This window comes from Paenibacillus gorillae (assembly GCF_000513275.1).
GTDB lineage: Bacteria > Bacillota > Bacilli > Paenibacillales > Paenibacillaceae > Pristimantibacillus > Pristimantibacillus gorillae.
Genome location: NZ_CBVJ010000067.1, coordinates 1 through 169,329 on the forward strand (window position 1 = coordinate 1; position 169,329 = coordinate 169,329).

General features: G+C 47.3%; 139 protein-coding genes and 4 pseudogenes. 33 read left to right on the plus strand and 110 right to left on the minus strand.

Annotated features, from left to right (window positions below; all coding sequences use genetic code 11):
* The 18 genes and pseudogenes from TY10_RS31485 to TY10_RS11020 form a co-directional block, all read right to left on the minus strand.
* Positions 1-2,951: metallophosphoesterase (locus tag TY10_RS31485; RefSeq protein WP_081735216.1), on the minus strand; the 2,951-nt coding region annotated here is incomplete at its 3' end.
* A gap of 735 nt (positions 2,952-3,686) precedes the next feature.
* Entirely contained in the window at positions 3,687-4,436 is a 750-nt protein-coding gene (locus tag TY10_RS32515) for a hypothetical protein (RefSeq protein WP_420329397.1), read from the minus strand.
* Complete coding sequence (locus TY10_RS32520) at positions 4,433-5,560, minus strand: FtsX-like permease family protein (RefSeq protein ID WP_420329398.1); 1,128 nt, start codon at positions 5,558-5,560, stop codon at positions 4,433-4,435. The genes TY10_RS32515 and TY10_RS32520 overlap by 4 nt, the downstream gene beginning before the upstream one ends.
* A pseudogene (locus TY10_RS10950) lies at positions 5,532-6,047 on the minus strand (ABC transporter ATP-binding protein); the annotation flags it as partial. The pseudogene TY10_RS10950 and the gene TY10_RS32520, both read right to left, overlap by 29 nt.
* Positions 6,025-6,795 (minus strand): sensor histidine kinase, encoded by a 771-nt coding sequence (locus tag TY10_RS30380; protein WP_052350488.1) that lies wholly within the window; start codon positions 6,793-6,795, stop codon positions 6,025-6,027. The gene TY10_RS30380 and the pseudogene TY10_RS10950, both read right to left, overlap by 23 nt.
* The gene (locus TY10_RS10960; RefSeq protein ID WP_042163403.1) at positions 6,792-7,499 is read right to left on the minus strand and encodes a response regulator transcription factor; all 708 of its coding nucleotides are present in this window, start codon (positions 7,497-7,499) and stop codon (positions 6,792-6,794) included. The genes TY10_RS30380 and TY10_RS10960 overlap by 4 nt, the downstream gene beginning before the upstream one ends.
* Positions 7,500-7,624: 125 nt before the next feature.
* On the minus strand, positions 7,625-8,524 hold the full coding sequence (locus TY10_RS10965; RefSeq protein WP_042163207.1) for an SDR family oxidoreductase: 900 nt from the start codon (positions 8,522-8,524) through the stop codon (positions 7,625-7,627).
* A 91-nt stretch (positions 8,525-8,615) separates the two neighbouring features.
* The gene (lepB, locus tag TY10_RS10970; RefSeq protein WP_042163210.1) at positions 8,616-9,272 is read right to left on the minus strand and encodes a signal peptidase I; all 657 of its coding nucleotides are present in this window, start codon (positions 9,270-9,272) and stop codon (positions 8,616-8,618) included.
* A gap of 199 nt (positions 9,273-9,471) precedes the next feature.
* Positions 9,472-11,187: an ABC transporter ATP-binding protein gene (locus tag TY10_RS10975; protein WP_042163405.1), complete on the minus strand. Its 1,716-nt coding sequence runs from the start codon at positions 11,185-11,187 to the stop codon at positions 9,472-9,474.
* Between the two features lie 117 nt (positions 11,188-11,304).
* The gene (locus tag TY10_RS10980) at positions 11,305-12,354 is read right to left on the minus strand and encodes an ABC transporter substrate-binding protein (RefSeq protein ID WP_042163212.1); all 1,050 of its coding nucleotides are present in this window, start codon (positions 12,352-12,354) and stop codon (positions 11,305-11,307) included.
* Between the two features lie 97 nt (positions 12,355-12,451).
* A complete protein-coding gene (locus TY10_RS10985) occupies positions 12,452-14,071 on the minus strand; it encodes a helix-turn-helix domain-containing protein (RefSeq protein WP_042163214.1) in 1,620 nt (539 codons plus the stop codon).
* Between the two features lie 178 nt (positions 14,072-14,249).
* Entirely contained in the window at positions 14,250-15,527 is a 1,278-nt protein-coding gene (locus TY10_RS10990; RefSeq protein WP_042163216.1) for a glucuronate isomerase, read from the minus strand.
* A 2-nt stretch (positions 15,528-15,529) separates the two neighbouring features.
* The gene (gene larC / locus TY10_RS10995; RefSeq protein ID WP_042163218.1) at positions 15,530-17,188 is read right to left on the minus strand and encodes a nickel pincer cofactor biosynthesis protein LarC; all 1,659 of its coding nucleotides are present in this window, start codon (positions 17,186-17,188) and stop codon (positions 15,530-15,532) included.
* A 1-nt stretch (position 17,189) separates the two neighbouring features.
* On the minus strand, positions 17,190-17,864 hold the full coding sequence (larB, locus tag TY10_RS11000) for a nickel pincer cofactor biosynthesis protein LarB (RefSeq protein WP_042163220.1): 675 nt from the start codon (positions 17,862-17,864) through the stop codon (positions 17,190-17,192).
* Positions 17,861-18,676 carry an ATP-dependent sacrificial sulfur transferase LarE gene (gene larE, locus TY10_RS11005; protein ID WP_042163222.1) on the minus strand — a complete coding sequence of 272 codons (816 nt, stop codon included), beginning with the start codon at positions 18,674-18,676 and terminating at the stop codon, positions 17,861-17,863. The genes larB and larE overlap by 4 nt, the downstream gene beginning before the upstream one ends.
* A gap of 21 nt (positions 18,677-18,697) precedes the next feature.
* Entirely contained in the window at positions 18,698-20,206 is a 1,509-nt protein-coding gene (locus TY10_RS11010) for a gluconokinase (RefSeq protein WP_042163407.1), read from the minus strand.
* Between the two features lie 2 nt (positions 20,207-20,208).
* Complete coding sequence (locus tag TY10_RS11015; RefSeq protein ID WP_042163224.1) at positions 20,209-21,486, minus strand: nickel pincer cofactor-dependent isomerase, group 22; 1,278 nt, start codon at positions 21,484-21,486, stop codon at positions 20,209-20,211.
* Positions 21,483-22,244 (minus strand): SDR family oxidoreductase, encoded by a 762-nt coding sequence (locus TY10_RS11020; protein WP_042163226.1) that lies wholly within the window; start codon positions 22,242-22,244, stop codon positions 21,483-21,485. The genes TY10_RS11015 and TY10_RS11020 overlap by 4 nt, the downstream gene beginning before the upstream one ends.
* Before the next feature lie 168 nt (positions 22,245-22,412).
* Between TY10_RS11020 and TY10_RS11025 the strand changes: the two genes are divergently transcribed.
* Positions 22,413-23,402 (plus strand): LacI family DNA-binding transcriptional regulator, encoded by a 990-nt coding sequence (locus tag TY10_RS11025; protein ID WP_042163227.1) that lies wholly within the window; start codon positions 22,413-22,415, stop codon positions 23,400-23,402.
* A 473-nt stretch (positions 23,403-23,875) separates the two neighbouring features.
* On the opposite strand, the gene TY10_RS11030 is transcribed toward TY10_RS11025, so the two are convergent.
* The 13 genes and pseudogenes from TY10_RS11030 to lpdA all read right to left on the minus strand — a co-directional run bounded on the left by TY10_RS11030 (position 23,876) and on the right by lpdA (position 36,817).
* Positions 23,876-24,934, minus strand: a complete 1,059-nt coding sequence (locus tag TY10_RS11030; protein ID WP_042163228.1) for an NAD(P)/FAD-dependent oxidoreductase — start codon at positions 24,932-24,934, stop codon at positions 23,876-23,878.
* A gap of 15 nt (positions 24,935-24,949) precedes the next feature.
* Positions 24,950-25,300 (minus strand): iron chelate uptake ABC transporter family permease subunit, encoded by a 351-nt coding sequence (locus tag TY10_RS31490; RefSeq protein ID WP_238327544.1) that lies wholly within the window; start codon positions 25,298-25,300, stop codon positions 24,950-24,952.
* On the minus strand, positions 25,242-25,949 hold the full coding sequence (locus tag TY10_RS11035) for a FecCD family ABC transporter permease (RefSeq protein ID WP_238327545.1): 708 nt from the start codon (positions 25,947-25,949) through the stop codon (positions 25,242-25,244). The genes TY10_RS31490 and TY10_RS11035 overlap by 59 nt, the downstream gene beginning before the upstream one ends.
* Positions 25,942-26,937, minus strand: a complete 996-nt coding sequence (locus tag TY10_RS11040; protein WP_042163408.1) for a FecCD family ABC transporter permease — start codon at positions 26,935-26,937, stop codon at positions 25,942-25,944. Before TY10_RS11040 ends, TY10_RS11035 begins: the two co-directional genes overlap by 8 nt.
* 102 nt (positions 26,938-27,039) lie before the next feature.
* Positions 27,040-29,013: an AraC family transcriptional regulator gene (locus TY10_RS11045; RefSeq protein WP_042163229.1), complete on the minus strand. Its 1,974-nt coding sequence runs from the start codon at positions 29,011-29,013 to the stop codon at positions 27,040-27,042.
* 146 nt (positions 29,014-29,159) lie between these two features.
* A complete protein-coding gene (locus TY10_RS32665) occupies positions 29,160-29,387 on the minus strand; it encodes a YfjL-like protein (RefSeq protein WP_042163231.1) in 228 nt (75 codons plus the stop codon).
* 16 nt (positions 29,388-29,403) lie between these two features.
* Positions 29,404-30,054, minus strand: a complete 651-nt coding sequence (locus TY10_RS11055; RefSeq protein ID WP_155985805.1) for a hypothetical protein — start codon at positions 30,052-30,054, stop codon at positions 29,404-29,406.
* Positions 30,055-30,192: 138 nt separating this feature from the next.
* On the minus strand, positions 30,193-31,170 hold the full coding sequence (locus tag TY10_RS11060; protein ID WP_042163235.1) for a cell wall hydrolase: 978 nt from the start codon (positions 31,168-31,170) through the stop codon (positions 30,193-30,195).
* A 195-nt stretch (positions 31,171-31,365) separates the two neighbouring features.
* Positions 31,366-32,281, minus strand: a pseudogene (locus TY10_RS11065) (iron-hydroxamate ABC transporter substrate-binding protein).
* Between the two features lie 297 nt (positions 32,282-32,578).
* Positions 32,579-33,487: a poly(ethylene terephthalate) hydrolase family protein gene (locus TY10_RS11070; protein WP_042163237.1), complete on the minus strand. Its 909-nt coding sequence runs from the start codon at positions 33,485-33,487 to the stop codon at positions 32,579-32,581.
* Positions 33,488-33,598: 111 nt separating this feature from the next.
* Positions 33,599-34,783, minus strand: coding sequence for an ABC transporter permease (locus tag TY10_RS11075; RefSeq protein WP_042163239.1), 1,185 nt, complete (start codon positions 34,781-34,783; stop codon positions 33,599-33,601).
* Positions 34,767-35,399 (minus strand): biotin/lipoyl-containing protein, encoded by a 633-nt coding sequence (locus TY10_RS11080; protein ID WP_042163241.1) that lies wholly within the window; start codon positions 35,397-35,399, stop codon positions 34,767-34,769. The genes TY10_RS11075 and TY10_RS11080 overlap by 17 nt, the downstream gene beginning before the upstream one ends.
* A gap of 29 nt (positions 35,400-35,428) precedes the next feature.
* Positions 35,429-36,817 carry a dihydrolipoyl dehydrogenase gene (gene lpdA, locus TY10_RS11085; RefSeq protein WP_042163244.1) on the minus strand — a complete coding sequence of 463 codons (1,389 nt, stop codon included), beginning with the start codon at positions 36,815-36,817 and terminating at the stop codon, positions 35,429-35,431.
* Between the two features lie 175 nt (positions 36,818-36,992).
* On the opposite strand from lpdA, the gene TY10_RS11090 reads away from it, so the two are divergent.
* The 3 genes from TY10_RS11090 to TY10_RS11100 all read left to right on the plus strand — a co-directional run bounded on the left by TY10_RS11090 (position 36,993) and on the right by TY10_RS11100 (position 39,689).
* Positions 36,993-37,559, plus strand: coding sequence for a TetR/AcrR family transcriptional regulator (locus TY10_RS11090; protein WP_042163246.1), 567 nt, complete (start codon positions 36,993-36,995; stop codon positions 37,557-37,559).
* A gap of 260 nt (positions 37,560-37,819) precedes the next feature.
* Positions 37,820-38,740, plus strand: coding sequence for an ABC transporter ATP-binding protein (locus TY10_RS11095; RefSeq protein WP_042163248.1), 921 nt, complete (start codon positions 37,820-37,822; stop codon positions 38,738-38,740).
* Positions 38,733-39,689 (plus strand): ABC transporter permease, encoded by a 957-nt coding sequence (locus TY10_RS11100; protein ID WP_052350489.1) that lies wholly within the window; start codon positions 38,733-38,735, stop codon positions 39,687-39,689. The genes TY10_RS11095 and TY10_RS11100 overlap by 8 nt, the downstream gene beginning before the upstream one ends.
* A gap of 256 nt (positions 39,690-39,945) precedes the next feature.
* Here TY10_RS11100 and TY10_RS11105 read toward each other — a convergent pair whose 3' ends face one another.
* From TY10_RS11105 to TY10_RS11115, 3 genes are all read right to left on the minus strand, one after another.
* The gene (locus TY10_RS11105; RefSeq protein WP_042163249.1) at positions 39,946-41,478 is read right to left on the minus strand and encodes an MDR family MFS transporter; all 1,533 of its coding nucleotides are present in this window, start codon (positions 41,476-41,478) and stop codon (positions 39,946-39,948) included.
* 249 nt (positions 41,479-41,727) lie between these two features.
* Entirely contained in the window at positions 41,728-42,690 is a 963-nt protein-coding gene (locus TY10_RS11110; RefSeq protein ID WP_042163251.1) for an iron-hydroxamate ABC transporter substrate-binding protein, read from the minus strand.
* 131 nt (positions 42,691-42,821) lie between these two features.
* Positions 42,822-44,480: an AraC family transcriptional regulator gene (locus tag TY10_RS11115; RefSeq protein WP_042163252.1), complete on the minus strand. Its 1,659-nt coding sequence runs from the start codon at positions 44,478-44,480 to the stop codon at positions 42,822-42,824.
* Positions 44,481-44,641: 161 nt separating this feature from the next.
* Between TY10_RS11115 and TY10_RS11120 the strand changes: the two genes are divergently transcribed.
* Entirely contained in the window at positions 44,642-46,105 is a 1,464-nt protein-coding gene (locus TY10_RS11120) for an MFS transporter (protein ID WP_042163255.1), read from the plus strand.
* A gap of 72 nt (positions 46,106-46,177) precedes the next feature.
* Here TY10_RS11120 and TY10_RS11125 read toward each other — a convergent pair whose 3' ends face one another.
* The 10 genes from TY10_RS11125 to TY10_RS11170 all read right to left on the minus strand — a co-directional run bounded on the left by TY10_RS11125 (position 46,178) and on the right by TY10_RS11170 (position 60,038).
* On the minus strand, positions 46,178-46,993 hold the full coding sequence (locus TY10_RS11125; protein WP_042163257.1) for an ABC transporter permease: 816 nt from the start codon (positions 46,991-46,993) through the stop codon (positions 46,178-46,180).
* The gene (locus TY10_RS11130) at positions 46,990-48,006 is read right to left on the minus strand and encodes a daunorubicin resistance protein DrrA family ABC transporter ATP-binding protein (RefSeq protein WP_042163259.1); all 1,017 of its coding nucleotides are present in this window, start codon (positions 48,004-48,006) and stop codon (positions 46,990-46,992) included. The genes TY10_RS11125 and TY10_RS11130 overlap by 4 nt, the downstream gene beginning before the upstream one ends.
* Positions 48,007-48,225: 219 nt before the next feature.
* Positions 48,226-48,684 (minus strand): hypothetical protein, encoded by a 459-nt coding sequence (locus tag TY10_RS11135; protein ID WP_042163261.1) that lies wholly within the window; start codon positions 48,682-48,684, stop codon positions 48,226-48,228.
* Positions 48,685-48,973: 289 nt separating this feature from the next.
* Positions 48,974-49,948 carry an alpha/beta hydrolase fold domain-containing protein gene (locus TY10_RS11140; RefSeq protein ID WP_042163263.1) on the minus strand — a complete coding sequence of 325 codons (975 nt, stop codon included), beginning with the start codon at positions 49,946-49,948 and terminating at the stop codon, positions 48,974-48,976.
* Positions 49,949-50,158: 210 nt separating this feature from the next.
* Positions 50,159-50,428, minus strand: coding sequence for a CD3324 family protein (locus TY10_RS11145; RefSeq protein WP_042163265.1), 270 nt, complete (start codon positions 50,426-50,428; stop codon positions 50,159-50,161).
* Positions 50,429-50,727: 299 nt separating this feature from the next.
* A complete protein-coding gene (locus TY10_RS11150; RefSeq protein ID WP_042163412.1) occupies positions 50,728-51,408 on the minus strand; it encodes a TetR/AcrR family transcriptional regulator in 681 nt (226 codons plus the stop codon).
* Between the two features lie 40 nt (positions 51,409-51,448).
* Entirely contained in the window at positions 51,449-52,639 is a 1,191-nt protein-coding gene (locus TY10_RS11155) for an FAD-dependent oxidoreductase (RefSeq protein WP_042163268.1), read from the minus strand.
* A gap of 103 nt (positions 52,640-52,742) precedes the next feature.
* Entirely contained in the window at positions 52,743-54,170 is a 1,428-nt protein-coding gene (locus TY10_RS11160) for an MDR family MFS transporter (RefSeq protein ID WP_238327546.1), read from the minus strand.
* A gap of 600 nt (positions 54,171-54,770) precedes the next feature.
* Positions 54,771-55,790, minus strand: coding sequence for a trypsin-like serine peptidase (locus TY10_RS11165; protein ID WP_042163272.1), 1,020 nt, complete (start codon positions 55,788-55,790; stop codon positions 54,771-54,773).
* Positions 55,791-55,949: 159 nt separating this feature from the next.
* A complete protein-coding gene (locus TY10_RS11170) occupies positions 55,950-60,038 on the minus strand; it encodes an S-layer homology domain-containing protein (RefSeq protein WP_042163274.1) in 4,089 nt (1,362 codons plus the stop codon).
* Positions 60,039-60,354: 316 nt separating this feature from the next.
* On the opposite strand from TY10_RS11170, the gene TY10_RS11175 reads away from it, so the two are divergent.
* Complete coding sequence (locus TY10_RS11175) at positions 60,355-60,792, plus strand: Lrp/AsnC family transcriptional regulator (protein WP_042163276.1); 438 nt, start codon at positions 60,355-60,357, stop codon at positions 60,790-60,792.
* 12 nt (positions 60,793-60,804) lie between these two features.
* Here the strand turns inward: TY10_RS11175 and TY10_RS11180 are convergent, their stop codons facing one another.
* The 5 genes from TY10_RS11180 to TY10_RS11200 all read right to left on the minus strand — a co-directional run bounded on the left by TY10_RS11180 (position 60,805) and on the right by TY10_RS11200 (position 69,944).
* Complete coding sequence (locus TY10_RS11180) at positions 60,805-62,019, minus strand: MFS transporter (protein WP_042163277.1); 1,215 nt, start codon at positions 62,017-62,019, stop codon at positions 60,805-60,807.
* Positions 62,020-62,270: 251 nt separating this feature from the next.
* On the minus strand, positions 62,271-66,839 hold the full coding sequence (locus tag TY10_RS11185; RefSeq protein ID WP_042163279.1) for a discoidin domain-containing protein: 4,569 nt from the start codon (positions 66,837-66,839) through the stop codon (positions 62,271-62,273).
* A gap of 31 nt (positions 66,840-66,870) precedes the next feature.
* Positions 66,871-67,704, minus strand: a complete 834-nt coding sequence (locus TY10_RS11190; RefSeq protein ID WP_063510435.1) for a carbohydrate ABC transporter permease — start codon at positions 67,702-67,704, stop codon at positions 66,871-66,873.
* Positions 67,701-68,573 (minus strand): carbohydrate ABC transporter permease, encoded by an 873-nt coding sequence (locus TY10_RS11195; RefSeq protein WP_052350490.1) that lies wholly within the window; start codon positions 68,571-68,573, stop codon positions 67,701-67,703. Before TY10_RS11195 ends, TY10_RS11190 begins: the two co-directional genes overlap by 4 nt.
* Positions 68,574-68,645: 72 nt before the next feature.
* Positions 68,646-69,944: an ABC transporter substrate-binding protein gene (locus TY10_RS11200; RefSeq protein ID WP_042163285.1), complete on the minus strand. Its 1,299-nt coding sequence runs from the start codon at positions 69,942-69,944 to the stop codon at positions 68,646-68,648.
* Positions 69,945-70,246: 302 nt separating this feature from the next.
* Here TY10_RS11200 and TY10_RS11205 point away from each other — a divergent pair, with 302 nt between their 5' ends.
* Positions 70,247-71,989 (plus strand): sensor histidine kinase, encoded by a 1,743-nt coding sequence (locus tag TY10_RS11205; RefSeq protein ID WP_042163286.1) that lies wholly within the window; start codon positions 70,247-70,249, stop codon positions 71,987-71,989.
* 28 nt (positions 71,990-72,017) lie between these two features.
* Positions 72,018-73,265, plus strand: a complete 1,248-nt coding sequence (locus TY10_RS11210) for a response regulator (RefSeq protein WP_042163288.1) — start codon at positions 72,018-72,020, stop codon at positions 73,263-73,265.
* Between the two features lie 227 nt (positions 73,266-73,492).
* On the opposite strand, the gene TY10_RS11215 is transcribed toward TY10_RS11210, so the two are convergent.
* From TY10_RS11215 to TY10_RS11300, 18 genes are all read right to left on the minus strand, one after another.
* Entirely contained in the window at positions 73,493-74,671 is a 1,179-nt protein-coding gene (locus TY10_RS11215) for an IS110 family RNA-guided transposase (protein ID WP_042163290.1), read from the minus strand.
* A gap of 797 nt (positions 74,672-75,468) precedes the next feature.
* The gene (locus TY10_RS11220; protein ID WP_042163292.1) at positions 75,469-77,505 is read right to left on the minus strand and encodes an endo-alpha-N-acetylgalactosaminidase family protein; all 2,037 of its coding nucleotides are present in this window, start codon (positions 77,503-77,505) and stop codon (positions 75,469-75,471) included.
* A 76-nt stretch (positions 77,506-77,581) separates the two neighbouring features.
* Positions 77,582-79,234, minus strand: a complete 1,653-nt coding sequence (locus tag TY10_RS11225; RefSeq protein ID WP_042163294.1) for an extracellular solute-binding protein — start codon at positions 79,232-79,234, stop codon at positions 77,582-77,584.
* 68 nt (positions 79,235-79,302) lie between these two features.
* Positions 79,303-80,196, minus strand: a complete 894-nt coding sequence (locus tag TY10_RS11230; protein WP_042163295.1) for a carbohydrate ABC transporter permease — start codon at positions 80,194-80,196, stop codon at positions 79,303-79,305.
* 23 nt (positions 80,197-80,219) lie between these two features.
* A complete protein-coding gene (locus TY10_RS11235; protein WP_042163298.1) occupies positions 80,220-81,161 on the minus strand; it encodes an ABC transporter permease in 942 nt (313 codons plus the stop codon).
* A gap of 249 nt (positions 81,162-81,410) precedes the next feature.
* A complete protein-coding gene (locus TY10_RS28800) occupies positions 81,411-83,192 on the minus strand; it encodes a sensor histidine kinase (RefSeq protein ID WP_052350491.1) in 1,782 nt (593 codons plus the stop codon).
* A complete protein-coding gene (locus TY10_RS11245) occupies positions 83,185-84,837 on the minus strand; it encodes a response regulator (protein ID WP_042163300.1) in 1,653 nt (550 codons plus the stop codon). The genes TY10_RS28800 and TY10_RS11245 overlap by 8 nt, the downstream gene beginning before the upstream one ends.
* 204 nt (positions 84,838-85,041) lie before the next feature.
* Positions 85,042-87,696: a carbohydrate-binding protein gene (locus tag TY10_RS11250; protein WP_052350492.1), complete on the minus strand. Its 2,655-nt coding sequence runs from the start codon at positions 87,694-87,696 to the stop codon at positions 85,042-85,044.
* Positions 87,697-87,752: 56 nt separating this feature from the next.
* Positions 87,753-88,757: an ABC transporter permease subunit gene (locus TY10_RS11255; RefSeq protein ID WP_081735222.1), complete on the minus strand. Its 1,005-nt coding sequence runs from the start codon at positions 88,755-88,757 to the stop codon at positions 87,753-87,755.
* 18 nt (positions 88,758-88,775) lie between these two features.
* The gene (locus TY10_RS11260; RefSeq protein ID WP_337588346.1) at positions 88,776-89,681 is read right to left on the minus strand and encodes a carbohydrate ABC transporter permease; all 906 of its coding nucleotides are present in this window, start codon (positions 89,679-89,681) and stop codon (positions 88,776-88,778) included.
* A complete protein-coding gene (locus TY10_RS11265; RefSeq protein WP_052350493.1) occupies positions 89,678-92,278 on the minus strand; it encodes a DUF5696 domain-containing protein in 2,601 nt (866 codons plus the stop codon). Before TY10_RS11265 ends, TY10_RS11260 begins: the two co-directional genes overlap by 4 nt.
* Before the next feature lie 20 nt (positions 92,279-92,298).
* Entirely contained in the window at positions 92,299-92,919 is a 621-nt protein-coding gene (locus TY10_RS11270; RefSeq protein ID WP_042163301.1) for a Yip1 family protein, read from the minus strand.
* The gene (locus tag TY10_RS11275) at positions 92,909-94,363 is read right to left on the minus strand and encodes an SMP-30/gluconolactonase/LRE family protein (RefSeq protein ID WP_042163303.1); all 1,455 of its coding nucleotides are present in this window, start codon (positions 94,361-94,363) and stop codon (positions 92,909-92,911) included. Before TY10_RS11275 ends, TY10_RS11270 begins: the two co-directional genes overlap by 11 nt.
* Positions 94,364-94,377: 14 nt before the next feature.
* Positions 94,378-95,247 (minus strand): carbohydrate ABC transporter permease, encoded by an 870-nt coding sequence (locus TY10_RS11280; protein ID WP_042163305.1) that lies wholly within the window; start codon positions 95,245-95,247, stop codon positions 94,378-94,380.
* Between the two features lie 5 nt (positions 95,248-95,252).
* Complete coding sequence (locus tag TY10_RS11285) at positions 95,253-96,134, minus strand: carbohydrate ABC transporter permease (protein WP_081735231.1); 882 nt, start codon at positions 96,132-96,134, stop codon at positions 95,253-95,255.
* Between the two features lie 101 nt (positions 96,135-96,235).
* Positions 96,236-99,115: an extracellular solute-binding protein gene (locus tag TY10_RS11290; RefSeq protein ID WP_052350504.1), complete on the minus strand. Its 2,880-nt coding sequence runs from the start codon at positions 99,113-99,115 to the stop codon at positions 96,236-96,238.
* 294 nt (positions 99,116-99,409) lie between these two features.
* On the minus strand, positions 99,410-100,801 hold the full coding sequence (locus tag TY10_RS11295) for an ABC transporter substrate-binding protein (protein ID WP_042163307.1): 1,392 nt from the start codon (positions 100,799-100,801) through the stop codon (positions 99,410-99,412).
* 111 nt (positions 100,802-100,912) lie between these two features.
* Positions 100,913-101,905, minus strand: coding sequence for a LacI family DNA-binding transcriptional regulator (locus tag TY10_RS11300; RefSeq protein ID WP_042163309.1), 993 nt, complete (start codon positions 101,903-101,905; stop codon positions 100,913-100,915).
* 289 nt (positions 101,906-102,194) lie between these two features.
* On the opposite strand from TY10_RS11300, the gene TY10_RS11305 reads away from it, so the two are divergent.
* Both TY10_RS11305 and TY10_RS11310 read left to right on the plus strand, forming a co-directional pair.
* Positions 102,195-104,315, plus strand: coding sequence for an alpha-galactosidase (locus TY10_RS11305; RefSeq protein WP_042163311.1), 2,121 nt, complete (start codon positions 102,195-102,197; stop codon positions 104,313-104,315).
* 756 nt (positions 104,316-105,071) lie between these two features.
* The gene (locus TY10_RS11310; RefSeq protein WP_042163313.1) at positions 105,072-105,548 is read left to right on the plus strand and encodes a YfbM family protein; all 477 of its coding nucleotides are present in this window, start codon (positions 105,072-105,074) and stop codon (positions 105,546-105,548) included.
* A 145-nt stretch (positions 105,549-105,693) separates the two neighbouring features.
* On the opposite strand, the gene TY10_RS11315 is transcribed toward TY10_RS11310, so the two are convergent.
* Complete coding sequence (locus TY10_RS11315) at positions 105,694-106,308, minus strand: sugar O-acetyltransferase (protein ID WP_042163315.1); 615 nt, start codon at positions 106,306-106,308, stop codon at positions 105,694-105,696.
* A gap of 242 nt (positions 106,309-106,550) precedes the next feature.
* Between TY10_RS11315 and TY10_RS11320 the strand changes: the two genes are divergently transcribed.
* Complete coding sequence (locus TY10_RS11320) at positions 106,551-106,832, plus strand: ArsR/SmtB family transcription factor (protein WP_042163317.1); 282 nt, start codon at positions 106,551-106,553, stop codon at positions 106,830-106,832.
* Between the two features lie 283 nt (positions 106,833-107,115).
* Entirely contained in the window at positions 107,116-108,285 is a 1,170-nt protein-coding gene (locus TY10_RS11325) for an MFS transporter (RefSeq protein WP_042163320.1), read from the plus strand.
* 151 nt (positions 108,286-108,436) lie between these two features.
* Here TY10_RS11325 and TY10_RS11330 read toward each other — a convergent pair whose 3' ends face one another.
* Positions 108,437-109,027: a DJ-1/PfpI family protein gene (locus TY10_RS11330; RefSeq protein WP_042163322.1), complete on the minus strand. Its 591-nt coding sequence runs from the start codon at positions 109,025-109,027 to the stop codon at positions 108,437-108,439.
* Positions 109,028-109,142: 115 nt separating this feature from the next.
* Between TY10_RS11330 and TY10_RS11335 the strand changes: the two genes are divergently transcribed.
* Positions 109,143-109,943, plus strand: a complete 801-nt coding sequence (locus tag TY10_RS11335) for a LysR family transcriptional regulator (protein ID WP_238327555.1) — start codon at positions 109,143-109,145, stop codon at positions 109,941-109,943.
* Between the two features lie 487 nt (positions 109,944-110,430).
* On the opposite strand, the gene TY10_RS11345 is transcribed toward TY10_RS11335, so the two are convergent.
* Both TY10_RS11345 and TY10_RS11350 read right to left on the minus strand, forming a co-directional pair.
* Positions 110,431-111,024 carry a hypothetical protein gene (locus TY10_RS11345; RefSeq protein ID WP_042163326.1) on the minus strand — a complete coding sequence of 198 codons (594 nt, stop codon included), beginning with the start codon at positions 111,022-111,024 and terminating at the stop codon, positions 110,431-110,433.
* Between the two features lie 55 nt (positions 111,025-111,079).
* On the minus strand, positions 111,080-112,033 hold the full coding sequence (locus TY10_RS11350) for a DUF2167 domain-containing protein (protein ID WP_238327547.1): 954 nt from the start codon (positions 112,031-112,033) through the stop codon (positions 111,080-111,082).
* A 455-nt stretch (positions 112,034-112,488) separates the two neighbouring features.
* On the opposite strand from TY10_RS11350, the gene TY10_RS11355 reads away from it, so the two are divergent.
* A complete protein-coding gene (locus TY10_RS11355) occupies positions 112,489-113,061 on the plus strand; it encodes a phosphatase PAP2 family protein (RefSeq protein WP_052350494.1) in 573 nt (190 codons plus the stop codon).
* Between the two features lie 104 nt (positions 113,062-113,165).
* Here TY10_RS11355 and TY10_RS11360 read toward each other — a convergent pair whose 3' ends face one another.
* Complete coding sequence (locus TY10_RS11360; protein ID WP_155985811.1) at positions 113,166-113,528, minus strand: hypothetical protein; 363 nt, start codon at positions 113,526-113,528, stop codon at positions 113,166-113,168.
* A 167-nt stretch (positions 113,529-113,695) separates the two neighbouring features.
* On the opposite strand from TY10_RS11360, the gene TY10_RS28805 reads away from it, so the two are divergent.
* Positions 113,696-114,319, plus strand: coding sequence for a hypothetical protein (locus TY10_RS28805; RefSeq protein WP_052350495.1), 624 nt, complete (start codon positions 113,696-113,698; stop codon positions 114,317-114,319).
* Positions 114,320-114,383: 64 nt separating this feature from the next.
* Here the strand turns inward: TY10_RS28805 and TY10_RS11370 are convergent, their stop codons facing one another.
* From TY10_RS11370 to TY10_RS11400, 7 genes are all read right to left on the minus strand, one after another.
* A complete protein-coding gene (locus TY10_RS11370; protein ID WP_042163330.1) occupies positions 114,384-114,809 on the minus strand; it encodes a DUF6892 domain-containing protein in 426 nt (141 codons plus the stop codon).
* Positions 114,810-114,922: 113 nt separating this feature from the next.
* The gene (locus TY10_RS11375; protein WP_337588347.1) at positions 114,923-115,744 is read right to left on the minus strand and encodes an NAD(P)H-binding protein; all 822 of its coding nucleotides are present in this window, start codon (positions 115,742-115,744) and stop codon (positions 114,923-114,925) included.
* Between the two features lie 53 nt (positions 115,745-115,797).
* Complete coding sequence (locus TY10_RS11380; protein WP_238327548.1) at positions 115,798-116,244, minus strand: MarR family winged helix-turn-helix transcriptional regulator; 447 nt, start codon at positions 116,242-116,244, stop codon at positions 115,798-115,800.
* An 89-nt stretch (positions 116,245-116,333) separates the two neighbouring features.
* Positions 116,334-117,251 carry a sensor histidine kinase gene (locus tag TY10_RS11385; protein WP_238327549.1) on the minus strand — a complete coding sequence of 306 codons (918 nt, stop codon included), beginning with the start codon at positions 117,249-117,251 and terminating at the stop codon, positions 116,334-116,336.
* An 18-nt stretch (positions 117,252-117,269) separates the two neighbouring features.
* The gene (locus TY10_RS11390) at positions 117,270-118,031 is read right to left on the minus strand and encodes an ABC transporter permease (protein WP_042163334.1); all 762 of its coding nucleotides are present in this window, start codon (positions 118,029-118,031) and stop codon (positions 117,270-117,272) included.
* Positions 118,024-118,947: an ABC transporter ATP-binding protein gene (locus tag TY10_RS11395; protein WP_042163441.1), complete on the minus strand. Its 924-nt coding sequence runs from the start codon at positions 118,945-118,947 to the stop codon at positions 118,024-118,026. The genes TY10_RS11390 and TY10_RS11395 overlap by 8 nt, the downstream gene beginning before the upstream one ends.
* An 83-nt stretch (positions 118,948-119,030) precedes the next feature.
* Positions 119,031-119,723, minus strand: coding sequence for a response regulator transcription factor (locus TY10_RS11400; RefSeq protein WP_042163336.1), 693 nt, complete (start codon positions 119,721-119,723; stop codon positions 119,031-119,033).
* Between the two features lie 146 nt (positions 119,724-119,869).
* Between TY10_RS11400 and TY10_RS32040 the strand changes: the two genes are divergently transcribed.
* The 4 genes and pseudogenes from TY10_RS32040 (at position 119,870) to TY10_RS11415 (ending at position 121,735) form a co-directional block, all read left to right on the plus strand.
* Positions 119,870-120,229: an ATP-binding cassette domain-containing protein gene (locus TY10_RS32040; protein WP_272945286.1), complete on the plus strand. Its 360-nt coding sequence runs from the start codon at positions 119,870-119,872 to the stop codon at positions 120,227-120,229.
* A 35-nt stretch (positions 120,230-120,264) separates the two neighbouring features.
* Complete coding sequence (locus tag TY10_RS32045; protein ID WP_272945287.1) at positions 120,265-120,723, plus strand: AAA family ATPase; 459 nt, start codon at positions 120,265-120,267, stop codon at positions 120,721-120,723.
* Positions 120,716-121,369 (plus strand): ABC-2 transporter permease, encoded by a 654-nt coding sequence (locus tag TY10_RS11410; protein ID WP_042163338.1) that lies wholly within the window; start codon positions 120,716-120,718, stop codon positions 121,367-121,369. Before TY10_RS32045 ends, TY10_RS11410 begins: the two co-directional genes overlap by 8 nt.
* Positions 121,369-121,735: pseudogene (locus TY10_RS11415) on the plus strand (GntR family transcriptional regulator). The gene TY10_RS11410 and the pseudogene TY10_RS11415 overlap by 1 nt, the downstream one beginning before the upstream one ends.
* 91 nt (positions 121,736-121,826) lie before the next feature.
* Here the strand turns inward: TY10_RS11415 and TY10_RS11420 are convergent.
* Positions 121,827-122,981, minus strand: coding sequence for an MFS transporter (locus TY10_RS11420; RefSeq protein WP_042163340.1), 1,155 nt, complete (start codon positions 122,979-122,981; stop codon positions 121,827-121,829).
* A 125-nt stretch (positions 122,982-123,106) separates the two neighbouring features.
* On the opposite strand from TY10_RS11420, the gene TY10_RS11425 reads away from it, so the two are divergent.
* The 4 genes from TY10_RS11425 to TY10_RS11440 all read left to right on the plus strand — a co-directional run bounded on the left by TY10_RS11425 (position 123,107) and on the right by TY10_RS11440 (position 127,405).
* Positions 123,107-124,003 (plus strand): LysR family transcriptional regulator, encoded by an 897-nt coding sequence (locus tag TY10_RS11425; RefSeq protein WP_042163341.1) that lies wholly within the window; start codon positions 123,107-123,109, stop codon positions 124,001-124,003.
* An 87-nt stretch (positions 124,004-124,090) separates the two neighbouring features.
* Positions 124,091-125,419: a catalase gene (locus TY10_RS11430; RefSeq protein ID WP_042163343.1), complete on the plus strand. Its 1,329-nt coding sequence runs from the start codon at positions 124,091-124,093 to the stop codon at positions 125,417-125,419.
* A gap of 571 nt (positions 125,420-125,990) precedes the next feature.
* Positions 125,991-126,566: a TetR/AcrR family transcriptional regulator gene (locus TY10_RS11435; protein ID WP_042163345.1), complete on the plus strand. Its 576-nt coding sequence runs from the start codon at positions 125,991-125,993 to the stop codon at positions 126,564-126,566.
* Positions 126,563-127,405, plus strand: a complete 843-nt coding sequence (locus TY10_RS11440) for a phosphotransferase (protein WP_042163347.1) — start codon at positions 126,563-126,565, stop codon at positions 127,403-127,405. Before TY10_RS11435 ends, TY10_RS11440 begins: the two co-directional genes overlap by 4 nt.
* A 166-nt stretch (positions 127,406-127,571) precedes the next feature.
* On the opposite strand, the gene TY10_RS11445 is transcribed toward TY10_RS11440, so the two are convergent.
* The gene (locus tag TY10_RS11445; RefSeq protein ID WP_042163349.1) at positions 127,572-128,189 is read right to left on the minus strand and encodes an acetate uptake transporter; all 618 of its coding nucleotides are present in this window, start codon (positions 128,187-128,189) and stop codon (positions 127,572-127,574) included.
* Positions 128,190-128,734: 545 nt separating this feature from the next.
* Positions 128,735-129,562, minus strand: coding sequence for an oxidoreductase (locus tag TY10_RS11450; RefSeq protein WP_042163351.1), 828 nt, complete (start codon positions 129,560-129,562; stop codon positions 128,735-128,737).
* 186 nt (positions 129,563-129,748) lie between these two features.
* Here TY10_RS11450 and TY10_RS32235 point away from each other — a divergent pair, with 186 nt between their 5' ends.
* The 6 genes from TY10_RS32235 (at position 129,749) to TY10_RS11480 (ending at position 133,061) form a co-directional block, all read left to right on the plus strand.
* On the plus strand, positions 129,749-129,946 hold the full coding sequence (locus TY10_RS32235) for a MerR family DNA-binding transcriptional regulator (protein WP_042163353.1): 198 nt from the start codon (positions 129,749-129,751) through the stop codon (positions 129,944-129,946).
* Positions 129,933-130,163 carry a MerR family transcriptional regulator gene (locus TY10_RS32240; protein WP_337588348.1) on the plus strand — a complete coding sequence of 77 codons (231 nt, stop codon included), beginning with the start codon at positions 129,933-129,935 and terminating at the stop codon, positions 130,161-130,163. The genes TY10_RS32235 and TY10_RS32240 overlap by 14 nt, the downstream gene beginning before the upstream one ends.
* Positions 130,164-130,362: 199 nt before the next feature.
* Positions 130,363-131,319, plus strand: a complete 957-nt coding sequence (locus TY10_RS11465; protein WP_042163355.1) for an EamA family transporter — start codon at positions 130,363-130,365, stop codon at positions 131,317-131,319.
* A gap of 182 nt (positions 131,320-131,501) precedes the next feature.
* The gene (locus tag TY10_RS11470) at positions 131,502-132,005 is read left to right on the plus strand and encodes a MarR family transcriptional regulator (protein WP_042163357.1); all 504 of its coding nucleotides are present in this window, start codon (positions 131,502-131,504) and stop codon (positions 132,003-132,005) included.
* Positions 132,002-132,559, plus strand: a complete 558-nt coding sequence (locus TY10_RS11475; RefSeq protein ID WP_042163359.1) for a nitroreductase family protein — start codon at positions 132,002-132,004, stop codon at positions 132,557-132,559. Before TY10_RS11470 ends, TY10_RS11475 begins: the two co-directional genes overlap by 4 nt.
* A 22-nt stretch (positions 132,560-132,581) precedes the next feature.
* Complete coding sequence (locus TY10_RS11480; protein WP_052350496.1) at positions 132,582-133,061, plus strand: nitroreductase family protein; 480 nt, start codon at positions 132,582-132,584, stop codon at positions 133,059-133,061.
* Positions 133,062-133,164: 103 nt separating this feature from the next.
* On the opposite strand, the gene TY10_RS11485 is transcribed toward TY10_RS11480, so the two are convergent.
* From TY10_RS11485 to TY10_RS11535, 12 genes are all read right to left on the minus strand, one after another.
* Complete coding sequence (locus TY10_RS11485) at positions 133,165-136,296, minus strand: alpha-mannosidase (RefSeq protein ID WP_042163362.1); 3,132 nt, start codon at positions 136,294-136,296, stop codon at positions 133,165-133,167.
* Between the two features lie 38 nt (positions 136,297-136,334).
* On the minus strand, positions 136,335-137,090 hold the full coding sequence (locus tag TY10_RS11490) for a sugar phosphate isomerase/epimerase family protein (protein ID WP_238327550.1): 756 nt from the start codon (positions 137,088-137,090) through the stop codon (positions 136,335-136,337).
* A gap of 2 nt (positions 137,091-137,092) precedes the next feature.
* A complete protein-coding gene (locus TY10_RS11495; RefSeq protein ID WP_042163364.1) occupies positions 137,093-138,028 on the minus strand; it encodes an aldo/keto reductase in 936 nt (311 codons plus the stop codon).
* A 45-nt stretch (positions 138,029-138,073) separates the two neighbouring features.
* Positions 138,074-141,112 carry a glycoside hydrolase family 2 TIM barrel-domain containing protein gene (locus TY10_RS11500; RefSeq protein ID WP_042163366.1) on the minus strand — a complete coding sequence of 1,013 codons (3,039 nt, stop codon included), beginning with the start codon at positions 141,110-141,112 and terminating at the stop codon, positions 138,074-138,076.
* A gap of 34 nt (positions 141,113-141,146) precedes the next feature.
* On the minus strand, positions 141,147-142,427 hold the full coding sequence (locus TY10_RS11505; RefSeq protein WP_042163368.1) for a glycoside hydrolase family 125 protein: 1,281 nt from the start codon (positions 142,425-142,427) through the stop codon (positions 141,147-141,149).
* Positions 142,406-143,377: a carbohydrate kinase family protein gene (locus TY10_RS11510; RefSeq protein WP_042163370.1), complete on the minus strand. Its 972-nt coding sequence runs from the start codon at positions 143,375-143,377 to the stop codon at positions 142,406-142,408. The genes TY10_RS11505 and TY10_RS11510 overlap by 22 nt, the downstream gene beginning before the upstream one ends.
* 25 nt (positions 143,378-143,402) lie before the next feature.
* On the minus strand, positions 143,403-144,428 hold the full coding sequence (locus TY10_RS11515) for a LacI family DNA-binding transcriptional regulator (protein WP_042163372.1): 1,026 nt from the start codon (positions 144,426-144,428) through the stop codon (positions 143,403-143,405).
* A 29-nt stretch (positions 144,429-144,457) separates the two neighbouring features.
* Entirely contained in the window at positions 144,458-144,805 is a 348-nt protein-coding gene (locus TY10_RS32245) for a carbohydrate ABC transporter permease (protein ID WP_337588349.1), read from the minus strand.
* Positions 144,792-145,286 (minus strand): carbohydrate ABC transporter permease, encoded by a 495-nt coding sequence (locus TY10_RS32250; protein ID WP_337588350.1) that lies wholly within the window; start codon positions 145,284-145,286, stop codon positions 144,792-144,794. Before TY10_RS32250 ends, TY10_RS32245 begins: the two co-directional genes overlap by 14 nt.
* 20 nt (positions 145,287-145,306) lie before the next feature.
* Positions 145,307-146,191 carry a carbohydrate ABC transporter permease gene (locus tag TY10_RS11525; protein ID WP_042163374.1) on the minus strand — a complete coding sequence of 295 codons (885 nt, stop codon included), beginning with the start codon at positions 146,189-146,191 and terminating at the stop codon, positions 145,307-145,309.
* 62 nt (positions 146,192-146,253) lie between these two features.
* Positions 146,254-147,528 carry an ABC transporter substrate-binding protein gene (locus TY10_RS11530; protein ID WP_042163376.1) on the minus strand — a complete coding sequence of 425 codons (1,275 nt, stop codon included), beginning with the start codon at positions 147,526-147,528 and terminating at the stop codon, positions 146,254-146,256.
* Positions 147,529-147,631: 103 nt separating this feature from the next.
* A complete protein-coding gene (locus TY10_RS11535; protein ID WP_042163378.1) occupies positions 147,632-147,946 on the minus strand; it encodes a hypothetical protein in 315 nt (104 codons plus the stop codon).
* A 127-nt stretch (positions 147,947-148,073) separates the two neighbouring features.
* On the opposite strand from TY10_RS11535, the gene TY10_RS11540 reads away from it, so the two are divergent.
* Together TY10_RS11540 and TY10_RS11545 are read left to right on the plus strand one after the other, a co-directional pair.
* The gene (locus TY10_RS11540; RefSeq protein WP_052350497.1) at positions 148,074-149,651 is read left to right on the plus strand and encodes an ABC transporter substrate-binding protein; all 1,578 of its coding nucleotides are present in this window, start codon (positions 148,074-148,076) and stop codon (positions 149,649-149,651) included.
* 109 nt (positions 149,652-149,760) lie between these two features.
* On the plus strand, positions 149,761-150,741 hold the full coding sequence (locus TY10_RS11545; RefSeq protein WP_042163380.1) for an ABC transporter substrate-binding protein: 981 nt from the start codon (positions 149,761-149,763) through the stop codon (positions 150,739-150,741).
* Positions 150,742-150,782: 41 nt separating this feature from the next.
* Here the strand turns inward: TY10_RS11545 and TY10_RS11550 are convergent, their stop codons facing one another.
* Both TY10_RS11550 and TY10_RS11555 read right to left on the minus strand, forming a co-directional pair.
* Entirely contained in the window at positions 150,783-152,201 is a 1,419-nt protein-coding gene (locus TY10_RS11550) for a helix-turn-helix transcriptional regulator (protein ID WP_042163382.1), read from the minus strand.
* 131 nt (positions 152,202-152,332) lie between these two features.
* Positions 152,333-153,229, minus strand: a complete 897-nt coding sequence (locus tag TY10_RS11555; protein WP_042163384.1) for an alpha/beta hydrolase — start codon at positions 153,227-153,229, stop codon at positions 152,333-152,335.
* Between the two features lie 356 nt (positions 153,230-153,585).
* Here TY10_RS11555 and TY10_RS11560 point away from each other — a divergent pair, with 356 nt between their 5' ends.
* Positions 153,586-154,017 (plus strand): GNAT family N-acetyltransferase, encoded by a 432-nt coding sequence (locus TY10_RS11560; RefSeq protein WP_238327551.1) that lies wholly within the window; start codon positions 153,586-153,588, stop codon positions 154,015-154,017.
* Between the two features lie 97 nt (positions 154,018-154,114).
* Here the strand turns inward: TY10_RS11560 and TY10_RS11565 are convergent, their stop codons facing one another.
* The 12 genes and pseudogenes from TY10_RS11565 to TY10_RS11620 all read right to left on the minus strand — a co-directional run bounded on the left by TY10_RS11565 (position 154,115) and on the right by TY10_RS11620 (position 164,531).
* Positions 154,115-155,194 carry a methyl-accepting chemotaxis protein gene (locus TY10_RS11565; RefSeq protein WP_420329399.1) on the minus strand — a complete coding sequence of 360 codons (1,080 nt, stop codon included), beginning with the start codon at positions 155,192-155,194 and terminating at the stop codon, positions 154,115-154,117.
* A gap of 123 nt (positions 155,195-155,317) precedes the next feature.
* Positions 155,318-155,997: pseudogene (locus TY10_RS32525) on the minus strand (cache domain-containing protein); the annotation flags it as partial.
* Positions 155,998-156,014: 17 nt separating this feature from the next.
* Positions 156,015-156,476: a DinB family protein gene (locus TY10_RS11575; protein WP_052350499.1), complete on the minus strand. Its 462-nt coding sequence runs from the start codon at positions 156,474-156,476 to the stop codon at positions 156,015-156,017.
* 51 nt (positions 156,477-156,527) lie between these two features.
* Complete coding sequence (msrA, locus tag TY10_RS11580) at positions 156,528-157,670, minus strand: peptide-methionine (S)-S-oxide reductase MsrA (protein ID WP_238327552.1); 1,143 nt, start codon at positions 157,668-157,670, stop codon at positions 156,528-156,530.
* A gap of 153 nt (positions 157,671-157,823) precedes the next feature.
* A complete protein-coding gene (locus TY10_RS11585; protein WP_042163459.1) occupies positions 157,824-158,453 on the minus strand; it encodes a response regulator in 630 nt (209 codons plus the stop codon).
* Positions 158,454-158,466: 13 nt separating this feature from the next.
* Positions 158,467-159,714 (minus strand): sensor histidine kinase, encoded by a 1,248-nt coding sequence (locus TY10_RS11590; RefSeq protein ID WP_042163388.1) that lies wholly within the window; start codon positions 159,712-159,714, stop codon positions 158,467-158,469.
* A gap of 150 nt (positions 159,715-159,864) precedes the next feature.
* Positions 159,865-160,734 carry a YitT family protein gene (locus tag TY10_RS11595; RefSeq protein WP_042163390.1) on the minus strand — a complete coding sequence of 290 codons (870 nt, stop codon included), beginning with the start codon at positions 160,732-160,734 and terminating at the stop codon, positions 159,865-159,867.
* Between the two features lie 132 nt (positions 160,735-160,866).
* Positions 160,867-161,187 carry a hypothetical protein gene (locus tag TY10_RS11600; protein ID WP_042163392.1) on the minus strand — a complete coding sequence of 107 codons (321 nt, stop codon included), beginning with the start codon at positions 161,185-161,187 and terminating at the stop codon, positions 160,867-160,869.
* An 18-nt stretch (positions 161,188-161,205) separates the two neighbouring features.
* Entirely contained in the window at positions 161,206-162,018 is an 813-nt protein-coding gene (locus tag TY10_RS28815; RefSeq protein WP_052350500.1) for a GNAT family N-acetyltransferase, read from the minus strand.
* A 10-nt stretch (positions 162,019-162,028) separates the two neighbouring features.
* Positions 162,029-162,601, minus strand: coding sequence for a YdcF family protein (locus TY10_RS11610; RefSeq protein WP_052350501.1), 573 nt, complete (start codon positions 162,599-162,601; stop codon positions 162,029-162,031).
* An 83-nt stretch (positions 162,602-162,684) separates the two neighbouring features.
* Entirely contained in the window at positions 162,685-163,581 is an 897-nt protein-coding gene (locus TY10_RS11615; RefSeq protein WP_052350502.1) for a polysaccharide deacetylase family protein, read from the minus strand.
* A gap of 14 nt (positions 163,582-163,595) precedes the next feature.
* Positions 163,596-164,531, minus strand: a complete 936-nt coding sequence (locus tag TY10_RS11620; RefSeq protein WP_042163468.1) for a DMT family transporter — start codon at positions 164,529-164,531, stop codon at positions 163,596-163,598.
* Positions 164,532-164,735: 204 nt separating this feature from the next.
* Here TY10_RS11620 and TY10_RS11625 point away from each other — a divergent pair, with 204 nt between their 5' ends.
* Complete coding sequence (locus TY10_RS11625; RefSeq protein WP_042163394.1) at positions 164,736-165,584, plus strand: LysR family transcriptional regulator; 849 nt, start codon at positions 164,736-164,738, stop codon at positions 165,582-165,584.
* 268 nt (positions 165,585-165,852) lie between these two features.
* Here TY10_RS11625 and TY10_RS28820 read toward each other — a convergent pair whose 3' ends face one another.
* Together TY10_RS28820 and TY10_RS31495 are read right to left on the minus strand one after the other, a co-directional pair.
* The gene (locus TY10_RS28820) at positions 165,853-169,140 is read right to left on the minus strand and encodes a coiled-coil domain-containing protein (RefSeq protein ID WP_155985816.1); all 3,288 of its coding nucleotides are present in this window, start codon (positions 169,138-169,140) and stop codon (positions 165,853-165,855) included.
* The coding region (locus TY10_RS31495; RefSeq protein WP_238327553.1) for a hypothetical protein at positions 169,100-169,329 on the minus strand (230 nt) is incomplete at its 5' end. The genes TY10_RS31495 and TY10_RS28820, both read right to left, overlap by 41 nt.

The window sequence follows — 169,329 nt, forward strand, 5'->3', positions numbered from 1 at the left end:
TTGCCCGGATTCGTTCCGCCTCCGTTGCCCGGATTCGTTCCGCCTCCGTTGCCCGGATTCGTTCCGCCTCCGTTGCCCGGATCAGTTGCCGTTTGTGCGATAACTGGGGCAGAGTTATCCTTATCACTTAAAGCTTTAATAACGAATTGATACGATTTCGTTGTATCCAGCCCGGTGAGTGCATATTCGTATGCTGCTTTCCCGCTTTCCGGTTGAATGCGTGCAGACCAGTTCGGGCCCAATTGATCTGAGTTTTCATAAATCCGATAGGCAGTAACATCACGTCCGCCTGATGGAGCGGACCAAGTCAGCGTTGCAGCCCCGTCCTCAATCTTACTCATTTTCGCATCTTGCACCGGATTCGGAGCAGGCTGCGTTTTTTTAATGCTGAATTGATCGTAACGGTCGGTCGTGCCGTTCTCCGTCGTCGTATACACGTCGAATGAAATCTTATCATTCGTAACCGTCACGCCGGTGAACATTTCCTTATTCGGCTGACCGTATTTCTCCGCGAACGGGAATGGTCCCGCCTTTGGCGTATACCGTTTGTCGCCCGCCGCATTGCTTACGAGATACATCGTGCCTTTTGGATTAAGCAGGCTGCCGTCCGCATCGGTCGGTGTATCTTTTTGCGGCACATTGCCGTACATCGGATACGATTTTGTATACGTGTGGTCATGACCGCTCAGAACAACGTCAATGCCAATCTCATCGAACAGATTCGTCAGCTTATTGCGGAAGAACAGAACATCGCTGTCGTTCGTGTGGTTTGCTACCGAATAAGGCGATTTATGGAACATGACGATTTTCCACTTCTTATCGCTTTTAGCTGCCTCTGCACGAAGCCACTCTTCTTGCTTCTTATATACAACGTCAACGCCGTTCACTTCATTATATTCCGTATTCATAACCATGAAATGAGCGTCGCCATAGTCGAAGGAGTAGACCGAGCCATCCGGCTTCGCCCCCGTGTACGAAATATTAGGCAGGTCGAAGTGATACCAGAAGTTGTTGTTCAGCTTGCTCTCATGGTTGCCGAGCGCTGGAACAAGCGGCACTTCTGCAAAAATGTTTTTCGGCTTATTCAGAAGCCACATCCACTGGTTCTCAATATCCCCGTTATCCACCAAATCGCCGGTAATTGTAATGAAGCGCGAATCCGGAAATTTCGCCAAGCCTTGCTCAAGCGTATGATTCCAAGTTACATATTCAGCTTCAGTCGTTCCTTGCGGGTCAGTCGTATAGAGGAATGTGAATGCCCCTTCGCTAGGGTCTGCCGTTTTGAACGTGCGAATGTCGCTCCAATGGCCGGTCTCGCCATCCCCTACCCGGTAGCTGTATTCCGTACCCGGCTTCAAGCCAACCGCCGCCACCTTATGACTGGCATACGTTGTCTTCTTGCCTGCGCTCTTATCCGCGCTCGACTGGAATACATACACTTCCATCGTATCGCCGGTGAATGACAGCGTGTCATTTGCCGGAAGCGTTCCTCCGGTCACTTTAGAGGTTTCCGCCAGCTCAAGCTGCGTGCCTGTCACGGCTGGATCTGTGTACCAGGCAAAACCTTGCGTATTGCTCGGATCACCTTTATACGTCAGTGCAATTGCAGTAGGATGCGGATCAAGCGGCGTACCAGGTGTTGTCGCTTGCGGGTTGCCAATTAGCTGCATATCCCAATAAACGTCGGAGCTGCCTGCGCTGCGCTGATGAACCTCAGCAGCAAGCACGTTGGTGCCTTCGTGCAGCACAGCCTTCAAAGCTTGCGTTAAGTCTGCCGTCTCCGTAGACGGATCGTTCAGCGTCGTCGCACTGAGCGTCAAATAATTAGGCTCGCCATCCGGCATATTGAATCTGTACACTTCCGTCCCGTTTGCATAGAGGACAATACCATCGTCTACGCCGAATTGGCCGACGATTTTCGTAATATCGGACAGGCCTGCACCATCAATAGTCGTCCGGAAATACGAAGTAATATATTTTTTGGAGCTGGATGGACCAAAGCTGATCAGCTGTTTAATGCCGCCGAACAGCGCAGTCGAAGTGGCGACTGGATAGCCAAGCGGAGCCGAACCGCTTTTCCACGCCGAATCGTCAAAGTCTGCTGCTCTCCAAGCCGTCCCTTGGTCTGTACCGTTATCAAGGTATTTCCATGCCGCATTTTTGGAAAGCAGCGGTATATCCTTGCCTGGCACCCCTGGCTGACCCGGAACCTCCGGCTGTTCAGGCACCTCTGGTTGTCCTGGCACTTCCGGATTCCCGCCGCCAGTTTCATCCTTTGGAAGAGCCGTCATCATCATATCGAAGTAAAGATCAGAGCTCGTCAAGCTTTGATTATGAACTTCAACCGTCAATAGATTGGCACCGTTATGTAAAGCGCCCTTGAGTGCTGTGCTCAAATCCGGTGAATAAACCTTAGGGTCCGAATAACCGGTTGTAGCAAACGTATTGTAGTCTACATCGCCTGCCGGCAAGCTCACCCGATAGATTTCGGTGCCGTTGACATAAAAGATCAAACCGTCATCTACGCCAAAAGTGGTAGGATAGCTGTCAAATTTGCTAACGTCATCAATAGTAATGATTTTGCTGAAATAAGACGTCGGATATTTCTTTTTGGCATCAGGCCCGTAGCTAATGATCGTTGCCACCATGCCAAACGGATCGACTCCCACATCATTTGATGCTACGCCGCTTTTCTCCTTGTAGCCTAGCGGGGCTAATCCCAGCTGCCATGCCGAGAAATCAAAGGACGGATTTTTCATCGCTGTGCTATAATCAATTCCCTCCGCGCTGTAGCTCCAATGGGAACCTTTACCCACTAATTCAACAGGAGTTGGACCTGCTTCTCCCGCCGCTTCCGCTTCCCGCGGACTTGCAACCGGAACGATCGCCCCCGCAGCTATTAATACCGTCAAAAACAAAACTAACCATTTACTCTTTATCAAACGGTTCAAACCTATCACCTCATCGTTAGAATTCACTGCTTCATCCTATCAATGGAGTGTTATGCGCACGTTACCGTTCTTTTAATAGATTATTAAGTTAGCCATTTCAATACAGATTAACTAAACCGCGTAAAAACAGGCTAAATCATACGTATTTCAACAAAAGCTCATTTAATCGTTTCTATTGTTTGTATGCTCTCCCTGCTTCGTAGAGCTTTAGCATATGGGGCATCGTAATAGCAGCAGCTGCATAAATCGGATAAAAGTGCTGAATTGCAGCAAAATCTGGACTAAGCTGTTTTACGTAACTTGAGTAACTTGTGTAGTGTGGTCCTGTTTGGTGTTGCATGAATGTTTAAGACCCCGCAAGGGTCTTAAACCATTAAAAGACGGCACTTTCTGGACTGTTAAGGGCCCCGCGAGGTCTTATCCAAACAAAAAAGTATCTTCTCGGCGCTTTTCTTGCCAGTTATGGGGCAGTTAAGAACCTGCGAGGGCCTTAAACCGTGTGAAGAAGGTACGTTCTAGCCTGTTAAGACCCTGACAGGGTCTTATGCAAACAAAAAAGCACCTCCTCAGTGCTTTTCTTGTATGCATTCAAGCAACCTCATCCTATCATATCGCTTCAAACCTCGAATCCGTGACGGACTGCGGATACCGCCGCCTATTTATTTGGCATGCTCACGCAAGCCTTTCACACCTTGCAATACTGCTGCGGCTAACTCATTCATTACGCCTGCGCGATCAGGTAATCGCCATCTTTACCTGCCTGATGTAGAAGAAGCGGACGATAAAGAAATAGATCACTTGAACGATAAAGAATAGACCGAGAACGAGTATGGATTCCTTAAGCAGCGAATATTGAAACATGTTGGACAGTGTAGTAAGCGCTACAGCCCCATGCGCCAGAGCAACAACAATTGGCGCAAAGAAAAGCAATATGATTTGCCGGTTCAATATTTTTGTAACCTCTTTTTCACTAAGCCCCATCTTGGAAACGGATTTGAACTTCCGTCTGTCATCATCCAAATCGCTGTACAGCCGGAAATAGAGAAAGCTGCCTGCAGAGACGAAAAACACGATGCCGATAAATAAACCGAGGAACAATATAGGACCAAATAGCTGATCTAGAACAAAGTTTTGGTGTTCCAGGGCAAGGAACTCGTAGCTGTCCGAATAAGGAAAGCTATTAGAAAGCTTTTCTCCTGCTGCTATGGATTGCTTTTGCCCAAGCGCCCCATGCCAAGCATAGTAGTGTTTCTCTTGCACAGGCGCTCCCAGTTTTGCATATTGATCATCTGATACGACGAAATAGCCGTTCATACCGTGCACCGCTGACGACACAACCGCTTGATTGGCCTCAATGACAACATCGGGCTGCAAGGCTACAGGCTGGTTAAGCATGGATTGACCCGTTCGTGATAATCCAAAATCAACAACTGCCGCCTTTCCACCGGAGAGCTTAATCCCCTTCATCTCCATCAGTTTCGTCATCCGGTTGTAGTCTGATAGCTGAACGACTGCAATCGTTTTATCGCTATTGTAAGCCTTGTAGTAACCAAGTTTAAGAGAAGCTTTCTCGGTTGCAACATTCGCTTCTTTAAGCGAGCGGTTTGCTCAATATGGTTTTGTTCATTGCTGTAACCATTTGTGGTCGTGTAGGTAAATAAATAAGGATTATCCTTGACGTTGTGGCCGCCAATCATCGATTGGAATCCGTATAGCGAGCCTATAGAGCAAAACGAAACGGTAGAAATAATAGCAACCAGAAAAAAGGAACGTGCATTGTCCTTCATGCGATAGGCAAGATCGGAAAAAAGCAGCATATTTGTTTTCAGCCAAAAAATCGATTCCATGCTTTTCAGCTTCCGGATCGTATAGACGCTAAGCTGTGTGAATAACAGGTAGGTGCCGATACATACCATAATAACAACTGGAACAAGTAAAAATAGTGCTTCTAAGCCTTCGGCTCGCAAGCTAAGAAAGTAACTCGTTCCCAGCAGAATCGGCACTAGGAGAGTAAGAAGTACGGAGGACTTAGGCTCGCTTTTCGCTTGCTTATCCCCGTTTAATAACGTAATCAGCTTCCCGCTCTGAAGTACGGCTGAAATAAAAAAGGAGATCAAGATAAACAGCAGCAAAAAGGACAGCAGTGTCAGAACAATCGCTTTAGATGGAAAGTAGAAAGATAATTTTTCATTGACTGCAAGAAAGTTTTCTCCTGCAAGCAATATAACCTTGGCAAACACGAGCCCCAGAGCAATGCCGCCTATTGTAGCGGACAATCCGATTATCATATTTTCTAAAAAAATCATCAGACGAAGCTGTACAGTAGTCATGCCCTGCATCATTATTAGCCCAAATTCTCTTTTTCGCGATTGCAGAAATGCACTCATCGAGTAAAGAACGAAAAAGAAGGAGAACACATAAATAATCCATTTGGATACAGACAGGGCGAGTGTCACACTGCTATTATCTACCCCGCTAAGTTCCGGATGGTATGCAAATATTGAAAAGGTAAAGAAAGCCATGACCGTAAACAGACTGCTAAGAAAATATCCCGCATAGAGCCTTTTATTCCGGGTGACGTTACGGAACGCGAATTGACGAAACGTCATTGTGATGTCCCCCTAGCAGCGAGAGTGTATCGATAATTTTCTGGAAAAAGGCTTGGCGATTGTCCCCCCGATGTATTTCCGTATAGAACCTGCCGTCTTTAATAAAAACAACACGGTTGCAATAGCTGGCAGCCACTGCATCATGTGTAACCAGCATCATCGTCGCTTTCTGCTCCTGATTAATTCGCTCCAGCAATTCCATGACATCCTTCGCTGATTTGGAGTCAAGATTGCCGGTTGGCTCATCGGCAAGAAGCAGCTTGGGGGAGTGAATCATCGCTCTGGCAACAGCGGCACGCTGAGCCTGTCCTCCGGAAATTTCATACAGCCGTTTGCTCATAATCTCTGTAATCCCCAGCTTTTCTGCTATCGTTTTGACCTTTTGCTTCATTTCGCTAACCTTGTTTCCGTCCAGCGTTAACGGCAGCACGATATTTTCCTCAACCGTAAGGGTTTGGAGCAGGTTAAAATCTTGGAATACAAATCCAGGAAACCACAACTTTTTTCCCTTCCTCATCTGTGCCGGCTGAATATTTAATAGCATTGATAACGAGCTGAGACAGCATGAAAAACAGCCATTTCTCATCCGTTTCGACCGTTATCTCAGACGTATAGCCTTGAACCTCAGGGTATATCCGGTTGCGGATAAATAGCCGTTTGTTATCGTGAATAACGGCGCTCACAATTTGTGACAGCACGACGGGTTTGACATGAAAATCCTGTTCAAAGGCGCGAAGCCGGGACATATAAAGAACCGTGTTCAAGCCTAAGCGCATTCTCTCCAGTTCCTCTCGTATGCTGGCAAACTCAGGCTCGTCCATATGTTGAACCGTGAGATCAATGACCGACAGCGGCGTTTTCATCTGATGCACCCATTGGTCCATGAAGGTCAGATGCTCCTCCTGCTGTTTTTTCAACGTATAAAGCTGCTGCTCATACTGGCGGTACTGGCTATGCAGCAGCTTCTGAAGCGCCTCGGAGACGGGAGCATGCTCGCGCTGTTGAATGGAAGCATCAAAAGATTCGAGAGGCTGGCTAAGGCGTAGGTAATAATGCTTCCGGCTGAAAAACTGGTACACCAGATATCCGGTTAATATAAAGAAAGCAATAAATACAGAATATAGAACGGTCAACAGATCACGATAGCCGTCCAGCCAATAAATCGAAACGATGAAGCCTAATTGCACAAACTGGACGACAAGAAGTAAAGCGTGCTCTCTTAGAAAGAGTTTCACTCGCAGCTCTCCTTCATCCAGGTAACGTTTAGCCGGTAACCCATCCCTCTAACCGTCACTAAAGCATCCTCAATGCCTAGCTCCTGAAACTTTTTCCTGACGCGGGTAATATTTACGTTGATCGTATTTTCATCGACATACGTTTGATCATCCCACAGCTTCTCTAGCAGAGCCTCCCGGCTGGCCACCCGCGGATAGCGCTCGATCAGACTTTCGACAATGTCGGATTCTTTTTTCGTAAGCAGTATGACAGTATCCCCAAGCTTCAGCTCCTGTCTTTCGGGATAAAGAATAAGCCCCTCCTGCTCAAGAACCCGCTCGCTGTTTCTAGCTGCATACTCCCCGTATGCCCGCCGAAGCTGGCTTTGAATTTTGGCTAACACAATTCCGGCGTGAAACGGCTTCGTAATATAATCATCTCCCCCATTCTCAAGCGCCATAATCTGGTCCATTTCACCGTCACGAGCGGATATGAACAACACCGGGCATATCGAGGCGTTACGAATTTGCCTGCACCAGTAGTAGCCGTCATAGCTAGGCAAATTCACGTCCAGAAGTACTAAATCCGGCTTCGCTTCATGGAACTCCTCTAACACATGCTGAAAATCATGGACTCGTATTCCCTCATAGCCGTACTTCTTTATTGTAGACAGCAGAAGCTCCGCGATTTTCGGATCATCTTCTACGACCATTATTTTATGCATGTCATACTCTCTCCTTTGATCAATAACCCTTCCTTTAAACGCTACTTCGACAAAAACGATGGATATCCTGTTATTCTCTGCACACAGCAAAAAAACGCTTGGCTGATCCAAGCGCTTTGCAGCATTCAAGTGACGATCGAGCCTCCATTTACGAAAATGATTTGCCCCGATACATAAGAGGAATCGTCGGAGGCCAGCCATACATAGGCGGGAGCGAGCTCAAACGGCTGGCCTGGCCGCCTCATCGGCACTTCCGTTCCGAAGGTCCTTGTCTCCTCCGCCGTAAAAGCGGACGGAATGAGCGGCGTCCAAATTGGCCCCGGCGCTACCGCGTTGACCCGGATACCGCTTGCGGAAAGCGACAGAGACAGGGAACGGGTAAACGATACGATAGCCCCTTTGGTCGCCGTATAATCAATCATATTCGCCATTCCGGAATAAGCGGTATCCGACGAGGTATTGACGATCGTGCTTCCGGCCGGCAGATGGGGCAAGGCGGCTTTTACCATGGAGAAAAAAGAAATAATGTTCGTCTGAAACGTATTCATCAGCTGTTCCTGCGTAATATTCATAATGCTAGGCTGGTGAAACTGTACGCCATGATTGTTGACGAGAATGTTAAGCCGTCCAAAATACTTGATCGTCGCTGCCACAACGCTGCTGCATGCCTCTTCCTGCCTCAAATCAGCAGCGATGACTATACAGCGCCGTCCCAGCTTCTCGATCAATTGCTTCGTTTCCGCCGCATCCTGATGCTCATCGAGATAAGCAATAACGAGATCTGCACCTTCCTTGGCAAATGCAATGGCGACAGCTCTGCCTATCCCGCTGTCCCCGCCGCTTACGATTGCCACCTTATCCTTCAGCTTACCGCTTCCAATATAGACCGGATTATCCGATATTGGACGGGGATTCATGACATACTCATAGCCGGGATGTCTATTCTGATGCTGCGGCGGAAACACGACCGGAACATCCGTGCAGCGCCGCTCCCAGCCGATATAGGGATAGACAGGAAAAGGCATAATTCCATACTCCTCTCTAACTTCACCTTCTGATCTATTGTATGGGTATGCCTGGTTTTAATGCGGATAACTGCGTCCTATGTGTATGATTTTAAGGCTTAGCGTAACCCATTACTTTTCCTAAAATATTTAGTTCAGGGAGTGTTCCAAAAATTCTGCTGTCGAAACTCCTTGACCAATTATCGCCAATTACATAAATAGCATGATCAGGAATTAGAGTTGCTTTTAGATTGAAATCAAACGTACTTTTAAATGTATGTAAGCAGTCTTTTTCGCATTTACTTCCGGGAGCCTTTTTTATCATTTTTAAAAATTCCTTCTTATGTAAACCTCCAGTGAGTGATTTCCCATAGAAAGTTTTCAATTTCTCGTTATTAATATAGATCTGCCCTTTCTTTATACGCAATTTTTCGTTAGGAAGAGCAATAATTCGAGCTATATTGTTTTGAAGGTTATCGGATTTATAATCAGCTGGCATCTCAAAATAGATCACATCACCTCTCTTTACATCATGTGTTTGATAATAGTTTGGATCTATGACAAGGTCTCCATTATCGAATGATAAATATTCTGTTTTAGACAATTGCATCGAGTCAGACTCATTAGTAATTAAATACATCCCTTCTTTAAGCTCGGTGTATGATGGATATTCAAATTCAACTTTTTCCTGTTCTTTCTGACAGCCTGCAATGATTACACTTAGAATAAGAATAATAACAAGAGATCTGCTATATAAAAATATCTTCACTATGCTTCCTCCTAACCTAAGATGAAAAAGATAGAGCGGATAACCAATCCGTTTTATGGTAATATATACCACACTATCGCGATTCAGATTTGTTTCAATGGTTCATAAGTCCTTATTACTCGACACTATTTATAACTATCAGCATAAAAAAAGTCCTCCTTCAAGCATTTACTTGAAGAAGAACCTCTTATTACGTTAGTTAGGCGCCAAACTGCGCCTCATACAGCTTGCTGTAGAAGCCGCCCTTCGTTAGTAACTCTTGATGTTTCCCTTGCTCCGCTATCCCCTTCTCCGTCACAACGACGATACGATCGGCGTTTTTAACCGTTGCCAGCCGGTGCGCAATAACCAGTGTCGTTCTTCCCTCGGACAATTCGGCAAGCGATTGTTGGATCGCCTTTTCCGTCTCGGTATCGAGCGCAGAGGTTGCTTCGTCCAGAATGAGAATCGGAGGATTTTTCAGAAACATCCGGGCAATTGCAAGCCGCTGCTTCTGACCGCCCGACAGCTTGACGCCACGCTCCCCTATAATCGTCTGCAGGCCGTCCGGCTGCGAGCGAATGAACGTGTCCAGCTGCGCCCGGCGCGCTGCTTCCCAAATATCTGCTTCCTTTGCATTTAGATCGCCATAGGCAATATTTTCGAGAATCGTACCTGTAAACAGGAAAACGTCCTGCTGCACAATGCCGATTTGCCCGCGCAGCGAGGCCAGCTTCATCTGGGCCGTGTCGATTCCGTCTATTGATATGGTCCCGGACTCCGGCTCATAAAAACGCGGCAGCAAGCTGCAAAGCGTCGTTTTGCCCGCTCCTGAAGGGCCAACGAACGCAATCGTCTCCCCGGCGCTTATCGACAGATCGATAGACTTCAGTATTTGAGCTTTATTCTCATACCCGAACGTAACCCCGCTGTAACGAATATCGCCGCGCAGCTGACCTGCATCCCGTGCTCCCGGCGCATCTGCAATATCAGGCTCCGTCTCCAGCAGCTCCAGATAGCTCTTAAAGCCAGCCATCCCTCTCGGATAGCTTTCAATGACCGAATTAATTTTGTTAATCGGCCCCAGGAATACATTAGACAGCAATAGAAAACCGACAAAATCGCCGCTCGTCATCTGACCGTCAATAACGAACCAAGTGCCGCAGACGAGAACGAACAAAATAACCATCCGCATCAGAAAATAACTGATCGATACATTTTGCGCCTGAATTTTATAGGAAATAAATTTCGTCTGACGGTATTGTTCGTTGTTTGCCGCAAAACGGGCCGACTCATGCGCTTCATTCGTAAACGCCTGCACGACACGAATGCCGCCAACACTATCTTCTACTCTCGCGTTAATTTCTCCGACATCCTTGAACATCTTCTGGAAGGCACGAATCATTTTACGATTAAAGTAGAGCGATAAATAGATCAGACCTGGAATAACGATGACGGAGAGCAGCGCCAGCTTCCAGTTGATCATCAGCATCAGGACAAAAGCGCCGATGAGCGTCATAGCCGCAATAAACAAATCCTCCGGGCCGTGATGCGCCAATTCGCCGATCTCCATCAGATTGTTGGTCATTCGCGTCATGATATGCCCCGTCTTGTTATTGTCGAAAAACCGGAAGGACAGCTTTTGCACATGATTAAACAGCTTTTTGCGCATATCCGTCTCAATGTTAATCCCGAGCTTATGCCCCCAGTATGTCACCACATATTGCAGCACACTATTTAGCGCATAGATCGAAAGAAGGCCGAGACAAGCCCATTGAATCATATTCCAGTTGCCGCTGGGCAGCAGCTTATCAACGAATTGATTTACGGCAAGCGGGAACCCAAGCTCCAGCAGAGCCGCAAATACCGCACAGCAGAAATCGATTAGAAACAACGTTTTATAAGGCTTATAGTAGGAAAAAAACTTGTATATCACGAAAAAAATCTCCTTCCATTTCATCTGCAAAAAATGAATAAGCGAAAGTCCCCTTACAGCATGACAGAGACCGCTTGGCATAAGCGGCCTCTGCTGCGCTCTGAACCTGAACGCCGGTTATTTGCTGCCGGTTACCGCAGCTACCACATCTTCGATTTGTCTGCTTTCCGCAATCGGACCGGAAGACATCCAATGTCTTGGCGACACTTTAAATACATGGTTGGCCTTCACGGCCGGCATCACTTTCCAGACCTGAAGCTTCTCAATGGCCGCCGAGCTGTCCAGCTCCTTTTGTACGGTTTCCTCCGTATCAAGCGATCCGCCATAGATCGCGAATATATAATCCGCTGTAATAATAGGGAGTTTTTCAAGCGAAGTGTCAATCCCCCAGTCGTCAGGCGATTCCTTCTGGAGCTCGGCAATGCTGGCATCCGGGTTTAGACCAAAAGCCGTATAGATAAAGCTGAAGCTTGGGAAAAACACCTGCAAATCCTTTTCAGAAGGACGCATATAGACAACGGTTTTATCTGTGCCAACCGCATCGGTAACCGCTTTTTTCGCTTGCTCGAGCTTCTCGTCATGCGCTTTAATGACCTCTTGCGCCTTATCTTCCTTGCCCAGCGCCTTGCTGATTTCAACAATAGACGACCTCCAGTCACTTGGAGCGAAAGCGATCGTCGGCGCAATTTTACTCAATGCTTCATATTTGCTCTGATCGATAGCATATTGTTGAACGATAATAAGATCAGGCTGCGAGGCGAGAATTTCTTCATTGCTCGGCTCGTAATTCGTATCGTTAGACAGCTTAACATTCTGCTGCTTCAATTGCTCTTCCAGGTAATAGCCCTTAAAGCCATAAGCGTACACCATGGGAGCTTCCAACGACAGCATAATATCTTCAAGCCCAAATACAGCAACCCGTTTCGGATGCGAAGGTACTTCCGTCTCGCCAAATGCATGCTTAATCAATATCGTTTGCGTACCTTCATTTGAAGCCGTCGCTGCCGGCTTTTCATTCGTATTGCTACTATTCGTGCTCGCTTGTTTTCCGCAAGCGCTAACGATTACTGCCAAGCAGATAAGGATCAGAAGACCCAACCCTCTTGTTCTTGTTTGACTTAGCCCTTCGCGCTTACCTGCGCGAGAAGCTTTCTCTGTTTGATGCATGGTTTCGCCTCCACTGATAGTGATAATCATAATCATATACATCATTATATCACCTTTATCCCGCGAAGGAATGTGAAATCATGCCCGATTGCATCCGTTACTGAGCACGAAATAAAGCATTAAGCTCCTGCAGCATATGATCATGCCGATTTGCCGTATATTCCAGAATCGGCTCTGCGAGCCAAGCCTGTCCTGAAGTATGATAGACATTACCGCTGCGTACAGCCCGCAGTGTCCGCCATGCCTCCGAACGCTGGAGATGCTCCCACTCCGACTGCGAGTCGCGGTCCTTCAAAACATGGATAAGAATCGAGTCCGCATCATAAGCTGCAAGCTGCTCCATTTGCACGTATTCCGTGAATTCGATTGTCTCGACGCCCGGTGCACATGTCAGTCCCAAATCATCATACAGCACCGTTCCCGCTCTTCTTCCCCACACGTTAATTCCCCGGGAAGTAATGCTGATAATGAGCAGCGTTCCTTGCTTGAAGGTCATAGGCATACATTCCGTCACATTTTCTACTTGCTGATCGTAACGGGCCAGCCACCTCTCGCCTTCCTTCTCTCGCTCCAGAAATTGAGCGGTCAATTGCAGATGCTTCCGCCAGTTTTCGGTATGCCATGGCAAGAACAGAACGGGAGCAATTTGCCGGAGCTTCTGTTTCTCTTCCTCCGGAAGCATTTCATCGAGCGCAACGATCCGATCCGGGCGGGAACGTCTCAGCGCCTCAAGGTTAAACTTATAATCATGGCTCAGCAGATGCTTCACATCGAAACGATATTTTTTACGATAATCATCTGACCAGAATTGATCAATCGGCGCGGCATACGGTATCACTTGAAGGGTCAGCAAATGTCCGATATTCGGCCAACTGTAGGCTGCAACCTTGCATCTGCGGTTTAACGTATAGGTTCTGGGCGATATTCCCACATTCTTATTGAATTGGCTGCTAAAATATTGCGGGTCCTTGTAGCCGATTTTATCTACGATATCCCACAGGGGAAAGCCTTCTTCCAGCAGCTTCTTCGCTTGGTTCGTCCGAAGCTCCGTTAAGTAATCCATAGCACTTTGCCCAAAACGGTCTTTAAACGATCTCATGAAATAGTAGCGGCTCATGCCTGCCATTTCGGACAATGCCCCTACCGTAACGGGTTCCCAGTAATTGTGCTTCATATATTCATTGACCCGGTCGAGCGCTTCCTCGTGCTGCCCTTGTTTTTTGAACAGCAAATGGAGCAGCTCCTGAAAGCCCGCCTGGCTGGCAAACCGGTCGACCTCATCTCCGCTATGCCAATGATCGAATATTTTCTCGCATAACGTTAGAAGCTCGGAAGGGGAAGCTGCAGGCATTCCCTCAGATACCGGAGAAAATTTCTCCTGCTCCTCTGCTCTTGAAGCTTCAAGATCCATTGCTTCGAACGGGAATAGATACAGTTCTCTTGTCCCGATTGAGGAATAATGCATCTCAACCCGCTGACCGGGTTTTATCCAATATACTTTATCCGAACTGGCCGGGCCGAGTAAGCCATCCACAATGATATTGCCCGTTTGGCCGTTCAGCACGATAAATAAATGAGAAGGAGCGCTTCCATACAACACCTTATAATGAAAGGTGCTATGGTCTTGCTTGGAGGCTTCCTTTAACCGAATCCACGCCTGATGAAGCCACCGCTTGCTCCATGGCTGATTCGAGGACGAATGCGCAGCAATCGTCATTCCATGTCACCCTTTCGTGAGAATGCTTCCTATTGATTGTAATTGAAAACCATTCTCATCGTCTAGTGTGTAATAGATTTCTTTTGATTGCCTTAGCAGAAAGCCTTCCATACGGATATGAAAAAGATGCCTGACGAGCCGCAGTAAGCGGTCGCCAGGCATCAAGTCTTTGTCACTACTATTTAGGTTCCTTGCCAAGAAAACGCCAGAAGTTCTGGTTCAGCATATCGTCCAAATCCCGCTGAATTTCCGCTTCCGTTACGCTCCAGCCGCTATGATGCAGCTTTTCATATTTGTCAGCCAGCACGCTGCCGATAATTTTCCGCGAATGCTCCCATTTGTAAATAAGCTGCTCGAAGACACGGCAGTCGGAATGCTGAGGGATCATCGAGGTGCCGAGCAGCTCAACGCGGAAACGCGTCATCTCCTCAACCATCGATTCAATGTGAAGAAACCACCAGCAGCCGAAAATCATCAGATTGCGGAATTTGCGTGCAAGCACCGTTAATTCATGCTGATTTTCCCGCGCCAGCATCGTAATGAGAAACTTTTGCTCCGGGTAGCGGCGGCATAATGCCTCGACAGCCGTTACATCCGAGCGCATGCTCATATCTCCGGCCAGACCGAGTGACGGATTCACCCTTCTCCGGACGCCAATCATGAGGGCAAACGGAATATTTTGTTCCCCGCATACCGGAACCATCACTTCATCAATCATTTTGCTGCGATGGTCATCTGCTGGATAGACAAAGTCTCCGGGCATGGAGACTGCAAGGTAGAGGGCATCCATTCGTACAATCCACTCCGACAGAAAACGGCGTGTCTCTTCCTTCGTCCGCTCGCTCCACTCCGTCTGCACATCATAGCCCAGCTTTTGAAGCTCCTTCACCGCATGAGGCCAGTCATTAAGCAGCGCATCTACACGAAGAGCCGCATAAAACCGGGGATCGGATTTCCCTTCTCCCGCCAGCCAAACCGGACGCTCGACGGAATCAAAGGGATCGTTAGTCATTACGATCTTGCTCACTCCGGATATTTGCATGACCGTATCGACCTGCTCCTGCACCGTACGTTTGGCCAGCGCCTCCCGGTAATCGTCGAGATTGCGGGAGGATACATCCAGCCCCAGCCGCTGCAGAATCGTAATAAACCCAGTTGCCGCTTCACTTACGGGAGAATGATCAATGAACAGCTTTTTCCATATCCAGTCCGCCTGCTCGCTTTTGGTCATCGACCAGAAATGGGTGTACGCCTCATCCGACCAGCGAAACGACTCCGAAATGAGATAGTGGTAGGTAAGCAGCTCATCGATACCCCACAACAACAGCTCACCAAATTCCGGCGCATAGAGATGGGTATGCATATCGGTAACAGGAGTTGTCATGGCCAACCGTTCTACTGTTTGCCGAAGATCGGCCAAGCTTACGACTTCTTGCGTTTGCGTGTGTGTCGTCATCTTCAGTTCTCCCCTTTAGCTTCTAGTCGTCCGATGGACAGGTAAACCTCGTTATAGACCGTCTCCAGCGAAACACCGAAAGCTCTCGCCGCTTGTGCTGCATCCTCATATTCAGGAGATTGCCTGATAATACGGCCCGCTTCGAGCGCTTGTTTGACCCGTATCGTTCCGTATTTTGTTTCCGCTTGGATCCATTGTCTGTCCAGCGCCCTGCGTGTCCATTCACTGCGCCTCACGCCAAAGGTCGAGGTCTCCGTAAGCAGCGTATCCTCGCACAGCTCCGCGTTGGACGGGTAGCATAATACGCTTACCAGAACGCCCGGCCGGTTTTTCTTCATATATACTGGTGTATAGTACACATCAAGCGCTCCCGCTTCAAAGAGCCGCTCCATTGCATAGCCAAGCCTTTCCCCGGTAGAATCATCCACCTGTGCTTCAAGGACGACAACTGTCTCTTTTGAGTTGGCTCCTTGTCCCTGGTCTTGTCCTTGTTGTTGTCCTTGTTGTTGTCCTTGTTGTTGTCCTTGTTGTTGTCCTTGTTGTTGTCCTTGTTGTTGTCCTTGTTGTTGTCCTTGTTGTTGTCCTTGTTGTTGTCCTTGCTCATGCTCATGCTCATGCTTGTACAACACCGCTCGTAAGACATTCGGATGCTCGAAGTTTTTCGTTCCTGCCCCGTAGCCGATGCGATCGATCGTACCGGCAGGCAAAGTGCCAAACTCTGCAGCAAGCGCTTTGACAATACCCGCGCCTGTTGGCGTGGTCAGTTCCCCCTTGGCCGTGAACGGCGATAGCGGAACGCCGCGAAGCAGCTCTGCTGTCGCTGGTGCAGGAATCGGGTACAGGCCATGAGCCATCCGAAGCCGGCCGGTTCCCGTCGGCACAGGGGAAACGACAATGCGGCTAACGTCAAGACTCTCCAGCGCAAGACAAACGCCGATGATGTCCAGAATGGAATCCATCGCTCCAACTTCATGGAAGTGAACGTCCGCCGGATTCATTCCGTGGATTTTGCCTTCGGCCTCGGCAATGAGATGGAAGATTGCAAGGCTCCTTGTTTTGACTCGTTCTGGCAAGCTTGAACTTTCGATCATCCCGATTATATCCGAAGCCTTCCGATGCTCATGATGGTGGCCGTGATCGTGATGATGGTCGTGCTCGCCATGGCTATGATGATGGTGATCATGATGGGCATGATCGTGACTATGCGAGTGCGTATGACCATGATGATGATCATCATGCTGGACATGGTCATGTCCGTGCTCATGCTCATGCGAATGAACGTGAACATGGTCATGCCCGTGTGTGTGCTGATCGTGACTATGATCGTGACTATGTCCATGGGAATGACCGTGATGATCATCATCATGATGGACATGATCATGCCCGTGTGTGTACACAGCGTGGCTATGATGATGATCGTGCTCATGCGAATGCGAATGAACGTGATCATGCTCATGCACGTCATGGTCGAAGCTTAGCTTCAGCCATTTAGCCGTAATGCCCCTGCGGTCAACGCTGACGAATTCCATCGTGAAAGGGTCGATCGGCAGGCTGGAGAGATGATTAACGATATAGGCAGCGTCCGCACCTGCATCGACCAAAGCCGATAATGCCATATCGCCTGCAATGCCAGAAACACAATCCAAATAGACTGTTCTCATGCTACCTGCCCTCCGCTACTAGTTGTAGGATCATTCCGGCCTGAAAACCTGCCCCAAAGCCGTTATCGATGTTCACGACGGTAACACCCGCCGCGCACGAGGTCATCATAGCAAGCAGCGTCGTTATTCCTTGCAAATTAGCTCCATAGCCTACCGAGGTAGGTACGGCGATCACCGGTCTTCGCACGAGACCTCCAACGACGCTTACTAACGCGCCTTCCATGCCGGCTACACCAATGACGACAGATGCTTCGCGAATTCTGTCCTTTTGACTAAGCAGCCGGTCAATGCCTGCGACGCCGACATCGAATATCCGGTCCACCTCGCAGCCCATCCATTCGGCCGTTCCAGCTGCCTCTTCCGCGACCGGAATGTCTGATGTGCCTCCCGTTAATACCGCTACTTTCCCGGGCAGCTTTCGTGCCGATTGTCCAAGAGAGATCAGACGTGACACTTTGTCATAACGAGCCTCCGGGTATTTGCCCAATACCCGCTCAGCCATCTCTGCTGTAGCCCGAGTGACCAATGCACGGCCATGAACTTCGGCAAGCCGGGCAAAGATAGTCTCTACCTGATCGGTTGTTTTCCCCATTCCAAACACAACCTCCGGATGTCCCGTTCGTTCATCACGTCCGACGTCCAGCTTGCAAAATCCTAGATCCTCGAATTCATTCATCCTGCCGTACCCCCAAGCTTCAACGCCTTATTCATGCTGCCGCTGCGATAACCGGTCAAATCCATGGCAACGTAAAGATAGCCCAGCTCTTTCAAGCGAAAAGATATTTCCGTCGAGTGAGCCAGCAGGCGCTCCATGACGGCCGGCTCCACCTCGATCCGGGCAATATCGCCATGGCTCCTCACTCTCACTTGATGGAATCCAAGCGAGCGGATATATCGTTCTGCTTCTCCGACCCGTCCAAGCTTCTCAATCGTGATCGTCTCCCCGTAAGCAATCCGCGAGGAAAGACATGCAAAGCTTGGTTTACTCCAAGTCGGCAGGCCATACTCGCGAGACAAATCGCGGATTTCCTCCTTGAACAGCCCTGCCTCCTGCAGCGGTCCGCGAACTCCTCGTTCCTTCGCCGCCTGTACACCAGGCCGGTGCTCGTTCATATCATCGGCGATCAGCCCGTAGACGATATGCTTGTAGGCACCGTCCGCAATAAACGGCTCCAAATGCTCGAACAGGCTTCTTTTGCAAAAATAACAGCGGTTGGCGTTGTTTTCTTTATACCCCGGAATACTTAATTCCGACGTCTCGATCACCTGATGCCGCGCACCGATCTTTTTCGCCAGTTCGATCGCTTCCTCAAGCTCTTCCGTCGGATAAGTCTCGGAATCGGCGGTAACGGCGAGAACCCGGTCAGCGCCCAGCGTTCTAATTGCGGCATCCAGCAAAAAAGTGCTGTCAACGCCTCCCGAGAACGCGACGACAACGGATTCCATTTCGGAGAGAATCGTCTGAAGCTTATCGTATTTATCATGCATGATTCTGTATTCCTCCTTCGGCTAACGGTTGCTCGCAGGCTGCAGCTTGGCAATGTCTCGCATCGGCTCTTTCAACCGATCGTATAGATTCAAATAGAATGGAAGCAGTGCTTCATACTTTTCGTAATTGGACAAATCCGGCTCATAACGTGTGCCCTTCAATTGACTCCATCGCAGCAGCGGGCCGCTGCAGTCTTCCAGGGCATACAGCCCTAGCTGGGCAGCACCGAGGCCTGAGCTTTCAACCGAGTCCGGCACGCTGACAGGAACGCCCAGCATATCAGCCAGCATCTGGCACCATAACGCGGAACGGGCAAAACCGCCCGAAGCTCGAATCTCCTTCGGCTTCTCGCCTGCTTGCTTCATTAGAGAAATGATTGCTGCAATCTGGAACATTACTCCTTCCAATGCAGCGCGCAGCATATCGGTTTCCGTATGAGCCAGCGTCAGCCCGAACATAACACCCTTGGCCTGAGCATCCCAGAATGGCGCTCGTTCTCCGGATAACAATGGCAGAAACAGCAAGCCGTTTGCGCCTGCCGGAGAAGCCGCAGCTAACGGAAGCACTTCCTCCAGCGGCTTGCCGGGATAAAGCCGGTCCGAGATCCATTGCGCAACAATTGCTCCATTATTAGAAGGGCCGCCGACGATCCAATGCGATTTTGTCAATGCATAACAGAACAGCCGTCCCTCCGGATCAAAGGTTGGGCGCTGGACAGCTGTGCGTACCGCACCGCTTGTGCCGATCGTGACCGCCATCACACCTTCCTCTACCGCTCCAATTCCGAGATTGGCCAATACGCCGTCCTGTGCACCGACGATAAATGGAGTATTCGCATCAAGTCCCATCCGCTTCGACGGCTCGCCCAGCAACCCTTCAAGACGCTTCGTTGTCGGTACGAGCTGCGGCAGCTGTTCCTCGCGAATACCAGCCAGCTGCAGCGCTTCCGCATCCCAAGAAAGGGTTTTCAAATTGAACATCCCCGTTGCACTCGCCAGTGAATAATCCATCACGATAACTCCGAATAACTTATTCAGCACATATTCCTTTATGCCGATAAAATGCTGCGCGGCATGAAATAGCTCCGGACGCTCTTCACGCATCCAGATCAGCTTGACGAGCGGCGACATCGGGTGAATGGGCGTCCCCGTTCGGGAATAAACCGCCAAGCCAGTACCGTCGCTCAATAATCGCTCCGCTTGAACGGCGCTGCGCTGGTCCGCCCAAGTAATGCTTGGCGTAAGCGGCGCGCCTTCTCCATCAACAAGGATCAGGCTATGATTGGCTGAGCTGAAGGCGACACAGCGAATGTCAGCCGCCGTCCAGCCGCCATTCTTCATTACAGCGGCAACACCGTCCAGCACCGCCTCGTAAATAACGTCCGGGTCCTGCTCGGCATAACCGGGACTTGGCGTATGCAGCGGGTACCCGATAGAGTGGCTGCCATGAATGTTTCCGTCTGCGTCCACAGCCAGCGTTTTCGTGCTGGTCGTGCCAATATCGATAGCTAATACTAGCTGAGTATTCATTATCATTTCGCCAAATATCCTTCCTCGTCGAACGTCCATTCATAAGGACCTTCCAGGATCTCAATCCGCGGATTCGCTTTGGCTTCCTCCAAGAGAGATTCCGAAATTTCAATTTCTCCCAGATGCAGCGTATCCCTGATCCGGGCCAGCCTGCACATCGTATAGTCCAAAATATTGCAGGTCTTGATCGCCGCTTTAATCGCATCCCGGTCATCAGCAAGCGTAGTCGCCTGCTTCGTTGGCGCGCATACCGTGGACGTCAGTCCATTCGCATACGTTCCCGGCCAGTCTGTCTTGCCGACCAAGCGGCTGGTCGTGAAGTCAGCGGTGCCTACCCCGTTGGCGTTTCCTTTCGATTCGGGGGTCAGATCGAGTACGACCATTTTGTTCACGTCCGGCCCGCCATGGGCGTAAGGCGTGGGATAACGGCCGGTAACGTTGGGATCAGCACCGTCGCCGCTTATGTTTTTGCCGATATAATCAATAACAAGCACATCCAGCTGGGAAAAAAGAATTTGAGGCAGGCGGCTTTTCGCCTCTACAAGCAGCTCCTTCTCTCTCTCTTCCATCCTATCGACGCCAAGCACCTCAATGCGGCAAATCTGGTCATAGGCATTCTCTACGACAGCAACGCCGAAGTGAATGGGAAGCTTCTGAATCATAACCCGGGCCATTGCCGGAACGTTCTCCGCCATATATTTGAAGCCAAGCTGATGGCAGGCTTCCGCGCCCTTTTGCTTGCCGAGGCCGATAGAGATCATTTTGAGCAGGCCGCTTTCAATCGCTCCGCGAAACGCTGTATGCGGCTTGATGCGGTTGATCACGACGATGGCGTCGGCCTCGGTCGCCGCGATTTTGTCACAATAAATCGGCAGGCCGTTAGGCAGCCGGTCCAGCTCCACGACTTCCATGGAGGAACGAACCGGACAGCCCATCCGCTCCTCGTCGATGCCCAGATGCGCCAGCACCTCCGCTTGCCCTTTGGCGGAAGCACCGCCATGGCTGCCCATACAAGGGACAATAAACGGCTCCGCACCGATACGCTTCAGCTCATCAATAAGCGTCTTGGTCAGCTCTGCAATACGGGAAATGCCCCGGCTGCCGACTGCTACCGCTACTTTTTGCCCGGCTTGGATTTTCCCCATAGACGGCTCGCTCCGCAATTGGCGTTCAAGCTCTCCAAGCGGATCGTCCAGAATGGTGTCGTCAAACGACTGGCGAATTTTCACCATTTTTGGAATCGGCGTATGCTCTACTAGGCTTTTCAGTAAGTCACTCATAGCGTCATCGCTCCAAATCCTCCGTCTACCCGAAGCAGCGCTCCAGTGACAAATGATGATGCTTTGGCGGAAGCCAGATATACGACCGTTCCTTGCAGCTCTTCCGGATCACCGAAGCGGTTCATCGGCGTATGCCTCATAATCGATTCCACCCGTTCCGGCGATAGAATCGCTCTATTCTGTTCAGCCGGGAAAAAGCCCGGAATAATCGCATTGACCCTTACCCGGTCCGGAGCAAACTCGCGGGCGAGAAACTGGGTTACACTGTTGACGCCTGCTTTCGAAGCGGAATAGGTGAACACTTTGGAAAGCGGGGGCGATGAGGATACGGAAGAAATATTAATAATAGAGCCGCCTTCGCCTTGCTCAATCATCTGTTTGCCGAATACCTGGCAGGCAAGCACGACACTCTTCAAGTTCACGTCCATAATGCGGTCCCATTCGTCCATGGTGAGGTCAAAAAACGGTGTCGTGCTGTTCGTTCCAGAGGCGTTGACTAGCGTATCTACCCGGCCTCCCCATTGCAAAACCTGCTCAAGCACCGATTCCAGCTCGGCTTTGTTAGTAGCGTCCGCTTGGAGGGCAATCGCTTGACCGCCTCCTGCCTCGATCTCCTCGCATACCCGGTTGGCCTTCCCCATATCCCGGCCGACGACCACTACCTTAGATCCGGCTGCCGCCAGTGCAGACGACATCGCGCCGCCCAGCACGCCATTGCCGCCGATGACGACGGATACTGTATTTTGCAAATTAAACATCAGCTAAACCACCCTTTTCACCATAATAACAACGTTGTTATTTTTATGATATCTGAATCTTCATTTGCTGTCTAGCAGAAAATAAGGCGCTTTCTTTTCTGAAAAAGCTGTATTATGATAAGCTCATTCTACTAACTCGTACGCCAACCGTTTTATCGGAGGATAACCATGGTCACCATTAAAGATATTGCCGACCGCGCAGGCGTCAGCTTCTCAACCGTCTCGAAGGCGCTGAGGGACAGCCCGCTTGTGCAGGACAAAACCAAACAGCATATTCTGTCCATCGCCAAGGAAATGGGCTATCAGCCTAACATCGCGGCCCGCAGTCTCGTATCCCGGAAAAGCGGAGCCATCGGCGTCGTATGGCCGTCTATCGAACGCGCTGCGCTCTCCTCGCTCTTGACGAAGGTGAATGAAGAGCTTGAAAAACAAGGCTATATTACGCTGCTGTCGATCAGCCATATGGAATCGGCGGTCGAAATTTTCCGCCGCTATCAGGTAGACGCTATTCTCGTTTTTGGAGATAGGGACAGTATAGCCAGCGCGCCTCTCTTAATTCCGCCGCAAATTCCGATTTTGACCTATGGCACAGCCGGCCATACCGCGCATTCCGCTGTTGACGTCAACCGTGGCCAAGCGATCCGTCTCGCCGTTCGCCATCTGGTGCAATTGGGACACCGGCAGATCGCCTATATCGGGGAACCGGATAGCCCCGATCCACTGCAAACTGTCAAGATCGAAGCCTTCCGCGAGGAAATCCTCCAACTGGGCCTCCCTTATGATCCCGATTCCGTTCTGCAGTTGAACGGCCTGGAATTCCATGACGGCTTCATGGCGGCCCGCGCCATGCTGGAGAGAACAGTAAGACCAACGGCTGTCATAAGCGGCGGCATCGACCTGACGCGAGGCATGCTGCGGGCAATTGGAGAGCATGGACTTCGCGTGCCGGAAGATATATCGATCGTCAGCTACGACAATCTTCCCCAGATGGAAGAGATCGGCGTGCCAATGACTGTAGTTGGCGCTGCCATCTCGACGATTTCTTCAGCTATTGCAGCTACGATTTTCGAGCTGATTGATCGCCCCGAATCGTTAAAGACGGTATTCTTAGAGCCGGAACTCATCGTTCGCGCTTCTACCGCCAAGCTGCAAGTCTGATAGATAGGCCGCCGCGTACAAATAAAAGAAGACCTTCCGTGACAACGGAAGGTCTTCTTGACGATTCAGGAAATCATTTTTTGCGTATGGCACTCTTCCTGCGCCATTCAATGATTCCTTGAACTGGTCTTATTTTTTGCTTGTACATAAGACCCTCAAAAGCTCTTATAGCGTTGTATTTTCCCTCACGGGAGGCCCTTAAGACCCTCGCAGGGTCTTAACCGAGTGAAAACGAGGCCTCACGCTTTAAAAACACAGCCATCCGGTGTGCGTAAGACCTCAGAGGGTCTTATAGCGTTATATTCACCCTCGTGGGAGGCCGTTAAGTCCCCCGTAGGGTCTTAACCAGCGGCTCCTACGAGAACATACGGCTTAATCACTCTGCGTATAACGCCGCCTTACAGAAAAGAGAAGCCCCTGCCTGATCAAACAGGCAGAGGCTTCCCGCCCCTCTAGTACATAATAGCAGAAGGCTATACCTCTTCCTCAACAGCGGTATCAAACGCCTTGTTCTTTTCCGCGAATCTGGCGTTATGCGAGGAAACCTGCGCCCTCTGCGGCGCATCAGGGTCCAAATACCGCTTCGCGCTGTTAACAGCCAGCGCCGCATCCGTGAAGGCTCCGGCAAGCAAATACAATTTGCTGCCATAATTGGCTGCATCGCCGGCTACGAAGATGCCTGGCAAATTCGTTGCGAGCTTCTCGTCTGCTTTGAAATTCCAATCCTCTCTCTGCAGTCCCCAGTTCACAACAGGACCGAAATCACCCCGCAGGCCATGATTAATCAGCACGGCATCCACCGCAATCTGCTCGGAGTTCTCTGCCGGCTCCCCGTCCGCATTGACAGGCGCAATCGATACCGCTTCAATTCGATCCCCATTGCCATGCAATTGAGTCACGGCGTAGGGAGTGCGAACATCAGCGGAAGATTCCTTCATTCGTCTCACACTCCGCTCATGCCCGCCGAATCGTTCACGCCGATGCACGACGGTAACGGATGAAGCGATGTTCACCAGCTCATTTGCCCAATCGACCGCAGAGTCACCTCCGCCGGATATAAGCACCCGTTTGCCGCGAAAGCCCGCCAATTCCTCCACCGTGTAATAAAGATTGGTCACTTCATATCGTTCGGCACCGGAAATATCCAGCTTAGCAAGCTTGAGCGCCCCATGGCCCAGCGCCAAAATCAAGGTTTTGCTGAGGTGCTGCTCTCCGCTTTCGGCCGTGAGCAGCATCGTCCCGTCTGCAAGCCTCTCCAGTCCGGTAATCTGCTGGCCCAATACGATAGTGGGCTCAAACGTATACGCCTGCTCAATCAATTGACGTGTGAGCTGGCTGCAGCGGATTGGCGTTATTCCGCCGACATCCCAGATCATTTTTTCCGGATAAATAAGCGTTCTGCCGCCAAGCTCCTCCTTGGCTTCAATCAGCTTCGTCTTCATATCGCGCATTCCGCTATAAAAGGCGGCGTAAAGGCCGGAGGGACCTCCGCCGATAATCGTTACGTCATAAAGCTCCAGCTTCTCTGTCATCTTGTATGCCTCCCTCTAAACCTTCTTGCGCTTAAACAGCAGATACATGAAAAAAGGCGCACCGATTCCCGCAGTAAATACGCCAGCCGGAATGTCGAGCGGCTGAAAGAGAAGCCGCCCTGCCAGATCGGCCAATAGCAAAATAATCGACCCAATAAGCGCGGACACGGGAATAATTATTTTATAAGAATTGCCTGCTAGTCTCCTTGCAATATGGGGAGCCATCAGCCCGATAAAAGAGATCATACCGGCTACTCCGACAGCAGCCCCGGCAAGGGCAACACTATAGAACAATAAGATCATCCGGCTAAGCTGAATGCGGCTCCCCAGTCCGCGGGCCGTCTCTTGCCCCCAACGATTGCACATTCAATTCCTTCGCATACAGCAGAGCAAGCGGGATAAATAGAGCTACCCAAGGCCATAGCACTTTAATGTAGCTCCAGTTCGTTCCGTAAATGCTGCCGGTCATCCAATTCAGCACCTGGGCGGCCAAATAGGCCGGTCCGCTAATGAGCAGGAAAGTCGTCAGCGCACCCATCGCTGTGGAGATACCGATTCCGATTAGCACCAGCCGGAATGGCGACACGCCTCTTTTCCAAGTGAACACATAATTCAGTACAACGGCTGCTAATGCGCCGGCTATTGCGATGAACGGGACCCAGTGAATGCTGTACCCTGTCATCAAGGTCATGAACGCGACCACCGCAACGGAAGCGCCTCCTGTAACTCCAAGCAAATCGGGCGACGCTAACGGATTGCGGATAACGCCTTGCAGAATAGCACCCGCGACAGCCAAAGCTGCTCCAATCAATACAGCTGCAAGTATACGCGGGAGACGGAACTGCATGACAATTAAATTGCTGCTCTCCGTGTTGCGTCCCGTTAGGGATAGCCAAATTTCGTGGACGGGCACCTTTACTCCGCCTAATGACAAGCTAAGAAGGGACAGGAGAACAACCGCAGCAAATAAAGAGAATAGGATGACGGTATATTTCATAGCGCGTTGTCTAAACATGCCTCCTCCTTCTAGCCGCATGAATCAGAAACGGAACCCCGATTACCGCTGTCGCCACGCCCACAGGAACTTCCTTGCCATCTAGAATGAAACGTGCGCCCAAATCGGCTGTCACCAGCAAAATAGCCCCAATTACGGCGCAGTAAGGAAGCAGCCACCTGTAATCATTGCCGATCAAATATTTGCAAAGATGCGGAACGATAAGCCCGATGAAGGCAATCGGTCCTGCCGCCGAGACGGAGCTTCCTGCCAGCAGGACGATTGCCGCGGCTGACAGCAGGCGGACGAAGGTAAGGCGCTGTCCCAAACTTTTGGCACCGTCATCGCCAAGAGCCATAATGTTGAGCGATCCGGCAAGCAGCGCAGCGAGCAGCAGACCCGCAGCCATATACGGCAGCACCATCAGCAGATGCTCCAGATTTCTTCCCTCCACGGAGCCGATCATCCAGAACAACGCCGATTCTAGCGATTGCTTATCAATCAATATAATGCCGGATGTAATGGAGGTAGCGAAAGCAGCGATGCAGGCGCCAGCCAGCGTCAGCTTAATCGGCTCGAACCCTCCGCCCTGCAAGCCCAATATGTAGACGATCATCGAAGTCGTAATCGCACCGGCAAAAGCGAGCCACACCATTCCGTTCATCGTTAGGGACGCGCCAAATGTCGTTAATCCGATCACAATAAATAACACCGCCCCGGCATTCACTCCAAATACCGAAGGGGATGCTATCGGGTTTCGTGTCAGCACCTGCATAACAGCGCCTGCTACGGCGAGACTTGCACCTACCAAAGCGGCGATTAATGCTCTTGGCACTCGCGCGGTTGTTAGAATAAGATGGTCATTCGAGCCATCGAAGCTGCTGTACGCAAGCCACAAGTCCTTGATTCCATAGAGATGAAGACCAAACAAAATACTGCATAGGACGCTGATTAGCAGCAGCAGGACAGCTGCTGCAAGCCCTATAGTCTTGCTCTTGTTGCTTCGCATCACGAAGAGCTTATTTCCGCCCACCACAAGCCTCCTATTTGTCACAATATCAGAAATCATTAAGAAGCTGACGCGACAACGACGCCAGCTTCACACCTAACTTTATTTCACGTCAAAATAAGCTACAATTTCATCCAGCAGCAGGTTGGCTGCTTCATAACCGCCTGCTGAATTCCAAATTCCCTCATCGACTTGAATGACTTTATCGTTTTTCGTTACGTTCAGGTTTTGGAACAAAGGATCCTTTTTCCATTCCTCAACAACTTTAGCTGCATCCGTCTTGCCCGGATTTTCTGATACGAAGTAGAACATCACATCTCCGTCCATGCTCGGAATCGTTTCCTTGGACATCACTTCAATGAATGAATCCTTGTCTTGCGATTCAGGACGGGCAATGCCAAGCTGATTCAGAAGAACGCCTGAGAACGTTTGCTTCTGATAGATACGCACTTGCTTCGCTGAGAAGCGTACGACCGACACTTTCGTATCCGCTTTGCTGCCGAGCTTGCCCTTCACTTCTTCAACGCGCTTATCGAAAGCAGCCATTGCCTGTTCGCCTTCTTGCTGTTTATTCAAAGCCTCCGAGTAAAGCTTGAAGTTGATTTTCCAGTCTCCCGCCAAATCATCCGAGAAAACCGTCGGCGCAATTTGCTTCAGCTGCTCGTAGATTTTTTCCTGACGAACCTTATTCCCGATAATGAGATCAGGCTTCAAGCTCGCAATCAGCTCAATATTGGGCTGGAGCTCATCCCCAACTACCGTAACGCCTTCCATCTCTTCCTTGATATGATCGTACCAAGGGTCGCCGATCCAGGACTGTACGGCACCAACTGGTTTAATTCCCATAGCCAGAAGCGCTTCTGTACCTTCATTCGTCAATATAACGACACGCTCAGGGTTGCCGGTAAGCGTCTCTTCCCCCATCGCATGCTTAATTACTCTCGTTGACGCACCAGTTTCAGCAGCCGGGCTGGCCGTAGCCGTTGCCGCAACATTGCCGCTTGGCGTATTGCCGTTCGCTGCGCCTGAATTCGTTCCGCCTGTCGAGCATGCGCTCAAAAACAATGCAAAACAAAATAATAGTGTTGCTGCCATTGCCGTTCTAGACTTCCTGTACATTGGTAAATCCCCTTCTCGTTTAGATTGATAACGATTCTCAAACTCATTACCAATATAACGTTGCTGCCTTCTCGCAACAATGGGATATCTGAACAAATAGGATGGATTATTTGGACGCTGCTTTTGCTGCTGTGCTTTTTCTTTGAACAAGGTTGGCGAAACACCCTCGTGCTTCTTAAATATCCGGCTAAAATAATAGCTATCCGCATAACCGACGCTTTCGGAAATATCCTTCAGCGTCAGCTCCGTCGTCAGCAGCAATTCCTTCGCTTTATTCATCCGAACTTGAATTAAATAATCGATCGGGCTTGTTCTCACTTGCTTCTTGAACGACCGGAGCAGCTGGCGCGAGCTGCAGTCCAGCATCTCCAGCAAGGATTCAAGCGTAATCGGCTCCATGTACCGCTCATGAATATATTGAATGGCTTGCGCCACAAGATCCGGCTTCACGTATATGACACTCTGACGCTCCATCTGTTCAAATATGACGTATAGCAATTGATAGAATATCGATTTGATATGTAATTTATCCAATGTATCCGAGCGTTCCCATACTTTACTCAGCATGGTGACGTTGTGAAAGACCGGAATCGGATAATGAGGCGTGAACGAATATTGCATCCGGAAAGGATTATTCTGCTCCATGAGCTTAACCAGCTCTGGGCGGGCCGGAAGCGCCAGCACCGCTTTATACAAAATCATGTAATACTCCAAAAACTCCTCTGCCGCAATATCCAGACAAAGCCCCTTGCCGCCGTGAAGAATGCTGAACCGGCCCATCGTATGCTGCACTCCGTCTAGCCGGATCTGCGCGCTGCCGCGCGTAATGTAGAAGAAGGCGCTGGAAGGCAGCCGATAGGAGCTCAATTCCTCTCCTTGTTCCATCTTCGTATGGCGTACATCTAATATTTTTATGAGTGTATGATCCCATAGCCTGGCATGGTCACTAAGGTTCACCAGCTCGTTCTCCCCTTCCTCTTACTCTCCCGTTTTATCTATGACTTACGCATCTATTATATGTGATAATAATTATCATTTTCAATAATTTTTATCTGTCTAATTGAAAAAAACAAGGTACTCCTGTTGACTGGAGCACCTTGTTTTTAACTAACCTTCACAGTTGCCGTATAATAACTATGTTTTAACGTAGATTGTTTAAAGCTATACTTTACTTTTTCCACCTTAAAAGGCTCCTCGTATTTCGATTCCAAGTATTGTTCTACTGTTTTTTGATAAAGATACATACTTAATGGATTGCCATGTATAAAGCTATAAACAAAATAGTTAAACACAAGTACAACTACTGTAATTATTGATAAAATAACTTTCAAGCGAACACTTCCTTCTCTATAGCTTGATTTCTTTAAAGCTAGCTTGTATAGCTAGTATATTTTTATCAACTGTACACTCATCTGTATAAGCCTCCAATCCGGCTGCATTCCAACTCTCCGTAAAACCTAACAGTACTTCCCTCACTTCTTCAAAAGAATTATTAGCCAAACCAATGCTAACCGTTACGATATAGCATTGTTCTATTTTAAAATATTCGTTTACTTGAAGTGTCTCGAATTTAATGAAAATTCCTTGGAGCCATCTCCCTAACTGAGCTGCAACCTCTAATTCAGAATTGCCTTTTACAAAAAAATGACAAACCAAGTTAGATCCCTCTTCGTTATGTAAAACATCAATAAAATGAAAATCGATAAAGCCTTCCTCATAAGCTGCAGAAAATTTACCAGTATGCGCCGATGATAACCTCCAGGTCCATGATTTACTTAAAACCATTAAAATTTCTTGTGCATAAGAGAAATCATGAATATCTGATTGAAAGAAATTCAATTTCGTTAAATAGTAAATGGACTTATCATCTTGGTGTTTCACATTCTCGACCAAACTGCCTGATGCGATGTTGGGTTTCAATAATACAATCAATTTTTTAGCAGCGGCCTTAGACTCCTCTTGTGATCGATATATCGATTTATAATTTAGTATCATCACTCTCATTACCTCCCGACTTACAAAACCGCACTCTTCAAACTCTAATTAGATAAAATAGGAATAAAATCCTTTTTTCGCTTTATCCCATCTACAAAAAAAACGCGCACCGTTAGCAAACGGTACGCGCTGTTATGTCTATTATTTAGCAAAGCTATGATTCCCGATCGTAACAATGACGTCCAGACTCGACCAGAATGAGCCTTTAGAAATGTCGGGATTAAAGAAGTAGAGTGCATCTTCCACATTGTTCTTGCCGTTTAATGCATCCTTTGCTGCGCGAAGGACACTGGCGTTAGGCTTGCTCTTGTCGAGCGTGCCGTTATGCGCCGGAGGGAATTGCTTTCCGGAGTAAATAACGTCGCGGATCGTATCCGGGAACCTGCTGTCCTTCACCCGGTTCAAGATGACGTTCGCCAAGCCAAGCTGCCCTTGGTAGGACTCATAGCCCGATTCCACCATCGTAATCTTGGCAAGCAATTGCAAATCGGCGTCTGTAAACGGCTTGGCTGGCTGACTCAGTACCGAAGGTACGACAACCTTGAGCTTCGTCCCCTGCTTAACCTGCTTGCTGTCCAGTCCGTTCCGTTTCAGAAGCTCTGCCTTGCTGCTGCCAGCTTCCTTGCTGGCGTCTTCCAGTGTATACTCTGCCGATATAACGGCGGGCTGCACCTTAGCCAGCTCGACAACGCTATTCTCAGCATTCATCTTCAATGTTCCGTGCAGCATCTCCGTTAATTGGCGCAGCGGCACAAAAATTCGGCCTTCTGAGGAGAACGGGGCCTCCTCCATCCGGTAGCGGTCTTCGTTGAAATAAACGGTTGGCACTCCGATTCCGAGTACAATTTTATCATTTAGTGCAGTATGTATCGTTACTTCTTCATTATCCTGATCCCAGCTCGTGGTAGCGCCGAACAGTTCGGCCATCCGGTTGACGGGCACATACAGTCTGCCATCAAGCTTGCGGACCGAAGCGGTCAGCTTCTTGCCGTCAAGCTTAATCGTTATGTCATTCGCATCAGCGGCTTCCCGGGCGAGTACATGCGACTGCGGCCCAAAGCCAAATGCAAGCAATGCAAGCACGATAGCCCATATATACGGCTTTCCAGCTCTAATCATGTGTACCTCCTTGTGTTCCGGTTGGTGTAATCTCCCAACAAATATCCGATGGGCAAAATTATACCACAGCTAAGTAGGTCAAAAGGATTAACGTTTTCACAGAATTGAATCTTTTTGTTCATAAAATAGAACAAACCCCAGTACCACAGCCGGTATTGGGGTTCCGTTTTTGACTGCATTATAATGGATTAACGATTAGGAATTAGCTAAAAATTGCTCGTGGAAAATCTTCAGCAAATGTTCCAGCGTAATCGGATCGCTGTATGACGATGCTTCGGTATCGATCTCAATAACACGATTATTTTTAACCGCGTCGATTTTTTTCCATACCTCGGACTGCATAAAGCTGTTCTCACCAGATTGCTTCCGGCTAAGCACGATAAAATCACCTGCATATTCAGGCAGCAGTTCAAGCGAAATCGTATAGTAGCCCGGAGCAAGTGCATCCTGTTTTACTTTATCCGTCATCTGCAGTCCCATGGCTTGATACAAAATTTCGGTTCCGCGTGCCCAGTTATTACCAAGCACATAGAAGTTTTGCGAATCGGTCTCAAACACCGATACGGTCGTATTGGCACCCGCTTTTGCTTTGATCTCTTCACCAGCGGCTTTCGCACGGCTCGTGAAATCGTCGATCCATGCCTGTGCCTCTTTCTCTTTATTCAGCACTTTGCCGATTTCAAGCTGCTGATTCAAGTAATCCAGCTTGCCCCATGTATAGACGATCGTCGGCGCGATTTCGCGCAGCTTATCGAGAATTTTTCATCGTAGAGCCTGCAATAATAAGATCAGGCTTCAGCGCCAAAACTTCCTCCAGTTTCTCATCGGAAACCGTTTGAACGCCTTCCAGTCTGTCTGCGAACAATGGATTGGCCTTCGTCCATTCATCCACGCCAACAAGCTCAACGTCCATTGCCAATATGTTCGGCGCATTGGTCAGTGCGACAATCCGCTTAGGATCAGCCGGGATTTCGATCGGCCCATTCTCCGATACGTATTCGCGTGTTCCGGATTTGCCGGCTGCTTCCTCTTGTTGCGGTTCACGGTTCGCTCCGCAAGCACTGATGACAAGAGTAAGCAACAGTATGACGGCTACAGCAGTTTTTTTCATAATTCAAAATATCCCCTTCCAACTATAAACGATAATGATTATCACTTTCATCACTTTAATGAGTTTTCTGTCTTTTGTCAACAATCAAATCGCAAATACCATTGGAAAAAGGCTGATAAACTGCGGATTTACATGTTGCTTCAGCATCCATTGAACTTGAGTTGTAAGCCGTAAAAAAGAACCTTCATCTCCACCATTCCGGTGAATTTGAAGGTTCTTATACGACAGCCTTGCGACATCTGCTTCATAGAAACATGTACGGGCTGCCTTAGAGATCTATTCTATCTAAACTGTCTGTTACCCGTTCGACACTACGTCTTTCCAGCGCTTGTTGGCGACTATCTCCGCATCCTTCCCCTCGAAGGCACGCATCGCTTCTGAATCATTCATAAGACGATACCGCATCCAGGCCGTCAAATAACCTCTATGCTGGCCGCCGTCCTTTTCAATTGCAGTATGCGCCGCCCCTTTGGCCATAGCCATCATGGCCGGAACATCCGGGCTCGTACCATTAATAGCCAGCTTGTTGGAACCGGAAGGCGAAACGATGAAATCCCGGGTTCCTCCCAGCACGAGAAACGGAACCTTCAATTCCGACGTATCATAGACATCCTCCGGATCACAATATTTCAGCTCTGGAAGGGCAATGGATACGACGGTCTTGATGTCGGCGCCGCGTTCGAAATGCGTATGGGCGTTGATGACACCTGTCGAGCCTTGGGAATGGCCAGCAGCGCCAATCTGATCCGCTTGAATTTTTTGATAAAACAGACTGTCAGCATTATCATTCTCATCCAGCATGTAGGATATAGAATCTATAATTTCTTTCCCGGTTCCCGTCGTCGTATTGTACGTATCGATAACGACAAATCCCCAGCTGGCGAGATGCTGGAACAGCCCGTCGTAATTTGCCGGAAGCGCCCCCGTTCCGTTGCCCCAGGCAATTAGCGGATAAGCGGTATCAAGCACGGAAGGATAGTAGATTTTGTACAAATTCTCCCCATGCTCATCGGTGATTACTGTGGATTGGACTTCAAACTGCCCTGCCGCTGCATATTTCGCTTCGATGCTTCCTGCTGCAAAATTGGCTGAAACCGAATTGATCAAAAAATACGAAAAAATGGAAAATGCCAATATTACTGCAAATACGATGACAAGCGTTCCTGTTAGCCACTTGTTTCTAAATATCTTTCTGACTACTGCCATTCCTTCCCCTCTCCGGAAGCCCTAACAGCTTCCTGTCCAGCGTAAAAACTATGCTTCTATTCTAACATAGAATTGTTTTCCAGCCGAATCTTCCGCCAGACAGGAATAAACTTACCCTTGTGCCACTGCGAGCTGAGGATCAACGCCGGCTCCAGCTGTCTGATCCGCAGGCAATTTCGCTTTACGAGATTCCCGGATAACGAGCAGCCCGATTATTAACGAGACGGCGCCAATAATGATCAGCAGCGCCCCTATCTCCCGGCTGTAAGCCGTAAGCGCACCGTCCCGGAACGCCATTCCGCGGATCAGACGGTTCAGCCAGTTCATCGGAAGCGCCCATGCCGTAACTTGGAAGAAAGCAGGAAACGCCAGCGGGGTCAGCTGAATGCCCGTCGCCAAAAACGAAGGGTATAAGACGAAGCTTGTTCGGAGGCCCACCTTGGACGCATCCTTCGCCGTGTAGCCAAGCAGCATGCCCAGCAGCGATAAAGCAAACGTGTAGACCAGCAAAGGGATAATGAAGATATACGGCGCAGCTTCGAACCGCATCCCCCCGATTTGCTTCAATAGTCCATAAGCTAACAGCAACGAGAGCGTGCTTAGAACCGCATAGGGCACGCTGCGAACCCAAAGCTGCAGCGGCGAATCGCCGTTTGCGAACAGCTTGCCTTCCTTACGGAGACGCGGGGCAACAGACCCTGCTGCGGACGTAGTCATCATGAGCACGATAATATTGACGAAGCCAAGCACCATGAAATCAACATAGCTGGCAGTCGGATTAAACAGGATGCGCTGCTGAAGCGACAACGGAGCAATCAGCCCCTTCGATGCTTCGGCATCCCATCCTGTCTGGACCAGACGGGTCATCGCGATCGTCGTATTTTCCGTCGTAACGATTTCTTGTATAGCGGTTCGAATCCCCATTAATCCGGATGGCATCGTATTATCCATCAAGATTCCAATGTTCGAGGATTTGCCCTGCAGCTGCCGCAGCTCCAAATCGTTAGGAAGCGTAATAACCGCCACAGCCTGCTCGTTGGCGAGCAAAGTTTCAGGATCCATCCGGTTTGCGAACACATTCGTGACCTTCATATACGGGGAAGCATTGAGCTTGGAGATAAGCTCCCGCGAATAGGAGCTGTGATCTTCGTCAATAACGACGACCGGCGATTCGGCAATTTGGTTATGCGAGAACATGAAGCCAAAAAATACGGCCGCAATAATCGGTCCTACAAAGATGGAGATGAGAAACTTGCTGCCCGCAACATATTTCCATTCCTCAAGAAGCGATTTCATCAAGATCCACCTCTGCAGTCATACCCGGCATTAATTTATCATCTGAAGCTATCGCTACCCGGACAAGATACATGCTCAAATCTGCTTGGCCCTTCTCACGGCTCATTCGCAAGCTGGCGAATTGAGGAGCGGCGGCGATTGAAGCAATTACCCCTTCGGCATCATCCGTAATTTTCACATTCGGAAAATGAACCTTAACGCTTTGATTGAGCTGCAGTTTTTGAATTTGGCTTTCCTGCACGTAAATATCCGTGTAGTAGGCAGTCTTTTGCACAACAGCCAAAGGCATGCCTTGCGCAATGGCATCGCCCTCGTTGGCTGCGATTTTTGTAACGAACCCGTCTTCCGGTGCAATGACTTCAACGTCGCTTCCCTCAGCTGTCTGAACCTTGAACAGTGAATCGCCTTTTTTGACCGTATCGCCTGCCGCTACTGAAACCTCAATGATTTTTCCGGGATTGCTGCCATATCTGACAGCCGTTTGCTCCGATTCAAGGATGCCTTGTTTCCTGTTCTCAGCTTGGCTGACTGCATCTCTTCCTTTAATCGCAAGCAGCGAACCTCCTGCAATTAATAGGACAGCAAGAACCAGATATACCGTTGTTTTGACCTTCATTATAATGTCTCTCCCTCTCCCTGATCATGTCAGGCTCTGTTTTTAGTTAATTTCCCCACAGCTTGCTCCGCCGCTTCCATAATGACTTCTCCAAGCGTCGGATGCGGATGAATCGTTAAAGCCAAGTCCTCTACTGTCGCGCTCATCTCGATGGCCAGAGCCAGCTCTGAAATGAGTGTTGAAGCTTCCACACCAACGATTTGCGCACCGATGACAATGTTGGATGTCTGGTCCGCAACAATTTTCACAAAACCATCTGTCGCTTGCAGCGCAAGAGCCCTGCCATTAATTGTAAAAGGCGACTTGCCGGTGACAACTGCAATCCCCTTCGCTTTAGCCTCGGTCTCGCTTAAGCCAACGCTTGCCACCTCCGGCTCCGAGAACATGACGAGCGGAATTGCCTTATAGTCGATAGTTGAGGCTTGGCCTGCTATCGCTTCTGCCGCAACCTTCGCTTCATAGGAAGCTTTGTGGGCAAGGGCAGGGCCTGCCGTAATATCTCCAATGGCAAAAATGTGAGGTACAGCCGTTCTGCCTTGTTTGTCTGTCTCAATGAGTCCTCTGCTTGTAACAGGCAGGCCGATACGCTCCAGCCCCAAATTGCCGTCCGTATTCGGTTTTCGTCCAACGGTCACCAGCGCATAGTCCGCTTGAATGACATGCTGCTCCTGATTCTGTGAATAATGCAGCGTTACGGAATCCGCAGTCTGCTCTGCTGCCGAAGCAATTGCTCCGGTTATGATCGTTACGCCGTCCGCTTTTAGCTGCTTCAACACGGGAGCAGTAAGCTCCGGCTCAAATCCTGGCATTGCTTGTTCGGCCCCCTCGAGAATCGTCACTTTTGCTCCGAACTTGGCATACATCTGTCCCAGCTCCACGCCAATATAACCGCCGCCAATAATAACTAAGCTGGCTGGAATATGCGATAGCGACAAAGCTTCAGTAGAGGATAAAATACGGCCGCCGAACGGCAAAGCCGGCAGCTCGATCGGACGGGAGCCTGTCGCCAATATGACATGCTTAAATGTAATATGCTGCTCCGTGCCCGCTCCTTTAATAAGAGCTGTATGCTCGTCAATAAAGCTGGCTTCCCCCTCGACAATTTGTACGCCAGCATTTTTCAACAGAAACCTGACTCCTCCAGACTGCTTGTTCACGACCCCTTGCTTGAAAGCTTGAGCACTTTCGAAAATCAACGGATCATTCACTCTGTTCAATTGATTGAGCATCTGATAACGATGTGATTCAGCAATCAATGCTTTTGAAGGAATGCAGCCCACATGCGTGCACACTCCGCCAATCCCATTACGTTCAACCACAGCTGTCTTCAAGCCAAGCTGCGCAGAACGCAGCGCTGCTACATATCCCCCCGGACCGGAACCGATGACCAGGTTGTCGATCGTTTCATGCTGACTCATATCTTGATTCCTCCTTAAAATATTATGACCATAATATATTATAATCATCATATTTTAAAATCGTCAATAGCCTCCTTATCCCTTTCGGCATTCGGCAGGCCAAATTGACAGGCTTTATTATGATGATTATAATATTTTAAAAAAAGATCGATTTCGAGCGACAGGAGTGATTGCGATGCCTTATCCAGAGGGCCATAAGCTCAAAGTTCGGGGCAAAATCATTGAAAGTGCCGCACAAGCCTTTCGAACGAACGGCATCCGCGACATAAGCTTGCCTTTTATTATGAAAGGAGCAGGGCTGACTCACGGAGGGTTTTATTCGCATTTCGACAATAAAGAGCAGCTGGTCGCCGAAGCATGCCGCTATGCGATTGACGATACGATTGCTTACTTGCGGGAAGCGGCCGAGAATGCTAAGGGTGATCCCAAAATTCACGCGGTCATTGACTATTATTTAAGCCAATCTCATCGTGACCAGACGGAAATGAGCTGTATTCTTCCCGCTCTCTCCAGCGAAATATCCCGCTCTTCGGAAGAAGTCCGCAACGTGTATACGCAAGAGCTGGAGCGAATGATCCAGTTTATTGCCGATGTAGCTGAGGTTGATGTCTCCACAGGCAGCGTACTGTTAAGCACGATGGTTGGAACGCTTGTGCTTGCCCGGTCTGTTAATGATCCCCTGCTAAGCGACAGGCTGCTGGCCTCCGGCAAACAGCAAGCTAAAGAGCTGGTTGCGAGCTAAACTGAAAACCATGCAAAATAAGCCATAATAAAAGCTGGCTGCTTTTATTATGGCTTATTCCTGTTTGTTCTATCATTCATTACAGCCCCGTTTGACTCTTCTTTCCCTTCTTTATTGAGCATTTCGCCTTTCCATCATCAATCGCAGCAATCCGCATACTCGACCTAAGAAGGGGAAGAAACCTGTTCGTAGGTCTATTTTATACTAGACGGTCTTCCGGTATAGTTCTGATGTAGAACAATTTCGGGAGGTTTAACCGTATGACAGAAGCCGTATTGCAGCTTCGCAATGTAACGAAAAAAATTGGCGGACGCACAATTGTCGATAATCTTACCTTCGATATACCCGCAGGGGAAGTATTTGGATTTCTTGGGCCCAACGGGGCTGGCAAAACAACAACAATTCGCATGATCGTCGGCTTAATCTCCATGACGAAGGGCGAAGCACTCATTAAAGGCGTCTCCGTCCGCAATTACTTCGAGCTCGCAATGACCCATGTTGGAGCCATTGTTGAGAATCCGGAAATGTATAAGTTTCTGACCGGCTACCAGAACTTAGCTCTCTTCGCACGACGGCACAACGGCATTACGAAGGAAAGAATTAACGAGGTCGTCACGATGCTTGGGCTGCAAAACCGGATTCATGAGAAAGTGAAGCGCTACTCCTTAGGCATGCGCCAGCGGCTGGGCGTTGCGCAAGCCATTCTGCATCGTCCTTCACTTCTCATTCTTGACGAGCCAACCAACGGTCTTGATCCCGCAGGCATTCGCGAGCTTCGGGACTACTTGCGCAAGCTGACGAAAGAAGAAGGCATTTCCGTTATCGTCTCTTCCCATCTGCTCTCCGAAATGGAGCTGATGTGCGACAGAGTAGCTATCATTCAAGGCGGCAAGCTTATGGACATTAGATCCTTGCAAGAAACACGCGATGCTGCCCAGACCAAAATCATTATTGAAGTTGACGATATACCGGCCGCGGAGCAATTGCTTGCTTCCGTCTTCGATACTGCCCGAATGAACGTAATAGGCGATCAGCTCGAGCTGACGGCGGATAAAGAAGCGATTCCTCATATTACGAAGCTTCTCGTCAATGCAGAGATTGAAGTGCTTGGCATTCATGCGGTGCAAAAATCGCTTGAAGATCAATTCCTTGAAATTACCGGGGGTGAGATGATTGTCTAGTTTGTCGAAGCTAATCCGCAATGAAAATATGAAAATTTATAGGCGTCCCCGGACATGGATTATGATCGCTTTCCTCCTGCTAACCGTCGCTTTGCTTAGCGGACTTATGAATTGGGAATCGTACCGGAACCCCAGCACCGACTGGGAACAGGGCTTAATCCAAGTTAACAGCAGCATGCAGCAAGAGCTGCAGAACAACCAAGAGCTAAATGGCGACCAGAAAAAGCAGCTTACAGAACAGATTAAGCTTAATGAATATTATTTGGAGCAGGGCATCAATCCCCGCGAGCTTTCACTTTGGGACTATGTCAATAACTCCTCCTCCCTAATCATTCTGGTCACCATACTAACCGTTATTATTGCAGCCGATATGATCGCCGCCGAGTTTTCCTGGGGAACAATTAAGCTGCTGCTTATCGGTCCCGCATCACGGACGAAAATTATGGTCAGCAAATATATCGCTACGATGGGATTTGCACTGCTGCTGCTCTTGCTTTGCTTTGGATCTGCCTTCGCTGCAGGCGGCATCCTGGAAGGCTTCGACGGACTCAGCCAGCCTCTTCTGTCTGTCAATGCGGATGGTATCGTGCAGGAAAGCTCTATGATTGTTGACGTATTGCAAAAGTACGGCTTTGCCGTCATCTCGCTCATTATGTATGTCACGATGGCCTTTATGATCTCTTCCGCATTCCGCAGCTCCTCCATGGCGATTGCATTCTCGCTATTGTTCATGCTGGTAGGCAATACGGTAACGATGCTGCTAAGCAGCTACAGCTGGGTAAAATATTTGCTCTTCGCCAACATCGACCTGACGCGATATTTGGAAGGCTCCTCGCCCCTCCGGCCGGAGATGACGTTATCCTTCTCTATTCTCATGCTTGCCATCTACTACTTGGCCTTCCAATTCATCGCGTGGCTTCTGTTTACGAAGCGTGATGTGGCTGGTTAATTTATTTGAATTAATAAACGGGCTATCCCTTAAGTCATTAAATGACAAATGGGATAGCCTCTTTTTTGTTTAGGTTAAAAGCCTCCTATGAATTTGAATGTTCTTCCGATCGCAATTGCTCGGGGATTCCATTAAATCAACGAGGCAAGGTTGGAATCCCCTCACAAAAGCGAACGCTGACGCTTCTCCAGAATCATTCAATTGCTCCGTCTGCCATTAACCTGACTATTGAAAGCAAATCTAGAGCTGACCCTACTTAATGTGAAGCCGAGTATTGTTCCTGCTTGGCTGAAGGGTCCAGCTTCTCTTTGCTCATAGCGAAGGACGCAAGCAAAGCAATGACGGACGGGATCAGCGCCCAAGCAAAGGTCTGAACGACGGAGGAGCTAAGCGCATCCGTTATTTGATCCAATACCGATGCCGGAATAAGCTCCCGTGTTTCCGGCGTTAATATTTTACGGGGATCGCTCAGATCGAGTCCTTCCGGCATCCCGGTATGGCCCCCGGTGAATTGGGCATCCAGTTTATTTCTGAACAGATGACTTTGAATCATGCCGTATACGGTAATGCCAAGCGCCATACCAAGCGCCCTCATGAAGTTAAGCGTCGAGCTGGCAGAGCCGCGCTGCCGGATGCTGAAGCCATGAATGGCCGCGCTGCTCAATACGGAGAATGATGCGCCGATCCCGAGGCCGACCAGAATCATAAAGACCGTTACGATGAAATGTGACGAACCGGTCGTTAACGTAGTCAATAGCCCAATGCCTATGACTAGCAGCGTCAAGGTCGGAATCATCATCGTCCGGTATTTCAATTTGGTCATCAGTAGCCCGCCGCCTGCAGCCGTAGCAACAGAGCCGAGCATCATCGGAAGCAGCACAAGAGCCGAATTAGTAGCTGAACCGCCTAGAACGCCTTGAATGAAGATGGGGATATAGATGGACGCAGTAATAAATGCAGCGCCGGCGAACATCGCCATAATGTTGCTCGTCGCATAAAGTCTGTTCTTGAACATGCCGAAGGTAATAATGGGCTCCTCCGCTCGCCGTTCAATAAATACGAACCCGGTAATCAGCACGGCAAAAGCAGCAAGCAAACCTAATATAACCGCGGAATTCCAAGCGTATTGCTTCCCGCCGAGCTCCAGTGCAAACATTAAACAGACGATCGAAGCTACCAGTACAATTGCGCCAAAGTAGTCGATTTTTTGCTTGGAATGGACGATAGACTCCTTGTAAAAAAATGCAATCATAATGAATGCAATCAATCCAAGGGGCAAATTGATGTAGAAAATCCAGGACCAATGAATATAGTCTGTTATATACGCGCCTAGAAGGGGACCGAATAGACTGGATAAGCCAAATACTGCGCCGAACAAGCCGCCCATCTTGCCGCGTTTATGCACAGGAACGACATCGAACATAATTGTAAAGGCAATCGGCATCAGCGCTCCGCCGCCAAGCCCCTGAATCCCGCGATAAATGCTCAATTGAACGATCGATTCCGCTGTTCCGCATAGCGCAGAACCGGCCATAAAAACGATAATGCCGAATATGAAAAATCGTTTGCGCCCGTACATATCCGATAATTTGCCGAAAATCGGCATACCGGCCATCTCAGCCACGATGTAAGCTGAGGTGACCCACATTAATTTATCGAAGCCGCCCAATTCGCCGACGATCGTACCAATTGAAGTGGCTACTATGGTGTTATCCATCGATGCCATAAGGATAGCCAGCAGTAAGCCCCCGATAATTACGCCCATAGGATTCCGATTTGCCATCTTCATTACGTGTATGTCCCCTCCGCCTGTTCAATGTACTCGACTAAGGCTGCATCCGTTGTTTAAATGAAGCTTTCCTTTATCCAATTTATGTATATTCTTAAAATCCATTCTCCCAGCATCGAAACTTTACATGATGAACAGCAAAACGCCCCTGCACGTACCCGGTTTTCGGATACGCACAAGAGCGTTTATTCGAGTCCGTCCATTTGTGCCTCGACGGAACCCGTTAATCTTTATTATTCATAGGGCAGACTACTGGCCAAGAAAGCTTTTAATGAAAAACTGAAGCTGATATTCCATACTAATTGGATCATTGAAGTAGAATGCTTTCGCATCGGCTTCATAGACATGATTATTTTTTACAGCTTCGATGCTTTTGTACGTCTTGGTGTCTTGGAACGTGTTGTCTTCCTCGGCATTTTTACTGAAGATGACATAGTCACCGGCGTATTCGTTCAAAATTTCCGTCGACAAGCCCAAGTAGCCGTCTGTTTTCGTCGCTTCCTTTACCGTCTCCGGCATTTTCAAACCAAACTGCTGATACAAAATTTCCGTGCCGCGGCCAAAGTTGTCCCCGTACACATACAGCTGTTTGTTAAAGGTCTCGATAACCGACACTGTCGCGTCCGCACCAATCTTCGCTTTAATCTCTTCTCCGGCTTTTTTCGAACGGGCAGTGAAATCATCCACCCAAGCCTGCGCTTCTTTCTCTTTGTTCAACAGCTTGCCGATTTCAAGCTGCTGGGTAAAGAAATCGACTTTGCCGTAAGTGTAAATGACAGTTGGCGCGATTTGCTTGAGCTGATCGATATTTTTAATACCGTCCAATCCGATAATCAGATCCGGCTCCAGTTCCATGATTTTCTCCAGGCTTTCGTCCGTTACCGCTTCTACATTTGCCAGCTTATCCTTGAAATTAGGGTTTTCTTTGGACATTTCATCAACGCCTACAAGAGGTACGCCCAGCGCCATAACGTTACCGGTCAAAAACCGGGTAATGACAACGACACGCTGCGGATTAGTCGGAACTTCAACAGGACCTGTCTCCGACTGATAAGTAAAAGTAGCAGCTTCATTAGACGGGGATGCCGCTTCTGTAGGTGCCGGTGAAGATGCAGCATTCGCATCCTTATTTGATTTGTTCGCTTGGTTGGCGCCGCAAGCGCTCAGAATAATAACAAAAACCAGAATAAATGGAACGGCAAGCTTTTTCATACGATGAGTCTCTCCCTTTTCTATTGTCCCTTATTAATTGATGAAAATAATTATCATTTTCATTTCTTACACCAATTATAGGGATACCCTCATCGCTGAACCATGCCTTTTTGTTGGAGAATTGACTTGCACTATTGATTGGCCGTAAATAAGCCGACAGCCCGCTGCAGCTGCAGACGAATGGAAATCGGATTGTAAGGAATCCACTCATCCAGATCTAGCACATGCACGTTCCCCTGCCGTACAGCTGGAAGCTCCTCCCAATGACCGGACTTGAATACCGTTTCAGAATGCTCAATCGAGCCTTTTATATCGGGAAAAATAATGACAAGCATCCGATCTCCCGCGTATTCTCCAAGCTCCGAGAGGTCAACGGGTATGGAATGAAACCGGTCTCCAAGCTTGTCCATCTGCTGCTTAACCTTTGCCGGGGGGTTAAGACCTAGTGATTGATAGATCACATAACCAAAATTGCGGTTTCCATAAATAAATAGCTGCTCCGGCTTAATGACAACGATCGTTATCGTCTCATTCACTGCCTTGCTTTGCTTGACAAGTGAACGAGCCGCCTGTTCCTCCAGCTCGAATTCCGCCAGCCATTGCTCGGCCCGCTCCTGCCGTTGAATAATCTGAGCAATAATGCGTAAATGCTCCTTCCAGCCCATATCCATCCAGGATACTTCCGCAACAGGTGCTATAGCCCGTAAATGCTCCGCATGGAAACCGGATAAATCCAGATGCTCCTGAGCTCCGATTATTAGTTCAATATCAGCTTCGAGCAATAGAGACTTCACCTGTTCAATGGAACTATTGATGTTGATAAAGGTGATCGACTGCGGCGGCTGCAAATCTGATGTATGGACGTATTCGCTGCTGTCGGAAATGATGATAGCCGGCTCCAGCCCAAGCAGCAGCAAATGGCTGGCGTAGGGCGAGAGCAGTACTGCTACACGCTCGAACTTTCTGCGGTTATAGCCTGAAGGCGAAGCTCCAGTCTGCTGCTTGAACCGGCGGCTCAAATAAAATTCATCCTTATAGCCGACTTTCAACGCAATTTCTCTAAGCGTTCCCGATCCGCCAATTAACAGCTCCTTGGCCCGGTGAACACGAAGACGCGACAAATAATCACTTGGCGAGAAGCCGGTCATTTGTTTGAACAGAATCGAATAATGCGAGCTGCTGACGCCCGCGATTTCGGCTAATTGCTCGCGCGTTATTTTCTCGCTGAAATGGTTCTCCAAACAGGCAATGCTCCGTTCCATAGAAGGCTGCTCGCTTCCCGCGTACTTGGCCTCCTGCCCCTGCAACAGCTGCAATATAATCTGATGAAATATAATTTGGTTTTGCACATGGCGGATTTCATTCTCAGGAAGCCGGTGGACATATAGTTCCTCCACATGAGCTGCAATGGCCGGTTCATTGGGCAGAAAATAAACGACGGAATTGGAGGCCGCCTCGCTCTTCTGCATCATGGCTCCCGCATTCAGGGAGCTTGCTCCCTCCCGCGCACGGATGGCCAGCGTGTACGCATGAAGCGGATGCGCGGAACTTGCGGTCAGCTCCGCCTCGCTGTATGCCGGAAGCAAGATAACGCTGCCTTCCGTCACCTCATACACTTGATCGCTTGTCTTCAGGCTGCCTTTGCCGCTGACGATGGCAATCAATACCGATAAGTGCTCATGTATGTGATGTAGCGGACGGCTCGAGGTGCTGTAGACCGAATGAATGCTGTCAGCTGTATATAATGGAAAGTGGGACGCCTCCCATTCCGGGACAATCCTGTTGTTCACAAATAAGCCTCCATAACCATTAAGTGTGAATGTATTTCATTCTTTTGACGTATTCTTGTCTAAAGGCCGTATAAGGGTGCACGGAACGTTTTCCTCTATTATAATGGATAAGCTGGCTCTTTTCAGAACGGGCTGGTGAATATAAATTAGGAGCAGCTCAAGTGCGGACACATCCCATCTACCTTTTACGTATTACTGGACTTTTAGACGGCATTTCATTATTAGTTTTGCTTGGTATCGCTATGCCCTTGAAATATATTTGGGGCATCGAGCAAGCGGTCACCATTGTTGGAAGCATTCACGGAGGCATTTTTAGTCTTTATGCGCTGACGATCTTATATTCAGCTTTACGAGTAAACTGGAACCTGCTTTGGCCAGCGGCAGCGGCTGCCGCAGCCTTCGTCCCTTTCGGCAACTTTCTGCTGGACTGGCAGCTCAAGAAGGCACAGACGAGGTACTCGATAAAGCCGTTCAACTACAGCCTGCTCGTGTACAGCATCGTATTCTTCTCCTTCTTTGATCTGTTCTCGCAGCTGCCGGTTATGAGCACCTTTGCCGCATCCGTCGGCGCAAGCTCGTTTGTAGCAGGCTTTGTTATCGGGCTCTATTCGTTGTCCAATACGATCGGCAATATTTTATCCGGTATTATGACCGACAAAATCGGGCCGTTCAAAATTTTAATGGCCGGCTTGCTGCTATCCAGCGGCGCTCTGCTGCTCTATCAATTTGTAGAGGAGCCATCCTTCCTAATTGTCGTTCGCTTGCTGCACGGCTTTGTCGCCGGCTTAATCGTTCCCGCGGCATTTACTTTCTCTGCGAATACGACCAAAAAGGATGAACAGGGGAAAAAGGTTGCTTTTACCGGTACGTTTGTAGGACTTGCTGCTATTATCGGGCCTGCATTCAGCGGAATTATGGCAAGCAAGACTTCTGTTCCTTTTGTGTTTATTTGCGTAGCCTCACTAGGGCTGGCACTCGCTATTCTGTCGGCTATTTTTCTCAGCAAATATAAAATACCGAAAAAAGAGCAGCAATCTGCTTCCGCTCCATCGTCGGCTTCGTTGTTTAATTCCGGTGTAATCAAAGCTTATAGCGGCGCTTTTTTCTTAATGTTCTCGCAAGGCGTCATCGCTTATTTGCTGCCTTTGCACATTCAGACACTGGGCTATGACTCCAGATTAAGCGGCACGCTGATGAGTACGTTCGGGATTATTGCGGTACTGATCTTCGTCCTTCCAACAAACAGAATATTTGATCGTGTTGCGTCCTCCTGGACCATGGCTATCGGCATCGGCTTAATGGGAATCAGTCAGCTGCTGATTGGCCAATCGACGACGACCTTAACGCTGTACATCGTACTTGGTCTTTACGGAGTCGGCTTCGCCTTCTTGTTCCCGTCAATCAATACGCTGCTCATACAAGCTGTGCCTGCAGAGCTTCGGGGCAAAGCTTACGGTTACTTCTACGCATTCTTCTCGTTGGGCGTCGTTGCGGGCTCTTCCGTATTAGGCTGGTTGTCGCTCGGTATCATCGACGGGTTCAGGTTTACCGGCCTCGTGCTCTTGCTGTTTGCCGTTATTGCTGTTCTTGGCAGACAAAGAAAACAGATGTTGACTAACGAGTAATATTCAACAAAACAAATGAGCCCCAATCCTTAATAAGGATGAGGCTCATTTTTTTATTATCCAGACCCTACTCTACGTCCGGCGCATATAAGCGCGAACCGTGATGGGCGCAAACACGGCAACAATAACTGCTGCACCAATCAGGGAAATGCCTAAATCCCAGCCTGCGGTTCCGTTATTCGTTAATTCCCTTACTGCCGATACGAGATGTGAGATCGGATTAATGTTGACGAACCATTGCAGCCAATTCGGCATCGTGTCGACCGGCACGAAAGCGTTGGACAGGAAGGTGAGCGGGAACAGCACAATCATCGATATGCCTTGAACGCTGGACGCTGTACGGGCGATGACGCCGAAGAAGGCGAAGATCCAGCTGATCGACCAAGAACAGAGAATGACAAGAAGTGCAGCAAGCGCTACATAACCAAGTCCGCCTTCAGGACGGTAGCCCATAATGTACCCCATGCCAAAGGTCAGCACCGTGGCAATCGTATACCGGATCGTATCTGCGAGCAGCGCACCCGCAAGCGGAGCAATTCGTGCAATCGGAAGCGACTTGAACCGGTCGAATACCCCTTTATCCATATCCTCGCGCAGTTGAACACCTGTCACAATGGAGGTTGTAATGACCGTCTGTACAAGAATACCGGGAATGATGACCGGCAGATAGCTCAATACATCCCCAGAGATAGCCCCGCCAAAAATATAAGTGAACATGAGGGTGAAAATAATCGGCTGGAGCGTAACATCGAACAACTGCTCCGGTGTACGCCGAATTTTCAGTACACCTCGATAAGCCATCGTTAAAGAATTACGCACCGCCTGGCCAAAGCTCGTATGGTTTTTCAATTTGCGGTCCGCTGCAGCATTTACTTGTGTACTGTTCATACTGTGGCTTCCTCCTTCTCGCGGGATGCCGGAGCATCTGTGGCACCATGGCCTGTAATGGATAAAAATACCTCATCAAGAGTTGGTTTCTGAACGCTCATCTCCGCCAGGGAAATTCCAGCCGTCCGCAAGGCGATAAGCAGATCTGTTACAAGATCGGCATCAGCCATCGGTGCTGTAATTTTACCCGCTTCGGGAGATACGACAGATTGAATTTGAAGAACTTGCTCCACGATCTGGCGGGCTTTCTCAATATGCAGCGGATGCTGGACGCTCAGATGAAGCGATGAAGTGCCAACTGACGATTTCAACTCGTCTACCGTCCCTTCGGCTACGACTATCCCCCGGTCGATAACGGCAATCCGGTCAGCTAACTGATCGGCTTCCTCCAAGTATTGCGTGGTAAGCAGAACCGTTGACCCTGTTTTTACCAGCCGGCGTATCGTATCCCACATCTGAGAGCGTGTACGCGGGTCAAGGCCTGTCGTTGGTTCATCCAGGAAAATGAGCGGAGGCTGCGCAATAAGACTTGCAGCCAAGTCCAACCGTCGCCGCATGCCGCCGGAGAAATTGCGGAGCGGCCGCTTCGCCGCCTCGGACAATCCAAATTCCTCGAGCAGATCAGCAGCCTTGCGCTTTGCTTCTGCCCGCCCCAGCCCCAGCAGCCGCGAGAAAATAATCAAATTTTCAGTTGCGCTGAGCGACTCATCGACCGAAGCATACTGCCCAGTCACGCCAATCAGTTGGCGGACGATCTGTGACTCCTTTTCCACGTCATGCCCGAAAATACGCGCCTTACCGGCATCCGGTCTGAGTAGGGTTGCCAGCATGCGGATGGTCGTCGTCTTCCCGGCGCCATTTGGCCCCAGTACGCCGTAGATCGAGCCCGCCCGCACGTTCAAGTTAACGCCATCGACCGCCCGATTGTCGCCAAACATTTTAACAAGACCATGCGCCTCAACGGCCCAATCTCCGTTGTTCGGCTCCAGTCTTTTCGTCTGAATTTGCCCCATTGCAATTCCTCCAATATTTCTGAATTTAATGCCATCCTAACTCCGCTTTTTAAACTGAATTTAAACGATCCGGAAAGTGAGCGTATTCATTCAGAATAAATAAAAGCCCCAATATGTAACGAAACAAAGAGAGAGAATATCCATAGTGTGTAATGGATACTCTCTCTTTGTTATGTTATTTATTTAAGTTGACTTAGCAGTCAATAGTATTACCCATACCTACCGTAACGATAAATCTATACTTACTTGTACAGCATTTAACAAAGCCTCAGATTTAAGTTCTTTTCCAAGATAAATTCCTTTATCAGTCAAATGTTGATAACTGCCACCATGTTCTCTTTTTGTAGGATATACGATGTACCCTTCATCCTTGGACCAATACATAACGATTAATTTCTTACCTCTCGTTGCAGCAGCCCAATTCTTGCCGCCTAGCTTACTCGGTATAGCGTTATCTTTTGTAGGAAATTCAGGAGGTTGTTTTGCAAAACAATTGTTTAAGGTTCTTATTACTGCTTGAAATAACTCCTCTTTTAAAAAAGGCAAAGGAATACTTTCAACAATATCAATCAACACAACTCCTAGTTTCTCATGCCATCCATTTGGTACAAGAAAGGCTTCGGTTCCCTTTTCATCATAATATAGATAAATATGCTTAAATAGGAGGCCACTATCCATTTGTTGCCTCCTTCTAAGAAATCGGTTTACATAATCTACGATGGCTCGCAGAAAATCAACTCCCACAATTAAAACGTCATACGAATTATTTTAACACATATTGGAACTAACTGTCTGATGGCTTAAATCAACACCAAGTGTAAACAGAACCAAGTTAAAAACAATCCATAATTTGAACTAATTGTTGTTTCTTAATAGAAAAAGACGTGCCAAATAGCACGTCAAATCCTCTGTCATAAGTTCCCCAAGGCTCATTAATAGCTGTCGTTTCACTTCTATATTGTGCAAATTACAGCAGCTCCAAAGCTTTCAATAACGCATGCTCGCTTGACCGGGCGCCTTCTTTCGAATAATGCGCATCCGGGAACATCGGCGATAAATGATGATACCCTGGGTATACATGCAGCTCTACTAAGACACCGTCGTAGGTCAACTGCTTCGTAAAGAGCAGAGCTTCATCAATGAATAAATCAACTGTACCTATATTAATATAGGTCGGCGGCAAGCCGGCTAATGATTTTGCACGGGCAGGCACGTAATACTCGCTTTCCTCTTCTTGACCAGGCTCATGGCCTAATACCGATTTCCAGCCAAAATAGTTGCTTCGGTTGTTCCAAATATACTCGCCTGCATAGGGATGATCCGGCGCCACACTCGTACGGTCATCCAGCATTGGCCTTATGAGCCGCAAATGATGAATCTGAAATTCCTTCTGATCCCGAATATATAAGGCTACGCCCGCTGCTAATCCGGCCCCGGCACTGGTTCCAGCAAGAGCAACCTTCTCCTTATCGATTCCTATTTCCTCTGCGTGTTCGATGCACCATTTCAGACCTGAATAGCAATCCTGCAGCTGGCTTGGCTGGGCATGCTCCGGCGCCAGGCGATAACCCACCGATACACAACAGAAACCATGCTTTACCGCAAGCGAGGCATTATTGGTACGCTCGCCCGCCGGACTTCCCATAACCATCCCGCCGCCATGAATAGAATAGTAGAGCGGCAGCTTATCATACTTGGACTGCTTAGGCTTAATAATCTCTATTTGAATTGCCAGACCGCCAAAATAGCTGGCTACAGTCTTTATTTCAAGGGTAACTGGGAACTTCTCCGTTATATCGATTTGCTGTGCCATCATCTTCGACTGATTTTCGCGTGATTCAATTAGCTTGGAATAGGTAAGATCGGTTGTTGGTATTAAATCAACTGCACTCACAATTTCCGGATCAATCAGATGTCTGCTTCTGCTTTGTTGCTCATTCATCGTTATCGTTGCCTCACTCTCTTGTTGAATCCAACCTCATTATTTGCCTGTTTCCATTTGTTTTATTCCGGGGATGCCCTATGCCCCAGCTCGCCTATCGTCACATTTCTATTGTAAGGAGCGTGATAACTCTTCGAAATGATAAAGATGACTTAGAATCAATATTGACATAATAAAACACTGATGAAAAGCTCTCACCAGTGTGTTTCCTTACTTTTTATGGGAATAAACGATTCTTTTGATCGTGTCGGTGGAAAGAAAATAATCGGCTGCCAATTGCTCAATGCTCTTGTTATTCATAAAGGCCATCCGAATGGCGTTATTCCGCTGATCCAGCATCCGTCTTCCGCCGCTCAGGCTGCCCCAATGTTTATATTCCGTCTGCTGCTTAGGAATGTAAAGCGTCTCCCCTTGCACGTATTTCTGGATTTCGATAATCAGTTCTTCCGGTAAAACCTTTGATGCATTCGTATATTTCATGGGTTGCCCGCTCCTTATTTTGATAGTGAAAAATAAGGTGCAAAGCCAAACTATTAGGAAAGCTCATTCGTTCAGCGCTATAGTAAAACGTTTCGCCCCATGCAAAGTATAGCTTTTCTAATAATAGGCTTTGCATGAGTGGAAGCAGTACCAGATAATCTTAAGAGATTGTCCATCAGTAAGCACCCCCTTTTTGATGATCAAATTATAGCATAATTCCCGCAAAAAAATGAAAACGGCATCGATATAACAAAAAGAACAACTGACCGGGATCAGCTGTTCTTTTTATGGGCTGTGCGTTACTTATCATTGAGCTGAATACCGTGCAAAGTCGCTTCCAGACCCCATCTAAACCGTTCCTTGAGATCGGTTTGTTCGGAGAACATTTGGTCATTCAGACTGCTAATGAAAGGAAAACGGCCCGGGTCCGCATTTTTAAACGTTTCTTTGATATCGGACGGCTGCATCGTCCCATTCTTCCTCCAGGTATTCTTCTCGAATGCTATGGAAGTCACATACAGCAGCAGCAGATCTACTCCCCAAGCTGCAGATTTCGGACTGGCTCCGCCCTCATGCAGGGCAGTAAGAATGTATTCGATCAGCTCCATATATTTGTCACCCCGAGGAATCGTGGAAAATGAAATTTCCGCAAGACCCGGCTTCTCGATCAATAGAAGGAAGTACGAGCTCAATGCTTCGAATAATCGCTCCTTCCAGGAGCCTTCTCCGGAAGCAGGCAGTACCAGTTCACCTAACCCGAAATCCAATACATAGGAGTTTAGCTCTTCCAAATTATTAACGTATACATACAACGAAGATGGCCCTGTATCTAAAGCTTTGGCCACTTTGCGCATACTCATGCCCGCCAAGCCTTGCTCCTTCAGTAATTCATAGGCGGTTCTAACGATAAGCTCACGGCTAAGAGGATCTTTGGCCGGACGGTCCCGGCGACTCACGATAACCCGATTTGTATTGTTCATATTCTCTTTATAATATAGCGCAGTGAGAAATTCAACATCTTTATTGCTGAGCAAATTGCTCATGAATCGAATTCATTAGCTCAGCAAGATTGGCAGCGGCATCCTCTGAGAAAGTGAGCTGCAGGTTATCATTCGATTCCCGGGCCTTCTCTGCCGAAAACTGATACATAATCTCCTCATACTCCGCAATCGCTTTGCCAAAATCATCTGTATTCCGGGAAAGAGCAAGCGCTAGTTCCAAAGCGTCAAACATCGCCATATTCACACCTTCACCTGCAAAAGGGGACATAACATGAGCCGCATCTCCGATCAGCGTAACGCCAGGCTTGCGATCCCACTTGAAGCCGATTGGAAGCATGTAAATACGTCTTGGCAGGATGGCATCTTCAGCGTAACGAATGTAGTCTTTGAGCTGCTCATCCCAGTCATGGAAAATCTCCAGCAGCTGCGCCTTGGCTTCTTGGGGCTGATCGAATGGAATACCGCTTGTCTCCAGCCAATTTCTTTCCGCCTTAAAGCTGGCATATACTTTAATTCGTCCATCTCCATTGAGCTGGCCGAGAATGCCTTTGTTATCATCCAGAGCAAACATCTTGCCGCGTTTGTTGAAGGCCGCCAATTCGGGATGATTCTCAGCCGCGTTCAATATGTTAAGCTCAAGCATTGTAAGACCTGAATACTCGACATCGATATCCGTCAACAATGGACGAACCCGGGAGAATGCGCCGTCTGCACCAATCAAGAGATGAACCGTCTCAACCTCGCCATTTTCAAAATGAAGCTCAGTCATGCCATTTTCCAGCGAAATTGCTTTATGGAGCTTATACCCGTATTTGATCGTTCCGGGATTAATGGCTTGCAGCAGCAGATCGCATAGAACACCCCGGTCAATTTCTGGACGCCCGCCTGTTTGCTCTGCTTCCAGCTGTTCCGGTTCCGGTTCTTCATCAATATAGATCTTCCCGGTTTTATCCACAATGCGGAAATCTTCTTCCTCATAACGGGCTAGAGCTTGGAACTCCTCGTACAACCCAGCTTCTTTAAGCGCTTTTTGGCCGGATTCCTCATGAATATCCAGGGTGCCGCCTCTTGCATGACTTTGATCCTGCTGTTCCCGTTCGTAGATAACAGCTGGTATGCCGTAGCGCTGCAAAAGCAAAGCTAATGTCAATCCGCCCGGGCCAGCTCCGATAATCGCAATCCGTTTTTGTTCTTGAGTACCTGTTGTCATAGAAATGCATCTCCTTCAGTAATGTGGTTTGTTATTTTGAACACCGTTCTTAAAGAACGATGTTCGTTAATGGTAAAAATAAATAACATACTTCTTCTTATTGTTAGGAAAGCTTCTTGGATGAAGGCTGTGATTTTTTCAGAAATAGACTAAGCACCAAAGCAATGATTCCAAAGGATACCGTGATCCAGAACGTGTGACCAAATGATTGTCCCAATTGATCAGCAGTATGATTTTCAGGCAAATTCCGAATTTGATGTGACAGGTACGCGGCTGTAATCGTTACACCAAATGAAGACATGATCTGCTGCGCTGAAGTCGTAATCGGTGTCACCCGGTTTACAAGCTCTATCGGAGCGGATTTCAGCACATGCGTATTAAGCTGCATCATCGTTAAACCTTGGCCAAGCCCGACAAAGGCGAAGCTGCACATGATATAAAATGCGCCGGTACTGGCTGTAATATGCGTTAATGCGAACAGTGCTCCTGTTAAAGATAAAATACCGATGAGTGCAACCGGGCGAACCCCATATCGGTCAAAAAGCTTGCCGCCTACATTAATCCCGATCGTAGACAGGATCGCTTGAGGAATAACGTATAGCCCGGCTTCCAGAGGCGAGAGTCCTTTCGCCTGCTGTAAATAGAGTACAAACAGCAGTATGCTTCCAAACAAAGCAATTTGGTTCATCCAAGCTAAAATGATGCCATGTGTAAAGGTCCGGGAGCGGAATACCCTGAGCTCAAGAAGCGGATGCTCCTGATTGAGCTCATTCCAGATGAACAGCAGCAAAGCAACGATGCCTAGTACCAAAGATCCCAGTGTCCATTCGTTCAGCCAGCCCTTCTCACCGGCTTGGTGAACAGTGAAAACTAATGAGGCAAAAGCGATTGGTGCCAACAATGCACCTGGAACATCAAGCTTCATTTCCTTGCCAGGCTTGGAGGCTGGCAGGAAGCGCCACGCCATTGCAAAGGCGATAATGCCGACGGGAAGGTTAATGAGAAATATCCAGTGCCAATTAATAAATTCAATCAGCCAGCCCGACAGGATCGGCCCAAGAATTGGCGCCAGCAGCATTGGAATTCCAAGAATCCCCATCACGGAACCGCGTTTGTCTGGAGGCGATGCCTTGAACACCATCGCAATTCCGATAGGCGCGACCATTCCTCCGCCTAGAGCCTGTAAAATTCGAAAAGCAATCAGCTGTTCCGGCGTCTGTGACAGCGCACAAAGCATCGATGCGATAACGAACAATACAATGCTTATGAGAAACATGCGCTTCGCTGAGAACCGTTCCGAAAACCACCCTGCGAGCGGAATGACTGCGGACAGCGCCAATGTGTAAGCCGTAATTACCCATTGAATCGTAGCGAGATTTGAGTGAAAGATGCTGACCAATTTGGGAACGGCCACATTCATAATGGTGCTGTCTAAAATAATTAAGAACATGCCCGCTGCCACAGCAAGCAGAATCGGCAAAATCTTTTTCATCGAAAACACGGATGGAGCGCTCTGAGCTTGTGTACTCAAACCAAACGACCTCATTTCTTTTTCATAATCGAGATGAACTTGCTTTAACGAGAAGCTAAGCTTCGTTTAGTTGACGAAAGTAGTTCGCCACTCAGATGTATGCTTGCGCGTCGAACGAACCTAAGTCGCTGCTGCCCCGCTGTATTTATACCTCGAACGAACCAATTCGCTGCTGGCCGCTTGTACACTGGCCTCGAACGAACCAGCTTCGCTTTATTACGAACCTTTCTTCGCTAATCCAGCCTTTACAGCGGGTGCCTGCGACTGGAGCGAAGCTATTTTCGCTCTTCGCGAACCTTGGTTCTCCATTAGCGAAAATAACTTCGCTGTTTTGTTTCATCATCTATAAAAGCCATCGCCGAACGAAGTTAGCTTCGTTATTTAGCGAAGCTGGTTCGCTGTCTCCTATGCGGATTATCGCCCTCCTTCAAGCTCATCGCTAACGTCGACCTCTTATTTATACCATAACGAACACTGTTCGTAAAGAACTATGTTCGTTAAAATGTTGTAACGATAACCAGGAATAGAAAAAGCCCTGCTCTCTCAGTAACAAATGAGGAGAACAAGGCTTGCTTTTCATCGATGATGAACATTAGTTCATCACCAGCTGGTGTTCGTCTGGATGAAATCAACAACATCGGCTGTCACTCGCGTAGCGATGTTATAGCTTGAATTATATGAGTCGGAATGAATGCCAACGATATAGGTATAATCGGTATTGAGGCTTATAGGGCCGCCGCTGCTTCCAGAGGAGGTATCTGTATTGTGGGGAAACCTTCTTGCCATTGCCGTGCCGACCGTTCCGGAATCATACCACAATGTTCCATACTTCTTGTCTGCGGGATAACCATAATTGTAAACGGATTTACCGGTTAAATTAGCATCGCTTTTAGCGCTTGTGCCAAAATACCCGGTACCTAAACTTGCCGGAACTCTAATCATGCCATAATCATATTCCCAATTCGCATTGTTGACCCAAGCATTAACGGACAGTACGTCGGACGTAGTTGCGGTTTTATTGGAGGAGCGTGTTCCTCCGGGTATGACCTTAATAGAAGTTGCCCAGCCGTGCTTCTGGCTGTAAACGACATGCCCTGCTGTCAGAATAGCTGTATTGCTCACAAAAGCGCCGCTTGCCGTTCCTTTTGCCCCGCTTGCGTAAGTAATTTCTAGAAATACAACAGCACGATAAGGATAGGCATTGACGTTCGTGATCTGGCTTCGATTATCGGTTCCAATGACTAGATTGGGAGTGAATATGTTAGATCCCTCTTCGACAGCATCCGAACTGGAAGGCGTTGAAGGTTCGGTGCCAAATATGTTTACAGAACGGACCGGCTTTCGATCCGTAACGATTGTTACGCCGGTGGATGAATTCCGGGCTATTACAGCGTCAGGGCCTGCATGCTTCAGCTTTTCTTGCACTTCAACACCGAGGGCTGCTTTGGGGTCAAATTTAGGATTCACATTGGAAGTATCGGTTATAGCCGCCTCGCCTGCAGCAATTTCTGAAGATACTGACGTATGAACGGATTTGATTGAGGCCGTCACTGCCCCTGCGATTATTATTGATAACGCCAGCAAAATGGCGGATCCCCTGAGCCAATGATTGACTGCCATTACTAACTTCCCTCCGTATGTACAACATATTAAATGAACTCCTGCTTCTAGATGACGCAATAGCCGCAGCTTATGTTGCAATTCAGCCTAATAATCCAAATGAAAGAGGGTGCCTCTTAAGCCTATGGCTCTGGAGACACCCTCTGATTCATTCAAGCATTAATTCTGCAATGCTCTTAGTATAATGGCCACCGCTTCAGCACGAGTCGTGTTGCCTTGAGGCTTCACTGTACCGTCTGTATAGCCGCTGACAATTCCCTTCTCGGCAGCTGCCGCAAGCGCTGCTCTAGCCCATTGCGATACTTTGGAGCTGTCCTTGAAAGTAATGCTCTTCTCTGCTGCTGCAATACCTGCTGCGCGTACGACGATTGCCGCAACCTGCTCGCGGGTAATCCACTCGTCCGGGCCGAACGTATTGTCACTATAACCATTCACGATGCCAAGCGACGCAGCCGTCGCGATAGCGTCTTTTGCCCAATGCGTTTTGGTATCGGTGAACCCTTTGCCTGCCGAGCCCTGCAAATTAAAGGCTTTCGTAATAATGGTAACGAATTCCGCTCTTGTAATTTTGTTATTCGGCTTGAACGTATCGTTCGGATAGCCTGTAATTGCACCGAGCGCTACTAATTCATTAATGCCTGACTCCGCCCAGTGCCCTTTCGTATCGGTAAATGTCACGGTTGGCTGAGGTTTCGACTCTTGCTTATCCGACATCAGTATTGCGAATTTGGTGAAATGGGTTACCGTTCCGGACACTTTTCCGTTCACTTGATCCACTTGAATATTATCCAATGAGATCCATTGTTTCGTGTCTTCGTTAAACCAGTACAAGCCCAAATCCGATTTCGATAAATTGATTTTCGACTTGTCATAATTAAGTGTAATCGTAACCGGCTTAGCAAAGCTGCCTGCTTTGTTTTTGATAATCTCGTAAACTTCGCCCAGCAATTTCAGCTTGCCGTCAGCAAACAGGCTGGAGGTGTTGCTCACCTTCGTTACTGTAATCTCGAAGCCAGCGTCAAGGGCGCCAGCCGGAACTTGAATGCCCGCTCCATTCACGGACAAGTAACCGCCCGCCGAAGGAATATTCCCGGAAGTGGCCGGGGTGGACGACGGCGTTGGTGTTGCCGATGGCGTTGGTGTTGCGGACGGTGTCGGTGTTGCCGACGGCGTTGGTGTTGCTGACGGTGTCGGTGTTGCTGACGGTGTCGGTGTTGCCGACGAAGCTTTGTTCACCGTCACCATATAGGTTTTTGTAGAACCATTGCGCGCTGTAACGATAAACGGAATTTCATTTTGCCCTTCGGACAATTGGAAGGACTGGCTGGTGCCGCTAGTGTAGGGGCTGCCTTTCGCCGTAACAGCCGCTTTAGCATCGCTTGCCTTCGCTGTAACGGCGATAGCATTAACTGTTGAATCAACCGACACATTGTAGCTGGATACAGCCGGATTGAAGGACGGATTCAGCGTACCTGTATCTACAGACAGTGAATCAAGTGTCGATACGTCGACCAGCTTCCCTGCCTGCATATCACTCTTAACAAGTGCAAAGTCGGCCACAATCTGATGCGAATAGTCTTCCGCCGCATTAATAATAAAGTTCTCAAGCTCGCTCCACACCGGAACGATGTCGGTTACAAAGCGGTCTTCAAACTTGTAATTAAGCTCATCGGACACCTTGTTCAAGCGGGAACCCGCATAAGCGTATGCCTTAGCGGCATCAATCAAATATTGCTCCAGCTCCGCTTTGTTTTTGAAAGGCTTATCGGTGTAATCTCCCTTGAAAGGCGACACTTCCCGGACCAGGAATGAGGCATTCAACGCTTCCAATGCGCCCAGGTACGAATCCACATCGATCGACGTTTTCAGATATGCATCCTTCGATATGCTGGCATCCCGCGTCTGCGCCTTCACGTCAAGCAGGATATCATCGGTATTGGCGCCGCTTGGGCCTTCAATTAATACGTTGAACCGCATAACGCCGATACTGCCAATGCCTTGATGGATACGGCGCACAATATCTTTAATTGTAAAATATTGATTGAATTGTTCATCGCTCAGATTCGGAAACTGGCCTCTGACCTGCGCTTTATAAGCTTCCCAGCCCGCTGTCAGTGCGGAAATTTCCGTTTCTGTCGCAAGCTCAAACTTATCGGAATTGCCAGCGATATTCAATTTTCCGTTGAGCGCCCGTTTGCCCAGCAATTTTTGCAGCGCTTCGGCGTAAGACACTTTGGATACACCGTCCATCATGCTCTTCGTATAAGTCGTCACGTTGTTTTTCGTCAGCTTGGTTGCTTTCTTGCTGTTGTCGTTATGAATCTCGATCAGCGTATCTTTATACGTCTCGAGGAACGTTTGGGATACCTCCCGGAAATCAGAGTCCTGCAAGTTCACGATGCCAGAGCTGTCCTTATCGTATTTCACAACATAAATGCTCGTTACAAAACGAATCAGATCATCATAGAAGCTGCCAATTCCGGCGGAGTCCACATCATTCAGACTGAACACCATCTCGCCGGTGCTGTCGTTGAAAGACCCTACGTTTTGAATATGGGCATCGCCTTGTGTATACACCTGAATGTCCTTATCCTTCCACCCGTCAATTAAAGATTCCGGAGACGGGATAAGTTTGCTGGCTTGGTCCGCTTTAAATAAAGTGTTAGTACCGCGCAGAAACGTATATTCATTTGCTCCCATTGCACTGCTGCTGTATTTGTACTCTTTCGTAACGGCATCATTAAAGAATGTATTGTCCCCAATAATGCTTTGCACTACGGCTTGCTTCCGTGCTTCATCCGTAAGAAGCGGCTGGCTGTAACGAAGCAGGCTGATTCCAATCGGGTCAGAAGTCAGGAAGCCGTTTTCCTGTACAGCGCCCGGATTCAAAATGATCGTAAGCGGTACCGTCTTCATGACAGCAGAGTCGGCCGTGCCTGAGATGGAGATCGTAATGGAATTGCCGCTGCTATCCCCCTCTGCCGAGATGCTCCAGTTGCCTGCCGGCAATCCCGATACGAGATAGTCATCCGCATCCAGCTCACCGTTCACAGCCGTTCCAGCTGTTACATTCAGCTTAATGACAGCGTTCAAAGCCTTAGCACCGCTCATGCGGATTGCCGGCGAGGACGCATCCGGAGCAGCAGCAATGATATTAGACGGTGTGTATTTAACCAAGCTTAACGTATTCGTCTTCTGGTAAACACCGACCGGTCCTGACGGCGCGTTGACTTGATCCCAGGCCCCCGGATTAATATCGACCGTCAGGTTAGTGTCGGTATCCACGTTCTGCGAGCTTTGCCCCGCTACCGTAATCTCAATATCCGATCCGTTAGCACTAGCTGTCGCAGTCAGGCCTGCTGGCAGACCATTTACCGTAAAATCGCCTGCTGCCCATCCCCCTTGCTTCACAAGGCCATTGAATGCAGTCAAGTAGAGATTGTTATTCGCGGGATCTACAGTAGAGCCTGTGTTCATTCGAATGCTTTGGCTCTCTCCCAAAACGACGTATGCAGCAGAATTGGCGGAATTATGAGGAACCCCTGTGTTTACTTTCTCAAAATCCTTGCCATTATTCTTCGTATCCCAGTTGTGCCCGCGATTCGGGAACGCTAATGCCGTTGTGTTCTTGGCAGGGTCGAGCGGGTCGAATACGAGCCGCTGCATCGTATTCGACTTGCCGGCTTGCTTGGCCGGGCTGCCCCAATAAGCATCCACTACAGGGTCGTAACCGACAAAGTCAATGATGTTGTCTTTCAATGCATCATTCGCAGGGTTATTCACGGTTAGAGGCTGAGTCGTATTGAGCAGCGCCAGCTTGCCGCTGTTATTGCCCAGTTTGAAGGAACCCGCCGCATCAGACACAGGCAGACTTCTCTGAACGATACCGTTGCTTCCCAAGGCTACCAAGTAATAGCCGTAAGCCGGAATGCTGTCTGTAGGCGTACCAAGAGCCGCAACTTTCCAAGTGTTTTGCCCGTTATCCGCAAACTGAATCGACCAGCCGTTTAACGATACCGGAGCTGCTGTCGGATTGAATAATTCTACGAAGTCATTGTCGTAAAGGTCGGCAGTATCATTGAGCTTCCCGCCGTAAAACTGGCTGATGACTACATTTTTGGCTAAATTGTCGGTATTAGCCGGTATTGCTGCAGCAGCATAACCTGTTCCTGCAAACTGCCATAGTACTTGAACGAACATCGCTATCGCAAGAACTGCCGCGACCCAGCGCTGATTAATCTTTTTCAAATGGATAAACCCCTCTCCAATCTAAACATTCAAGTCATTCTAGCAATGAAATGTCATAGGAAGGTTAAGAGCAAGTCATGCTAACATTAAAATTGATCCTATTAACCTGCTATTCATAGAATGGTTATCTGCAATGAGTTATTTCAGCACTGGCAGCATTCAAGCATTTACATAGTAGCCAAATAAGCGGTTTTCGTTGATGATACTAATCAAATCTTCACTTTAATCTAGATAATCAAATTTAAATTAACTTTATACGGTTAAATTTAAAGACATGTCGGAATATTACCGAAAATACAAAGGAGGACACCCAGCTATGGATCCTATTGATAAACAAATTCTGTTTCATCTTCAAAATCAAGCGAGAATGTCGATGACAGAGCTCGGCAAATGTGTAAATCTATCGCAGCCTGCTGTAACCGAACGAGTAAAGCGAATGGAAGAGAAGGGCATTATCGAGCAGTACCGTACAATCATTTCGAATGAAAAAACAGGAAAGCATACCACTGCATTTATGCTTTTCCGGACAAGCGACTGCCACGCCTTTCTTGATTTTGTCCAAACCTCTCCCCATGTCATCGAGTGTCACCGCATCAGCGGCGAGCACAACTATTTAATGAAAGTCATTACAGAATCTAATCGCTCTCTTGAAGAGTTCGGCAATAGCTGCGATAAATACGGAACATATTCCATTCTGATTGCGATGTCTTCGCCTGTGGAATATAAAAATCCGATCTTCTCTCTCGATGAATAAACTCAATTACTCTCAATTAGTCTGCTTAGTAGTAAAGCCATATTTTTTGGACTGATACGTAATGAGCCAAGCGGCCAGGATGAGAATGAGCAGCACCCATGGAAATGAACGAACATTCATTACTCCGAGTAATAATGCGCCGGTCAGGCCGCCCGCTCCAATAGCCAGATTCCATGATGTAACCAGCATCGATTGCGCGATATCTGCGCTATCGCCGGCGGCTTCTGCTATGGCCGTCTGCAGCAAAGTTCCCGCTCCGCCAAATGTCAATCCCCATACGGCAACCGCTAAATAAATGAACAACGGCTGATTGCTGCCTATACCAAACAACAGGGAGGCCAAGGCGAAGCCGGCAAGGCTGATCAAGACCAATGAACGCTGCTGCCGGTCGATATACATGCCAACAATCCAAATGCCGGCGATCGATGTAACGCCGAATATAAGCAGAATCAGGTCGACTCGCCCGGCGAGTCCAACCCCAGCAAGATAAGGGGCGATGTAGGTATACAAAATATTATGAGCAAGCACCCAGATCAGAACGACAGCGAGTACGGGCCGAACTCCTTTTATAAGGAAAACTTTAGGAAGCGGCAGCCTTTTCTCCGCTAACTGTCCTGCAAAGTCCGGCATTTTCCAAATGATCCAAGCTACCAGCAGCAAGGTGAGCAGCGACATTACACCAAACGCAGCACGCCAGCCCGTCATCGTTCCAAGCAGTGTTCCTGCCGGAACGCCAAGCGCCATGGCAACCGGAGCACCAACCATCGCAACAGCCATCGCCCGGCCTTTAAGCACATCCGGCACCATCCGCCGCGCATAGCCCGCTGCCATTCCCCACAGTACGCCGCCGCACACGCCCGCAAAAAAACGGGCAATCAGCATCATCGTGATCGTAGATGATAATGCCGTTGCACTATTAAATAGAAAGAAGCCCATCATAATCGTTAGCAGAAGCGGTTTTCTCCGCCAGCCTCGTGTTGCTGTAGTTAGAGGGATCGCAGCCGCCACGGAACCAATCGCATACAAGGTAACCAGCTGCCCAGCCATCCCCTCCGAGACAGCCAAGCCTTCACTTATCTGCGGCAATAGGCCAGCAGGAATCGTTTCGGTGAAAATACAGATGAAGGCGGCCATAGCTAAAGCAAGTAATGCTGCCCAGGGAAGGCGGCCAGTGTCCGCATTAGCAGCGGCCGTCCCCGAAATTCCAGTACTATTTGATATATTCATTTGAAGCAGCTCCTATACATGAGTAGTGGATCGGTGCACCCGGCATCCAAGAAAGCCTTCGCTTTGCTTGAGTCTAAGTGTACAAAATGGAGTTGCCATTTTACAGTTGGTAATAAAGGCAAATGAGAATAAAAACTTATAATTTTACTTATTAATAGGTCTTTCTCCATTGATTTATAAGCAGCATAAAAGCGAAACGGCCGCCCCCGGTTAATATCCGGGAGCGGCCGCAGCTTTTCATAAAGATTGGATTATTTGTCTGCCTCCAATACATTCAAAATCATCGTAATCGCTTCAGCTCTAGTTGCCTTAGCATTGGGAGCAAACGTGTTGTCTTCTTTGCCTTTAACAATATCCGCTGCCTTTATCGCATAGACCGCGCTTTTCGCCCAAGCTGGTATGTCACTATCATCTGCGAAGCCCGTTGTCTCCACGTCAGCAAGCTTCACTCCGCTTGCCCGGGCAATCATCACTGCAAGCTCCGCGCGAGTTACGCTCGCCGAAGGGCGGAAGCTCCCGTCATTATAGCCAGTTATGATGCCGGCTTGCAGCGCTTTCGCGATCGCCTCTTGCGACCAGGCGCCAATCTGGCTGCCATCGGCGAAGCTCAGCTCTCCGCCGCTTCCATCAAGCTTCAGTCCGTTCATTAGCATCACAACGAACTCTGCACGGGTCACGACTGCATTAGGCTTGAATGTGCCGTCCGTGTACCCCTTAACGATGCCAAGCTTCACAGCCTCCTCAATGTTGGCTTGCGCCCAGTGGCCGCTCACATCGGTAAACTTTGCAGCTTCGGCACCTGTATCGCCCGGCTTATTGCTGCCGTTGTTATTGCCATTGCTATTGTTATTACCTGTTCCACCGTTGTTCCCGCCAGTTTGGCCGCCATTGTTGCCGCCGGTGCCGCCACCATTGTTGCCACCGTTGTTGCCGCCATTATTGCCGCCGTTGTTACCACCGTTTTCGCCGCCGTTGTTACCACCGTTTTCACCGCCGTTGTTGCCGCCGTTTTCACCGCCGGTGCCTCCGCCTTCATTAGGATCGGCTGCCTTTAACGTGTAGACGTTGAAATCATATACGCTAGCGCCGTTACCGTTGGAATCCGTTACACTCAACCGGACATAGCGGGCCGATACGGCCGCTGTCTTGCGGTCTTCATTTACTTGCTGCGTAGTTGCTGTGCTCGTCTTATCCGCATAAGTAGTCCAACTGAATCCGTCTGTCGAATATTCAATCTTGTATTTGTAGCCCGTATTCAGCTCAAATCTCGTGTTGACACCGGTAATATCATAAGCGCTGCCGAGATCAACTTTCAGCCATTGCGGCACGGTTAAGCCTTCCTGCTGCGCCCATCTGGTCGCAGGATCACCATCAACCGCGTAAAAAGGACTTTTACTTTGCGAGGAAGCACTAACCGCTTTGCTTAACGCAATATCGATTTCTGTACCGCCAGCCTCTGTTACGGTTACCTCGAGATTACGATTGTCGCCGGCACTGAATTCGAATGCCAGCGTGCTTTTCCCCTCACCTAGAGTAGACAGGTAGGAGCGAAGAATCGTCACTTCATTGCCTGAAACCGTATAGTCCACGTTTGGCTTCAGATAGAGCATCCGATTTTTAATGCCTGACAGCGTATTGCCTTGAAGATCCAATCCAACCGTAATGTCCGACTGCTTGCTTGGCGTCTTATTGAATGCAGCAGCCGTTTTATCAATCGTTGAATTCGGCGTCACCGGCGTACCGAATACGCTAAATTCAAAGATACTTGGTCCCAGGCTGTAAAACGCCTTGATACGCATATATCTTGCCGTTACGGGACTTGCCGAATTATCATGATACGTTTGCTGCGTCGTCGTGCTTGCCGTACGATCGGCATAGGTGCTCCAGCTTTGCCCGTCGAGGGAAGACTCGATTTTGTATTTATATCCGCTGGTCAATTCGAACATTGTCGTAACGGATTTAATATTGTATACGCCCTGCAGGTCAACCATGAGCCAGCCTTCCGTATTCCAGATCCCTTCCTGCTGCGCCCATCTTGTGTTACTGTTCCCGTCTACTGCAAGGGCAGGATCAAAGCTTTGCGAAGAAGCTGTCACCGGCTTGTTCAACGCCACATTGACGGAGCCGTCATCATCAATCACGTTGACCTTCAACTCGGGATCTGCACCCGCTGCAAAATCGAAAGTTAGCCTGTTTTCCCCAGCCGGCAGTGTTTGGAGATAGGATTTATAGATTAATACCTGATCCCAGAACAGCGTGTAGTCTTGATCCGGCACCAAATCTGCTGTACCATTTTTAATTCCGTTCAGCGTTCCGCCGTTCATGACCATCTTGACCTGAATATCACTTTGTCTTAACGGATTTTTATCGAAGGTGACTTCATCCTTCAGAATTAAAGAGTTGGCTTCCGGCGGCGTGCCGCCTGCTCCCGGATATACGCTGAATTCATAGATGCTGCCGCCCCAATCATGGGTCATCGTAATTCGCATATAGCGTGCCATGACGGCGTTCACGTCATTATTCGTCTGCTGAGTTGTCGCAGCAGCCATCTTATCGGCATACAGCGACCAGTTCTCCCCGTCCTCCGAATATTCGATTTTATACTTATAGCCCGAGTTCAGCTCAAACATCGTGCTCGTAGATGCAACGGAATAGACATCTCCCAAATCTACGGTCAGCCATTGCGGATCGGTTCTGCCCTCTTCCTGCGCCCATCTCGTTCCCGTATCGCCGTCAACGGCAAATGCAGGATCTTTGCTTTGCGATAAAGCCGTTACCGGTTTTTTCAAAGCCAGATTGACAGGCTCTGTCGGCAGCGGCAGAGAAGCTTTACCCGGCCCTGCAGCAGCGATAATGTCCTGCGCTTCTTGCGGCCAATTATTGCCGGACACGCTAATGTTTCCATAAGCCGTGCTGGAAGGATTGACGCCGCCGAAGTCCACGTTGTAATAGTTGTAGCGAATAATATTGTCATGCGCCGAGCCGGAGAAGCCATGCTCCGTATTATCGATCACATTGCGCTCCACCATCCTGTAGCTCGTCTCACCATCCAAGTAGACGCCCATGATATGATTCCAGGCCGCATACGGGCCTTGCCGCATATTTTTAATATAGTTGTGGTAGATATTCGATTTGCCGTCCATCCGGCCCAGTGTGTAGATACCCCCGCCGTCCTGAACCAGTCTTACCCCATCATGAATATAGTTGTTATGCACCTGATTATTCGTCATGCCATGGTAGGTATCCGCCCAGTTCCATCCGATACTAATGCCTGAGTATGGCAGATTGCTGATCTCGTTATGCGCAATCGTCATGTTCTGGGGCAGCATAGCTCCAATTCCGACCATATCGCCATAATCAAGACCTACATGATCGATCGTATTATGGGTAATGGTATCATATTGGCTTTGACCGTCAGGCAGTGTATACGTCGGGTCTTGTCCTTCGTTGTCATCCCATAGATCTCCGACAATGCCCATCGCGATCCCGCCCCCGGCATTATCACTAAGATGGTTCCAAGTAATCAGGGTGTGATCCGTACCCTCGTACCCCATAATGCCCCAGCTTCCCGCATAGCGGAATGCATTGTTCTGGATCGTAATATGGCTCGTATACTTCAGCTCCAGCATCGCCCGGGAGGCTGTGTAACGCGCAGTGTTTCGAATCTCGCTGTTATTGCCCCCGGTCACCGACTGATAGCGGAAGCCGGCCTGCACATCTACATAACCGTAGTTTGAAGGCGCCAGCCAATTACTGTGCATAAATTGAATGCCCGAGAAGGTAATGTTATGCACTTTGTCGCCCGCGCTGCCCTCCAGCTTCACGACAGTCTCCAGCTTAGGCGCGATGATTCGAGTCGTATTCATCGTCTCATTACTTCTAGGCTTGTAATAAACCGTCTCTTCAGCCGTATCGAGGTACCATTCTCCTTCTGCATCCAGCAAGGATAAAGCATTTTCAAAAAAGTATGGCGAATTTCCTTGACCATGATGATTATAAGAGAAACCGCTTTCAGGAAACTTGAAATCAACCTGACCGGTCGTTGTATTCATGCTGTCGATGCGGCCGCGTACTTGGCTCCAGCTTTGCAGAATAACCATTTCTGCGGAGGTGCCGTTTAACTGTTCTCCCCAAGCGCGCTCATCATCACCAATCACATACGGATATTCCCCGTTTTTCGCTCTGTAATAAGGGCCTTTGACAACATCATCAGTCAGATTGGGCTGACGGGCCCGTACACCCCGGTCCTCGCCGGTATACAGCTGCCGGAAATTCCAGTCTACGCCTGTCTTCTTATAAATGTTCTGATTGCTGTCATACAGCTCCCAGCCTGTGCTAATGTCCACTCCGCCGCTAATGACAGGCGTTGCACCGTCGTCCGCCGTATAAATGACATTGTATCCGTTATTGCCGGAATCCAGGCTGTCAAAGGTCAGCGTGTCATTCAAGAAGTACTCGCCGTCTTGCAAATAAACATAAATATCATCCGTCATCGCCTGGTTGACTGCCCGTACTGCCTGCTTTGCTTTTTCAATCGTTCGAAACGGCGCTTCAGCCGTCCCGCTGTTCGTATCGTCGCCAAGCGGCGATACGTAAAAGCTTTGTGGTGCTGCGGCATGAGCGCGCGGAGCTGCACCTGATAGCGATAAGCTTGTAAATACCAGGATTAGAGATAATAGCAATGCCAGCTTACTTTTCATCGAATTATGCCTCCTATGCTTCTTATCGTTTTGTGATTCCAATTCTTGCAGCGTCACAGCCAGCGCAGGCAGGATCACCCCCTCTCCCGCACCGGCCATCCCCGCTGCTAACTTCAGCATTCCGCCCCCTTTCCAGAGAGTATGAAACCTGTTATCCCTTTATCGAGCCTTCCGTTAGTCCTGCAATGAATTGACGCTGCATGAACAGATAGAGCAGGAAGATCGGTGCAGAGGCCAGTACCACCAATGCAAACACATCCTCCCAGTTCGTGCTGTACTGCCCGACAGCCTGGAAGATACCAGTCGTCACCGTATAGCTCTTGGTTGAGCCCAAGATGATGACCGGATTGATAAAGTCATTCCAAATCCACAGACATAGGAAAATGACTGCCGAGGCTGTTGCCGGACGCAGCAGCGGGAATAATATTTTCCAGAAAATCGTGAACTGGCTCGCGCCGTCAATCTTCGCAGATTCGTCTAGCTCCCGTGACAGTGTGCGGATAAATCCAACGAATATAAAGACGGTAAACGGCACATAGAATCCGATGTTGTAAAGAATCAACCCTTGCGGCGTGAACATTAGTCCGAGCTTCGCCAGCACCTTCACTAGCGGAATTAGAATAACTTGCGGCGGGATCATGAGCCCCGACAGAAGCAGCAGATAGCATACCGACAGGAAACGGTTGCTCACGCGGGCAAATACGAATGACATCATCGAGCAGAGCACAATTAGCAGCACCACCGACACCGATGTAATCAATATAGACGTGCCGTACGCTTTGAAAATATTAAACGAAGGCGTGACTGCCGATCGGATAAAATTGTCTACCGTCAGCCGGACTAGCGGCAGTGAGAAAGGATTGTCCAGTATATCCGCCTTCGTCTTGAATGCGTTGACCGCTGCAATATAGAACGGGACGAGCAGCAATAGCGACAACGGCATGAGGAATAGGTGTCTGAGATAGTTTGTGAGATTTCTCCTCATAGCAGCTTCTCCTCCCTTCTCCGCAAGTAGACTGTCAAGCATACCGACAGCAGGCTTACAATGATGAGCATGTATACCGCCAGACTTGCTGAGTAGCTCAGCCGATTCGCGCCAAAGCCTACCTTGACCACTTGATAGGCGATCGTCTCCGTCGCACCAGCCGGACCGCCGTAAGTAAGTACGGCAACACGGTCGTACTCCCGCATGGAGCCTGTGAACATAAAGATAATGCTCATTGTAAAAGCAGGCGCCAGCATCGGAAACGTAATATGTCTGAACTGCTGCCAGCGGTTGGCCCCGTCGATTCGAACCGCCTCATAGAGGCTTCCCGGAATCGATTGCAGACCTGCAAGATAAATAACAATGATAAAGCCGGTAGACTGCCAGATCGCAAGGAATGTAATCGTTAATACCGCGAGATTCGGATTGCCGAAAAACTCGATCCGCTCCGCGCCAAGCTGCTCCAGCAAATTGTTAAGCAAGCCGTTATAGCTTAATATGCTTTTCCAAATAAAGCCGACCGACACCGTGCTGAGCAGCAGCGGGAAGAAGAAGACGGAACGGTAGAAATTCGTCATCCGGCCTTTTTTATTCAACAGAACCGCAAAAGCGATACCTAGTACATTCACGAAGAAAGTAGAGACGACCGCAATAAATAGAGTAACCAGCAATGCACGCCTAAAGCCTTTATCCTGAAAAGCTTCCGTGTAATTACTCAGCCCGGCAAATTGATAGGAGGGGCTGATGCCGTCCCAATTGTAGAACGAATAATAGACCAACAGAATAATAGGGATCAGAAGAAATGCGAAATAAATAAGAATGCCTGGTGAGAACATTAATGCATAAGACCATCGATCCTTGTTAAGCAAATCGTACCACCGCCTTAATGATGCCATTGGGAAAGGGGCGAAGCGCTTTGCCCGCCCCTTCTGCAAGCAGCTTTATTTGTTATGTTTATCCCAATATTCGTCGAGTGACTGCATACCCTTCTCGACATCCATGTCGCCGAGCATCATGTTTTGCGCCACCTTGTTGTATTGATCCTGAATGCCTGCAACAGGCACTCTGCCAACCTTATTGTTCATGTGACCAACCATCGGAGGGTTGTTGAGCAGCAGCTCGTAAATTTCCGTCTGCAGCGGAGACATCTCCCATTTGAGCGGCTCCTTCAAGTTGGAGAACAAGGCATCGGCTTGCAGATAGCCTTTATGCGCTTCCGGATCAAGCATCATGAACTTGGCGAATTTCAGCGCAGCTTCCGGGTTCTTGCTGTTCTTGGCAACCGCGTAGCCGCCTGCATTTTCCCCGCCTAGCAAATATTGCGTACCATCCTTGGTTGGTGTTGCGAATACGCCTACTTCAAAGTCCTTCTGAGCAACGGCTTCAGCTGCGCTGAACCACGAGCCCATCGGATACATCGCGCCTTTGCCCTTCAGAAACTCCTGCTCAACAGCCGTGTAATCGATGCTCAAAGCGCCTTTATTGAAATAACCCTTTTCAATCAGATTGCTGTAATAGGCTGCTGCTTCCTTCCAGTTCGCATCGGTGAATTTCACTTTGTTGTCGAAGCGGTCGGCGTACCAGGTTTTATTATCTTTATAGATCGTTGGCGACGTCATAACCGAGAAAGTGAATCCGGCTGTCCAATCACCTGCCGTCAGCAGCGGTGTAATGTTCTTCGCTTTCAACTTCTCAGCAGCTGCTTCCAGCTCAGCCCAAGACTTCGGCGTGGACGTAATGCCCGCTTCCGCAAACAGCTTCTTATTGTAGAAAATAAGCGATTGCGGCTGTCTAATTGCCGAAATATTGTACAGCTTGCCGTCAATCATCTCTGCCTCGTAGTTGTTAATCTTCTTAATGTCGTCATCGATTGGAATTTCCAGCAGCGCATCCGCATCTACGAACATTTGGATCGTAGCGTTCTGAACGACGTCCGGGAAGTCACCGGATGCAAGCAGCGTTTTGAGATAGCTGTCCGGGTTTCCTTCATTCGCCGGAGGCTGAATGCGTTTCACTTTAATGCCCGGGTTAGCGCTTTCAAACTTCTTAATCAAATTATCGTAATACTCGACTGTCAGGTTTGGCGTAATCCAGGATTGAAACACGATCTCTACATCTTTAGCCGCCGGTTCTGGATCCGTTCCCTTCTCTCCAGTGCTGCTATTATTGGTTTTGCCGCCGCAAGCCGCCAATACCGCAGCCAGCATAATCACCATACATAATGCGAACCACTTTTTCATTTCGACCACCTCTTCGTCTCGTTTAGTATTCTCGAATCTATTATAGGAAGATGTCGTTACATGCCGCCACAGCATAAATTCCACTTTCACTAGAGCAATTAAACTTCTTTTTGCGGAAGAAGCCCGGCAATGATGAATAGTTTTTAACAGGTTCTTCCAAACCTGCGCTGTCCATTTGCCGATGCTAGAGTAAAAACCATATTTTAACTGGAGAAACTGTATCTGAACGCCTCCGAGCAGTTGACAGCGCTTTATTTTTGCTCCTAAAATGACGTAAGATCAACAGCGAAGGAGTCGGCTTCATGTGGATAAAAAAGCTGTACCGTGAATGGGTCGGCAGATTTATATTTCGCAAGTTGAATATCGGTATTGGCGCTGCACTGCTCGTCATTTTTTTGCTGCTGGGCCTCGTCGTCTACAACAACTTCTACTCTATACTGGAAAAGAAAGAGTTGGAGCTATTAACCTTTCGCACAGAGAAGCTGAAAATTTTAATGACCGATATGATGGAACGGTTCAAATACGATTCGATGAGCCTCTATCAGAACGGCAATATGCAGACGAGCGTGTACGAGCTGTTCCTGCCCGAAAATATTCCGGACGTGACGGAAGACAGGAAAGCGCTTTCGGAACAAAATTACATTAAAAACGTAATGACGCATATGCTCTCCCGCAATCCTTATATTTCATCCGTGATGATGTACCGTGTGCAGGATAAACGATTGTTTATGGAGTCACAGCAGCAAAAGTACCGGACTCATCTTTCGTTTCCGTATGAACCGTTTTTCGAAGCCTTTCCGAAGCTTTACCGGCATCCTTATTTCGGAAGCTCGGATCAGCTGCTGGCGCCTGAAGACCCTATGTTATATATCGTCAATCCGATCTATAATCCAACAAGCATTCACCCCGACCGGGTGTACGGCTATTATCTCGTTACATTAAATACACGCACGATTGCGAACGAGTTCGATACTCAAAGCCTGGACTATCGCCTCATTATTAAGCAGAAGGATAATGTGCTGCTGGACAGCAGGCCGGAGGAGCCGTCCGCTTGGGATCATTCCAATGATCTCATCTCCCGGCTCTCTATTGATAAGTACGAACTCGATATTATCGGTATCAGCTATAAATCCAATCTGCAGAGTAAACTTTCAGACATCGCTTTCCGCATTTTTATGATACTGGGGTTAAGCTGGCTTGTCTGCATCGTCATCATTCATGTCATTCAGAGGTTTATTGTCGGGCGTTTCAATCTGATGAGCAAGCATTTCAAAAAGGTGCAGCGCAATCCCTTCGCCCCGTTAATGCCTGTGAGCGGCGAAGATGAAATTAGCGATTTGATGCTTCGCTTCAACCGGATGGCGCAAGAGCTGCAAAATCATATCAGCCAGGTGTATATAGCTGAAATTCGTAAGCGAAACGCCGAATTTATCGCTTTGAAGACGCAGATTCATCCTCATTTTCTATACAATACATTGGAATCGCTGCGTATGCAGGCCGTAATTAGCGACCAGCCGTTTCTGGCAGAGAAGCTCTATCATCTGGGGCGGCTCTACCGCTGGATGCTGCAGCCTACCGATGATCTCATATCGGTGCAGGAGGAGCTTGCGCATACCAACTACTACTTGGAGCTGCTGATGTTAGGAAAGTCCAACGTCATCGAGCTTCAAGTAACGGCAGAGCTTAATCTGGAAAACTGCTTTATGCTCAAATTCACCCTGCAGCCGGTTATTGAAAATGCAATCCAGCACGGCCAGTTGGAGCAGTACGAGGAGCCTGTCATTCATGTGGCAATAAAGAGAGAGTCTGAGCTGCTCATTATCGAAATTCATAACAACGGCAAGCCGATGACAGCCGAGGAATACGACCGCTTGCAGCAGCTGCTGCAGACGGAAAACACATTCCCGGAGCAGCATTTGGGGCTGAAAAACATTCATGAGCGCATCAAGCATTTTTACGGCAATGAGTATGGCTTGTCACTTCCCGCTAAGCAATCGGGCGATCAGCCGTTTCGATTATTTATGATTTTCCCCTATAAACGTTAGCCAACTTACATAAGGAGGCAGGATTCCGATGACCCGGCTATTAATTGTTGATGACGATCAATATATTCGAGAAGGCTTAAAGCGATTAATTAATTGGGAAGAGCTGAATGTGACACATTTATCGGAGGCGGAGGGCGCTTATGAAGCGCTGGAGCTCATGGAGGCGAATCGCTCCCATATTGTGCTGACCGACATTCGTATGCCGAAGGGCGACGGTCTGCATCTAATCGAGCAGATTAGGCTGCGCAACTGGAAAACCTCAATTGTCGTGCTGAGCGGTTACAATGAATACGCCTATGTGCGGCAGGCGATGAAATATCAGGTCGAGGATTACCTGCTGAAGCCTATCGATGCCTCAGAGCTTACTCAAATTATCGCCTCCTGCACCGAACGGTTTCAGGGGCAATATATCGAAGAGCAAATGCAGCGTGAATCATTCCTGTTGCTGAAAAATAACATTTTGCTGCGCTGGGCGCAAAATCGGATTCAATATGACCAGCTCCGGGATAAGCTGAAATTTCTGCAATTGCCTCTTCTAATGAATGAGCGGTACCAAATTTGTATCATCGATTGGCATGACCGGCAAGAGAGCGAGCTGACGCAAAGCGAGGAGCAGTACCGCTCCTTCGCTATTCTGAATAGTGTCGAGGAAGCGCTTCAGGAAAGCGGCCGCGGCATCGCTTTTCTCAATGAGCATAGGCAAATCATTGTCTTGTTCACCGACGAGAGTCAGCAGGATGCCGATTGCTTCAGTGCCGGCAATAACAGCTGGATGGCCGATCTCTCCGAACGGTATCGCGCAATCTTGAAGACGCCTTGGAGCAATTATTTCGGGAAGGTGACCTGCCTGCCAAATAAGCTTCATGAATCGTATGAGGAAGCACTGGCGCAATGCAGCAGCCAACCAGTTGGGGATAATCATGGAGAGATAAGCGTGATCTCTCAGAATCCCATTACGAGACAGGTCGAACGGTATGTACAGGAACACTACAGCGAGGAGCTCTCGCTTCAGCTGCTGTCTATCCAGTTCAACGTGAACAACGTTTATTTGGGCCGGTTGTTTAAGAAGGAAACGGGACAGTTTTTCAACGATTATATTAACCGCGTCAGGCTGGATCATGCGAAGAAGATGCTGGCTGTTACACCTCTAAAAGCGTCGGAAATCGCAACGGCGGTCGGCTTCCTCGACCCCAACTATTTTTTCCGAAAATTCAAGCAGGTGCATGGGATCTCGCCGTCTGACTATCGGCTGGCTATTAGTGGAGCTGAATCGTAGATGCGGGATGGCTGCTGTGCGCGGGGTCGCTGCGCGTTTTGGCTCATGCTGCTATTCTTGATTCCATAGTCTCATCGCTATCACGATGATTATGGATAGAATCTGCAAAAACCAGCTAATACTTGTCAAGTCATTCGTATTGGTCATTAGCACTTTTGCTGGTATACTCTTTTTAAGCATGACAAATAACCTTCATTGGCGTGAAGGTTATGGGTAAATATGGGTACTTAGGTTCGATAGGGCTGGCACTTACTGAGGATGGCATAGATGTGATGGAGAAGCTTGTTGGCGCAAGCGATCACAACCACCTTGTAGGGCTTGCCCTCTTCTCTTTTCTTTTTGTAGTACTCCTGAATTCTCGAATTCGCACTTTTTCGAATGGCGCACTGCACCGCTAAATACAAAGCACGACGCAGCCTCTTAGACCCACGCTTTGTAATCCGTAAACTCGTTGCCGTAAATTTACCTGAGCTGAATATGGCAGGATCTAGACCTGCGAAAGCAACAAGCTTCTTCGGATCATTAAACTGTCGTACGTCCCCGATCTCAGCGACGATTACTGCGGCTAGTTTGTCTCCAATGCCTGGTATGCTTTTCACCAACGCTACCTCAGGTAGACGTAATGCTATTTCGGTCATTTGCTCCTCTAGTTCACTTAGTTGCTCAGAAAACGATAGCAGCAAAGCGACCATACCCTGGAGAATAACAGTCTGGGATCGACTTTTCGGCTGCTCGTTCCAGTGAATGAGAGCTTCCTCGAGTCGTTCCACTTTCTCTTTTACCCACCGCTTGGAATGTGATCTTCCTGCGTTCAATTTAATTACTTCGCCATGCCCTCCAACACAACCTTCCAAACAATGAGCCAGCACCTTTAAAGAGGTGACAGAGTATAGATTGCTAAAGATCTTTTCATAGGCTGGAAATACTTGATCCAACAACGATCTCATATTTAATTTCGCTTGCACGAACAAACCCGTTATAAATTCATGGTGCCGGGTCATATGCTGAAGCTCCGTATAGGTCTCATTCCATCTGCGATGCGGCATTACATCGCCTCGGTAGTACATCTCCGCTAAATGCCAGGCATCCGCAGCATCCGTCTTTACCTTACGTAAATGTGTCCCTTTTGCTCGTTTCGCTTGCAACGGATTAACGATGAAGTATGTCCATCCACTGCGCTCTAGATAATCAGTAAGACCACGATGATAATGTCCGGTTGCTTCAAGTACGACGATGGGGTCGCTTGCTGTCTCTGCCTTTAATTGAGCCAGAAGTTCGTTTAAACGATCAAATCCATCTTCTTTGTGCGAGATGCTCTCCAATTTCCCGTACGGCACATTCCGTGTCAAAAAGGCTTGAATCACGCTACTTCCTTTTGCAACGTCCACACCTACTACTCGCTCCATAACAACCTCCTACAATAATTTGCCGGCAATCCTACGATGGCTCCAAACCCATAGCTTCGCTTGTGATACGAGGTCAAATGCCCCAACCAGCCCAAACATGGTCATTGGAGGTAGTAGGAGAACAGTTTTTGCAACGGGTTCGTTGACCCTAGTCAGCCTGCGTTCTCCCGGCTACCGCCATCATAAAACAGCCATAAAAATAGGCCAACCAGAAATCTCTGGTTGACCTAATAATACGAAAATCAGCCTGAGCTCAAAACGCTCCACTCACCCCAGTCAACTAGGCTATAGGGCTGCAACGAATCAAAATGTAAAAGTGCAGTTTGTTTGCCGCTTTATCGTCGATTTTGAGCTTCAAAATGCAAATGTGCAGTTTGATTGGCCTAAAAAGCCCCTATAACGTGAAATCGAGCGATTTCAACTGCACTTTTGCATTTTGAAGGCGATTTTGGGCCGTTTAGGCCTGATCAACCTGCACTTTTACATTTTGTTTAGTGAGCGAGGCTAGCCCAGGTATCGTATGAGAGTCAGGTCTAGGGTAACGCAAGAATAAGGTTGGATTATGGAGTTCTTTAAGCGATTGGATGAGCACCGGCATACGATTCAACGATTCCTCAGGCGTTCTGCCCGCCTATTTGCCGATAATATCAGCCCTTCCAAACCCGAACACTTTAGGAGTAGAAATGTCCTGTCCGTTGCCCTACTGTGATGTCTTTCCCCCCAGTTCGAACCTAAGGCAGCATCATTGTATAAAAAATAACCGCTCCCCGGCGGAATGCCGGGAAGCGGTTCTAATCTTAAGCCTTCAACTCCAGCATAACAGGCACATGCGGCTCCAGCTTGAGCTCGATCGCGCCGTCCTTCACGGTATAATCGTAAAGGAGTTCTTTGCCGTTTTTCGTAAGGCGGTATACTGAGTAATCGGCTGCCAGCCAGCTCTCCGGCAGCGGCCATGTCCGGGTGACGCCATGTCTGCTGTACGCATAGATCCGGTTATCCATCGGAATGAAGCGGTCGTGATTGTCCGCGATGACCAGCGGTCCCCATGTGACGGCAAGCTGCTCATTCTTTTTATCGATCTGCACGGTAACGCCATCTCCGAACCGCATTATTACGCTGTTCTCCTCTTCCCGCATCTCCACCATTTCTCTTTCCAAGTAGAAGCGGTACAGCATGGAACCAAGATAAATAATATCGACAACCTGATTCCAGTTATCATGGAAGGCCGTCGATTGCACCATCTCGCCTTCAAGGCGGGTAGGCTCGCCCCGGTACAAAATATCGGCATCGATGGAGGCGCCTTTGCCCCATGCCACTGCGTTCAGATCGACGCTGCCGCCGCCGACAATTTTCCCATGATACAATTGCGAAGGAGAAAAGTGCCAATATGCGCTGAAAACTCCGCTGTCTTCGATCGGCATGCCGTTCTGGCCCTCGGTCGACACGTCGATCCCTCTCTCGTTGAAATAGGCAATAATCGGCTTCATGCCGCAAATGAGTTCTTCCAACGGTCCGATATAACCCTCTTCATCCCAGCTATCATTCGTATTTCTGAACGCATCCAGATGCACCGTCTTCTCCACGGGCACAAGCTCCAGAAATTGCTTCAGCCGGTCAAATGCATGACCGCTCTCCACATCCTTCGTATGAGAAATATGGTACACCCGATGCTCCAAATCCAGCCATACGCGCGCCGCTCCATCCGGATCACGGCTCAGATTAGCCGGATTCCAATCCGGTGAATCCTCATAAGCATCATCAACGTTAATATGATAGCTGATCGTACAATTATATTGCTCTTTAGCGGTTTGAATAAGCTCCAGCAGCTCCTCGCGGGCTCTGTCCGGATTGACGGCCAGCTTAGGGTTAATAACATTGAGCGAAGGATACCCCGTATCATGCCCGTCGAATTGCCAGCCGACCAAGTAGACGATTTGCGGGACGCCTCCGGTAATATGATGAATTTGGCGGATGATGTCCAGCGTTTCCTGGAACGTCGTAAGTACGCCGCGTTTTCTTTCCGCACAAAACACTTTATACCAGATTGCTTCTTTATAGATAGGATTAGCATCCGGGAACTTCCGATTCAGCCATAGCTGATAATCGCATTCATCCGCCTTGCCGTCGCCGTTGCTGTCCGTCAGAAAAACGACGCTCATCTCCAGCGGCTCCATCACCCCATTGCGGACCCGATATTGGTACGTATTGGGCCCAACAGCATAAGCATCCGCCCGGCCCTTATACTTGCCGCTGCCTGAAGCCTCGCTCAGAAGCGGAATAACGGGATAATTAGTATGAACGAAGCAGCAAAGCTCATCATTGAACAAGCAAGTATGCATCGTTGGTACGACAGCTAGATCCGGAACCGAATCACTAATAAGCTCCTTGATCTGTCTGCGGTCGTACAATCCCCGGCCTCCGGTCGGAATCAATCGCCAGCTCTTGGCATGAATCTCCGTTCGGGCATAGGAATAACTGCTATCGTCGCAGGCAAGCAGAGGCTGATTCATCCAATCGATCGTCTGCAGCCACCGGGAACGGTCCTCCGCCACTTTTAACGTGACCCGTACCTCATTCTGCTCCAGCTGATAGTTCACAGAAATCTCCAGATCAAACTCTCTCAATCTCATCTGATAAGAAACCGCTGCGCTGCGCGGATCATGTTCAGCAGCAATCTCCCATTGCTCCCATGCAACCGTATTTCCGTTCAATGCCCATTTGCCGTCAGGGCCGCTGCCGTTCATCGTTTCCCCTGTCTTTTTATGCAAATATTGCTTTACCCCCGGCCAGTCATACAGCTCTACTCTTAGATCCTCATTCTCCAAAATATACATGCGATATCCTCCTTCTAACAGCAAAGGAGAGGGCAGCGCCCAACTCTCCGCCCTCTCCTTTACTATTTCTGTACTATTAGTTCGCAAGCTTTGCTTTATTGTCCGCGTATTGCTTCGTGTATTCGCTCTCCAGCTTTGCAATGCCGATGCTATCCGCGACACTCATCATATCGCTGTAGATGGAATCAAACTCCGTCTCCGATTTCGCGAATACAAGCTTAGTCAAATAATCAGCCCGAAGCGTATTGATTTTTGCTTCAATAACGCCCACTTCACTTGTGCTGTCGATCGTGAAGTTGAATTCAGGGAAAAACTTCATTTTCGGAGACATCAGCTTATCATAAGCTAATTTGTCCGGGTCCTGCGGATTCCAGAAAACGGTATTCGATACGGCCCAGTTCGCTACCAGCATAATGGGCTCGCCCATTCCCGCTTGCTTCCATGAACCGCTCCAATCCTTGCTGAGCTCATCGTTGAAGCCGGTCGTAAAGCTTGGTTTGCCTTGCGGGAAATAGTTATTCGGAACCGATTGGTCATAATAGAAATGAGGTCCGCTTTCCAGACTTTTAAAATCATCCTTGCCTGCCCCTTCTACACCGAAGAAAAAGTCAGCCTGGCCTTCTTTTGATGCCGCATATTCCAGCAGTTTAATCGTACGCTCCGGGTTTTTGTTGCTTTTCGGAATAACGAGCGCCATCCAGCCCTTCGGAATCGTCGGATACATATAGGTCGAGAATGGCGACAGCATTTCAAAGCTTGTGTTCGGATTGTCCTTTGGCGCCGCATTGTTTTTGGCAGCCGAGTTTTGAGCCGATACGATAACCGAGCCCGCCGCAACCTTCTGCGCAGTAACCTCGCCAGTGTTAACGAAGGATTCTTTTGTAAGCAAGCCTTTGCTCGCCATCGCATTCGCGAATTTAATCATTTCCTTGTACTGCGGGTTATGAAGCTTATGCTGAACTTTGTCACCGTTTACATAATAGTCTTCAATTCCGAATTGCGGCAAAAACCAGCCCAAGTCTTTCGAATGCTGTCCTTTATCGCCTAAATACGGAATTTTGTCGGGATGATTTTTGGCCATTTGCTGGAGCGCGTCCAGAAATTTCTCCGGAGTCGAAGTGTCAGGCCGGCCGATTTCATCATAGTAATCCTTCCGGACTACGAATTGCGGCAGCCATACCGGCGCCAGTCCGCCATTGGCCTTCGCTTCCTCTAAATATTTTTTCGTCTGATAGCCGGAAATGAGCTTGTAGGTTTTGCCGTCTTTCTCTTTAAAGTTGGTCAGCAATTCCTCGCCGTATTGCTCGTCCAGTATTTTACGAAGATTAGGTGCATATTTGTCGATCAGCTCATCCATCGAATACAAATAATCGCCATCGATTAGTTGATTGAGCATTTTATTTTCTTTATCAACCACCAGCAAATCCGGCAAGCTGTTGCTTGCGATCATCAATGAAATATCTTTGCCGTCGCCGTCATCCTGAACCGGCTTCTTCACGTTAAAGCTGATGCCCGTCTTGGCTGTAATCCGTTTCGCACCCGCTCCAGTCCAGTCGCTGTACCAAGAGCGGTCGGAATAAAGATCGAGCGTAATCGCGCCTTCGCTGTTTTCCCCATTCGTCCCGGGCGATGTGCTAGGACTAGTGTTATCGTTGTTTTTGTTTGCACATCCCGCCAGCATGGCAACCAGCAGACTAGCGATTAATAACGCCGGAATTGATTTTTTCATAAAAAACTACCTCCCCTATGTTTTTATATCCAAAAGGTCCGTAAACGATAGACCTTATGATACCCTATTTAAGCTTTGATAGCCCCAACCATCATGCCCTGAACGAAATACTTTTGAATGAATGGGTAGACGATTGTGATTGGCAATACCGTGACGATTAACGTCGCGTACTTAATAGCAAGCAAGGTCGACAGCGGATCGGTCCGCATATTCGGCGGCAGGTTCTGCATGTTGTCGATAATAGCCGTATCGGATAACATTCGGACGATAATCGTCGGCAGCGTCCATAGCTGCTGGTTGGATACAAAGTAGGCAGAGCTGAACCAGTCATTCCAGTGATTGACCGCTACGAACAAAGCGACGGTAGCAAGAACCGGCTTCGACAATGGCAAAATGATTCGTGTGAAAATATAAAAGTCACCCGCACCGTCCACCTTCGCCGACTCTTCCAGCTCTTTCGGCATTTGCCGGAAGAAGGCCATGAACAACAAAGCGTTAAAAATATTGAACAAGGACGGAATAATATACACCCAGAAGGAATTGAGCAGATGCACCTTTTGCAGCAGCAAGTAATTCGGAATCAATCCGCCGCTCACATACATCGTAACTAGACCCACTAAAGAATAGGCTTTTCTGTACAGCAGTCGGTCCTTGGACAGCGCGTATGCTCCCATTGCAGTGAACAATACGCCCGTAACCGTACCGATAAGCGTGCGGGCAACTGTTACGAGAAAGGAATTCAATAGCTGATCATCCAGAAAAATGACACTGTAGTTAGACAAGGTGAACTGCCGCGGGAACAGGTACAGCTGGCCGCTGGCCGCATCCACCGGGTCATTCAATGAGTAAATGAGCAAATAATAAAGCGGGTAAAAGGTTGCTGCAAAAGCGATTAAACCAACGATTATTACGGTAACGTTCACGATCTTGTCTTCTCGCGTCAGCTTTATAGGTGAACGCATCGCAGTCACTCCCATCAGTTAATTTAAAACAAGCGGTTGCCGGATACTTTGCCGGAGAACCAATTCGCGAACAATACGAGCAGCAGCGACATTACAGCTTGGAACAGGCTGACTGCGGTTGCATAGGAATAGCGGGTAAGCTCAAGTCCCATTTGCAAGGAATAATACTCAATGACGTAGGATGATTCTTTGTTGAATGAATTACCAAGCAGAATAGAATGATCCAAGTTGCCGGTAAACAAAGTGCCGATTTTCAAAATAAACAATATCGCGAACAAAGGAATGAGGTTAGGCAGCGTAATGTGAATGATTCGTTTGATTCGCCCAGCCCCGTCCATCATCGCAGCCTCATACAGATCGGGATTAATTCCCGCAACGGCAGCCAGGAAGATGATCGCTCCCCATCCGGTCTCCTTCCAGATGCTCACCAGCAAGGACAAGGGCCGGAACAGATCCGGGTCTGTCCAGAATTCGATCGGATGATGAATCAATTGCAATGTCAGCAGCGACTGATTGACCACTCCTTGGGAGTCGAGCAAAATAATCCACATGGAAGCGACCATCGCGAACGAAATAAAATGCGGCAAGTAGCTTGTCGTTTGCAGTATTTTTCTAAACCGTACAAATGGAATTTCATTGATCAGCAGGGCAAACAGCAACGGCGCAGGAAATACGACCAGCAAATAAAACAAGCTTAGAATGACCGTGTTCTTCATCGCCATATAGAAAGTGGGGTCCGAGAACATTTCCTTAAAATGACTCAGCCCGACAAACTCGCTTCCCGTAAATCCGGAAATGATTTTGAAATCCTGAAAAGCGATAATGTTACCCGCCAGCGGAATATAGGCGAATATGAGCAGAAAGAGCATGCAGGGCAAAATCATCATTTGCAACGTTAGTTGTGATTTGAATATTTTCCATGTTCGATTGCTCTTTGGTTTCAATGATGCATCCAGTTCCTTCATTGCATTCCCCTCCTGTAAACAGGATACCAGCGGGGCAAATAGCTGCCTATGAGACAACTCTAAGCTTTACTGTTATAAATCTAAGGAATCAACCCTGCCTCCGATAAAACAAAGAAAAGACCCATGCATCATGCATGAGTCTCCCGCAACTTCGGACTGCCCGCCATCTCCATCCAGACAGACACTCCGCTTATTCAGTTCCGGCTCTACCCGTCCGTCTGTCTGTCCTTTCGTACGTCTGTCGGTCAATTAGCCGTCAAGCTCCGTTATATCTTCAGGCAATACAGGATGCCAGAGAACGATTGTCGTCCCCTTGTTGATCTCGCTCTCGATTTCCAGACCGTAAGCTTCTCCGAAGTAATGCCTTAATCGTTCGTGGACATTGATCAGACCAAGCCCGCCCTCACGGCCATGTCTCGTTTCTGCAGCAGGATCAAGCAGCGTTTGCCTGATTTCATCGGGAATGCCGGGACCGTTATCGGTAATCCGGAAGCAAATGCCGTGCTCCTCCAATCCGCCTTGAATTAAGATCATACCGGCATCCCCTTTGTCCGCAATGCCATGCCGAATTGCATTCTCTACCAGCGGCTGAAGCACCAGACGCATGAACGGCAGATGCAGGATCTCCTCTTCGATCCTATAAGTGATACGAACGAGGCTCGACTGCCTCACCTTTTCGATATGAACATAGGCCTTCAGCAGCTCCAGTTCCCGGCGCACATTCGTAATCTCCTTGCCTCCGTTCAAGCTGAGTCGGAACAAGGAACCGAGTGAACTGACAATTTCACTAATTTCATCGATATGATGAGCTTCGGCTTTCCAGCGGATCGTATCGAGCGTGTTGTACAGGAAGTGAGGATTGATCTGGTAGGCCAGCACTTGAAACTCCAGCTGTTTTTTCCGTTTCTCCGATTCCTTCGTCTCTATAAGCAGCTTGTTAATTTCCCCGATCATATTGTGCATGCCGCGATAGAGCCAGCCGACCTCATCGCTTCTCTCCACCAGATTCGTACTGGACAAGCTGTCTTCCTTAAAGTTGTTTCTGGCCAGCACCTTCATCTGCCGGACCAGTGACGAGATGGGACTCGTATATTTTACCGTTAAGTAACCGGCAAGAAAAATCGACAGCAGGAAATAGAAAATCAGGAACGCCAGTGTCAATTTGTTCAAGACCGCAACGGGATTGTTCAAATCCTTAAGCGGCACGATGCTGACCAGCCTTAGCTCGCCATCCATTACAGCGGAAGCACTAATGAGCGAGCTTTTACCCTCGTAGTTCATCGTCTTCGAGATTTGCGAATCCAGCAGCACAGGCTTCAAGCTGTCCTCGATTTCCACGTACTTGTCGTCTGTACTGTAGATGACTTCATTGTTTTTGTTGACCAGCATCAGCTTCTGGTTGTCCAATTGCTTGACGGGGTATATAAACTCGGCAAGAATGGAAGGCCGAATCTCCATAACGACGATGCCGAGCGGCTGAAAGGTCTTTAAGCTGTGAAGCCGCTTCACGCTGCCAAGTGTCGATTGAACGAATTGGCTGGGGTGATCCTCGGGCCCGAATACTTTCCAGAAGGACCGGCCGTTCGCCACGATATCCTCAAACCAAGGCACATGGTTCAGATCAACAACATCATAAGCCGACTTCATATAGGTCGGATGCTCGTCCGGACGGAGCGGAAACAAGCGGATTTTGAACAGCTTATTCGCATAATTCAAAGTGTCCGTATACGCGATCAGCTTATTGGCATAATCGATTTCGTCGATATGATCGTTTAATTCGTCATTGAATAACGTCTGCATTTCATCCGACGCCATAATTTTGTCCTGCTCATTCCTCACGTAATAAAAGAAGTTGTCCAGGTTTTTGCCCGTCTGTACGACCGAATCCAAATTGCTGTTATGAATCGTCTTCTCCGATTTGGACAACGCAATATAACCAACCAATGCAAAGGGGACAGCGATCAGAATAAAAAACACGAACATAAACCGGTATCGCATCGACATCGGATAATGGAGCCAGCGCTTAATCATTGCCGTCAATCCCCTTTAAGTTGCGATATTCATTGGGGGTATAGCCGAATTTCTTTTTGAACAGCTTGGAAAAATAGACGGTATCCCGGTAGCCCACCTCGCTGCTGATCTGGTAAATTTTCAGGGATACATCTTGCAGCAGCTCCTTCGCCTTCTCCATCCGGAGATGCGTGACATAATCCAGAAAAGTCATGCCGACATTCTTTTTGAACAGCGTGCTGAGCCATTCCGGTGACAAATAGACATAGTCCGCAACCATCTGCACCGTAATCGGCTCGGAATAATGCTCCTGGATATATTGCTCCGCCTTTTGCAAAATCTGATTGCGGGGACTTCCTTGCAGCTCGGCATTCACCTTCAACAAGTAATCGAGCACCAGCAGATGGAGCGCTTCTACCGTATCGAAGGCTTCGATCTTCTCCCACACAAGCAGAGGCTTTTTGCGCCATTCCTCGTTTTTCCATCCCAATCTTCTCGCATCGTCGAACACTTCCAGCAGCCATTCGAACACAAGATGATGCACATCCCGCAGCAGGCTGACGCCCCGCTCCCGAACCATAACAGGAAAGAGGGACATCGCCTCCCGGACATCATGCTCCTCGCCATGCTTCAGCAAATCTGCCAGTGCCTTCGTCTCCAGCAGCAGGTCGACATCCCGGAACACATTCAGAGCTTCCAGCTCCAGCTCGTTCGCTGATTCCGCATCACCGTATATTTTGGTCTGGGTCAATCGGTCGAGCGCGTCTTTATACAAATCCGGAAGCATTTCCATCGATCCCTCTGGCGTCACGACGATCGTTGCCGTTACTTTCACAAACTTTTTGATCCGGGAGGCAAGCGTAGACTTGAATGCCCCCATCCAATTGGAAAATGCAGCTGATGAGCCATGAGGAACGCTGAACAGAACGACCCATCTGTCTTCAGACATCGTGCGAAAACGTACATAACGGCCGGCCTGCTCGGCCTGTTCCAGCAAGGAATGCTCCAGCACATTGCCCATCGCAAACATAATCCGGTTCTGCTCTGTCGCGGAGTAGCCCTGATGAACGTATGATTTCAAATTATCCGCCTCAAGCAGCAATAGCATCAGCTTATCAGAGCCAATCCAGCCAACCTCATACTGATCCAGCAAATGATGAATGGACGGTGCAGCGCTTCCTCGGGCTGGCTGCTCCACCATCTCCTGCAGCATGTTCTCCCGCAGCTTAGGCATGGCATCCTCAATAATGCTAAGGCTATGCTGCTGCCTGTCCTCCTTTTCCAGCAGGAATAGCGCTTTCATAACAACCTGGCCCAGCTCCGCCATATTAACCGGCTTTAGCAAAAAATCGACGACCCCATAGCTCATCGCCTTACGTGCATATTGAAAATCATCGTAGCCGCTAATAATAATGACTTTCCCGTCGTAAGCCAGTTCCTCGTACAGCTTCTGAATCAATTCAAGACCCGACATGTTCTTCATTCGAATATCTGTAATGATCAGCCGGATGCCGGGCAATTGTCTCACGATCTCCAGAGCCGTATATCCGTCATCGGCCTCATAGAGAGGGCCAATATTTAGTTCCCGCCACAAAGGATGACCGCATAATCCCTTGCGGATTTCCTTCTCATCCTCCACGATAAGCACTTTGCTCAGATCGCTCACCTCTTCCACGCTCACACGTCTATTGCTATGATGATTAAAATATCAGCCCTTATTCATGAAGTCAAACGGCTTATTGTAACGTTCTCGTATTCGAACCACACTGACATGCAAAGAAAAAAGAGCTCTGAAGGCGCTTCATGCCATCAGAACTCTCGATTTTCACTCCCGGTGCAAAGCACCAGAGTCTCCTTCATACTGCTACGATTAGAACGTAATTTGATACAGCTTCGATTCCCGTCCCACAAGCGACAGCTTCAGCTTGCCCTCTGCAGCTTGAACCGATTTGTCCGTCCACATATCGGAGATCTTATAATTTCCGCTAATTCCTGCCCGGGCAAGATCTACAGTCTTCTCCGCTCCGTCTTTACTGAAGTTGAATACGGCCAAGTAGTAAGTACCGTTATCCTCCAGCACGTACGTATCCGATGCCGCTGCTCCTGTGTTGCCTTCCACCGTACGGAAAGCTTTTCCTTTTACAGCCAGCTCATTAATCCGGGGATTCGTCAACAGCTGCTTCATCAGCTTCTGCGATTCCGGCTTATTCACGTCATCAGAGCTGAAATATACAGTACCGGAGATGACCGCGGCATTCACCCTCGTCTGCGAGCCTTCGAAGGTCTCGCCCTTTTCCAGCGTCATATAGTCCGGATCGGTATACGGGTAGATCGTACCGTTCTGCCACCAGCCATAAGTTAAGCTGTTCAGCTGATACTCGGTCGTTCCGATCGAGCCGTCGATATCGCAAGAAATCCGCCGGCTGTGCGCGTATTGGCTCGGGAAGATCGGAGCGATCGAAGCGCTGATAAACATCGTGCCGTCCAGCTGCTCCAATAGGTAAGCCATACCTTCGTTGTAAGCCTGTATTCCCGTTTGCGCATTTTTATTATAGTGCTCGCCTTCCAGCGTCGCATGCGTCAAGAAATCCAGCTTGAGGAATTCAAAGCCGTCCGCCTTGAACTTCGCAATATCATGATCGATCTTCATCTTCGTTCCAGGATGAGTCGGATCAAGAGCAATCCCCATTTGATAAGGAACGATCTTGCCTTCGCTGTCCTTGAGGGCAATATCGCCATACGTGTACTTGCCGTTCGTACCCTCTACCTCTTGGAGGAAGTTTTTGCCCCAATAGACGAACGGAGTATGATAGGAGCCTGCCTTCTGGCCGTTCTTATGAATGGTCGAGACAACGTCCTTAATCTGCTCATGCGTAAGATTATCCCAGAAAGAATCCATGTTAATGTAAATATTTCCTTCATTGTTAAATGAAGAATTTTGAATATGCTTATGGAAGAAATTTGATACATCGATCATTTTGTCATACGACAGATGCTCGGCATAAGCGCCCCAGCTGTTCCAGCCTACAGGTACGCCTTTCGGAAGGTTTGATCCGAAGCTGAGCGGAGGAGCGACAGCTGCATTCGCCCGCCCGTATTCCTCCATTCCGTCCCGGTAATCGTTATAAAATCCAACGAATACTTGAGGGGACCGGAGCTTCGCTCCTGAAATTTTGCCATGCTCCAGCGTATCGTAGGTGACGCTTTTGGAGGTGAAGCCTCCATATACCTGCAATTTGTTCAACCGGTCGTCCGAGCCGCTCCAGTGAATGCCCGTCTTCCAAGTATCATGTGTGACCGAGCCCATAATGAGTCCGTTGCGGCTGACATTGTCAAAGACCGCCGTCACTTCCGAGCTAATATTGCGTTCCGTATTCAAGTTCGTATTAATCGTCTTGGAAGCAAAACGGGCAAACGCATCGTTATCGAAAGGAACGATTAATACCCGGTTATCCTCATATTGCCCGATATCGACTCCACCCTCTGTGTCGAGGACAACAGGAGCCATGTAGTTGCTGCTCAGCGGCTCATTGCCGCTTACTTCTTCCTCGGTTACGAAGTAGCCGATTTTCTCATAGATGTAGTAATGCTGGTCAAAGGACGGAAGACCTTCCTTCTCATTGCGAATCGTGAGCTTGATCCCTTTGCCATGACCATCCTCTACCGGGACGATTCCATCCAGCAACAGCTGATGAGCGTCGTACTCATAGCTGTTCAGCAGTTTGTCGTCCTGCTTGAAGCTGCTGTATACCCCTTTGGCAATGATACGGCCATTCCAAGAATAAGCAGCTAAGCCATTCGAAGTATTATACAGAATCTGATAGGCACCGTTATCGATCGTCAGACCGTTCGCATGCTGAACGACCTTAATGGACCCGTAATCCTGTGCAGAAACCTGTTCCCCAATATTGCCGGAGTCACCCCAGACGGTCCTCGGGTTTTGTCCTTCCGTGACGTTAGGCGCCTTCTTCAAGACAATCCGGTCCAGATTGGGCGAATACCAGTCTCCATCCGAGAATAGAAGAACGTTGTTGCCGGCATTCAGCTTTACAGCTACATCATAAGTGCCTACCGATTCCCAATCGTCCTTCGCTACAGCCGGCAAATCGTATTTTTCCGACTCTCCGCCGTTCACGCCTACGTAGAAGGAACGAGGATCACCGGAAATATAATGGATGGTGACGACATAGTCGCCTGCTTCCGGCACTTCAACCCCATTGAATTGCACGGACCCGCCTTCGAATAGGCCGCCAACCTGCTTTCCTCCAGAGCATGGAGCACAATCCGCTATATTCGTATGAGGCCCTTTCAATGTGTTGGCAGGGTCCTGCGCCTCATAAGCATACACAACCTCAGCAGTTTCCGGCATTGGGGAACTCTCCTCCTCTACGCTCTCATTCTGAACAACCGGGATTTCCTCTTTCGTCTGCCCCGGAACAGCGATCCGGTAAATAACGAATGATATTCCGATGACGATAAGCAGAGCCGCAAAGTATCGCGTCCACCTTTGTCTGTTCAACCGCATCACCTTTCCCTTCCTGTATTGCGATACTTGGCTGCTGTTGGCTGCAGAACAATCACTTAGCCGACAAGACCGCTGCGTTCCATGCTTTCAACGAAATGACGCTGTACAAACAGATACATAACGATAAGCGGAGTAATGGCCATGAGTACCGCCGTGTTCTGAATCATAGACAGATACAGCGGGTCCGGCTTGAAGGATCCTCCCGGCGGCGTCAGGTAAAACAAAATTTGCGCGGCCGCTGTAGACATCATCGACGACATCACTTTGGCATCATTCAAAATAAGATTCGTAAAGTAGGAATCATTCCACTGCCAGACAAACGAGAACAGCATGACCGTTACAACTGATGGCATTGCGTTTGGCAAAATGATTTTGACGAACGTCCCGAAGGTGCCGGAGCCGTCTACGAGTGCAGCCTCCTCCATCTCCTTCGGAATGCCTCTGAAAAACTGTCTGAAAATGTAGACGAACAATCCCGTCTTCAATCCCATTCCAAGTGCGGACGAAATGAGAAACGGCCAGTACGTATTGATCAGATTCAATGGCTGCGTTGTAAACAGAGAAACAATGCCCAGCACATCGAAGTTTTTGTATTGCAAATACGTCGGAATCATAATCGTCTGCGGCGGTACCAATATGGTGAAAATAACGCAGCCGAACAGCAGGCCGCTTCCGCGGAATTTAATTCTCGAGAACCCGTAGCCCGCCAGTACGCAGCACAGCGTCTGGAGAAACATGACCGTTCCGGACAGCAGGGCGGTATTCAGCAATATTTTTGGAAAATGCAAGGCATCACTAACGAGCTTGAAGTTATCCAGCGTAAAATGCTTCGGAATCCAGACGACAGTGGCATCGTACAAATCAATTGGATCTTTGAATGCGATGACCACTTTGATCAGGATTGGATACAAAATAATAAAGGAAATGCCGCTAATGAGAACGGTCCGAACAAATATCCATAACCAGGATTTCAGCTTGGTTGCCCAAAAGCTTCCTTTGGACATCCGCTCCCACAGGTAATCCACAAAGCTTCGCTTCGCGCTTTCCGTACTAGTCTTCATGCTGCCCCTCCTTGTCGATTAATCGTAATAGAACACTTTTCTGGAAATAAGCATCGCGACAACCCACAGTAAGAGCGAAATAGCAGCAAAATAGATCCACGCCATCGAAGCGCTAAGTCCAAATTGGAACGCCTTGAAAGCCGTCTCCTGAATTTGTTTGGTCGTCTGGCTGCCAAGCAAGTTATCGATAATCGAATAAATAACGTTTGTCAAAATAAGCGGGCTGATCATCGGAAACGTAATTTTCCAGAATGATTCATAAGCCGTTGCCCCTTCAATTTTGGAGGCTTCGTACAATGAGCCCGAAATGGACTGCAATCCTGCGACAAAGATCAGAATCTGTACGCCCGAGGAGGTGACAATTTGATAGATTCGTTCGACTGCGCCAACCAGGTACTGCACGATGTGATGATTGACTCCCGAATTGTACAGCAGCTTTGCCAGCTCCAAGCTTTGGAACATTGCGGATTCTCCGCTTGCTTGCTGGCTTGCGCCTTTGATTACGCCCTGCATATAATCACCGCTCTCGATAGAGGCGATTACACCAGATGCGAGAATAACGGGAAGGAAGAAAATCGCTCGTGACAAGGCTCTGCCCTTAAACTTCTGGTTGAGCAGCACCGCTGCGAACAAGCTGAATATAACGATCAGCGGCACATTGATAACCATGTTCAGCAGCGATTCCGTCAGCCCCCGAACGTAATGCTCATTGACGAACAAAGCGTTCCGGTAGTTGGCCCAGCCCACAAACTGCATGGAAAAGCCCGTTTCATTAAGTTCCAGCTTGCTGAAGCTGTACCGCAGCGAATTGACAAGCGGAGTGAAGAATAGAAAGAGAAATCCCGCAAACCAAGGGAGAATAAACCAAACCCCTTTATACTTCTGCTTCTGATGCAGCGTCATTCTCAATTTGGGCAGCTTCAATTGCGAACGCCTCCAATCCGATATCCCATCGATTCGACGGCGTCGCCATTCACGTTGATTGCATAATCATTGTAATTGACGACCACTGTTGTTCCATCCTCGTAGGTAGTTTGATAGACGCCCTTCTCCAGCAGCTCATGATCCACAATAAACTGGTTCCGAGCCTGGCGAAGCACGTTATTAACCTCGTTATAAGCGGCCGTTGCCTCTCCGATCCAATCCTTGTACTGTGACGAATAGAAGTAATCGAAGTTAGTCTCCTTCACGGACGACGATTTAGCGTAAAACCATGTAAAGTACAAATTCGAGCCTGTCTCCAGCGTCTTGAGAACATGGTAGCGCATCGATTGCTCATCGGACATGTTAATGGCGGAACCGGCATAGTCGATAAGTCCGTGCAGCGCGATTTGATAAAATGGCACGCCGCCATCGGCAATGTTGTAGCCGCTGTCAGAAAGCGGTGCATCAACAACACTGTCCACGTACGGAAGCGAATACGCATTGCCGCCGGACACCATCAGCTTCGAGGAAGTTTCCTTCAAGCTGGCCAGCTGCTCCTGCACAGTTCGTTTCGTTTCCTCACGCGTCACTACTTGCTTCGTATTGAAATCGGAATTCAAATCGCTTCCCAGATCGCGCAGAGACAGCGAATCCGCTTTCAGCTTGCTGTATCTGCTCGTAAAATCTTCAACAACACCTGGCAATTTAGCAGGCGATAAAGCAAATGCCGGGTCGCTGGAGTAGGTATCCTTATAGTAACCCGCACGGTCATACGGATAGATACTCGCTAACGTTCCAGTCATCGTGCGCGAAGCATCCCGCTTCGGCTTGAAGCCGCCGGATTTCTTGTTTACGGTCATAAAGCTGGCGTCGGGGTACAGCTCGACTCCATTGCTTGCCGAATACGCAAGCAGCTTCGCAAACCCTTTTTGTCCTCCCAACTTTTTGTCGACCGAAACCGAGGATGGCATCGAATGGGCTACGCCTCCGTTAAACCATCCCGTATACCTCAGCTTGATATTCTCGACGCCGCTGTCTTTCAGCTCATCCATAATTTCCTGCGCTTGATTGAACGTAGTCAACGGCTGATAGGAAGTGTAAGGCACGCCCAGAAAAAACTTTTTCTTCGGCACGCCGCCAATCAACTCCAGGAAGAAAGGCGTTTGCTCCTTCTGCTCCAATCTTTCCAGATGATACTTATCCATCAGATAAGTGCGGTAATAAGAAGCCATGCCGGAGTAGTTGGCTTCCTCTCCTTGCAAAAAGCCGTAACGAACCGTCAAATTGCCTTGATACGGTTTCACTTGGAATTTAGGCACTGTATTTGACGTCCAGTTGCCGGACAACGTCAGCGGCTCGAATGAATTGATCCCGTAGCTGCTGTGCACATAGTTGTACGAGTGCGTCCGGCCGCTAACGTCTGCTTCTACTCGGGCGATTCCGTCCCCGTCCTCGATAATGGCTACGAACGCTGCATCGCCCCTCTTCATGCCAAATACGGGCAAGCGTGAAGGCGTCCCGCCAAGCGGCTTCAACTGATTGATACGAGTAGAATCAAGCCCGTACAGCACCTCGTTGTACGGCGAAGCATCCAGCTTGCCGTTGTTGAGCCGGATGAGCGCACCTGAACCGTCTGGAACAAACATATAGCCTTGCTGCCCGTTTCCCGCAGCGCCGAAGTAAGGCAGCACCGACAACTGCTGCAAATAGAAGCCGTTAGACTCGATGTTCTCCGTCGATACTTGTACGACAAACTGTTCCCCTTCCAAACGGTAGGTTACAGGGAGGACGAATATCGCCTGGCTTGCGGCTTGCCCGTCCGAATAGGTCTCGCGGTCGGTGTTCATCTCGGTTTCATCATAACCGGCTTCAGCAAGCAGCTTCAGCGCTTTGGTCAGAGCCAGACCGTTTAGCGCAGCGTCCCGCCGCTCATAAACCCCCTTATCCGCATTATGTTTGAACCGCTTTAATAGTTCGGTTTGATCCTTTTCCTTAAGTTTATCGAGAATGAGTGTCTGGAAACGCTCCTCGCCTATAATAGGAGGGATTTGCTCGACACCACGTACTTTCTCGCCGACGGTATACGTAATTTTAATGCCGTCACTCAGTTTCTCGTATTCATACTGCTCATACTTCACACTCTGATTGAAGTTGTTGAATTGCTGCGGTTTGCCCGAATTGTCGGAAAAGGAGAGCAGCAATTGGCTTGAGAGCATGGATTTATTGAAGGCGGATGCTTGATTATCCTGTTCGCGGTCTTGGGGATTGGAATACCAAATCGACCCGTCGCGCTTGTTCTTGACGGCAATCTCTGTCGTCTGCCGGTTGTAATACAAAGCCAAGTATTCGTTCTGGACAGCTAGCTCCATATTGGCAAGCTCTGCTGTCTGCGTTGCTGCGTTTACCGTCTCGACTGCAGGCTGTGTCGTCGCTTCTGCTGGTGTCGCTTCTGCAGTCGTCGTTTCAGTTGCCGCTGCTTCGCCTGAAGCTGTTGCTTCAGCTGCTTGCTCAGCCGATACGCTGTCTGCGCCGCTTGCCGCAGCAAGCATACTGCATACAATGGCTGCCATCATCGTTATTCTCCATTTGCTGTTCATCCGTATAGCTACCTCCCTTCCTACAAGCGTAATGAAATCTCTGTATAGATCGCGTACACGAAGCCCAGCATCTCTTGCAGCAGGCTAAAAAACAGCAGTCCCAAAAATATAATGATTCCCATGACCACTAAAGTCAGCAGCATCGTTACGATCGTCTTCATTACTGAATATTGATGAACGGTCATCGTCCCGATAAACAGCAGCCACACAAACCAAAGCGTAGCCAGCGTTTCAATCAAATAATAAAAGGAGGATTCCCGCAGCGTAACGACGTTGCTCAGGAAGGTATTGCCGAAGCGCATCAGCACAAGCGGCAGCAAAGCATAGCCTGTAGCCATGACGATTTCTTTAAACTTTCCTTCCCCGTCCATCAGCGTCGTCAACGACCAGTTGGACACACACCATAGAAAAAAGGGAAGCACGATATATTGCAGCTCGTTAATGCTGTTCAAATCGTAAGGATAGTTAAAGTTGACTACGAAGCCGGCGTATTGACGCAGTATAATCGTCGCAATCGTCAACAGCAGCAGGATGGACAATGAAACCCGAAGCTTTCCCCTATTCTCGTATTTCAAATCCCAGAAGCCTTGGAACGGGTGAAGCAGCACATAAAACGGAAATTTTGTGAACTCAGATAACATTGGCCTTCACCTTTCCTGTTGATCGTCTTTTAATAATGCTCCAGCTCCAAAGGGCCGCGATGAGCACGAACACAACCGTCATGCCCGCTCCGAAATATTTTCTCGTCATTTCCTTGCGGTACTTCCCGAATGCTTTGGAGTAATACTCTCTGTCATAGCCAAGCTTCAAATTTTCCATAGCCAGCTTATTCTCGCCCTGCCTCAGCAGCGCTTTGCCGATCCCGACATAAGCAATCTCGTTATTGGCATCGAGGCGAAGCAATTCCCGCCACTTGCTCTCTGCTCCGTTATAATCACCGGATACCAGAAGCGCATTGGCTTCATTAATCAAGCTGCCGTAACGAGTCGGGCTGAACACGTTAATCCGGTTCATTCCCTGATCCAGTACAAAAAACTGACTGCCTCTGCTCTCAACAGCAACAGGCGTTTTGAATGTTCCTTCCTGCGTACCGATACGGCCGAAAACATACAATAAATTTCCGTCCTCGTTGTAAGTAAATACACGGCCTTTTCTGGAATCCAGCGCACTGTAGACGCCATTAGCCCCAACTTGGACATCGATCAGTATCGAGCTTGCATTGGGATTGTTGGAATACACATCTCCGCGAGGGAAAAAGTAGCCTTCACGGCGAAGCACGTCCACGCCGGTGGAATTCAGCCGTTTGATCGGATCTGCGGAATTGACTTCAGCCGTTGTCGTGTAGATGAAGCCTTCCTGATCGATATCCAGATTGTTGAATTCAAGCGGAACGAATTGAGCCAGCTTGCTTCTTTGCGCCTTGGTCGACAGCTTCTTCCAGAAATAATCCCATACATCAAATTTGACCCGGTTGGTACCCATGAAGCCGTTAAATGAACCATCGGAATCAAATTCGATAATGCCGTCAAAGACGCCCCTGCCAATGACATAGATACGTCCGGCATTGTCCACGCCTACTTTTTTCGGAAAATATTCGAATCCTTCGCGAATGACCTCCGATTTCGGAGCCCCGATTTCCCGGACAAATTCGCCTTCATTCGTTAATTCGACGACTCTGCTATTATCGGTATCGGCTACAAAAATCTGGCCCTTTTTCGTTACGAATATCCCTTGCGGGTTAGCGAACTGATCCTGCTTGCCCCCGTTTTGAAAGCCGCGGATTTGTCTTACAACCTTCCACTGCTCGTCAAAAACGACGATTCGTCCGTTTCCTGCATCCAGTACATAAAGCTGGCCTTCGTCATCCACATACAGATCCGTCGGCTCCTTGAACTTGCCAATTCCTTGTTCGACGCCGTTAACGACCGTTTCCGGCAAATACGCGTTTGGTGTCGTCGACGTCGTTCCCCAATACGAATAGGAATACCCCTCGTAGGGAGCAGCAGCCGCCTGCAGCGGCGATGCGAATAATTGGAAGGCTGCGAGCAGCAGAGCCGCACTGGTCATTAACTTGATGAGCTTCATCGTGTCCCCCCGCCCTATTCCTTAATACCGGAAGATGCCATCGTCTGGATGATTTGGCTCTGGGTAATAATAAACATCACAACCGGAACGATCATCAGCAGCAAGGCTACTGCCGCCGCTACACCTGCACGGGCAATACCGCCCTGAATGATCTGTCCCATCGCAAAGTGCATCGTTTTTAACTCCTCGCTATAAATGAAGCTGCCTCCGTCGGACGCCCACAGCATTTGAAACAGCAAAATAATGAGCGTGAACCAAGCTGGTTTGACGAGCGGCATCACGATCGACCAGAAGACGCGGTACTCGTTCGCGCCGTCTATCTTAGCCGATTCAAGCAAGGCCATCGGGATCTGCTCAATAAACTGCTTCATTAAGTACAGTCCCAATGGAAAAGCAAATGCCGGAACAATAATCGCCCAATACGTATCGATCCATCCGAGCCAGGACATCGTCATATAGTTCGGAATCGCTGTAACCTGCGGCGAGAACATCAGAGACAATACAACAATCGAGAACAGCACCTTCGAGCCGCGAAACTTGTATTTCGCAAGTGGATAGGCAGCAGCTGAAGCCAGAAGAACATGCCCTATCGTCCCGGCAAGCGTTATAAATACGGTGTTAAAAATGTACCTGGAGAATGGAACCCATGATTTCGCCATCAGATGGAACAAGTCCGGAAAATTGTTGAGCGTAGGGTTTCGCACAAAAATTTTGGGAGGAAACAGGAACAGCTCATCTAAAGGTTTGAAAGCATTGTTGATGGCATAGATCAAAGGGATGACCATAAAGGCCCCAAACAAACCAAGCAAAAGAAACAACAGAAAATCCACTTGCCAGGAACGGTTGATTCTTTTTTGACCGCCAAATCGGAGTGAAATTCTCACTGTGTCTAGTCACCCACCTTCCTGAGAAGCTTCTGAATAATCAAGTTAGAACCAAGCATGATCATGAACAATACCGTAGCAATCGCGGATGCGTAGCCCATCTCAAACCGGATCGTGCCGTAGTCGATGAGATGTGTAACGACGGTATGCGCCGAGTACTGAACGCTTGGGAAGCCGGCTAAGTTCATGGCGACATCCGCTACGGCGAATGACGCCGTTATCTGTATGACCGCCCCGAACATTAACTGCGGCCGCATGGAAGGCAAGGTAATATACCACAGCTCCTGCCAGCGATTGCGGATGCCGTCCACTGCCCCCGCTTCGAACAGCGTTCTGTCCACAGTCTGCAAGCCGGCGATAAAGGCCAGGAAGCTTGTTCCGAGACTCAGCCACAGCTGCACGATGATAATGATCATGAGCGTGTACTTCGGATTCTGGAACCATAATATCGGTTCACTAATAAAGCCGGTTCTCATCAAGAAGCCGTTAACAATGCCATACGCGTCGCCGGAGAACATGATTTGCCAAATGAAATAGATGTTCCCCGATATAGAAGGCGCATAAAATACGAGCGTCATAATTGCCCGCGCCTTCGGCCGAAGCTCATTAATGAGCCAAGCAAACAAGAAACAGGCAATATAACTGATCGGACCCGTTATAACGGCAAATATAAACGTGTTTTTCAAGGCGATAATGAAAATGTCGTCATCAAGAAACAATCGCATATAGTTGTTCCAGCCAGCCCAGCGAGGAAACTCCAGCATGTTGAAATAGGTCAGGCTGATCAGAATCGATAACGCTACCGGCACTACCGTAAACAGAAAAAACAGGATCATATACGGACCAATCAATACGTAGAGATGCTTATCGCGCTTTACATCCGTCATTATGCGCCGGAATAATCCGGGCTTCGGCTGCGCCGCGGTCTGCTGTGATCGTCCTTTTACTTGTGCGGGCAATGCATCTGTCTGCTGCAATCCGGTCACCTCTAACTCTGCTTCAAATTAAATTCTTTTTGTTTGAACTCGATCTCACGATTGATTTCTTCCACATAGTCGTACAAAGCGTCCCGCGGGTTCGTGCCATTGTTAATGACTTCGCGGAAGGCGTTGTCCAGATTTCGTCCGGTGTAGTAGCCGCCCGGAACTTCTGGAATGCCCTTAACCCATTCCCACTGCTTCTCCAGACTTTGATAGTCTTTGGTCGGCCATGGCAATTCCTTCAATGCCTCAATGTTGGCAGTCGGGTAACGGGCCGCAGCCCCCATCAGACCTTCCATCTCGCGGCCGAAGCGAACCTGCGTATCTTTGCTCGTCCACCATTTCATAAATTCCCATGCCGCTTCTTTATCCTTCGCTTGATCCATCATAATGACTGCTGAGCCGCCGCTCGATACATCCCGGCGAATGCTGCCGTCTTCCTGCTGCACTCCCGGCACCGTAACGAAATCCCACAGCCCTCTAATTTCCGGAGCCGAGACCGACAACGTGTTGTAGAACGTGTAATCGGTGATCGCCATCGGAATTTCGCCCGTTCTGAAACGGGTTGTCAGATCGAATTGAAGCGGAAGCTTGTAATTCATATACAGATCTGTCCAGCGTTTAAAAGCTTGCATAGAGGCTTCCGAAGCCAGATTGCTCACGCCGTCCTTCTCATAGAAAGAGCCGTCCTGCTGATAGAGCATCATCGCAAATGCTTTGCTAGGCTCCAGCGTAGAGACGCCTGACGTCTCTGCAATCGGCAGAGCAAAGTCCATATAATGCTTCTTCAGCACCGGAATGACCTCGTATATATCATCCAGCGTCTGCGGAACATCCAGCTTAAGCTCCTCCAGAATGTCCTTGCGATAGAACAGCATTGGGAAAACTTGCTGCTCCGGCAAGCCGAATACGGCGTCTTTGTACTTGTAAGGTGTAAGTGCACTGTCGCGGAATCTGTCCGCCACTTGCTCGAAATCGCTAAATTGAGTCAAGTCATATATCGCGGTGCGCATGCCGTAGTTGACAGGAATGTCATTCGATATTTGCATCGCAACGTCCGGCCCTTGGCCAGACAGCGTTGCTGGCATCAGTACATTCGCGCTGACGAGTTTCAGATTGACGCTAATCCCTGTCTGCTGCGTAAAGCTGTCGTCAGACATCGCTTTCAGCACTTGAGCCTGGTCGCGGCCTGTACCAATCCAGACAGTTACCGACCGTTCATTTTCACTCGAATTGCCAATGCTGTTGTAATCGATGAAGAATGAGCTGAACAAGGTGCTAATCTCATGCTTCACTTTACTCGCAAACGAAGCTTTCGCTTTCGGCATCCGCTTCTCAGGAGAAGCGATGACGAGATAATCGATCTCAAGCGGCTGCTCCTTCACCTTCAGTATCCAGGTTCCTAAACCGCCGACGTTGATTTTGAAAGATTCCAAACGGGTTTGGAGCGATTCCGGCTTGGAGGCCAAATCTTCCAATTGATAAGCCAGCTTCGTCAATATGGCGACCTGATCGCTTTTTTCCCCGGTAATTTCGACTAGCTGCTCGGAAATTTTGTACAAGATCGCACTTTGCTTGTTGAATACCTCTACCATTTCCGGAACCTTTTTCTCGAGATTATAATCACGGAACGGGTCGGGAACCCCACCTGTAATCATCAATATTTTGCGGTATATCGCATTCAATTCCAGGATGCTGGACTGCACCTCCCGGATAAGCGGAGCAATCGACCCCAGACTTACCTCAAGCTGCAATTCATGTGTTCCCTGTGTTAGATAAAACAGATAGGGTTCGTCCCCGTTGCCAATCGTATTCATCTGCCATTCGCTCGAATAATAGAAAGGAATTTCACGCATTTCCTCAAACGGAATGTGACCATCAATCCTTAACGTTCTCGTCGAATACACGCCTCTTAACAGCTCTTGCCTTCCCTTAATCGCAATCTTGTACAGTCCATCCTCCGGAACATCGATCTTCCAAGTAATGGTGTCTCCCGGCATCCGCCAATTGTTTCCTCCAATCGTATTAATCCGTACTTCCACAATAGATTGCGGCTCCGTGCCCGGATTGGAGCGGTCGGTTATCGGATATAACGTCGGCGATGATTTGTATTGGGCGCTTTCACCCTGAACCTTAATCATCTGTCCGTTCGTTTCTTTAAGACCTTGTTGCTCGTACTGCTTTTTGATCTCCTCATAGGTAGGAGGCTCTTCGATTTGACCGATTTCGATCGCATCGATAATGACCGGCTCTTTCAAGGAAACGAGCGTGATCGTATGCTTGCCTGCGGAAAAATAAAACGAATAAGGCTTCTCATAATAGCCTTCGAAATCCCGGAACGGCTTCTCCTGCCAGCCGAAAGCTTCTACCTGCCGGGGACGGATATCATTGCCCCGATTATCCCGTTCAATTGCTTTCTCATCGGTCCAAATGCGCGGAAACAGGAAGCTTCTCGCACCGGAAAACGGAACTTCTCCATCGATCATCAGCATTCTTTCGATCGAAGAAGCTTTGCCGTCCACTGTAAAATAGCGCAGAGACAAATTGTACAGTCCCTCTTCTGGAATGTTGACCTCCCAGCCGATGGAGCCGGAGTCGCCCGTCTCTACAAAATTGCCCTGCCGGTCCCCCGCGTTGTTCACCTTCTTCGGCTCCATTCCTTCCGTAAAGGTAAAGGAACCGCCCTCCACAACGATTTTCCGGTCTGGCCTGCCGGCGTTTTGATGCGTTTGCAAATAGCTGTCATAGCTGTTCGCTTGAAAAACGTTGCCATCTGTACGCTCCGATTTCCCGCTCTCTTCCGCATTTGCCAAATGCGGTCCTGCCGATGGAATGACCCATGTGCACAAAAGCAACAATGCAACCGCTACGCGCAACACTTTAGGCATATTCACAAACATCCCCTGCCCTGCTGAAAAATTATGAGGTACCCCTCTAGGCGTGTCTGAAAACCCGTTCAGTGGCACCTTTCACCGCCTTTGCGCCCCCTGCTTCGTTCCGTTTGCTTGACGTACCCCCCGGGTACGCCTTCACAAACGCGCCTTGCATGGAACGAAAATTCGGCAAAATTTGCTGCCCTCAGAGTTCTCAGACACACCCTAGCAAAGCACCTGTATACGAGGAAAATAAATCCCCACCCGTACTAAAAGGCAGGGATTTCATTCCATTGCTATCGCTTCTAGTTATTCGGTGCCTTTCAGCACCTTGTCTACGCTTGCCTGCATAACCGGCATCAGCTTAGCAACTCCGGAAGCAGGAGTCAGCTTGGAGTCCGAGATGTCACGAACGAGATCCCACATCGCATCATCGATGTTCAATCCGCCGTAACGAGCGAATTTAATGATATTGAGCGTATCCAATGCATTTTCTACAGAAGCCTCATCAGTAAACCAGGACTCCGCAGTTGTGCGGTTGTTCTCATCGATATGCTCGAAGTCTTGCAGGTCCTCCCAAATTTTGTAGACGACCTTAGGATCCTTAACGCCGCGCGGGATAACGTTGATGTGCATTTGCGGCTGACCCATAATAAAGCCGTCTGCTTTTGGCCCTTTAGGGAATGGAACGAATGCATATTCATCTACCATTTCCTTCTGGAAACGGCCTACTTCCCAAAGTCCGGCCGGGTACATTGCAACTTTGCCTTCTCTGAAGTAGCGAACCGGGTCTTCCCATGAGTTTCCTTCGTCGCGCTTCACGATTTTATACTCGTTGTACAGCTTGTTCATCATTTCAAGGCCTTCCATCGCGTTCGGCGAGTCGAGAGCAATCTTCTCGGTGTCCTCGTCATAAATAACGCCGCCGTTGGAGTAAATCAGGTAGGAGCCAAGCGTCATCTGCGATCCTGTAAGACCCCATTGATCGGTTTTTCCGTTGCCGCTTTTGCTGATTGTCAGCTTTTTCGCCACATCAACGAATGTATCCCAGTCCCATTTCCCTTGCTCTTGCAGTTCAGTAGGCGTTGGCAAGCCCGCATCTTGGAAAATCCGTTTGTTGTAGAACAAACCAGTGTTGTCATATAGAGCAACCGAATTCAGAAAACCATAAGTTTTGCCGGTGCCGTAGCTTCCCGATTGAATAATGAGATCGGACAGCTTGCTCTCTTCCTTCACGTTCATGAAGTCATCCAGCGCTGTATAATATCCGCCCTTGAGCAGGCTAAGTACAAATACGTGCGGTACCAGAACAACATCAGCGAATGGCTCGCCTGCCATTACTGTGGAGGAAAACTTCTCTGCCGTTTCCCACATGTCCTGAGCGACGTATTTAATTTTTACGTTATATTTTTTCTCCACTTCGGCCTGCAGCGCCAGCGCTTTCTCGCCCTCTGGCGTATCAGCGTTTGGCGTACCGTCCCACCATGCGGAAAATCTGATTTCTCTGCCGCCAAGATCATACTTCTCTTCTTCCACTACAGGCTCTTTCTCTTCCTCTTGGTTCTTGCTTCCTTCAGCTTCCTGATTCGTCGAATCGGAAGGTTTAGCTGGCGGCGGCGTGTTTCCACCACTGCATGCGGACAGCACAAATAACAGTACGATTACCAAAGATAAAATTGAAAGCGTTTTCATTTTTGTCATCTTATAATACCCCTCTCGTTATTGTATTGGCTTGAGAACGCTACCATTTGATTATGAAACTTGCCTGTTTAATCAGGCATCACCTCCCCTAATACATTCTTAGATTGATCTTTACGAACCGCAGCTGCTGCGCACAATCAGCTTAGCCGGCAGTGTCACCTGCAATGGAATTTCTCTTCCGTTCATTTGCTCCATCAGCAGCTTCACCGCTGTCCGGCCCATCATTTCCGCCTGAATTCGAATCGTTGTAAGCGGAGGACTCATAAACTCGGATATTTCAATATCATCGAAGCCCACGACAGCAACATCCTCTGGAACCCGAACGCCCGCTTCCTTAAGCGCATGAATAGCTCCAATAGCCAGATGGTCACTGGCGATAAAAAACGCAGTCGGCAGATTGCCTTTATCAATCGCTTTCTTCATTAAGCGGTTGCCCTCCGGCGTGCCCCAGCCTCCGATAAAAATATGCTCGGGATCCAGCAGCCCCTTTTCCGCCATAATCCGCTCGAAATAATATTCGCGCTGATCTTTGCCGTATGTACGGAAACCGCCGATATATCCGATCCGGGTATGACCCAGCGAAATCAAATGATTGATTGCCAGCATCGTAACTCTCTCGAAATCAATGACGACCGAATCAAAGCTTTCCACATCGGGAGACGAGTCGATAAAGACGACATTCTTCACCTGGCTCTCATGCTGCACTGTGAAGTCAAACGACCGGTCAATAAAAATAACGCCGTCAACATCGTCGAAATTCAACTCCGGATTTGTGAACAATGACATCCTCAGAATGTTGGTAGAGTTAATGCCCTGTGCAACACATTCCTTCTCAATCCCCTGACGGATAGCGAGAAAGTAATGATCCATCTCCTCCTGATGCTCCGTCAAAAACATAACCGTACCGATCTTGATGTTTGATAGATCTGAATTTTCTTTCCCCTTGCGGTTTCGAGGCGTTTTGTAATTCAATTCTTCCGCTATTGCCAGAATACGTTCCCTTGTCTCTTTGGAGACAGAAAGCGTGTTGTCCCGATTAAGAACGCGAGAGACTGTAACGCTAGAAACATTTGCCAAGTTAGCGATATCACGAATCGTAGCCATATTCTATTTCACCCTGTCTGGTTAATATATTCAGTTATATTTTATGTCGTTTATTCAGTGAAACACAAGGTGTAAATTTCACTGAATTTACAGCTCATTTTTCGAACAATTCGATCATAACAAATAAAGAATATTTTTACAATCAAAATTTGAAAACGCTTTTTCTTCCGTTTTTCTGAATGGTAGCGCTTTATATTCGCAATATGAAAAAGATTATTCCTTTTTTCACTTAATTATACTACACTTATAAAGTAATTATTCACTAAAATTTAGAAAGAGGCGAATTGGATTGGCAATATGGTTTGATACGCAAACGTCACGTTGGCTGCTTCAAGGCAGCAATTTGTCTTACGGTCTCGGCGTAGACCGCAATGGAACGCTGCAACATCTTTATTATGGACCCAAGCTGCCTTTTATTGCTGATTTGCCGGATGCGAATACGGCAATTCACCATTCCTCCTTTGAGCCGTCAGGCGGCATCACGCAGCAGGAATACCCCGCATGGGGCGGGATGTACTATAATGAGCCTTGCTTAAAGGCTACTTTTGCCGATGATGTGAGAGATACAAGACTTGTATATAAAGAACACCGCGTAACCGAAGGCAAGCAATCCGATGAACTGGTCATTGTTCTGCAGGACACTTATTATCCGCTGCTCGTTCATTTGCACTACCGGATATTCCCTGAGCATGACATTATCGAACGGTACGCCGTTATTGAGAATACAGGACAAGATGCGATCACATTAGAGCAAGCGCTTTCAGGAGCTTGGCATGCGCCTAGAGGAAACCGCTACCGCCTGACGCATCTCGCCGGCAAATGGATCGAAGAAACTCAAATCTATCAGGACGAGATCACGCCGGGGAAAAAGACACTGGAGAGCAAGCGCGGCAATACCGGTGCGCAGGCTAACCCATGGTTTGCCGTCGATCGCGGGACTGCCGATGAGGATCAGGGAGAGATTTGGTACGGAGCACTGGCTTGGAGCGGCAACTGGAAAATTACCGTTGAGTACAATCCATTCAAGCTGCTGCAGGTTGCTGGAGGCGTTCATGACTTTGACTTCTCCTGGCATTTGGCGGGCGGAACCTCGTTCCAGACGCCGGCATTCGTTGGCGGATATACGCGCGGCGGCTTTGGCCAAGCGAGCCGTAATCTTCACAGCTACCAGCGCGAGCATGTACTGCCTAAACCTATTGCCCAGGACGTAAGACCTGTCCTGTACAATTCATGGGAAGCAACTTACTTCGATGTCACCGAACAAGGCCAAGTGCAGCTGGCTGAAAAAGCCGCCGCGATCGGTGTCGAATTATTCGTCATCGATGACGGCTGGTTTGGCGAACGGAATCATGACCGCGCCGGACTTGGCGACTGGACGGTGAATCCGGAGAAATTCCCGAACGGCCTCAAGCCGCTGATCGACAAGGTAGAATCGCTTGGGATGAAATTCGGAATCTGGGTTGAGCCGGAGATGGTCAATCCCGACAGCAACCTGTACCGGACTCATCCGGACTGGGTGTATCACTTCCCGAACCGGCCGCGTACGGAAAGCCGTAATCAGTTGGTTCTCAATGTAACGAAGCCTGAGGTGCAGGCCTTCATGTTCGAAGCGCTGGACAATCTGCTTCGCAGCAACAATATCCACTTCGTGAAGTGGGATATGAACCGTTCCTTTAGCGAGCCGGGCTGGCCTGACGCTCCTAAAGAAAACCAAAAAGAAATCTGGGTTCGTCACGTTCAAGGACTGTACGATATTATCGCCCGCCTGCGTAAAAACCACCCGCATGTCGCATTTGAAGCTTGCTCCGGCGGCGGCGCACGGATCGATCTGGGCATCATGAGCCTGACCGACGAGGTATGGACGAGCGATAATACAGACCCTTACGAAAGATTGTTCATTCAAGAGGGCTACTCCATGGGCTATAACGCGCAAGCGATGATGTGCTGGGTTGCCGACGCCGGCAAATGGGTCAAAAACCGCCCTGCCTCTGTCGCATACCGCTTCCATTCCTCTATGATGGGCTCGCTTGGCATCGGGGGCAATTTAACCCAATGGTCGGAGGAGGAATTAGAGGAATCCCGCTTCTGGGTAGAAGAGTACAAGTCCATTCGTCATATTGTGCAGAAGGGCGACCAATATCGTCTTCTTTCCCCAAGGGAAGGCAATACGACTGCTGTTCAATACGTAACCGCTGATAAAAACGAATCGGTGATCATCGCGCTAATGCATCCGCAAAAATTCCAAAACCCTTCGCCTCGCATTTATTTGAGAGGACTTCAGGAGGAAGCGCTGTACAAGGTGAGCGATATCGAAGAGCCGCTTAGCGGCCGCGCACTGATGTACAGAGGAATCGACGTGAATCTGCACGGCGATATGGCGAGCAAGCTGTTGAAGATTAATAGAGTATAGATGATGTATGGGAGATAGCCGCAGTTGTCTGCGGCTTTTTTTGTTTGTTATAACTATAGCCCCTGCCCTTGCAGCCGCTCGGGACGCTGCGCGTATTGGTTCGTGCTGCCGTTCTTGATTCCATTGCCTCATCGCAATGCGCTGAGAAATGGATTGAATCTTCAAAAAGTCAGCCCGAACTCAATACGCTCCGCTCCCCCTAAATCGCACAGTGTAGATAGAAGCAATACACAACAACAAATGCCCAAACTCAGCTTAACTGCGCACCAATACAACCGAACAAACCACATTCGCTTCGCGTCTATTCAATACTATTAAAAACTAATCAAACCTCATATTGCACTCCCTCCCACACCAACACTATGTCTATAGCGATTAACACCTGCTTTGTGTCTATTCAACACTAAGCAGTGGCTGTGATCGTTGCTAGCCGGGCTTTCTATCTGCTGAAACGATTCAAAATGCAAAAGTGCAAAATAATTTCCACTTTATAGGTGATTTTTCGCTTCAAAATGCAAAAGTACATTTTGATTAGCCCAAAAACCTTCCACAGAGCAAAATATAGCAATTTCAAATGCACTTTGCATTTTGATCGAGTTTTCGGGCCATTTATGACGAATCAAAATGCACTTTTACATTTTGTATCTGTATCTGGAAAAGATGGGACCCGTCCGCTACTAAAGAACTAAATCCGATTAAACCGATCTTATGCTACAATTAGTATATTCACTGCCATAAAATGGAGGGATTTAAAGAATGGGAATGATCGGCTGTTATTTTACGATTGACAACACTCTGATGCAGCAAGTTATAGAAGGAGAAACTTCACTAAATGATTTGAATCCTCATGATTATCCTAATCTGGACATCGATAAGTCCTGGGAGGGGATTCATTACTTGCTCTGCAAAGATATTTCGGATGGCGAGCCCCCTCTTAGCTATGTTGTACCTCTTATAACCGATCAACACCTGGATTACGGCTCTTTCGGAGCCTTTTATTTACGTGCCGGGCAAGTTGCTGAGGCATATCAAGCAATCGCTGAACTGGATGAAGCTCAGCTCCGCTTACAGTTTGATTTTCAAAAAATGATAGAAGAGGAGATCTATCCGTTTTCTGCAGACGAAGACGAGAATGAACTTTTCGAATATCTGCTGCAAAATTTTAATGAGATCAAACGTTTCTACAGCCAGACTGCTGCTGAAGGCAAAGGCGTTATCTTTTATATTTTCTAATCACACAGAAAAGGAGCAGGCCTCCCCTAAACTAGGGGGAACTGCTCCTTTCCTTATTCGACAACATTTCCTGGGCAATGACTTCCTGCTCCCTGCTCTCAATCCACATTAATTAAAGCAAGTCATCCTCTGCCGCTCTATTTCATTAACCTAAATCATTAGGAACGATTTTCCGGTCTTTGAAATAATAATGGACATCATGTTCATTGATTTCCCGAAGCACTTTGCATGGATTGCCTACCGCTACAACATTAGATGGTATATCCTTGGTAACGATACTGCCTGCACCAATCACCGTATTATCTCCGATCGTCACACCAGGAAGCAATATTGCCCCGGCGCCTATCCAGCAATTCTTCCCGATAGATACAGGTGCGTTATATTGATACGCTTGTTCACGAAGCTCAGGCAGGATGGGATGTCCAGCTGTAGCCACAGTCACATTGGGACCAAACATGGTATAGTCACCTACATAGATATGTGTATCATCCACCATAGTCAAATTGAAGTTGGCATATATTTTTTTCCCGAAGTGAACATGCTTTCCGCCCCAGTTGGCGTGAAAAGGAGGCTCGATATAGCAATCCTCACCTATTTCGGCAAACATCTCTTTGAGTAAAGCAGTTCTTTTTTCATTCTCCAAGGGCCGTGTTTGGTTAAAATCGTAAAGCCTCTCGAGACAAAGGGTTTGTTCTTTGGCTAATTGTTCATCTCCAGGCAAGTATAAGCTGCCATCATGCTGTTTTTGTTTGATGTCCATTTTCACAATCTCCCCGTTAGTATTATAGTCTGTCTTTGAACCTCATCGACACGCATGTCTTCACAATAGTATACCTTATCCCGCTCCGTAATTTCACGAAGTACTCTGTACTCATTTTCCGGCTGCTAGAATAGCGGTCAAATTTTAAATCAGCAAAAATCTATGATATGATGGCTATAAACTTTTAAAAGATTCGATTCGCGTATCCGCCGGACAAATCATAGAAAGGGGAAGTACGCTAAATGGTTACCCTATCGGACCAACAGTTTTCGAGAATTTCACGGGCTCTTGCCGAGCCGCGGCGTTATCAGATGCTTAAAGAAATAGGAGCAGCCAAAGGGCCGCTGCCATGCAGCACGATGCATGAAACGCATCCGGTTAGTGCTGCAACGATTTCTCATCATCTCAAAGAGCTTGAGACAGCTGGATTAATTCAAGGCATTCGTGAAGGCAAGTTTGTGAGCTATATCCTTCAAGAGGAAGTGCTGAAAGCATACTTAACCCAATTGGGCGAAATTATATAACAAATACAATTTGCTGAAGGAGCCGAGAGGCTCCTTTTTTTGCATTTGCACGTCGAAATGGAAAGCTTGACGAACTATTTTCAATATGATAGTTTTATAACTGTCTAATTGATAGAAATGAAAAGGAGCTCCAATCTCATGATGAAGCTATTCTCGCAACGTTAGCTGTTTATCGATAATTCCAAGCAGACTGCTGGCTGCCATACCTTTCTACCCCCTATCCTTAACGAACATCGATTCCAACTGCTATTGACTATAAACTTTTTCGGAGTTGAACCATCCCATGGCTAGATCAAAATCACTTATTGTTCTCATACTCGCCTTCGGTATATTTGGCATCATTAATACGGAGATGGGCATTATCGGCATTTTACCGCAAATTGCTCACAAATATGACGTTACCGTATCGCAAGCAGGTCTGCTGGTCAGTCTTTTTGCTCTTGCCGTCGCGATTGCGGGACCGATTCTGCCTTTAGTCTTCTCTGGAATGAACCGCAAGACCGTCATGCTTCTGGTCGTCGGATTATTTCTCGTCACTAACGTGATTTCGATATTCGCATCTAACTTTACTGTCGCCTTAATTGCACGAATTATTCCTGCCTTTTTGCATCCCGTATATTTCTCTGTCGCTTTTACGTCTGCTGCCAGCTTCGTGAGCAAAGATCAGGCGCCTAAAGCGATATCCCGTGTATTTATGGGGGTTACGGCTGGTATGGTCATCGGAATTCCGATCACCTCTTTTATCGCAGACATCTCCACGATTGAAATGGCTATGTCGTTCTTTGCATTAGTTAATGCTCTTACCTTCTTTGCAATTTTGCTGATCATCCCATCCATGCCTGTAACCGAACGGCAATCGTACGGCTCTCAGCTAAGCGTTCTGAAAAAGCCTGTACTATGGCTAAGTATGGCCACTGCCGCACTCATTCTCTCAGGTGTGTATGCTGTATTTAGTTTCTTTGCGGAATATATGGAAAAAGTCACTCACATGTCCGGCGGCATGATCAGCCTCATGCTGGTCTTGTTCGGTGTAACAGGTGTTCTCGGCAATTTATTTGCCGGCAAATGGCTGAGCTCTAATGCGGCCCAGACTGCACTAGTATTCCCATTAGCATTAGGCGTGATTTATGTCCTTATTTATTTAATGGGTACATTCACAGCTCCGATGGCAGTCCTCATTTTGGTATGGGGTATTCTCTTCACATTTGGTCTGAATATCTCCCAATACTGGATTACATCCGCGGCTGCAGAAGCGCCTGATTTCGCCAACGGGCTTTTTGTAGCTTTTGGGAATCTGGGCGTTACGATCGGCACATCGGTAGGCGGATTATTCATTTCAGGTATGGGAACAGAGCACGTTGTATGGGGCGGTGTCATCTTTATGGTCCTCTCCTTCCTTGCTGTCATGCTGAGAACCACCATCTACCGCTCTACATTATCTGGCTCACAGTAAACGCCTGCGCAGGCAGATTTGCTCACAATGGGTATATAGAAAAGGAGCAGAAAACTCCTCAAATTTCTGCTCCTTTTCCTTTCCCTTATTCGTATCGATCATTTTCTCATTAATGGAGCAATAACGTTTCCCAATGAATCCCAAGAAGTGATTAGGATAGAAATCCCATAAGCCTTCTTACTTCATTTGCGTTTTGTACAGAAGTGAGCTGTTCCAGAAGGGTAAAAGCGACATCAAAAGCAGTGGACGGATTAAATGATGTCATAATATGCTCATCGATAACAATCGGCTGATCCGAAATGACGTTCGCTCCCATTGAAGCAAGCTGCAATTGCCGTTTGCGGTTATTTAAATGATAAGTCGTCGCATTCCTGCCTTGCAGAATACCGCTTTTACCAAGCGGCAATGCACCGACACAGATCGATGCAATAATCTTCCCTTGCCTATCGAACTCCCGAATCCATTCCAGCACATCCCAACAATAGGCATCCTCATAGTAGCCCGCTTCTTCAAAACCTCCAGGCAAAGCAAGGGCATCAAACTGCTCAACCGTCACCTCTGAAATTACCTTTTCCGGAATGACAGTCAAATTCCAGGTGCATTTAAGCTCATTGCGGGTCCCCACAGTTATAAGCTCAGTTTCACCATTGCCTTCTGCACGATTCCACCCGAACACATCTGTAAATACGCTTGCTTCAACCGCCTCAAAGCCATTCGGCAACAACAAACACACTTTTTTCATCCCCATCAGCTCCTTTTCAAGTATGATAGGGGAGAATAGATGTTTAGTAAAATTGAAATAAGTAAACTATAGGTTTAGATATTCTGATAACTAGAATGGAGGAATCGTTATCGAAATCCGTCAATTCCAATCCTTCAAAGCCGTTGTTGAATATAACAGCTTTACGAAAGCTGCCCAAGCGCTGCAATATTCACAGGCTTCTATCACTTCACATATTCAGCAGCTGGAGGAAGAACTCCGGCTTCCACTATTCGACCGGTTAGGTAAGCAAATTCATCTCACCGCCGCCGGGCAGGAGCTGTATATTTATGTTAGTGAATTGCTATCCGCTTATTCTAAAATAAAAAATATTTCAGATGACGATACATCATTGAAGGGTGAGATCCGAATCGGAGCGTCCGAAACTATAACCGTGTACAAGCTCGGACCTGTTCTGTCTAAATTCAAAAAACGATATCCTCAGGTTACGATTTCTCTCATCAACGATAATTGTATACCTCTGCGCAGCAAACTCCATTCCGGAGAGCTGGACGCAGCGATAACTCTAGAGCCTATTTTAGATGATCCCCAGCTTGCTGCTGAGGTTTGCTCCGAAGAGCCTTTAATTTTTGTTGGTGAATACAATCATTCGCTGACTAGGTTAGAAGAGACTGAGGGAATGTGTATGATTTTCAGCGAGAAGAACTGCTCATTGCGGCGCTTTTTTGAAGCGTATTTAATAGAGAAGAAAATATCTGCACACAATTATTTACAATTTAACAGTATGGAAGCGATAAAACAATGTGTGGTAAGCGGATTAGGGATCAGCTTAATGCCCCGCGTTAGTGTAGAATCCCTTTTGCGGGACCGAAAAAATGCAAGCAATCGAAACCTTCAACGAACCTCTGATGTTCTATTCGCAAATTTCGTATCATAAACACAAATGGCTGTCGAAAGCCCTGCAAACATTCATTGAGATGGTTAAAGAAGAATTGTCCAATAAATCTAATGATGAACAGAGGTGAATCCAGGTGGCGCTAGATTGTTACCTTAAAGACCGGACAGCAGTAGTGGTCAGTCATTTTCCAATCGATGAGTTCTTACACCGTGGTATCTTCAGCAAAAACTTTCAACCGATGACGTTCCCTATCCTTGCTAGGCTAAAAGATTACTATAATGACCATTTCATTCAAGCGAATGAAATCCCCCTTCTGATCACTGAATTTCAGCTGCTAAAGCCTCAATTACCCGCACAACTGCAGCATCCTATAACTGAATTTATTGATTTGTTAAGTGACGATCGGATATGTGCCATGGAATGCTTTTGTGATTAAGGAATCTATCAAAATCTGCGTAACGTTGCTATACAAAAAAGGTCAATCATGGTCTAAACTGACCTTGATTGACCCTTTCCGCATACTCAATTAAGACTCCTTCATTCCGAGCAATTCTCTTCGTTCGGATATTAATGCAGCAGCATTCTCCGTTCTCTCGGGCCCTAACTGCTCGGTTAGAAACTTCACGAAATGACTGATGCCCCGATTATCCAGCGCAATCATCATCGATTTCTTGTTGTTAGCAACGATGATGATAGCTCCTCCAAAAAGTTTGCTCCGGTCAATTCGGGTAATATCAGCGAGACGGATCGTGCGCTTCCCGTAAAATTTATACATGCGAATCTCTTCCGGGTTGAAAACATATTTAGAGATCATCGTCGCAATCCACCATAAAATCATGAAAAACGCAAGAACTCCGGTAGCGAGAAAGATAATAATTTTATACTCGATTTCCTCATCATAATAGACATATCCGTCTGCCGCGAATTCCACTTCGCCTGCTATTTCTGCAAAAAACATCATACTCACAGTTGCAAGTATGAAGAAGATGATGAACTGGAACCATTTCATCCAGCCGCCTGAAGAAAGAACCATTTCTCCGAATTGATTTGTTTTAGCTGGACTTCTCAGGTAGTTTGCCCATGTTCGATGTATAAATTTCCGCATAAAGAAAAGTTCCATTTCTGCCTCCGTTTATCTGTGTCTGAATGTTTTGCTCCTATCCGTGCGCGATCATTTACTTCGCAACAGTTGGACCGCCATCACCATCATTAGGAGAGAACTCATCCTCAGCGGACTGCTCATTCTTCTTCGATTTGCCCCTAATAACGCGCCATAGCCATATGAACGGAAGGATAATGATAAACCAGAATTTTTTCAGCAGCACAACCCCAACAGCCAGCAGGCCCGCTTTTTTCGCAGCGAGCAGCCCCACGCCTCCCAAGATAAGGCCAGTTAAACCGTATTCCGCCTTCTTGTCCGTAGCCGGATCAAAGTCGCTGTAGGTTTCTCCCGGTTTTACGCTGAAATTGGAGATGATCTGGCTCTCGAAAACTTTACGGTCAGCCTCCAGATGCTCCGGATCACTAACTAGAATCGCCGAGACATAACCTTCCCGCGTCAGCATTCGAATATTGTAGTTAATAATGCTCTCGTTGTTGATATCGTGGAATAAGATGGACCAAGTAAGGCTGTGCAGCGCTTCGTTATAGGAAGGCTCCACGAACCATCTGTCTACGAACATCTTATTGTCATCGGATACCTCTTTATTAACCTGCTCCGTCCCTTTCCGGTAGCTTTCCAGCAAAGCATCGGCATCGATCTTATCCTTCTCTTTATCCTCAATATGTCCGGAATCTGTATATTCAAAATAGGCTACCCATTGCTGATCCTCACTAGCTGGAAAAACAGAGCCTATTTCTTTCTCACTAGGAATAGCGCCATAACTGCGCACATATTGTTTCGTGTTCTCCCCGTCCAGGAAACCATAATCTTGCTTCAATGTGAGCTGAGCAATTTGGCCGAGATCCAGCTTTTGCCCTGATCCTATGACCCATTGCAATTCAGTCTCCGATCCTGTCTCTGCCTCAGCTTCCGCCAAAGCAACAGTTGGTAAAGCAGCTATGCTTACGGCAAGCGCCAGAGTGAGCATAGCCATTTTGAAACGATTCATTGATTTAAAGAAATACATCTTAATCCCCTTTTGCTTTTTTTTGAAACGGCACACGTTCTCGATTGGAGCGAAATTCCATTTCTTCTGGTATAAACTTCTATATCGGCAGAGATTGACGTTTAGTTTATACTTTTATTCGCCCTATTAAAGTAAAATTGAACCAAAATTTATGATTACTGTAACAATCAAGGCCGATGCCGGCTTTCAAAAAAATCAAAAGATAAATATGCAGAACTCGACTTTCGTCCAGCTATCATCTCCCCGCACTTCTAAGTTATAATTAAACCTCAACAGAAAAAGATTATAAACGAACACAAAAAATGTAATAACTGTGTGTTGTGCTGTTGGACTATAACGTTTAGAATGAAAAAAACTTCAAGAAGATCAAGTGAGGGCTCATAATGAAATTATGGTTGAATAAATGGGTACACCTTTTAGGTATACTATCCATTCCTATTCAGGGGTTCATTTATATGGGGATTGCCCGAACTGTCGGATCGGATGTTTTTCTGGATTATTTCTGGATTGATACCAAGATTCCGTTCAATAAATGGTTCATCTTCCCTTATATAAGCTGGATGCCTGTTCTGTATCTTAGTTTTTTATATCTGGCTCTCAAAAACCGCAACATTTATTGGCGGACCTTATTGATCTATAACGTATCTGTCATGGCTTGCAACGTCGTATTCTTTTTCTTTCCTACCTATGTGCCTCGTCCTGATCTCCTTGGTACGGATGTGGCCAGCCGGCTTGTTCATTTCATTTATCAATCTGATGCTCCCTACAACTGTTTTCCGAGCGTACACTGCTTAACCAGTTACTTGCTGTTCATCACTTTCAAGCGTGATCTGACTCTCAAGCTGCCTATTCGAATTTTTATGTACACCTTATTGTGGCTCATTATTGCTTCCACCGTCTTCACCAAACAGCATGCGTTAATCGATGTATTTGGCGGAATTCTGTTCGCGGAGGCAACTTACCAGCTTGTCCGTTATGTTTCTTCCCGCAATCAGCGGAGAGACAAACAGCTTACCACTAGTGTATAGCATTAAAAAAAAAGAGGTTATTTCTTCGGCAGCCTTACTGGCTATCGTTGGAATAACCTCTTATTCTTTTAATTTCAATGGTGTACCGCCAGTCATTGATTTTTTTAACGTCTTGCTAATGTCAAATGCCAGCTGTCTGAGCGGCTTAAACTTCTAGAATTACGTGCAGTATTTATTGCACTGACTAATAAAAAGATACGAACCTCATCCCCTGTATTGTTATTAAACAATATTTTATTGGGTCTTAAATCGCCTGCACCGCCTCTTGCAATAAAAGTACCAGGTGAAGGCTGGGCTTCCACTTTTATCGCGAAGGCATCATTATTGAACAAGAAATTAATGTCTCGCAAAATTAATTTTTGGCCCTTTTTTACATCCAGCACAATCTGTTGCAGAAGAATAGTTTTCCGTCCGCCTACATTGATATTTGTGAGCCTGCCGCCGACAATTCCGTTTAATTGAAACAAATAAATCACCCCGAGAATTTAATACAATAAGATATGAGAACCTCAAATCTTTGGATTGGGTCAAGCCGGTAAATAGTTGCTAGAATAGAGATTGCTGAGATATCGCTCGGGGTTAAGTGAAATATGATAATCTATAAGCACACATTAGATCATGAGGAGTTTTAATCATGGGGAAAGTTAGTGCTGTTATACAAAATCCATATTTTGAGCAACCCTCTTGGATTACAAAAGTTGAATACAAGGAAACTGCGTATCTGTCCAGATTTTCTACGCCGGAAGATGCCACCTTATTTCTGACGTTGCTCTGCGGGTATAACAACATAGATGTGGATAGAGAGCCTGCTGAGGTATTAAATGAACTCATTACCTTTGATGAAGTTGTAATAAGTGGCGGAATAGCCTTTGAGGATAAAAGTAAAGTAATACTTCCGGGTTGCTGTTGTGGGCTTGAGAGTTGGAGAGAAGTGCTTGAAGCGGTCCTAAGCAAAAAGAATGTATGGCTTGGTCATGACCCATACCCCACTTTGGAATTTGTAAATAATTCGGTCAGAGTTTGGTCTGACGATTATTCTGGTACATATAGAAAAGATTTGCCGGAGCAAGACTTACAGAAAATGTTTTATATTGAATACGACCGGAATGACTTAATTAATAAGCTGCAAGCCATCGAAACAGATTTACTGGAGTTCTATAAGCATTTCTTAGAAAAGATTATGTGTATGGCTGATGATAACCTTAAAGAAATTCTACTTCTGAAATTTTGCCAGTGGTTCAATTTGAATTTAAGTTAGTTAAAAAGAGGTTATTTCTCCGGCAGCCTAACGGGCTTCCATTGAAATAACCTCTTTTCTAAGTTCATTTAATTTCAATATTGTTATCCATGAAAGGCTTCAGTACTTCTTCCTCGCACATGCTGATATAGATAACGGATCTGAGATTTACCAGGTTTTCAAATCCGGCTACCTGCCGAATATCAAAAACATCATCTTCTCCGTCCCAATCAGGCTGAATGATATGGTAAATTTCATTCCCACCATCAAAGCAAAGCTCAGTTATTTTGTCCAAATCCCCTTGTTCAAGCTGCAGCTTAGAGAAAAACTCTAAAAGTTCTGCAATGGGTCCAGAGTCTTCTGTATACCATTCATATTTATCCGTATGATCCAATTTTAGCTTTTCAAGTTCCTGTTCAAATGCCGGATTTTGATCAAGCAAAGCTTCAATTACTGTTAATTTAAAATTAAAGTCTTGAAACATCCCGGTGTGATCCGTATAGGTAATCATGGTATCTCCCTCATTTCGTAAAAATAACAGACTTTCCACCATGACTCCAATATAGTTCACCGAAGACTGTTTAGCTACTTATTAGAAGATTTATATATTATGATGAAATCATTTTATAAGGCAATAAATGGCTTAATGCTTTCTTTCAACGGCGTAACAGGCCCCCCAATTAACCGTTCCAAATCGGTCGAGGTAGAAGACGTGTTTATTTTGCGCAGAAAACCAAAGATCCAGTTTTGAATCCCAGCATCCTCTTGCAGAACTACGGACTTGCCAGACAGATCAGATAGAGCTGCTGCTAGATCATCGAAGGTCCATGGACGGGATGCCGTCAGCTCATATATCTTATTCCGATGATCCCCTTCTGACAAAACGGCTGCTATGCCTCTAGCCAAATCATCGCGCGTCACTGTATTAAAACTCCAGTCGCCGGGGGCAATACGCAGTTCACCTGCAGCGATCGCAGCATCCAATCCTAGCACACCGACAAAATCGGTATATAACGAGTTTCGCAGAAAAGTATACGGCATTCCGGCCGTAAGAATGGCATGCTCCGTTGCCATGTACAAATGTGAGGTTGAAATCGAATCTTGTTCCAGAAAAGCAAAGCTTGTAAACAGCAATTGCTCCACTTTCGATTTTTTCGCCGCTTCAATGACATGGGCATGCTGGCGCAGCCGAATCGTGTCATCCTGATTAGAGCTCGCAATGAATAACAGCTTGGAAGCACCAGCAAATGCCTGCTCAAGCGTGTCCGGTTTATCGTAATCGCATAGACGCACTTCAATTCCATACTCATGAAAATGTTTGCCTTTCTCTAAGTCGCGAACGCAGGCCACAATCTGATCAGCCGCAACCTTCTGAAGGAGCCGCTCTATGATCAAGCTTCCTAATTTGCCATTGGCACCTGTAATGACGATCGACATTGCTTTCATCCCTTCTGGCATCATTTTAGTTAAGCACTTAACTAAATGCCGAAAAAAATATTTTAATTTCTCTGTAATTTTTGCAACAAAACAAGAAGCTGTTTCAATTCATCTTCTTCCAGCGCATTCATTTTCTCAGCAATCCGTTGACGATTCTCAGGCAGGTTCTTCAATAAGAGGCTCTGGCCTTCACTTGTTATTGAAATAACCGTTTTTCTGCCGTCCTGAGGATGACTCGTTCGGCGAATTAATCCGTCATTTTCTAATGGGACAAGCAGTAGCGTAATATTCGGCTTCGTAACTCCGATTCGCTTAGCGAGCATGGAAGGCAATATCGTGCCGCCCTCTTTCATAATTTCAACTAATAACCGAATTCGGGCGCCATTCAAGCCCCTCGACTTCCAATATTTCTCCGACACCTCGACCAAGTTCGCCGTCGCTTCAACCAAAGAGAAAAAAACGAGTGAATGCAGCGGCATTTCCTGAACGTACTCTTGCAGATTCTTCAACTTGTCACCACCGTTAAATAGTTAAGCACTTAACTTATTTTAAGATACTACATCCGCAACGCATCTGTCAATTCCGTACAAGGAGATGTTTACAAAGCAGCCTTGGCTGCAAGCTTCCAGCGGCAGATGATTATGAAGGAATCGCCTTGCAGCTCGGCCGTCAACGTGCCTCCCATGTTGTGCATCAGGCTTTTGGCAATGGAGAGTCCAAGCCCTGAGGTTTGGGCGGACCTTGCACGATCTGCCGTGTAGAACCGGTCAAACAAGAGGCTGACATCACTTCCGGCCAATTCCTTTGCTTCGTTGATTATCGTCAGATCTGCAGTCTCCCGCTGCTGTTCGAAACGAATTTCTACCTGTCCAGACGTATACTTCACTGTGTTATTAAGCAAATTCTCAACGACTCTTCGTACAGCAGCCTCATCGGCGTACACGCTCACATTTTCCTCTGGCAGCACAATGTCAGGCGTAATGCCTCGTTCGTTGAACGCATCATAAAATTCGACCAGAATACCAGAGATCAGATCAGTTAACCCAAGCTTTTCAGCTTTAAGGGGATAATCCAGTGATTCGATCACGGACAGCTCAAAGTAATCGTTCAATAATGCCTGCAAGCGTTTGGTTCGATTTTTGACAGTAGTGATATATTCAAACTTCTCTTCAGGCGTTATACGCTCGCCCTCCAACAATTGAATATATCCGATAATCGAAGTCAATGGAGTACGGATATCATGAGAAATATTTGCCGCTGCCTTCCGAGATTCATACTGGACTCGTTGTTTGCGGGCTTCTGCTTCGACGATTAGTTGAGACTGGCGATTAATTTGTCCGGCAAGCGCTTCAAGCTTACTATCAAATAGAGCCACATCGATTTTTTTACCGGTTCGCCCTTCATTATAGCTTCGCAATTGCTGGGTCATCCGTCCTAATTCCCGCCTTAACATCAGCAGACGGACAAGCAGGAGAGCTGCTGCCGTCATCGATAAAATCGTTAGAATAAGCAGCATCCTCTCCCCTCCCCTTAATTACTTAATATCTTTCCTGCGGAATATGAAAATACCGAGAATAGCGGTTAAAGCAATAGTCAGCAAAGGCACGAGCAGGAGCGCCGGCAAATCACCGCTATGAATATGAGGTTTGGCGACTTCTCCCACTAATTTGAAGATCGAATAATCGTACAATGTACCAATGAATTCGACCTTCGAACCTAGTCCGGCAAGAACGCTATCAATCAACAGAAAGAAAATCATTAAAAATCCGATCGTTTTGCCGCTGTCTGTCAGAACTACAGTGAACAACGCCCCAATGGATGCATAGGCCGCCGTATATAATAGCGTCAGTCCGAGCACCCGGGGAATGAAAAACAGCGTATTTCCCTCTGGAAAATGACCAAAGCCTGAAAGCAGCGTCACTTCCAGCGTACTCACGATTGGAAAAACGAGAGAAATCAGCATCGCACCGATTGCGAATACGGTCAGTTTGGCCGCATACAACTGCCCCCTCGTATTACCCGATGAAGCGATCGTTTTCATAATTCCGGTAGAATATTCGTTAGAAATAAAGAATCCGGCAAGAAATGCAACACCAACCTTCATAACATAAGCATTACTTGTGATGAAGGTAATCAGAAATCCGGCGCCCGTAAATTGAGGTTCTCCGCTGGATCGATGGTCAAAATAGTATAACAGAGGGTAAGCCAGTGAAAGTACGGCAAGGGCAATAAGCAGCGTCCAGAACGATCTGTTCTTATGGAGTTTGAATAACTCTACTCTAATCAGATTATACATGCGAATCAACCCCGATCCGCTTACTAAAGTAGCTCTCCAAGTCTTCACCCATCGGTGTGAACTTCTCAATCTCCAGGCCCGCCGTGAAAAGCACCGACGATATTTTACTTGGCTGTTCCATATGGCCATACAGCTTGATCGCGCCATCCTGCATAACCTCGAAGTCAGTTGTGCCCAGTTCGTTTTGGATGACGGCTGCCGCCTTGCCTGGATCACTCACTTTGATATAAATATACTGCTGGCATTTCCCGTCCAGCTCCGCCGCCGTAAATTGCTCCAGCAGCTGACCGCGATGGATAATGCCGTAATGGCTTGCCATCAGATGCAATTCACTAAGAATATGGCTTGAGATTAATATCGTCATGCCCAGCTCACGATTTAACTGCTTGAGCAGCTCCCTCATTTCTACAACACCCATCGGATCTAACCCATTGGTCGGCTCGTCCAGAATCAAAAACTCCGGATCACCCAGCAAAGCGATAGCAAGACCTAACCGCTGCTTCATACCAAGCGAGAAATTTTTCGTTATTTTTTTGCCTGTCCCCTGCAAACCAACCTGCTCCAGCATTCTGGGAACGCACTCTTTGCCGGGAATGCCGCGCAAAATCCGGTTCGCCTCCAAGTTCTCGCTTGCCGTCATATGGGGAAATAAAGCCGGACTCTCGATAATAGAGCCGATTCTTTTGCGAGCCTGAATCAACGCCTTCTCTTCGCTCGCCCCGAACAGTTCTATCGATCCTTTGGTCGGAAAAGCAAGCCCTGTCACTAGGCGGATCAGCGTTGATTTTCCGGCTCCATTTTGCCCAATAAACCCGTAAATCGAGCCTTTGCGGATGGATAGATTCACTTTATCCAGCGCTCTATGGCCTTTGTACGTTTTGGACAACTGATTCGTTCTTAATACATACTCCTGCATCTTCATCTTGGCCTCCTTTATGTGATGGACCAAGTATAGAAACAAAAACATAAGAGGAACTAAAGCCAATACTTAAGAATGTATTAAGGCTTTAATCGATACCCCATCCCCCATACGGTCTCAATAAATTCGCTTCCCGGAGCCGCCTTGGCCAGCTTGCTGCGCAAGTTGCTCATATGGACGTTGATTATGTTGTCATCACCGTAAAATGACTCTTTCCAAACTCTTTCGTACAGATTAGACTTCGTAAACACCTTTTTTGGTGCTGATAAAAGCAATGAGAGTATTTCAAACTCTCTTGCGGTGAGCGTCAATTCCGTCCCAGCTGCAGTAACCGACATGGTGTCCCGATCTAGCACAAGCTCCTTATGCGTTAGCACATTAGGCACAGACGGCTGCGCTATTCGGGCATACATGCGAAGCTGGGAATCGATTCGCGCGGAAACCTCCTCGACATCGAATGGTTTTGTAATGAAATCATCCGCTCCCCCGCGCAGAGCAGAAACTTTGGTACTTGGCTCACCCTTGGCCGAAATGACAATAACGGGCATATCATCGCGTCTGTCGATACGATTGAGAAGCTCTTCGCCTGTCATGCCTGGCAGCATCAGATCGAGGAGCAGCATGCTCCATTGGCGCTGTTCCAGATAGAGCAGCGCTTCCGTTCCGGAGTATGCGGGCTGTGCGATATAGCCGCTTTTCTTAATAATGCTGCACAGCAGGCGGCTAATGTCATTATCGTCCTCGGCAACGAGAATATGTATCGGATTATTCATTGCTTCTCCTTTGTGGTCCCCTACGTTCATAAGTAACAGTATAGAATAAAATGTTAAAACCAGCATCTAGGAATTGACATACACGCAGTCCCGCTGATATATTGTGCATATACAACATACACAATTTTTGAATCGGAGGGAATCATATGCTGGCATTGGATGTTAGGAATCTCAATAAAAAGTATGAGCACTTTCAGTTGAAAGACGTTTCTTTTCAGCTGGAGAAGGGCTTTATTATGGGATTTATCGGGGCCAACGGCGCTGGAAAAACGACGACGATTAAGTCCATATTGAATTTGAACCGCATTGACAGCGGTGAAATCTACATTCTGGGCAAAGCGATGCATACCCATGAGCTCGAATTAAAGCAGGAAATCGGCTCCGCATTTGGAGACATCAGCTTCTATACGCGTAATAAAATCAAAACGTTAACGAATGTCATCAAGACGTTTTATCAGCATTGGAATGATGAGACGTACTACAGCTATTTAAAAAATTCAACCTGAACGAAAACAAAAAAATAGCGGAATTATCAACCGGTATGAAAGTGAAATACCGTCTGGCCCTCGCCTTGTCGTACGGAGCGAAGCTGCTGATTTTGGATGAGCCAACAAGCGGACTTGATCCCGTTGCAAGAGATAATCTGCTTGATATTTTTCAGGAGCTGGTGAAAGACGGAGAAATCAGCATTCTGTTCTCCACGCATATTACATCCGATTTGGAGAAATGTGCAGATTATATTACCTACATCGACAACGGACAAATTATTAACAGCGCCGATAAGGAAGAATTTATTGGGGCCTACCGGCTGGTGAACGGGAGAACGGAGCAGTTGAATTTGATCAAAGACGTGTTAATTTCCTATAAAAAGAATTCATTTGGCTTTACAGGCTTGATTCATACCCAGGATCTCGACCCCATGCTGGATATCAAATCAACCATGCCGAATCTGGAGGAAATTATGATCTATGTCTCGAAAAAGGAGGAAGACCGTGTATAACCTATTAATGAAAGAATTAAAGCTTGGCGTGAATCCGTTCTTTTATTTAATGCCCTTTCTAACAGGCGCTTTAATGCTGATTCCCGGATGGTTGTATTTCATCGTCCTCCTCTACTTTTGCTTTCTTACAATACCGAATATGTTCGCCGGATATAAGACGCAGAATGATTTGATCTTTACCAACATGCTCCCTGTATTCAAAAAAGACATGGTAAAAGCAAAGGTATCCGTTATTGTCATTCTGGAACTTATGCATATCGTGATTGCCATGATCTACGGCATGATTAGCCTTCGGTTATATCCGAATTTGATCTATTATTTCTACGGACCATCCCTAGGTTTCTGGGGATTATGCTTCGTCATGCTTGCGCTATTCAACCTGTTTTTCATACCCATTTACTATAAAACAGCCTATAAATACGGCACAGCAACGTTTGCCGGGACAACAGCCGCTATTCTGTTCGCAGGAGGCGCAGAATGGCTGGGCATACAGAATTCGACCTTGTTTAATCTGTTCAAAAGAACGGCATCGGATCATTTCACCACCCACCTGTTCATCCTGATTGCTGGCATCGCTATATTTGCGCTATTTACGATAATCGCTTATTATATTGCCATTAAACGGTTTGAGAAAGTGGAAACATAATGAACATTGCCATTTCGAACACCTCTGATAAACCGATCTATCAACAGCTTTTCGAACAGATTAGTGCGCAGATTCTCAAGGGTGAGCTTGGCAGCGGTTACAGCCTGCCGCCCATAAGGCAAGCAGCTACAGAGCTTCGCGTTAGCATCATTACGGTCAAAAAAAGCATGGGAAGAACTCGAACGGCTTGGCCTAATCTATACCATAACCGGCAAGGGATGTTTTGTAGCCGAGCTCTCCCCGGATGAGATGCTTCAAAGACGCAAAGAAATGATTTTGAATCAGATGACGATTGATATTTCCTATTACAAATCATTTGGTTTCTCGCTTGAAGAAATTATTGAGCTATTGAAGGAAGTATATTGAAGTTCAGTCACGTCCCAATGCCTTATACAACAAAGAAACGTTACCGCATGATGCGATAACGTTTCTTTGTTGTATGGAAGAGATTTAATAATTAAGAGCCTGCTTGCACTTCAGTCTTGCGACCCGTAATAAGCAGCTGCACACCGATCATCACGATGACTATGACGAGCATCGCGATAAGCGCAGCGACGAAGCTTCCGCTGTTGTCATAGATGACGCCGATCATGAGCGGCCCCATCGAGCCTATGATATAACCGCCAAACTGAGATAACGCAGACCATGTCCCTGCTTCCTCTGAAGTACTCGTCTCCACAATCGGCAGCATAAGCGCCAGAGGAAACAGTCCTCCTGCTCCGATTCCCAGAGCGATTACAGCTGGGAGCATTGGCAGCTTGAGCAATAGCATAACGATCCCTATTAACTCAAACACGCTGCAAAGGACTAGAAAAAATCTTCGTTTACCGAATTTGGAGACAAGACCAGGAACAATCAGCGACACCGGAATTTGAATCAGGGTAAACACGGTAAGCAGCATAGCCGCGCTTGACGGGCTGTACCCGAAATTATGAGCGATCGGTGAAATCCAAGCAGTAATGGAATAAAACATACTAGCCATCAATCCGAAAAACAGCGTTAACAGTAATGCTCTTTTGTTACGAAATGGAAGCTTGGAACTTGCTAAGCGCGCACTATTGCCTTTCTTTTTAAGAAAAGTCGACCACACAATAAGAGCAATTACACCTAGAACAGCCCAGCATGATAAAGTTAACGTTAAGTTATGGCTGGTTCGATTATATAACGGAATCGCAGAGGCCGATGCCAATGCGGCTCCTACAGTCATGGATGCCGAATAGATGCTTACGATTCCGGGCTTTGTAGGGAAATACTTTTTAATAAAACCTGACAGCAGCGGTCCGGCCAAGCTGATTCCGATACCGCCGATAAGCGCCGTAAGAACCAATACCGAGATGGAACCAACCGTTCCGCGCAGCGCCGTTGCCCCGGTAATGAGCAATAAAGCGATAAAAATCGTACGCTCCAGACCAAATCGGTCCCGCAGCACCGTAGTCATCGGAGCAAATATGCCCATGCATAGTACAGGCAATGTAGTCATCAGACTTGCTGTTAATGCGCTCATACCCAGATCATCTTGTAACGTACCCAGCAAAGGGGCAACGGATGTAATAATCGGCCTTAGGTTTAATGCCGCAATGAATATAGCGAGCAATAGATAAAATTTCTTCATTCGTGATGCGCCTTCTTTCTGATCTGTATCTTACAGTCTCAATTATATGGGGTCATACTTCATTGTACAATCCTATAATTTATATTATTATGATAGTAAAATACTATCAATAAAGAAGGCGACAAATGGATACTCGGAATATCAAATATTTTATAGCCGTTTATGAACATCTTCATTTCACGAAAGCGGCCGAAGAACTCGGCATTTCTCAGCCTACTTTAAGTCAGCAAATTCGCATAATTGAGGCGGAGTTTGGCACGCCGCTTTTTGACCGTATCGGGAAAAAGGTTGTCGCAACCGAAGCCGGCCACCTCCTTCGTCAGTATGGAGAAAAAATGCTCCAAGCCGAACGTGATGCTAAGAGTGCCATAAAAGAACTTCTGTCCGGAGACCGGGGTACCGTGCGGCTGGCCGTACTCCCTTCCGATTTGGATTTTCAGCTCGTTCCGCTATTCGTGCAATTTAAGTCGAAGTACCCGGGCACGCAGCTTCAGGTTTTCTCTACAATCCATGTGCAAGATGAGGTGCTTAATCACCGGGTCGATATGGGAATCGGCATGAAAGGTCCCGTTGATAAAAAACTAGTCCAAATCCCGCTTGGATCGGAGCCTTATCATCTATTCGTCAACTCGGCCAGCGAGCTCGCTGCCAGAACAGACATTACACTGGAAGAGCTGGTTAAGCATTCGATCGTTATGTATCCTAAGGGCTATTTGGGCCGTGATCTGGTCGATGAAGTGTTTCATAACGAAGGACTTGAATTACAGACCGCTATGGAGACCAGCTCAGCCACTTCTCTGCTGCAATTAGTTTCTGCAGGTGTAGGGGCTACGATTCAACCGAAAGGCTTGCTGAGCCAATTTCCAGTACGGCCGGACATTACTTCCATACCCATTACAGGACCAACCCCTGTTCGCCACCTTGAGCTCATCTATGACGCAGACCGGTTCATTGGCAGCTCGCAGCGGCAATTAACGAATTGGCTGATGGATTTCTTCAACAATCGTTTTCTGAATCCGTAACCGGACGCTGAAATGTTAGCAACATGATGGCTTGCTCCTCCGCATATGTTAATTAGGACGATCCTATTCATATAAGGAGGTAAGAGCGTGAAAGATAAGAGCGAAATCCCGGCAGTCCTTCATTCGCAGACGGTTGGCGAACGGGGTCCTGTACTGGAGCAGGACAATATTTTACATGAGACACTGGAGACTTTTGTACATAGCAAAATCATCGAGAGACCCGTGCATGTCAAAGGGTTTGGCGCATTCGGCTACTTCGAAACCGTGAATAGTATGAGCGCACATACGAAGCTATGCTTTCTGCAGCAGCCAGGCCAACAGGTGCCCGTTACGGTAAGATTCTCTCTTGCCGTCAGCAACAAGGGAACTCCGGACACTTCACGGAATGTACGCGGATTCTCCACAAAATTTTATACCGATCACGGTGTCTTTGATCTGCTATGCAATCATATCCCTGTGTTTCTCGTTCGGGATGCGATCCGCTTCCCGGAATCGATTAAAGCCTTTCTGCCTTCACCAGTCAATAATCTGATCGATCCGGAACGATTCTGGAGCTTTATTGCCAGAGCCCCGGAAGCCACGAATTTCCTTGTACGGCTGTACTCGGATGCAGGAACGGTCAAGAGTCTCCGGCATATTCCCGGGCACGGCGTCAACACCTATGTCTGGATTAATGAAAATGGTCACCGCACTTATGTGAAGTATCACTGGTATCCGCTTGAAGGTATCCAGTACATTGATAGCCAAGAAGCATCAAAATTAGCTGGCGAAAACCCGGATTACTCCGGCCAGGATCTCTATGATCATCTGGCTTCGGGGAAAACGGTTGAATACGGCTTATACGTGCAGCTTATGAACCCACAAGACGAAGTTAATCTGCCCTTTGATCCGCTTGACGATACGAAGGTTTGGGATGAGAAGCAGTATCCATACATGCCGGTTGGACGACTCGTATTGAATCGCAACCCGGACAATTTTATGGAACAGGTCGAGAAGCTCGCCTTCTCACCTTCCAATCTGCTGGAAGGCGCCGAGCTATCCGACGATAAAATGCTGCAAGGACGAGCGAATATCTATTGGGATTCGCAGCGGCGGCGGATAGGCCCTGACTTCCGCAGCGTTCCGATCAATCATCAGCAGGATTGGACACCTGATTCCCTGGTGACCAGCGGTTCTGGGCGGTATGTCGAAGGCCACCTCGTCCGGTCCGAATTGTTCAAGACGGATGATTTTTCGCAAGCAGGCGAGTATTATCAAGAGCTGCCAGCCGTACAGCAGGAACATCTTGTTGCCAATCTTGCTGCCGATCTGCGCGGCGTTTCACAAGAAACGCAGAACATTGTGCTGAGTTACCTTAGCCGGGCCTCTGTGGAACTAGGCGAACAGGTTGCCGAGCAGATTCACACGAAGAAGTAAAAAAAACGCTAAACACAGGATTGTGTTTAGCGTAAGGCCGTCGAGACAGTCTCGGCGGTCTTTTTAGTCTGTTCGGCACTACATGTCGGGCGAATCGCGGAATATGTCTTGATTCTCTTGCTTTATGTTGCGCGGCTATCCCTGCGTTTATCTCCAATCACCATGGACTAACTTATGACCCCCTGCTCGCTCCTGACTCTTTCGCATCACGAATCAAAATGTAAATGTGCAGGTTGTTTAGCCGTATATCGGCGATTTCTCGCATCAAAATGCAAAAGTACATTTTGATTGGCCGAAAAAGGGCTCTATGGCGTAAAATGGACGATTTCAACTGCACTTTTGCATTTTGAGAGCCATTTTGGGCATTTTGACGCTCATCAGCCTGCACTTTTACATTTTGATTCTCTATGTATCGTCTTCCTACTTAGCACAGTCAATCAGAGGTTATAAAACCATTCGATGATGCCTTTAAAAATCTCTGCCGCAAGGAAAATAATGGGTTGACATCGCCGATGACTTTAAATAACATTAGTTACATAACAAATGTTATCTAAAAAGGATGTTGAAAGCAATGCCTCCTAAAGCAACCATAACTAAAGAACAGATTTTGCAAGCCGCATTTGACATCGTCCGGATGCAAGGGCTGGAATATTTGACTGCCCGCGGCATTGCACAGAAGCTCAATTGCTCAACCCAGCCGGTATATCGAATCTACGCGAATATGGACGAAGTGAAGGATCATGTCTATGAAATGGCAGTAGACCTCATGCGGAATCAAATATTCAGCTATCAGGATGAGCAAAACTCCCCCGCGCTCAATATGGCGATCGGTTTTTTACATTTTGCCAAGCAAGAGCGGTATATGTTTCAGTTCGTGTATTTATCCGGGTACAAAAGCTTTGATTTAAATCAGGAAGTGTTCATAGGCGAGACCTTAAGCATGAAACCGATGCTCCACAGCAAGCGATTTCGGGCAATTGATGAAAGCAAGCAAAGAAATATTTTCATCAAAATCTCGATCTATCTAATTGGGATTGGCACCATGATCCATTCAGGCACGCTGAAAATGGATTTCCACGAAGCTGTGGAAATGGTCAGAGACATGTATGAAGCCATCATGGCCTATGAAGGGAGATCATCATCATGATGCAAATGGTCGGTAAAAAAGTCGGCGAAGGCGGTTGTTCCGAAGTATTTGAATGGGGCGGCGGAAATGAGCAAATTGTGAAAGTGGCGAAAGGCAATACCATTGCAGATGCGGTGAAAAGAGAATTTTCAAATAGCATGCTTGTCTGGGAAAATGGATTGCCCGCTCCCCGTCCTTATGAATTTCTGGAAGTCGATGGACGTCCTTCAATCGTCATGGAGAGAGTTCACGGGGAATCGTTAATGGAGCATTTTTTCCGTTATCTCATGCAATCTCCTTCCGAAATCGATCAAACTGATGATAATGAAGACGTGATAAAAATAACTGCAAGATTATTAAGCGAAACGCATCGTATGAATAACCTGCCTTTGCCCTCCCAGAAAGAAATGATGGTGCACTCTATTCGCTCGGCTGGCTATTTATCCGAATTCGAGAAAGTTCAGGTAATTGAGCATCTGAAGGGACTGCCCTTCAAAAAGCAAGTATGTCATGGCGACCCTAACCCCGGCAACATTATGGTTCGCGGAGATCACGCGGTACTCATCGATTGGATGAATGCTTCGACGGGCAATCCCGAAGCAGATCTGGCCGAATATATAATCATGATTCGTTATGCCATCTTGCCTCCACACACGCCAAGCAGCGCTGTTGCCCGCTTTGATTCGCTAAGAGAGCATATTATTGAAGTATTTTGCGAGGAGTATCGCCGGTTGTCGGGCAATTCTCTGGATGAAGTCGAGGACTGGATTATGCCCGTTGCGGCTCGCAAACTATGTGCGGATGCAATCGGCGAGGAAGAGAAAGCGCTGCTTCTCGCAGAAATCAGATCACGGCTTTAATTGTCCCACGTCCCCTTATCATTTCATTCGAACAAAAAAACCCGTAGGAGCTACTTTTCTAGAAGTAGTCTACCCTGCAGGTTTCTCATTGCAATTAACAGTGCCATGCTTGCCTTGTTCCTATAATGAACCCCGCTCCTCACCAAAGCAGGTTTCTATTCATCAATTACTTCTTGAAGATTCTGAAAGGAGCGCCAACTGGCAGGAAAACACGTCCGAAGTGTGTGTTCAGCACAGCAGCACCACATCCATAGAAGGATACGATAGCGATTGCCATTTCAGCATAAGCCGCCAAATCGTGAAAAGCTCCGTTCCCCACTCCGAATGAATCTAAACTTAATCCAACAAACAATAGATCAATTAACAGGAAGATAACGAATAACACTTTATTCGTTTCCATGGCGCCGATGGTCATGAAGAGGGTAAAGATCAGATAGCCGGCGAATACAAAGCCTAACTGCTTAACATCAAGGCCAGAAGCCAGCTCCGGACCAAAAACACCTAATTTAATTAACCAGCTCGATGCCATGCCAAACCAGAAGAACGCATAAGCACCAAATGCGGTCATACCAAACGTGTTGTTATGCTTGGCATCCTGGATGCAAGCAAATAGTTGAGCGAATGCACCGAGGAAAATAGCCCATGGGATCACATAACTCAATCCAGAAGTGATGTCCAGCTTTTGCGATGAAGCAACGAACGTGACGATGGCCAGACCAAATAATCCAATTGCACTCGGGTCTGCTGTTACAATTTTTACATTTTGTTGCGACGATGATGTCATAAACTAAGAAGCCTCCGATTACTAGAAATCAATTTGACCACTTATTTTATCACATAACGAAGGAACTTAATATGACTGTAGCTATATTGACACATTTGAGGCAGAAAGCTGCTTAGGTTGGGGTCGACCGCAACAATCGCCTATCCCGCATCCGCATAAATTTCGCATCAATTCCACTTCATATACCTATCTCCCAGTACTCCGCGTTAAACAAAATGCAAAAGTGCAGGCTGATCAGCCTCAAAATGCCCAAAACAGCGTTCAAAATGCAAAAGTGCATTTGAAACTGACTAAACTCATTCAAATGAGGCTATTTTGGCCAATCAAAATGCACTTTTACATTTTGATGCGATATATCGTCAATAAAGCGGCTGACAACATGCACTTTTACATTTTGATGCCCCATTTGACTCGCTATACGAGAAAATTCAGTTTCAGCTTCTGGACAGCTCGAAACAAAATCAATTTCTCTAGCAACAGAACAGAACCTAACAAGACTTGTTCATTAAAAAATACGCAGTCCAATTGGACTGCGCACGTATCTTTTATTGAAAATCCGCGTTAATCGCTACTTCTTTCCACTTCTCGAAGTTTTTCAGCGACTCGGTATATTTCTTCACCGCAAAATGGTACGCATCCGCACCAAGCAGCAATCGAAGCGGCGGCTCTTCAGACTCTGCAATGCTGATAATGGCTTCTGCCGCTTTTTTAGGATCACCAGGCTCGTTTCCATGGGTTTCTCCATTTACGAATGGAGAGACTAGCTGCTCATACTCCTTGATGGCCGAGCTCGTCCTGGCTGCTGACCGTCCGGACCAGTCCGTACGGAAATTACTTGGCTCAATGAGCGTTACATGAATATGAAAAGGAGCAACCTCCTGAGCAAGGCTTTCTGAAATGCCCTCAACCGCATATTTCGAAGCGTTATAATAACCAACTCCTGGATACGAAGTTAGACCGCCGATGGACGATATATTAATAATATGTCCGGAAAGCTGATTCCTCATAATAGGTAAAACAGCGCTGGTCATTTGCATAAGACCCCAGAAGTTGATCTCGAACATCTTCCGTGTTTCTTCCCCATCTGCTTCTTCAATTGAGCTGAAATAGCCGACCCCTGCGTTATTAACAAGTACGTCAATTCGGCCAAACTTCTCTATAGCAGCCTTTACGGCTCTGTCCACTTGATCCGGCTTTGTAACATCAAGCTCTATAGCTAGAACGTTATCCGTATTTCCATGGACAAGATCAGCAATCGCATTAACATTCCGTGCTGTAACTACAACCTTTTGTCCTGCATCTATGGTTGCTTTTGCAAGCTCTCTGCCGAAGCCAGTGGAGCATCCGGTGATGAGCCAAACTTTGCTGTTCATTGATCTCTCTCCTTTAGATTGAAATTTGCTTTGCAAAAATGACTCTAATCGTTAGAGCTTAGTCTAAGTCAAGCGGCTCCTTCCGAACTGGACAACTTTGAATATTGCTTTGACTTCGAGCATACTCTAACCGTTATAATCGATAAGTTAATGACAATTTATTTCATAATAAAGGTGGCTAATACATTGGGATATACAATTAGTCAGGTTGCCGAACGGACAGAACTAACTGCACATACATTGCGTTATTATGACAAGCTGGGGCTGCTGCCCTTCGTTGATCGGGATAAGGCGGGGAATCGGGATTTTAAAGAAAGTGATTTTGTATGGCTGGATATTATAACTTGCTTGAAAAAAAGGCGGGATGCCTGTGAAGCAAATTAGTGAATATATAAAGATGTGCATGAAAGGAGACGTTACGTTAACCGAGCGGCTTACAACCTTTGAAGCGCATAAACAAGCGGTCTTAAACCAAATCGATGAACTAAACAAATATTTGAGGAAAATCGATTTCAAAATTGACTATTACAAAACAGCTATTGAAGCAGGGACGGAAGCGATACACGCGCAAACAGAGTGTACATGGCTGGATATCGAATAACTAGTACTCACGCATCAACATAACTATAATGGACAAAAAAAATCTGACAGAGCGCTTGACTTCGACTACACTCTAACTCTTAGAGTTTTATTGGCATCAACAAAACTTTAAGCTGAGGGTGAGCATAAATGAGTCAAAGCCGCAATTTGGATAATTACGGGAAAGCTATTACTGGAGTAGTGAAGAAGGTAATGACACTATGAAATATATGGCAGCTGTTATGGCAGGATCAGCATGCTTTGGACTATTGTCTACAATAGCCGTACTGGCCAATGAAAGAGGCTTTCAGCTTGGCGAAGTCGTAGGCTCACAACTGTTTTTTGGATTTCTATTGTCTCTTGTTTTCTATACGGTGAAAGAACGGAGTGCAAGCAGGCAAAAGCAGAAAGCAGCATCTCGCCAGATGAACGATGGCAAACTAAGCTGGAAACAAAAGCTTACGCTAGCCAGCGCAGGCATTCCACTCACTGGAGGCTTCTTGGTTTATTTCAAATCATTAACCTATGTACCTGCTTCTGTAGCTATCATTTTGTTATTTCAATTTATATGGATCGGCGCACTGATCCAAGCGATTAGAAACAGACGGCTTCCGGATCGTATGACTGTTATCGTTATTATCATTTTGCTAATAGGGACTGTGCTTGCTGCTGGTCTGCTGGACGATGGAGTACGAAGCTGGAACCCGCTTGGCATTTTCTTCGGGCTAAGTGCCGCTGTATTGTATTCCTTATTCATCCTGCTAAGCGGATCAGCCGTACCACAAGCGCCTGTAGCCACCCGAGGCGTATGGATGCTGGCTGGAGGTATCGTGCTCGTATTCATCTTGTTCCCGCCGGCATTTTTGATTAATGGTAAAATCTTTGGAGAGCTGCTCATCTATGGATTCTCTCTAGGATTCCTAGGTTCTTTCATACCACCCCTGTTGTTCGCTTATGGCGTTCCGCATGTTGGAGAAGGAATGGCTGGCATATTGGGCGCTACCGAGCTTCCCGTCGCCGTACTTTCCTCGTATTTCATCCTTCATGAGATGATTAGCCCGCTGCGCTGGGCAGGTGTTCTTATTGTACTAGGCTCAATCGCTCTGCCTGAAATGACCCGGCGGCTTAAGCAAATACGCAGCTGCCCTAGTTCCGGTACCCGTAAGAGCTCTGGATAAAAGAAATAAGCAAGGATGATACGAAAACGCCCTCACATAATGTGATGGCGTTTTTCAATTTTGGACGGCATACACTGACTCGGCTTTTTCCCAAATTATAAAATGATATTGATTCTCATTATTGTTTATGATATAAATATTGTTAACTAGTTAATCATTCCTGAATAGAAAGGCTGCGGCTAATGGATCGACAAACGCTTTTACGCCAATTTTACGATCAATACTTGCATCTGGTTCACATCACAGAACGCACCGTCGAGCTGGAGCCGCTGAAATTGAAGCAGCTGGCCGATGCGGCAGAATTTCCGGCGCTCTCGATAAATATTACCGCCATTCATGTGCTCGACTGTATCGGACGATTCGAGCCAGTCAACGGGACGGCACTAGCTGCTCTCATGCGGCTTTCCAAGGCTGCTATCACGAAAATCAGTACGCGGTTATTAAGTGACGGACTGATTACGCGCAGTCAATTGCCCCAAAACAAGAAAGAATATCTCTTTTCGCTTACTGACCGGGGCCAGCAATTGTTTGAGCTTCATGCACAGCTGCATCAGCAAGCGGAGAAGGAATTCATACAATTTTTGGAGGAATGGAGCAGCGAAGACTTGTCGACCATTTTGCGATTTATTCAGCAATTGGGGCATTCATTAGAACAACGAATTCATGAAGAGGAAGGTGAAGCATGAGTATGAAAGATTTGATTGAGAATCGCAGAAGCATCCGTAAATATGAACACAAACAAGTGGATACTTCCGTGCTGAATGAATTGCTGCAATTATCGGCTGACTTATGTCCTCATCCGCAGCGCCTGAGCGGTACCCGCTTCCTGCTGGCCAATGACCAGGATACGAGATCGCGCTTGTCGCGCAGCATGACAGATGCGTTCTCCGTCACTAAGTTAGGCAAGTGGCTGCCAGACAAACTGTTGGAGGCAACCTACAATCGTTTCATGGAAATACCGGGGCACTTGATTGTCATTACAGAGCAAGAGGATGAATATATCGCTGAAGCCTGCTACATGATGCAGAATCTTCAGTTGCTGGCATGGGAGCGCGGAATTGGCATGCTGTGGGATACGGATGAGCTGCTCTATTCGCCTAAATTGCTGGACAGCCTTTCCCTCAAGCAAAATGAACGAATGCTGGGCATTATTCATTATGGATATTTCATCAAATCGCCTCGCCCGCGCAAACGCACCCCTGCTGCCAAACGCTGGACCGTGTATTCAACAGCCGAATAACAATGAAATGGGAGGAATGGCTATGACGCTCGTTGTACCACAACCATTATCTGTAGAAAAATGGGCAGATCGCCCTGTGAACGAGAATGATGTACTCACCCTGCTGGAATCATCCGTCTGGGCTCCTAATGACGGACTTCGTGAACCTTGGCGGTTTATTTATATGAATGGTAACGAAGGCAAGGATGCATTACCCGAACATCCATATGCACCTGCACATTTAATCGTAGTAGCCTGTCTTAGCGAATCCTCACATAAGCAAACAGAGGATCTCTGCGCTGTATATGGACTCATTCAAAATTTCCGTCTGCTCGCCAATGACAATCAGCTTTGTGTACGAACTGCTGTGGCGACCGAGGTGAATGCTGGGGATCTCCGGACACGCTTTCAGTTACAGAAGCAGGAACGGATCGCTGCTGTTCTGGATTTGGGCTATGCTGATCCCTCTTTCTCTAAAGCTGCAGACCGGGCAAGTATTCCATTGAGGATTGAAGCCTTCTAGCTCCAGTCCGATCACTATAAAAACTGGCGCCGATACGATATCGGCGCCAGTTTCTTTCCTAATAGCTTATTTAGGCTGTGTCGATTAGCCAGCCATAAAACAATTAACCTCCCAGTCTGACCAGGAACGTCTTGATCTCATAAGGCTTAAGCTCAAACACAGGGGCGGACAACACACCATCCGCTAGCGCCTTCTCCATCAAATCGCATTCCTGAATGGATGAGATGCCATAATCGCTTCCAAGCTCCACTCGTGTTCTCACGCCGGCAAATTCATGCACGCGCAAGACCAGCATATCGCTGTCCTCCGCCTTTTTAACCGCATCCGCCATCACATTGGAAGCAGATAGCGTAAACAGGGACACTGGCGCTTGCGCATATTCCGCTTTGCTAATTGTCAGCGGATTGTTCAGCGCCCATGCTTCTTGCACCGTTCCGCCTGCATACCAGTCGCCGCTATGCGGATACAAGGAATAGGTAAACGAATGCTCGCCGATGTCTGCATTTGGATCTGGATGGATCGCAGATTTAATGAGCGACAAACGAATGACGTTATCCTTAATGTCATAGCCGTATTTGCAATCATTCAGCAGGCTGACGCCATAACCGCGCTCCGACAGATCCGCCCATTGATGACCTACTGTCTCAAAGCGCGCCCAATCCCAGCTTGTATTCCAGTGAGTTGGACGTTTCACGTTGCCATATTGAATGTCATAGGTCGCTTCGGTGGAACGAACGTCCACAGGGAAAGCCACCTTCAGCAGCTGCTGATGCTCTTGCCAGTTAATTTCGGTCTGGAAGTCAATTCTGCGGCTGTCCGCATAGACCGTCATATGCTGGGTGATCAACGAGTTTGCGTAACGCCATTTGAAGACTACCGTCGCAGCCAGCGGGCCGTTCTCTGTCAGTTCAACAGAGATCAGATCCGTTACTTCACGCATTTTTTCCTGATAGAAAATGTCTATATCCCATGCTTCGAAATGAAGCGGCTTATCTTCGAACACTTGAAGCACATTGCCGCGAGCACTCTCAGCCAAGACGGAACGGTTGTGATCCAGGTCGAAAATACGAACGAGCTGTCCGTTCTCATTCCATTCCAGCTCATAGTGCGGCGTCGCCAACTGGCGGCCTTCTAGGCGGAATGGCGACTCTGCCTCTGACTTAGAGCCTTCGGCAGCTCGGAATTGAATGCCCGCCATCCCAAGCGCAGGCACCGATGGCGCTTTAACGAGCCAGCGGTCATCCGAATATTGCGCGGCCAGTTCTTGGCCTTCTGCATTATACCAAGCGCCATCAGCTTCGCCTTCAATAGCGATAAGATCCTCGCGCAGCCAAGACGAGCTGTTCAGTACCGTCATTTGCCCGCCAGTTGCTTTGGCTTCACCAAGCGCATGTGCCGCATTAGCCCAAGCTTGATCGGCCAGCTGCTGCGCTTCTGCATACTCAAGGCGGCTGTCCTCATAGACCTCGGCAATCGAGGTGCCAGGGATGATATCGTGGAACTGATTGCGAAGAATAATGACCCAGCCGCGATTAATGTCCTCCTGCGGATAGCTGCTCCAATCCTTGCGGACGGTTGCCGATAGAGCCTGCAGCCATTCTGTTTCACGGTAAAGCAGCTCCAGCTTGCGGTTCATCTTTTTATTGTACGCTTGGCTTGTATAGGTCCCGCGGTGGTATTCCAAGTAGAGCTCGCCATCCCATACGTGAACATAACGATCAGTTTCCTCCACCGTAGTCACCAAACGCTTGAAGTAATCATCCGCTCTGCCCGTCTTCACATTAGGAAGTCCTGGCATATCCTCCAGCCGCCGGCGCATTTCCAGCATCTCGCGGTTTACGCCGCCGCCTCCGTCACCATAGCCGTAGGACAATAACAGTTCCTGGTTAACCTCTTTATCTTGATAGGCATCCCAGGCTCCTTTTACCGTCAGCGGAGAAATCAAGCCGTTATACGTATAGAAGAAGGAATTGGCTTCCTCCCAGTCATCTGGCGTCGTAATGAAATGCGTAACGACCTCGGAGCCGTCAATGCCGCGCCACTTGAACGTATCATGCGGCATGCGGTTAATTTGGTTCCAGCTGATCTTAGTCGTCATAAATGTATCAAAGCCTGATTTGCGTAAAATTTGCGGAAGCGCCCAGCTATAGCCGAATACATCCGGTAGCCACAAGTAGGTGCTCTCTACACCAAACTCATCGCGCATAAATCGCGTACCGAACAGAAATTGACGGACGAGCGATTCGCCCGAGGTCAAGTTGCAATCCGCTTCCAGCCACATACCTCCGCCGATTTCCCAACGGCCCTCGCGAACCCGTTCTTGAATTTGCGCGTACAGCTCTGGATAATCCTCTTTAATATAAGCGTACAGCTGAGGCTGCGTTTGCAAGAACACGTAATCTGGAAAACGTTCCATTAGGCGCAATACCGTCGAGAAGGAGCGTGCACATTTCTCGCGCGTATGCTTAAGACGCCATAGCCAAGCTACGTCAATATGGGTATGCCCGATTGTAGTTACCGTAACGGGATGATTTTTCTCCATTTCATTCAGCTCGGCATGAAGCTGCTCGCGCGCCGCATATACGGACTCGCAATAAGCCTCGGAGCCTGGCACGGCCCAATCAATAAGCAGAAACGCACGGTCAAGAGCCTTGAGCAGTCTTATACGGTCAGGACTGTTCGGATCCAGCACTTCAATCGTTTCCAGTACAGCGCGGCCCGTATAATACAAGTCATCTATCTTTTCATCCAGCCAGCAAAGCTCGGCTACATTGATCGTATGCTTCTGGTCGCGAGGCACTCCGCCGCCTTCAAGGCCGGACCACAGGCGAATATCCATCTTCCCTGTTGTTCCTGCCGCATTTTCCGGAAGAAAAACCTCTTGATGGTTGGAATCCACGCCTTGATAAGGCGTTCCATTCCAATAGAACAACGACTCAAAGCCGCTGTTATTCCCTCCGCCTGTCTCGCCAAAATCAAAACGGCCCATAATCGCTTTTCCCGCCCATGCCGCAGGAATATCTGCACTGGCGGTCAGCCACAAATAACGGTCCCGGCCAATCCAGCTTTCGCCTGTCATAAGCTTGGAGGAAGAAGCTGCAGCAGGCGGTCTGCCGCCGATTGCACCCGCTTCATCTTCAGCAGCCCAGAAGCTCTCCAGCTTGATAATGTCTCTATAGCGAGTATTGCTCAGCTCTTGGAGCCTTGCCTTCAACTTTTTTTCTGTAAATAACATTGACTCTTTCCCTCCTAAAATCCTAAATAACAGGCTGCCTACAGCTGTTTCTCTAATTTCAGCAGATTTTCCAGACTAAGCGCCAAGCTGTCCAGCGGGCTGCCCGGGCAATAGTCCTGCTCTACCGCAAACCATTCGACGCCATTCTCCAGTCCCCAGCGCAAGATAGGTACAAAATCGATCAGACCCGTTCCGATTTCTGCAAAATACTCTCTGCCGTCGCTAGTCATATCTTTCAAATGCAGAATAGGCATACGTCCCGCGTAGCTGCTGATGAAGGTTAATGGATCAAGTCCGCCCTTCCGAACCCAATACGTATCAATTTCCGGATAAACAGCCGGGTCTTCCAGCAAATATTCAAGCGCATATTTCCCGTCAAGCTTGGTGTGAAATTCGAAATCATGATTGTGATAGCCGGCACGGAAGCCCGTCCCCTTTACCCGTTCCGCTACGCTTAATAGATCACTGCGTACACTTGCATAGCCTTCTGGCGTCTGCAGGCCGTCCGGAAGCGAGTGGCAAATAAAATCCTTCGTTTGGAAAAGACGGCCTTCCTCCAGTACGGCATCCAAATCATGTTTCATTCGTTCAAGGCCGACATGCATCCCTGCTGTGCGGAGTCCCAGCTCGTTCATAATGGCAGCAATGTCCTTTGCCGGATTGCCGTGCAAGCCGTCGATTTGAACGGCGGTCCAGCCCATTCTATGCAGCTCACGCAATACGCCTTCAAAGTCCTGCTTCAGTTCCTTGCGGACAGTAGACAGCTGCGCTGCTAATTGATGTCTGATTCCCATGCTCACAGCTCCTCTCTGATCAAATCGAGCCATTCTACCTCATGAGGCGTCAATTCCAAATTCATAGCCTCGATTGAAGATTGCAGCTCTTCTTGACTGCGAGGACCAATAATCGCATAAGTAGGGAACGGCTGATTCAGTACGTAAGACAATGCGACCTGAATCGGCGTTACCCCTCTCGCCTCCGCAAGTTGAACGGAACGGCTATATCGTTCCCAGTTATTGTCGTTGTAATAAACACGCACCATTTCCTCATCGGTCCAGTTGTCCGGCGTAAAGTGGCCGGAGAAGAAGCCGCCTGCTTGCGCCGACCAGGACAGCAGCGGCAGCTGATTCCCCGTATGCCACTGGCACGTGCTCAAATCTGCGGACACACATCCTTCCCAGCGAGGCTCGTTAGGCTTTGCCAGACTAAGGTTAGGGCTGTTGAAGGTAAAACCGGTCAAGCCGCGGGCGGCAGCATAATCATTGGCTTCCTGAATGCGCTGATGACTCCAGTTCGATGCGCCAATTACGCGAATGCGTCCTGCTGCCAGATGCTCGTTAAGCTCCTCGATAACCGGGCCTACTGGCGCTGCGGGATCATCACGGTGCAAGGCATACAGATCCACATAGGAAGTGCCTAGACGCTCCAGGCTTTCCGTTAAATCCTTGCGGATAGCTTCCGGATTCACGCGCGCGCCCGGACTTCCATCATCATGATGAGCCCCTTTCGTCATAATAACGATCTTTTCCCGCAAGTTATTCTCGGCGAGCCATTGTCCCAGTACCAGCTCTTTTCCGCGATATTGATGAGCGGTATCGAATACGTTGCCGCCTGCTTCAATATACGCAGCCAGCATCTGGCGCTGCGGCTCCTCCAGCTTTCTTAAGTCGCCTGTACCCATTACTAACCGGGAGAGAGGCTTGTCTACACCTGGAATATGCAATTGCTTCATTATGAACTCCTCCTTGGTTGTCTCGCCAATCGCAGGCGCCGCTATTTATTGCTCATCCTCGCTGAAGATCGGACGAATGGTCAGCTCGAATGCAAATGTCTGATCCTTTAATTGATATTCAGGAAGCAGCTCGGGACCGCAAGAGTTCGATCCTGCTCCGCTCATCTTGTAATCCAAATGAATAATCGTTTCTTTGCGTGCCTTCAGCTCACAAGTATGCATCGCCGAAGTCAAATCCTCAGGCATGAAATGGGAAGCGTTAAATGAAAATGATTCAGCAGCTTCAAAACGTAATCCCATGCCTTGACTATTCGCTGCAATCGCCCACTGCGTTCCATAGCGGGAGCCGTTTTCTTGCGGCATGACGTAGTTTTCGAACATGTCCTTTACCGTCATATGAAACCGGCCATGCCGTACATATTGACGCTTATCGATATAGCTCTCATCCGGGCCTAGCCCTTCATACTCGATCTGCTCCATTCCTTGCGGCAGTATGAGCTGAAGTCCAAAGCGCGGAAGGAAAGGCTGGTCCTCGGCAACCTTGATATCGGTCTTAATCACAATTTCACCGGTTGCAGCTATCTTCCATACTGCTTTGCCCTGAAGAAGAACAAACTTTCCAACCGCCCCCATCGAGAAGGAGCTTTCCACGTGAATAGAACCGTCACGCTGCTGATTCCACTCTGTATGGTACGTTTTCATAACCGCCCGGTCATACCCGGCATCCTGCCACTTTTCCCGGATTTGCATATCATTATCGATAGGAGCCCGCCAAATATTGTATTGCGACGGAGCCGACAGCATCGCAACGCCATTGCGTTCTATCGATTGCAGCATACCGGTTGTAAGATTAAACGAATAGCGGAAGTCAAAGCCCTCCACCTGTAATAGTTGTCCCTGTTCGGCAGCATGCAGCGGATGCTTCGGACGGAAGCTTGATACCGATGCCGCTTGCTGTACAGGAAGCTCAAATTGAGCGAAGGCAAGCTCATAGCCGCTCTCTGCCCACTGTGTCTCTTCTTTCAGCTTGAAGGATAACGTGAGCAAATTGACGCCGGTATCCGCTTGTTTCAGCTGATATGGAATCGATACCTTATCCGCGCAGTGAGGTGCGATGTTTGGCGCAGTCATACGGCCTTGTTGAATAACGTTGCCTTGCGATTCTACTTTCCAATAGAGCTCCAAATGAGATAAATCAACAAAGTCATAGCGGTTTTCCAGTTCAAAGACGCCTTCTTGAAGATCGAGTGCCTTCACGCCAACGGGAGCCATCACATACTTTAGCTCCAGCAAACCGGTATGCGGTTTGCGGTCAGGCGATACAAGCCCATCGATGCAAAAATGCTTATCGTTCGGACTGTCGCCAAAGTCACCGCCGTAAGCATAATAAGGCGTGCCATCTACCGCATGCTGCAATATGCCGTGATCGCACCATTCCCATACGCATCCGCCGATTAGCTTCGGATGCCGGTAGAAGGCGTCCCAATACTCGCGAAGATCGCCTGGCCCTTGTCCCATAGCATGACTGTACTCGCACATAAATAACGGCTTGCTATTCTTCTCGTCCGTCGCATAAGCTACGATGTCTGGGACAGAGGTGTACATGCGGCTCTCGACATCCAGACACGCAGTATCCGTTAATCCTTCATTAATAGGAGCAGCGCCCTCATAATGAATCGGAATCGAGCCGTCACGGTCCCTCGTCCATTCCGCCATCGCAATATGGTTGGCACCATACCCGGACTCATTCCCCAGCGACCACATCACCACGCAAGGGTGGTTTTTGTCCCGCTCCACAACCCGCATGATGCGGTCCAAGTACGCTTCACGCCACTCCGGACTTGCCGACAAGCGGTGAACACTCTTCTGGTTCCAATCCGGACCGGCAATCCCCATTCCGTGTGTCTCCAGATCCGCTTCATCAATTACATAAAATCCGTATTCATCGCACAGCTCCATAAACCGGGAGTCATTCGGATAATGCGCGGTACGAATCGTATTAATGTTGTGCCGCTTCATCAGATTAAGGTCCTGAATCATATGCTTAACCGGAATCGTCTGCCCTAGCTCTGGATGAGAATCATGACGGTTCACACCCTTAAGCTTGATCGATTGGCCATTAACCAAAAACTGGCCGTCCGCCACTTTGATTTCACGGAAACCGACAGCAAATCGGATAACCTCTTCCCCGCTAGTCACATACAACCGGTACAAATAAGGCTGCTCCGCATTCCACAGCTTTGGCTGCTGAACTTCAAAGATAAGAGCTCCCTTTCCATCAACGTTAACAACCGCATTGGCTGAGGCAACCGTGTGACCTTCAGCATCCTTGAGCTCGCCTGTGACAGCCGTTTCTCCGGTCGTCTCGATTTCCGTTGTAAGGACAGCCCTGGTAAAGCCTTCTTCGAAGGTTTGACGGTTAAACACGTCTCTGACATGAACCTTATCACGAGCTAGCAAATAGACATCGCGGAAAATCCCGGTATATCTCCATGCATCCTGATCCTCAAGGTAAGAGCCGTCGCACCATTTCAATACGAGAACAGCCAGCCGATTCTTTCCCGGACGAAGCTGAGACGAAATATTAAACTCAGCAGGAACGCGGCTTCCTTGGCTGTAGCCGACAAACTCGCCGTTTACCCACAAATAAAAGCAGGAATTTACGCCTTCGAATACGATGTACTTCTCTTTCGCTTCCCAATCCTCAGCGATATTGAATTCTCGCACATAGGTTCCTGCCGGATTATTGGTTGGAACAAATGGCGGATCAACGTTAAACGGATAGTTCAGATTCGTATAGTGTCGCTGATCATATCCTTGCATCTGCCAACAGGAGGGAACGATCAAATCATCCCACTGCTTTGTATTCGTATGTTCCCCATAGAAACCGGCCGGCACGTCTGCAACGCTGCTGTAATATTGAAATTTCCAAGCCCCGTTCAACAGCTGATAGTAGGGCGAATAACCGCGTTTACCCGAGCTTGCGCCTTCCATATCGCCATAAGGAATGTAATGAGCTCTGGCTGCCTCTCGATTCACTTGCAAGACGTCTAAGTTTTCCCAATAACGATCCAGGTTCAACACCCGTTATCCGCTCCTTTCAGGTACAAGCAATCAACTAGTTAAAATAACCCTTCATCATCAGTCTGTGAATCCATTCCGCGAACAAGCTGTTTGCCCATGCAAACCACGGTCTTGTGTAGTTGGCAGGATCATTAGGATCGAAGCCCTCATGCATATAGCCTGTACCCGCATCCGTCCGTTTAAAAGTGTCCAGCAATTCCTTTATTTCCGCATCATCCTCGGAGGTGAGGCCCTGCATAGCAAGACTAATAGGCCATATATAGCCTTTTGGCGTATGCGGACTGCCGATTCCTCGCGCATAGCTGCCGATATAATAATACGGATTATCTGTACTGAGCAGGAATTGACGCGTATTTCTATAGATCGGATCATTCGCATCCGTATAACCGAGATAAGGAATAGACAGCAGGCTCGGCACATTGGCATCGTCCATCAAGTTGCAGTTGCCGTATCCGTCTGTCTCGTAAGCGTAAATACGCCCGTACTTCGGATGAAGAACCGTTCCGTAATTTTGAATGCCGAAATCGATCTCCTCGCGAAGCTCCTCGGCTAGTGCGGCAAATGCTTGATCATTCCATACATCATTGGCTATTTCCACTAGATAACGCAGCACAACAACAGCAAACATATTGGATGGAATCAAGTAGCCAAAGGTGCATGCATCATCGCTTGGCCGGAACCCGGACCAAGTCATCCCGGTATAATTAACCGGCATCCCCATCCGATTATTGCGCAACGTATCGCTCGGCGGACAGTTCTCACGGGCAAATCGGTAAGGTGATTGTTCGAAGTGGCGCTGCTCTACCTTCCATAGCTTAAGGATAATACCGGCAGCTTCACGGAAATTATCCGTAAATACTTCCTTGCGTCCTGTCGCCTTCCAATAGAGATAAGCAAGCTGTATCGGATAGCACAATGAATCGATCTCATATTTGCGCTCCCAGATCCAAGGCGTCAGCTCCGTCAAATCCTCATCATAGCGATTGCTGTTCGGCTCCGCATTAAAAGCATTTGCATAAGGATCGATATGAATGTAATCCACTTGCCGTTTGATCAAGCCCTCGATAATGCCTTGAAGCTCCTTATCCTCCGCTGCCAGCGGCAAGTAATGTCTAACCTGCGCCACCGAATCACGCAGCCACATCGCAGGAATATCGCCGGTAATGACGAATGTCGTGCCATCCCGCAATTCAGATGTTGTCGTCTCAAGTGTATTCGGATAACAGTTTCTAAACAGCTGGAGCAGCTTTGGCTCATGAGCCAGCTTCTGATTCGCTTCTTCCAGCAAGGCTATTACTGAACTTGGGAGTTGCATGCTTGATCCGCTCCTTTATCCGCTTGCTGCTGTGCAATAAATTGCTGCAGATCCGCCCCGTCAATCAAGCCTGTGCTTCCGCCAAACGCAGACACCGATTTGGCACCGCAAGCATTTCCGAGAATAAGACTGCTAGCCACATCCTCTCCGGTCAGAAAACCCATCAAATATCCGGCGTTAAAGCAATCCCCTGCCCCGGTTGTATCGATGGATTGTACACGGAAAGCCGCTTGATGCGTAATCACGCCGTCTTTAATGGCTGCAGAACCTTGCTCACCCAGCTTAATCGCAACATTGCCGCAATATTGGGACATATAACGCAAGCTTTCATTTATATCCTCAAGACCTGTGTAATGAAAGGCCTCGGTTTCATTCATTAAGAACACATCCGTATACGTCATGAACTCGAAGATGCCTTTGTACCATTCTCCCGTATCATCCCAGCCAACATCACAGGATATCGTCATCCCTCTTGCTTTCAGTTCCTTTGCCATTTTAATGTAAGCTTCATGATTGCTTTTGCCTTTGTATCCCGTAATATGAGCATGCCTGCCTTGTGCAATTTGCTCATAATCGAGTTCATTCATACGCAGCTCTGTAGTCGTACCAGCGTAGCTAATAAAAGAACGGTCCTTATCGGGATTAAAGGCAATTGAGATGCCGGTTTGATTGGATTCACTCGTTTTTATCATTCTGGTATCGATACCATATTTTAAAAAATGTTCCCGGACATAACGTCCGTAGAAATCATCGCCCAAAATACCGTTAAACGCCACGCGCAAACCAAGTTTAGCAAGAGCGAGGGAAAATATGGCCGCCCCTCCCCCAACATTTAGCATGACATCTTCCACGTAAACCTCCTGACCTGGCAGAGGTATTTCACTTGCGCCTACAACCGCCAGATCGACATTGGCATCGCCAATAACTACAGCATCGAAATTTTTAACCATTCTGTCTCCCTCTTCCAGTCCACATTTATATCTGCGATTGCTCCCCATACGGTCTGCAGCTTTCACGCACGACCAGTTTATGCTCGAAAATAACATCAGCATTCGCAACAGTCTGCTCACCTGAAATTAGCTTCAATAGAACATTAACGGTTTCTTTACCCATCTCCTGAATCGGCTGCTCCATCGAGGTTAAGCGCGGACGTACCAATTCTGTCCATTGGCTGCCATCGAAGCCCATTACAGATATATCATTAGGCACCCTTAGACCATGATCATGAATACAATTCATCGCTCCGAGCGCCATATCATCGCTGACCGCAAACACTGCGGTTGGCCGCTCTTCACACGCAAGCAGCTGCTTCATAATGTCATAGCCGCTTGGCGTTTTATAATCCCCAAAGTGAATATATTCCTTAACAACTTCGATGCTATGATCCTTGAGAGCCTGGATATAGCCGGCATAACGATTCTGCCCCGAGGTCACGTCCCGCATATCTCCGCCTATAAAGGCAATTTGCTTATGACCAAGCTGAATCAAATGAGAGGCTGCATCATACGCTGCATGAAAGTCATTAATGATGACGGAAATAAAGGGCTGTTCAACCGGCTTTACACTGGAAAAAATAATTGGAATCCCCAGCTTGCCAATCAGCTCGCGCGTCTCATCATTCAGCTTTTCGTGCATAATGATAATGCCTTCCACGCGCATTTCCTTAAATACCTGCAAATATTTATATTCCTTGTCTTCATCCTCCATAATGTTGCATACAACAAGGTTATAGTCATTTAAGCTCGTATACCGTTCTATGCTGCTAAGAATCGAGGAGTAAAAGCTTGACGTTATATCCGGTACAATAACCCCGATTAAATTGGTTTTGTTACGAACTAAACTGCGGGCAATATGGCTGGGTGAATAACCAAGCTCATCAATTGCCTTTCTGACTCTGTCCTTCAAGTCGTCCTTCACATACTTTTCACCATTCAATACTCTAGAAACAGTCGTTACAGAAACACCCGCACGTTTAGCAACATCCTTAATTTTCGGTGCCATTATTAACATCCTACCTTCCATATAACGTTTTAGCTTTTTACCGCCCCCTCCATAATTCCTGCAATGAACTGACGGCTGACAATTAAGAAAAATACAATCAATGGAATGGTAGCAAGCATCGTGCCTGTCATTACCATTGAGTAATCTGATGTATGAGCAGCCTTCAACTGCTGAAGAGCAAGCACCATCGTAAATTTAGATGAATCAGTCAATACGATTAGAGGCCATAAGTAATCCTCCCACACTCCTACGAACGTAGTAATGGCCAAGAAGGCCAGCGCAGGACGCAATACCGGCAATGCTACATGCCAATATTGACCGAACTTATTGCATCCGTCAATTCTAGCGGCCTCTAGCAAATCATCATAGATAGCCAATGCATACTGTCTGATCCAAAAAAGTACCAAACGCTGTTGCAATACTCGGGATAATCAATGCTATATAGCTTCCAAGCCAGCCTAAATTTTTCATAATAATAAATTGAGGTACTAGAAGCATTTGACTCGGAAGAATCATCGTACCAATCATAATATAAAACAGAATCTTTGAACCAGGAAATTTGAATTTAGCGAACGTAAAACCCGTCAGCGAGTTGAAAAACAATTGAAGGGTTGTGCTCACAACTGCAATAAATACGGTATTCAAAAAGGCTCGGTAAAAATTCATGTTCTGCATGACATTGTCATAGTTATTCCAGAAATAACTGCCGAAGGTCAGTTTGGGCGGGAAGGCGAACATTGCACTGGTTTCGTTTGTTGACATGACTACAAGCCAATAGAACGGAAACACAGAAATAATAACTCCAACTAGTAGCAGCGTGTAAAAAATTGTTTTCTTCGATAAAGTTTCAACACTCATATGCTGTTCACCTCTTTTTACTAATCCTCCGACTTGTTAAAGAACTTCCAGTTAATAAACGAGAAGAGACCAATAATGATAAATAAAATCCACGACACGGATGCGGCATAACCGAAATGCTGGTATTTAAAGCCTTCACGGAACAAGTACAAAACGACTGTATCAGAGCCCGGATATGGCGATTGAGGACCCGCCAACACTTGAGGTTCCGTAAATATTTGAAATCCGCCGATTGTCGACATCATAATCGTGAACAAAATAATCGGTCTAAGAACGGGAAGCGTAATTTTCGTAAATTGTTGAAACAAAGTGGCGCCATCCAGCTCTGCTGCCTCATAATAATCCTTCGGTATTTTTTGCAAACCAGACAGATAAATAATGGCGTTGTAGCCCATATAGCGCCAGCCAATCATTAAGGCAATGACCGTCTGTACGCCCAGCTCAGAGTTAAACCAAGCGATTTTATTCAAACCGAGCTCTGTCAGCAAATAGTTCATCAGGCCAAACTCATTACCGAAAAACGATTGAAAAATGATAACGACAGCTACCATCGCCGTAATATTAGGCAAGAAAAACGCGATCCGAAAGAAGCTTTTGAATCGAACAAGCTGCAAATTAATAATAAAGGCGATTGCCAACGAAATGATCAGCATCGGTCCGTTACTGAGCAGCCATAGAATAATATTGTTCTGAAGAGCCTTCCAAAATACCGGATCATTAAACAGGTACACGAAATTGGAGAAACCAACGTATTTCATTTCCCCGATGCCATCCCAGCTGTGAACAGCTAAGTAGATGGAAAAGAAAATCGGGAATACGGAAAAACATAAAAACAAGATGTAAAACGGAGAAATAAACAGATACAACGTTCTGCTTTTATAAATCTCCTTTAAGAGTCCTCCCATGTTTATTCCTCCACTAGTAGGATGCAGGGAAAGCTGAGGCGCTTTCCCTGTTTTTAAAGCGACTAACGTGAAAGCTGACGTTTAACTTTAGTTTGGGCTTCTTCCCATGCCTGGTTAGAATCCTTTTTCATGGTGTCTACCTGGGTCAAGCCTTCAACAATCGTATTCAGAACCATAATGTCTTGCGGATTGGTAGGCGCAACTTTAACATCCTTAGCCGCTACACTAAACACTTCATTCAAGTTTTGTCCGCCGAAGAAATCATTTTTACTTTCCATTTCTGGCAGGTTATAAATCTCCGGTGTGGATGGGTAGTTGCCGAATTCCTTATAGGCTTGAACCAAGTTATCAGGGCTTACCAGAAACTTAATCACTTCATAGGCTTCTTTCGGATGCTTCGTATGCTTCAATGCTCCCAAGAAGGAGCCCCCTTGGTTGCCAACTCCGCCCGGAGGATAAGCAATTCCCCATTTCCCCTTTGTATCCGGTGCAGCGCTGATCAAATCGCCAACGCTCCAGGAAGCGCCATTAAACGAGTTGATTTTATTTGCATTAATTGCAGCATTTTTCTCCGTGTCACTCGTGAACGGGAAGGTTAGTCCATCTTGGAACGCTTTAACCGAAAGATCCCAAGCGCGTTTTACATCCCCTTGATCACCGATATATTTCCCGTCTTTATCAAAGAAGTTTTCTGCGCTTTGACCAACAATCGATCTGAAGATATCGGCGATATTTCCGGTTTGGCTGCCGGTTTTATCTTTCACTTTCTTCAGCAATTCAAAGTAATCTTCCCAGCTCTTCACTTGCTCATGAAGCTCTTGCGGCGTACTTGCTACACCTGCTTGCTTAAACAAATCTGTACGGTAGAACAGTACGACCGGTGCTACGTCAATCGGAAGTCCGATTAAATATTTGTTTTCTTGGTCTGCAGCCAGCTTCCATTTCCAGTCCAAGTATTGGGATTCAATGTCACTGGCGCCTTGGTCATATAAATTCACAAATTGATCTTTGTACTGGAGCATAGAGGAAACCCAGCTGTCCATCGCTACAATGTCCGGGCCATTACCGCCGCCGGCAAGTGTCGTTCTTAGCTTTGTAAGATAATCATCGCCAGATGGAAGCTTTTCAGCTTCCAAATTAATATTTGGAAACTTTTCTTTTGCCGCTTGAAGCGATGCATCAGAAAAAGCGCCGTTCCAGTACCATAGCTTAAGCGTAACTTTTCCATTATCGCCTTTGTTTTCGTTATCTGGTTTAGAAGTGTTTTGAGAGCAAGCTGAAATGACAAGTGCAAGGCATAGTGCCAATAAAATACTGGAATAGGCTTTCATTTTCATTGGTGTACTCCCCCTATTAGTAAACGATCATTTGCTTAGCTAGTTAATGATTCAATCCTTCATTTGCTTCGCATTCATTTATTTATCTTTTGCATCACCTCCTTCAGTCATTCAATATTTCTTTCCCAAGCCATCTGGAACCGATACCATATTTGTTGCTATTGATATGGTATCGGTTCCATAAATGATTAGGTGTTAAATCTGGTATCGATTCCATATTGGATTCAAACTTTACAAAATCGTCGCCAGATCCATCATTCTCATGTTTATCTGGTATCGGTTCCATATTTGTTGCAAACGCTAACATATAAACCGCTTTCATCTTGTGATCATTATATACGCCCTTATTTAGTTTTACAAGTACCTTTTTATTAAAAAATCTTTTGTTTAGAGAGCATATCCAAGTATGCTTTAACATCGCGGCTCCTCTCCCTCATGGTGACTTCATCACTGACCTGCCTAATTAATCTTGAATATAGATCAAGCATCGACTATAATTCTCAGTGAGAATAATTATCAATAAATTCAAAAAAAGAGGTATCCTCATGTATAATAACAACAGCATACAGCTAGCTGGGATGCCTGACTATACGTATTATTTTCCTGTTGAAGTTCATCGTTTACAAAATGCCCTTTCTATTGAAGGTCATGAGACATCCAGTGAATATCCTTTTTTACTAGTCATTATGGATGGCAGCATACGACTTGTTGTGAATGGGTTTGAGCAGTCTTTGAAAGGCCGTTCGGTGTTGTTATGTGAAAGGGGCTCACGCCTTCAATTAATAGAGAAGCACGTTCAACAGGCATTCCTCATTGAATACAACTATACGACATTGAATCATTCTGCTCCAAGGCCGCTGCCATGCAGCAGGTCACCCCTTTCATGCTCTTATCGTGCAGCTATGCTGGCTATCGAGTTGTATACGGCTTGGCAATTGAGATCCCAGCACCCTTACCAGGCTCAGCGGCTTTTTCTTGAGCTTATCGAGCAGGTACAGCTTGAATTGGAAGAAGCGGTATACCAAGGAAGTGACTGGCTGCAAAGCGTGCTAAGCCATATCCATATGCATTATCGGGAAGAGCTTACACGAGAGCAGCTTGCAGCCCTGGGGAGCATTAGCCCGGAGCATTTCTCCCGGACTTTTCATAAGCAGATTGGCAGCACCTTCAGCTCTTATATGAACACACTGCGCATTAGGGATGTACAGCAACAGCTTTTAACCGGCAATTCCAGTAACTTGCATGATCTGGCTCAGAAGGTTGGTTACAAGGACGGCTATTACTTGAGCCGCAAATTTAAGCAAGTAGTAGGCATATCCCCCACTACATTCCTTCGCAAGCCAAAACGCATTCTGTCGACAAACTACAACTATACCGCGATGCTGCTTACCTTACAAACCCAGCCGGTTTTGGGCGCCTACTCCACCTATTTGCAAGCGCAATATCCAAGTGCTCCAAACGATCAGGATCATGAGCTGAATTGGGATGGGAATAGTTACGAGCAGGTACAGACTTTAATGCCGGACGTCGTCATTGGCTTCGAGAAGTTGTCTGAAGATATGACATTAAAAAGCATTGCGCCCGTAGTTGCCATACCGTTTATGAGACTAGACTGGCGTGAACAGTTTCGTCAAATTGCTGAAATAGCCGGGAAGCAGCAGCACGCAGAGTATCTGCTTGAGCAGTATAACCTCGAAGTTAAGCTTGCCAATACTCAACTGGATGAGGTGTTGGGCGGTCGCGGAAGCCTTATTATATGGGAAATCCAAGAGAATATAGCCTATGCGTTTGGCAATCGTTATGGCCGGGGCGGTCATGTACTGTATGATGATCTTGGTTTTGATATTCCCGACCAATTAATCCAAGAAGGAATATATTCAACCGGATACATTCAAGCAACTCTGGATCAGATATGTCATTACCCCGCAGATTATATCGTTCTCTTGGATCTGCCCCATTCTCCGCAGACCGAACATTTATTTCGTTCACCAGACTGGCTTGCAATGGAGGCCGTTAAGCAGCAGCGGGTCGTCATTCTGAAGCATGCCGATCTCTTCTATGGATTTGACCCTCAATCCACCCTGCAACAGCTAGAGCTATTAATGGCCAACTTTACATCATAAAATGCCATCCTGCCATATCATTTTGTGACATGGCGAATGGAAGCATAGAAGATTAAAGTTATCAAGTGAGGATGATTATCATTATTAGGGATTGAGGGGAATTAAGTAGATGAAACAAAACAAATGGAATTTTACCGGCTTGGGGCTTGCCTTACTCTTGCTCGTGCTGCTTCTGGCCGCTTGCGGGAACAATCATTCAGAGGTTGATCCGCCGGCTGCTGCAGCGACAGCAGATTCTTCTCCAGATGAATCGACAGCTTCAACTACCAAAATCGTATCTACAAAAAAGGGCGACATTGAAATCCCGGTCAAGCCGATGCGCATCGTAACCGATGACTATCTAGGTTCTTTAATTGCGCTTGGGGTTACCCCTGTCGGTACGCCTGGCCTGCATCTGAAAAACATCTATTTTGCCGAAGCGCTTAAAGGTGTTGAAGATATCGGCGACTATGGCAACGTTTCACTAGAAAAGATTCTTGCACTGCAGCCGGATCTGATCATCACAGCGGAGAATGACCCCGCCAAATATGACAATCTGTCGAAAGCAGCTCCTACTATCTCTGTTCCCTACGGCGAGTTGAAAAACGCCCGAGAAGAGTTGACCTACTTCGGCAAGCTGCTTGGCAGGGAGCAAGAGGCTGAAGCTTGGCTGACAGCCTTTGAGGAAAGACTAGCTAAAGCGAAAGAGCAAATCGATCAAGCCATTCCGCCTGAAGCTACTTTTACGATTTTTGAGGATGTAGAGAAGGCTGTCTATGTCTATGGAGATAATTTTGGCCGGGGCGGTCAGCCGATTTATCAGGCGCTTGGACGCAAGCCTCCCTCTAGCGTCGCAGCTGAAATTATGGAAAAGCAATATGTGGAGCTGTCCAAAGAAATGCTGCCGCAATACGCCGGCGATTACATCATTCTGACTTCCAACTCACGGACGCTTGAAGATTATAAGAAAGATCCGCTCTGGAATACGTTGGACGCCGTCAAAAATGATCGTCTGTATGTGTGGAAGGAAGAGCGCTCCTGGTACTATGACCCCATTGCTGTGCTCTCGCAGACAGAGGAGCTTGCGGCATGGCTTTCGCAGAAACAATAATGATGCAAAAAGAATAAAACAGACTAAAGAAGCTGGTGGAGCTAGAGCTCCATCAGCTTCTTTAGCAACTGGCTTTTCCTCTCAACACCGGCTTTCTTATAGATCCGGGCGAGATGCTTCTTGATTGCGGCTTGAGTAACGTTCAATTTATTCGCGATTTCAGCGATAGAATCGATAGACAATACAAGCTGAGCCACCTCGCGCTCTTTGACCGTGAAGCCGAATAGATTGTCCGGCAACTGCGGAGTTAGAGATAAGCCTGCGCTCTGGACCCAGCGGTCGAAGTATGCCCTCTGCCTCTCTCCACGAATGTCCAGCATGAAGGTAGGGGAAGGAATATGCTCACCAAATTCATAATGCGTGGCTCCCTCCACTTGATTGAAGCCCATCCGCTTGGTTATTTCTTGGTGATAAGGCAGCGGGCTTGAGAATACCAGCATCCCTGGTTTCAAAAGAAGGGAAATTAAGAGGCGCATTAAAGCAGCGCGAGCAGCTATGCTATCATCCTTTCTCAGGTCAACGTGATAAATAAACCTTCCTGCTGGCTGATCGGGGGAAGTACGGTAATCTTTCAACTGCTCAGAGTTTAGCGTATTAAAATAATGTCTGGACACGGGCTGGATCTGCAAATAAGACAAAGAATGACGGTGAATGGGAATAAAAATGGCCAGTCCGATCGTTGCTCCTTCGCGATTCTTGATTATTCTGACCGCATCCGGACCGAACGTAATGAGCTTGGCAAGCTCAAGGTTGCCGAAAGCGATACGATCGTGCTGAGCAGGGATGTCCATTTGATGCAGTTGCCCGGTTTGGGGATTGAAATAGCTTCTTTCGTAATCCGCTTCGGCTTGCATAACCTCTTGAATATGCTGCTCGGCAAGGTGAAGATTGTCTGCATGCACCGACTCGTATTCGTATTCTCCGTTAGGTGTATCCTCCAAGAAGGTCGAGAGAAGAACAGAATCCTCAAGTCCAAAAATCAAATTCGCTATCGTATCCGTTATATTCCCTTCCGGGGACGGAGTGACGATTTCCCGGTGATAGTAAGCAATGCTGCGATTCCGAAGCTGCTTGAATCGTTGGGGTGTACGAACGCGAATTTCTTTGGAGAGAGACGTTCGCAGCAGCGCATGAATGCGATAGCCTCCCCTTCCGGGCCGGATGAAAGAGAGATCAGTCAACCTGCTGAAGCTGGCTCTGGAAACAGATTCGCCAAGCATCGACTCCAGCAATTCTTGATTGAAGTTCCGGACGAGTGATGCCGCTTCTACTAATTCTCGAAGAGATTCGTCCGGAACCTCACGCAACCACCGATAAGTTAATTCCCGGAACAAATCCTCCCGCTGATCGTCGTTTTTCTCTACGAATAGTTCCTCTAGTGACAGACCGACCGTAAGCGACAGAGTCAGCGGATGGCCAAGCGTGAAGGCATATAGTCTGCGCAGTGTCGCTTCGTCCACAATGCCGAACCGCTCCGCATAGCTTGTACAGGCTGCCGCGATCGTACAGAGACTGCTTCGGAGATCAGAGCTGATAGATTAAACGCATCAGAAAAAACGCAACCTGATGAGGTTGCGTTTTTTCAAATCGATTACTGGTTTTTCTCATACAATTCATTCATGAAGTTTCCGGTACTGATTACTCCCTCTTTCGCTTCCTCCAGGGTGGAATGAAAGCTGAGCCAGTTATGGAACATGGATGGCCAAGATCTGAAGCTGATATCAACGCCTGCCAGTGCAGCCTGAGTCACAAACGTCAGAGCTTCTCTCAGCATAATTTCTGACTCGCCCACCATTACATACAGAGGCGGCAGGCCTCTCAAATCGCCATAAATCGGCGACGCATAAGGGACATTAGGTGAAACACCGTTTAAATAATTATCGGCCAACTGTACGAGGGCTTCTTTGGTAACGACGGGGTCGACACCCTCTTTGGTCATATAGGTATCACCTGTTTGCCCCAAGTCAATCCATGGCGAAACCATGACCCCTCCCGCTGGCATAGGCGTCTTGGTATCCCTGATTTTCATCAATAAAGCTGCCGTTAAATTACCTCCTGCCGATACGCCGCCAATGATTATATTACGAGGCTGATACCCTTGATCCAGCAGCCAGTCATAAGCCTTCAACGCATCTTCAATCGGAGCAGGAAACGGATGCTCCGGGGCCAGACGGTAATTTACAGACAACACGCGTGCTTTCGCTGCTCTTCCCATTTCACTGGATTCGATCGTATAGGACGCGATACTCCCGTACATAAATCCTCCGCCGTGAAAGTATAGAAGCACGCGGTCATCTCTGGACTCGGGAAGTATTTGCCACTCCGCTTCCATTCCATCTATATCTACCTTCTCTGTAACCAAATCACTCGGTACAAGAAGCAGGCCAAACATCGCTTCTACACCTGCCCTCAATTCTTCAATAGATGCCGGATTGCTTGGCAAATTTTCTTTAAACAAACGGTGAGCTTGACGCAATGAATCCTTCATAAAAACATTCCTCCCTAATGTGGTCTCTAGATGCTTACTTCCTACACCTTTATTATAAAAGTTAATATCCCGGTTATATATAGATACATAAAGGATTATTGGCATATTTGCATATATAAAAAAGTTGTTTCAGGATTTTACACTTAATTTTAAAACTTTCTGATTTCAACTCATGTTTAGCAACAAAAAAAGGACAAGCCATTTGAACACACTTTCATGGCTTGTCCTTTGAGACAGCAAGGAATATGAGAATACTACGTCGAATAAGAAAAATATGTTAATTCTTCTTATTTATTTGCTCTAAATGCAACTAACACCTAACTTAGACCTGTCTCAAATAGGAGGTATTTATGTAAATGGAGGTTTCATTATATAAAGCAGATTTTAACGATGCGGTGACTATTCATGAAATGAAAATCACAGCGTTTATGCCCTTGTTGGAAAAATATCAGGATTTTGAAACAAGCCCGGCCAATGAAACCTTAGAACGAATTATTACTCAAATCAATCAATCTTTTACAGATTATTTCATAATTCATCATCTTGAGGTTGCTGTTGGCGGAATTAGAGTCGTGAAAAAAGATAATCAAATTTATAGTGTTAGTCCAATTTTTATACTGCCAGAACACCAAGGAAAAGGAATTGCTCAAAAAGTCTTTACAATGGTTGAGCAGATATATGATGATGCAAAGTCATGGAAATTAGGCACCATCTTACAAGAGAAAGGAAACTGTTATTTGTATGAAAAGATAGGCTATAAAAAAATCGGGTGCAACGAAAGTAATTAACGACAAAATGACAATGGTATTTTATGAAAAGCATTTATAGATGAATAGCCCTTGGATTTAGTTATTCGGCAGGCAGTTCACTTTTGTTATACAGGAGCTATAGCTTAAATCGCTTCACGAGCAGAAGCATCTCTTCCGATATCCGGCTCACAGAGTCCGCCGACGAGGCGATCTCTTCCATGGAAGCAAGCTGTTCGGCCGTAGCGACAGAAATACTCTGCGCCAGATCATTGGACCGAACCGACATATGATCGATTTCCTGCAGAGAAGCATTGAACTCTTGGGAGCTTGCGGAAATCTGTTCAGCCGCAGCGGAGGTTTCTTTTACATGATAAACGGCGCTGCGTGTTGCGATCAGAATACGCTGGAACGCCTCCCCCGAATGCCGGATGGAATCAACGCCAGCCTGCACCTCCTGCTCGCCTTGATCCATTGCAATGGCAGCTTTATTAATGTCGGCTAGAATGGCCTGTATCAGCGCGGTGACCTCCATTGCAGATATTCTGGAACGCTCCGCCAGCTTTCGGATCTCATCCGCAACAACGGCAAAGCCTTTGCCCTCCTCGCCAGCCCGTGCAGCCTCGATCGCTGCATTAAGCGCCAGCAGATTGGTTTGTGACGAAATAGCCGTCATTGCATCAATAATCTCGCCAATCTGATGCGACCGCTCGTTCAACTGATTGACAATTAGCGCGAGGTCACCCACTGTTGCAGATACGGCAACCATTTGCTCCGCTGACTGTGAGATCAGCCCGTTTCCATGTTCGGCGTGAGTTAAAGTAACCTGTGAAGCCTCAAGAGCAGTCGATGAGGTTGATGCAATTCGATGCGCACTGACTGACAGCTCCTCCATCGCATGGGTGCTCTCTTGCAGGCTTCCTTTTTGCATATGATTGCTTAAAGCCACTTCTTGCGCGGATACGGAAATTTGGTCTGTCGCTGCTGTTGTCTCCTCGAAGGTGACGGACAAATCACGGGAGGCTGAAGAGAGTGCATCCGCATGAGAGAGCAGCCCCTGCGACAGACCCCTTAACCCGTTATGCATGGCGTGGAAGGAGTCGTACAGGTCGCCAATTTCATCTCGGCTTTGTATGGCAATCACTCGTTGTGACAAATCGCCTGCAGCCACCTGTCTGGCCTGCTGTGTCAATTGGACGAGCGGCCGGGTAAGACGCATCGCGAACAGGATAACAATAATCCCGCCGGCCGCAATGCATCCCAGCAGCGTATATACAATTCCTTGAACAATTCGCTGTTGTCCCGCGTTATAGTCCTTAATGTAAGAGCCGGCAACAATCGTCCATCCCCATTCCTTGTTCCTTAGCGAATAGGCAATTTTCATAGCGTCTGCTTTCGAATCTGGCAGAGGCCATCTATACACAGTAACACCGCCGCCCGGCTGCTGCCCTTTCTGGAGCATATCCCGGATATGATAAAAGCCGTCACTCGTCTGCTTGTCCCAGAAATGCTCCCCTTCCTGTGACGGATGAGCTACCAGATCACCCTGATCGTTTAGAACAAAAAATACCCATGCTCGCCAATATCTATATTTGTATTGATGGTCCGTGTGCCATCCCCCTGCTTAGGCCCAAGAAGCAGCTTCTTCATCCTCTCCTGCGCCTCTTCCTTGCTTATAGAGCCTTTCTTAACCGCATCCTCGAACGAAACAATCAGCTCCGAAGCCATTTGAACCGTGTTCCGAAGATTGGTCTCCGTCTGCCGATCACCTTCTCGCGCTGACACCCAGATGCTCATGCTTCCTACCAGCAATGCCGGAATGATCAGAATTGCGAGCGAGGTAACCAGCAATTTATTCCGGATCGTGAACCGCCATTGTCTTCTGTTCCCCTCTGTCTTTCCTTTCATGATGATCCCCCCGTTAAAATAAATCCCGTATAATGCAGCATATCTCGTGTATACGCCGGATATAGCTGTAAACCCATTAACAGCAGTCCAAAGTCCCCTTTGAACTGCTGTCATGGATCAGAATCATTAAATTATTTCAATGCCTTCAGCATGGCGGAGACAAAGCCGATATGATCGGCCGCATGCAGCACCGTGGAGACAATCAGCTCTCCGTACGTCTCAGCGTTCAAGAAGTTTTCTTTTACCGGCACGTCCAGCTTAGTCTTAAGCAATTCCCTAATTTCGTCCGGCTGCTTCCTTAATTGATCGATCAGCAGATCCCATGCGGGCGGTTCGCTTTGCCAGTCTGCAGGCTTCGTTCCATAAGCGAAGAAGTGTTGGTAGCTTGCAGGAAGCTTCTGATTCCATTCAAATTCCGAAAGGCCAAATACGTGGAATTCTGTCACCGTAAGCACATGTCCAATGTGCCAATGAATGCTGTTCTTGAAGCCTTCCGGCACAATATTACGCTTGTCCTCCAGACACAGTGCAACCAGCTCTATCAATTGATTGTGACGGCTCTTCAAAATGTCGAAAATAAAATCGTTTCTCATCGTTCATACCTCCTCATATTGGTCAACCTAATTTTCCGCATCCTGCTAGAATTACTGTTCTTCGAACTGCGCAACATAATCGCCGTAGCCTTTATCCTTCAGCTCATCCTTCGGAATGAACTTCAACGATGCAGAATTGATGCAATAGCGAAGCCCCGTTGGCTTAGGGCCATCATGGAACAGATCACCCAAGAAAGAATCGGCATCCCGGCTTCTTACCTGGGTAGTCTTTGAGAAAAAGCCACCTTTTTCTTTCAGCACAACATGGTCCTTGTCTAACGGCTGTGTGAAGCTCGGCCAGCCTGTTCCGGCATCAAATTTGTCTTTGGAGCTGAAGAGCGCCTCACCAGAAACAATATCCACGTAGATACCTTCTTGCTGGTTATCCCAATATTCATTCTCGAATGGACGCTCATCGGCATCATTCTGGGTTACGTTATATTGAAGCGTGGTCAATGCTTTCAGCCGTTCCGCCTTATTGAAGTCCTTCATAGCCTCCGCTTGATTAGCAGCCTCTTCTGTTTTATCTGATCCCCAAGTACGGTTCAAAAAGGAATCCCTCCCCGACATATACTGGTTAAGCTTATAGAGAAACTTATTTTTTTTGTAATAGTCCTGATGCTCTTCCTCTGCCATGTAAAATTCAGTTGCAGCCGTAATCTCGGTCACAATGGGCTTGTCGAATTTTCCGGATTCTGCTAGTGCATTTCTGGAAGCTTCAGCGGCATTTTTTTGCTCCTGGCTGTTGTAGAACACAGCCGTATGATATTGCGGGCCGCGGTTGTCGAACTGGCCGTCTGCCGTTGTCGGGTCAATGCTGTGCCAGAATACCTGCAGCAGCTTGTCATATGAAATCTGGCTTGGATTATAACGAACTTCCAGCGATTCAAGATGTCCAGTTCCTCCTGAGGATACTTCGTTATAAGTCGGATTCTCGGTATGACCTCCTGTATAACCAGTTGAAACACTGAGAACGCCTGTAAGATCCTCAAAGTACGGCTCAAACTGCCAGAAGCAGCCTCCTGCAAAAACGGCGGTTTCATATTTTGTTGCAGAACCGGCATGAGCTACATTCACGGCTGGGTGTCCCTCCATCATCAATGTGGACTGGTTAGGCCCATTGTAGAAGTAATAGGCCATGACGACAGCTAGAGCAACCGGCAATACGAAATATCGGTATTTTTTAAACTTCATTTCCGCCACCTCCATAGGATCTCGCCTTTCTTAATCTGAATTTTAACAACAAAAAACCCGCAGCAAATGTGCGGGTTGTCATGATTTATGTATGCATTTTTAGCGAACAGACAGGAAGATTTTCATCCCCCTGCCAAAAGTCATGCGATTGAATTACTTATAATGACGGACAGAAAACACAGCCGCTTGCGTCCGGTCTCGCAGCCCAAGCTTGGACATGAGGCTGGATACGTGGTTTTTAACTGTCCCTTCGGAAATAAACAGGCGGTCAGCTATTTCCTTATTATTCAGCCCTTGTCCCAATAAAGCCAAAATTTCCTTCTCCCGGTCCGTCAGACTTCCTAGCAGCTCTTCATCATTCTCATTCAACAGGAGTTCCGGTACAGACGGAACAGCAGGCATTTTCTTCAATTCCTTAAGCAGCATGGCGGTAATCTCCGGCTGAAGAACCGTTCCCCCATTGTATACTGTTTGGATGGCACTGACGATAGCCTCGGAGGGCATGTCCTTCAGCAAATAGCCGTGAACACCCTTCTCTAATACCCTCAAAATCAGTTCTGCATCATCAAATGTGGTCAGAATCAATACTTTCATCTCCGGGAAGTGCCTTAGAATTAGCTCAGCGCCTTCCACCCCGTCCATGCCTGGCATACGAATATCCATTAATACGACATCCGGCTGCAATTCGGTTACTTTAGCATACGCATCCCGGCCGTCGATAGCTGTCCCCACCACTTCCATATCAGGTTCTAGATTAAGGATGGTCGCAAGACCCTCCCGCATAAGTCGCTGATCATCAACTACCAGAATTCTCAAGTAGCGGCACCTCCGTTTCTGTATGTGGATATGGATATGGAAATTCGGCTTGCACTGCAAACTGCATCCGGTCAACCTTCCCGAAGGACACCTGGCCATTCCATTCCGTTACTCGCTCTTGCAGATTCAACAATCCAAAGCCTGGCTTCACTTCATCCGGCACGCTGCCGTCATTGGAGATACGAAGCGAGAAACCGCCCTCCGAATAGACAATCCGGATAAGGGCATGCTCTGCATCTGCGTGCTTCTTAGCATTCGTGAGCGATTCCTGTACGATGCGGTATGCTGTAAGCTGCAGCTCACCCGGCAGCGGCACTATACTCCCTTCAATCTCAAAGCGAGTCACAACCTGCGTAAACTTCGTGAACTCTTCCGACAGCTTGTCCAGACTTTCATGGAGAAACATCGGCTGAACCGGCTCGTCCCTGATCGTCCGGACTGTAAGGCGGACCTCCTGAAGCGCAGAACGAACCAAGTCCTCACATTCCAGATAGACACTTTCGCTGCGCCCCGCATCCACCTGACTCAGCTTGCGGGCGGCCTGCATTTGTACAATCAGGCTGGTCAGCTTATGGCCAACCGTATCATGAATATCGCGGGCAATTCGTACACGCTCTCTGCTGGCTGCCCATTCTTCCGCCTTAACGGCATACTCCTGAAGACGCTCATGAGACTCCATCAGCTGCTCGTATAACTTCAGCGTATCCTTGCGCGCCTTCTGATAGAAATGGATTAGGGAGCTGACAATGCCTGCAAATATAATGAATGAGCAGGTAATGAAGTAGCTCATACTATCAAATTGCTTATATAAATACCAATCGACACTGCCCATCGTCACCAGATAGAGGATCAGCAAAAATAGGCAAGTAAGGATAAGCATTCGAAAATTGTTTAAAAACATAAGAATCGCCAATGCCGTAATGCCCACGAACAGCTGATTTGGAAAATGTCCCCCAATGAAGATGTAGCCATAAGCAGCGGATACGAGAAAATCTAGAATGAGCAGATGAAACAGCCATTTTTTCCGCTTCTCTGCATTGGAATAGAACAGATTGACGAGCAGAAACACCACAACCGAAAATACAAGGAAGCTGAACCGCCAAAAGGCCTCAATTGACGTCTCAAAATAAAAAATGCCGGAGACTAGCAAGCCAAGTATGAGCTTCAACCCGAAAAAGAGCTTCCAGGACAGAGGCCCGCCTTTAATAAATTTCTCATCTTGAAGCATTGGCTTTCCCTTCCCTTCTTCGCGGTGTTATTGTCATGCGATTATATCATATAACTGGCAGGCCTAATAACAAGAAAAGCCGCTAATTCAGCGGCTTTCCACATTTTCAGCAAGCTATGCCCATCTTCCTCATAACCCGCTTCTATTTAACTAATGAATATCCTTCTTCTTAAAGGTACCGCCCTTAACCTCAGCTACATCATATACGATGATAAAGGCATTAGGATCTATTTGCTGTATAATTTCTTTAATTTTGCTTTCTTCCATCCGGTTAATGACACAAGTGATTTCTTTAAACGGCTCATTCGAGTAGCCTCCGTAAACATCGGTATACGTCGCCCCGCGGCCTAAGCGATCCCGAATCGTCTCGATAATAATATCTGGCTGTTTCGTAATGATCTTAAACGTTTTCGAGCCGCTCAAGCCTTCTTCCACAATATGTATAACTTTAGAAGCAATAAAGTAAGCAAGTGCCGAGAGGATCGCTCCTTGCAGGCCAAATACGGTCGAAACAATAATAAAGACAAACATATTCAAGAACAGGATCAGGTCACTGGTGCCAAAAGGCAATTTGCGTGACAGCAGTACCGCCAACATGTCGATACCATCTAATGCTCCGCCATTACGCAAGGCTAGTCCCATCCCGAAACCGATAATAATCCCGCCAACAACGGTAACTAACAGGGTATCCCCTTCAATAATTGTAGGAACATGATGCATAAGCGTAGTGCTGACTGCCAGCGAGGCAATACCGATAACGGAATAAATCGCAAAGCTTTTACCAATCTGCTTATAACCTAACCATACAAAAGGAATGTTGATGATTCCAATAAGCATCCCTAATGGTAATCCGAACATTTGTGAGCCGACGATACTAATACCTGTCACGCCGCCGTCCGAGACGTTGTTCGGTATTAATATCGCTTCGAGACCGTATGCCGTGATAATGGCTCCGATCATAACCAACAGTACTTTTGAAATGACTTTTACTGCCGGTGAGGTTTGTTTTTTGCTGTTCATGCCGTTTTCTCTCCTGACTTCAAATTAGATAGTATACAGTATATAATTTTTTGCAACGAATTGGCAAAAAAACGTCATCTCTCCCATGCCTGACACGGTTGAGATGACGCCTGCTTGGTTAAAAAATAAAAGCTACTTGAGGCGGGCGGCGGCCTTTTGATGGGAAGCCTCTGCTTTTATATCTCTATTTCTAACAACGGAGATGATCATAAAATTTATCCAAGTCATGACGGGGATGCACATGACTAATATATAGCGGGCATGCGTATCCGTTCCAAACAATCTGAATTCCTCATCAAAGTTGTAAAAGAGCCCGTATGCTCCCCCCAACATAATCATATTAATAACAAAAGTCGAGAGCATACCTAACCATTTGCTTTTTCTATTCCTCATTATGAAGACAGATAAAGCCGTTGAAACGATTAATGAAAATATGATGATAATGAGGTTCACTGTCCTGCCTCCAGATCTTTATAGATCAAACCAGTACACTTCATTTTCTCTTACGAATGTGAAGCCTGCTTTTTCCGCCAGTTTTCTGGATGCAGGATTCGACTCCACACAATCCCACTGCGCCGTCATCCCTCTGCTAATACATTCGTTCACAAACTTCGCAGTCATTATTAGTGCCAAGCCTCTATTCCTGTGTGCTTCCTCTGTCTCTATATCGATCGCAATAACATCATTAAATCTTGCAGTTCCTGCAATGACCGCAACAATTCTATTCGAATATGTAATGCAATAAGCTAAGCTTTTCTCAAGAAAATCATCAAAGCTTTCCCATGATCCCAGTATCCTCTTCGTGACAAATGCTCCATTTTCAATACTTCCTTCATTTATTAAATTCCACAACTTATTATCTACTTGATGTATCGTATATCCCGCTGACAGACTAAGCAATTCGGGAATTTCGCTGTTTTTTCTAAAGCTGAATTCTTTTTCTGCACGTATTTCTCTGTTCTCAAACATCTTCAATATACCTAACTGATCACTTTCAATGGAAAATTCAAAGTAGTTAATCCCTTTCGATTCCAACCATGCGAACAGCTCTTCATGGAGAAATACTTCAACAGCTTTGTATTGTTCCTCGGATGTAATTTCTCCTAAAAACGCAAAGCCTCCAACTGCATAGGATTTCGCAATTGCAATATTAGCATTTTCCAAATTATCAACCCATAATTCTCCTTTACATTCACCAGCAGCTATTCCTGAGAAACTAGGGCAATGATCGCTTGTTATCTTCTTATAATGAATAACCTCATGCAAACCATCTGCTTTAATCATCTCTTCCTCCTTATTTGAGGAGATATTTATAGTAGGCTGGGAATTCTCGTATGATGGAGTAAATATCTCTAAAATCAAAGATTTTAGCATGGGCTGAATACACGTCTTTAATATCCATTTTGCTAAAAGCTAACTTGGTCCTCGATATATGAAAATATTGCGTAATAATCATAACGGAGTTTAAATTTAAATCTTTCATAATCTTGCTTGTATTTTGAGCGGTCATATAGGAGTTATACCCGTTATTATCCTCGATAATGTTATCTTCCGGTATTCCTTTATCTACTAAGTAAGCTTTCATTACCTCGGCCTCATCGAAGCCTTCCTTGCCAATACCGCCGCTCACAATGATAAAACGATAATAGTTCTCTTTATAAAGCTCTACGGACCTGTCTAATCTTGCTTTTAACCGGTCAGCAGGCTGTCCATTCGTCTCTACTTTATTTCCTAGTACGACAGCTGCGTCAACAGGCTTCAATTCATCATTCAACCCGTCTATGATCACGACAGTCGTGTGAATGATAAACCAGATAAACAGGATAGCTGCTGCTATTAAAAATCGTCTAACGAAAACTGATTTCAATCTCTCACCTGCATTCTCTCATTTATGATCTAAATCCCTCCCTAAATATTACCACACTTGGGCGTGTCAACCTTCATGTAATACTATAATCGTGAATCACCGCTAAAATTTGCTATGACATGTTCATTGGAATCATATGCTTTAAACTCGTAGCCGCAATCATGGAGAATGTCCAATATTTTCGGCAGTGCTTCCACTGTCTGCTCCCGCTCATGCAGTAAAATGACTTCCAGATCCCGATGAATGCTATGACTAACCTGCTCCGCTATCGTATCCGGTTTTCCCGGCAAGTTCCAATCCAATGAGTCTACTGTCCAGTCCCACATTCGAAAGCCGGCTTCAGCAATATCCCCGCGAAACTCTTCGTCCACATGCGGGTAGCTTCCATAGGGTGCACGAATCAGATCTGGAGCAAAACCGACGATGTCTTTCATCAGCTCTTGTTCCCGTTTGAACTCCTCAATAAAGTGGGACGAACCTCCGCTTTTATACAATTTATTAACATCATGCGACATACTGTGAAGTCCAGGATAACTCCCCTCCTCAACGATGCGCTTAACCTCGTCTTTGTGCCGATTTAAGTGAGAGCCAATCATGAAAAAGGTTGCTTTTGCCCCGTGCTGCTTTAAAATGTCCAGAATCTCATTCGTATATTTGCTTGGACCATCATCAAAGGTGAGGTATACCACCTTAAGCGGCGCTGCCTGATTTTCATCCGCTTTTGGTGTTGGTGTTGGCGATACATCTATATGGGGTTGATTTTGTGCTGATTCGTGAATAGGCATATCTGTATTTAGGCCATGCTTTTTCCACGTCGTCATCAGGTCAACTGACACATAAACCGTCCCAAAGATTAGGAGTGCTAAAGCAACCATAATTATGATCATTTTTCGGTAATTTATCTTTTTTTTCCGCGGTTGTTTGTTATTGTTCGGCGTAAACTCTTCACTTGATTTTTGATAGGAATATTGGAAATCCATTTTGCTACACTTCCTTAACGTTCATACGCATTCTCTTGAATAACTTTTGGTCGTCCCGCCTGTATGCGCGTCTTCCCGGTTTTTCGCTGAAGGATATTATTCCGGATCAAAGCGAAGATCACCAGCAGAGCGCCATAAAATTCATAGATACTAATCGTATAGCCTTGAAACATCATTATAACAAACGTTGTCACAGGCACTAGACTGATAAATAAAATTCCGTTTACCGGAGTCAGTTTCCTCAGACCGGCATTCCAGCTCAATAATGCTAGCAGTCCCGGCATAATAACCATGAAAGACATCTCGTATCTAACCGAGACTAACGTGTTCCAATCTGGCATAGGAATGAGGTCGAATAGGGTGGCCAACAATACGATAACCACAGAAACAGATGTTCCCAGCAAACAGGTTAAAGTTGAGTATCTCAGCGTCGACCACTTTTCAAACTCGCTGCCTCCCAGAGAATAAAGCACCCAGCCTACGACACCGATAAATATAAGGGATACAGGAAGAAGATGCCCAGCGGCCATTGTAAAAAATGAAAGATTCCCGTCCGTTATGACGAGCAACGTACCAACTAAAGCGATGCCTATCGTGATTAACGTGGCTCTAGCAGGTTTTTTCTTTGTCCTGTACCAAAGAATGAGGATTGAAATCAAAGGCATAAGCACTTCCATAATTGAAGCTGTAATTGTACCTGAATTCCCTATAAGATTCTGACCGGAGAATACCAGAAAATTATACACTGTAAATGCCATTATCCCATAAAAGAGCAGCTTTCGTCCTTTTCTTTCAAAACGAAACGCAGATTTTCCTTCTTTCATCCAGAGAATGCATACGAGAATCAACGTCACGATCAAATAGCGAATCATCGAAAAATAAAACGGATCTATGCTATGTAGTGCAATATGTGCAACCGGGAACATGGCTCCCCATGAAACGCTGGCCATCAGGCATAATACTGAACCCCATAAAACTTGCTTGCTTGCCACTTCTCTTCATCTCCCTCATGCTGTCTGAACTCTAATAGTGATTTTAATCATAAGGGATCGATATTGCTTAGTAAAACGATTGAAAATAGCCTTTACTATCATTTAAAATGATACTTATTCAATCCTATATTAATAGGCTATATGGTACACGGGGGAAGTAAAATGGAAATCAACGACTTAAAAATCTTCAAAGCGGTTGCTGAATTTGGCAGTGTAAGTCAAGCTGCACTTGAATTAAGCTATGTCCAGTCCAATGTAACGGCGAGAATCAAGCGACTGGAAAAGGAGCTTCAGACCGAGCTGTTCTATCGCCATAAACGCGGAATGGTATTGAACGCAGAAGGCAAACGATTGCTTGAATATGTAGAAGAGATATTAGGAAAAATGGAAGAAATCAAACGTGCTTTTCAAGGAACGGACGATCCTTCCGGGATTCTTAACATTGGAATTGTCGAAACGATCTTCAGTTTGCCGGGATTTCTATCGAAGTACCTTGAGAAGCATCCTAAAGTAGATTTATCGCTGACGGTTGGTGTGACCGCACAGCTGCTCCAAGACGTAACAAGCATGAAATTAGACGGCGCTTTTGTTACGGGTCCTGTAAAGCATCCGCTCATTGATTGTTATGAGGTTTTCCGAGAAGAGCTTATACTCGTTTCCAAAAATGAGGATTTTTCAATGGATGATATTGTAAAGAAACCGCTGCTGCTCTTTAACAAGGGTTGCGGTTATCGGGAACGATTGGAAAGCTGGCTGAAGGACGAGGGGATTATTCCAAAGCAGATCATGCAATTCGGTTCGTTCGACACCATTATTGGCAGTATAACAGCCGGAATTGGCGTTACGATTGTGCCGAAATCATCCGTTCGACGACTCATTGATGACGAAACGATTAGCGGATACAGCATACCGAAACCTTATAATGAGGTCACGACCGTATTTATCTGTAAAAAAGATTCCTATCTGACCCATACACTTCGTTCTTTTATAGAAGAATTGCAGCTGGTTTAAAACAGAACTAAAAAAGCCATAACACAAAGATTTATACACCAAAATGTCTTTTCTCGTGCAACTATGTTACTGTTTGATATCCGTAAAAATAACAGCTTACACTGTCCATATTTAGATACGAAAAAAGCCCAGACCTTGTACGGTCGGGCTTCAACTTGCATGTAGCAAGATTTTTGGATTGTCTAAGAAATGTTAAGGTAAGAAGACAGAATTGCCGCTATAATAACTTAATTCAGCATTTTGCTGCCTTCGTCTCTACCCGCTTGCGTTATGAAAACAACTCCATCTGCTTTAATTCCCCACCGATTTTATCTAGCGACTCAGGTGCATGATCTCGAAAATATGCCTGCTGAATCTGCTGCTTCGGATCTACAATTTGTTTACCTCCTCCACCAGATGCTCCCCGCAAGCGACAGCTATATACAACAGGGAAATAATCCTGAAGAAATTTACCTTCCACATGAGCGGTCAACGCAATCATTTGAAACCCTAATTGTTCAGCAATATAAAAAACAGGACTAAGGACATGATCACTAGAAGCTTTACCAAACGGATTATCCAATATAACCGCACGGTGCCGTTTCATCTGACTATGAATATGTTGCCTTTTCTCAGCTACATAATTCAAAATACCGAGAAATAAGGTCATGTTTTTGCTCCATTTCTCTCCACCTGACCAACGATTAGATTCTTCCCAAGAATACGAAGCTCCAGTGACTTGCTGATCATTATTTACTTTACGACAACTGACTCGAATCGCGGCGCCTTGTTGAAATACTTTTTGCAGCAGTTGCTTTGCGTCTAGCCATTTATCCAGATCCCTACGAATGAGGGATGACTGCTCATTCCCATCAACATCTCGATATTTGCCATGCTCTAACTGCCCAATAATCCACTCCATATGATGCTGAATTCGTTCTTTCCCTTCCTGCTCGTCCCAATCTGGCACCTGAAAAGTATAAATATCTTTGTTGCCACTTTCTGTTCTTACACGTGTTCGCTTAGGAAGCTCTCGCAGCTCTTGTGCGATCAATTTCAGGTGAGCTTGTATATGAGAAATAAACTGTTGCAACTTCTTATCCTCGTTTTGCATTCTTAGTTCAGCAATTTGATTGGCTTTCAATATACTTATGCTCATCATCGATTCAAATTCTTGCAATTCGGTATAATTAGCTTTAGCCTCAACACCTCGCTCAGCCATCTGCCTCAGCTTAATATCTTGTATTTGACTCTGACAGAACTCTCGGAAGCGTCGACGATTCAAATCTACTCTTTCTTGTTCTTTCTTAATGGCATTCTGTTGTTGAACCAACCGATTAATGACATGGTGACTACCACTTTTTAACTGATACGTTATCTCCTGAATCAGCTCTGAGTTATCACTTGACCATTCCAACAAAGGGTCATCTAACTTATGAACAAGAACGTGGCGAGCCCACAGCTGTAATACATCCTGCGTTTCCACTAATCTCTGATCTACAATCGCAATCAAACGATTCAATTCTTTGCGTATTTCCTCTTGCTGGTGCTGTTCTGCTGCTTGCAGCTTACGCACATGAACAAGTGATTCCAAAAATATTTCGGGCCGCTCATTTTGGAACTCTTTTTCATATTGCTCGATTTGCTTTCGGATTGCTCCCTCTTGCTCAACTAATTCCCGATCCTTACGGTTCCATTCATTTCGAGCCCGCTGACTCTTATCCTTGAGCATTTTAAGCTCATTCCATGCTGCATCCAATTTAGACGCTACTTGCAATGGAAGCTCCAATTCCCGATCAACATTCGTATGCTCATTTAAAAGACGCTCCATTTCCCGCTTCGCTTCATCTAACCACTTACGTTGATTGTCGTACTCTTTTTCCAAATCAGATCTATTCTTCAGAATATGATGTCGCTTCAGCTCAAGCTCTCGATATTCTTCACGAAGTACAATATATGATTCTTCTGACGGGTAGGGCAAATTATCCTTTACTTTATCATACAGTTCCTGTGCTGCAAGACTGATCAGCTTACCCTTCAAATCATCTTTATTGTCTTCTTTTTGCTTTTTCTCGCGCTCCAAATTTACTATACGCTGATCCGTTATCTCTATTAACCTTCCCACTCGACTATGTTTTTCTTTGATCGAAATCAATTGATCTGTAAGCGCAGCCATTCTTTTACCAAGCTGCATATACTTATTTCCTTGTGTCAGTAAATAACTTAGATATTGTAGACGTTGTTCTGCTAGATGCTTGGCTTCTAAAATCTCATCTTTGTCACGGTCCAAATGGCCCAGTTCTTGCTCAACCTGCGTACTTCTTTGCTCTAGTAGATTGATCTGTTCCCTCAGTGATGTGATGATTTGCTCCTGCTCATGAATAAAATCAAGTGAGTATTCTCCAAAAAACGAATCTACCTGCTTTTGTGCATCCTTCCAAAGGGCAAGCTCCTCTTCCTTCTCCACTCTGCGCTTCACAGCTGCTTCTGTCTCAAGAACAAGCTCTTGTTTCCACTCATTGAAATGATCCGAGTCATGGAGTGACTGCCAGTGAGCAGGCTCTACCCAGCAATGAGATGCCATCGTATTTTCTTCACCTATTGAATCAAGTTGTACAAGCTCCCTGGCCTCCTGCGTAGACAATATCCGAATAGGAAATTGCAGCTGTTCAGCCATATCTGCTAATTTACGCTCTAACTGTGGTTTTTCCTGAGCTGTAGTTACTAATGTTACCGCCCATAACAGTTCGTGATCATGACTGCCCTCCACTGCCTCAATATATTGCACCCCTGTTTCTAGCAAAGTAAATTGATTACTCCACTGCTGAATCAACTGTACAACCTCGGGGTCCGCAAAAAACTGCTCTTGATCCTTATAATCATCGACATAACGAAAAGCTATTCTTTCCTTATGAAGCAGTTGTTCCTTCTGTCGATTTCTTCGCTCCAAACCATCTATTAATTTATCAAGAATAGTATCCTTCTTCTCATGCAAGGAATGTAATCTTTCCCAAGAAGACTGCAACCCAGCCAATGTTCCCTTCACCTCGTCATGACTCCGCTCATAACGATTTTGCCAAACTTGCAATCCCGTTTGCTCCCTCTTTAACTTGAGGAGATTATCGGATAATTGCTTATTTTCAAGTGAAAGCTGATCCTTGCGCTGTTTGAGCTCCTGCAGCACTTTTGCCCGTTCTAGGCCCTTCTGTTCCTGCTCTTGTTGCTCAGCACTCCAGACAGGCATTTGCTGTTCTACGGTTTCTGATGCTATTTGACTTAAAATTTGTTGCGCTATATCTTGCTGCTGATCTTGCAGCATCTTTTGCTCTATCTCATTTTTACTAATCTCAAGTAGATGCGCTTCACGGTCCTTATCGGCAGCAGATCTAGCTTGAAGCAACTTTTTATGTTGCTCTGACAATATAATCAACTCTGCTTCTACCCCTTGTAAAAGCTTGCTATATCGTTGTTCTTCAGAGTCAAAATATGCTTTTAGCTTGCGACCAACAAGCTCCCATGCAGCCTGCAATTGTTCTTCATCTTGCGACTGTTCGAGCCTTTTTATTTCCTGCTCCAAAAAAAGTCATTTGTTCTTGTGACTCGTGAAGCTTCTCCCGATGCTCGGCATATTTTAGCGAGTAATAATAGCTCTCTGCAGAGCTTTCTTGCTTCTCGAGCCGTTCTTTCGTTTCTTCAACTTCCTGTAGGACTGTCTCTAGTGCCCCAGCCTTTTGCTGTTCTTCAGCAATTAGCAAGGATGACTCTC

What these genes read in the sequence shown, in the direction of transcription:
- TY10_RS32515 (WP_420329397.1), bottom strand. Translation starts at nt 4,436, where the DNA reads ATGACGAAACTGATGGAGATGAAGGGGATTAAGCTCTCCGGTGGAAAG.
- TY10_RS32520 (WP_420329398.1), bottom strand. Translation starts at nt 5,560, where the DNA reads ATGACGTTTCGTCAATTCGCGTTCCGTAACGTCACCCGGAATAAAAGG.
- TY10_RS10960 (WP_042163403.1), bottom strand. Translation starts at nt 7,499, where the DNA reads ATGCATAAAATAATGGTCGTAGAAGATGATCCGAAAATCGCGGAGCTT.
- TY10_RS10965 (WP_042163207.1), bottom strand. Translation starts at nt 8,524, where the DNA reads ATGCCTTTTCCTGTCTATCCCTATATCGGCTGGGAGCGGCGCTGCACG.
- TY10_RS10980 (WP_042163212.1), bottom strand. Translation starts at nt 12,354, where the DNA reads ATGCATCAAACAGAGAAAGCTTCTCGCGCAGGTAAGCGCGAAGGGCTA.
- TY10_RS10985 (WP_042163214.1), bottom strand. Translation starts at nt 14,071, where the DNA reads ATGACGATTGCTGCGCATTCGTCCTCGAATCAGCCATGGAGCAAGCGG.
- TY10_RS10990 (WP_042163216.1), bottom strand. Translation starts at nt 15,527, where the DNA reads ATGACGACACACACGCAAACGCAAGAAGTCGTAAGCTTGGCCGATCTT.
- larC (WP_042163218.1), bottom strand. Translation starts at nt 17,188, where the DNA reads ATGAGAACAGTCTATTTGGATTGTGTTTCTGGCATTGCAGGCGATATG.
- larB (WP_042163220.1), bottom strand. Translation starts at nt 17,864, where the DNA reads ATGAATGAATTCGAGGATCTAGGATTTTGCAAGCTGGACGTCGGACGT.
- larE (WP_042163222.1), bottom strand. Translation starts at nt 18,676, where the DNA reads ATGCATGATAAATACGATAAGCTTCAGACGATTCTCTCCGAAATGGAA.
- TY10_RS11010 (WP_042163407.1), bottom strand. Translation starts at nt 20,206, where the DNA reads ATGAATACTCAGCTAGTATTAGCTATCGATATTGGCACGACCAGCACG.
- TY10_RS11015 (WP_042163224.1), bottom strand. Translation starts at nt 21,486, where the DNA reads ATGAGTGACTTACTGAAAAGCCTAGTAGAGCATACGCCGATTCCAAAA.
- TY10_RS11020 (WP_042163226.1), bottom strand. Translation starts at nt 22,244, where the DNA reads ATGTTTAATTTGCAAAATACAGTATCCGTCGTCATCGGCGGCAATGGC.
- TY10_RS11025 (WP_042163227.1), top strand. Translation starts at nt 22,413, where the DNA reads ATGGTCACCATTAAAGATATTGCCGACCGCGCAGGCGTCAGCTTCTCA.
- TY10_RS11030 (WP_042163228.1), bottom strand. Translation starts at nt 24,934, where the DNA reads ATGACAGAGAAGCTGGAGCTTTATGACGTAACGATTATCGGCGGAGGT.
- TY10_RS31490 (WP_238327544.1), bottom strand. Translation starts at nt 25,300, where the DNA reads ATGTGCAATCGTTGGGGGCAAGAGACGGCCCGCGGACTGGGGAGCCGC.
- TY10_RS11035 (WP_238327545.1), bottom strand. Translation starts at nt 25,949, where the DNA reads ATGTTTAGACAACGCGCTATGAAATATACCGTCATCCTATTCTCTTTA.
- TY10_RS11040 (WP_042163408.1), bottom strand. Translation starts at nt 26,937, where the DNA reads ATGCGAAGCAACAAGAGCAAGACTATAGGGCTTGCAGCAGCTGTCCTG.
- TY10_RS11060 (WP_042163235.1), bottom strand. Translation starts at nt 31,170, where the DNA reads ATGATTAGAGCTGGAAAGCCGTATATATGGGCTATCGTGCTTGCATTG.
- TY10_RS11070 (WP_042163237.1), bottom strand. Translation starts at nt 33,487, where the DNA reads ATGGCAGTAGTCAGAAAGATATTTAGAAACAAGTGGCTAACAGGAACG.
- TY10_RS11075 (WP_042163239.1), bottom strand. Translation starts at nt 34,783, where the DNA reads ATGAAATCGCTTCTTGAGGAATGGAAATATGTTGCGGGCAGCAAGTTT.
- TY10_RS11080 (WP_042163241.1), bottom strand. Translation starts at nt 35,399, where the DNA reads ATGAAGGTCAAAACAACGGTATATCTGGTTCTTGCTGTCCTATTAATT.
- lpdA (WP_042163244.1), bottom strand. Translation starts at nt 36,817, where the DNA reads ATGAGTCAGCATGAAACGATCGACAACCTGGTCATCGGTTCCGGTCCG.
- TY10_RS11090 (WP_042163246.1), top strand. Translation starts at nt 36,993, where the DNA reads ATGCCTTATCCAGAGGGCCATAAGCTCAAAGTTCGGGGCAAAATCATT.
- TY10_RS11095 (WP_042163248.1), top strand. Translation starts at nt 37,820, where the DNA reads ATGACAGAAGCCGTATTGCAGCTTCGCAATGTAACGAAAAAAATTGGC.
- TY10_RS11105 (WP_042163249.1), bottom strand. Translation starts at nt 41,478, where the DNA reads ATGAAGATGGCAAATCGGAATCCTATGGGCGTAATTATCGGGGGCTTA.
- TY10_RS11110 (WP_042163251.1), bottom strand. Translation starts at nt 42,690, where the DNA reads ATGAAAAAGCTTGCCGTTCCATTTATTCTGGTTTTTGTTATTATTCTG.
- TY10_RS11125 (WP_042163257.1), bottom strand. Translation starts at nt 46,993, where the DNA reads ATGAACAGTACACAAGTAAATGCTGCAGCGGACCGCAAATTGAAAAAC.
- TY10_RS11130 (WP_042163259.1), bottom strand. Translation starts at nt 48,006, where the DNA reads ATGGGGCAAATTCAGACGAAAAGACTGGAGCCGAACAACGGAGATTGG.
- TY10_RS11135 (WP_042163261.1), bottom strand. Translation starts at nt 48,684, where the DNA reads ATGGATAGTGGCCTCCTATTTAAGCATATTTATCTATATTATGATGAA.
- TY10_RS11140 (WP_042163263.1), bottom strand. Translation starts at nt 49,948, where the DNA reads ATGAATGAGCAACAAAGCAGAAGCAGACATCTGATTGATCCGGAAATT.
- TY10_RS11145 (WP_042163265.1), bottom strand. Translation starts at nt 50,428, where the DNA reads ATGAAATATACGAATGCATCAAAGGTTTTACCGGAAGAACTGATTATC.
- TY10_RS11150 (WP_042163412.1), bottom strand. Translation starts at nt 51,408, where the DNA reads ATGAACAATACAAATCGGGTTATCGTGAGTCGCCGGGACCGTCCGGCC.
- TY10_RS11155 (WP_042163268.1), bottom strand. Translation starts at nt 52,639, where the DNA reads ATGACAACAGGTACTCAAGAACAAAAACGGATTGCGATTATCGGAGCT.
- TY10_RS11165 (WP_042163272.1), bottom strand. Translation starts at nt 55,790, where the DNA reads ATGGCAGTCAATCATTGGCTCAGGGGATCCGCCATTTTGCTGGCGTTA.
- TY10_RS11175 (WP_042163276.1), top strand. Translation starts at nt 60,355, where the DNA reads ATGGATCCTATTGATAAACAAATTCTGTTTCATCTTCAAAATCAAGCG.
- TY10_RS11180 (WP_042163277.1), bottom strand. Translation starts at nt 62,019, where the DNA reads ATGAATATATCAAATAGTACTGGAATTTCGGGGACGGCCGCTGCTAAT.
- TY10_RS11185 (WP_042163279.1), bottom strand. Translation starts at nt 66,839, where the DNA reads ATGCTGAAGTTAGCAGCGGGGATGGCCGGTGCGGGAGAGGGGGTGATC.
- TY10_RS11190 (WP_063510435.1), bottom strand. Translation starts at nt 67,704, where the DNA reads ATGAGGAGAAATCTCACAAACTATCTCAGACACCTATTCCTCATGCCG.
- TY10_RS11200 (WP_042163285.1), bottom strand. Translation starts at nt 69,944, where the DNA reads ATGAAAAAGTGGTTCGCATTATGTATGGTGATTATGCTGGCTGCGGTA.
- TY10_RS11205 (WP_042163286.1), top strand. Translation starts at nt 70,247, where the DNA reads ATGTGGATAAAAAAGCTGTACCGTGAATGGGTCGGCAGATTTATATTT.
- TY10_RS11210 (WP_042163288.1), top strand. Translation starts at nt 72,018, where the DNA reads ATGACCCGGCTATTAATTGTTGATGACGATCAATATATTCGAGAAGGC.
- TY10_RS11215 (WP_042163290.1), bottom strand. Translation starts at nt 74,671, where the DNA reads ATGGAGCGAGTAGTAGGTGTGGACGTTGCAAAAGGAAGTAGCGTGATT.
- TY10_RS11220 (WP_042163292.1), bottom strand. Translation starts at nt 77,505, where the DNA reads ATGTATATTTTGGAGAATGAGGATCTAAGAGTAGAGCTGTATGACTGG.
- TY10_RS11225 (WP_042163294.1), bottom strand. Translation starts at nt 79,234, where the DNA reads ATGAAAAAATCAATTCCGGCGTTATTAATCGCTAGTCTGCTGGTTGCC.
- TY10_RS11230 (WP_042163295.1), bottom strand. Translation starts at nt 80,196, where the DNA reads ATGCGTTCACCTATAAAGCTGACGCGAGAAGACAAGATCGTGAACGTT.
- TY10_RS11235 (WP_042163298.1), bottom strand. Translation starts at nt 81,161, where the DNA reads ATGAAGGAACTGGATGCATCATTGAAACCAAAGAGCAATCGAACATGG.
- TY10_RS28800 (WP_052350491.1), bottom strand. Translation starts at nt 83,192, where the DNA reads ATGATTAAGCGCTGGCTCCATTATCCGATGTCGATGCGATACCGGTTT.
- TY10_RS11250 (WP_052350492.1), bottom strand. Translation starts at nt 87,696, where the DNA reads ATGCGGTTGAACAGACAAAGGTGGACGCGATACTTTGCGGCTCTGCTT.
- TY10_RS11255 (WP_081735222.1), bottom strand. Translation starts at nt 88,757, where the DNA reads ATGAAGACTAGTACGGAAAGCGCGAAGCGAAGCTTTGTGGATTACCTG.
- TY10_RS11265 (WP_052350493.1), bottom strand. Translation starts at nt 92,278, where the DNA reads ATGAACAGCAAATGGAGAATAACGATGATGGCAGCCATTGTATGCAGT.
- TY10_RS11270 (WP_042163301.1), bottom strand. Translation starts at nt 92,919, where the DNA reads ATGTTATCTGAGTTCACAAAATTTCCGTTTTATGTGCTGCTTCACCCG.
- TY10_RS11275 (WP_042163303.1), bottom strand. Translation starts at nt 94,363, where the DNA reads ATGAAGCTCATCAAGTTAATGACCAGTGCGGCTCTGCTGCTCGCAGCC.
- TY10_RS11285 (WP_081735231.1), bottom strand. Translation starts at nt 96,134, where the DNA reads ATGACGGATGTAAAGCGCGATAAGCATCTCTACGTATTGATTGGTCCG.
- TY10_RS11290 (WP_052350504.1), bottom strand. Translation starts at nt 99,115, where the DNA reads ATGCCTAAAGTGTTGCGCGTAGCGGTTGCATTGTTGCTTTTGTGCACA.
- TY10_RS11295 (WP_042163307.1), bottom strand. Translation starts at nt 100,801, where the DNA reads ATGACAAAAATGAAAACGCTTTCAATTTTATCTTTGGTAATCGTACTG.
- TY10_RS11300 (WP_042163309.1), bottom strand. Translation starts at nt 101,905, where the DNA reads ATGGCTACGATTCGTGATATCGCTAACTTGGCAAATGTTTCTAGCGTT.
- TY10_RS11310 (WP_042163313.1), top strand. Translation starts at nt 105,072, where the DNA reads ATGGGAATGATCGGCTGTTATTTTACGATTGACAACACTCTGATGCAG.
- TY10_RS11315 (WP_042163315.1), bottom strand. Translation starts at nt 106,308, where the DNA reads ATGGACATCAAACAAAAACAGCATGATGGCAGCTTATACTTGCCTGGA.
- TY10_RS11320 (WP_042163317.1), top strand. Translation starts at nt 106,551, where the DNA reads ATGGTTACCCTATCGGACCAACAGTTTTCGAGAATTTCACGGGCTCTT.
- TY10_RS11325 (WP_042163320.1), top strand. Translation starts at nt 107,116, where the DNA reads ATGGCTAGATCAAAATCACTTATTGTTCTCATACTCGCCTTCGGTATA.
- TY10_RS11330 (WP_042163322.1), bottom strand. Translation starts at nt 109,027, where the DNA reads ATGAAAAAAGTGTGTTTGTTGTTGCCGAATGGCTTTGAGGCGGTTGAA.
- TY10_RS11345 (WP_042163326.1), bottom strand. Translation starts at nt 111,024, where the DNA reads ATGGAACTTTTCTTTATGCGGAAATTTATACATCGAACATGGGCAAAC.
- TY10_RS11350 (WP_238327547.1), bottom strand. Translation starts at nt 112,033, where the DNA reads ATGTATTTCTTTAAATCAATGAATCGTTTCAAAATGGCTATGCTCACT.
- TY10_RS11355 (WP_052350494.1), top strand. Translation starts at nt 112,489, where the DNA reads ATGGGGATTGCCCGAACTGTCGGATCGGATGTTTTTCTGGATTATTTC.
- TY10_RS28805 (WP_052350495.1), top strand. Translation starts at nt 113,696, where the DNA reads ATGGGGAAAGTTAGTGCTGTTATACAAAATCCATATTTTGAGCAACCC.
- TY10_RS11370 (WP_042163330.1), bottom strand. Translation starts at nt 114,809, where the DNA reads ATGATTACCTATACGGATCACACCGGGATGTTTCAAGACTTTAATTTT.
- TY10_RS11375 (WP_337588347.1), bottom strand. Translation starts at nt 115,744, where the DNA reads ATGAAAGCAATGTCGATCGTCATTACAGGTGCCAATGGCAAATTAGGA.
- TY10_RS11385 (WP_238327549.1), bottom strand. Translation starts at nt 117,251, where the DNA reads ATGCTGCTTATTCTAACGATTTTATCGATGACGGCAGCAGCTCTCCTG.
- TY10_RS11390 (WP_042163334.1), bottom strand. Translation starts at nt 118,031, where the DNA reads ATGTATAATCTGATTAGAGTAGAGTTATTCAAACTCCATAAGAACAGA.
- TY10_RS11395 (WP_042163441.1), bottom strand. Translation starts at nt 118,947, where the DNA reads ATGCAGGAGTATGTATTAAGAACGAATCAGTTGTCCAAAACGTACAAA.
- TY10_RS11400 (WP_042163336.1), bottom strand. Translation starts at nt 119,723, where the DNA reads ATGAATAATCCGATACATATTCTCGTTGCCGAGGACGATAATGACATT.
- TY10_RS32040 (WP_272945286.1), top strand. Translation starts at nt 119,870, where the DNA reads ATGCTGGCATTGGATGTTAGGAATCTCAATAAAAAGTATGAGCACTTT.
- TY10_RS32045 (WP_272945287.1), top strand. Translation starts at nt 120,265, where the DNA reads ATGAAAGTGAAATACCGTCTGGCCCTCGCCTTGTCGTACGGAGCGAAG.
- TY10_RS11420 (WP_042163340.1), bottom strand. Translation starts at nt 122,981, where the DNA reads ATGAAGAAATTTTATCTATTGCTCGCTATATTCATTGCGGCATTAAAC.
- TY10_RS11425 (WP_042163341.1), top strand. Translation starts at nt 123,107, where the DNA reads ATGGATACTCGGAATATCAAATATTTTATAGCCGTTTATGAACATCTT.
- TY10_RS11435 (WP_042163345.1), top strand. Translation starts at nt 125,991, where the DNA reads ATGCCTCCTAAAGCAACCATAACTAAAGAACAGATTTTGCAAGCCGCA.
- TY10_RS11440 (WP_042163347.1), top strand. Translation starts at nt 126,563, where the DNA reads ATGATGCAAATGGTCGGTAAAAAAGTCGGCGAAGGCGGTTGTTCCGAA.
- TY10_RS11445 (WP_042163349.1), bottom strand. Translation starts at nt 128,189, where the DNA reads ATGACATCATCGTCGCAACAAAATGTAAAAATTGTAACAGCAGACCCG.
- TY10_RS11450 (WP_042163351.1), bottom strand. Translation starts at nt 129,562, where the DNA reads ATGAACAGCAAAGTTTGGCTCATCACCGGATGCTCCACTGGCTTCGGC.
- TY10_RS11465 (WP_042163355.1), top strand. Translation starts at nt 130,363, where the DNA reads ATGAAATATATGGCAGCTGTTATGGCAGGATCAGCATGCTTTGGACTA.
- TY10_RS11470 (WP_042163357.1), top strand. Translation starts at nt 131,502, where the DNA reads ATGGATCGACAAACGCTTTTACGCCAATTTTACGATCAATACTTGCAT.
- TY10_RS11475 (WP_042163359.1), top strand. Translation starts at nt 132,002, where the DNA reads ATGAGTATGAAAGATTTGATTGAGAATCGCAGAAGCATCCGTAAATAT.
- TY10_RS11480 (WP_052350496.1), top strand. Translation starts at nt 132,582, where the DNA reads ATGACGCTCGTTGTACCACAACCATTATCTGTAGAAAAATGGGCAGAT.
- TY10_RS11485 (WP_042163362.1), bottom strand. Translation starts at nt 136,296, where the DNA reads ATGTTATTTACAGAAAAAAAGTTGAAGGCAAGGCTCCAAGAGCTGAGC.
- TY10_RS11490 (WP_238327550.1), bottom strand. Translation starts at nt 137,090, where the DNA reads ATGGGAATCAGACATCAATTAGCAGCGCAGCTGTCTACTGTCCGCAAG.
- TY10_RS11495 (WP_042163364.1), bottom strand. Translation starts at nt 138,028, where the DNA reads ATGAAGCAATTGCATATTCCAGGTGTAGACAAGCCTCTCTCCCGGTTA.
- TY10_RS11505 (WP_042163368.1), bottom strand. Translation starts at nt 142,427, where the DNA reads ATGCAACTCCCAAGTTCAGTAATAGCCTTGCTGGAAGAAGCGAATCAG.
- TY10_RS11510 (WP_042163370.1), bottom strand. Translation starts at nt 143,377, where the DNA reads ATGGTTAAAAATTTCGATGCTGTAGTTATTGGCGATGCCAATGTCGAT.
- TY10_RS11515 (WP_042163372.1), bottom strand. Translation starts at nt 144,428, where the DNA reads ATGGCACCGAAAATTAAGGATGTTGCTAAACGTGCGGGTGTTTCTGTA.
- TY10_RS32250 (WP_337588350.1), bottom strand. Translation starts at nt 145,286, where the DNA reads ATGAGTGTTGAAACTTTATCGAAGAAAACAATTTTTTACACGCTGCTA.
- TY10_RS11525 (WP_042163374.1), bottom strand. Translation starts at nt 146,191, where the DNA reads ATGGGAGGACTCTTAAAGGAGATTTATAAAAGCAGAACGTTGTATCTG.
- TY10_RS11530 (WP_042163376.1), bottom strand. Translation starts at nt 147,528, where the DNA reads ATGAAAATGAAAGCCTATTCCAGTATTTTATTGGCACTATGCCTTGCA.
- TY10_RS11535 (WP_042163378.1), bottom strand. Translation starts at nt 147,946, where the DNA reads ATGTTAAAGCATACTTGGATATGCTCTCTAAACAAAAGATTTTTTAAT.
- TY10_RS11540 (WP_052350497.1), top strand. Translation starts at nt 148,074, where the DNA reads ATGTATAATAACAACAGCATACAGCTAGCTGGGATGCCTGACTATACG.
- TY10_RS11545 (WP_042163380.1), top strand. Translation starts at nt 149,761, where the DNA reads ATGAAACAAAACAAATGGAATTTTACCGGCTTGGGGCTTGCCTTACTC.
- TY10_RS11555 (WP_042163384.1), bottom strand. Translation starts at nt 153,229, where the DNA reads ATGAAGGATTCATTGCGTCAAGCTCACCGTTTGTTTAAAGAAAATTTG.
- TY10_RS11560 (WP_238327551.1), top strand. Translation starts at nt 153,586, where the DNA reads ATGGAGGTTTCATTATATAAAGCAGATTTTAACGATGCGGTGACTATT.
- TY10_RS11565 (WP_420329399.1), bottom strand. Translation starts at nt 155,194, where the DNA reads ATGCGTCTTACCCGGCCGCTCGTCCAATTGACACAGCAGGCCAGACAG.
- TY10_RS11575 (WP_052350499.1), bottom strand. Translation starts at nt 156,476, where the DNA reads ATGAGAAACGATTTTATTTTCGACATTTTGAAGAGCCGTCACAATCAA.
- msrA (WP_238327552.1), bottom strand. Translation starts at nt 157,670, where the DNA reads ATGAAGTTTAAAAAATACCGATATTTCGTATTGCCGGTTGCTCTAGCT.
- TY10_RS11585 (WP_042163459.1), bottom strand. Translation starts at nt 158,453, where the DNA reads ATGCGGGAGGGTCTTGCGACCATCCTTAATCTAGAACCTGATATGGAA.
- TY10_RS11590 (WP_042163388.1), bottom strand. Translation starts at nt 159,714, where the DNA reads ATGCTTCAAGATGAGAAATTTATTAAAGGCGGGCCTCTGTCCTGGAAG.
- TY10_RS11595 (WP_042163390.1), bottom strand. Translation starts at nt 160,734, where the DNA reads ATGAACAGCAAAAAACAAACCTCACCGGCAGTAAAAGTCATTTCAAAA.
- TY10_RS28815 (WP_052350500.1), bottom strand. Translation starts at nt 162,018, where the DNA reads ATGATTAAAGCAGATGGTTTGCATGAGGTTATTCATTATAAGAAGATA.
- TY10_RS11615 (WP_052350502.1), bottom strand. Translation starts at nt 163,581, where the DNA reads ATGGATTTCCAATATTCCTATCAAAAATCAAGTGAAGAGTTTACGCCG.
- TY10_RS11620 (WP_042163468.1), bottom strand. Translation starts at nt 164,531, where the DNA reads ATGGCCAGCGTTTCATGGGGAGCCATGTTCCCGGTTGCACATATTGCA.
- TY10_RS11625 (WP_042163394.1), top strand. Translation starts at nt 164,736, where the DNA reads ATGGAAATCAACGACTTAAAAATCTTCAAAGCGGTTGCTGAATTTGGC.